Annotated in this window: 197 protein-coding genes and 2 pseudogenes (2 of these 199 cut by a window edge); 109 read left to right on the top strand and 90 right to left on the bottom strand. The window is 72.6% G+C overall.

Annotated features, from left to right (window positions below; translation table 11 throughout):
- On the top strand, positions 1-80 hold the 3' end of the coding sequence (locus tag FHU36_RS27755; RefSeq protein ID WP_185086734.1) for a DUF202 domain-containing protein. It extends 256 nt beyond the left edge of the window; the window shows 80 of its 336 coding nt (coding positions 257-336); its start codon lies off the left edge, out of view; it ends in the stop codon at positions 78-80.
- 82 nt (positions 81-162) lie between these two features.
- Positions 163-465, top strand: coding sequence for a hypothetical protein (locus tag FHU36_RS27750; RefSeq protein WP_185086733.1), 303 nt, complete (start codon positions 163-165; stop codon positions 463-465).
- Positions 466-511: 46 nt separating this feature from the next.
- Here the strand turns inward: FHU36_RS27750 and FHU36_RS27745 are convergent, their stop codons facing one another.
- From FHU36_RS27745 to FHU36_RS27735, 3 genes are all read right to left on the bottom strand, one after another.
- Positions 512-2392, bottom strand: a complete 1881-nt coding sequence (locus tag FHU36_RS27745) for an ABC transporter ATP-binding protein (protein WP_185086732.1) — start codon at positions 2390-2392, stop codon at positions 512-514.
- A complete protein-coding gene (locus FHU36_RS27740; protein WP_185086731.1) occupies positions 2389-4110 on the bottom strand; it encodes an ABC transporter ATP-binding protein in 1722 nt (573 codons plus the stop codon). The genes FHU36_RS27745 and FHU36_RS27740 overlap by 4 nt, the downstream gene beginning before the upstream one ends.
- Positions 4111-4240: 130 nt before the next feature.
- Positions 4241-4717: an Lrp/AsnC family transcriptional regulator gene (locus FHU36_RS27735; RefSeq protein WP_185086730.1), complete on the bottom strand. Its 477-nt coding sequence runs from the start codon at positions 4715-4717 to the stop codon at positions 4241-4243.
- Positions 4718-4844: 127 nt separating this feature from the next.
- Between FHU36_RS27735 and FHU36_RS27730 the strand changes: the two genes are divergently transcribed.
- Both FHU36_RS27730 and FHU36_RS27725 read left to right on the top strand, forming a co-directional pair.
- The gene (locus FHU36_RS27730; protein WP_185086729.1) at positions 4845-7121 is read left to right on the top strand and encodes a transketolase-like TK C-terminal-containing protein; all 2277 of its coding nucleotides are present in this window, start codon (positions 4845-4847) and stop codon (positions 7119-7121) included.
- 253 nt (positions 7122-7374) lie between these two features.
- Positions 7375-8313, top strand: coding sequence for a sulfite exporter TauE/SafE family protein (locus FHU36_RS27725; protein WP_185086728.1), 939 nt, complete (start codon positions 7375-7377; stop codon positions 8311-8313).
- A 69-nt stretch (positions 8314-8382) separates the two neighbouring features.
- Here FHU36_RS27725 and FHU36_RS27720 read toward each other — a convergent pair whose 3' ends face one another.
- Positions 8383-9630 carry a PP2C family protein-serine/threonine phosphatase gene (locus tag FHU36_RS27720; RefSeq protein WP_312891865.1) on the bottom strand — a complete coding sequence of 416 codons (1248 nt, stop codon included), beginning with the start codon at positions 9628-9630 and terminating at the stop codon, positions 8383-8385.
- 229 nt (positions 9631-9859) lie between these two features.
- Here FHU36_RS27720 and FHU36_RS27715 point away from each other — a divergent pair, with 229 nt between their 5' ends.
- The 6 genes from FHU36_RS27715 (at position 9860) to narI (ending at position 18491) form a co-directional block, all read left to right on the top strand.
- The gene (locus FHU36_RS27715) at positions 9860-10519 is read left to right on the top strand and encodes a helix-turn-helix domain-containing protein (RefSeq protein WP_185086727.1); all 660 of its coding nucleotides are present in this window, start codon (positions 9860-9862) and stop codon (positions 10517-10519) included.
- Between the two features lie 120 nt (positions 10520-10639).
- Positions 10640-11842, top strand: coding sequence for an MFS transporter (locus FHU36_RS27710; protein ID WP_185086726.1), 1203 nt, complete (start codon positions 10640-10642; stop codon positions 11840-11842).
- A gap of 34 nt (positions 11843-11876) precedes the next feature.
- The gene (locus FHU36_RS27705; RefSeq protein WP_185086725.1) at positions 11877-15518 is read left to right on the top strand and encodes a nitrate reductase subunit alpha; all 3642 of its coding nucleotides are present in this window, start codon (positions 11877-11879) and stop codon (positions 15516-15518) included.
- Positions 15518-17170 (top strand): nitrate reductase subunit beta, encoded by a 1653-nt coding sequence (gene narH / locus FHU36_RS27700; RefSeq protein WP_185086724.1) that lies wholly within the window; start codon positions 15518-15520, stop codon positions 17168-17170. The genes FHU36_RS27705 and narH overlap by 1 nt, the downstream gene beginning before the upstream one ends.
- On the top strand, positions 17167-17772 hold the full coding sequence (gene narJ, locus FHU36_RS27695; protein ID WP_312891864.1) for a nitrate reductase molybdenum cofactor assembly chaperone: 606 nt from the start codon (positions 17167-17169) through the stop codon (positions 17770-17772). The genes narH and narJ overlap by 4 nt, the downstream gene beginning before the upstream one ends.
- The gene (gene narI, locus FHU36_RS27690) at positions 17769-18491 is read left to right on the top strand and encodes a respiratory nitrate reductase subunit gamma (RefSeq protein WP_312891863.1); all 723 of its coding nucleotides are present in this window, start codon (positions 17769-17771) and stop codon (positions 18489-18491) included. Before narJ ends, narI begins: the two co-directional genes overlap by 4 nt.
- A gap of 55 nt (positions 18492-18546) precedes the next feature.
- Here narI and FHU36_RS27685 read toward each other — a convergent pair whose 3' ends face one another.
- Positions 18547-20241 carry a SulP family inorganic anion transporter gene (locus tag FHU36_RS27685; RefSeq protein WP_185086723.1) on the bottom strand — a complete coding sequence of 565 codons (1695 nt, stop codon included), beginning with the start codon at positions 20239-20241 and terminating at the stop codon, positions 18547-18549.
- On the bottom strand, positions 20238-20579 hold the full coding sequence (locus FHU36_RS27680; protein WP_185086722.1) for an ArsR/SmtB family transcription factor: 342 nt from the start codon (positions 20577-20579) through the stop codon (positions 20238-20240). The genes FHU36_RS27685 and FHU36_RS27680 overlap by 4 nt, the downstream gene beginning before the upstream one ends.
- Positions 20580-20788: 209 nt before the next feature.
- Here FHU36_RS27680 and FHU36_RS27675 point away from each other — a divergent pair, with 209 nt between their 5' ends.
- The 10 genes from FHU36_RS27675 to FHU36_RS27630 all read left to right on the top strand — a co-directional run bounded on the left by FHU36_RS27675 (position 20789) and on the right by FHU36_RS27630 (position 33475).
- Positions 20789-21769: a universal stress protein gene (locus tag FHU36_RS27675; RefSeq protein ID WP_185086721.1), complete on the top strand. Its 981-nt coding sequence runs from the start codon at positions 20789-20791 to the stop codon at positions 21767-21769.
- The gene (locus FHU36_RS27670; protein ID WP_185086720.1) at positions 21766-22248 is read left to right on the top strand and encodes a CBS domain-containing protein; all 483 of its coding nucleotides are present in this window, start codon (positions 21766-21768) and stop codon (positions 22246-22248) included. The genes FHU36_RS27675 and FHU36_RS27670 overlap by 4 nt, the downstream gene beginning before the upstream one ends.
- Before the next feature lie 28 nt (positions 22249-22276).
- Positions 22277-22798, top strand: coding sequence for a flavodoxin family protein (locus FHU36_RS27665; RefSeq protein WP_185086719.1), 522 nt, complete (start codon positions 22277-22279; stop codon positions 22796-22798).
- 295 nt (positions 22799-23093) lie between these two features.
- The gene (locus FHU36_RS27660) at positions 23094-24440 is read left to right on the top strand and encodes an ABC transporter substrate-binding protein (protein ID WP_185086718.1); all 1347 of its coding nucleotides are present in this window, start codon (positions 23094-23096) and stop codon (positions 24438-24440) included.
- Complete coding sequence (locus FHU36_RS27655; protein ID WP_185086717.1) at positions 24437-25357, top strand: carbohydrate ABC transporter permease; 921 nt, start codon at positions 24437-24439, stop codon at positions 25355-25357. Before FHU36_RS27660 ends, FHU36_RS27655 begins: the two co-directional genes overlap by 4 nt.
- Complete coding sequence (locus tag FHU36_RS27650; RefSeq protein ID WP_185086716.1) at positions 25354-26166, top strand: carbohydrate ABC transporter permease; 813 nt, start codon at positions 25354-25356, stop codon at positions 26164-26166. The genes FHU36_RS27655 and FHU36_RS27650 overlap by 4 nt, the downstream gene beginning before the upstream one ends.
- A gap of 2 nt (positions 26167-26168) precedes the next feature.
- Complete coding sequence (locus tag FHU36_RS27645; RefSeq protein ID WP_221496602.1) at positions 26169-27905, top strand: glycoside hydrolase family 36 protein; 1737 nt, start codon at positions 26169-26171, stop codon at positions 27903-27905.
- Positions 27902-28897, top strand: coding sequence for a LacI family DNA-binding transcriptional regulator (locus FHU36_RS27640; RefSeq protein ID WP_185086714.1), 996 nt, complete (start codon positions 27902-27904; stop codon positions 28895-28897). Before FHU36_RS27645 ends, FHU36_RS27640 begins: the two co-directional genes overlap by 4 nt.
- Positions 28898-28931: 34 nt before the next feature.
- The gene (locus FHU36_RS27635; RefSeq protein WP_185086713.1) at positions 28932-30878 is read left to right on the top strand and encodes a carbohydrate-binding protein; all 1947 of its coding nucleotides are present in this window, start codon (positions 28932-28934) and stop codon (positions 30876-30878) included.
- Between the two features lie 146 nt (positions 30879-31024).
- The gene (locus FHU36_RS27630) at positions 31025-33475 is read left to right on the top strand and encodes a cation-translocating P-type ATPase (RefSeq protein WP_185086712.1); all 2451 of its coding nucleotides are present in this window, start codon (positions 31025-31027) and stop codon (positions 33473-33475) included.
- Positions 33476-33597: 122 nt separating this feature from the next.
- On the opposite strand, the gene FHU36_RS45875 is transcribed toward FHU36_RS27630, so the two are convergent.
- Positions 33598-33729, bottom strand: coding sequence for a hypothetical protein (locus FHU36_RS45875; RefSeq protein ID WP_281394346.1), 132 nt, complete (start codon positions 33727-33729; stop codon positions 33598-33600).
- Positions 33730-33832: 103 nt separating this feature from the next.
- Here FHU36_RS45875 and FHU36_RS27625 point away from each other — a divergent pair, with 103 nt between their 5' ends.
- Genes FHU36_RS27625 through FHU36_RS27615 form a run of 3 tightly spaced genes read left to right on the top strand, consistent with a single transcriptional unit; the run spans position 33833 to position 36389 of the window.
- Positions 33833-34819, top strand: a complete 987-nt coding sequence (locus tag FHU36_RS27625; RefSeq protein ID WP_185086711.1) for an ABC transporter substrate-binding protein — start codon at positions 33833-33835, stop codon at positions 34817-34819.
- Positions 34816-35598 carry an ABC transporter permease gene (locus tag FHU36_RS27620; RefSeq protein ID WP_185086710.1) on the top strand — a complete coding sequence of 261 codons (783 nt, stop codon included), beginning with the start codon at positions 34816-34818 and terminating at the stop codon, positions 35596-35598. Before FHU36_RS27625 ends, FHU36_RS27620 begins: the two co-directional genes overlap by 4 nt.
- Positions 35595-36389, top strand: a complete 795-nt coding sequence (locus FHU36_RS27615) for an ABC transporter permease (protein ID WP_185086709.1) — start codon at positions 35595-35597, stop codon at positions 36387-36389. Before FHU36_RS27620 ends, FHU36_RS27615 begins: the two co-directional genes overlap by 4 nt.
- Positions 36390-36541: 152 nt before the next feature.
- Here the strand turns inward: FHU36_RS27615 and FHU36_RS27610 are convergent, their stop codons facing one another.
- From FHU36_RS27610 to FHU36_RS27600, 3 genes are read right to left on the bottom strand one after another with little or no spacing between them, the layout of a single operon-like run.
- Positions 36542-36985, bottom strand: a complete 444-nt coding sequence (locus FHU36_RS27610) for a DUF3598 domain-containing protein (RefSeq protein ID WP_185086708.1) — start codon at positions 36983-36985, stop codon at positions 36542-36544.
- A 3-nt stretch (positions 36986-36988) separates the two neighbouring features.
- Positions 36989-38479 carry an aldehyde dehydrogenase family protein gene (locus tag FHU36_RS27605; protein WP_221496601.1) on the bottom strand — a complete coding sequence of 497 codons (1491 nt, stop codon included), beginning with the start codon at positions 38477-38479 and terminating at the stop codon, positions 36989-36991.
- Positions 38440-39399: a DUF1838 family protein gene (locus FHU36_RS27600; protein ID WP_185087678.1), complete on the bottom strand. Its 960-nt coding sequence runs from the start codon at positions 39397-39399 to the stop codon at positions 38440-38442. The genes FHU36_RS27605 and FHU36_RS27600 overlap by 40 nt, the downstream gene beginning before the upstream one ends.
- Before the next feature lie 311 nt (positions 39400-39710).
- On the opposite strand from FHU36_RS27600, the gene FHU36_RS27595 reads away from it, so the two are divergent.
- Entirely contained in the window at positions 39711-40487 is a 777-nt protein-coding gene (locus tag FHU36_RS27595) for a DUF6544 family protein (protein WP_185086707.1), read from the top strand.
- 69 nt (positions 40488-40556) lie between these two features.
- Here the strand turns inward: FHU36_RS27595 and FHU36_RS27590 are convergent, their stop codons facing one another.
- Positions 40557-43652: a pyridoxamine 5'-phosphate oxidase family protein gene (locus FHU36_RS27590; RefSeq protein WP_185086706.1), complete on the bottom strand. Its 3096-nt coding sequence runs from the start codon at positions 43650-43652 to the stop codon at positions 40557-40559.
- Positions 43649-43855, bottom strand: a complete 207-nt coding sequence (locus tag FHU36_RS44925) for a hypothetical protein (RefSeq protein WP_185086705.1) — start codon at positions 43853-43855, stop codon at positions 43649-43651. The genes FHU36_RS27590 and FHU36_RS44925 overlap by 4 nt, the downstream gene beginning before the upstream one ends.
- A gap of 132 nt (positions 43856-43987) precedes the next feature.
- Here FHU36_RS44925 and FHU36_RS27580 point away from each other — a divergent pair, with 132 nt between their 5' ends.
- Entirely contained in the window at positions 43988-44641 is a 654-nt protein-coding gene (locus tag FHU36_RS27580) for a CBS domain-containing protein (RefSeq protein WP_185086704.1), read from the top strand.
- A gap of 151 nt (positions 44642-44792) precedes the next feature.
- Here FHU36_RS27580 and FHU36_RS27575 read toward each other — a convergent pair whose 3' ends face one another.
- The 3 genes from FHU36_RS27575 to FHU36_RS27565 all read right to left on the bottom strand — a co-directional run bounded on the left by FHU36_RS27575 (position 44793) and on the right by FHU36_RS27565 (position 49309).
- Positions 44793-45401: a CBS domain-containing protein gene (locus FHU36_RS27575; protein ID WP_185086703.1), complete on the bottom strand. Its 609-nt coding sequence runs from the start codon at positions 45399-45401 to the stop codon at positions 44793-44795.
- Positions 45402-45546: 145 nt separating this feature from the next.
- Positions 45547-48225, bottom strand: coding sequence for a bifunctional acetate--CoA ligase family protein/GNAT family N-acetyltransferase (locus tag FHU36_RS27570; protein ID WP_185086702.1), 2679 nt, complete (start codon positions 48223-48225; stop codon positions 45547-45549).
- Positions 48218-49309, bottom strand: coding sequence for an Acg family FMN-binding oxidoreductase (locus tag FHU36_RS27565; RefSeq protein WP_185086701.1), 1092 nt, complete (start codon positions 49307-49309; stop codon positions 48218-48220). Before FHU36_RS27565 ends, FHU36_RS27570 begins: the two co-directional genes overlap by 8 nt.
- 156 nt (positions 49310-49465) lie before the next feature.
- Here FHU36_RS27565 and FHU36_RS27560 point away from each other — a divergent pair, with 156 nt between their 5' ends.
- The 4 genes from FHU36_RS27560 to FHU36_RS27545 all read left to right on the top strand — a co-directional run bounded on the left by FHU36_RS27560 (position 49466) and on the right by FHU36_RS27545 (position 54720).
- The gene (locus FHU36_RS27560; RefSeq protein ID WP_185086700.1) at positions 49466-50842 is read left to right on the top strand and encodes a cytochrome ubiquinol oxidase subunit I; all 1377 of its coding nucleotides are present in this window, start codon (positions 49466-49468) and stop codon (positions 50840-50842) included.
- A 58-nt stretch (positions 50843-50900) separates the two neighbouring features.
- The gene (gene cydB, locus FHU36_RS27555; protein ID WP_185086699.1) at positions 50901-51866 is read left to right on the top strand and encodes a cytochrome d ubiquinol oxidase subunit II; all 966 of its coding nucleotides are present in this window, start codon (positions 50901-50903) and stop codon (positions 51864-51866) included.
- 95 nt (positions 51867-51961) lie between these two features.
- Entirely contained in the window at positions 51962-52957 is a 996-nt protein-coding gene (locus FHU36_RS27550) for an Acg family FMN-binding oxidoreductase (protein ID WP_185086698.1), read from the top strand.
- Between the two features lie 71 nt (positions 52958-53028).
- Entirely contained in the window at positions 53029-54720 is a 1692-nt protein-coding gene (locus tag FHU36_RS27545; protein WP_185086697.1) for a GAF domain-containing sensor histidine kinase, read from the top strand.
- Here FHU36_RS27545 and FHU36_RS27540 read toward each other — a convergent pair.
- Positions 54668-55117, bottom strand: a complete 450-nt coding sequence (locus FHU36_RS27540; protein ID WP_185086696.1) for a pyridoxamine 5'-phosphate oxidase family protein — start codon at positions 55115-55117, stop codon at positions 54668-54670. The genes FHU36_RS27545 and FHU36_RS27540 overlap by 53 nt on opposite strands.
- Before the next feature lie 51 nt (positions 55118-55168).
- Positions 55169-55810 carry a response regulator gene (locus tag FHU36_RS27535; RefSeq protein ID WP_185086695.1) on the bottom strand — a complete coding sequence of 214 codons (642 nt, stop codon included), beginning with the start codon at positions 55808-55810 and terminating at the stop codon, positions 55169-55171.
- Between the two features lie 150 nt (positions 55811-55960).
- Between FHU36_RS27535 and FHU36_RS27530 the strand changes: the two genes are divergently transcribed.
- The 3 genes from FHU36_RS27530 to FHU36_RS27520 all read left to right on the top strand — a co-directional run bounded on the left by FHU36_RS27530 (position 55961) and on the right by FHU36_RS27520 (position 58354).
- The gene (locus FHU36_RS27530) at positions 55961-56797 is read left to right on the top strand and encodes a universal stress protein (protein WP_185086694.1); all 837 of its coding nucleotides are present in this window, start codon (positions 55961-55963) and stop codon (positions 56795-56797) included.
- A gap of 95 nt (positions 56798-56892) precedes the next feature.
- Entirely contained in the window at positions 56893-57723 is an 831-nt protein-coding gene (locus FHU36_RS27525; RefSeq protein ID WP_185086693.1) for an SAM-dependent methyltransferase, read from the top strand.
- Between the two features lie 190 nt (positions 57724-57913).
- Positions 57914-58354, top strand: coding sequence for a DUF4383 domain-containing protein (locus FHU36_RS27520; RefSeq protein ID WP_185086692.1), 441 nt, complete (start codon positions 57914-57916; stop codon positions 58352-58354).
- On the opposite strand, the gene FHU36_RS27515 is transcribed toward FHU36_RS27520, so the two are convergent.
- The 9 genes from FHU36_RS27515 to chvE form a co-directional block, all read right to left on the bottom strand.
- Positions 58344-59435, bottom strand: coding sequence for a glycosyltransferase family 2 protein (locus FHU36_RS27515; RefSeq protein WP_185086691.1), 1092 nt, complete (start codon positions 59433-59435; stop codon positions 58344-58346). The two genes, FHU36_RS27520 and FHU36_RS27515, sit on opposite strands and share 11 nt — an antisense overlap.
- Entirely contained in the window at positions 59432-60517 is a 1086-nt protein-coding gene (locus FHU36_RS27510; protein WP_185086690.1) for an iron-containing redox enzyme family protein, read from the bottom strand. Before FHU36_RS27510 ends, FHU36_RS27515 begins: the two co-directional genes overlap by 4 nt.
- Complete coding sequence (locus FHU36_RS27505) at positions 60517-61260, bottom strand: class I SAM-dependent DNA methyltransferase (protein WP_185086689.1); 744 nt, start codon at positions 61258-61260, stop codon at positions 60517-60519. Before FHU36_RS27505 ends, FHU36_RS27510 begins: the two co-directional genes overlap by 1 nt.
- A 253-nt stretch (positions 61261-61513) precedes the next feature.
- Positions 61514-62404, bottom strand: coding sequence for a CAP domain-containing protein (locus FHU36_RS44920; protein ID WP_185086688.1), 891 nt, complete (start codon positions 62402-62404; stop codon positions 61514-61516).
- Between the two features lie 301 nt (positions 62405-62705).
- A complete protein-coding gene (locus tag FHU36_RS27495) occupies positions 62706-63611 on the bottom strand; it encodes a cation diffusion facilitator family transporter (protein ID WP_185086687.1) in 906 nt (301 codons plus the stop codon).
- Positions 63611-64039, bottom strand: coding sequence for an ArsR/SmtB family transcription factor (locus tag FHU36_RS27490; RefSeq protein ID WP_185086686.1), 429 nt, complete (start codon positions 64037-64039; stop codon positions 63611-63613). Before FHU36_RS27490 ends, FHU36_RS27495 begins: the two co-directional genes overlap by 1 nt.
- A gap of 152 nt (positions 64040-64191) precedes the next feature.
- Positions 64192-65457: a multiple monosaccharide ABC transporter permease gene (gene mmsB / locus FHU36_RS27485; protein WP_185086685.1), complete on the bottom strand. Its 1266-nt coding sequence runs from the start codon at positions 65455-65457 to the stop codon at positions 64192-64194.
- Between the two features lie 5 nt (positions 65458-65462).
- Positions 65463-66995 carry a multiple monosaccharide ABC transporter ATP-binding protein gene (mmsA, locus tag FHU36_RS27480; protein WP_185086684.1) on the bottom strand — a complete coding sequence of 511 codons (1533 nt, stop codon included), beginning with the start codon at positions 66993-66995 and terminating at the stop codon, positions 65463-65465.
- 38 nt (positions 66996-67033) lie between these two features.
- Positions 67034-68161, bottom strand: a complete 1128-nt coding sequence (gene chvE, locus FHU36_RS27475; RefSeq protein ID WP_185086683.1) for a multiple monosaccharide ABC transporter substrate-binding protein — start codon at positions 68159-68161, stop codon at positions 67034-67036.
- A gap of 623 nt (positions 68162-68784) precedes the next feature.
- On the opposite strand from chvE, the gene FHU36_RS27470 reads away from it, so the two are divergent.
- Positions 68785-71016 carry a sigma-70 family RNA polymerase sigma factor gene (locus tag FHU36_RS27470; protein ID WP_185086682.1) on the top strand — a complete coding sequence of 744 codons (2232 nt, stop codon included), beginning with the start codon at positions 68785-68787 and terminating at the stop codon, positions 71014-71016.
- Positions 71017-71185: 169 nt separating this feature from the next.
- On the top strand, positions 71186-71389 hold the full coding sequence (locus tag FHU36_RS27465; protein ID WP_185086681.1) for a cold-shock protein: 204 nt from the start codon (positions 71186-71188) through the stop codon (positions 71387-71389).
- Between the two features lie 160 nt (positions 71390-71549).
- Here the strand turns inward: FHU36_RS27465 and FHU36_RS27460 are convergent, their stop codons facing one another.
- From FHU36_RS27460 to FHU36_RS27425, 8 genes are all read right to left on the bottom strand, one after another.
- Entirely contained in the window at positions 71550-71987 is a 438-nt protein-coding gene (locus FHU36_RS27460) for a S26 family signal peptidase (protein ID WP_221496600.1), read from the bottom strand.
- On the bottom strand, positions 71984-73837 hold the full coding sequence (locus FHU36_RS27455; RefSeq protein ID WP_312891861.1) for an ABC transporter ATP-binding protein: 1854 nt from the start codon (positions 73835-73837) through the stop codon (positions 71984-71986). The genes FHU36_RS27460 and FHU36_RS27455 overlap by 4 nt, the downstream gene beginning before the upstream one ends.
- On the bottom strand, positions 73834-74385 hold the full coding sequence (locus FHU36_RS27450) for a thioredoxin domain-containing protein (RefSeq protein WP_185086680.1): 552 nt from the start codon (positions 74383-74385) through the stop codon (positions 73834-73836). Before FHU36_RS27450 ends, FHU36_RS27455 begins: the two co-directional genes overlap by 4 nt.
- A 99-nt stretch (positions 74386-74484) precedes the next feature.
- A complete protein-coding gene (locus FHU36_RS27445) occupies positions 74485-74670 on the bottom strand; it encodes a hypothetical protein (protein WP_185086679.1) in 186 nt (61 codons plus the stop codon).
- Positions 74671-74808: 138 nt separating this feature from the next.
- The gene (locus FHU36_RS27440) at positions 74809-77538 is read right to left on the bottom strand and encodes an AfsR/SARP family transcriptional regulator (protein ID WP_185086678.1); all 2730 of its coding nucleotides are present in this window, start codon (positions 77536-77538) and stop codon (positions 74809-74811) included.
- A gap of 268 nt (positions 77539-77806) precedes the next feature.
- Positions 77807-78175, bottom strand: coding sequence for an STAS domain-containing protein (locus FHU36_RS27435; protein WP_221496599.1), 369 nt, complete (start codon positions 78173-78175; stop codon positions 77807-77809).
- A 117-nt stretch (positions 78176-78292) separates the two neighbouring features.
- Complete coding sequence (locus FHU36_RS27430) at positions 78293-79495, bottom strand: sensor histidine kinase (protein ID WP_185086676.1); 1203 nt, start codon at positions 79493-79495, stop codon at positions 78293-78295.
- The gene (locus FHU36_RS27425; RefSeq protein ID WP_185086675.1) at positions 79492-80148 is read right to left on the bottom strand and encodes a response regulator transcription factor; all 657 of its coding nucleotides are present in this window, start codon (positions 80146-80148) and stop codon (positions 79492-79494) included. The genes FHU36_RS27430 and FHU36_RS27425 overlap by 4 nt, the downstream gene beginning before the upstream one ends.
- A 150-nt stretch (positions 80149-80298) precedes the next feature.
- Between FHU36_RS27425 and FHU36_RS27420 the strand changes: the two genes are divergently transcribed.
- The 7 genes from FHU36_RS27420 to FHU36_RS27390 all read left to right on the top strand — a co-directional run bounded on the left by FHU36_RS27420 (position 80299) and on the right by FHU36_RS27390 (position 86683).
- Positions 80299-80823 (top strand): hypothetical protein, encoded by a 525-nt coding sequence (locus FHU36_RS27420; RefSeq protein ID WP_312891860.1) that lies wholly within the window; start codon positions 80299-80301, stop codon positions 80821-80823.
- Positions 80823-81989: a peptidoglycan-binding protein gene (locus FHU36_RS27415; RefSeq protein WP_185086674.1), complete on the top strand. Its 1167-nt coding sequence runs from the start codon at positions 80823-80825 to the stop codon at positions 81987-81989. The genes FHU36_RS27420 and FHU36_RS27415 overlap by 1 nt, the downstream gene beginning before the upstream one ends.
- 8 nt (positions 81990-81997) lie before the next feature.
- On the top strand, positions 81998-82702 hold the full coding sequence (locus tag FHU36_RS27410; RefSeq protein ID WP_185087674.1) for an ABC transporter ATP-binding protein: 705 nt from the start codon (positions 81998-82000) through the stop codon (positions 82700-82702).
- Positions 82702-83925, top strand: coding sequence for an ABC transporter permease (locus tag FHU36_RS27405; protein WP_246502585.1), 1224 nt, complete (start codon positions 82702-82704; stop codon positions 83923-83925). The genes FHU36_RS27410 and FHU36_RS27405 overlap by 1 nt, the downstream gene beginning before the upstream one ends.
- A gap of 241 nt (positions 83926-84166) precedes the next feature.
- Positions 84167-85837, top strand: coding sequence for an endo-1,4-beta-xylanase (locus tag FHU36_RS27400; protein ID WP_185086673.1), 1671 nt, complete (start codon positions 84167-84169; stop codon positions 85835-85837).
- Between the two features lie 84 nt (positions 85838-85921).
- Entirely contained in the window at positions 85922-86299 is a 378-nt protein-coding gene (locus FHU36_RS27395) for a VOC family protein (protein ID WP_185086672.1), read from the top strand.
- A 12-nt stretch (positions 86300-86311) separates the two neighbouring features.
- On the top strand, positions 86312-86683 hold the full coding sequence (locus FHU36_RS27390; protein ID WP_185086671.1) for a VOC family protein: 372 nt from the start codon (positions 86312-86314) through the stop codon (positions 86681-86683).
- A gap of 57 nt (positions 86684-86740) precedes the next feature.
- On the opposite strand, the gene FHU36_RS27385 is transcribed toward FHU36_RS27390, so the two are convergent.
- Together FHU36_RS27385 and FHU36_RS27380 are read right to left on the bottom strand one after the other, a co-directional pair.
- Positions 86741-86983, bottom strand: a complete 243-nt coding sequence (locus FHU36_RS27385) for a helix-turn-helix domain-containing protein (protein WP_185086670.1) — start codon at positions 86981-86983, stop codon at positions 86741-86743.
- A complete protein-coding gene (locus FHU36_RS27380) occupies positions 86984-87634 on the bottom strand; it encodes a DUF2975 domain-containing protein (RefSeq protein ID WP_185086669.1) in 651 nt (216 codons plus the stop codon).
- 117 nt (positions 87635-87751) lie between these two features.
- Between FHU36_RS27380 and FHU36_RS27375 the strand changes: the two genes are divergently transcribed.
- Entirely contained in the window at positions 87752-88642 is an 891-nt protein-coding gene (locus tag FHU36_RS27375; RefSeq protein WP_185086668.1) for an FRG domain-containing protein, read from the top strand.
- Positions 88643-88724: 82 nt separating this feature from the next.
- On the opposite strand, the gene FHU36_RS27370 is transcribed toward FHU36_RS27375, so the two are convergent.
- The gene (locus tag FHU36_RS27370; protein WP_185086667.1) at positions 88725-89768 is read right to left on the bottom strand and encodes a LacI family DNA-binding transcriptional regulator; all 1044 of its coding nucleotides are present in this window, start codon (positions 89766-89768) and stop codon (positions 88725-88727) included.
- A 330-nt stretch (positions 89769-90098) separates the two neighbouring features.
- Here FHU36_RS27370 and FHU36_RS27365 point away from each other — a divergent pair, with 330 nt between their 5' ends.
- The 5 genes from FHU36_RS27365 to FHU36_RS27345 all read left to right on the top strand — a co-directional run bounded on the left by FHU36_RS27365 (position 90099) and on the right by FHU36_RS27345 (position 95694).
- Entirely contained in the window at positions 90099-91856 is a 1758-nt protein-coding gene (locus FHU36_RS27365) for an ABC transporter substrate-binding protein (protein ID WP_185086666.1), read from the top strand.
- A gap of 100 nt (positions 91857-91956) precedes the next feature.
- Positions 91957-92952, top strand: a complete 996-nt coding sequence (locus tag FHU36_RS27360; RefSeq protein WP_185086665.1) for an ABC transporter permease — start codon at positions 91957-91959, stop codon at positions 92950-92952.
- The gene (locus tag FHU36_RS27355; RefSeq protein WP_185086664.1) at positions 92949-93839 is read left to right on the top strand and encodes an ABC transporter permease; all 891 of its coding nucleotides are present in this window, start codon (positions 92949-92951) and stop codon (positions 93837-93839) included. Before FHU36_RS27360 ends, FHU36_RS27355 begins: the two co-directional genes overlap by 4 nt.
- Positions 93836-94777: an ABC transporter ATP-binding protein gene (locus FHU36_RS27350; protein WP_185086663.1), complete on the top strand. Its 942-nt coding sequence runs from the start codon at positions 93836-93838 to the stop codon at positions 94775-94777. The genes FHU36_RS27355 and FHU36_RS27350 overlap by 4 nt, the downstream gene beginning before the upstream one ends.
- On the top strand, positions 94777-95694 hold the full coding sequence (locus FHU36_RS27345) for an ABC transporter ATP-binding protein (protein ID WP_185086662.1): 918 nt from the start codon (positions 94777-94779) through the stop codon (positions 95692-95694). The genes FHU36_RS27350 and FHU36_RS27345 overlap by 1 nt, the downstream gene beginning before the upstream one ends.
- 44 nt (positions 95695-95738) lie before the next feature.
- On the opposite strand, the gene nirD is transcribed toward FHU36_RS27345, so the two are convergent.
- The 6 genes from nirD to FHU36_RS27315 all read right to left on the bottom strand — a co-directional run bounded on the left by nirD (position 95739) and on the right by FHU36_RS27315 (position 105217).
- Positions 95739-96110 carry a nitrite reductase small subunit NirD gene (nirD, locus tag FHU36_RS27340; protein ID WP_185086661.1) on the bottom strand — a complete coding sequence of 124 codons (372 nt, stop codon included), beginning with the start codon at positions 96108-96110 and terminating at the stop codon, positions 95739-95741.
- Entirely contained in the window at positions 96107-98542 is a 2436-nt protein-coding gene (nirB, locus tag FHU36_RS27335) for a nitrite reductase large subunit NirB (RefSeq protein WP_185086660.1), read from the bottom strand. The genes nirD and nirB overlap by 4 nt, the downstream gene beginning before the upstream one ends.
- On the bottom strand, positions 98539-99936 hold the full coding sequence (locus FHU36_RS27330) for an FAD-dependent oxidoreductase (protein ID WP_185086659.1): 1398 nt from the start codon (positions 99934-99936) through the stop codon (positions 98539-98541). Before FHU36_RS27330 ends, nirB begins: the two co-directional genes overlap by 4 nt.
- Positions 99933-101978, bottom strand: coding sequence for a molybdopterin oxidoreductase family protein (locus FHU36_RS27325; protein WP_185086658.1), 2046 nt, complete (start codon positions 101976-101978; stop codon positions 99933-99935). The genes FHU36_RS27330 and FHU36_RS27325 overlap by 4 nt, the downstream gene beginning before the upstream one ends.
- Before the next feature lie 24 nt (positions 101979-102002).
- The gene (locus tag FHU36_RS27320) at positions 102003-103316 is read right to left on the bottom strand and encodes an MFS transporter (protein ID WP_281394345.1); all 1314 of its coding nucleotides are present in this window, start codon (positions 103314-103316) and stop codon (positions 102003-102005) included.
- Positions 103317-103477: 161 nt separating this feature from the next.
- Positions 103478-105217: an IucA/IucC family C-terminal-domain containing protein gene (locus FHU36_RS27315; protein ID WP_185087671.1), complete on the bottom strand. Its 1740-nt coding sequence runs from the start codon at positions 105215-105217 to the stop codon at positions 103478-103480.
- Positions 105218-105302: 85 nt separating this feature from the next.
- Between FHU36_RS27315 and FHU36_RS27310 the strand changes: the two genes are divergently transcribed.
- The 7 genes from FHU36_RS27310 (at position 105303) to FHU36_RS27280 (ending at position 112560) form a co-directional block, all read left to right on the top strand.
- On the top strand, positions 105303-107078 hold the full coding sequence (locus FHU36_RS27310) for an IucA/IucC family protein (RefSeq protein WP_185086657.1): 1776 nt from the start codon (positions 105303-105305) through the stop codon (positions 107076-107078).
- Between the two features lie 31 nt (positions 107079-107109).
- Positions 107110-107595, top strand: a complete 486-nt coding sequence (locus FHU36_RS27305) for a metallophosphoesterase family protein (protein WP_185086656.1) — start codon at positions 107110-107112, stop codon at positions 107593-107595.
- Positions 107596-107674: 79 nt separating this feature from the next.
- Positions 107675-108571: an ATP-binding cassette domain-containing protein gene (locus tag FHU36_RS27300; RefSeq protein ID WP_185086655.1), complete on the top strand. Its 897-nt coding sequence runs from the start codon at positions 107675-107677 to the stop codon at positions 108569-108571.
- Entirely contained in the window at positions 108568-109365 is a 798-nt protein-coding gene (locus tag FHU36_RS27295; RefSeq protein WP_185086654.1) for an ABC transporter permease, read from the top strand. Before FHU36_RS27300 ends, FHU36_RS27295 begins: the two co-directional genes overlap by 4 nt.
- Positions 109366-109518: 153 nt before the next feature.
- Positions 109519-110691, top strand: a complete 1173-nt coding sequence (locus FHU36_RS27290) for a sensor histidine kinase (RefSeq protein WP_312891859.1) — start codon at positions 109519-109521, stop codon at positions 110689-110691.
- Positions 110682-111326 carry a response regulator transcription factor gene (locus tag FHU36_RS27285; RefSeq protein WP_185086652.1) on the top strand — a complete coding sequence of 215 codons (645 nt, stop codon included), beginning with the start codon at positions 110682-110684 and terminating at the stop codon, positions 111324-111326. Before FHU36_RS27290 ends, FHU36_RS27285 begins: the two co-directional genes overlap by 10 nt.
- 88 nt (positions 111327-111414) lie before the next feature.
- Positions 111415-112560, top strand: a complete 1146-nt coding sequence (locus FHU36_RS27280) for a serine hydrolase domain-containing protein (RefSeq protein WP_185086651.1) — start codon at positions 111415-111417, stop codon at positions 112558-112560.
- Between the two features lie 207 nt (positions 112561-112767).
- Here FHU36_RS27280 and FHU36_RS27275 read toward each other — a convergent pair whose 3' ends face one another.
- Both FHU36_RS27275 and FHU36_RS27270 read right to left on the bottom strand, forming a co-directional pair.
- Positions 112768-113628 carry an SDR family oxidoreductase gene (locus tag FHU36_RS27275; RefSeq protein ID WP_185086650.1) on the bottom strand — a complete coding sequence of 287 codons (861 nt, stop codon included), beginning with the start codon at positions 113626-113628 and terminating at the stop codon, positions 112768-112770.
- A gap of 134 nt (positions 113629-113762) precedes the next feature.
- Positions 113763-114782 carry a LacI family DNA-binding transcriptional regulator gene (locus FHU36_RS27270; RefSeq protein ID WP_221496598.1) on the bottom strand — a complete coding sequence of 340 codons (1020 nt, stop codon included), beginning with the start codon at positions 114780-114782 and terminating at the stop codon, positions 113763-113765.
- A 129-nt stretch (positions 114783-114911) separates the two neighbouring features.
- Here FHU36_RS27270 and FHU36_RS27265 point away from each other — a divergent pair, with 129 nt between their 5' ends.
- The 10 genes from FHU36_RS27265 to FHU36_RS27220 all read left to right on the top strand — a co-directional run bounded on the left by FHU36_RS27265 (position 114912) and on the right by FHU36_RS27220 (position 130092).
- Positions 114912-116804 carry a glycoside hydrolase family 127 protein gene (locus FHU36_RS27265; protein WP_185086649.1) on the top strand — a complete coding sequence of 631 codons (1893 nt, stop codon included), beginning with the start codon at positions 114912-114914 and terminating at the stop codon, positions 116802-116804.
- Between the two features lie 11 nt (positions 116805-116815).
- Positions 116816-118180 carry an extracellular solute-binding protein gene (locus FHU36_RS27260; protein ID WP_185086648.1) on the top strand — a complete coding sequence of 455 codons (1365 nt, stop codon included), beginning with the start codon at positions 116816-116818 and terminating at the stop codon, positions 118178-118180.
- Positions 118180-119061 (top strand): carbohydrate ABC transporter permease, encoded by an 882-nt coding sequence (locus FHU36_RS27255; RefSeq protein ID WP_185086647.1) that lies wholly within the window; start codon positions 118180-118182, stop codon positions 119059-119061. Before FHU36_RS27260 ends, FHU36_RS27255 begins: the two co-directional genes overlap by 1 nt.
- The gene (locus FHU36_RS27250; protein ID WP_185086646.1) at positions 119058-119960 is read left to right on the top strand and encodes a carbohydrate ABC transporter permease; all 903 of its coding nucleotides are present in this window, start codon (positions 119058-119060) and stop codon (positions 119958-119960) included. Before FHU36_RS27255 ends, FHU36_RS27250 begins: the two co-directional genes overlap by 4 nt.
- 9 nt (positions 119961-119969) lie before the next feature.
- Positions 119970-121886, top strand: coding sequence for an Ig domain-containing protein (locus FHU36_RS27245; protein ID WP_185086645.1), 1917 nt, complete (start codon positions 119970-119972; stop codon positions 121884-121886).
- A 264-nt stretch (positions 121887-122150) separates the two neighbouring features.
- Positions 122151-125663, top strand: coding sequence for a S8 family serine peptidase (locus tag FHU36_RS27240; RefSeq protein WP_312891858.1), 3513 nt, complete (start codon positions 122151-122153; stop codon positions 125661-125663).
- Between the two features lie 178 nt (positions 125664-125841).
- Positions 125842-127545 carry an aa3-type cytochrome oxidase subunit I gene (ctaD, locus tag FHU36_RS27235; RefSeq protein WP_185086644.1) on the top strand — a complete coding sequence of 568 codons (1704 nt, stop codon included), beginning with the start codon at positions 125842-125844 and terminating at the stop codon, positions 127543-127545.
- 99 nt (positions 127546-127644) lie between these two features.
- Positions 127645-128904 (top strand): NAD(P)/FAD-dependent oxidoreductase, encoded by a 1260-nt coding sequence (locus FHU36_RS27230; protein ID WP_221496597.1) that lies wholly within the window; start codon positions 127645-127647, stop codon positions 128902-128904.
- A 19-nt stretch (positions 128905-128923) separates the two neighbouring features.
- Entirely contained in the window at positions 128924-129751 is an 828-nt protein-coding gene (locus tag FHU36_RS27225; protein ID WP_185086643.1) for an MBL fold metallo-hydrolase, read from the top strand.
- Between the two features lie 41 nt (positions 129752-129792).
- Positions 129793-130092 carry a hypothetical protein gene (locus tag FHU36_RS27220; protein WP_185086642.1) on the top strand — a complete coding sequence of 100 codons (300 nt, stop codon included), beginning with the start codon at positions 129793-129795 and terminating at the stop codon, positions 130090-130092.
- A 23-nt stretch (positions 130093-130115) separates the two neighbouring features.
- On the opposite strand, the gene FHU36_RS27215 is transcribed toward FHU36_RS27220, so the two are convergent.
- Positions 130116-131129: an endonuclease/exonuclease/phosphatase family protein gene (locus FHU36_RS27215; protein WP_312891857.1), complete on the bottom strand. Its 1014-nt coding sequence runs from the start codon at positions 131127-131129 to the stop codon at positions 130116-130118.
- Positions 131130-131331: 202 nt separating this feature from the next.
- Here FHU36_RS27215 and FHU36_RS27210 point away from each other — a divergent pair, with 202 nt between their 5' ends.
- Positions 131332-132084, top strand: coding sequence for an SDR family NAD(P)-dependent oxidoreductase (locus FHU36_RS27210; RefSeq protein WP_185086641.1), 753 nt, complete (start codon positions 131332-131334; stop codon positions 132082-132084).
- A gap of 42 nt (positions 132085-132126) precedes the next feature.
- Here the strand turns inward: FHU36_RS27210 and FHU36_RS27205 are convergent, their stop codons facing one another.
- Positions 132127-133788 carry an acyl-CoA dehydrogenase family protein gene (locus tag FHU36_RS27205; protein WP_185086640.1) on the bottom strand — a complete coding sequence of 554 codons (1662 nt, stop codon included), beginning with the start codon at positions 133786-133788 and terminating at the stop codon, positions 132127-132129.
- 86 nt (positions 133789-133874) lie between these two features.
- Here FHU36_RS27205 and FHU36_RS27195 point away from each other — a divergent pair, with 86 nt between their 5' ends.
- The gene (locus FHU36_RS27195; RefSeq protein ID WP_246502584.1) at positions 133875-134777 is read left to right on the top strand and encodes a PaaX family transcriptional regulator C-terminal domain-containing protein; all 903 of its coding nucleotides are present in this window, start codon (positions 133875-133877) and stop codon (positions 134775-134777) included.
- A 224-nt stretch (positions 134778-135001) separates the two neighbouring features.
- On the opposite strand, the gene FHU36_RS27190 is transcribed toward FHU36_RS27195, so the two are convergent.
- Entirely contained in the window at positions 135002-136216 is a 1215-nt protein-coding gene (locus FHU36_RS27190) for an ABC transporter ATP-binding protein (protein WP_185086637.1), read from the bottom strand.
- 179 nt (positions 136217-136395) lie between these two features.
- On the opposite strand from FHU36_RS27190, the gene FHU36_RS27185 reads away from it, so the two are divergent.
- Positions 136396-137457 carry a LacI family DNA-binding transcriptional regulator gene (locus FHU36_RS27185; RefSeq protein WP_185086636.1) on the top strand — a complete coding sequence of 354 codons (1062 nt, stop codon included), beginning with the start codon at positions 136396-136398 and terminating at the stop codon, positions 137455-137457.
- 107 nt (positions 137458-137564) lie between these two features.
- Here the strand turns inward: FHU36_RS27185 and FHU36_RS27180 are convergent, their stop codons facing one another.
- Positions 137565-138365, bottom strand: coding sequence for an alpha/beta hydrolase (locus tag FHU36_RS27180; protein WP_312891856.1), 801 nt, complete (start codon positions 138363-138365; stop codon positions 137565-137567).
- A gap of 6 nt (positions 138366-138371) precedes the next feature.
- On the bottom strand, positions 138372-138857 hold the full coding sequence (locus FHU36_RS27175; protein ID WP_185086635.1) for a glutathione peroxidase: 486 nt from the start codon (positions 138855-138857) through the stop codon (positions 138372-138374).
- A gap of 186 nt (positions 138858-139043) precedes the next feature.
- Between FHU36_RS27175 and FHU36_RS27170 the strand changes: the two genes are divergently transcribed.
- Both FHU36_RS27170 and FHU36_RS46535 read left to right on the top strand, forming a co-directional pair.
- Entirely contained in the window at positions 139044-139499 is a 456-nt protein-coding gene (locus FHU36_RS27170) for an aggregation-promoting factor C-terminal-like domain-containing protein (protein ID WP_246502583.1), read from the top strand.
- A 383-nt stretch (positions 139500-139882) separates the two neighbouring features.
- Positions 139883-140485, top strand: coding sequence for an aggregation-promoting factor C-terminal-like domain-containing protein (locus FHU36_RS46535; RefSeq protein ID WP_312891855.1), 603 nt, complete (start codon positions 139883-139885; stop codon positions 140483-140485).
- A gap of 57 nt (positions 140486-140542) precedes the next feature.
- On the opposite strand, the gene FHU36_RS27160 is transcribed toward FHU36_RS46535, so the two are convergent.
- On the bottom strand, positions 140543-141190 hold the full coding sequence (locus FHU36_RS27160) for a TetR/AcrR family transcriptional regulator (protein WP_185086634.1): 648 nt from the start codon (positions 141188-141190) through the stop codon (positions 140543-140545).
- Positions 141191-141273: 83 nt separating this feature from the next.
- Between FHU36_RS27160 and FHU36_RS27155 the strand changes: the two genes are divergently transcribed.
- Positions 141274-142395 (top strand): ferritin-like domain-containing protein, encoded by a 1122-nt coding sequence (locus tag FHU36_RS27155; RefSeq protein WP_185086633.1) that lies wholly within the window; start codon positions 141274-141276, stop codon positions 142393-142395.
- 16 nt (positions 142396-142411) lie between these two features.
- Here the strand turns inward: FHU36_RS27155 and FHU36_RS27150 are convergent, their stop codons facing one another.
- The 4 genes from FHU36_RS27150 to FHU36_RS27135 all read right to left on the bottom strand — a co-directional run bounded on the left by FHU36_RS27150 (position 142412) and on the right by FHU36_RS27135 (position 145665).
- Entirely contained in the window at positions 142412-143428 is a 1017-nt protein-coding gene (locus tag FHU36_RS27150; protein ID WP_185086632.1) for a COG1361 family protein, read from the bottom strand.
- A 17-nt stretch (positions 143429-143445) separates the two neighbouring features.
- Entirely contained in the window at positions 143446-143973 is a 528-nt protein-coding gene (locus FHU36_RS27145; RefSeq protein WP_185086631.1) for a hypothetical protein, read from the bottom strand.
- 166 nt (positions 143974-144139) lie between these two features.
- On the bottom strand, positions 144140-144475 hold the full coding sequence (locus tag FHU36_RS27140) for a carboxymuconolactone decarboxylase family protein (RefSeq protein ID WP_185086630.1): 336 nt from the start codon (positions 144473-144475) through the stop codon (positions 144140-144142).
- Positions 144476-144768: 293 nt separating this feature from the next.
- Positions 144769-145665 carry an LLM class flavin-dependent oxidoreductase gene (locus FHU36_RS27135; RefSeq protein WP_185086629.1) on the bottom strand — a complete coding sequence of 299 codons (897 nt, stop codon included), beginning with the start codon at positions 145663-145665 and terminating at the stop codon, positions 144769-144771.
- A gap of 84 nt (positions 145666-145749) precedes the next feature.
- On the opposite strand from FHU36_RS27135, the gene FHU36_RS27130 reads away from it, so the two are divergent.
- Positions 145750-146232 carry a hypothetical protein gene (locus FHU36_RS27130; RefSeq protein ID WP_185086628.1) on the top strand — a complete coding sequence of 161 codons (483 nt, stop codon included), beginning with the start codon at positions 145750-145752 and terminating at the stop codon, positions 146230-146232.
- Positions 146233-146316: 84 nt separating this feature from the next.
- The gene (glnII, locus tag FHU36_RS27125; protein WP_185086627.1) at positions 146317-147336 is read left to right on the top strand and encodes a glutamine synthetase; all 1020 of its coding nucleotides are present in this window, start codon (positions 146317-146319) and stop codon (positions 147334-147336) included.
- Positions 147337-147588: 252 nt separating this feature from the next.
- Here glnII and FHU36_RS27120 read toward each other — a convergent pair whose 3' ends face one another.
- Positions 147589-149124, bottom strand: a complete 1536-nt coding sequence (locus FHU36_RS27120; protein ID WP_312891854.1) for an aldehyde dehydrogenase family protein — start codon at positions 149122-149124, stop codon at positions 147589-147591.
- A gap of 117 nt (positions 149125-149241) precedes the next feature.
- Between FHU36_RS27120 and FHU36_RS27115 the strand changes: the two genes are divergently transcribed.
- Positions 149242-149703: a hypothetical protein gene (locus FHU36_RS27115; protein WP_185086625.1), complete on the top strand. Its 462-nt coding sequence runs from the start codon at positions 149242-149244 to the stop codon at positions 149701-149703.
- 110 nt (positions 149704-149813) lie between these two features.
- On the opposite strand, the gene FHU36_RS27110 is transcribed toward FHU36_RS27115, so the two are convergent.
- Both FHU36_RS27110 and FHU36_RS27105 read right to left on the bottom strand, forming a co-directional pair.
- Complete coding sequence (locus FHU36_RS27110) at positions 149814-150278, bottom strand: hypothetical protein (protein WP_185086624.1); 465 nt, start codon at positions 150276-150278, stop codon at positions 149814-149816.
- A gap of 162 nt (positions 150279-150440) precedes the next feature.
- Positions 150441-151016, bottom strand: a complete 576-nt coding sequence (locus tag FHU36_RS27105; RefSeq protein WP_185086623.1) for a hypothetical protein — start codon at positions 151014-151016, stop codon at positions 150441-150443.
- A gap of 224 nt (positions 151017-151240) precedes the next feature.
- On the opposite strand from FHU36_RS27105, the gene FHU36_RS27100 reads away from it, so the two are divergent.
- The 5 genes from FHU36_RS27100 to FHU36_RS27080 all read left to right on the top strand — a co-directional run bounded on the left by FHU36_RS27100 (position 151241) and on the right by FHU36_RS27080 (position 154148).
- Positions 151241-152044, top strand: coding sequence for an SAM-dependent methyltransferase (locus FHU36_RS27100; protein ID WP_185086622.1), 804 nt, complete (start codon positions 151241-151243; stop codon positions 152042-152044).
- A 377-nt stretch (positions 152045-152421) separates the two neighbouring features.
- Entirely contained in the window at positions 152422-152718 is a 297-nt protein-coding gene (locus tag FHU36_RS27095; RefSeq protein WP_185086621.1) for a hypothetical protein, read from the top strand.
- Positions 152719-152729: 11 nt separating this feature from the next.
- A complete protein-coding gene (locus FHU36_RS27090; protein WP_246502582.1) occupies positions 152730-153083 on the top strand; it encodes a cytochrome ubiquinol oxidase subunit I in 354 nt (117 codons plus the stop codon).
- Positions 153080-153217, top strand: coding sequence for a hypothetical protein (locus tag FHU36_RS27085; protein ID WP_185086620.1), 138 nt, complete (start codon positions 153080-153082; stop codon positions 153215-153217). The genes FHU36_RS27090 and FHU36_RS27085 overlap by 4 nt, the downstream gene beginning before the upstream one ends.
- 64 nt (positions 153218-153281) lie before the next feature.
- Positions 153282-154148, top strand: a complete 867-nt coding sequence (locus tag FHU36_RS27080; RefSeq protein ID WP_185086619.1) for an alpha/beta fold hydrolase — start codon at positions 153282-153284, stop codon at positions 154146-154148.
- Here FHU36_RS27080 and FHU36_RS27075 read toward each other — a convergent pair.
- Both FHU36_RS27075 and FHU36_RS27070 read right to left on the bottom strand, forming a co-directional pair.
- A complete protein-coding gene (locus FHU36_RS27075) occupies positions 154139-154564 on the bottom strand; it encodes a nucleoside deaminase (protein ID WP_185086618.1) in 426 nt (141 codons plus the stop codon). The two genes, FHU36_RS27080 and FHU36_RS27075, sit on opposite strands and share 10 nt — an antisense overlap.
- Positions 154561-155409 (bottom strand): LLM class flavin-dependent oxidoreductase, encoded by an 849-nt coding sequence (locus FHU36_RS27070; RefSeq protein WP_185086617.1) that lies wholly within the window; start codon positions 155407-155409, stop codon positions 154561-154563. The genes FHU36_RS27075 and FHU36_RS27070 overlap by 4 nt, the downstream gene beginning before the upstream one ends.
- Before the next feature lie 93 nt (positions 155410-155502).
- Between FHU36_RS27070 and FHU36_RS27065 the strand changes: the two genes are divergently transcribed.
- Positions 155503-155952: an Lrp/AsnC family transcriptional regulator gene (locus FHU36_RS27065; RefSeq protein WP_185086616.1), complete on the top strand. Its 450-nt coding sequence runs from the start codon at positions 155503-155505 to the stop codon at positions 155950-155952.
- Here FHU36_RS27065 and FHU36_RS27060 read toward each other — a convergent pair.
- Positions 155925-156797, bottom strand: coding sequence for an NmrA family NAD(P)-binding protein (locus FHU36_RS27060; RefSeq protein ID WP_185086615.1), 873 nt, complete (start codon positions 156795-156797; stop codon positions 155925-155927). The genes FHU36_RS27065 and FHU36_RS27060 overlap by 28 nt on opposite strands.
- A 61-nt stretch (positions 156798-156858) precedes the next feature.
- A complete protein-coding gene (ligD, locus tag FHU36_RS27055; protein ID WP_185086614.1) occupies positions 156859-157872 on the bottom strand; it encodes a non-homologous end-joining DNA ligase in 1014 nt (337 codons plus the stop codon).
- A gap of 359 nt (positions 157873-158231) precedes the next feature.
- Here ligD and FHU36_RS27050 point away from each other — a divergent pair, with 359 nt between their 5' ends.
- Entirely contained in the window at positions 158232-159428 is a 1197-nt protein-coding gene (locus FHU36_RS27050; RefSeq protein ID WP_312891853.1) for an RNA-guided endonuclease InsQ/TnpB family protein, read from the top strand.
- 199 nt (positions 159429-159627) lie between these two features.
- Here FHU36_RS27050 and FHU36_RS27045 read toward each other — a convergent pair whose 3' ends face one another.
- Positions 159628-159861 carry a cupin domain-containing protein gene (locus FHU36_RS27045; RefSeq protein WP_312891966.1) on the bottom strand — a complete coding sequence of 78 codons (234 nt, stop codon included), beginning with the start codon at positions 159859-159861 and terminating at the stop codon, positions 159628-159630.
- 130 nt (positions 159862-159991) lie between these two features.
- On the opposite strand from FHU36_RS27045, the gene FHU36_RS27040 reads away from it, so the two are divergent.
- The 5 genes from FHU36_RS27040 to FHU36_RS27020 all read left to right on the top strand — a co-directional run bounded on the left by FHU36_RS27040 (position 159992) and on the right by FHU36_RS27020 (position 167071).
- A complete protein-coding gene (locus FHU36_RS27040) occupies positions 159992-160969 on the top strand; it encodes an SWIM zinc finger family protein (protein WP_312891852.1) in 978 nt (325 codons plus the stop codon).
- A complete protein-coding gene (locus FHU36_RS27035) occupies positions 160966-162306 on the top strand; it encodes a DUF5691 domain-containing protein (protein ID WP_312891851.1) in 1341 nt (446 codons plus the stop codon). The genes FHU36_RS27040 and FHU36_RS27035 overlap by 4 nt, the downstream gene beginning before the upstream one ends.
- A complete protein-coding gene (locus FHU36_RS27030; protein ID WP_185086612.1) occupies positions 162303-163367 on the top strand; it encodes an ATP-binding protein in 1065 nt (354 codons plus the stop codon). Before FHU36_RS27035 ends, FHU36_RS27030 begins: the two co-directional genes overlap by 4 nt.
- 106 nt (positions 163368-163473) lie before the next feature.
- Positions 163474-165786: a DUF5682 family protein gene (locus FHU36_RS27025; protein WP_185086611.1), complete on the top strand. Its 2313-nt coding sequence runs from the start codon at positions 163474-163476 to the stop codon at positions 165784-165786.
- A gap of 151 nt (positions 165787-165937) precedes the next feature.
- Positions 165938-167071 (top strand): VWA domain-containing protein, encoded by a 1134-nt coding sequence (locus tag FHU36_RS27020; protein WP_312891850.1) that lies wholly within the window; start codon positions 165938-165940, stop codon positions 167069-167071.
- Positions 167072-167166: 95 nt separating this feature from the next.
- Here the strand turns inward: FHU36_RS27020 and FHU36_RS27015 are convergent, their stop codons facing one another.
- The gene (locus tag FHU36_RS27015) at positions 167167-168609 is read right to left on the bottom strand and encodes an MFS transporter (RefSeq protein ID WP_185086609.1); all 1443 of its coding nucleotides are present in this window, start codon (positions 168607-168609) and stop codon (positions 167167-167169) included.
- A gap of 100 nt (positions 168610-168709) precedes the next feature.
- Between FHU36_RS27015 and FHU36_RS27010 the strand changes: the two genes are divergently transcribed.
- From FHU36_RS27010 to FHU36_RS27000, 3 genes are all read left to right on the top strand, one after another.
- Complete coding sequence (locus FHU36_RS27010) at positions 168710-169453, top strand: TetR/AcrR family transcriptional regulator (RefSeq protein WP_185086608.1); 744 nt, start codon at positions 168710-168712, stop codon at positions 169451-169453.
- A gap of 86 nt (positions 169454-169539) precedes the next feature.
- A complete protein-coding gene (locus FHU36_RS27005; RefSeq protein ID WP_221496595.1) occupies positions 169540-170922 on the top strand; it encodes an MFS transporter in 1383 nt (460 codons plus the stop codon).
- An 11-nt stretch (positions 170923-170933) separates the two neighbouring features.
- Positions 170934-171938 (top strand): enolase C-terminal domain-like protein, encoded by a 1005-nt coding sequence (locus tag FHU36_RS27000; protein WP_185086607.1) that lies wholly within the window; start codon positions 170934-170936, stop codon positions 171936-171938.
- 69 nt (positions 171939-172007) lie between these two features.
- Here the strand turns inward: FHU36_RS27000 and FHU36_RS26995 are convergent, their stop codons facing one another.
- Both FHU36_RS26995 and FHU36_RS26990 read right to left on the bottom strand, forming a co-directional pair.
- Positions 172008-173036 (bottom strand): GlxA family transcriptional regulator, encoded by a 1029-nt coding sequence (locus FHU36_RS26995; RefSeq protein WP_185087661.1) that lies wholly within the window; start codon positions 173034-173036, stop codon positions 172008-172010.
- Between the two features lie 700 nt (positions 173037-173736).
- Positions 173737-174135 carry a VOC family protein gene (locus FHU36_RS26990; RefSeq protein ID WP_185086606.1) on the bottom strand — a complete coding sequence of 133 codons (399 nt, stop codon included), beginning with the start codon at positions 174133-174135 and terminating at the stop codon, positions 173737-173739.
- Positions 174136-174254: 119 nt separating this feature from the next.
- Here FHU36_RS26990 and FHU36_RS26985 point away from each other — a divergent pair, with 119 nt between their 5' ends.
- The 3 genes from FHU36_RS26985 to FHU36_RS46530 are packed head-to-tail and all read left to right on the top strand — an operon-like array spanning position 174255 to position 176851.
- Complete coding sequence (locus FHU36_RS26985) at positions 174255-174602, top strand: winged helix-turn-helix transcriptional regulator (protein ID WP_185086605.1); 348 nt, start codon at positions 174255-174257, stop codon at positions 174600-174602.
- 7 nt (positions 174603-174609) lie between these two features.
- The gene (locus tag FHU36_RS26980; RefSeq protein ID WP_185086604.1) at positions 174610-174780 is read left to right on the top strand and encodes a hypothetical protein; all 171 of its coding nucleotides are present in this window, start codon (positions 174610-174612) and stop codon (positions 174778-174780) included.
- A gap of 34 nt (positions 174781-174814) precedes the next feature.
- Positions 174815-176851 carry a methyltransferase domain-containing protein gene (locus FHU36_RS46530; RefSeq protein ID WP_221496594.1) on the top strand — a complete coding sequence of 679 codons (2037 nt, stop codon included), beginning with the start codon at positions 174815-174817 and terminating at the stop codon, positions 176849-176851.
- Positions 176852-176868: 17 nt separating this feature from the next.
- Here FHU36_RS46530 and FHU36_RS26970 read toward each other — a convergent pair whose 3' ends face one another.
- On the bottom strand, positions 176869-178014 hold the full coding sequence (locus FHU36_RS26970; RefSeq protein WP_221496593.1) for an ROK family transcriptional regulator: 1146 nt from the start codon (positions 178012-178014) through the stop codon (positions 176869-176871).
- Between the two features lie 106 nt (positions 178015-178120).
- Here FHU36_RS26970 and FHU36_RS26965 point away from each other — a divergent pair, with 106 nt between their 5' ends.
- From FHU36_RS26965 to FHU36_RS26950, 4 genes are read left to right on the top strand one after another with little or no spacing between them, the layout of a single operon-like run.
- Positions 178121-179026: a glutamate ABC transporter substrate-binding protein gene (locus FHU36_RS26965; RefSeq protein ID WP_246502581.1), complete on the top strand. Its 906-nt coding sequence runs from the start codon at positions 178121-178123 to the stop codon at positions 179024-179026.
- Positions 179026-179670, top strand: coding sequence for an amino acid ABC transporter permease (locus FHU36_RS26960; RefSeq protein WP_185086603.1), 645 nt, complete (start codon positions 179026-179028; stop codon positions 179668-179670). The genes FHU36_RS26965 and FHU36_RS26960 overlap by 1 nt, the downstream gene beginning before the upstream one ends.
- Entirely contained in the window at positions 179667-180494 is an 828-nt protein-coding gene (locus tag FHU36_RS26955) for an amino acid ABC transporter permease (protein ID WP_185086602.1), read from the top strand. The genes FHU36_RS26960 and FHU36_RS26955 overlap by 4 nt, the downstream gene beginning before the upstream one ends.
- Complete coding sequence (locus FHU36_RS26950; RefSeq protein WP_185086601.1) at positions 180487-181443, top strand: asparaginase; 957 nt, start codon at positions 180487-180489, stop codon at positions 181441-181443. The genes FHU36_RS26955 and FHU36_RS26950 overlap by 8 nt, the downstream gene beginning before the upstream one ends.
- Here FHU36_RS26950 and FHU36_RS26945 read toward each other — a convergent pair.
- Positions 181418-182908 (bottom strand): LCP family protein, encoded by a 1491-nt coding sequence (locus FHU36_RS26945; RefSeq protein ID WP_312891848.1) that lies wholly within the window; start codon positions 182906-182908, stop codon positions 181418-181420. The two genes, FHU36_RS26950 and FHU36_RS26945, sit on opposite strands and share 26 nt — an antisense overlap.
- A gap of 222 nt (positions 182909-183130) precedes the next feature.
- Between FHU36_RS26945 and FHU36_RS26940 the strand changes: the two genes are divergently transcribed.
- Positions 183131-184084, top strand: coding sequence for an alpha/beta hydrolase (locus FHU36_RS26940; protein ID WP_185086600.1), 954 nt, complete (start codon positions 183131-183133; stop codon positions 184082-184084).
- Here FHU36_RS26940 and FHU36_RS26935 read toward each other — a convergent pair.
- A complete protein-coding gene (locus FHU36_RS26935; protein ID WP_185086599.1) occupies positions 184057-185547 on the bottom strand; it encodes an alpha/beta hydrolase family protein in 1491 nt (496 codons plus the stop codon). The genes FHU36_RS26940 and FHU36_RS26935 overlap by 28 nt on opposite strands.
- A gap of 107 nt (positions 185548-185654) precedes the next feature.
- On the opposite strand from FHU36_RS26935, the gene FHU36_RS26930 reads away from it, so the two are divergent.
- On the top strand, positions 185655-186773 hold the full coding sequence (locus FHU36_RS26930) for an exonuclease SbcCD subunit D (protein ID WP_185086598.1): 1119 nt from the start codon (positions 185655-185657) through the stop codon (positions 186771-186773).
- Complete coding sequence (locus tag FHU36_RS26925; protein ID WP_185086597.1) at positions 186774-190712, top strand: AAA family ATPase; 3939 nt, start codon at positions 186774-186776, stop codon at positions 190710-190712.
- Positions 190713-190887: 175 nt separating this feature from the next.
- On the opposite strand, the gene FHU36_RS26920 is transcribed toward FHU36_RS26925, so the two are convergent.
- Positions 190888-192045 (bottom strand): FAD-dependent oxidoreductase, encoded by a 1158-nt coding sequence (locus FHU36_RS26920; protein ID WP_185086596.1) that lies wholly within the window; start codon positions 192043-192045, stop codon positions 190888-190890.
- A gap of 78 nt (positions 192046-192123) precedes the next feature.
- Between FHU36_RS26920 and FHU36_RS26915 the strand changes: the two genes are divergently transcribed.
- Positions 192124-192768, top strand: coding sequence for a TetR/AcrR family transcriptional regulator (locus FHU36_RS26915; protein ID WP_185086595.1), 645 nt, complete (start codon positions 192124-192126; stop codon positions 192766-192768).
- Positions 192769-192781: 13 nt separating this feature from the next.
- Here the strand turns inward: FHU36_RS26915 and FHU36_RS26910 are convergent, their stop codons facing one another.
- On the bottom strand, positions 192782-193186 hold the full coding sequence (locus tag FHU36_RS26910) for a MerR family transcriptional regulator (protein ID WP_185086594.1): 405 nt from the start codon (positions 193184-193186) through the stop codon (positions 192782-192784).
- Positions 193187-193243: 57 nt separating this feature from the next.
- On the opposite strand from FHU36_RS26910, the gene FHU36_RS26905 reads away from it, so the two are divergent.
- Positions 193244-194800: an MFS transporter gene (locus FHU36_RS26905; RefSeq protein WP_185086593.1), complete on the top strand. Its 1557-nt coding sequence runs from the start codon at positions 193244-193246 to the stop codon at positions 194798-194800.
- Positions 194801-194854: 54 nt separating this feature from the next.
- Here the strand turns inward: FHU36_RS26905 and FHU36_RS26900 are convergent, their stop codons facing one another.
- From FHU36_RS26900 to FHU36_RS26885, 4 genes are read right to left on the bottom strand one after another with little or no spacing between them, the layout of a single operon-like run.
- Positions 194855-195745: a carbohydrate ABC transporter permease gene (locus FHU36_RS26900; RefSeq protein WP_221496591.1), complete on the bottom strand. Its 891-nt coding sequence runs from the start codon at positions 195743-195745 to the stop codon at positions 194855-194857.
- A complete protein-coding gene (locus tag FHU36_RS26895; protein WP_185086592.1) occupies positions 195742-196629 on the bottom strand; it encodes a carbohydrate ABC transporter permease in 888 nt (295 codons plus the stop codon). Before FHU36_RS26895 ends, FHU36_RS26900 begins: the two co-directional genes overlap by 4 nt.
- A 4-nt stretch (positions 196630-196633) precedes the next feature.
- A complete protein-coding gene (locus FHU36_RS26890) occupies positions 196634-197950 on the bottom strand; it encodes an ABC transporter substrate-binding protein (protein WP_185086591.1) in 1317 nt (438 codons plus the stop codon).
- A complete protein-coding gene (locus FHU36_RS26885) occupies positions 197947-198774 on the bottom strand; it encodes a PfkB family carbohydrate kinase (RefSeq protein WP_185086590.1) in 828 nt (275 codons plus the stop codon). The genes FHU36_RS26890 and FHU36_RS26885 overlap by 4 nt, the downstream gene beginning before the upstream one ends.
- 104 nt (positions 198775-198878) lie before the next feature.
- Between FHU36_RS26885 and FHU36_RS26880 the strand changes: the two genes are divergently transcribed.
- Entirely contained in the window at positions 198879-200048 is a 1170-nt protein-coding gene (locus FHU36_RS26880) for a LacI family DNA-binding transcriptional regulator (RefSeq protein WP_185086589.1), read from the top strand.
- Positions 200049-200345: 297 nt separating this feature from the next.
- Here FHU36_RS26880 and FHU36_RS26875 read toward each other — a convergent pair whose 3' ends face one another.
- From FHU36_RS26875 to FHU36_RS26865, 3 genes are all read right to left on the bottom strand, one after another.
- The gene (locus FHU36_RS26875; protein ID WP_185086588.1) at positions 200346-200978 is read right to left on the bottom strand and encodes an HAD family hydrolase; all 633 of its coding nucleotides are present in this window, start codon (positions 200976-200978) and stop codon (positions 200346-200348) included.
- Between the two features lie 77 nt (positions 200979-201055).
- The gene (locus FHU36_RS26870) at positions 201056-202054 is read right to left on the bottom strand and encodes an SIS domain-containing protein (RefSeq protein WP_185086587.1); all 999 of its coding nucleotides are present in this window, start codon (positions 202052-202054) and stop codon (positions 201056-201058) included.
- 290 nt (positions 202055-202344) lie between these two features.
- Entirely contained in the window at positions 202345-202611 is a 267-nt protein-coding gene (locus tag FHU36_RS26865) for a zinc ribbon domain-containing protein (protein WP_312891847.1), read from the bottom strand.
- Positions 202612-203327: 716 nt separating this feature from the next.
- Between FHU36_RS26865 and FHU36_RS26860 the strand changes: the two genes are divergently transcribed.
- Complete coding sequence (locus FHU36_RS26860; protein ID WP_221496590.1) at positions 203328-205130, top strand: alginate lyase family protein; 1803 nt, start codon at positions 203328-203330, stop codon at positions 205128-205130.
- A 129-nt stretch (positions 205131-205259) separates the two neighbouring features.
- Here FHU36_RS26860 and FHU36_RS47055 read toward each other — a convergent pair.
- Both FHU36_RS47055 and FHU36_RS45870 read right to left on the bottom strand, forming a co-directional pair.
- A pseudogene (locus FHU36_RS47055) lies at positions 205260-205616 on the bottom strand (helix-turn-helix domain-containing protein); the annotation flags it as partial.
- Positions 205547-205909 carry an IS3 family transposase gene (locus tag FHU36_RS45870; protein ID WP_185086585.1) on the bottom strand — a complete coding sequence of 121 codons (363 nt, stop codon included), beginning with the start codon at positions 205907-205909 and terminating at the stop codon, positions 205547-205549. The gene FHU36_RS45870 and the pseudogene FHU36_RS47055, both read right to left, overlap by 70 nt.
- A gap of 92 nt (positions 205910-206001) precedes the next feature.
- On the opposite strand from FHU36_RS45870, the gene FHU36_RS26845 reads away from it, so the two are divergent.
- Positions 206002-207309, top strand: a complete 1308-nt coding sequence (locus tag FHU36_RS26845) for a M23 family metallopeptidase (RefSeq protein WP_185086584.1) — start codon at positions 206002-206004, stop codon at positions 207307-207309.
- 66 nt (positions 207310-207375) lie between these two features.
- Positions 207376-207792, top strand: a pseudogene (locus FHU36_RS26840) (zinc-binding dehydrogenase); the annotation flags it as partial.
- A gap of 53 nt (positions 207793-207845) precedes the next feature.
- On the opposite strand, the gene FHU36_RS26835 reads toward FHU36_RS26840, so the two are convergent.
- From FHU36_RS26835 to FHU36_RS26820, 3 genes are all read right to left on the bottom strand, one after another.
- A complete protein-coding gene (locus tag FHU36_RS26835) occupies positions 207846-210947 on the bottom strand; it encodes a coiled-coil domain-containing protein (protein ID WP_221496589.1) in 3102 nt (1033 codons plus the stop codon).
- Positions 210948-211097: 150 nt separating this feature from the next.
- Complete coding sequence (locus tag FHU36_RS44900; RefSeq protein ID WP_246502580.1) at positions 211098-212669, bottom strand: hypothetical protein; 1572 nt, start codon at positions 212667-212669, stop codon at positions 211098-211100.
- A 394-nt stretch (positions 212670-213063) separates the two neighbouring features.
- Entirely contained in the window at positions 213064-214263 is a 1200-nt protein-coding gene (locus FHU36_RS26820; RefSeq protein WP_185086582.1) for a hypothetical protein, read from the bottom strand.
- 402 nt (positions 214264-214665) lie between these two features.
- On the opposite strand from FHU36_RS26820, the gene FHU36_RS26815 reads away from it, so the two are divergent.
- Together FHU36_RS26815 and FHU36_RS26810 are read left to right on the top strand one after the other, a co-directional pair.
- On the top strand, positions 214666-216075 hold the full coding sequence (locus FHU36_RS26815; protein ID WP_185086581.1) for a cellulase family glycosylhydrolase: 1410 nt from the start codon (positions 214666-214668) through the stop codon (positions 216073-216075).
- 36 nt (positions 216076-216111) lie between these two features.
- Positions 216112-217062: a winged helix DNA-binding domain-containing protein gene (locus FHU36_RS26810; RefSeq protein ID WP_185086580.1), complete on the top strand. Its 951-nt coding sequence runs from the start codon at positions 216112-216114 to the stop codon at positions 217060-217062.
- Here the strand turns inward: FHU36_RS26810 and FHU36_RS26805 are convergent.
- Complete coding sequence (locus FHU36_RS26805) at positions 217059-217760, bottom strand: M50 family metallopeptidase (RefSeq protein WP_185086579.1); 702 nt, start codon at positions 217758-217760, stop codon at positions 217059-217061. The two genes, FHU36_RS26810 and FHU36_RS26805, sit on opposite strands and share 4 nt — an antisense overlap.
- Before the next feature lie 177 nt (positions 217761-217937).
- Here FHU36_RS26805 and FHU36_RS26800 point away from each other — a divergent pair, with 177 nt between their 5' ends.
- Complete coding sequence (locus FHU36_RS26800; protein WP_246502578.1) at positions 217938-219047, top strand: magnesium and cobalt transport protein CorA; 1110 nt, start codon at positions 217938-217940, stop codon at positions 219045-219047.
- 66 nt (positions 219048-219113) lie between these two features.
- Here the strand turns inward: FHU36_RS26800 and FHU36_RS26795 are convergent, their stop codons facing one another.
- From FHU36_RS26795 to FHU36_RS26785, 3 genes are all read right to left on the bottom strand, one after another.
- Positions 219114-220007, bottom strand: a complete 894-nt coding sequence (locus FHU36_RS26795) for a hypothetical protein (protein ID WP_185086577.1) — start codon at positions 220005-220007, stop codon at positions 219114-219116.
- A complete protein-coding gene (locus FHU36_RS26790; protein ID WP_312891846.1) occupies positions 220000-220626 on the bottom strand; it encodes an RNA polymerase sigma factor in 627 nt (208 codons plus the stop codon). The genes FHU36_RS26795 and FHU36_RS26790 overlap by 8 nt, the downstream gene beginning before the upstream one ends.
- A gap of 156 nt (positions 220627-220782) precedes the next feature.
- Positions 220783-222777 carry a glycoside hydrolase family 6 protein gene (locus tag FHU36_RS26785; RefSeq protein WP_281394343.1) on the bottom strand — a complete coding sequence of 665 codons (1995 nt, stop codon included), beginning with the start codon at positions 222775-222777 and terminating at the stop codon, positions 220783-220785.
- A 251-nt stretch (positions 222778-223028) separates the two neighbouring features.
- Here FHU36_RS26785 and FHU36_RS26780 point away from each other — a divergent pair, with 251 nt between their 5' ends.
- Both FHU36_RS26780 and FHU36_RS26775 read left to right on the top strand, forming a co-directional pair.
- The gene (locus FHU36_RS26780; RefSeq protein WP_185086576.1) at positions 223029-225695 is read left to right on the top strand and encodes a glycoside hydrolase family 48 protein; all 2667 of its coding nucleotides are present in this window, start codon (positions 223029-223031) and stop codon (positions 225693-225695) included.
- A gap of 20 nt (positions 225696-225715) precedes the next feature.
- A complete protein-coding gene (locus FHU36_RS26775; protein ID WP_246502577.1) occupies positions 225716-227311 on the top strand; it encodes a cellulase family glycosylhydrolase in 1596 nt (531 codons plus the stop codon).
- Positions 227312-227350: 39 nt separating this feature from the next.
- On the opposite strand, the gene FHU36_RS26770 is transcribed toward FHU36_RS26775, so the two are convergent.
- The 3 genes from FHU36_RS26770 to FHU36_RS26760 form a co-directional block, all read right to left on the bottom strand.
- A complete protein-coding gene (locus FHU36_RS26770) occupies positions 227351-228691 on the bottom strand; it encodes a serine/threonine-protein kinase (RefSeq protein ID WP_185086574.1) in 1341 nt (446 codons plus the stop codon).
- Positions 228678-229661: a LacI family DNA-binding transcriptional regulator gene (locus tag FHU36_RS26765; protein ID WP_185086573.1), complete on the bottom strand. Its 984-nt coding sequence runs from the start codon at positions 229659-229661 to the stop codon at positions 228678-228680. The genes FHU36_RS26770 and FHU36_RS26765 overlap by 14 nt, the downstream gene beginning before the upstream one ends.
- Positions 229662-229782: 121 nt before the next feature.
- Positions 229783-230686 carry the end of a thiamine pyrophosphate-dependent enzyme gene (locus FHU36_RS26760; RefSeq protein ID WP_185086572.1) on the bottom strand. Its footprint extends 1316 nt past the window's final position, so only the last 904 of its 2220 coding nucleotides appear in the window; its start codon lies beyond the right edge, outside the window — the gene reads right to left on this strand; its stop codon occupies positions 229783-229785.

Raw genomic sequence — 230686 nt, 5'->3', positions numbered from 1 at the left:
GCCGGCCGGACGCGCTGCTCGCCTGGCTCGGCACGCTGTGCGCGGTCGCGGGCGCGGCGGTGTTCGTGCTCAGCGCGTGACCGGTGCCGGGGAAGCGGTGGCCGGCCGGCCGCTTGCGGGGAGCGCGGCGCGGGACGACACTCGGGGTAAGGGGGGTGTTCCATGGACGAGGAGCGCAGGACACTGCCGTTCGAATGCCGTCGCTGCTGGCACGTGTGGGAAGAGGAGTACGTGGTCCGGCACGGCGCCGACGCCCACGGCCACGAGCGTGAGATCTGGCTGCTGGGCGGCGTGCAGGTGCCGCCGCCGGGGGAGGGCGCCGTCTGCCCGCGGTGCGGCTGCCAGCAGTGCACCACGTTCCCCGAGGGGTACCTGAGCCGCCACCCCGAGCTGATCCCGCCCGCGGAGCCCGCCGCGCCCGACGCGACGCCGCTGCTCAGCCCGGTGCCCCGGCGGATCTACTGACGCCCCGTGGTCGGCGGGCCGTCAGGCCCGCCGGCCACGCGGGGGCTCAGCTCAGGCTGTCCAGCCACGCCTGGTGCAGGCCGGCGAACCGGCCCGAGGCGGCGATGAGCCGGTCGGGCGGGCCGTCCTCCACGATCTCACCGCGGTCCATGACCAGCACCCGGTCGGCGATCTCCACGGTCGACAGCCGGTGGGCGATGATCAGCGCGGTCCGGTCGGCGAGGATCGTGCGCAGCGCCCGCTGCACCAGCCGCTCGCTCGGCACGTCCAGGCTCGACGTGGCCTCGTCGAGGATGAGCACCGCCGGGTCGGCGAGGAACGCCCGCGCGAACGCGACGAGCTGCCGCTGCCCCGCCGACATCCGGCCGCCGCGGTTGCCCACCTCGGTGTCGTAGCCGTCGGGCAGGGAGGCGACGAAGTCGTGCGCGCCGATCGCCATGGCGGCCTCGCGCACCTGCCGATCGGTGGCGTCGGGCCGGCCGAACCTGATGTTGTCGGCCACGGTGCCGCTGAACAGGAAGTTCTCCTGCGTCACCATGACGACCGCGGACCGCAGCGTCGGCTCGTCCAGCTCCCGCAGGTCCACGCCGTCGAGCAGCACCCGGCCCGCCGTCGGGTCGTAGAACCGGGAGATCAGCTTGGCCAGCGTCGTCTTCCCGGCGCCGGTCGCCCCCACCAGCGCCACGCTCTGCCCGGCCGGGACGGTCAGGTCGAGGTGCGGCAGGATCGGCATCTCCTCGACGTAGGCGAAGCGGACCCCCTCGAACCGCACCTCGCCGCGCGCCTCGGGCAGCGGCCGCGGCTCGCGCGGCTCCGGCACGGCCGGCTCCTCCTCCAGCACGCCCGACAGCTTCTCCAGCGCGGCGCCCGCCGACTGGAGCGTGTTGTAGAACTGGCTGATCTCCTGCATCGGCTCGTAGAACTGGCGCAGGTACAGCAGGAACGCGGCCAGCACGCCCACCGTGACCTCGCCGTGCAGGGCCAGCCAGCCGCCGTACACCAGGACGGCGGCGACGGTCATGTTGCCGATGAGCTTGACACCCGGCATGAACAGCGCGATCAGCTTCATGCTGCGCGCGTTGGCGTCGCGGTAGTCGTCGTCGAGCCGCTGGAAGATCTCCTGGTTGCGCGGCTCCCTGCGGAACGCCTGCACGGCGCGGATGCCGGTCATCGACTCCACGAAGTGCACGATGACCAGCGCCACCGTCTCGCGGGTTCGCCGGTAGACGATCGCCGACTGGCGGCGGAACCACCGGGTGAACAGCAGCAGGATCGGCAACGGCAGCAGCGCCACCAGCCCCAGGTGGACATCCAGCACGAGCAGCACCACGGCCGTGCCGAAGAGGGTGAGCACCGCCGTGACCAGGCTGTCGAAGCCGGACTGGAGCATCTCGGCGATGGCCTCGATGTCGGAGGTGAGCCGCGAGATCACCCGGCCCGAGGTGTACTTCTCGTGGAAGCTCAGCGACAGCCGCTGGAAGTGGTCGAACACCCGGCGCCGCAGCTCCAGCAGGATGCTCTGGCCGATCCGGCCCGACATCTTGAGGAACGCCTGCCGGGTGAGCGCCTGGGTGGCGGCCGAGGCCAGGATCACGCCGATCACCGTGAGCAGCGTGCCGGGGCCCGTGCCGCGCAGCATCGGCGGGATGCCCGAGTCGATGCCGACCTTCACCAGGTAGGGGATGGCCAGGCCCGCCGCGTTGGAGACGACGATGATCGCGGTGAGCGCCGCGATGGCCTTGCGGTGCGGCGACAGCAGGTCGCCGAGCAGCCGGCGCGAACGCTCCCGCAGCAGAACCGAGACCTTGTCCGGCAGCTCGTCGCGTTCCTCGGAGGCGACGCCGCGCCAGTCGGCGGCCGAGGGCGCCGAGGATGCCGAGGATGCCGACGGCGCGGGGGACGCCGGGGGCGCGGGGGGCGCGCTCATCGCAGGGCTCCTTCGGACGGGTCGAGGTCGGCGTCCTGCGCGAGCAGCTCGCGGTACTCGGGCACCGTGGCCAGGAGTTCGTGGTGCCGGCCGACGTGGGTGATCGTGCCGTCGCGCAGCAGCGCCACCTTGTCGGCGAGCAGCACGGTGGAGGCGCGGTGGGCCACCACGATGCCGGTGGCGTCGCTCAGCACGTGGCGCAGCGCCTTCTCCACCAGCGCCTCGGTCTCCACGTCCAGCGCCGACAGCGTGTCGTCGAGCACGAGGATGCGGGGCCTGCTGAGCACCGCCCTGGCCAGGGCCAGCCGCTGTCGCTGCCCGCCGGACAGCGACATGCCCTGCTCGCCGATGCGGGTGTCGAGGCCCCACGGCAGGTCGTGGACGAACATTGCCTGCGCGGTGCGGATGGCGTCGTCGAGCTCCTCGTCGGTGGCGTCGTGGCGGCCCAGCGTGAGGTTCTCGCGCACGCTCATGGAGAACAGCGTGGGCTCCTCGAACGCGGTCGCGACGATCTGGCGCAGCGACGGCAGCGTCAGGTCGCGTACGTCGTGCCCGTCGATCGTGACCCGGCCGGCCGTGGGGTCGAGCAGCCTCGGCACCAGAGAGGTCAGCGTCGTCTTGCCCGAACCGGTGGCGCCCACGATGGCGACCGTCTCGCCCGGCCGCACGTCGAGCCGCACGTCGCGCAGCACCGGCTGGTCGGCGCCGGGGAAGTGGTATCCGACGCCCTCGAACCGCAGGTGGCCGCGCGGGCCGGCGATGGTGACGGCGCCGCCCTGGATGGCGGGCACGGTGTCCATGACCTCCATGACCCGGTCGGCCGAGGTCATCGCCTCCTGGGCCATGGCCAGGATGTAGCCGAGGCTGGCGATCGGCCACACGAGCTGCAGCATCAGCGTGGTGAAGGCGACCAGCGTGCCCAGCGTCAGCGCCCCGCCGCCCACGGCCAGGGCGCCGAGGAGCAGCACCATCGCGAGCGTGACGTTCGGGATGACCTCGAGGAAGGTGAAGAACCTCGCCGACAGCCGCACCTTGTCCATCGACGTGCCGTAGACCTTGCGCGCGGCGTCGTCGTAGCGGTCGTAGACGTGGTGCCGCCGGCCGAACGCCTTGATCGTCCGGATGCCGATGGCCGACTCCTCGACGAACGTGGCGAGGTCGCCCTGCTCGTCCTGCACCTGCCGGGAGATCTTCATGTAGCGCTTCTCGAAGCGCATCGACACCAGCACGATCGGTACGGCCGAGGCCGCCACCAGGAGCCCCAGCGGCCAGTACATGTTCAGCAGCAGCACCGTGACCGTGGTGAGCTGCAGGATGTTCATGACCAGGAAGAGCATCCCGAAGCCGAGGAAGCGGCGGATCGTCGACAGGTCGGTGGTGGCGCGTGAGAGGAGCTGACCCGACTGCCACTCGCCGTGGAAGGCCATGGGCAGCCGCTGCAGGTGCTCGTACAGGTCGTCGCGGATGCTGGTCTCCAGACCGAGCACCGCCCTGATCTGCGTCCATCTCCGCAGGAAGATGAGTAATGCTTCGACGACGCCCACGCCGAGCGCCACGAGGCCGAGAGGGAGCAGGCCGCCCGGGTCGCCGCTGGTGACGGGCCCGTCGATCACCTCCTTGCCGACGAGCGGCAGGGCGATGCTGGCGCCGATGCTGACGATCGCCACGAGCCAGATGAACACCAGTCTGGCCACGTAGGGGCGGAGGTAGGACTTCATCCGCCACAGGGAGTTGGTGGAGAGCAGGGGACGGCGAGATGAGCGGGTATCCGGAGGCATCACTTCCAGGCTAGTACGCGGGATCAACCGATTTTCGGCTCGCCACGCGGCCCCGGATCGTCTCCGGAGCTCAGGTGGCCAGACGGCGGAGCAGCGGGGAGATGCGATAGCCGACCAGCCGGCGCATCACCAGGGCGGTGTTGGTCCGCTCGACGCCGGGGATGGCGAGGATCCGGCCGGCGATCCGGTAGAGGTCGTCGGCGTCGGCCCCGACGATCTGCACGAGCAGGTCGGTGGGGCCGCTGACGCCGTGCACCTGGAGCACCTCGGGGATGTCCGCCAGCGCGGCGGCGACCTCGTCCAGCCTGCGCTGGGTCACCTGGGTGGTGACGAAGGCGGTCAGCGGACAGCCGAGCGCGGCCGGGTCGATCCGGCGCTCGAACGAGTCGAGCCCCCTGCCCTGCTCCAGCCGGGCCAGGCGGGCCTGCACGGTGTTGCGGGACAGCCCGGTCCGCTCGGCCAGCGCGATGGCGGTGGCGCGGGGCTGCTCGGTCAGGGCGAGCAGGATGCGGGCGTCGATGGCGTCGATCCGGTCGTCGCTTGGCACATTGCCCACCATCGCAGGCATGCGGAGGCGACGGCAAGTGCATTCTGCTCAATCAGGAGGCGCTCTCTTGTGCAGACGGACGTCGACATGGTGTTCTCGGGGGCATTGCTGCACACCTGGAGGGGACATGGGCACGCCGACCGAGCTGCTGCGGGACATCGAGCGCCGCGTGCTGTGGCTGTCGGCGTCGATCGTGCACCACGCCAACCGGGTGCGCCCCAACCCCTCGGGGCTGAAGGTCGGCGGGCACCAGGCGTCGTCCGCCTCGATGGCGTCCATCATGACGTCGCTGTGGTTCGCGCACCTGACGCCGGAGGACCGGGTGTCGGTGAAGCCGCACGCCTCTCCGGTGCTGCACGCGATCAACTACCTGCTCGGCGAGCTGGACGAGGCGTACCTGACGACGTTGCGTGAGTTCGGCGGGCTGCAGAGCTACCCGAGCCGGGCCAAGGACCCCGACCCGGTGGACTACTCGACCGGATCGGTCGGCATCGGAGCCACCGCGCCGATCTGGGGCGCGCTCGCCCGCCGCTACGTGGGAGCCGGCGCCGGACGGCAGTTCTCCCTGATCGGCGACGCCGAGCTGGACGAGGGCGCCGTCTGGGAGGCGATCCTCGACCCCTCCGTGCGGGAGCTGGGCGAGATCGTGTGGGTGGTCGACCTCAACCGGCAGTCCCTCGACCGGGTGGTGCCGCACCTGGCCGCCGAGCGGCTGCGGGGCATGTTCGCCGCCGCCGACTGGCAGGTGCTCACCCTCAAGTACGGCCGGCTGCTGCACGAGCTGTTCGACCGGCCCGGCGGCGACGCGCTGCGCGCCCGGATCGACCGGATGCCCAACCCCGAGTACCAGCGCCTGCTGCGCTGCACCGCCCCCCAGCTCAGGCAGCGGCTGCCCGGCGGCGAGCCCGCGATCGCCCGGCTGGTCGCCGACCTCGACGACATCACCGTCCTGCGGGCCGTGCGCGACCTCGGCGGGCACGACCTCGACGCGCTCGGCCAGGCCTACTCCGCCATCGACGACACCCGCCCGACCGTGATCTTCGCGTACACGGTGAAGGGGTACGGGCTGCCCACCGAAGGTCACCCGCAGAACCACTCGTCGCTGCTGACCACGGAGCAGATGCGCGACCTCGCCGGCCGGCTCGGCGCCGACCCCGGACGACCCTGGCTGCGCTTCCCTGACGGCAGCGAGCAGGCATCGCTGTGCGCGGAGGCGGCCGGGCGGCTGCGCAGGCGCGCCGTCCCCGCGCACACCCCGCCGCCGCTGCCCGCCGACATCGGCCGCACCCCGTCCGGCACCGCCACCACCCAGGCCGCGCTCGGCCGTACCCTCATGGACCTCACCCGCGAGGCGCCCGAGGCGGCCCGCCAGGTCGTGACCGTCAGCCCGGACGTCAGCTCCAGCACCAACCTGGGCGGCTGGGTGAACAAGGTCGGCGTGTGGTCGCCACGCGAGCGGGTGGACTGGTTCGCCGACGACCCCGAGACGATCCTGCACTGGCGGGAGCAGCCCACCGGGCAGCACATCGAGCTGGGCATCGCCGAGACCAACCTGGTCGGCCTGCTCGGCGAGCTGGGCGCCACCTGGAGCCGGTGGGGCCGGCCGCTGCTGCCGATCGGCGTGCTGTACGACCCGTTCGTGTCACGGGCGCTCGAACCGTGGTCGTTCGGCATCTACGCGGGAGGCCAGTCGATCCTGGTAGGCACCCCGTCCGGGGTCACGCTCGCCCCCGAGGGCGGCGCCCACCAGTCGATCACCACCCCGTCCATCGGGCTCGAACAGCCCGGCTGCGTCACCTACGAGCCCGCTTTCGCCATCGACGTGGAGTGGACGCTGCTCGCCTGCCTGGCACGCCTGGGCCGGCCGGGCGGCGGCTCCGCCTACCTGCGGCTGTCGACGAGGCCGGTGGACCAGGCCCTGGCGGCGGTCCCCGCCGACCCGGCCGCCCGGGAGCGCCGCAGGCGCCAGGCCGTCGCCGGGGCCTACCCGCTGCGCAGGGCCGACCGGCCGGCGGTCACCGTCGCCGCCATGGGCGCCGTCGTGCCGGAGGCGCTCGCGGCCGCCGACCGGCTGGAGCGGTCCGGCGTGCCGGCCGACGTCGTCTGCGTGACCAGCCCCGGCCTGCTGTTCGAGGCGCTGCGCTCCCGTCAGGGGCGGGAGGACGGGCCGAGCTGGATCCTCGACCAGGCCTTCCCGGCGCGGCGGGCGACCCCGCTGGTCACCGTCCTGGACGGGCACCCGCACACGCTGGCCTTCCTGGCCACGGTCAACCAGGTGCCGTCCGTCCCGCTCGGCGTCACCCGATTCGGCCAGTCGGGCACGATCGAGGACGTCTACCGCCATCACGGGATCGACGCCGACAGCATCGTGACCGCCGCCCTCGACCTCGCCCCGGACGCCTGACCCCCGCAGCCTCGCGCCCCCAGGCCCCGCCCGACAGGGCCCCCTCACCGGAGCCCCCGGCTCACCCCTTCCACACCCTGCCCGCGTCATCCCGTCCGGCGGGGCTCCCGTCCGGTGAGTGGCCCGCATGTGAGGGGCCGCCTGGGGATGCCGCCGCGCTCCCATGACGGACGGGCGGCGGACGCGGCTTGACGCCGACCTCGATGTCCGCTATTCCTACTTATATAGTAGGTAAACCTGGAAAGGGGACGTCGTGCGGGCCCTCATCCTGCTCGGACTGGTCGGATTCGCTGCACAACTCGTCGACGGCAGCCTGGGCATGGCCTACGGCGTCACCTCGACCACGCTGCTGCTCGCCGTCGGCACCAACGCGGCGGCCGCCTCGGCCACCGTGCACCTGGCCGAGATCGGCACCACCCTCGCGTCAGGCATCTCCCACTGGCGCTTCGGCAACATCGACTGGAAGGTCGTCATCCGGATCGGCCTGCCGGGCGCGGTCGGCGCCTTCGCCGGCGCGACGTTCCTGTCGAGCCTGTCCACCGAGGTGGCGGCGCCGGTCATGTCGCTCATCCTGCTCACACTGGGCGCCTACATCCTCGCCCGGTTCACGGCCTTCGGCCTGCCGCGCGGCAACCTGGGCAAGCCGCTGCGCAGGCGCTTCCTCGCCCCGCTCGGCCTGCTGGGCGGCTTCGTGGACGCCACCGGCGGAGGCGGCTGGGGCCCGGTCGGCACACCCGCCATCCTGGCCAGCGGGCGGCTCGCGCCGCGCAAGGTGATCGGCTCGATCGACGCCAGCGAGTTCCTCGTCGCGGTGGCCGCCAGCGTCGGCTTCTTCGTCGGCATCGGCTCGGAGAACATCGACTTCGCCTGGGTCGCGGTCCTGCTGCTCGGCGGCGTCATCGCGGCGCCGATCGCGGCCTGGCTGGTGCGCCACATCCCGCCGCGCATCCTCGGCTCGGCCGTGGGCGGCGTCATCGTGCTGACCAACGTGCGCACCCTGCTGCGCAGTGACTGGATCGACGCCCCCGGCGGCGTCCAGACGGTCGCCTACCTGATCATCGCCGTGATCTGGGCGGCGGCCATCGCGTACTCGGTCCGCGCCTACCGTCGCGACAAGGAGAACGAGACCGTCGAGGCGATCGAAGGCGCCAGGCGGCCCTCGGCCGCGGAGGAGGAGACGGCCTCCGCCTGAGGCCCGCACCGGCACCGCCGGTGGTGCTGTCGGCAGTCCCTGAACGTGGCGGCGGGTCCCGTCGCCACGTCACAGGACGAGCTGGAGCTGCCGCTGGGTCTTCCATTCGACGAGCAGCACGGTGGCGTCGTCCTGGAGCCGGTCCTGCTGGTGCTCCAGCAGCGTCTGGATGAGGCGGCGCATCGTCTCGGGAGGCGGCACGTTGTCGGCCTCCCGGCGGATCACGAAGTCGGCGAACCGTTCGAGCCCGAACTCCTCGCCACTGGGGCTCCTCGCCTCGATCACGCCGTCGGTGTAGAAGAGCAGCCGGTCGCCGGGTTCGAGCTGGTAGTGGGCCGGGGGGTGGAGCGCCTCCATCCCGAAGCCCATCGGCGGGTCGGGCTCGGTCTCCAGAGTGGCGACCAGGCGGCCGTGTCGCAGCACCAGCGGCGGGGGATGGCCGCGGTTGACCCAGCTCAGCCGGCCGGTCGTGACGTCGAGCTCGGCCAGCACGCCGGTCGCGAACTGGGTGCCGCCGAACTGCTCGCCGATGGCGGCGTCGATGGCCTCGCCGGTCGCGCGCAGGCCGGCGTTCTCGCGACGGCTGTTGCGGCAGGCGCCCATGGCGATCGTGGCGGTCAGTCCTGCGGCCGTGTCGTGCCCCATCGCGTCGAAGATCGCCAGGTGCAGGGTGTCGCCGGTCTTGGCGTAGTCGAAGGCGTCGCCGCCGACGAGGTAGGCCGGTTCGAGCGCGGCGCTGACGACGACCCGTCCGGTGGCGAACGTGCGGATGGGCAGCAACGTCCACAGCACCTCGGCCGAAAGCTGCATGGGCCGGGAGCGCACCAGCCGGGCGTAGGTGTCGCTGGTGAAGCGCTTGTTGGCCAGGATCAGCGCGAGCAGGCCGGCGAGCTGGGCGGCGTTCCAGCGGACGGTCCCGTCGTTGGAGGGCAGGGTGAGGGCCAGCACGCCGAGGCGTTCGGTGCCGTCGAGCAGCGGCAGGTACACGCGCCGCGGGCCGACATCCTCCGGCGGCTGGGCGGACTCGTCGCCCGGGAGGCCCTCGGCGTGCCGGGTCTGCACCATGTCGAGGGTGCGGAAGGCGCGCCCGGCCACGGTCCCGTCGATGCGCAGCCGCTCCGGCGGCGCGCCGTCCGGCTGCCGCTGTCCCGGCAGGGGCACGAGGAAGGTCTCCTGCAGGTCGGCCACGTAGAGGACGGGGTGCGTGAACCCGGCCTGCCGTGCCTGCTCGGCGACCAGGGCGGGCAGTTCCTCGATCGTGGCGAGATGGTGGGCCGCGATCAAGCCGCCCAGCATGCGCTCACCGTTGTCGTGCACCGGTCGCCCCCTTGTGGTCCTTTTTCTTTCTACCTGGACGAGGGGGGTTCGACACAGCAGGGGGCCCTCCGTGTCCCGCCCGGGCATCCCGCGGACGTCTCGGGTCGCCTCCAGGCGACGCCCGCTCCAGGCTCCGCGAGCTCGCGCAGCCCGGCCGCCCGTGCCGCGGCGCCCGGCTACTACCGTGAACCGGGAGAAGGTCATCGCACTGTGGAAGATGGAGTGCTACATGTCGGATCTGGTAGGACGGCTGGGCGGGATCGGCAGCCGCGTCGCGGAACGGCGGGAGAAGCTGGGGCTGACCCGTGGGCAACTGGCCGAGCGCGCCGGCGTCGAGGAGGCGTACGTCGGCTACCTGGAGGAACAGTCCGAGACCTCGGTGCGCGAGGCCGCCGCCAAGCTCGCGCCCGTGCTCGACACGACGGCGGCGCAGCTGCTCGGCGAGGCGCCCCCGGGCGAGGGCGGCGCGGCGGCCGGCGCGCACCTGGGCGAGCTGGACGAGAGCGAGTGCCTTCGCCTGATCTCACCCGGAGGGGTGGGCCGCATCGCCTACAACGGCCGCTACGGCCCGACCGTGCTGCCCGTCAACTACCGCATGGCCCGTGGCGCCATCGTCTTCCGCACCACGGCGGGCGGCTCGATGGAGGCCGACCTGCGCACCGGGCTGGAAGGCGTCGAGTATCTGGTCGCCTTCCAGGTGGACCGGATCGAGGAGGCCACCCGGACGGGCTGGAGCGTGCTCGTGCAGGGCTCGCTGCACCATGTCACCGACGAGGAGCTGGCCGAGGCGCAGTCGTCGGGCGTGGACCCGTGGGCGGGCGGCGACCGCCGGCAGTACCTCCGGATCGCCCCGGCGCGGACGACGGGACGGCGCATCAGCGCCGGCTGAGCGGCCGGCGCACCACGGAGCCTTTCGGGCTGTGAGGGGAGGACTAAAGCCCCTTTTGGGGTATGGGGCGATCCAGGAGGCTGGCAGCGCCCAACCAGAATCTCGAGAGGAAGCACCTCGATGGCTCCCATCCCGCCCACCGCGACGTCCACGCGCACGGGCTCCGCGACTGTGGCGCTGGTCCTCGCCACGGTCGCGTTCGCGGTCAACTTCTGGGCCTGGGCGCTCCTGAGTCCCCTCGGGCCCGTCTACCAAGAGCTGCTGGGCCTGAGCTCCTTCGCCGTGTCCCTACTGGTCGCGGTGCCGGTGATCGTCGGTTCGCTGGGCCGCATGGTCCTCGGCGCGCTGACCGACCGGTACGGCGGCCGGCTGGTGTTCGGGGTCACCAGCCTGCTCGGCGCCGTCCCCGTGCTGTTCCTCGCCTTCGTCGAGAGCTACCCCCTGCTGCTGGCCGGCGGGCTGCTGCTGGGCATGACCGGTGCGACGTTCGCCATCGGCGTGCCGTTCGTCAACGCCTGGTTCCCGCCGGAGCGGCGCGGCCTGGCCCTCGGCGTCTTCGGCATGGGCAACATCGGCACCGGTATCTCCGGATTCGCCACGCCGTGGCTGGCCAGGGAGTTCGGCCGGCCCGCGCCCTTCTACGCGGTCGCCGTGGCGCTCGTCGTCGTCGGGCTGGCCTTCCTCGCCATCGGGCAGGACGCGCCCGGCGCCAAGGCCCCCGCGGAGCCGTTCCTCACCCGGTTCGCCGCCGCCGCCCGGCTGCGCGTCACCCGCGAGATGGCCGGCATGTACGCCCTGACGTTCGGCGGGTTCGTCGCGTTCGGCGTCTACCTGCCCCTCTACCTCCGCGCCGTCTACGACCTGACCGTCCCCGACGCGGCGGCCCGCACGGCCGGGTTCGTGGTGCTGGCCACGCTGGCCCGCCCGGTCGGCGGCTGGCTCGCCGACCGGTTCGGCGGCGAGCGCGTGCTGTGCTGGGTGCTGCTCGCGGTGTTCTGCTGCGCGATCGTCGTCTCCTTCGCGCCCGGCATGCCGGTCGCCACGGTCGGCTTCCTGGCCATGGCCGCCGCGCTCGGCCTGGGCAACGGCGCGGTCTTCGCGATCCTCGGCCGGGGCGTGCCCGGCCCCATGGTGGGCAGCGCCACCGGCGTGGTGGGCGCCGCGGGCGGCCTGGGCGGGTTCCTGCCGCCCATCGTGATGGGCCTGATCTTCCAGGGCACCGGCTCGTACGCCATCGGCCTGATGCTGCTCGCGGCCGTGGCCCTCGGCGCGTTCGTCTACTGCTGGTTCGTCCTGCGCCCCGCCGCAAGCGCCCAGAGCTGACGGAACCCATACCTGACAGAAAGAGGCACCATCCATGGCGAGCACCGACGGGCCGTTCAGCGACGCGCTGCTGCAGTTCGGGCGCTACCTGCGCCCCGGCAAAGTCTCTCCCGACCTCAGGACGTTGCACCAGATCGGCGGCCGGCAGGGCGACGTCTTCTACCGCGACCGGTGGAGCCACGACAAGGTCGTGCGCTCCACCCACGGCGTCAACTGCACCGGCTCGTGCTCCTGGAAGGTGTACGTCAAGGACGGAGTGATCACCTGGGAGGCGCAGCAGACCGACTACCCGAGCGTGGGCGGCGACCGGCCCGAGTACGAGCCGCGCGGCTGCCCCCGTGGCGCCGCCTTCTCCTGGTACACCTACTCGCCCACCCGCGTCCGCTTCCCGTACGCCAGGGGCGTCCTCGTGGAGATGTACCGCGAGGCCAGGGCCAGGCTGGGCGACCCGGTCGCCGCCTGGGCGGAGATCACCACGGACCCGGACAAGCGCCGCCGCTATCAGTCGGCCCGCGGCAAGGGCGGGCTGGTGCGCGTCTCCTGGGACGAGGCCACCGAGATCATCGCCGCGGCGCACGTGCACACCATCAAGGTCCACGGCCCGGACCGGGTGGCGGGCTTCTCGCCGATCCCGGCCATGTCGATGACCTCGCACGCCGTGGGCGCCCGCTTCGTCTCGCTTATCGGCGGGTCGATGCTGTCGTTCTACGACTGGTACGCCGACCTGCCGGTGGCCTCGCCGCAGGTGTTCGGTGACCAGACGGACGTGCCGGAGTCGGCCGACTGGTGGGACGCCGCCTACCTGATGCTGTGGGGCTCGAACGTCCCGGTCACCCGCACGCCCGACGCCCACTACATGGCCGAGGCGCGCTACCGGGGCCAGAAGGTCGTGGTGCTCGCGCCCGACTACAACGACGCCGCCAAGTTCGCCGACGAGTGGCTGGCGCCGCACCCGGGCACGGACGGCGCGCTGGCCATGGCCATGGGGCACGTGATCCTGAAGGAGTTCTTCGTCGAGCGGTCCACGCCGGCCTTCCTCGACTACGTCAAGCGCTTCACCGACCTGCCGTTCCTGGTCCGGCTGCGCGAGCGGGACGGCGGGTTCGTGCCCGACAAGTTCCTCACCGCGGCCGACCTGGGGCAGGAGGGGAAGGAGGCGGCGTTCGCCACGGTGCTGCTGGACGCGGCGACCGGCGAGCCGGTCGTGCCGAACGGCTCGCTCGGCTTCCGCTTCTCCGAGCAGGGCCAGGGCCGCTGGAACCTCGACCTCGGCGACGTGGACCCGCTGCTGTCCGCCCTGGGGGAGGAGGCCGTCGCGGTGTCGCTGCCGCGCTTCGACGGGCACGGCGACGGCGTGCTGGAGCGCGGCGTCCCGGTGCGCCGGGTCGGCGGCCACCTGGTCACCACCGTGTACGACCTGATGCTGGCCCAGTACGGCGTGGCCCGCGACGGCCTGCCGGGCCGCTGGCCGGCCGGCTACGACGACGCGGCCGAGCCGTACACGCCGGCCTGGCAGGAGCCGCTCACCTCGGTCCCGGCCGCGGCGGCGGCGCGCATCGCCCGGGAGTTCGCCCGCAACGCCGAGGAGTCCGGCGGCCGGTCCATGATCATCATGGGGGCGGGGACGAACCACTGGTTCCACTCCGACACGATCTACCGCTCGTTCCTGGCGCTGACCACGCTGACCGGCTGCCAGGGCGTCAACGGCGGCGGCTGGGCCCACTACGTCGGCCAGGAGAAGTGCCGGCCGGTCACCGGGTGGGCGCAGCTCGCCTTCGGCCTGGACTGGGCGCGCCCGCCCCGGCAGATGATCGGCACCGCCTTCTGGTACCTGCACACCGACCAGTGGCGCTACGACACCTACTCGGCCGACGTGGTCTCCTCGCCGCTCGCGGACGGCACCTTCGCCGGGAAGGCCACCGCCGACCTGCTGTCGCAGTCGGCGCGGCTCGGCTGGATGCCGTCCTACCCGACGTTCGACCGCAACCCGCTCGACCTGGCCGACGAGGTGGCCGCCGCGGGGGCCGAACCCGGGCCGTACGTGGCCGAGCAGGTCGCGCGGGGGCAGCTCGGGTTCGCCTGCGAGGATCCCGACGCGCCGGAGAACTGGCCGAGGGTGCTGACCGTCTGGCGGGCCAACCTGCTCGGCTCCTCGGCCAAGGGCAACGAGTACTTCCTGCGCCACCTGCTGGGCACCGACTCCTCCGTGCGCGCCGAGGAGGCCGCGCCGGACCAGCGGCCGGGCAGCCTGGCCTGGCCGGAGGAAGCGCCCCGGGGCAAGCTCGACCTGCTGCTGTCGCTGGACTTCCGGATGACGTCCACCACGCTGTTCTCCGACATCGTGCTGCCCGCCGCCACCTGGTACGAGAAGCACGACCTGTCGTCCACCGACATGCACCCGTTCGTGCACGCCTTCACCCCGGCGATCGACCCGCCCTGGCAGACCCGCACCGACTTCGCCGCCTTCCACGCCATCGCCCGCGCCTTCAGCGACCTGGCCAGGACCCACCTGGGCACCCGCAAGGACGTGGTGGCCGTGCCGCTGCTGCACGACACGCCCGACGAGCTGGCCACCCCGCACGGCACCGTGCGCGACTGGCGGGAGACCGGTGACACCCCGGTGCCCGGCCGCGACTTCCCGAAGATCGTCGTGGTGGAGCGCGACTACGGGGCGGTCGCCGACAAGATGGCCGCGCTCGGCCCGCTGCTGGACCGGCTCGGCGCCACCACCAAGGGCCTGACGTACGACGTCTCCGGCGAGATCGGCCGGCTCGGCCGGATCAACGGGGTCACCAAGGACGGCCGGCCCTCGCTGGCCACCGACGTCAACATGTGCGAGGCGATCCTCGCCCTGTCCGGCACCACCAACGGGCACCTGGCGGCCCAGGGCTTCGCCACGCTCGCCCGGCGCACGGGGACGTCGTTCGACGGCCTGGCCGACGAGCACAAGCAGATCACCTTCGCCGACACCCAGAACCGTCCCGTCCCGGTGATCACCTCGCCGGAGTGGTCGGGCAGCGAGAGCGGCGGGCGGCGCTACTCGGCGTTCACCGTCAACGTCGAACACCGCAAACCCTGGCACACCCTCACCGGACGCCAGCACTTCTACCTCGACCACGACTGGATGCACGAGGCGGGTGAGGCGCTGCCGGTCTACCGGCCGCCACTCAACATGACGGCGATGTTCGGCGAACCCGGCATCGGCGACCAGGGAGAGGCCGGCATCACCGTGCGCTACCTCACCCCGCACTCCAAGTGGTCCATCCACTCCGAATACCAGGACAACCTGCTCATGCTGACGCTGTCACGCGGCGGGCCGACCATCTGGATGAGCCCGGCCGACGCCGCCAAGGCGAAGATCGGCGACAACGACTGGGTCGAGGCGGTCAACCGCAACGGCGTCGTCGTGGCCCGCGCGGTCGTCTCGCACCGCATGCCCGAGGGCACCGTGTACATGTACCACGCGCAGGAACGCGTCGTGGACGTGCCCAAGAGCGAGACCTCGGGGCGGCGCGGCGGCATCCACAACTCGCTCACCCGGCTGCTGGTCAAGCCCACCCACCTCATCGGCGGCTACGCCCAGCTCAGCTTCGCCTTCAACTATCTCGGCCCCACAGGCAACCAGCGCGACGAGGTCACCGTGATCCGCCGCCGTTCCCAGGAGGTGGACTACTGATGAGGGTCATGGCACAGCTCGCCATGGTGATGAACCTCGACAAGTGCATCGGCTGCCACACCTGCTCGGTCACCTGCAAGCAGGCGTGGACCAACCGTTCCGGCACCGAGTACGTCTGGTTCAACAACGTCGAGACCCGTCCCGGCCAGGGCTACCCGCGCACCTACCAGGACCAGGACAAGTGGAAGGGCGGGTGGGAGCTGAACAAGCGCGGCCGGCTCCGGCTGAAGGCGGGCGGGCGGCTGCGCAAGCTGTTCACCATCTTCGCCAACCCGCTCATGCCGTCCATCCAGGACTACTACGAGCCGTGGACGTACGACTACGACCGGCTCTTCTCCGCCCCGGCCTCCGAGGACACGCCGGTCGCCCGGCCCAAGTCGCTCATCACCGGCCAGAACACGAAGATCACCTGGAGCGCGAACTGGGACGACAACCTGGCCGGCGGTCCTGAGCTCGCCCCGGCCGACCCGGTGCTGAAGAAGCTGTCGGGCCAGGTGAAGCTGGAGTTCGAGCGGGCGTTCATGTTCTACCTGCCGCGCATCTGCGAGCACTGCCTCAACCCGTCCTGCGTGGCGTCCTGCCCGTCCGGCGCGATGTACAAGCGCTCCGAGGACGGCATCGTGCTGGTGGACCAGGACCGCTGCCGGGGCTGGCGGATGTGCGTGACCGGGTGCCCGTACAAGAAGGTGTACTTCAACCACCGCACCGGCAAGGCGGAGAAGTGCACGTTCTGCTACCCCCGGGTCGAGGTGGGCATCCCGACCGTCTGCTCCGAGACCTGCGTCGGCCGGCTGCGCTACATCGGTTTGCTGCTCTACGACGCCGACCGGGTCGCCGAGGCCGCCTCGGTGCCCGACGAGAAGGACCTGTACGAGGCGCAGAAGAGCGTCCTGCTGGACCCGCACGACCCTGAGGTGATCGCCGCCGCCCGCAGGGAGGGCATTGCCGACGACTGGCTGGAGGCGGCGCGCCGCTCGCCGATCCACAAGCTGATCTTCGAGTACGGCGTGGCGCTGCCGCTGCACCCGGAGTACCGGACGATGCCGATGGTCTGGTACATCCCGCCGCTGTCACCCGTGGTGGACGTGCTGGCCAACACCGGGCACGACGGCGAGGACGCCGGCAACCTGTTCGGTGCCATCGACGCGCTGCGCATCCCGATCGGCTACCTGGCCGAGCTGTTCACCGCCGGAGATCCCGAGCCGGTGCGGGGCGTGCTGCGCCGCCTGGCGGCCATGCGCTCCTACATGCGCCGTCTCAACCTGGGGCAGGCGTCCGACGAGTCGATCGCCGACGCGGTGGGCATGACCGGCGAGCAGGTCGAGGGCATGCACCGGCTGCTCGCCCTGGCGCCCTACGCCGAGCGGTACGTCATCCCCAAGGCCCACGCCGAGCAGGGCAGGGAGCTGGAGGAGCTGGCGACCGGCTGCAGCCTCGACTACGAGGGCGGGCCCGGCATGGGCGGCCCGTTCGGTGAGGCGTCCGGCACGCCCGCCCCGGTCGCCGTGGAGACCTTCCACGCGCTCAAGAACCGGCAGGAGACCGGCGCCCTCGTGGACCCGGCCGACCGGTCGGGCCGCGTCAACCTGCTCAACTGGGACGGCAAGGGGACGCCCGAGGGGCTGTTCCCCAAGCGCAAGGAGGACTCGTGAGCCAGCGTGCCATCCACATGACGGCCTCGGTGCTGCTCGGCTATCCGGACGAGCGGCTGGTCGAGGCGCTGCCGCTGCTCACCAGGACCGTGGCGAGCCTGCCGTCCGGCGAGGCCGCCGCCCGCCTGCGCGCCTTCCTGGCGCACCTGGCCACCACCCCGCTGCCGCGGCTGGCCGAGCACTACGTGGCGACGTTCGACCTCAAACGCCGCTGCTGCCCGTACCTGACCTACTACACCTACGGCGACACGCGCAAGCGGGGCATGGCGCTGCTGCGCTTCAAGCACGCCTTCCGCGCGGCCGGCTTCGAGCCGGTCGACGGCGAGCTGCCCGACCACCTGGCCGTGGTGTGCGAGCTGTCCGCCCGCGGCGGCGTCGAGCAGGCCGTCCGGCTGCTGCGCGAGCACCGCGCGGGCGTCGAGACGCTGCGCAAGGCCCTGGTGGCCGAGAACTCGCCGTACGCCGACGTGGTCGCCGCCGTGCTGGCCACCCTGCCGCCCGCCACCGACCGCGAGCGGGCCGCCGCACTCAAGCTCGCCCAGGAGGGGCCGCCGATGGAGCAGGTCGGCCTGGAGCCCTACACCGCCGGAGGAGCACGGTGAACGCACTGGACCTGCTGCTGTGGGTGATCGCCCCGTACGTGGCGCTCACCGTGTTCGTGCTGGGCCACCTGTGGCGCTACCGCTACGACAAGTTCGGCTGGACCACCCGCTCGTCGCAGATGTACGAGTCGCGGCTGTTGCGCATCGGCAGCCCGCTGTTCCACTTCGGCATCCTGGTCGTGATCCTCGGCCACGTCGGCGGGCTGGTGATCCCCAAGTCGTGGACCGAGGCGGCGGGTGTCAGCGAGGAGGCCTACCACGTGGTGGCCGTCGTGCTCGGCACGATCGCGGGCGTGTGCACGCTCGCCGGCCTGGCGATCCTCATCTACCGCCGCCGCACCGTGGGCCCGGTCTTCACCGCGACCACGCGCAACGACAAGCTGATGTACGCCGTGCTCGCCCTGACCATCGTGCTCGGCCTGGCGGCCACCGTCGTCGCCAACATCGTCGGCGGCGGCTACGACTACCGCACCACCATCTCGCCCTGGTTCCGGTCGATCTTCTACTTCAGCCCCGACCCGGCGCTGATGGCGGGGGCGCCGCTGCTGTTCCAGCTGCACGCGCTGAGCGCCCTGGTGCTGTTCGCCATCTGGCCGTTCACCCGGCTGGTGCACATGCTCACCGCGCCGGTCGGCTACCTGACCCGGCCGTACGTCGTCTACCGCAGCCGCGAGGACGTCGCGGGCTCCCGCCCGGCCCGGCGCGGCTGGGCGGGCTGAGCCGGCCCGGTGCCCGGTCCGGCGCCGCCGGGCCGGGCACCGGGGCGGTGGGGCGTCAGGCCGGTTGCGCGTCGTGGCGCGGCAGGATGCCGGTGTGCTGCAGGTGGGCGCGGGCGTGGCGGATCGCCTCCGGCGTGGTGGCGTGCTCGCCGCCCAGTCCCGCCAGCGCCTCGACCGAGTCGAACACCTGCCGCTGCCCGGGACGGACGCCGGAGGCGAGGACCAGGATGCCGCGCCGGTGCAGCCGGTCGATCGCGTCCTTGAGCACCAGCGCCCCGGTGGCGTCGACCGTCGTCACCCGCGACATGCGCAGGATGACCACGCGCACGTCGGCGACCTCCAGCAGCTCCAGCAGGAAGCGGTGCGCGGCGGCGAAGAACAGCGGCCCGTCGATGCGGTAGGCCACGATGTGCTCGGTGAGCAGTTCGTACTCCTCGTCGCTGTGCTCGCCCGGCAGGTCGGGCTTGAAGTCCACCTGGTCCAGCCGGGCCTGGCGGGCCACCGCGCGCAGGGCCAGCGCGCCCGCGATGACCAGGCCGATGATGACCGCGTAGACCAGGTCGAGCGCCACGGTCGCCACCGCCGTCAGTGCCAGCACCAGGCCGTCGGCGCGGGTGGCGCGGGCGATCGCGCGCAGCGAGCCCACCTCCACCATCCGCACGGCCGTGGCCAGCAGCACCCCCGCCAGCGCGGCCAGCGGAATGCGGGAGACCAGCGGCGCCGCGACGAACACGATGGCGGCCAGCACGGCCGCGTGGGTGAGCGCGGCCAGCCGTGACGCGGCACCGGTGCGCACGTTCACGGCCGTGCGGGCGATCGCCGCCGTCGCGGGCACGCCGCCGAACAGCGGCGCGGCGATGTTGGCCAGGCCCTGGCCGAACAGCTCCCGGTCGGGGTCGTGCCGCTCGCCGACGGTCATGCCGTCGGCCACGGACGCCGACAGCAGCGACTCCAGCGCGGCCAGCGCCGCCACCGCGACGGCCGGGGCCAGCAGCGAGCCGAGCGCGGCCGGGTCGAGGAAGGCGAGGGACGGCGCGGGCAGCCCGGCGGGCAGGGCGCCGATCACGGCCGCGTCGAGAGGAAGCGCCTGCGCCGCCACGGTCGCGGCCACCACGGCGATGATCGAGAACGGCACGCCCGGCCGCCACCGGGCGCCCGCCAGCATCACGGCGGCGACGGCCACCGCCAGCGCCACCTCGGCCCAGCGCGGCTCGCGGGCGAAGTCGAGCACGGCCTGCCAGGCGACGGCGAGGGCCTTGTCGCCCTCCGGCTTCGGCACGCCGAGCGCCGACGGAACCTGCTGCAGGGCGATGACGCAGGCGATGCCGAGCGTGAACCCCTCCACGACCGGGGCGGGCACGTAGCGCATGTACCGCCCGACCCTGGCCAGGGCCAGCGCGATCAGGATGACCCCGGCCATCAGCCCCACCGTCAGCACGCCCCCCGGGCCGTACTGGGCGACGATCGGCACCAGCACGACCGTCATCGCGCCCGTCGGGCCCGACACCTGCAGGTTGGACCCGCCGAACAGCGCCGCGACGGCCCCCGCCACGACCGCCGTGGCCAGCCCGGCCGCGGCGCCCATTCCGGAGGAGACGCCGAAGCCCAGCGCCAGGGGCAGCGCGACGATCGCGACCGTCACGCCCGCCAGCAGGTCACGGCGGGGGTGGCGGCGCATTGCCGTCAGGTCGGCCCGCCCGGGCAGCAGGGAGACCACCGAGGACCACGCCCGGCCCGTCCGCCCGCTCATGCGGATCCGCTCTCGGAGGCCCGCAGCTCCGCCAGCAGGCCGCTCTGGTCGTCGAGCATCGCCGTCAGGATCCGCCGGGCGGCCCGCATCAGGTCGGCCACGTCGCCGCCCGCGAGCTGGTAGATCACGTTGGACCCCTCGCGGGTGGACAGCACGATCCCCGAGCGGCGCAGCACCGCCAGGTGCTGCGACAGGTTGGGCGGCTCGACGTCGAGCGCGGCCAGCAGGTCACGCACCGGCACCGGGCCGTCCTGGAGCAGCTCCAGGACCCGGATGCGGACGGGGTGCCCGAGCATCCGGAAGAACTCGGCCTTGGCCTGGTAGAGGGGGACCGGCACGACGTGCCTCCGTTTCGTTCGCTTGCCGCCTACCACTATCTGGGCAATTGCGAATTTTCGCAAATCGATGACCTGTGTATGGGTATGCGGGTCGGGACCAACGGCCCACGCACTGGGGACTTCCTGCACCGGCGCGCGGGCCGCGCGCCCGGCACGCTGGGAGACGAGAGCGGCGCAGTCCGGAGCCGCGAGCGCGGAGGCGATGAGCGATGAGCGGACGGATCGTGGTCGGCGTGGACGGGTCGCACGCGGCGACCGCCGCCGTGGAGTGGGCCGCGGCCGACGCGCGGCGCCGCGGGCTGGGCCTGCGGATCGTGCACGTGTGCGAGCAGTGGCCCCCCACCGACGCCGCCTCCGGGACGGCCTCCGAGGCCGCCATCAGGGCCGCCGATGTGGGCGGGACGGAGTTCTGCGCCGGGGCCCTGGAGACGGCGGCGGAGCATGCCCGAGACCTCGCGCCCGACGTCGAGGTGACCACCGCGATGCTGTCCGGCGGCGTCATCGACGCGCTGGTCCGCGAATCGGCGACCGCCGACGGCGTCGTGGTGGGCAGCAGAGGGCTGGGCGGGTTCGCCGGGATGCTGCTCGGGTCCGTGGGGCTCAACCTGGCCGGGCACGCCGCCGGGCCGGTCGTGGTCGTGCGCGGGCCCTCGGTCGTGCAGCACGGCCAGGTCGTCGTCGGCTACGACGGGTCCGAGCACTCCACGGCCGCCATGGAGTACGCCATCGAGCAGGCCCGGTCCCGTGACGCGCAACTGTACGTGGTGACCGCCTGGCAGATGCCGGTGTTCTCGCCGTACGCGGCGGCCTACAGCGACCTGCTGCAGGAGGCGTACGAGGAGGAGGTCCGCATGGCGCGTGCCTGGGTCGTGCCGTGGCGGGAACGCCACCCCGACGTGCGGATCATCGACGAGCAGGTGTCCGAGCACCCGGTGTCGGCGCTGGTCAAGGCGTCGGCGTCGGCGGACCTGGTGGTGGTCGGCTCGCGTGGGCGGGGCGGGTTCGCCGCGGCCATGCTGGGGTCGGTCGGCCACGGGGTGCTGCACCACGTGACCTGCCCGGTCGCGGTGGTGCGCCCCCGCGGCGACCGGCGGCAGGGGCCACCCGCAGGCGGCGAGAGGGCGCCGGGCGGGAGCGGTCCGGACAGGCCGCCCGCCGGCGGCGACGAGGAGACGGGGGGACGGCCATGAGCGTCGAGTCGACGGGCGTCGGAGCGCTGACCGCCCAGCAGGTGATGAGCAGGATCGTCGTCGCGGTCCGGCCGGAGGAGTCACCGCTGATGGCCTGGGAGCTGATGCGCCGAGCGGGGGTGCACCACCTGCCGATCGTGGACGGCGAGCACGTGCTGGGCGTCCTGTCCCGCGAGGACCTGGCCGCGTCCTGGTCCGGCGGCCCGCAACAGCAGGCGTCCCGCCAGGTCCGCTCGATGCTCGGCTGCGAGCCCCGGCCCCGGGTGGGTCCCGGCGACCCGCTGGTCCGCGTCGCGGCCGTCATGGTCGACGCCGGATGTGACGCGGTCCCCGTGGTGTCCGGAGAGGGCCTGGTCGGGCTCATCACCGCCCACGACGTGCTCGCCGCCGTCGCCGGCCGCGTGCGGCCCGACGATCGGCCGGGCGAGGTGGTCACGGGCATGTTCCGCCTGGAGCCTGTCCTGCCCACGCAGAACTGAAGCGCCCAGAGCTGGAAGGAGGCGTGCGATGTACGCATTAGTCGTGTACGAGTCCATGTTCGGTAACACGCGGCAGATCGCCGAGGCCGTGGCGGAAGGCCTCGGCTCGGCCATGGAGGTCAGGGTGGTCGAGGTCGGCGCGGCGCCACCGGTGGTGGGCGAGGACGTCGCGCTGCTCGTCGTGGGCGGGCCGACGCACGCGTTCGGCATGAGCCGGGTCTCGACGCGGCAGTCCGCCGCCAGGCAGGCGGACGGGCCCTTGGTCTCACAGGGACGCGGCCTGCGCGAGTGGCTGGCCGACCTGCGGACCTCCTCGCCGCTGCTCGGCTCGGCGGCGTTCGACACGCGGGTGTACAAGCCGCGGCTGCCCGGCTCGGCGGCCCGCGCGGTCGCCCGCCGGCTGCGCGCGGCCGGCGTCCGGATGGTCGTGCCCGCACAGAGCTTCTACGTCACCGGCACGCCGGGACCGCTCGTGGGCGGGGAGGCGGACCGGGCCAGGCGTTGGGGTGAGGGGCTCGCCGCGTCGTACGCCACCTCCTCGGCGGCCTGACCGGCGACGGAAGCGGGGCGGCACCTCAGGGTGCCGCCCCGCTTCCGTCGTTCTCGCCCGTTCCACCGCCGGGGGACGGCATGGAGGGGCCCTCCACGATCTCGGGGAGAGGTCGGCGGCGGTGGGGGTGCGCACCCGCTCCTCCACATCGTTCACCTGTCGGCGCCCGTGACTCGGGGCGTACGTCGCCTGCGACAGTTGGCAGAAAACTTTCGCTCCAATCTTGCAAGTGACCGAAACAGGGCTGTAACGTCTGGCTGCACCAGGCCAACCTCTGTGCCCCCAGGAGCTGATCATGGCCAACCTCCCCCGCCGCCGCTTCCTCCAACTCAGCGCCCTGGCCGCCGGTGGCGCCGCGCTGTCCGCCTGTGGAGGAGAGGGCCCCGCCGCCACGCCCGCCGCCGTCGGTCCCACGGGCGCGGCGGCGAAGGGCGACATCACCGTCTGGAGCTGGCAGGGGCCCGCCGCGATGATGAAGGCGCTCGTCCCCGACTTCCACAAGGCGTTCCCCGGCATCAGGGTCGACGTCCAGGACATCGGCAACCCCGCCATCTGGGACAAGATCACCGCAGGCATGGCGGCCGGAGGCCAGGGGCTCGGCGACGTGCTGCACATCGGCGTCGACTACCTGCCCGCCTACATCGAGAAGTTCCCCGGCGGCCTGGCCGACCTGCGGCCGTTCGGCGCCGACCGGCACCGGGACTCGTTCGCCCCGGGCATGTGGGAGACCGTGAGCCGCGAGGGCAAGGTCTACGCCCTGCCCTGGGAGGCCAATTCGGCCGGCTTCTACTACCGGGCCGACCTGTTCGAGAAGGCGGGCGTGGACGTGGAGGCGCTGCGCACCTGGGACGAGGTCATCGAGGCGGGGATCAAGCTCAAGGAGAAGACCGGCGTCCAGCTCCTCGGCATCGACAAGCCGGCCTCCCAGGCCGACTCCGCCAACCTCTTCCAGATGCTGCTCCAGCTTCAGGACAGCTTCTACTTCGACATGCAGGGCAACATCACGCTGGACACCCCGCAGGCCGTCACCGCACTGACGATCATCAAGCGGCTCAACGACGCCGGACTGGTGGCCGACATGGCCGGCGGCTGGAACACGATGATCACCTCCATCAAGAGCGGGTCGGTCGCGGTGCAGTCCATGCCCACCTGGTTCGGCGGCATCATCGAGGAGTCCGCGCCCGACCAGAAGGGCAAGTGGAAGGTCCGGCTGCCGCCCGCCGTCACCGAGGGCGGCAAGGTCGCCGCCACCGTCAACTCCACGCACCTGGCCGTGGCGGGCACCAGCAAGGTCAGGGAGGCCGCCTTCGCCTTCGCCGAGTTCGTGCTGACCCGGCCGGAGAGCCAGGTCGCCATCTACAAGGGCAAGGGCATCGCCCCCGCCCTGATGTCGGCCTACGACGACCCGGCCTTCCACGAGCCGTCCGCTTTCTTCGGCGGCCAGAAGAAGGGCGAGGTCTTCCTCGAGGCCCTCAAGCAGCCGTCGTACGTGACCAACTACTCCGCCGACTACCCCCGGGCACTCAAGATCGTCACGGACGCCCAGAGCAGGGTGCTGCTCAAGGGCGCCGACCCGGCCACCGTGCTCAAGGAGGCGGCCGACCTGATCGCCCAGCAGACGGGCCGGAAGGTGCTGCGATGACCGTGCTCACGCAACGGGCCGGCGCCCCGCCGGCCAAGCGTGCCCTCACCCGCCGCGGACGGCCGGCCGGGACGATCGCGCCGTACCTGTTCGTGGCGCCGGCGCTGCTGCTGTTCGCGGCCTTCAAGCTGTACCCGATCGCCTGGTCGTTCTGGCTCAGCCTGTTCAGGACCGATGGCGCGTTGCAGACCTTCGCCGGGGCTGCGAACTACCGGCGCCTGGTCGCCGACCCGCTGTTCTGGACGGCCCTCGGCAACACCGGGATCATCCTGCTGGTCCAGGTGCCGCTCATGCTCGCGCTCGCGATGGGCCTGGCGGTGGCGCTCAATTCCCCGCTGCTGCGGTTCAAGGGCTTCATCCGGCTCGGGTTCTTCATGCCCATGGTCACCGGCCTGGTGGCCTACGGACTGCTCTTCGCGATCCTCCTCAACCCCCAGTCCGGTCTGGTCAACTGGGCGCTCGGCCTGGCCGGCGTCGACCCGGTCCCGTGGCTGACCGACGGCCTGTGGGCCAAGATCGCCGTCGGGCTCGCCCTGACCTGGCACTACACGGGCTACAACGCGGTGATCTACCTGGCCAGGCTGCAGGCGCTGCCCAAGGACCACTACGACGCCGCCGCGGTGGACGGGGCCGGGGCCTGGCACCGCTTCCGGCACGTCACGCTGCCCGGGCTGCGTCCCGTCATGCTGCTCACGCTGGTCATGTCCACGATCGGCACGCTCCAGCTCTTCGACGAGCCCTACGTCATGACCGGCGGCGGTCCGGACAACAACACGATGACGCTCGGGCTCTACCTGTACGCCAACGGCTTCAGGTACTTCGACTTCGGCTACGCCTCGGCCATCGCCTACGCGCTCGCCGTCATCATCGGGATCCTCGGCGTCGTCCAGTTCAAGTTCCTGGGAGACAAGCCATGACGCGCCGCGTGATGCTGACCTCGTCACTGCTGGTCACGGTCACCGTGGTGCTGGTGCCGTTCTACTGGCTCATCGTCGCGAGCACGCACCGCACGGCCGAGGTGTTCGCCGACCCGCCGCCGCTGCTGCCCGGCGGGCACCTGTTGGACAACCTCGCCAGCCTGGAGTCCACCGTCGGCTTCAGCAGGGTCGTGCTCAACTCCACCCTGATCGCCGTGATCTACACCCTGCTCGCCGGGCTGGTGTGCACCATGGCCGGTTACGGCTTCGCGAAGTTCACCTTCCGCGGCAGGGAGCCGCTGTTCGGGCTGCTGATGCTCGGCCTGGTCATCCCCAGCCAGGTGACGCTGGTGCCGCTGTTCAAGATGATGCTGGCGCTCGACTGGCTCAACACCTATCAGGCGATCGTGCTGCCGAACCTGGCGCTGCCGTTCGGGATCTTCCTGATGCGGCAGTCCATCTCCGCCCTCCCCGACGAGCTGCTGTCGGCCGGGCGCGTGGACGGCTGCGGCGAGCTGCGGCTGTTCTGGCGCGTGGTGCTGCCGCCGATGCGGCCGGCCCTCGCCGCGCTCGGCATCTATCTCTTCCTCTACCAGTGGAACGACTTCGTCTGGCCGCTCATCGCGCTGCGCACGCGCGACGCCTACACGATCCCGCTGGCCATCGCCTCCCTCCAGGGCTCGAACGACACCGACTACGGCGCGATCCTGGCCGGCACCGCCGTCGCCGCGATCCCGATGGCGATCCTGTTCCTCCTTCTGCAACGACACTTCGTCTCCGGACTTCTCGCGGGAGCTGTGAAAGAGTGAGCGTGACCACCGCCGGGCTCGTGCCCGCGCCCACCGAGCCGTTGCTCGACGACGTGCGGCTGGCAGTCCTGACCGGCACCCCGGGGGTGAGCGCCCGCTGGGAGCGGTCCACCCAGCCCGACGGCACCGAGCTGGTGGAGATCCACTCCGGGGGGGAGCTGGAGATCCGCCTTTCGGTCCCGCTCGGCGACGCGGTCGGCTTCTGGCACCCCGACGCCGGATGGACGCGCACCGTCGTCGCCGACTGGGCGGGCCTCGCGCACGTGTCGCTGGTGAGCGGTGCGGTGGCCGCCTGCCTGTACGACAGCAGCGGTGCTTCCATGCTGGCCTTCGCCGCGCTGGACCCGGTGCCCGAGACCACGATGCGCTACGGCGTCTCCGAGGAGAACAAGACCTTCGTGGTGCACCTGCGTGTCACCGCGGCGCGCTCGCCGTATCGCCTGGTCTTCGCTCCCGCCTCGTCCAGCGTCGCCACGGCGATGCGGACGCTGCGCGGCGCGCTCGGGCGGATGCCGGCCGGCGTGCCGGAGGGGGCACGCGTGCCGGTCTACTCGACCTGGTACGGCTTCAGCCAGGCGGTCGAGGCGAGCGCCGTGGAGGCCGAGGCGGGGCTCGCGGCGGAGCTCGGGTGCGGGGCGATCATCCTGGACGACGGCTGGCAGGAGCTGGGCACGGGGCGCGGCTACCACGGTGTCGGCGACTGGCGGCCCGACCCCGCCAAGTTCCCCGACTTCGCGGCCCACGTCGCCCGGGTGCGGCGGACGGGGCTGGCGTACCTCGTGTGGGTCGCCCCGCTCCTGCTCGGACCGGAGGCGGACTGCTTCGCGGAGTTGTCGGTCCACGCCCCGGTGGCGGGCGTCGTACCGGGGGCGCACGCCCTCGACCCCCGGGTGCCCGAGGTGCGCAGGCACGCCGTGGACACCTGCGTCCGGCTCGTCCGCGACTACGGGCTCGACGGACTGAAGATCGACTTCCTGGAGACGGTGATGGCCTACGCGGGCACGCCCTCCCCCGGCGACATCGCCGACGTGGGCACGGCCATGCGGGTGCTGCTGACGGAGCTGGTGATGGCGGTCGAGGCGGTCCGGCCCGGCGCGCTGATCGAGTTCCGCCAGCCGTACGTGGGGCCGGGCATGACGCCTTTCGGCACCATGCTGCGGGCCAACGACTGCCCGGCCGACGCCGTGGCCAACCGGGTGCGGACCATCGACATCGGGCTGCTGGCCGCGGGCGGCGCCGTGCACTCCGACATGCTCATGTGGGACCCGGCGGGCCCCGTGAGCAGCGCGGCCCGGCAGCTCATCGGCGCGCTGCACTCCGTGCCCCAGATCTCCGCGCGGCTGGGCACGCTGTCCGGCGAGCACCGGCGGATGCTGGCGTTCTGGCTGGAGCGGTGGTGCGAGCTGCGGGCCGTGCTGCTGGACGGCGAGGTGGAGCCGGGCCGCCCGGACGAGCTCTACCCCGTCGTGCGCGCCGCGCTCGGGGAGCGGTGCGTGGTCAGCGTGACCGCGGACCGCGTGGTCCCGCTCGACGCCCGGCGGCACGCGAAGGTCACCGTCGTCAACGGCACCGCCTCCGGCAGGCTCGTCCTCGACGTCGACGGGGGGGTGCTCCGCGCCGTGCGGATCTTCGACGCCGGCGGCTCTAGGATCGAGCAGTCCGACCGGCGGCTGGGGCCAGGCCTGTGTGTGCTGGACGTTCCGCCCTCCGGCCTGGCCGATCTGGAGGTAGCACCATGAAGATCGGCATCACCGAGGTGGCGGAGATGGCCGGCGTCAGCGAGGCGACGGTCAGCCGGGTGATCAACCGGCGGGCCGGGGTGTCGGCCAGGACCCGCGAGGCCGTCGAGCGCGCTATGGCCGAGCTGGGCTACGAGCGCTCGACCCGCGGCCAGATCGTCGCGGTGATCACACCATGGCTGTCCAACCCCTTCTTCGCCGAGGTGGCCGAGCTCATCGAGGCTGCGCTCGCCCCCCACGGGCTCAAGGGGGTGGTCTGCCCGGCGCTGCCGGGCGGCATCCAGGAGCGTGAGTTCGTCGGCGCCCTGGCCGAGCACGGGGTGGCCGCGGTGGTGTTCCTGTCGGCCAGCAACACGGTCGACGGGGCCGACCCCGAGACCTACCACGTGCTGGCCGCGCGGCGCATCCCGTTCGTCGGCGTCAACGGCGGGTTCGAGGGGCACGACGCGCCGGTCCTGTCCACCGACGACCACCTCTCGGCGGAGCTGGCCGTCGACCACCTCTGGACGCTCGGACACCGCAGGATCGGCCTGGCGTCGGGGCCGTCGGGCAACCGGCCGGCCGACCGGCGGGTCGAGGGGTTCGCGGCGGCGCTGGCCCGCCGCGGGGTGGCCGATGCCGACGCGCTCGTGGTCAGGCAGCGCTACACCGTCGAGGGCGGCCAGTCGGCCACCTCGGAGCTGCTCAAGCGGGGGGTGACCGCCGTCGTGGCGGCCAGCGACTTCATGGCGCTGGGCGCGTACCGGGCGGTGGCCAGGGAGGGGCTCTCGGTGCCCGGCGACGTCTCGGTCGTGGGGCACGACGGATCGATGATCATGGAGTTCGTCGATCCGCCGTTGACCACCGTGCGCCAGCCGATCGACCGGCTGGCCAAGGAGGTCGCACGCAGCATCGTCGCGCTGGTGAGCAACCGCGACGTGCCACGGGGGGAACTGCTCTTCAGCCCCGAGCTGGTCGTGCGCGGGTCCACCGCGCCGCCGCGCGGGGCCTGATGCCCAACAGGTCATCCGCCTCTCTGGAGTTCCCATGAAGTACAGGTTCTGTTCCGTCCTCATCGGCTCGTCCCTCCTGGCCGCCGCCGCCCTCACGCCCGCGCGGGCCGCGGACGCGGGCCCGCTGATCGTCGCCAACCCCGGCTTCGAGAAGGGCACCGAAGGCTGGACCTTCACGCAGGGCACGGGCGTCGCCACCAACCGGCCCCACGGCGGGGCCAGGCTCGCCTACCTCGACGCGGGCCCGGGGATGAGCGTCAGCCAGGCCGTCACCGTGCCCGCGGCCGGCCACTACTCGATCTCGGCCTGGATCTCCACGGGCGGGCCCGGCGGCACGTTCGCCGTCCGGCGCAACGGCGCCGACGCGGGCACCGTCACGCTGCCCTCCCGCTCCACCTACTCCAGGTACACCGTCTCCGACGTGGAGCTCGCCGCGGGGGACCGCGTGGAGATCGTCTTCGGCTCCGGCTCCGCCTGGGTCAACGCCGACGACGTCATGGTGTCGCCGGGATCCGCCGCCGGCCCGCGCGTCACCTCCTCGAACGCCGAGGTCGTCGAGATGTTCGCGTGGTCCAGGGACAAGGCCCGTAGCTGGGTGCACCAGGCCGGCGTGCCCGGCCCGCTCAACGTGGACGAGCGCAGGCCCGGCGGCACCGGCGAGGGCACCTACACCGCCACCTACTGGGCCGGGTACGCCCACCGCACCGGGTACTACTCGCGCGACTTCGCCCACCAGCTCGCCGGCGCGCACATCCTGGGGCTGCACCGCGAGAACAAGGCGATGCTCCGGTCGTTCGCCGCCTCGGCCACCGCGGAGCACAAGTTCTACCCGGTGTGGGCGCTGAACTTCGACGCCAAGACCTACCTGGACATCGACTACCGGTCCCCGACCAACTTCGTCCGGGAGGTGCCGGCCACGTTCGAGCTGGTGGAGAAGGCCAACCAGGCGTTCAGGTGGACGGGCGACCGGGCCTACCTCGACGAGCCGGCCTTCTGGGACTACTACCGCCACGCCACCGAGGAGTTCGTCGACCTGCACGACAGCCTGCTCCCCAACGGCCCCGTCAAGGTGGCCGAGGGCACGGGCAAGGGCATCTTCGCCGGGTCGGCCAGCTACAACGAGGTCAGCGACGAGCCGCTGGCCGAGGCGGGCGACGCGATCGCCGCCCAGTACCAGGCCTACCGCGCCGTGGCCGAGCTCGCGCGGGACAAGCGCGACCTCCAGACCTCGATGCGGGCGGCCGAGCGGGCCCGCGCGCTGAAGAGCTACTTCAACCGGACCTGGAGCGTGAAGCCCGGATCCGACGACTTCGTCCGCGCCTACACGACCGACGGCACGCCGCTGACCGGCTTCGGCAAGGAGAACAGCTGGTTCATGCCGATGAAGGGCATCATCGACGCGGGGCCGCGCAACGACGCCTACCTCGACTTCATCGACGCCGAGGCCACCGGGGCCGGACGGCCCGCCAACATCGAGGCCATCACCTACCTTCCCGACACGTTCTTCCGGCACAACCGTCCCGAGACCGCCTGGAAGTGGATGCGGCACGTCTACGAGCAGCGCGAGGCCGCTCACATCAGCCGCCGCCAGGGGTTGAACGGCGACTACCCGGAGGTGCCGTTCACCCTGGTCAGCCAGACGGTCGAGGGCCTGATGGGCATCGAGCCCGACGCGCCGCGGCGCACCGTCGCCACCCAGTCGCGGTTGCCCGCCGACATCGGGTGGCTGCAGGTGGCGGATGTGCCCGTGGGCGACGGCACCGTGACGGTGCGGCACGACGGGCTGACGTCCACCACCTTCACCAACGGGTCTGACAAGCCGCGCCTGTGGGAGGCGCGGTTCCTGGGCGAGCACCGGTGGCTCAAGGTCAACGGCCACACCGTGGCGGGTCTGCCCAAGACGATCGACGGCGTCAGGTACACGGTCGCCGTGGTGCCCGTGCCCGGCGGCCGGACCGCCACGGCGAAGGTGGCGGGCTGACCTCGTCGCCGGGGCGCGGGCGGGCTCGCTCCGCCCGCGCCCCGGCAGCCGGGGCAAGCGGCGTGTGACCCGTGGGGGCGAAGGTCCCAGCGCTGCGGGACCTTCGGCTGGGGCGGCTGTGCCGTTCCGGATGATCTGCTGGAGGCATGGACGCCACCACGCATGCCCGGAACGGGCTGAGCGACGACGCCGCCGCCCGCCTGCTCGCCGAGCACGGCCCCAACGCGCTGCCGGAGCCCAAGCCGCCGTCGGTGTTCGTCCGGATCGCGCGCCAGCTCGCCGACCCCCTGTCGATCCTGTTGCTCGGCGCGGGCGCGGTGACGCTGCTGGTGCTGCGGGAGGTGCCCGAGGGCGCCGCCATCGTGGCCATCCTCCTGGTGAACGTGACCATCGGCGTGACCCAGGAGATGAAGGCCGAGCAGGCGGTCCGCGCCCTGCGGACCATGACGGCGCCGATGGCCAAGGTGCGCCGCGACGGTGTCGTCCGGCGCGTCCCGGCCGCCGAGGTCGTCCCCGGCGACGTGGTGGAGGTGGCGGCCGGCGACCGGGTGCCCGCCGACGGCCGGGTGCTGGAGGCGGCCTCGCTGGCGGTGAACGAGTCCATGTTGACCGGCGAGTCCCGCTCGGCGGGCAAGCGGCCGGGCGGCGCGACCGACGGCCCGCTGGGCGACCGCGACGGCGAGCTGTTCTCCGGAAGCATGGTGGTGCGCGGCTCGGGCGTCGCGCTGGTGGAGCGGACCGGCGCCGGCACGCAGATGGGCCGCATCGCCTCCGCGCTGCACGGCCACGTCAAGGGGCCGCTGGAGGTGGAGCTGGCCAAGGTCTCCAAGCGCATCGGCGTGCTCGCCGTCGCGGCCGGCGTGGTCATGGTGGCGCTCGGCCTGGCCAGGGGCGGGATCGCGCCGCTGGATCTGGTGCTGGCCGGGGTGGCGCTGGCCATCGCGGCGGTGCCCGAGAGCATGGCGGCGGCCGTCACCACGGCCCTGGCGCTCGGCTCGCAGCGCATGGCCAGGCTCGGCGTGATCGTCCGTCGGCTGTCGGCCATCCAGGCGCTCGGTGCCACGACCGTGATCGCCACCGACAAGACCGGCACGCTCACCACCGGCCGGCTCGCCGTCACCGACCACGTCGCCGTACCCGGGGCCGACCTGTGGCTGGCCGCCGTGCGCTGCAACGACGCCCGCGACGGGCTGGGCGACGCCGTGGACGTGGCCCTCCTCGACGCCGCCGGTCGCCACGGGGTACGCCGCGCACCCGGCGAGGCGAGGCTGGCCACCAGGCCGTTCGACGCCGACACCCGCTCCATGGCGGTCGTCACCGACGGGCCGGTGCTGACCGTGAAGGGCGCGCCCGAGGTGGTGCTGCCCCGGTGCGCGCCCGGCGAGGCGACCGGCCTGCTGGCCCGCGCCGTTCCGGAGCTGGCGCGCAAGGGGCTGCGGGTGCTGGCGCTCGCCGAACGCGACACCGACGACCTCGACGCCGCCGGCCTGCGCCCCGTCGGGCTGGTCTGTCTCAGCGACGAGATCCGCGCCTCGGCCGCGCAGGCCGTCGCCGACTGCCGCGAAGGCGGCATCCGCGTGGTCATGGTGACCGGCGACCACCCCGACACCGCCCGCGCCGTGGCCGAGGAGGTCGGCATCGAACCCGAGCCCGTCGTCACCGGCGCCGGGCTCGACGGCGGCGACCGCGCCCAGCGGCTGCGAGAGGCGGGGGTGCTGGCCCGCGTCGACCCGGCGACCAAGCTCGACCTGGTCCAGGCGCTGCGCGACAGCGGCGAGGTCGTCGCGATGACCGGTGACGGTGTCAACGACGCGCCCGCCCTGCGCCACGCCGACGTCGGCGTCGCCATGGCCGGCGACGAGGGCACCGACGTCGCCCGCGAGGCTGCCGCCGTGGTCGTCACCAACGGCGAGCTGGGCACCATCGTCACCGGCGTGCGGCAGGGCCGCCGCCTGCACCACAATGTCGGCTCCATGATCGGCTACCTGCTCACCGGGAACCTGGCCGAGATCTTCCTCGTGCTGGTGGGCCTGTTCGCCTGGCCGGACCTGGTCATCCCGCTGCTGCCGGTGCAACTGCTGTGGATCAACCTCGTCCTCGACGGCATCCCCGCCATCGCCCTCGGCCTGGACCGGGCGCCCGGCGACCCGTTGTCCGGCCTTCCCGCCCGCGACGGGCTGCTGTCCGGCCGGGTCCTGGCCCGCATCGCCGTGCGCTCACTGATCGTCGGGCTGCTGGTGTTCGCGGCGGTGGAGGTGGCCAGGCGGCTCGGCTGGAGCGACGAGCAGGTCAGGACCCAGGCCGTGCTCACGCTCGTCTTCGCCCGGTTGACCCTGGCGTACGTGGCCAGGGCACGGCGCTGGACGTTCGAGGCGGGCTGGTTGCGCGGGCGGGCGGTGCTCGCCGCCGTGCTGGGCACCGCCGCCCTGCAGGCCATGGTGACGCTGGTGCCGCCGCTCGGCCTGCTCCTCGCCTTGGCGCCGCTCCCGCCGGTGGGCTGGGCCATGGCGTTCGGGGCGGCCCTGCTCACGCCGTTCCTCTGCGACCTGGCGAGGTGGGCGGGCGGTGCCGCGCGGCGTACGGACGCGCCGGTGTGAGCCGCGGGGTGGTCCCGCGCGGGTGCGGCGGGAAAGGGAACCCGGTTCTCGCGCCATTCTGAGACGTTTTCGTGGGCGAATACCGGGGGTCAAGTCGGCGGATTAGTTGACGTTTTAACGGTTCAATTAAAGTCCCATTCTCCTGGGGCGCAGGGCAATTGTGGCAATGGCCGCCGATAGTCGGTACGATCACCGCCCGGCATGGAAACTCGAATCGCCGAGGAGGCCCCGTCGTCCGTGATGTCGAAGATCACGAACGGTAGCATGGGCTCCTTGTCCGTCCCCGGCAAGGCGACCTCCTCCCGGTTCCCCTCCCCGCGCCTCGACGGCGGAGGTCTCCCCACTCAAGGAGATTCGATGAAGTTCGCACGTGCCTGCGTCGCCGGGCTCGCGATCGCGTTGGGCCTGGCAGCCTGCGGCGGGGGCACGACGTCCTCCGGCGCCGCCGAGCCGGGCCAGAGCGGCGGCTCCCTGGAGAAGACGACGCTCACCGTCGGCGTGGTGCCCGTACCCTCCTCGGCGCCGCTGTTCATCGCGCAGAAGAGGGGCTTCTTCAAGGAGGAGGGCCTCACCGTCAAGACCGAGATCATCCAGGCCCCGCAGGCCGTCATGCCGAAGATCATGAACGGCAGCATGGACGCCTTCCTCACCAGCTACGTGTCGCTGCTGGCGATCAACGACTCGGGCGCGGCCAAGCTGAAGCTGTTCCAGCACAGCCAGGAGGCGGCCCCTGGCATGGCCTCCGTCGTGGTGCCCAAGGACTCCGCGGTCAAGACGGCGGCGGACCTCAAGGGCAAGACCGTCGCGGTCAACGTGCTCAAGGCGCTCGGCCAGACGGTCACCAACGCCCACCTGGAGCAGGCCGGGCTCGCGCCGACCGACGTCAAGTACGTCGCCGTGCCGTTCGCCGACCAGCTCGCCGCGCTGTCGTCGGGCAAGGTGGACGCCGCCTGGCTGGTGGAGCCGTTCCTCACCGCCGCCAAGACCGAGCTGGGCGCCGTCGAGGTGATCGACACGATGAGCGGCCCGACCGCGAGCATCCCCGTCGACGGCTGGGGTGTCTCCGAGGCGTGGCTGACCAAGAACCCCAACACCGCCAAGGCGTTCCACCGCGCCCTGGCCAGGGCGCAGCTCATCGCGGGCAGCGACCGCAACGCCGTCAACGAGGCCATCCCCACCTACACGCAGATCCCCGCCGAGACGGCCGCCTCGATGAAGCTGGGCGTCTACTCCATGGAGGTCGACAAGGCCAAGCTGCAGAAGCTGGGCGACCTGCTGGCCGGATACGGCTACCTGAAGAAGAAGCCCGACGTGACGCAGCAGATCGCGGCCACACTCGGATGATCCCTTCCGCGTTCCGGCGGGGAGCCCTCGGCGCGGTCGGCGTCGTCGGGTTCCTCGCCCTCCTCGAGGCCGCGGGGCGTCTCGGGATCATCGACCGGGACGTCCTGCCGTACGTCTCCGTCGTCCTCGCCACGGCGGCCGAGCTGGCGGCCGACGGCGAGTTCCACCGGCATGTGCTCGCGACGCTGGCCGCGTGCGCCTCCGGACTGCTCATCGCGTTCGCCGCCGCCGTGCCCGCCGGGCTGCTGCTGGGCACGGTCCCGGTGGTGGAACGCTCCGTGCGCCCGCTGGTCGAGTTCCTGCGCCCGATCCCGTCCGTGTCGCTCATCCCGCTGGCCATGTTCCTGTTCACCGACAGCGCCGACGCCAAGACGTCGCTGATCGTCTACACCTGCTGCTGGCCGCTGCTCATCAACACCCTGTACGGGCTCGCGGACGTCGATCCGCTGGCCAAGGACACGCTGCGCGGCTTCGGCTTCGGCGAGCCGTCCGTGGCGCTGCGGGTCTCGCTGCCCAGCGCCGCGCCGTTCATCGCCACCGGCGTGCGGATCGCCGTCGGCGTCACCCTCATCGTCGCGGTCAGCGTCGAGATCATCTCACCCGGCGGGGGCGGCATCGGCGCCTACCTGGTGGAGGCCGGCAGCGCCAACCGGCCGGACCGGGTGCTCGCCGGAGTCGTGTGGGCGGGGCTGCTCGGGCTGGCCGCCAGCCTGCTGTTCGCCGCCGGGGAACGGCGGCTGTTCCGCTGGCACACGGTCCGGACGGGGGAGGCGGTGTGAGCGGGTTCCTCGCCAGGGCGCGCTGGTACTGGCTGCTGCCCGTGGCCGCCGTGCTGTGGGAGGTGGCCACCCGGCGGGCCGAGGCCGTCTACTTCCCGCCGCCAACCGCGATCGTGGCCAGGCTGCACGAGCTGTGGTTCTCCGGGCCGCCGGCCGGCCTGTTCCTCACCCAGGAGGCGGTCCACGACCTGCTGCCGAGCCTCGGCAGGCTGTTCGCCGGCTGGGCGCTGGCCGCGACCGTGGGCGTGGCGCTGGGCCTGGCCATGGGCCGCTCGCGCACGCTCGCGGCGCTGGCCGAGCCGCTGCTGCACTTCGGCCGCTCGGTGCCGCCGTCCGCGCTGCTGCCGGTGTTCCTGCTGCTGTTCAAGATCGGCACGCCGATGCAGGTCGCGGCGATCGTGTACGGCGTCGTCTGGCCGGTGCTGATCAACGCGATGGACGGCGGGCGCACCGTGGACCGCCGCTACCTGGAGACCGGCCAGGTGTTCCGGCTCGGCGCGGGCACGCGCCTGGTGCGGATCATCCTGCCCGCCGCCGCGCCGAAGATCTTCGCCGGGCTGCGGCTCAGCGTCTCGCTGGCGCTCATCATGATGGTGATCTCGGAGCTGTACGGCAGCACCGAGGGGATCGGGCACCGCATGCTGGAGGCGCAGAGCCAGTTCGACATCCCGGCCATGTGGGCCGGGATCGTGCTGCTGGGCGTGCTCGGGGTGCTGCTCAACGTCGCGTTCCTGGCCGTCGAGCGGCGCGTGCTGAGCTGGCACGTGAGCGCCCGCGGCGACGCGGCCTGAGCGACGGCGGCCTGAGCGACACCGCCTGAACGACGCGGCCTGAGCGACGGCCTGCCGGTCGGCTCCGGTGGCGGGCCGTGTCGCTCGGCCGTGACGACGGAGGCCACCGCCCGGGTTCGCGTCCGGAGCGCGAGCGCGGAACGCCGTCACACTCAGCCCACCCGCCTCTCGTCGATCAGGGTCCGCCGCACGCACACCCCGTCCCTGATCCACTGCCAGACCCTGCTGCGCGACGCGCCGTCGTCGCTCAGCACGATCAGCTCGTACAGCCGCAGGTTCTCCTCCTCGGCCTTGTACCGCCAGGTCAGGTAGATCGTGGTGTCGTCCAGCTCCCAGAACTCGCCCCGCAGCCGGTCGGTGTCGAACCCGCACCGGCCGCCGCCCAGGTAGACGCCCGGGAACTCGTGCACCTCGGCCCGCCCGTCGTCCCAGGTGTAGCGGTTGGTCTGGTGGTAGGCGGCGTCGCCGACGATGGCGCACGTCATCGCGACGCGGTGCCGGTCTAGCACCGCGCCGAGCCGGTCGAGGTGCACGTACTCGCCCGCCCACTCGCCCTCGTGGCGGGCCAGCAGCGGCATCTCCGAACGCAGTCCCATGCTCTACTCCTCGCTCGTGTGCCACCACGGGTCGGCGGCGGTGGACCGGTTGACCAGGAACGCCCGGCGGCGCAGGAAACGGGCGATCGACGCGGCACCCATGCGGGAGCCGCCGAGGCCGGACCGCCCGAACGCGTGCTTCTCGCCGTCGTGCACGAACGCCGTCAGGGAGGCGTCGTTCACGCTGATCGCGCCGGCGCGCAGCCGGGCGGCCACCGCCAGCGCCTCCTCCTCCGAACCGGCGAAGACCGCCGCCGACAGCCCGTACACCGAGTCGTTGGCCAGGGCCACCGCCTCGCCGGGCCCGTCCACGGCCATGACCGGCAGGACGGGGCCGAACGTCTCCTCGGTCATGACGAGCATCGAGTGGTCCACCTCCGACAGCACGGTCGGGCGGCACCAGTGGCCCCCGCCGTGTCGTTCGATCCGGCCGCCCGTGTGCGTGACCGCGCCCCTGGCGGCGGCGTCGGCCAGGTGGGCGGCGATCACGTCCGCCTGCCGCGGTTCGATGATCGGCCCGATGGGGCCGCCCTCGCACGTCAGCCGCACCCCGGCGGCCTTGCGGGCGAGCAGCGCCAGGAACTCCTCGTACACGGTCCGCGCCACGTAGACCCGCTCGATCGACTGGCAGGACTGGCCGGCGTTGGCCGTGCCGCCCCACAGGATCGCCGAGGCCGCCCGGTCGAGGTCGGCGCCGGCGAGCACGATCGCCGGGTCCTTGCCGCCCATCTCCAGGAACGCCGGGACGAACGCGCGGGCCGCCGCCCGCGCCACCTGTGACCCCGTCGGCACGCTGCCGGTGAACACCACGGCGTCCACCAGGTCCACCAGGGCGGCGCCGGTCGTCCCGTCACCCTCGACGACCCGCAGCGGCAGTTCCTCGGGCACGAGGCGCATCAGCGGCTCGATGAACCGGGGGGTGACCTCGCTCGGCTTGACCAGCACCGTGCAGCCGGCGGCCAGCGCGGGCACCGCGTCGATGAGGCTGAGCAGCAGCGGGAAGTTCCACGGGCCGATCACCCCGACCAGCTCGTACGGCACCACGTCCCCCGCCACCACCACCTGCGGCTCCGCGGGGTGGGGCGGTGCTCCTGGACCTCCCGGCAGGGACGCGGGGCGTTCGGGCGGTGGGGCGAGCAGCGCGGGCGCCTGCCGCACCCAGCGGGCGACCAGGGCGGCGACGGCCCGCGTCTCCAGCAGCGACTCGGCGACCCGCCCGGTGTCGGCGACCAGTGCCGCCGCCAGCTCCTCGTCGCGCGCGACGGCCGCCCCGAACCGCGTCAGCGCCGCCGCCCGCCGCTCCCAGCCCACGGCCCGCCCTTCGGGGGAGGCCGGTGCGCCGGTCCAGGCGGGGGCCATGGCGCGGAGGGCGGCGGCGGTGGCGGCCAGGCGGTCCGGGGAGACGGGGGCCAGGGGGCGCTCGACCCGGCCGGTGAGGGGGTCGAGGACGGGCGTCACGACGTCTTCCCGCTCGCGGCGCACCAGTCCGTCCACGTGGTTGCCCCGCCGCGGAGCTGCTTGGCGTGGAAGGAGGTCCACGAGTTCTGGCTCGGTCCGGGCGACGGCGGGGCGGCCGTGTAGAGCGGGTAGCGGGCCTCCACCTCGGCGCGCAGCCACGGCTCCAGGTGCCGGTACGACGGCAGCGACCAGGCGCGGGCGTGGTAGTTGAGGCGTCCGGGGACGGCGCTCTCGGCCAGGCACATGAACGGCGCCCACGGGCTCGTCCGCGCCCAGCTGATCTTGGTCCGCATCGCGCCCGGCGGCACCGTGCCCGGGACGGTCCGCGCCCTCACCTCACGGTCGTCCACCGAGAAGTCGAACATCTCCTGCGCCGTGTAGACGCCGTTCACCAGCCCGAACGTCTCGCCCAGCGCGGCGCCGTAGTCGACGCGGACCGGGATGTCGCTGCTCCACACGGTCTCGTCGTGCAGCTGTCGCAGCGGCGGGCCCTGGAAGGAGGGGGTGACGTCGAACGGGCCGAAGTTCACCGTGTCGTTGTTGATCGGCACGACCGGGTACGTCCTGCCGTCGATCGGGTTGGCCCACTCCCGCACGATCTGCGTCGGGTCGGCGGGGTCGGTGTAGAAGACGATCTCGCGGGAGAGCTGGTAGAGCTGCGTGGTGCCCGGCACCCGGTAGAGCCGCCGGATGTTGTAGCCCTCGATGTTGAACAGCTTGCGGCCGTGGCTCAGCCGCGGTTGCTGCGCGTTGCCCGGGATGTCGGTGTAGACGGATCCCGAGATGCGGAAGACCATGTCCCGGCCGTCCGGGCGGCCGAACGTCTGGAGGGACAGGAGCGCGCTCTTGTCGGTGACCGTCCGGAACACCGGCCCCGGGCGAGCCGGGTCGCCGGCCTCGCCGGCCGCCTCGGCTCCGGGACCGGCGGCGACCGCCACCAGCCCGGCGAGAACCATGGACACGACCATCCTGCGGCGTCTGGACAACAGTGCTCCCGCTTTCTCCGGTGGAGATGACGGCGACCATTGTGATCATTTGGAGGGTGTTCATGTCCAGAGTCCAGGCCATGCCCAGGCCGATGACGTTCCGCCACCGGATGTCGGCAGGGCCGTTGGTCCCGCGCGGCCCGGGACCTCGTCCTCTGGGAGCCGCCGGGCCCCGGGTGTGTGCTGAAGGGGCCGGCCGGGGTGCCGGAGCGCCGCCCCGGCACCCCGGCCGCCGCACCCACGGCCGTGTGGCCGGTGGTCCGGGACCTCTGGAGGCCGTCATGACCGTCGTCGTCGCCCCGCCGCACCTGACGGACGCAGCCCGCGCGGACTGGGATGTCCTGCAGACCCCGACCCCGGACGCGCCCCGCTTCGACCCGGAGCAGGCCGGCCCGCTGCCCGAGCCCGCCCGCCGCTGGGTTCTGCACGCCATCGCCCCCGGGACGCCGCTGCTGCGCGCGGTGGTGCTGGACCTGCACGGGACGATCCGGCTCGGCGGATGGCGTCCCTTCCGCGCCGCGCAGGCGCTGCTGCCGATGGCCGGGTACGTCTGGGCCGCCGCCGCCCGGCTGGGACCGGTGACGGTACGCGGGTTCGACCGCTACCGCGACGGCACGGGCGAGATGCGCTGGCGGCTGCTCGACGTCCTGCCCGTGATGTCCGGCGGCGGCCCCGACATCGCCCGCAGCGCCGCCGGCCGGCTGGCCTGCGAGTTCGTGCTGGCACCCGCCGCCGCCCTGGACCCGCGTGTCCAGTGGAAGACGCTCGGCGAGCACCAGGCGGTCGCCCGGCTCCCGGTGGGGGAGGAGGACTACGAGGTGACGCTCACCGTCGCCCCCGACGGCCGCCTGGCGGCCGTCACCGTGCCCCGCTGGGGCGATCCGGCGGGCGACGGCCGGTTCGGCGTGCACCCGTTCGGGGTGGAATGCGGCCGTGAGACGACCTTCGACGGGTTCACGATCCCGGCGGACGTGCGTGGCGGCTGGTGGCCGGGGGAGGACCGGTGGGCCGGCGGCGAGTTCATCCGCTTCACCGTCGACCACGCACGCTACCGCTGACAGGGACGCTGGGGGGCGATCACCTGCCGCCGCCGGGCACCGCGCGGGATCGGCGGCCGTCTCCCGCGGTCAGAGCCCCCGGATGCGGCGGCCGGTGATCTGGTGGGGGACGATGCGGATGTACAGCTCGCGCTCACCGCCCGCCCACGGGGAGACGCCCGCGCCGGTCACCTGCCGCAGCTCCTCCTGCGGCACATGGTGCGCGGGCCCCTGCACCAGCACGCTCCACCCCTCCCGCCGGGCCTCGTCGATCTGGTCGACCTCGAAACCGATCTTGATCTCGACGCCCTCCAACCCGGTGCGCAGGCTCTGGTCCATGGGACCGCCGTAGGCGGTGCGGAAGACGATCGCGCCCTCGTGCAGCTTGTAGTTGACTGGCAGCACGGTCGGCCCCTGCGGACCGCCGAACGCCACCCGCCCGATGCCGCCGGGCGCGATGAGGCGCAGGCACTCCTCCGGCTGCAGCACCTCCAGCTTCGGGCCCGCCTGCGCGTGACCCACGCCGGGCGGCCGGTCGCCGCCGCCGCCCAGCAGGTCCTCGACGGTGATCTGCAGGGCGTCGGCCAGGCGCGTCAGGGCGCTGGTGCCGATGGTGTCGGGATGTTCCTCCAGGTACTTGACGTACCCGGGAGCCATGGCGGCGCGCTCGGCGAGCTGTTCGCGGGTCAGGCCGAGGCGTTCGCGGTGGTGGATGATGCGACGTCCGAGGTCGCCGGTGGACATGGTCGTCCCCCCTTGCTGGCTGGCGAAGGTGCGGCGTGCGCCGCGCGCGAGCGTGACGCCGTTGACGCGGGTCTTGTCGTGGTCCGCGTCGATGAAGTAACGGATGCCGCGGAAACGGATCGGCAGGGAGAGGGGAGCGAGCTCGCCGGGCAGCAGCGGGTCGAGGTGGAGCCCGTCACGGCGAAGGTGGAGCCCCAGGTAGCAGCGTTGGATCAGGTCGAGCGTGCCGGCCATGGCGCCGAGATGGACGCCTTCGGCCGTGGTGCCGCCCTGCACGTCCTCGAGGTCGCTGGCCAGCGCCTCGGTGAAGAAGCTCCACGAGCGCGCCCGGTCGGACCGGGTGAGCACCCAGGCGTGCACGACGGCGCTCAGCGTGGAGCCGTGGCTGGTGCGGCCGAGGTAGTAGTGGATGGTACGGGGGATCAGCTCGGGGCCGGCCGGGTAGCCGAGCCGGTGCAGCAGGCCCAGCAACTCGTCGGAGGTCAGCAGGTAGAACAGCATGAGCGTGTCGGCCTGCTTGGACGCCTTGTAGCGGTTGACGTCGTCGCCCTGCGACTCCAGCACCCGGTCCAGGCGGCGCGCTCCCCGATACCGTTCCCAGTCGAGCTCGGCCAGCTCGGCGTAGCCGCCGAACTGGCTGATCACACCGTCGTGGAAGTCGACCCGCATCCGCCGGGTGATGTCCAGCCAGTGTTCCACCTCGCCCTCGGCCACCGGCAGGTCGGGGTGCAGCTCCAGGGTGTCGAGGGCGCGCAGCAGCAGCCACACGGTCATGACGTTGGTGTAGGCGTTGTTGGCCAGGCCGGGGGAGGCGGCTCCGGGGTAGTGCTCGTGATACTCGTCGGGGCCCATCACGCCGTGGATCTCGTACCGTCCCGACTCCTCGAACGGCACCGCCAGCGAGGCGAAGAACCGCGCGATGTCGACGAGCAGCTCCGCGCACCACGGCGGCATCGACCCGGTCGCCAGGTGGTGCTGCCACACGTTGTAGGCGATGGCCAGCCCCACGTGCCGCTGCAGGTGCGAGCGGTCCGGCAGCCAGCGGCCCGACAGCGGGTTGAGGTGCAGCGTCTGCGTCTCCTCACGGCCGTCGCTGCCGCTCTGCCACGGGAACATCGCCCCGTCGAACCCGGCCGCCCGGGCCGCCGCCCGCGCCTCCGGCAACCGCCGCCACCGGTAGCGCAGCAGGCCGCGGGAGATCTCGGGGAAGCGCAGGTTCAGCCAGGGCAGCACGAACAGCTCGTCCCAGAACACGTGCCCCCGGTACGCCTCGCCGTGCAGCCCGCGGGCGGGCACCCCGGCGTCCAGGTCGGCGGTGTGCGGCGACAGCGTCTGCAGCAGGTGGAAGACGTGCAGGCGGACGGCCCGCGCGATGTCCGCGCCGTCGACGTCCAGCCGGCCCCGCTCCCACAGCCGCGCCCAGGCCGCCTCGTGCCGTGCCAGCAGCGTGTCGAAGCGCGGCGCCAGCCGCACCGCCCGCAGCGCCGCCGAGCACGGGTCGTGGATCGCCGGGTCGCGGGACGTCACCAGAGCGACGATCTTCGTCAGGGACGCGGGTGTCCCCTCGGCGAGGTCGAGCACGTGCTCGGCGGCGATCAGGTCCGGCTTCTGGGTCACCTCCGGCGACGGCGCGCCGTGGTCGGTGCGGGACGCCAGCGCGACGGTGATCCCGGAGGTGCGGGTGACGGCGCTCAGCCAGGCCAGATCGCCTGCCGTCCCCGTGTCGTAGCCGGTCAGGTGGTCGCCGCGCAGTTCGCGATAGCGGGCCACGCCGCTGTTGGTGACCCGGCCGTCGAGGGCCGCCCGGACGCGCAGCGGGCCCGACCAGTTCTCCGCCACGAAGTCGGTGTCCAGGGCGGCCAGCAGGGGGTCGGCCATGGACACGAGGCGGCGCTGCCGCACCCGGGTGATCCGGCCCGACCCGTCCCGCCAGCGCAGCGACCTGATCAGCACCCCGCGCCGCATGTCCAGCTCGGTCCGGTAGTCCAGCAGGTGGGCCCGGTCCGGGCTGAACCAGTCGCCGTCGGGCGTGGCGAACGTCAGCGGCAGCCAGTCGGGCAGGTTGACGAGGTCCTCGTTGGTGACGGTCCGGCCGGCGACCGTGGAGTCGAGGCGGTTGTAGCAGCCGGCGGCGTAGGTGCCGGGCGTCCGTGCGCCGCCGTCGGGGGTGGCGCCGCGCGTGGCGAAGCGGCCGTTGCCCAGCGTGCACAGCGCCTCCCGCAGCGCCTCGTGGCCGGGGTCGTACCCGTCGTAGCGCAGCGACCACGGGCCGTCCGCCGATCCGCCGGCCGCGCTCTCGGGGGCGTACGAGGCCGCGGAGGTCCCGTCCGGGGCGAGGAAGGCCTCGTGCAGGGCGAGGAACCTCTCGTCCGGGGCGAGGGAGGGCTCGTACGGGGCGGCGGACGTCTCGTACGGGGCGGCGGGCGGATCCGGCGCTGTCATGGACGGCTCGCGGGCACCCGGCCCGTGGCGGCCGGCTCGGACGGCGCCGGATCCGGCTTGCCCGGCAGCCCCAGCCGGGCAAGCCGGATGAACACGTCGAACACGTGTTTCGACGCCGCCGCGCGCACCCGCGCCGTGTCGGTGACCACGCCGTCGGTGTCGAGGACGACGGCGCCGACCGTGGCGAGATCGATGACGGTCATGCGACGACGCTACCCACAGGCCGGGTCGCCAGACATGGCCGCGGGACCTTGGACCCGCCCGTCCGGGACGTTCGCCGCTGCAGAACGGCTCGGCAGGGGAGGAGCGTGGGAGATGGACGTGAGGAGGAGACCATGGCAATCGAAGTCAAGGACGTCATGGGCCGCGTGGCCGTCGCCGTGTTCGAGAACGCGCCGTTCGCCGAGATCGTCACCGTGATGAGGCGGTACGCCGTCGGGGCGGTCACCGTGATCGACGCCGACCGGCGTCCGGTGGGCGTGGTCTCCGAAGCCGACCTCCTGCTCAAGGCCAGTGACCCGGTACGCCACAGCGTCTCGATGTTCGAGTCGCACCGGCAGCGCCAGGACCACCGCAAGGCCGCGGGCGTGACGGCGGCCCAGCTCATGACCTCCCCGGCCGTCACGGTCACCCCGACGACACCGGTCCGTGAAGCGGCCCGGGTGATGCACCATGAGCGCATCAAGCAGCTTCCGGTCGTGGACCCGGTCAGCGGGCGCATCGTCGGCACGCTGCACCAGCACGACGCGCTGCGGGTCTTCACCCGCCCGGTCGCCGACCTGATGGCCGACATCCGCGCCCAGCTCCCCGACGAGCGGGCGCTCTCGATCGAGATCGACCGGGGCGTCGTGACCGTGCGCGGCACGGTCGAGTCGAGGTCGCAGGCCATCGCCGTGGCGGAGCGGATCCGCTCGGTGGAGGGCGTCGTGGACGTCGTGTCCGAACTGGCGTGCGTCCGGGAGGACATCATCGTCCCACCGGCGACGTAGCGCGCCGCCCTGTCGGCGCGGCCACGACGCGCGAGCCGCCGCACCCGGACGGTCCCCGCTCCCCAGATGCGCGGACGATGCCGGGTCAGGGGAACCGGCGTGTGCGGACGATGCCGGGTCAGGGGAGTCAGCGTGTGCGGATGATGCCGGGTCAGGGGAGCCGGCGTACCCGGACGATGCCCGGGACGGTGCCCGTCAGCAGTCCGGCGATGCGGTCGGCGTGCTCGTCGGGCGGGACGCCCGGCGCGCGGCGCAGCTCCGCCACCCCCTCGTCGACCGTGACCTCCCAGCCGGCGCCCGTCGGATGATGCTCGCGCAGCACGGCGACGACCGCCTCGCGCAGTTCCGCGTCGGGCCGGGACAGCATCGCCATCAGGTCGCGACGGCTCAGCATGCCCACCACCTTCTCGCCCTCCAGGACGGGCAGGCTCTTGACGCGTTTGCCGACCATAAGGTCGATCGCCGTGGCGGCATCGGTGACCGGCGTGACCGTCACCACGGCATGCGTCATCACCTGCCACACCTGGCGCGGCACCGGCCCGGCGGACGGTACCGCGGGTCGCGCGGCCGCCCGCGCATCCGGCTCGAACTCGCCGCGCAGCAGGTCCACCTCGCTCACCATCCCGGCCAGGCGGCCGGCGTCGTCGAGGACGGGGGCGGCGGTGAGGTCGTGGGCGTGCAGCACGCGGATCGCCCGCCGCACCGGGTCGGTGCGGCGGACGGTAACGGCCGGGCTGCTCATGACCTCGCGGACCAGCATGGCTATCCGGCCTCTCCCTCGTCCTCATCGCCGCCCCCACGCTCCTGGCCGGTGGTCCTTCCATCACAACGCGGGACTTACACCCCTGGTAGGGGCGTAAGTCCCGAATCGGTTGGTAGGGGGAAGCCCCGAATCGGCGACCAGGTCAACGCAGCCGGCGCAGCAGCGGAGACGGCTGCGGGTCGCAGGGCGCAACCCTGATCCGGACGTCCACCGTGACGGCGGCGTCGGTGGTGACGATCACCGGGTTGAGGTCCAGCTCGGCCACCTCCGGCAGGTCCTCCAGCAGCCTGCCGATGCGGACGACCGTGCCCGCCAGAGCCTCCACGTCGGCCGGCTGCGCGCCGCGGTAGCCGTACAGCAGCGGCGAGCAGCGCAGCTCGCGGATCATCTCCACCGCCTCCTCCGTGGTGAGCGGCGGCACCCGGAACGACTGGTCGGCCAGCAGTTCGGCCGTCACACCGCCCATCCCCACCATGACGAGCGGCCCGAACGCCGGGTAGCCGACGCCGCCCACGATGATCTCCACCCCGGGGGGCAGCATGCGCTGGACGGTCGCGCCGGTCATCTCGGAGCCGATCCGCTCCGCCATCTCCTCGTACGCCCGGCGCACCTCCTCCGGGCTGCGCAGCCCGAGGCGGACCCCGCCGACGTCGCTCTTGTGCACCGGGCCGATCGCCTTCACCACGGCGGGCAGGCCCACCTGCGCCGCGGCCTCGGCGGCGGCCTCGGGGCCGGTGACGTCGGCCGACTCGACGAGGCTCACCCCGTAACAGGCCAGCAGCCGGGTCGCGGCGCCGGGCGCCAGCCAGCCGCCCTCGGGCCGGGCGGCCAGTTCCTCGCCGACGATCTCCCGCGCCGCCGACCGCACCTCGCCCGCCGAGGAGGTGGTCGCCAGCGCGGTGGCGGCCGTCGTGGAGACGGCCGCGGGCGCACCGGCCGCGCGCGCGGTGCGCCACTCGGCGTAGCGGACGGCCTGGGCCAGGGCCTCGACGGCCTGCTCGGGGTAGGCGTAGCCGGGCACGCGGCCGTCGATGAGCCCGTCATGGCCGGAGACGCACGCCAGCACCGGCTTGTCCGCGTGCTCGGCGGCGGCGACGACGGCCTTGCGCGTCTCCTCCAGCCCCGACCCGAACGGCGGGGTGTAGACGACGAGCACCGCGTCCACCTCGTCCGCCCCCACCAGCGCCGCCACGGCGGCGCCGATCTCGTCGGCGAGCGCGTCGGCCGTCAGGTCCACCGGGTTGCCCAGTGCGGCGGCCGAGCGGGCCTTGACCAGGCCGGCGGGCAGCTCGGGGACCACAAGGCCGTGCCGTTCGCAGGCGTCGGCGGCCATCGCCTCGGGTCCGCCCGAGTTGCCGACGATCGCGACCCGGCGGCCACGCGGCAGCGGCTGCGCGGCCAGCAGGCGGGCGGTGTCGATCAACTCGTGCACGCTGTCCAGCCGGATCACCCCGGCGGCGCGGACCAGCGCGTCCACGGCCACGTCGGGGGTGGCGGCCGCCGCGGTGTGGGAGCGCACCGCCCGGTCGCCCGCGCCGGACCGGCCGCTCTTGACGAGCAGCACCGGCTTGCGCGCCGCGACGCGCCGGGCGATGCGGGCGAACTTGCGCGGGTTGCCGAACGACTCCAGGTAGAGGGCGATCACGTCGGTGTCCTCATCGTCCTCCCAGAACTCCAGCAGGTCGTTGCCGCTGACGTCGGCCTTGTTGCCGACGGACACGAACGACGAGACGTCCAGCCGGTCCAGCAGCGCCGCGCCGACGGCGCCCGACTGCGACATGAGCGCGACCCGGCCGCGGGCGGGGGCGTGCGGCAGGAAGCTGGCGTTGAGCCGGGCCGCGGTGTTGACCACGCCCAGGCAGTTGGGGCCGACCAGGCGCATTCCGGCGGAGCGGCAGATCCGCAGCAGCTCGCCCTCCGCGTCGGGCCGCCCGGCCTCGGCGAAGCCCGACGTCACCACGACCAGGCCGGCGACCCGGGCGGCGGCGCAGTCGCGGGCCACGTCCAGCACCTGCTGCGGCGGCACCGCCACCACCGCGAGGTCCACCGCGCCCGGCACGTCGGCCAGGCCGGGGTAGCAGGTCAGGCCGGCCACCTGGTCGGCCTTGGGGTTGACCGGGTAGAGCGGCCCGGCGAAGCCGCCGTCGAGGAGGTTGCGGAGCACCTTGTGGCCGACACCGCCCGGGTCGCGGCCCGCGCCGATCACCGCCACGGACCGCGGGGCCAGCACGCGGGTCAGCGAGGCACGGCCCGCCACGTGGTCGCGCGCCTCCACGACGGCCTGCAGCTCCGGCGTCGGGCTGGAGTCCAGGTTGATGCGGAGCGTGCCGCTGCCCGCGTGCCGGACCGACTCCAGTCCCAGATCACGCAGCACCCGGATCATGGTCTCGTTCTCGGGCAGGACGTCGGCGGTCAGCTCGCGCACGCCGTCGGCCGCCGCGTTGATCGCGAGGTGCTCCAGCAGCAGCGTGCCGAGGCCGTTGCCCTGCACGGCGTCGTCCAGGAGAATCGCGAGGTCAGCGGTGTCCCGGCCGTCCTCGCGGCGCGTGCCGCCGTCCTCGCCGTCGGGGATGTACTCGGCGACGGCCACCAGCTCGTCACGCACGGTGGCCACCAGGGCGTGGCCGTGGTAGCCGGGGCCGGTGATCCGGTCCATGTAGGCGTGGGCGGTGTTGCGGCCCCCGGTGAAGAACCTCAGGTACGCCGACCGTGCCGACGAGCGGTCCACCAGCTCGTGCAGGGCTTCGCGGTCGGTGGCGAGCAGCGGGCGCACGTGGGCGATGCCGCCGTCGCGCAGCAGCACGTCATAGCCGTCAGACATGCGAGGTCTCCAGTTCGGCGGCAGGGCGGCGCGGCGCGCGGGCGACGAACGGCCCGTAGCCGAGCCTGATGATCATCTGCGCGTGGCCGCGCCGGTGGCGGGGATCCCTGCGGCGGCGCATGTCCCGCAGGTCGAGGGGCTGGTTGAGGAACGACGCCGACACCCCGTGCCGGGCCGCCGTGAGCAGCACCCGTTGCAGTGCCTGCCCGGCGCGCAGCCAGTCGAGCGGCCGGTCGCCCGGCGTGGTCAGCACCGCGAGCTGCGGGCGCGCCTCGAACCGGGCCCGGCCGGAGTGCTGCCCGAAGTCACGCACCGGGGCCGGGTCGCCCGCCGGACGCGGCCCGCGGACGTGGCGGGGGACCCCGTCGGCGTGGGCGCCCGGCATCGTCCAGGCGGCCAGCTCGGCCCGGTAGTCCGCGTCGTGCGCGAGCTCCTCCTCGGCCAGCGCCGCGAACTCCAGGATGTCGGCCGTGGCGCGCCGGTCGAGCGGCAGCAGGGCGGCCCCCTCGCGGGAGGCGGCGATGCGCAGCTCGGCCAGCACCGCCGGCGGCACCCGGCGGTCGTCGAACGGCTCGCGGTTGGTGCGGCGCGTCCAGATCAGGTCGTACAGCTCGCGGTGCCGGCCCGTGGCCGGGGGCGTGTCGCCCATCCGCACCGCCGCCAGCAGCCCGGGGTCGAGCTCCGGGTCGGGCTGCAGCCACACGACCGGGCGCAGCCCGGCGGCGCGGACCGCGAGGCGCAGGTTGAACAGGGCCGCGCCGCAGCTCACGTGCTGGGAGCGGCCGCGCGGGTCGCTGACCCGCAGCCGCCGGTCGGGGTCGGCCAGCAGTTCCACGAACTCGCGTCGCACGACCGTGAAGCGCCACGGCTGGGTGTTGAGCACCGACGGCGCCTGGCCGGCCGCGACCAGCAGCCTGCGCACGCCCAGCTCGGAGGCGAGCGGGTTTGCGGACGGGCTGACAGGCCGGCCGGGCGGCGACGCGGCCGGGCGACCGGCCGCGCGCCCCGTCGAGGGGCCGGGCGGCGGGCCGGCCGGGTGGCGGGTGGGACGGGTGGCGTGCTGGTCGGCCGGGGGAGTGGACATGACGCACCTCCTGCTCAGAGCCTTCCGCGGTGTCACCCGGCACCGGCAGAGCCGGACGGCCCGGCCGGGAGTGCCGAAAGTCCCACCCCAAGGTCCCGCCGGACGAGGACGGGCGGCCCTATGGGCGGCCGGCGGCCTGCCGCGACCCTTGAGGTCATGGACGTCCTCGACCTCTCCCGTTGGCAGTTCGGCATCACGACCGTCTACCACTTCCTGTTCGTCCCCCTGACGATCGGCCTGTCGATCATCGTGGCCGGGCTGCAGACCGCCTGGTATCGCACCAGGAAGCCCGAGTATCTGAAGCTGACCACGTTCTTCGGGAAGCTCTTCCTGATCAACTTCGCGATGGGCGTGGTGACGGGCATCGTGCAGGAGTTCCAGTTCGGGATGAACTGGAGCGACTACTCGCGCTTCGTGGGCGACGTGTTCGGGGCGCCGCTGGCGATGGAGGGGCTGATCGCGTTCTTCCTGGAGTCCACGTTCCTCGGTCTGTGGATCTTCGGGCGGGACAAGCTGTCACCAAGGGTGCACCTGGCCACGATCTGGCTGGCGGCCATCGGGACCAACATCTCCGCCTACTTCATCCTCGCGGCCAACTCCTGGATGCAGCACCCCGTCGGCTACCGGATCAACAACGGCCGGGCCGAGCTCACCGACATCTGGGCCGTGCTCACCAACTCCACCACCCTCGTCACCTTCCCTCACGTGATCTTCGGTGCGTTCCTCACCGCCGCCGCTTTCGTCCTTGGGGTCAGCGCCTGGTTCCTGCTGCGCCGGCGCGAGGAGGCGACCTTCCGCATCTCCGCCCGCCTGGCGCTGGCCGTCGCCCTGGTCTCCGCCGTCGGCGTGTCGTTCTCCGGCCACTGGCAGGCGCAGATCATGACCGAGCAGCAGCCGATGAAGATGGCCGCCGCCGAGGCGCTGTGGGAGGACGAGCGGTCGGCCGGCTTCTCCCTGTTCGCCGTCGGCGACGTCGAGAACGGCCGCAACCACGTCAACCTGCAGATCCCGTACGGACTGAGCCTGCTGTCCACCAACACGCTGGACGGCGAGGTCGAGGGCATCAACGACATCCAGGAACGCTACGAGGCGCTCTACGGCCCCGGCGACTACCGGCCGGTCGTCGGCCTCGCCTACTGGTCGTTCCGCCTCATGATCGGGTTCGGGGCCCTGTCCGCGCTGCTGGCGCTGGCCGGACTCTGGCTGACCAGGCGCGGCAGGCTGCCCGCGGGCCGGTGGTTCCACCGGCTGGCCATCGCGGGCATCGGCCTGCCGTTCCTGGCCAACAGCCTCGGCTGGATCTTCACCGAGATGGGCCGCCAGCCGTGGACCGTCTTCGGCCTGATGCGCACCGCCTCCGCGGTCTCCCCGAACGTGGACGTCTTCTCCGTGGCCATCACCCTCGTCGGCTTCACCCTCGTCTACGCGGTGCTCGCGGTCATCGAGGTGCGGTTGCTGCTCAAGTACATCCGGCTCGGCCCCCAGGCGGACCGGCCCGAGGCCGAGTCCGCCGTCCCCACTCTGTCCTACTGACCGCCCTGACCGCCGCGACACCCGCCTGACCTGCCTGACCTGACCGAGGACTGCATCCATGGAACTCACCACCGTCTGGTTCATCCTGATCGCCGTGCTGTGGACCGGCTACTTCGTGCTGGAGGGATTCGACTTCGGAGTCGGCATCCTGCTGCCGTTCCTGTCCCGCGACGACACCGAGCGGCGCACGATGGTGCGCACCATCGGGCCGGTGTGGGACGGCAACGAGGTGTGGCTGCTGGTGGCCGGCGGCGCCACGTTCGCCGCCTTCCCCGAGTGGTACGCCACCCTGTTCAGCGGCTTCTACCTGCCGCTGTTCCTCATCCTGCTGGCGCTCATCATGCGCGGTGTGGCGCTGGAGTACCGCGGCAAGAGCGACAGCACCCGCGGCTGGGACCGGGCCTTCTTCTGGGGCTCCCTCGTCCCGGCCGTGCTGTGGGGCGTCGCGTTCGCCAACATCGTCGCCGGTGTCCCGCTGGACGCGGACCACGAGTACACCGGCACCCTGTTCACCCTGCTCGGCCCGTTCGCGCTGCTCGGCGGGCTGGCCACGCTGCTGCTGTTCACCCAGCACGGCGCGATCTTCCTGGCCCTGCGCACCACCGGCGAGCTGCGGCGGCGGGCGGTCCGCGCGTCGCGCGTCCTCGTCCCCGCGACGATGCTCGTGGTGATGGGCTTCCTCGTGCTGGCCAGGTCCGGCCCGCTGTCGTGGGTCGCGGTCGGAATGGCCTTCGCCGGCCTGCTCGGCGCCGTGCTCGCCACCGCGGCCGGCCGCGACGGGTGGGCGTTCACCGCCAGCGCGGTGGCGATCGTGGGATTCGTCGCCGCCCTGTTCACCAGCCTGTGGCCGAACGTGATGCCCGCCCTCGACCCGGCCAACAGCCTGACCGTGACCAACGCCGCCTCCAACCCGTACACGCTCACAGTGATGACCTGGGTCGCGGCGTTCTTCACCCCGGTGATCCTCGGCTACCAGGCGTGGACGTACTGGGTCTTCCGCCGCCGCCTGACCGGGGCGGTCTGACCGGGGCCCAGAGACCCGCTCCGAGGGGACCTTCGGCCCTGACCGGCCACGAAGGCCCGTGATGGGCTGGAGTCGACACCACAGGAGGTGCTGCGATGATCACCCGGACGACACAGCAGAGGGATCACGCCATCCACGTCGCGCTGGAGGCCGCCCGCTGGGCGCCGTCGGTGCACAACACGCAGCCGTGGTCGTTCGCCGTCTCCGGCGACGAGATCAGCCTCCGGGCCGACGTGGACCGCAAGCTCCGGATGGGCGACCCCTCCGGCCGCGAACTGTTGATCAGCTGCGGCGCCGCCCTGTTCACCATCCGCACGGCGCTGCGGTGCGAGGGGTTCGAGCCGGTCGTGCGGGTGCTGCCCGACCCCGACCGCCCGTCGCTGCTGGCCACGGTCACCCTGGGCGAGGGCACCGAGGTGGGTGACGTCGACGAGCACACGCGCGCGCTCGGCCGGCAGATCGAGCAGCGCCGTACGCACCGGGCCGGCTTCACCGACCTGCCCCTGCCCGACAAGCTGCTCGACGCCCTGATCCGGGAGGCGCGCACCGAAGGAGCGAAGCTCACCCCGGTCGGCTCGCCCGAGGCGGTGGAGATCGTCGCCGCGCTCACCCGCGCGGCCCAGGCGACCCAGTCGGCGGACCGGGTGCTCAACCTGGAGGTCATCCGCTGGGCCCGTCCGCCGGGCAGCTCGCGCGGGGACGGCGTCCCCGCCGAGGCCTACCCCCGGCAGGCGCCGCGCACCGACCCGCACTTCCCGCAGCGCGACTACGCCTGGCGGCACGAGTGGGGCACCGAGGGCGACCAGGGGCAGGCCACGGCCACCGGCGTGGTCGCGCTGCTGACCACGCGCGGCGACACGCGCGAGGACTGGATCGCCGCCGGCCAGGCGCTCCAGCGCATCCTGCTGGACGCCTGCGCCCACGGTGTCAGCGCCGCCTTCCACACCCAGGCACTGGAGATGTACCACCTGCGCGAGTTCCTGCGCCAGGAGGTGTGCGGCCACGAGTACCCGCAGATGATCATGCGCCTGGGGATCACCTTCGACGAGGGCGCCAGTGTCCGGCGTTCCCTGCCGGAGGTGCTCGACTGAGCCAGACGGCGCTTCCCGAGCCCATACCGCCCGGTGTGGGCTCGGGACGCTGATGGTGCGACACTGATCGTATGACGCAAGGCGAACACAGCCCGCTCATGCCCACGATGCGGCTCGACGAGCTGCTGGCGGAGCTCCAGGTGCGGCTCAACGCCGTGCTGGCCACCCGTGACCGGGTGCACGCCCTGATGGAGGCCGTCGTCTCGGTCGGCAGCGACCTCGACCTGGAGACCGTGCTGCGCCGCATCGTGGAGACGGCCACCAAGCTCGTGGACGCCAGCTACGGCGCGCTCGGCGTGGTCGGCCAGGAGCACACCCTCCTGCAGTTCATCCCGGTCGGGCTGAGCGAGGAGGAGATCGCCAAGATCGAGCACTGGCCCCACGGCCTCGGCCTGCTCGGCCTGCTGATCAAGGACGCCCGGCCGCTGCGGCTCGGCCGCATCGCCGACCACCCCGAGTCCTACGGCTTCCCACCGGGCCATCCGCCCATGGGCACGTTCCTCGGCGTGCCGGTGCGGGTGCGCGACGAGGTGTTCGGCAACCTCTACCTCACCGAGAAGCGCGGCGGCGGTGAGTTCGACGAGGAGGACGAGGCCATCGTCATCGCGCTGGCCACCGCCGCCGGCGTCGCCATCGAGAACGCCCGCCTGTACGAGGAGTCGCGCCGGCGCGAGACCTGGCTGGAGGCGTCGGCCGAGGTCACCACGACCCTGCTGACGGGCGCCGACCGGAGCCGGGTGCTGGCCATGATGGCCGCCCGCGCCCGGCAGATGAGCGACGCCGACCTGGTCCAGATCCTGCTGCCCGACGCCGATGGCGACAGCCTCTCGGTGGAGTTCGTCGAGGGTGAGCTGTGCGACGACGTGGCCGGGCTGACCGTCGAGCTGACCGCCAGCGCCGCCGGCCGGGTGTTCACCAGCGGCCGGCCGGTGGCGGCGGGAGACCTGCTCGACTCCGAGTCCCCGCTGCGCGAGCTGGGCTTCGGGCCGGAGCTGCTCATGCCGATCGGCGCCGGCCAGGCCGTGCGCGGCGTGCTCGCCCTGGCCAAGCGATCCGGGCGGCTGCCGTTCAGCGCCTCCGACCTGCGCATGCTGGAGGCGTTCGCCGGCCAGGCGGCGATCGCGCTGGAGCTGGCCGAGACGCGCCGGCACGCCGAGCGGCTGACCCTGCTGGAGGATCGCGACCGCATCGCCAAGGACCTGCACGACGTCGTCATCCAGCGGCTGTTCGCCACCGCCATGACGCTCATGAGCACGGTCCGGCTGGTCGAGCGGCCGGAGGCCTCCAGCAGGCTGCAGCACGCCATCGACGAGCTGGACGAGACGATCCGCCAGATCCGGTCCACCATCTTCGCGCTGCAGTCGGTGCCCGACGAGCAGACGCCCAGCCTGCGGGCCCGGATCGTCGAGCTGGTCGAGTCGTCGCGCGGCCACCTGGGCTTCATGCCGGGCCTGCGGATGGAGGGCCAGCTCGACAACCGGGTGCCCGAGGAGGTCGCCGAGCACCTGCTGGCCGTGCTGCGCGAGGCGCTGTCCAACGTGGTGCGCCACGCCAAGGCGTCCAGGGCCGACGTGTCGGTGGAGGTGCAGGGCGAGATCCTGACGCTCGTCGTCCAGGACAACGGCATCGGCCTGCCGACGGGCGGCCGCCGCAGCAGCGGCCTGCGCAACATGGAGGAGCGCGCGGCCAGCCTGGGCGGCTCCTTCGAGGTCAGCTCTCCCGAGTCCGGGGGGACCGCGCTCCGTTGGAGCGCGCCGATCTGATCTGCCGGCCGGTCACCTGCTCGACGTCCACCACGATGAAGTGGTCGCGCTCGCCCGGAGCCCACGCGGTCAGCGGCAGCGCCGCCAGCCGTTCGATCTCGTCGGGGTCGCACACGGCCCGCGCGTGGCCGACGGCGGTCACCGACCAGCCGGTGCGCTCCTCCGGGTCGAACTCGTCGACCTCGAAGGCCACGACGGCTTGCCGGGTGGCTGCGGCGAGCTTGGAGCCGGCGGCGGTGCGGATCACGACCCTCTCGCCGTCGAGGCGGAAGGTGACCGGCTGCACCGCGGGCAGGGCGCGATCGGTGAACACGATCCGCCCGATCGGCGTGGACGCCAGCAGCCCCAGGCACTCCTCTCGGGAGAGCACCTGCAGTCCGGACGAATCGATCGGCATGTCTCCAGGATCACTGCCACGCACGGGAGAGCCTTAGGGGCGAAGGTCCCATCATTCGCGCCGATCTACCCGCAGCCGCGCCGACAGTGCGGCGGCCTGGGTGCGGCGCTGCATGTTGAGCTTGGCCAGCAGGTTGGACACGTAGTTCTTGACCGTCTTCTCGGCGAGGAACAGCCGCTCGCCGATCTGCCGGTTGGTCAGGCCCTCGCCGATGAGGTCGAGGATGTGGCGTTCCTGCTCCGACAGCGCGGCGAGGGGGTCCTGCTTGACGGCGTGGTCGCGCAGCCGCTGCAGCATCGCCGCGGTGGTCTGCGGGTCGAGCAGCGACTGCCCGGCGGCGACCGTGCGCACCGCGCCGATCAGGTCGGAGCCGTGGATCTGCTTGAGCACGTAGCCGGAGGCGCCCGCCATCACCGCGTCGAACAGCGCGTCGTCGTCAGCGAAGGAGGTCAGCATGAGGCAGGCCAGCCCGGGCAGCCGTGAGCGGGCCTCGCGGCACACGTCGACGCCGTTGCCGTCGGGCAACCGCACGTCGAGCACCGCGACGTCGGGCTTCAGCGCCGGGATGCGGGCGATCGCCGACTCGGCGGTGCCGGCCTCGCCGATCACCTCGATGTCGTCCTCGGAGCCGAGCAGGGCCGCCACGCCCCGCCGCACCACCTCATGATCATCGACGAGGAACACACGAATCATGTCTCTGACCGTAGCGGGCATTCGCCCCGACGGGGTAGGGACCAAGGTCACCGATCCGGCCGTGAAGGTCACCGATCCTCGGGACCGCCGTGATTGTCCCGCCCGGCGGGGGACATGATGTCATCGAGCGAACATTCCGGGGAGGAACTTATGATCATCGTTGGTGTCGACGGCTCGCGGGCCGGGCTGGAGGCCGCCGGGTGGGCGGCCGGGGAGGCGGCGCTGCGCGAGACGCCGCTGCGGCTGGTCCACGCCATGCCCGACTGGGCGTGCAAGGAGGAAGGCTCCGGCCGCCTGGCGGAGGTGGCCCGGTGGATGCGGGAGGGCGGCAAGACCGTGCTCGCCGCCGCCGAGGACCGGGTCCGCCGTGAGCGGCCCAAGGTGGCCGTCGAGACGGGCCTACTGCCCGGTGACCCGCGTGCCGCGCTGATCGAGGCGTCCAGGGACGCCGAGCTGGTGGTGGTCGGCGACCACGGCATGGGCGGGGTGCGCGGTCTGCTGGTCGGGTCGGTGGCCCTCGGCGTGGCCGGACACGCCGAGTGCGACGTCGTGCTGGTCCGCGAGCTGCCCGTCTCGCCGCGCGACGAGGTGGTGGCCGGTGTCGACGGCTCTGCCACGACCGGCCGGGTGCTGGACTTCGCCTTCCGCGAGGCCGAGCTGCGCGGGCTGACGCTGCGGGCGGTGCACGCCTGGTCCCTGCCGCAGGCGGGCGGGATCCTGCCACCCGCCGGAGACGGGGAGCAGGACGAGGTGCTGCTGCTGAAGGAGCGGCTCGCCGCGCACCGCGAACGCCACCCCGGCGTCCAGGTCATCGAGGAGGTCGTGCACGGCCACCCCGTCGCGGTGCTCCGGGAGGCCGCCGCCGGTGCGGAGCTGCTCGTGGTCGGGTCGCGGGGCTACGGCACCCTCAAGGGCATGGTCCTCGGCTCGGTCAGCCAGGCCATGGTGCACCACGCCCCGTGCCCGCTGGCCGTGGTGAAACGGTGACGAAGAGCGGTCAGGAGAGACGGGTGGGCGCGCTTCCGGCGATCACCGAACCGGTAGGATGACGGTTCTGCGGCATAGATGAAGGAGGCACCCCGGTGTCCGAGTTGGAGCGCGTGCCTCCTGGCGTCAACCCCACCGTGCCGAGCTCCGCCCGAGTCTACGACTACCTGCTCGGCGGCAAGGACAACCTCGCGGTGGACCGCGCGGTCGCCGACCGGCTCCTGGCGGTCGCGCCGGACACCCGGCTCGTCGCCCGGGCCAACCGCCTCTTCCTGACCCGGGCCGTACGCCACCTGGCCCGGCAGGGCATCCGGCAGTTCCTCGACCTGGGCACCGGCATCCCCACCTCGCCCAGCGTGCACGAGGTCGCCCGCGAGGTGAACCCCTCCTGCCGTGTCGTCTACGTCGACTACGACCCCGTCGTCACACTGCACGCCCAGGTGCTGCTCGCCGGGGCGCCGGGCGTCGCCGGCATCCAGGCCGACCTGCGCCAGCCCGACGCCGTCCTGAGCGACCCGCACGTCACGGGCCTGATCGACTTCGACCAGCCACTCGCCGTGATCATGGTCGGCTGCCTGCACTTCGTGTCCGACGACGAGGACCCCGGCGGCATCGTCGCGGCCTTTCGCAAGTGGATGGCGCCGGGCAGCCACCTGGTCGTCTCCCACACCATGGCGGAGAGCAGTCCCGAGGCGATCGCCCAGCTCACCAGGGCGACCGCCGGCACGCCCGCGCAGGCCACCTTCCGCACCCACGAGCGGGTGCTGCGCCTGTTCGAGGGGTTCGAGCTGGTCGGCCCCGGACTCGTGCCCGTCCACGAGTGGACGGCCGGCGACGAGTCGGAGCCGGCGATCCCGCTGCTGGAGGGCAGGCCGGCGCTGTTGGTCGAGGGCGGCGTGGGCCGCCTGTCCGCGAACGGCGGCTGACGGCCCGCACCTGCCCGCCCTGAGGTGCTCGACGCGTCCGTACGGCCTGGGCGCCCGGCAGGCGATCCCGGCGCCGTGCCGCCGGAGTTCTCCCAACACGGTAAGAAACTCTCTGACCTGCGCTGACAAGAGGAGTGACCGCGTCCGACAGGGGTAGTAGGGGGCCACGAACGGCCCTCAAGGAGGCTCCATGAACACCCCGAGAACATCGGCGCGCTCGCCCGTGCAGCTCGCGGCCCTCGTCGTCGGCGCGGTGTTCCTGCTGGTCGGCGTGCTTGGCTTCATCCCAGGCATCACCACCGGCTACGGCGACATGAGCTTCGCCGGTCACCGCTCCGAGGCGATGCTGCTGGGCGTGTTCCAGGTCTCGATCCTGCACAACATCGTCCACCTGCTGTTCGGCGTCGCGGGCATCCTGATGGCACGCACGTGGAGCGGCGCCCGGGCCTACCTCATCGCAGGCGGCGTCATCTACCTGCTGCTGTGGCTCTACGGGCTGCTCATCGACAAGGACAGCGCGGCCAACTTCGTGCCGGTCAACGTGGCCGACGACTGGCTGCACTTCGTGCTCGGCGTCGGCATGGTCGCCCTGGGCTTCCTGCTGTCCCGTCGCCGGACGCTCACGAAGTGACGCGCTGAGGCTCCGGGCCCCGGCCGGCGGGCCGCTCCGCCCGCGGCCGGGCGTCCGGGACGGGCGTCCGCACGGCGTGCGCGCGCAGCCAGCGGTCCGAGTGCGCTGCGCGGCGCAGGCGGCGGCCCGCGTACGGGACGCCGCCGCGCAGCGCCGCCGCCAGCGCGAGCCAGCCGCAGACGGCCCGCTCCAGCACCCACACCGGCGCGAACAGGCTCGCCGTCCACGGGAACACGCGCCGGCCGCCCGCCCTGCGCCGGCCGGCCTCCGCCAGGGCGACGGTCAGCCCCGCACCCGCCGCGAGCAGGCCGTACCTGCGCCGCAGCAGCGCCAGCGCGGCGGCGGGCAGCACCGCGAGGAACACCGCCATCCGGGCCGGCTGCGCCAAGTCGTCGTAGGCCTGCCGGACCCGCTGGGACCAGAACCGGCCCGCCTCGGGCGGCAGCCGCCGGACGTACAGGCCGGCCGGGCGGCACTCGGTCCCGCCGTGCGCGCGGACCGTGCGGATGAGCTCCAGGTTCTCGAACAGCACGTCGCCGTCGTAGCCGCCCATCCGCAGGAAGAAGCCGCGCCGCACCCCGAACGTGCCGGGGTAGTCGCTGGCGAGGCTGCGGTTCAGCAGCGTGCGCGCGGTGTCCCAGCGGGCGTGCCACGGGAGCGGCTCGAAGTGGTTCTGCGGCCTGACCAGGTGCGCCCGGTCCAGCAGCGCGCGCATCCTGGCCAGGGCCGGCCGGTCGTAGCGCACGTCGTCGTCGGCGATCACCACGTGGTCGGCGCGGGCCAGCCGCAGCCCCGTCGTCACACCGTTCACCTTGCCGTTGGCGAAGCGCAGGTCGGCGGCGGGCCGCACGTGCACGACCAGGCCGCGCCAGCTGGCGGCGTGCCGCTCGAACAGCTCGTCAGGGCTGCCGTCCACCACGACCACCCGCGACGTGTGGCGGGCCAGCCGTCGCAGGTAGACGGTCAGCTCGTCCAGGGCGCCGCCACCGGGACCGTCGTCGTCCCAGCGCAGCGGCAGCACGTAGTCCAGGTCCAGGGCAGGGCCCGGGTCGGGGTCGGGGTCCGGGGCGGGGTCCGTCACGCGGACCTCGCCGCCATGCTCTCCCGGGTCCCGCTCTCCGGCTCCAGGGAGCTGAGCCCGCGCCGCCAGCGGGACAGGACGTGCCCGGCCCAGAGCCGTTCGACCGCCAGCGCGCACGCGGCGCCGTACAGGATGTCACCCGTGAGCGACGGGTCCTGGGCGGCGAGCCCCGCGCACAGGTCGTGCGCCGCCACCTGCTCGTGCACGGCGTCGGCCTGCACGTGCTCGTCGTAGAAGCGGCTGGCCGCCCGGTCGCCGCCGAGCCGTCGCAGGGCGTCGCCGTAGCGGCGGTTCGGCGCGGACGAGGTCATCTCCAGGGCCGCCAGGTGCCCGGCCAGGGCCCCGCGCAGCCGCCGGTGCAGCCCGAACAGGGACATCACGGTGGACACCGCCAGCGTGACGCCGGGTACCCGGTCCAGGTAGGCGCCATAGGAGGCGTCCAGGCCGAGCCGGGCCATCGTGGTGGCGAACAGCTCGGCGTGCATGCGCTCCGCCCGGCCGCCGCCGTACTCGTCGGCCTGGATCTCGACCAGCGCCGCCTTCGGGCCGCCGCGCAGCCGCGGGATCGCCCACGTGTGCGGGTCGGCCTCCTTCAGGTGGTAGATCGAGCGGTGCACGACGAACTCGCGGAAGACGTCCAGGTCGGCCTCACGCCGGAGGTACGCCGACAGCGGCGGGCCGTCGTCCCGCGTCAGCTCGGCCAGCGCGGCGCGCACCTCGCCGGGCGGGACGGCCGGCGGCCTCGGGACGGTGGCGGCCAGCGCGTCCTCCAGCCGCCGTTCCAGGGCGGCGCGGGTGGCCAGCAGCGACGGCTCCCACTCCCAGCGGTCGTCGACGTCGTCGAAGCCCTGGTAGTGCAGCTCGTAGCAGGCGAAGAGGGCGAGCTGCAGGTCGCCGTCGGCCAGCTCGGAGCGGCCGGGCGGCGCCCCTCGCCCGCCGGCGGGGACGGCGGCGGGCGGCGTCCCGGTGGGCAGCACGGCGGCGGGCGGCGTCCCGGTGGGCAGCATGGCGGCGGGTGGCGGGGTGGCGAGGCGGGCGAACAGGGCGGCGGTGATGGGGCCGCGCGGGCGTGGCAGACGCATCAGACCTCCTCCGGCAGCCGGTACACCGACACGTGCGCCCGGCTGGTGTCGTCGAACGGCGCGCCCGTCCAGCCGGCCCAGCGGTGCTCCAGCGCCATCCCCGCCAGGCGGGCCATCAGGTCCAGTTCGGCCGGCCAGGCGTAGCGGTGGTTCGCGGGCAGCAGCCGCACCCCGTCGGCGGTCATCCTGATCCTCGTCGTGTGCATCATCTGCCGCGCCGGTGACAGCCGGACCGCCTCCGCCGTGACCGAGTCCTCCGACATCGCGAGCAGCCGCAGCGCCTGGCCGTTCACGAACGACGCCAGGTCCGGCACCCACGCCTCCACCACGAACCTGCCCCCGGGTTCCAGGTGGTGCGCGGCGTTGCGGAAGCACGACACCTGCGCCTCCTGGGACGGCAGCGCGAAGATCGTGTTCGTGGTGAGGGCCACCAGCGTGAACCGGCCCCCCACCCTCGTCGTGGCGAAGTCGCCCACGGCGACGGGGACGTGCTCGCCCCCCGGCTTGGACCGCAGCACCTCCACCATCTCCGGCGAGCCGTCGATGCCCGCCACGGCCACGCCCCGTTCCAGCAGGGGCAGCGCCAACCGGCCGGTGCCGATGCCGAACTCCAGCACCGGCCCGTCCCCCGCGAGCTCGTGCAGCCGGTTCACGGCCGCCTCGGTGGGCAGGTCGCGGACCGTCGCGTCGTAGATGTCGGCGATGCCCCGCCCGTAGGCGGCGGCGTCGAACGCAGGCGCCATGCTTCCCCGTCTTCCCCCGTCGCTTCCCCGTCCTCGGATGAGTGCAGGTCATGCTGCCCGGCGCCGAGCTGGGCAAACGCCCGCGTCAGCCGTACGCGCAGCGGCCGCGAGGGTGGGGAGAGCGGCGGGGCCGGCACACCACGGCACACCACGACGCCCCGCGACGGATGGCCGTCGCGGGGCGTCGCCGTTCCGGTGGCCGCCCGGCTGTCCCGGGGCCACTACCGCGCGGGGTCTCGACCGGGGACTCCGCCTAGCGGGCGGCGAAGTTCTGGGTCCAGTAGATCTGGCCCTTGGCGTTCTTGGCCGCGCCGACACCGATGACGGTGTACTTGCAGTTCATGATGTTGGCCTTGTGGCCGGAGCTGTTCATCCAGGCGGTGACCACGGCCGACGGGGTCTGCTGGCCCATGGCGATGTTCTCGGCGAAGGCCGAGCCGCCCGCGAAGCCGGCTCCCCGGATGCGGTCCATGAACGTACGGCCGTCCTTGGACGTGTGGCTGAAGTAGTTCTGGGTCGCCATGTCCGAGGAGTGGCCGAAGGCGGCCTTGCGGAGCTGGGCGTCGTGCTTGAGCGGCTGGCAGCCGCCCTTGGCCCGCTCGGCGTTGGTGAGCCGGACGACCTCGTTCTCCTCGGCGGTGCCGACGCCGCCGGCGGGCGGCGTGCTGGAGGTCGGCGTGGCGGTCGGCTTCGGGGTCGCCGTCGCGGTGGGGGCGGCCGTGGGGGTCGCCGTCGGGGAGGTGGTGGGGGTGGGAGTGGGGGTGCCCGCGGGGGAGCAGGACAGGCGGACGGCCTTCGACTTGGCGGACTGGCCGCGGTAGTCGGTGGCGGTGGCGTAGTAGACGCCGGGCGCGCACGGCAGCGTCATGGTCACCCGGCCGTCGCGGATGCGCTTGGCGCCGCTCCGGACGACCCGGTCGGGTCCGGGAACGGCCCGCAGGACGCGGACGCGGACCAGGGCGCGGTTGCCGCAGTCGAGCCGGTCGGCGGAGACCTGCATCCTGCCGGTGGCGGCGACGTTCGGCGCGGCGATCGTCAGGCGGCACTCCGCCTGCGGGGCCGACGCCGCATGGGCGGTGGCGACGGGCGCGGAGACGGCCGCCACGCTCATGAGGCACGCGAGTAACCCAAGGGGTCTACGCATATGGGGGTTCCTCCAGAGATGTAGACGCTGGACGGACCCGCATTCTGTCGGCCCGAATCCCTCTTGTCAGGGAAAATCGGATATTAGTGGGACACTAGGGAACTGCTGTGAGGCCGTAACCTCCCCGTGACCTGCCCATTCACGCGACCGGAAATTTACCGAAGATCACGGACGTCCGGTGCGGCCGGCCCGCCGGCGAATCGCGCCGCGCGACGGGCCGGGCACCCGGCGTGCCCGTCGGAGCGGGAGCGCCCGGGGCGCGCGGCCATCAGCCGTTTCCCGAGATCCCGCCGGACCGAGGTCACCAGTCGAGCTCGTCGCAGCCCTTGTGGTCGGCCGGCTCGACCTGGAGGGTGGCGTGGGCGACGCCGTGGTGGTGGCGCAACACGTCGCGGGCCCGGTCCAGCACCGCGTGGTTGTCGGCGCGTTCGGCCGTCACCAGGTGTGCGGTCGCCACGTGCATGCCGGACGTCAGCGTCCACAGGTGCAGGTCGTGCACGTCGCGGACCCCCTCGATGGCCGTGAGGTCGGCGGCCACGGCCGCCGCGTCCATCCCGGCCGGCACGTGCTGGCCGAGCACCGCGAAGACCTGGCGCCCCAGCGACAGCGCGCGCACGGCGACGAACGTCCCGATGCCCAGGGCGACCAGCGTGTCCCAGAGCGGGTCGCCGGTGACGGCGACCAGCCAGCCGGCCACGATGACGCCGACCGAGCCCGCCGTGTCGGCCACCACCTCCATGTAGGCGCCCTTGACGTTCAGGCTCTCCTCGGCCCCCGCGCGCAACATCAGCAGCGCCACCACGTTGACGGCCAGGCCGGCGGCGCCCACGACGAGCATCGGACGGGAGGCGACGCTCGCCTCGGAGCCGATCCGCCCGATCGCCTCCGCCACCACGTACACCGCGACGCCCAGCATCATGGCCACGGCCAGCAGCGAGGCGAACACCTCGGCCCGGTAGGACCCGTACGTCCGCCGCCCCGTCGTGTCGGGACGGGCCGCGATGCGCGTCGCCACCAGCGCCGCGCCCAGGGTCACCACGTCGGCCGCCATGTGCCCGGCGTCCGACAGCAGCGCCAGCGACCCCGACAGCAGGCCGTACACCAGCTCCACCACGAAGAAGCAGCCGACCAGCGCGAACGCGACCGCCAGCCGCCACCGGTGCCGGGCTCCGGCGTGTCCGTGCCCGTGTCCGTGCCCCGCCCCCATCAGCGGGCGTCCTCGTCGCGTTCGGGTCGCAGGGCGTGGGTGTGCTCGGCGTGGGTGTGCTCGGTGTGGGCCACCGCCAGGTCCAGCAGCATGCGCACGTGCGCGTCCTCCAGCCGGTAGTACGCCATCCGGCCGGCGCGGCGGACCGACACCACCCGGTGGGCCCGCAGCAGCCGCAGCGCGTGGGAGACGGCCGACTCGCTCTGCCCGCTCACCGCCGCCAGGTCACACACGCACAGTTCCCCGTCGAGCAGCGCCACCAGCAACCGCAACCTGCCCGGATCGGCCAGCAGCCCGAACACCTCCGCGGTGCCCCGCAGGTCCTCCGCGACCGGCATCCGCTCCCGCACCGCCGCCACCCGCGGGGCGTCCACCACCCGGACGGCGCACCCGTCGATGGTCAGATGATTATCTGAAGACCCGTTCATATGAGCAAGATTAATACGCTCCATCCACGCCCTGTCAACAGGCCGGGGACCGGGGGAAGGCGCACGTGCTCGCGGGCGGCCCGGACCCGCCCGTCACACACCACGGTGCCGGGCGACGGCGTCGCCCGGCACCGTGACACGGTGAGCGGAGGTCAGCGGCCGGCCGCGCCCGCCCGCCGCTTGGTCCACACGTCGAAGGCGACCGCCGCCAGCAGCACGGCGCCCTTGACCAGCATGACCCGCTCGCTCGGCGAGCCGATCAGCGACATGCCGTTGTTGATCACGCCCATGATGAGACCGCCGGTGATCGCGCCGACCACCTTGCCGACGCCGCCCTGCACGGCCGCGCCGCCGATGAACGCCGCCGCGATCGCGTCCAGCTCGAAGGAGTTGCCCGCCGTGGGCCCCGCCTGGTTGAGCCGGCCGGCGAAGATGATGCCGGCCAGCGAGGCCAGCACGCCCATGTTGACGAAGATCCAGAACACCACGGACTTGACCTTGACGCCCGACAGGACCGCCGCCTGCAGGTTGCCGCCGACCGCGTAGATCCGGCGGCCGAACACCGACCGGTTGGCCAGCAGCGAGTAGCCGAGCACCAGCACGGCCAGCAGCACCAGCACCCACGGCAGGTTGCGGAACCTGGCGAGCTGCACCACCACGGCCATGATCAGGAGGGCCGAGGCGGCCAGCTTGAGCGCGAACATCGGCAGCGGGTCGACCGACTGGCCGTACCCGGCCCGCGCCGCGCGGGTGCGCCACTGCGCCGCCGCCATCCCGGCCACCGCGATGAGGCCGACCAGCAGGCTGAACAGGTCGGCGCCGCCCAGCGGGCCGAGGCCGACGTTGCCGAGGTAGCCGTCGGTGAAGCCGTTGGACAGGGTCCGCACCGCGTCGGGGAACGGGCCGATGCCCTGGTTGCCGAGCACGGTCAGCGTCAGCGCCCGGAACAGCAGCATGCCCGCCAGCGTGACGATGAACGACGGGATGCCGAAGTGGGCGATCCAGAACCCCTGCCAGGCCCCGATCAGGCCGCCCACCACCATCGTGAGCAGCAGCGCGGCCGGCCACGGCACGCCGTAGTTCACCATCAGCACGGCCGACACCGCGCCCGTCACGGCGACCACCGAGCCCACGGACAGGTCGATGTGCCCGGCGATGATGACGAGGATCATGCCGATGGCGAGGATGAGGATGTAGGAGTTCTGGACGATGATGTTGGAGATGTTCTGCGGCTGCAGCAGGGCGCCGTCGGTCAGCACCGAGAACAACAGGACGATCAGGGCGAAGGCGATGTAGATGCCGCTCTGCCGGATGTTGACGGACAGGGGTCCGAGGTTCAGCCTGCCGGGCGGGCGCCGCTCCCCGGGCGTCCCGGCCGGGCCCACCTCGACGTTGGCGGGGGTCGTGCTGCTGCTCATGCGAGCTACTCCTGTCCCATGGTCATGTGGTACATCAGCCGTTCCTGGGTCGCCTCATCGCGCGGCAGCTCGCCGGTGACGCGTCCCTGGGAGAGCGTGTAGATGCGGTCGCACAGGCCGAGCAGCTCCGGCAGCTCTGACGAGATGACCAGCACCGCCTTGCCCTCGTCGGCCAGCTGGTTGATGATCGTGTAGATCTCGTACTTGGCGCCCACGTCGATGCCGCGGGTCGGCTCGTCCAGGATGAGGACGTCGGGGTCGGCATAGATCCACTTCGACAGCACGACCTTCTGCTGGTTGCCGCCGCTCAGCTTCCCCACGACGCTCTGCACGCTCGGCGCCTTGATGTTCATGCTGCGGCGGAAACCCTCGGCGACCCGATACTCCTCGTTCTCGTTCACCCAGCCGCGCCGGCTCAGCCGGCTGCCCAGGCCGACCGCCGAGATGTTCCGCTTGATGTCCTCGATCAGGTTGAGGCCGTACCGCTTGCGGTCCTCGGTGGCGTAGGCGATGCCGAGCCGGATGGCGTCCTGGACGTTGCGGATCTCCACCTCGCGGCCGTCCTTGTAGATCCGGCCGGAGATGCCGACGCCGTACGTGCGGCCGAAGACGCTCATCGCGAGCTCCGTCCGCCCGGCACCCATCAGCCCCGCCAGCCCGACGATCTCGCCTCTGCGGAGGGTGAGGCCGGCACCCGAGACGACGCGCCGGTCGGGCTGGGAGGGGCTGTGGACCGTCCAGTCCTCGATCCGCAGCACCTCCTCCCCGACGCGCGACTCGTGCGGCGGGAAGCGGTTGTCGAGGTCGCGGCCCACCATGCCGGAGATGATCCGGTCCTCCGTGACCGCGCCGCCCGCCATCTCCATCGTCTCGATCGTGCGGCCGTCGCGCAGGATCGTGATGGAGTCGGAGATGGCGATGATCTCGTTCAGCTTGTGCGAGATGATCACGCAGGTGATGCCCTCGTCGCGCAGGCCGCGGAGCAGGTCGAGCAGGTGGGCCGAGTCCTGGTCGTTCAGCGCCGCGGTCGGCTCGTCCAGGATCAGCAGCTTGACCTTCTTCGACAGCGCCTTGGCGATCTCCACGAGCTGCTGCTTGCCGACGCCGATGTCGGCGATCTGGGTGACGGGGCTCTCCGCCAGGCCGACCCGCTGGAGCAGCAGGGCGGCCTGGTGGTTGGTGCGGTTCCAGTCGACGAGCCCGCGCTCGGCCTGCTCGTTGCCGAGGAAGATGTTCTCGGCGATGGACAGCTGCGGGCACAGCGCGAGCTCCTGGTGGATGATGACGATCCCGGCGTCCTCGCTGTCCTTGATCCCGCCGAACCGGCACAGCTCGCCGTCGAACTCGATCTCCCCCTCGTAGGAGCCGTGCGGGTAGACCCCCGACAGCACCTTCATCAGGGTCGACTTGCCGGCGCCGTTCTCACCGCAGATGGCGTGGATCTCGCCACGGCGGACGGAGAGGCTCACCTCCTGGAGCGCGCGCACCCCGGGGAAGGTCTTGGTGATCCCCCGCATGTGCAGGATGGAATCCGTCATCTCCACTCTTCCTCCCGTACTCCTCCTCCGGTGACGGCTCAGCCGAGCTCGGAGGCCGTGTAGTAGCCCGTGTCGACGAGTGCCTTCTGGTAGTTGGTCTTGTCGACGATCATCGGGTCGAGGAGGTAGGAGGGCACGACCTTGTTGCCGTTGTCGTAGTCCTTGGTGTTGTTGACCTCGGGCTTGTTGCCCTTGAGCACGCTGTCGGACATGGTGACGGTGACCTTCGCCAGCTCGCGGGTGTCCTTGAAGATGGTCGAGTACTGCTCACCGGCGATGATCGACTTGACCGAGGCCAGCTCGGCGTCCTGGCCGGTCACGATGGGGTACGGCTGCTCGGAGGTGCCGTAGCCGTTGCTCTTGAGCGCCGACAGGATGCCGATCGACAGGCCGTCGTACGGCGACAGCACGCCGTCCACCTTGGCGTCGCCGGTGTAGGTCTTGGTGAGGATGTCCTCCATGCGCTTCTGCGCGGTGGCCGGGTCCCAGCGCAGGATGGCGACGGTCTTGAAGTCGGTCTGGCCGCTCTTGACCTTGACCACGCCCTTGTCGATGTGCGGCTTCAGCACGGACATCGCGCCGTTGAAGAAGAACGTCGCGTTGTTGTCGTCGGGCGAACCGGCGAACAGCTCGATGTTGAACGGGCCCTTGGCGCTGCCCTCGGAGCCGTCGGCGTTGAGCACCTTGAGCCCCACCAGCAGCGAGGTCGCCTGCTGGACGCCGACCTTGAAGTTGTCGAAGGTGGCGTAGTAGTCGACGTTCGGGCTGTTGCGGATCAGCCGGTCGTAGGAGATCACCGGGATCTTGTTGTCGGCGGCCTGCTGGAGCTGGGTGGTGATGGCGGTGCCGTCGATGGAGGCGACGATCAGGAGCTTGGCGCCCTTGGTGATCTGGTTCTCGATCTGGTTGACCTGCGTGGGGATGTCGTTCTCGGCGTACTGCAGGTCGACCTGGTAGCCCAGCTTCTCCAGGCCGGACTTGAGGTTCTCGCCGTCGCTGATCCAGCGCTCCGAGGACCGCGTCGGCATGGTCACGCCCACCAGTGCGCCGCTGGTGTCGCCGGAGGTGGCTTCCTTGTCGATCGTCTTCTCACTCGATCCGCACGCCGCGACGGTGGCGGTGAGTGCGAGACCTGTGAGGACCGTCGCGATCCGTCCGAATCTCATGAACTGTCTCCTTGTGGGGTGACACGTGCGTACGCGATCCGTGCCGTCGCGGTGGATGCCGCGCGGCGCTGCCACAGCGACGGCGCCGCTCCGGGGGGCGTCGGCCCGCCGGGCGTCGGGGGAACCGCCCTGTGATCAGGCAAGACGCGTCCTCTGGTACGTGCTCTCACACGGGCCGGAGGCGGGCTTGCGGAATGTTAAGCGACTGGGTGGCATGCCCTGACACCTCCGCCCCAGACCCATCGCCCGGTTGAGGACTTCTTGCCTAGGGCCCGAGTGTTATCGCTAACAATTTCCCTGTCAACGCCCCGGGATAACGTCTCGGAAACAGAGCGTTCACGTTACGGCCCGTCTTGCCCCAGGTGACGGGGCCCTTCGAGGCGTGTCGCGGTCGCGCCAGGTCAGGAAGCGGCGGGCATCCGGAGCGGGCAGCGGAGAGCAGGTCCGGCCCGCGGACGCCCAGGGCGGCGTGGTCCAGCCGCATGCCGCCCGCCGGCCCTCGACCGCGAACGGTTTGCGGCCGGCTGTGCGACAAACGGGAATCTTGGTGTTTTGTGTTATCCACGTGCCGGTGCTCCCGTCTCCTGACCGGAGTGACTGAGGTGTCCGGATCGGGGTGAGTGATGTACGCGCGGCCGACGTACGAGGTGGAGACGGTGCTCGCGGCGCGGGCCGGCGATCGCCGCGCCGTCGACGAGCTGGTCACGGCGTACCTGCCGCTCGTCTACAACATCGCCGGCCGCGCCATGAACGGTCATCCGGACGTGGACGACGTCGTCCAGGAGACCATGTCCAGGGTGGTGACCGGCGTGTCCGGGCTACGCGACCCGGAGAGCTTCCGGTCCTGGGTGGTCGCCATCGCGATGAACCAGGTGCGCGAGTGGCGGCGGGCCGGCGCCGACACGCTCGCCGCCCTCGACGAGGCGCACGGCCTGGCCGACGCCTCCGCCGACTTCGCCGCGCTCACCGTCACCCGGCTCGGCCTGTCGGGACAGCGGCGCGAGACCGCCGAGGCCGCCCGCTGGCTCGACGCCGACGACCGCGAGGCGCTGTCGCTGTGGTGGCTGGAGGTCGCGGGGCGTCTGGGCCGTGCCGAGCTCGCCGCTGGGCTCGGCCTGCCGGAGAGCCACGCCGCCGTCCGGGTGCGCCGCGTCAGGCAGCGGCTGGAGACCGCCCGCGCGGTGGTGCGCGCCCTGGCGGCCCGCCCCCGCTGCGCCGAGCTGCACGGCCCGGCCGCCTCCTGGGACGGGCGGCCGTCCCCGCTGTGGCGCAAGCGCCTGTCGCGGCACGTGCGCGAGTGCCCCGCCTGCTCCGGCCACGCGGCCGACCTGGTGCCCGCCGAGCGGCTGCTCGCCGGTCTCGGCCTGGTCGCCGTCCCCGCCGGGCTCACCGCGGGGCTGAGCGCCGGGCTGATGGAGGCCGCCGCCGTCCCGGTGGTCCAGGGCGGTCTGCAGGCCCAGGGCGGCCTGCTCACCCAGGGCGGCCTGCTGGCCAAGGGCAAGGCGGCGGCCGGCGCGGCGGGCTCGTCCCTGGCCGCCAAGCCCCTGCTGGTGGCCGCCGTCAGCACCTCGCTCGTCGCCGGCGGCGCGGTCGCCGTGCGGACCTTCGAAGCCGAACCTCCGCCGCCGCGGGCCGCCCCGGCCGCCACCGTCTCCGCGGCCCCCGCCCGTACGCCGTCACCGATCCGCCCCTCGGAGACGGCGCCGACGACACAGGATCCCGTGCCCGCGCGGACCGGGCGACCGGCCGGTGTGTACGGCGTGACCGTCGACACGGCCGACCAGGCGCCGCCCCCCGGCCGCCGCCCCGGCCCGCTGCCGAGACGCCCCGTCGGCACCCTCGCGATCACCGGCGTGCACGGCCACTCCAGGTACGGCGGGGCCCCCAGCATCACCCACCGCGGCGACCACACGACCATCTCCGGCCGGGGCTACGTCGAGGTCCGCTGGGGCATCCTCTACCGCAACCGGGTCGGCGCCTTCGCGCCCGCCACCTGGACCGGGCTGAAGGGCAGGCTCTTCCACGTCGCCTCGGGCGGCGGCCGGCGGCTGGACGACGAGTCGGCCCCGGGGGTCACCTGGATGGGCTCCCCGGACACCGGCTTCGTGCGACTGCCCCCGGGTCACCAGCAGATGTGGCAGAACGAGTTCTACTACCTCGACGGCCAGGTAACCCTGCACAACAACGAGAGGGGCGCCGACCTCGACCTGACCGTCGCCCCCCGGACGTGGACGGAGGTCTGGCGGGACATCTCCACCCGCCCCGACCCCCGCAAGGGCGTCCTGCGCTACGGCCTCACCCGCGACACCGGCGACGACCGAGCCCCCGTCCCGCAGTACGTCACCCGCGCCACCCCCGCCGACCCGGCCCGGGTCCCGCAGCACAGCCGCGTCCGCGCGACCGTCCCGGCCACGACGACCACCACGGCAGCGCCCGCCGGCCCGGGTGCGGCGCTGCGGACGGGAGTGTCGCGCGTCCTGCGCCCGGTCAACCGCGAGGGCACGGCCGTCACGGTGTCGGGCGGCGTGGGCGCACTCGGGACGCGGGCGCTCACCCTGCGGATCGTGCCCGGCCTGGCCGGTTCCGGCGGCTACTCGTTCGTCACCCCCGACGGGCGCCACCTGCGGCACCGGGACTTCGTGATCCGGTTCGAGGCCGACGACGGCAGCGCGCTGTTCGAGCGCGACGCCACCTTCCGGGCCCGGCCGGGTGCCGCCACCGGCTCGGTGCGGCTGGAGTCGGTCAACTACCCCGGCCGCTTCGTCCGCCACCGCGCCGGACGGCTGTACCTCGACGACGCGAAAGGCCAGGACCTGGCAGTGTTTCGCAGCGACAGCTCATTCCGGGTGTTGTGATAACGTGGCGGCGTTGCAGTTTGGTACCCATGAACTCGTGTGCGCCTGACGGGATGTAACCCTCGGGCGCACTTTTGTTTTTGACCGGTCATGTCCGGATGGGCCAAGGCGGCGACGCGGGATCCGTGAGGTGCGGATCCCGGATCTGCGCCTGTAAAGGGAGAACGACATGGCGACCGGCACCGTGAAGTGGTTCAACTCCGAAAAGGGCTTCGGCTTCATCGAGCAGGACGGCGGCGGCGAGGACGTGTTCGCGCACTACTCCAACATCGCCGCCCGCGGCTTCCGCGAGCTGCACGAGGGCCAGAAGGTGAGCTTCGACATCACGCAGGGCCAGAAGGGCCCGCAGGCGGAGAACATCGTTCCCGTCTGACGCCCAGGACGCGTGCGCGAGCCGGTGACCGCCGAGTGCGGTCACCGGCTCGCGGTGTTCCGGGCCGGCCCGTGGTGTTCGAGGCCGGCCCGGTGCGATCCGCACCCCAAGCTGATCCCCGCGCCGGTCGGCCGGGCGCATGTCCGGCGATGCGGAGGCACTACCCCACCTTGCGCTGCACCACGCCGAGCAAGCGGTCCGTCGTCAGATAGCCGGACTGGCGGGAGTCATACGAGCGGTCCGGGTTGTCCCCCAGCACCACCAGGCGGCCGGTGGGAACGCGGGTACCCGGCTCGCCCCGCAGGGCGGGCACGGTGTCCCGCGGGATCGGGTCACCCGGTACGGCCGCGACCCGCTTGATGATCCAGCGCGGGCTCAGGCGACCGCCCGGCGGTGGGTGGCCCGCTTCGGCGAGCACCACGACCTGCCCGGCGCGCAGCGAACGGGGTGGTGTCCGCTGGACGACCAGGCGCTCGCCCGGCCGATACGTCGGCAGCATGCTGTCCCCGCGAACAGTCACCACCACATAGCGCCGGCGCAGCCAGACGACGGCGAGCACGCCGGTGGCACCGGCGAGCGCCGCGATCGCGCCGATCACCGAGACACCCCCGTCGAGTGGACTTCGTCGCGATAGCCGGTGGCCTGCCGGGTGAACAGCTGCGCGTAGGTGCCGCCGTCCGCGAGCAGCTCGGCGTGCGTGCCCTGCTCGGCGACGACGCCGTCGGCCAGGACCACGATCTGATCGGCGTCGCGTACCGCGCCGAGGCGATGGGAGATCACCACGCTGGTACGCCCCGACCGCAGCGTCGCGAGCTGACTGTGCACCTCGTACTCGGCCTCGGGATCCAGGCCGGCGCTGGGCTCGTCCAGGATCATCAGGTCCCGGTCGCGGCGCAGGAACGCCCTCGCGAGCGCGACCCGCTGCCACTGCCCTCCCGAAAGCAGCACGCCGTCCGCCTCCTCGCCTTCCGGGTCCGGGGCGAACTCGCGGCTCAGGAGCGTGCGATAGCCGTGCGGTAAGGCCGCGATGGTGTCGTGGACGCCGGACTCCTGGGCCGCGCGCTCGACCCGCGCCTGATCCTCGGCAGCGACCAGGTCGCCCACCGCGATGTTCTCGGACGCTGTCAGCTCGTACGCCACGAAGTCCTGGAAGGCCGCGCCGACCCGGGCGCGCAGCGTCTCCGGCGCCACGTCGCGGATGTCCACGCCGTCCCACAGGATCGATCCGCGTGTCGGGTCGTAGAACCGGCACAGCAACTTCACCAGCGTGCTCTTGCCGCCGCCGTTGCGGCCGACGAGCGCGACCGTGCGGCCGTGCGGGATGAACAGGTCGACGCCGCGCAGGACCCATGGATGAGCGTCGCTGTACCGGAACCAGACGTCACGCAGCTCGATGCCCCGGCGTAGTTCGGGGAGCGACCCGTGGTGGCGTGGTGCCGGCAGGTCGGGGCCGGAGGTCACGATCGTGACGTGATGGTGGAAGGTCAGCAGCTGTTCGTAGGCCATCACGCCGGCCGACACCATGACGTTCAGCGCGGCCTGCACCCCGGCGACGGCCGCCACGAACATCGACACGTCGCCCACGCTGAGCTGCCCGCGGCCCGCCGCGAGGATCGTCCAGACCAGTCCCGCACCGGCCACGCTCACCGACGCGCCCGACAGGCTCGCCTGCACGAAGAACTCCCGCCTGTCCACCCGGCGGCGCGCGGCGTTGGCCGCCCGCAGCTCGGTCAGCATGCGAAGGCGCAGGAAGGCGCCGAGGTCGAACAGGCGGATCTCCTTGGCGGCGTCCGCGGTCGACATCAGGTGCGCGAAGAAGAGCTCCCGGCGCTCGGCCGGCCCTATCCGCCACAGCATCGCGACCCGCTGCCGCGACAGCCGCAGCTCGATGAGCAGCGCCGGCACGGCCGACAGAAGCACCAGGACGGTGAACGTGGGATTGATCAACACCAGGGAGCCGACGAACCCGGCGACGGTCACCGCGCTGCGTGCCGCGGAGGTCGCGGTGTCCACCAGCCTGCCCGGGTTGGCCGCGCTCTGCTGGGCCAGGCGCATCCGGTCGAGGAAGGCGGGGCTCTCGAACCGGGCCAGTCCCGTGAAGCGGGTCACCGCCGCGAACAGCTCGTCCTTGGCGTGTACCGCCGTCCGCCGGTCCACCTCGGCACGCAGGTACTGTGCGGCTTGCGTCGCCGCTGCGGCGGCCGTCGTCACCACGGCGATCGTCACCGCGAGGCCGAGCAGCACGGTGGTCTGGCGGTTCGCCAGGCCGTCCAGCACGCCCTTCGTCAACCAGGCCACGGCCACCGGGGCGGCGGCGCCCACGAGCGTGACGGCCAGGTATCCGAGCACGTGGACCGGAGCCGACCGCCACACCATGCCGGCGGCCCGCGCCGCGCATCCCGCCAGGACCCGGGACGTCGGCGTCGTCGCGGGCCGGCGGCCGCTCACGCCGCAGACCCGGCCGGCAGCCGAGAGACGCTGGGCGCCGTCGCGAGCAGCCTGCCGCCCGCGCTCACCTGGAAGAACGTCGGGAACGCCTGCACCTTGAACGCGCCCGCGACCTGCGGGGACGCGTCGTCCACGATCACCTGAGCGACCGGTGACAGCGCCGTGACCAGCTGCGCGGGATCGCCCGACCGGCCGTCGACCACCGCCAGCACCCGTGACCGGTCCTGGTCCGCCGCCCAGGAGAGCAGCTCCGGCAGCTGCTCGTGACAGCCTCGGCAGTCCGGCGACAGGAACGCCACGACCGTCCCTTCGGGCAGGAGGTCCCGCGACACGCGGTCTCCGTCCACGGTCGTCGCGTCGAAATCGCCGACGACCTCGCCGGCGGCCACCCCCTGGCCCGCTCCCGCCAACCCCGAGCCGACGGCCTCGTACAGCGCGTCGATCAGCTTGGTGTGCTCCCGGAGCCGCCGGACGACGGCGAGGGTCAACAGCAGGTTCGCCAGACACAGGGCGCCGACGAGGGCCACGATGGCGATCAGGTAGGACACAAGACACCTCCGTGTCGAAAGCTCATGAGTGTGTGCCCGGCCGCGGCCGACCACCGCCGGGCACAGGTCATCGTGGCGGGCTCGTCACCCTGCCGGCGGTCACGAGCAGTAGACGTAGCTCTTGCAGCCGCCGCAGGAGACGCGGCCGTTCGGGTAGTAGCAGCAGTACTTCGCGGTGTGCGCCGGGAAGCCGCAGCACTGGTAGCCGCAGTCGGTGGCCCGGGCAACGGTGTGCGGGGCGATCATCTCGAGCACCCGGTCGGCCAGTCTGGAAACGATGCGCATCGAACCTCCCTGTCGGCGGTGCCGGCGGGCCCTCGCCCGCTCGGCGCGGCGGGGTGCGGTCGGCCCACGCCGCCGTCCCGCCGCTCGTGGCAGCCTGCATCCGGGGGCTGAGCGATTTCTCAATGAATTCTTAACGGCCTATCTCTGCTGCTCGCAGGCCGCGATGCGGTCGCGCACCCGGTCGGCCTGCGCGTCGCCGAGGGCGTCGTAGCACTCCACCGCTCGCTTCCAGGCGTCGAGCGCGGCAGCCGTGTCACCCGCCCGCAGGCGCGTCTCACCCAGCCGGACCAGCGTCTCGGCAGCCGGGTACAGGTCGTCGCAGCCGCGCAGCAGCTCCACCGCCCTCTCGTAGCACGCCACCGCCTGCCCGAAGTCGCCTTTGGCCTCCAGCACGTGGGCGATGCTGTCCCAGGCGTGTCCCTCGCCCTGGGCGTACCCGAACTCGGCGAGGATGCGCTGTGCCCGGCGGCAGTCGGCCAGCGCCTGGTCGTACTCGCCGATCTGGGCCCGGAGCCAGCCCGCGTTGTTCAACGCCCGCGCCTCGCCGATGGCGTCGCCGGCCTGCCGGAACAGCTCCCGCGCGTGCCGGGTGTGGCCGAGCGCCTCGCCGGGTCGCACCCGGTTCAGCGAGACCGACAGGCCCAGGTGGATGTGCGCCTGCAGGGACGGCTCGTCGAGGTCCCGATGTAACTCGATCGCCCGCTGGAAGTGCACGACCGCCTCCTGGTCGCGGCCGAGCCTGCCGTGGGCGCGCGCGATGCAGTTGTGGCAGCGGGCCTGCGCCAGCCGGTCGCCGAGCCGCCCGGCCGCGTCCACCGCCACCTCCTGGACGCGCAGGATCTGCTCCCACGGACCGTGGCGCTGCATGAACTCCGAGAACGCCCAGGCCAGCTGCCACGCGTGCCGGTCCAGCCCGGCCGCGGTCGCCTCCGCCAGCAACGCCGGCAGCGCCGCCGACTCGTCGGCGTACCAGCGCAGCGCCTCGGCCTGCCCGGCGAACTGCTCCACCGCGGCACCCCGCGCCCGCGCCGGCAGGGTCAGCGTCTCACGGTAGGGGTAGCAGGCCCTGCTCGCGGCGCAGGCCGAATGCAGGTAGTAGTCCAGCAGGCGCCGCGACGCCGCACGCCGTGCGGCGCGGCTGTCGGCGGCGCGCCCCTGTTCCGACGCGTACGCGCGCAGCAGGTCGTGCAGATGCAGGCGCCCGCGCGCGCGGAGGTCGACCAGGTTGGCGCGATCGAGGTGCGTGGCGAGCTCCCGGGTGCGCTCCTCCGGCAGGGCGGCCAGGCTCGCCGCCGCCGCGAGCGGCAGGTGTGGCCCCGGGTGTTGCCCGAGGAGCCGGAAAAGCCGGAGCGCGAGCTCGGGCAGGTCCCGATACGACCGCCCGAACACCCTGCGCAGGTCGATCGCCGGGTCGCTGTGGGTGAACGGGTCCAGATCCGCGCCGCTCCGCGCGAGTTCCGCGGCGACCTCCGAAAGCGGCAGATCGGTGCGCCGCGCCAGCTGCGCCGCGACGATCGCCAGGGCCAGCGGCAGCCGGCCGCACCGGCGAATGATCAGCGCGGTCGCTGCGGGCTCCGCGGCCAGCCGCGGCTCCCCCAACCGCGCCGCCAGGAGGCGGTGGGCGTCATCGTCCGACAGGACGTCCAGACGCACCAAGGAGGCACCCGCGGTGATCGCGAGACCGGACAGCTCGGAACGGCTGGTGATCAGCGTCAGGCACCCCGGCGCGGTGGCCAGCAGCGGTCGTACCTGCTCGGCGCCGCGAGCGTCGTCGAGCACGACGAGGACGCGCCGGAAGGCCAGCATGCTGCGGTAGAGCCCGATCTGGGCCTCGACGTCCGACGGCACCCGGGTTTCAGGGACTCCGAGCGCCCCGAGGAACCGGGGCAGGACCATGGCCGCGTCGGCCGGACCGACCGTGCTGAGATCGGCGTACAGCTGCCCGTCCCGGAAGCGGTCGCGATTCAGATGAGCCCAGCGCAGCGCGAGTGACGACTTCCCCACCCCGGGCGGTCCCGAGATCGCGCAGACCGCCGCGGTCACCGGCCGTTCGCCGCTCGCGCTCGCGGCCAGTTGTTCCAGCTCCGCCGCCCGGCCGACGAAGCCGCTCAGGCCGACCGGCAACTGGGCCGGGACCACGTGGGCGGTCCCGGGCACGTCGCCGGACCGCAGCAGCGTCCCGTGGACGCGCTGCAATGCCGCACTCGGCTCGACCCCCAGTTCGTCGGCGAGGGTCCGGCGTACCCGCGCGAAGTGCGCCAGTGCCTCGGCGGTTCGCCCCGACGCGTGCAGCGCCTCGACCAGCGCGGCTGCCAGGAGTTCGTCGAGCGGGTGTTCGTCTGCCAGCGGCGACAGCGTCGCCACCACGGCCGCCGCGTCACGGCCGGTCATCGTCCGTGCCCACCGCAGCACGCTCTCCTTGCGTTCGTCGCGCAGCCGGTGGCGGGCACGCTCGGCCCATTCGCCGGGCAACCCGGTCAGCGGGTCGCCGCGCCACAACGCGAGAGCGTCGTCCAGCAGCGGAGCCGGATCCGGCTCCGCCATCGCACGGAAGGCGACGCTCCGGAACCGCGACACGTCCACCGCGGATTCGTCCACGTCGAGCAGGTAACCTCCGGGCCGGTGGACGACGGCGCCGTCACCCGCCAGCACGTCGCGGCGGATGCGGGTGATGATCGTGTACAGGGTGCGCCGCGCGCCGGCCGGAACCTCCTCGCCCCAGATCCGGGCGAGGAGCGTCTCGACGGGCACCACTCGGCCGACCTCCCAGGCGAGCGCGGCGAGCGCGAGCGCGACCTGCGGTGGCTGTACGGGCCGGGTCTGGCCCCGACGCTCCACCTCGACAGGTCCGAGCAACCGGATCAGCACGACGGTCCCCCCTGTGTGGATCTTCGAGCGTAACGAACCCATAGGGCACGCGGCATGCCGATCGTCCGCGAAAGCCTCCCTGGCCGGTGCTTTTGGGCGGCTGACGCAGGCTGCCGTGATCTCGTTTGCCTGCGCGATGACCGGCGGGGCATCGCTCCCGACGAGAGCCCGCACGGGCATGCGCCCGCCCGGAGCGGGACCGGGGCGGGCCTGCTCCCGCAGCGGAATCCAGGCGGGCCTGCTCCCGGAGCGGAACCCGGTGCGGGCCTCAGCCGCCCAGGAGCTCCTGGACCGCGTCGTCGGCCGTGTCGCGGATCTCGAAGCGCTTGGTCAGCCCCGTCATGGTGAACAACCGCGTCATGCGGGCCCGCACGCCGCTGAGCAGCACCCGCCCGCCGGCCGCCTCGGCCCCGTTCAGGACCGAGATGAGGACGCTCAGCCCGGTGGAGTCGCAGAAGTCGACGCCCTCCAGGTGGATGACCACGCGGGGCGGCTCGTCGCCGCTGACCGCGTCCGTCAGGGCCTGGCGCAGATCGGCGGCGGTGGCGATGTCGAGCTCGCCCGCGAGGTTCACGACGGTCGCCCCGTCGTGCCGGGTGATGACCGAGGAGAAACCGGTCCGCCTCGCCTGGTTCACGCGCACATCCTCCCGACGCCGACGACATGGCGCTTCCACGCCGCACCTCGCCCGTACATGCCGACAGGACATGATTGCATAGCGTAAGCGACACGTGCGACTTGGCGACCCCGCCGCCTACGCTCCCGCGCGGGGCAGCGTGACCGTGACGACCAGCCCACCGCCCTCGCGCGGCCGGGCCGTGACGTCGCCGCCGTGCGCCCGGGCCACCGACCGGACGATCGACAGGCCCAGCCCCGCGCTGCGCCCGGTGACCATGCGCTCCTCGCCGAGCCGGTGGAACGGCTTGAACAGCGCCGGGATCTCGTACGGCGGGACGGCCGGCCCGGTGTTGGACACCTCCACCTCGGCCTCACCCGCGGGCGAGGTGCGGCTCGCGACCCGGACCCAGCCGGTGCCGTCGCCGGTGTTGTGCCGGATGCCGTTCTCGACCAGGTTGTGCACCATCCGTTCGAGCAGCATCGCGTCGCCGCCGGCCGGTGCGGGGAAGGCCGCCTCCTGCACGGTGACGCGCGCCTGCTCGGCCTCCGGGGCCGTCTGCGCCACCACGTGCGCCACCACGTCGGCGAGGTCCACCGGCGACCGGTCGCCGATCTCGTGGTCGGCGCGGGCGAGCAGCAGCAGCCCGGAGATGAGCCGTTCGTGCCGCGCGTTGATCTCCAGCAGGCTCTCGCCGAGCCGTTTGACGTCGACCGAGGCCGTCCGGCGGTGCATGGCCAGCTCGACCAGCGCCCGGTTGAGCGTCAGCGGGGTGCGCAGCTCGTGGGAGGCGTTGGCGACGAACCTGCGCTGCCCGTCGAAGGAGTGGTCGAGCCGTTCGACCATGGTGTCGAACGTGTCGGCCAGTTCCTTCACCTCGTCGACCGGCCCCCGCAGCGCGATGCGCTCGTGCAGGCCGCGGTCGGCGGCCGGGGCGGCGGCGATGCGCCGCGCCGTCGCCGTCACCAGGCGCAGCGGGGCCAGCATCCGCCCGGCCACCACCCAGCCGAGCGCGGCGGCGGCGAGGGCCACCACGGCCAGGGCGACCGCCCCCTGGGTGAGCAGCGACGTCACGGCCGCCTCGCGCAGCTCGGCCTCCTGCGCCTGCATCCAGCGCAGCGCGTCGGCGCCCTCCAGCATGTACCCGTTGGGAGAGACGATGGCGAGCCGGGTCGGCCTGCCGCCCGGCGCGCCGTAGCGGGAGTTGAACGACCGCGAGAGTTGCTGGTTGAACAGCAGGTACGTGACCGCGAGCAGCGTCAGCCCGGCGAGGAGGAACAGCGCCCCGTACACGAGCGTGAGCCGGGCCCGCAACGTGGGGTGCGGCGTGCGGATCTTCATCCGATTCGGTATCCCACGCCCGGGACCGTCTCCACCACCGCGGGCTCGCCGAGCTTGCGGCGCAGCTTGAGAATGGTCAGCCGGACCACACCGGTGAACGGGTCGGCGTTCTCGTCCCACGCCTTCTCCAGCAGCGTCTCGGCCGGCACCACCGCCCCCTCGGCCCGCAACAGCTCGGTCAGCACGGCGAACTCCTTCTTCGACAGCGGCACGTATCTGCCGTCCCTGAACACCTCCCGGCGCGCGGGATCGAGCGTGATCCCGGCCCGCCGCAGCACCGGCGGTGCCGCGGGCCGCGCCCGCCGCCCCAGCGCCAGCACCCGCGCTGCCAGCTCCGCGAAGGCGAACGGCTTGGCGAGGTAGTCGTCGGCGCCCAGCGACAGCCCCGCCACCCGGTCGCCGATCTCCGCGGCGGCCGTCAGCATGAGCACCCGCGCGGTCGAGTCGGACGCGACCAGCTCACGGCACACCTCGTCGCCGTGCACCACCGGCAGATCCCGGTCGAGGACGACCACGTCGTAGTCGTTGACCCCGATCCGCTCCAGCGCCGCCGCGCCGTCGTGCGCCGTGTCGACCGCGTGCGTCTCCTCGCGCAGCCACTCGGCTATCGCGTCGGCGAGCATCCGCTCGTCCTCCACCACCAGAACCCGCATCGCCGTCCTTCCTCGTGTGCCGCGTCGATCCTGCCGCAACCGCCGTTTCCCCGGCGTTAGCGCGCATGGAAACGGCCGGGAAACGGCCCACCCGGTTGCATCTGTCCCCGTACGGCCGGCACGGGTCCGGCCCGGACGAGGAGAGCACACGTGCGGAACACATTGCGGCGAGGACGGGTCCTCGGAACGGTTTCGGCGCTGGCCCTGGCCGCAGCCCTGACCCTGGCCGGATGCGGCGCGGACGACGGCGGCGGCTCCGACGTCGCGTCGGCGACCGGCGGCGGAGCGGCCGCGACCGGCAGCGCGGCGCCCAGCCTGAGCAACGACGAGAAGGGCGTGAAGTTCGCGCAGTGCATGCGCGAGAACGGCATCGACATGGCCGACCCGCAGCCGGGCAAGGGCGTCATGATCACCGGGAAGCCGGGCAGCGAGGAGACCATGGCCAAGGCCATGGACGCGTGCAAGCAGTACCAGCCGACGGGCGGCACCGGGCCGGGCGCCCAGCAGAACGCCGAGCGGATGCGCGCCCTCGCCCAGTGCATGCGCGACAACGGCGTGCCCGACTTCCCCGACCCGGAGCCGGGCGGCGGCCTGCGCGTCACCGCCGACATCGCCGGCGACCCCGACTTCGAGGCGGCCCAGCAGAAGTGCCGGCTGAACCCCGGAGGCTCCTGATGGGCCGCACCACCCTCGGCGACCCGCCCGCAGCCGGGACCGACCCGCCCGCTTCCGGCACCGAGCCGCCGTCGCCCCGGCCACGCCGCCGCCGGGGCAGGAGGGCCGCGGTCCTGCTCACCGCCGTCGCCCTCACCGGGGCGGCCGCCGTGACCGTGACCAACGCCGGCCTGCTGGAGGGCGGCGGGGCGGAGCCGGCGGCGGCCGCCCTGCCCCCGGCCACCACCCGGATCACCGAGCAGACGCTCGACGACACCCGCGACGTGGACGGCGAACTCGGCTACGGCCCCGCCACCACGGCGGTGAGCCGCAGACCCGGGACGATCACCTGGCTGCCCGACAGCGGCGCCCGGGTCAGCCGCGGCCGGTCGCTGTACCGCGTCGACAACGACCCCGTCGTGCTCCTGTACGGCTCGACGCCCGCGTACCGCGACCTGCGGATCGGCGCGGAGGGTCGCGACGTCGAGAACCTGGAGCGCAACCTGCGCGAGCTCGGCTACGACGGCTTCACCGTGGACGACACCTACACCGAGGCCACCGCCGCGGCCGTCATGGAGTGGCAGGACGACCGCGGCCTGGACCAGACCGGCGTCGTCGAGCTGGGCCGTGTCGTCTTCGCCGCCGGAGCGGTCCGGGTGGAGACCCTGGACGCCCAGCCCGGCCAGCCCACCGGCCCCGGCCGCAAGGTCCTGTCCTACACCGGTACCGAGAAGGTCGTCACCGTACGGCTGGACGCCGAGGACCAGCGGATGGCCGGCAAGGGCGCCAAGGTCACCGTCACGCTGCCCGACGGCGGACGCGTGCCCGGCAAGGTGACGGAGGTCGCCACCGTCATCGAACCCGGCGACGGCCCCAACGCCGAGCCACAGACGAGGCTGGAGGCGCTCGTCTCCCTGACCGGCGGCAAGAAGGCCGCGCGCAAGGGGGTCGCGCGCCTCGACCAGGCGGCGGTGGACGTCACGTTCACCGCCGCCCGGCGCGAGGACGTGCTCACCGTGCCGGTCGCCGCGCTGGTCGCGCTGCGCGAGGGCGGCTTCGGCGTGGAGGTCGTCGAGGGCACCTCGACCAGGTACGTCGCGGTGGAGACCGGTCTGTTCGCCGGCGGCCGCGTCGAGATCAGCGGGCCCGGCCTCACGGCGGGCATGACCGTGGGGATGCCCCGGTGACGCCGCCCATGATCTCCATGTCCGAGGTGACCAGGGCCTACCCGGGGGGCGTCGTCGCGCTGGCCGGGGTGTCGCTGGAGATCGAGCGGGGCGAGCTGGTCGCCATCGCCGGGCCGTCCGGGTCCGGCAAGTCGACCATGCTGAACACCATCGGCACCCTCGACCGGCCCACATCCGGGACCGTGCGCGTCGACGGCTACGACGTCTCCGCCCTGTCCGACAGGGCGCTGTCGGCGCTGCGGGCGACGCGCGTCGGCTTCGTGTTCCAGCACTTCCACCTGGCCGCCAAGGTGCCCGCACTGGACAACGTCGCCGACGGCCTGCTCTACAGCGGCCTGCCCCGCTCCGAACGGCGGCGCCGGGCGGCCGCCGCGCTGGAGCGCGTCGGCCTCGGCCACCGGCTCGACCACGAGCCGCACGAGCTGTCCGGGGGCGAGCGGCAGCGGGTCGCCATCGCGCGGGCCGTGGCCGGGGACCCGCCGCTGCTGCTGGCCGACGAGCCGACGGGTGCCCTGGACTCCGTCTCGGGCGCCGGGGTGATGGACCTGCTGCACGACCTGAACGACGCCGGCACCACGATCGTGATCATCACTCACGACCGCGAGATCGCCGCCGGCCTGCCCCGCGAGATCCGCATGCGTGACGGCCGCGTCGTCGCCGACGTCACCCGCCCGGTCACGCCGGTGGCGGCGGTCCCGGCAGGGGGATCGTGATGGCCGTGGTCGAGCTCGCCGACCGGCCGCCGCCCGTCCCGGCCAGGATGCGGCCGCGCGACGTCCTGCGGGTCGGTGCGGTGGGCCTGCGCACCCGCCCGCTGCGGGCCTTCCTGTCCGCGCTGGGCATCGCCATCGGCATCGCCGCGATGATCGGCGTGGTCGGCATCTCCTCCTCGTCGGGGGCCGAGCTGGACCGTACGCTCTCCGCGCTGGGCACCAACCTGCTCACCGTCTCCTCCGGGCGCACCCTCCTCGGTGAGGAGGCCAAGATGCCGGTGGAGGCCGAGGCGATGATCGAACGGATCGGCCCCGTGGACGCCGTCTCCGCCGTCGGGTACGTCGCCGACGCCAAGGTGTACCGGAGCGAGGAGATCCCCCGCGCCCAGACCGGCGGCATCTCCGTCTACGCCGCCCGCCCCGACCTGCTCGCCACCGTCGGCGCCGCGCCGCGCAGCGGGACCTGGCTGAACGAGGCCACCCACCGCTATCCGGCGGTGGTGCTCGGGTCCACGGCCGCCGAGCGGCTCGGCGTGCCCGCGGCCGGCCCCGACACCCAGGTGGTCGTCGGCGGGGAGAGGTTCACGGTCGTCGGGATCCTCGATCCGGTGCCGCTGGCCACCGAACTGGACACGGCCGCGCTCGTCGGGTGGCCCGTCGCCGAGGCCGTGCTCGGCTTCGACGGGCACCCGACGACCCTCTACACCCGTGCGGAGGAGGCGCGGCTGGAGTCCGTCCGGGAGGTGCTAGCCGGGACGGCCAACCCGCAGGCGCCGAACGAGGTCGAGGTGTCGCGCCCGTCGGACGCGCTCGCCGCCAAGCAGGCCACCAGCCAGGCGTTCACCGGGCTGCTGCTGGGCGTCGGCGCCGTGGCGCTGCTCGTCGGCGGGGTCGGCGTGGCCAACACCATGGTCATCTCGGTGCTGGAACGGCGGCCGGAGATCGGGCTGCGCCGCTCGCTCGGCGCCACGCGCGGGCAGATCCGCACGCAGTTCCTCGCCGAGTCGCTGCTGCTGTCCGCGCTGGGCGGCGCCGGCGGCCTGCTGCTCGGCACGGGGGTCACGGCGGGGTACGCGCTGTACCAGGGGTGGCCGGCCGTGGTGCCCGCCTGGGCGACCGGCGGCGGCCTGGCCGCCACGCTCGCCATCGGAGCGGTCGCGGGCCTCTACCCGGCCGTCCGCGCCTCCCGCCTCTCCCCGACCGAGGCCCTCGCCACTCCTTGAGCCCGGCGGCGGCCGCCTTCTCCCGCCCGCTCGGTCACCGGGGCGGGCGGGAGAGGGGGCGGCAGTTCGTCCACGGGCGGCCGTGGCCGTCTGTGAAACTTTCATAGCGTAACCGATAGTTTCAGCACCACCGGGCTCCCTACGTGCTCTGCCGGTTGACCCCTACCCCCAGCGTGCCTACCGTCCGGGTGGATCCCAGACCGGGCCGAAAATTTCGGAACGCACGTGGAGGTGGACGCCTGTGCCTTCGCACGACCGCTCCCGCATCAGGACCCTGGCGCTGGCCGCCCTCTTCGGGCTGCTCGCCGCCTTCCTCCTGCCGGGCACACCCGCCGGCGCCTCGGCGGCGCTGCGCCAGCACGCCGCGGCGCGCGGCAAGTTCATCGGCGCCGCCCTGGCCACCGGCCCGCTGGCGAACGAGAGCGCCTACCGCGACATCGCCGCCGCCGAGTTCAACCAGATCACCGCCGAGAACGCCATGAAGTGGGACGCCACCGAGCCCAGCCAGGGCCGGTTCACCTTCACCGGAGCCGACGCCGTCGTCGACTTCGCCGCCGCCAACGGGCAGCAGGTCCACGGCCACACCCTCGTCTGGCACAGCCAGACCCCCGGCTGGGTGCAGAGCCTCGGCGCCACCGCCATGCGCGCGGCCATGCGCGAGCACATCGCCCAGGTCGTCGGCCGCTACGCCGACGACCCCGCGGTCGTCTCCTGGGACGTGGTCAACGAGGTCTTCGACGACAGCGGTGGCATGCGCACCTCGTTCTGGTACAACACGCTCGGCGAGAGCTACATCGCCGACGCCTTCCGCGCGGCCCGCGCCGCCGATCCCGACGCCCGGCTGTGCATCAACGACTACAACGTCGAGGGGATCAACGCCAAGAGCACCGCCATGTACAACCTCGTGCGCACGCTGCGCCAGCAGGGCGTCCCGGTGGACTGCGTCGGCTTCCAGGGCCACCTCGCCATCCAGTACGGCTTCCCCGGCCAGGTCCAGCAGAACATGCAGCGCTTCGCCGACCTCGGCGTCCAGGTCAGGGTCACCGAGCTCGACATCCGCATGGTGATGCCCCGCGACGCGAGCAAGGACGCCACCCAGGCGACCTACTACCGCGACACCGTCAACGCCTGCCTCGCCGTCACCGCCTGCGCCGGGATCACGATCTGGGGCTTCACCGACAAGCACTCCTGGGTGCCCGACACCTTCTCCGGCCAGGGGGCCGCGCTGATCTACGACGAGAACTACCGTCCCAAGCCCGCCTACACCGCCGTCCACGACGCCCTCGCGGGCGGCACCGGCTCCGACACCACGCCGCCGACCGCGCCGGGCACCCCGGTGGCGTCCGGCGTCACGGCCACGACCGCCACGCTGACCTGGACCCCCTCCACCGACGCGGGCGGCAGCGGGCTGGCCGGCTACACCGTCCACCGGGAGCAGGGCAGCACGGACCCGCAGCTCGGGCAGAGCGCCGGCCCGTCCGTGACGCTGACCGGGCTGAGCCCCGCCACGCGCTACGAGGTGTACGTGCGCGCCCGCGACGGCGCCGGGAACCAGTCCCCGGCCTCCGCCACCGTGGCCTTCACCACGGCCACCGGCGGGGGAGGCGGGCCGTGCGCGGTCGCCGCCACCGTGCAGACCCAGTGGGGCAACGGCTACGTCGTCCAGCCGGTCACCGTCACGAACACCGGCGCCTCGGCGCTGAACGGCTGGACGGTCACCTTCACCCTGCCCGCGGGCCACACCGTCACCGGGTCCTGGAACGCCACCCTCACCACCAGCGGGCAGACCGTCACGGCGCGCAACGCCGCCCACAACGCCGCCCTCGCGCCGGGCGCGACCGCCACGTTCGGCTTCCAGGCCGGCCGCCCCGACGGGAACACGGCCACCCCGTCCGGCTACGCCTGCGGCTGAAAAAAGACCGCCTCCCGGGCGATGAGTTCCGGCCGGTCGCCGAGTCAGGACAGGTGAGACCACCTCATCGCCTCGGGAGGCATCATGAAGCGACCCGCCCTGGACGGCATGCTGCTCGCCAGCGCCGACCCCGAACGGCTGAGCCGCTGGTACGCCGCGGCCCTCGACCCGGAGGCCGACACCGTGGTCGGCGACTACCGGGTGCTCACGTTCGGCGGCTTCCATCTCATCGTCGACACCCGCTCCGACATCTCCGACAAGAACCCCGAGCCCGGCCGGTTCATCCTCAACTTCGACGTGGCCGACGCCCGCGCCGTGGTCGCCCGGATGACCGGGCTGGGCGTGTCGTGGCTGGCCGAGCTGGAGGACCGTGACGGCAGCCTGTTCGCCACCGCGATCGACCCGGACGGCAACTACGTCCAGATCATCCAGCTCAGCGAGGAACACCGCGCGGCCATGTGAGAGGAGGTCACCATGCTCGGCTCGGTCAAGGCGTTCAGCGGCTTCTCCGTCGACGACATCGAGGCGGCCAGGGCGTTCTACGAGGGAACGCTCGGCCTGACGGTGTCGGTGGAGAACGGCCTGCTGACCCTGCACATCAGAGGCGGCCGGGACATCCTGGTCTACCCGAAGGACGACCACACGCCGGCCACGTACACCGTGCTCAACTTCCCGGTGGACGACATCGGCAAGGTGGTGGACGAGCTGGCCGCGCGCGGGGTGCGCTTCGAGCGCTACCCGCACCTGGAGGCGGACGAACGGGGCATCTTCCGCGGCGGCGGCCCGCTCATCGCCTGGTTCGCCGACCCGGCGGGCAACATCCTGTCGGTTTTGCAGGAGCCGTAAGGACGGGGGCCGCCCGCTCCGCCCCGAACGGCACGGGGCGGAGCGGGCGCCGGGCCGTCAGTGACCGGACGGCGGGTCCTCGGTGTAGCGCAGCAGGTCGCCCGGCTGGCACTCGAGCACCTCGCACAGCCGCGTCAGGGTGGAGAACCTGATCGCCTTGCCCTTGCCGGTCTTGAGTATCGACAGGTTGGCGATCGTCACCTCCACCCGGTGCGACAGCTCGGTCAGCGTCATGCCGCGCCGGGCGAGCAGCTCGTCGAGCCGGACCTCGATCCGTCCGGTGAGTTCGCCCGGCGGCACTCAGATCGTCCCTTCGAGCTCGTCCAGCATGACCAGCCCCCGCCCGATCACCTCGGCCACCACGAACGCCCCCATGCCCATCAGCATGCCGGCGACGGGACTGACGGCGTCGCCGAGGGCCACCCAGGCATCGGTGACCGTCAGGTGGGCGGCGACGGTCTTCGCCCCGAAGTCGAGGGCGAAGGCCACCGGTGAGCCGATGAGGAGCACCGCACCGATCCTACGCAGGTCGCCGACCGTGTCCGCCGAGAACAGCGCCCGGTCGCCGGCCAGTCCCCGCGTCGTGATCCGGGTGAGCAGGAACAGCGCCACCACGATGATCAGCACGGTGGGCAGCCACGTGAAGAGGAACAGCCCGGCCAGCAGCGGGGCCCGCTCCGGGTCGTACAGGCTCGCCTCGACCCGCACGTCCACAGCGTGCACGCCCGGTACGAGGGTGCCGCCGAGCGGCACGCCGGCGGACGGCAGCCGCAGGCCGGCGAAGCCCGCGCCGCCGCGGGGCTCGCCCGGCACGGCCATGGCGGCGCTCTGCACCAGCCCGCCCACGAGGAGCAGGGTGAACAGGACCGTCGCGGTCGTCAGCAGCACGTGCAGGCGGCGCGTCCACCGGCCGTCCATCCGGGCCACGAGAGTTCCCCGGCCGTCCGACATCGCAGCTCCTTTATTGTTTTTCGATGAGGACGCCTCCACCGTAACATCGAAAATCGATAAAAGACCACCCGTGGTCGCCAAGGTGTGGCCGACTGCCGGACGGGCATCGGTACCGTCATGGCGATCCACACGGTCTCCTCCTGGAGGGAGCTCGACGACTCGATCAGCGAGGTCAGCGGCCTGCGCGGGCACCGTGCCGGCGGCCGTTCCCACTCGACCGTGGTCTTCCGCGGCCGGGCCCGCCCCCCGCACGTGCTGCTGGCCGGGCTGGCGCGGCTGACCGGTGACTGCCCGGCCGTGGAGCGCCATCTCATCCGCAACTTCCGCAAGTACGCCCATCGCCAGGCGCCCGGCCCGACCCTGTGGGACTGGCTCGCCCTCGGGCAGCACCACGGCCTGCCCACCCGGCTGCTCGACTGGACGTTCTCGCCGCTCGTGGCGCTGCACTTCGCGACGGTCGGCTGGCCCGAGGAGGCGGCGATGCTCGTCGGCGTGGACTGCGCGGCCGTGCACCAGGAGCTGCCCGCGCCGCTGCGCGACGTGCTCGACGGCGAGGGGGCGCTGCTGTTCACCACCGAGATGCTGGCCCGCGCCGCACCCGATCTGGACACCCTGGACGAACTGGGCGCCGACGATCCCTTCCTCGTGTTCTTCGAGCCGCCGTCGCTGGACGAGCGCATCATCACCCAGTCGTCGGTGCTGTCGGCGCTGTCGGACGTGACCCGGCCGGTCGAGGACTGGCTGGACAAGCACCCCGATCTGTGGTGGGCCTGGCGGGTGCCTCCCGAGGTCAAGGCCGAGGTTCGCGAGCGGCTGGACCAGGCCGGGATCACCGAGCGCGCGCTGATGCCCGGCCTCGACGGCCTGGCCGCCTGGCTGCGCCGCTACTACTCGCCCGGCGCCGCCTCCGGCCGGGACGAGGATGCCTGCGCCTCCACCCGGATGGCGGACCAGGCGCCGCCGGACGACCCCGCCGGCCCCGGCCCCGGCCGCGACGACGCCCGCTGACCGCACCCCGCCCGCCGGCCCGTCCCGGGTTCGCGCCTCGGCCCGTCGTGGAGCGACTCTCGGCCCGTCCCGGATCGGCGCGTCACGGTGGCCGGCCGCGCGTGTCAGCGGTCGGCGGTGGTGGGGCGGTGCTGCCGCGCGGCACCAGGCGCGCGGCCGGGTCCTCGGCGTCCGCCGCCTGCTCCCCGGCGATCAGCGACAGCAGGGTGCGCGCCGCCCGGGCGCCGTAGGCGGGGATGTCGCGGGTCAGCGCGCTCAGCGCCGGCCGGACGACCTGGGAGAGCGGCGAGTCGTCCCAGGCCACGATCGACAGGTCACCGGGCACGTCCAGCCGCAACTCCAGCGCGGCGGACATCCCGGCGACGGCCATGATGTCGTTGTCGTAGACGATCGCCGTCGGCCGGGTGGGGGCGCTCACCAGGCGGCGGGTGGCCCGCGCCCCCTCCGCTCCGGTGTAGTCGGTGTGCATGACGGCGGGCGTGCCCAGCCCGAGCTCCGCGCAGGCGGCGGTGAACGCCCGGTCGCGCAGCACCGTGTGCACCAGCTCCGGCAGCCCGGCCACCCGGGCGATCCGGCGGTGCCCGAGCGCCGCCAGGTACTCGACGGTCTCACGCACGGCTGCGGCGTCGTCGGACCACACCGCCGCCAGCGGCCCCGACTCCGACGGATGGCCGATCACCACCGCCGGCAGGCCGAGCTGCGCCAGCACGGTGACGCGGGGGTCGGCGAAGCGCAGGTCCACCAGGATCACGCCGTCCACCCTGCCCTCGCCGGACCAGCGGCGGTAGACCTCCAGCTCCTCCTCCGGCGTGCTCGAGACCTGCAGCATCAGCGCGTACGAGCGTCCGGACAGCTCGGTCTCGATGCCGCTGATCAGCTCCATGAAGAACGGCTCGACGCCCAGGATGCGGGCGGGCCGGCACAGCGTCAGGCCGACCGAGTGGGCCCGTGCCCGGCTGAGCGCCCGCGCCGCGCTGTTGGGCCGCCAGCCGATCTCCTCCGCGATGGCCTTGATCACCGCCCGCTTGGCCGCCGACACCCCGGGACGGTCGTTGAGCGCGTACGATACGGCCACCTTGGAGACTCCCGCGCGCCGCGCGATGTCGGCGATCGTCGGACGCTTCACCGAGCCCCCTCAGCGTGAACCGGTTAGCCATTTGTGCAGACGAACCATACTCCCGCCACGCCCCGATGACACGGGTGAAATGGCGATATTCCGCTCCCTTTCGTGCATGCAGGATTTCGACCTCATTACAGGTCTTGACTGAGCGATCGTGCGATTTTACGGTCGCGATACTTACCCGGTTCAGTGGGAGCGCTCTCACAGCGGGTCCGCCGCCTGCGTGTCGGCGCGGGCCGAGAACGGCCGCTGACCGGTCCACACGGCGGCTCACGCCGCCACCTCGGGGCTGTGCCAGACGGTCGAACCTCCGCCTCGGCGGGGAAGGAGAAACTGATGCGAAAGCGGGCGCGGATCCTCGTTCCGCTCCTCGCGGCGGCCATGGCCGCCGCCGCGTGCTCCGGTGGCGGCGCCACCCTGCCCACCCAGGGCTCCCAGGGCGCGAGCCCGCCCGCCGGCAACCCGGGGAACCCCGGCTCGCTGCCCCGCAACGAGACGCTCTACACCACCGGCACCCAGTGGGGCCCGCCCGCCCACTTCAACCCCATCCGCGAGGGCGACCACGCCACCGGCACCAAGGGCCTCGTCTACGAGACGCTCTTCCACTACGACCCCAACACCGCCAAGCTCGTCCCCTGGCTCGCCGAGAGCGGCTCCTGGACCAGCGACACCGTCTACGAGGCCAAGATCCGGTCCGGCGTCACCTGGTCCGACGGCAAGCCGCTCACCGCCAAGGACGTGGCCTTCTCCTACGGCCTGGGCAAGATCGAGACGATCTCGTTCCACAACCTCTTCGACTGGCTCAAGAGCGCCGAGGCGATCGACGACAAGACCGTGCGCTTCACCTTCTCCAAGGCCAACTACCAGGAGTGGGACTTCAACCTCTACAGCCGTGTCATCGTGCCCGAGCACATCTGGGCGGGCCGGTCGGAGGAGGAGGTGCTCAACGGCGCCAACGAGAAGCCCGTCGGATCCGGCGCCTACACGTACCAGAGCCACGACCAGGACCGCGTCGTCTACGTCAGGCGCGACGACTGGTGGGGCAAGAGCGCCCTCGGCAAGGAGCCCAAGCCGCGCTACATCGTGGACGTCGCCACCCCCGGCAACGAGGTGGCCATGGGCATGCTGCTGCAGAAAGGCCTGGACCTGAGCAACAACTTCCTGCCCGGCGTCGCCAACCTGGTCAACGGCAACTTCGGCATCACCACCTTCTACAACGAGCCGCCGTACATGCTCTCGGCCAACACCGCCTGGCTGGTGCCCAACACCACCAGGAAGCCGATGGACGACCCGGCCTTCCGCAAGGCGCTGGCGGCCTCCGTCGACACCAAGAAGATCGTCGAGGGCGTGTACGGCAACCTCGTCAAGGTCGCCAGTCCCACCGGCCTGCTGCCGCAGTGGGACCAGTTCGTCGACCAGGCCGTGGTGGGCGGCAGCGGCTTCGCCTTCGACACGGCCAAGGCCAGGAAGACGCTCGCCGACGCCGGCTACCGCGACCGCGACGGCGACGGCCTGGTCGAGAACAAGGACGGCTCCAAGATCAAGCTGACGCTGATGGTGCCGACCGGCTGGACCGACTGGATGGAGGCCGCCCGCACCATCGCCACCAGCGCCAAGGCCGCCGGCATCGACGTCACCCCCGACTTCCCCGACTTCAACGCCCTGGTCGAGAAGCGCAGCAAGGGCGACTTCGACCTGCTCGTCAACAACGAGCGCCAGCTCTCCAACACCCCGTGGACGTACTACGACTACGTCTTCCAGCTCCCCGTCAACAAGACGCAGAACACCGTCAACTTCGGACGCTACGAGAACAAGCGCGCCTGGGAACTGGTGCAGCAGCTCAACCAGGTCCGCACCGACGACGTCGCCGGCATGAAGGCGGTCATCTCGCAGATCCAGCGGATCCACCTCGACGAGATGCCGATCATCCCGCTCTGGTACAACGGCCTGTGGGCCCAGTCGAGCGTCGCCACGTGGAAGAACTGGCCGTCCGCCGCGCAGGGCGCCCCCAAGTCCGCGCCCGTGATGTGGCGCCACTGGCTGGAGCTGGGCGGGTTCGAGACGCTCACGCAGATCCAGCCGGCCGGTTCCTGACCGACCTGATGAGCCTGACCGACCTGATGAGAACGACCTGATGTGAACGGCCCCCTCCGCCCCGCGCGACCGCGGGGGAGGGGGCCCTGGAGAGGCTCACGTGCGCCAATACTTCGGCAGGAAACTCCTCGTCTACGCGCTGACCTTCGTGGTCGCCGTCACCGTCAACTGGATGATCCCGCGCTTCATGCCGGGCGACCCCGTGGCGGGCATGCTGGCCAGGACCGGCGTGTCGCAGCCCGCGGCCGTCGAGGCGATGCGCGTCTACTACACCGACCTGTTCGGCTTCGACCGGCCGCTGTGGGAGCAGTACGCCAACTTCTGGGCGACCCTGCTGCGCGGCGACTTCGGCATCAGCATCTGGCTGTTCCCCACCCCGGTCAGCACGGTCATCCTGCGTGCGGTGCCGTACACGCTGGCGCTGATGATCCCGGCGGTGCTGCTGAGCTGGTGGGCGGGCAACCGGCTCGGCGCCTACGCGGCGCGGCGCAGGCTGCTCGACAACACCGTCCTGCCCGTCGGCTACGTGCTGACGGCCATGCCGTACATGTGGCTGGCCGTGCTGCTCGCCTGGGGGCTCGGGGTGGTGGCCGGCTGGTTCCCGGTGGCCGGCGGCTACGCCTTCTCGCTGCGGCCGGCCCTGACCGGGGAGTTCCTGCTGAGCCTGGTGCACCACTGGGTGCTGCCGTTCCTGTCGCTGTTCCTCGTGGCGCTCGGCGGCTGGGCCATCGGCATGCGCAACATGATCATCTATGAGCTGGAGTCGGACTACGCCACCTACCTGGCCGCCCTCGGCGCGCCGGCCAAGCTGATCCGCCGCTACGCCTTCCGCAACGCGGTGCTGCCGCAGATCACCGGGCTCGCCCTGCAACTCGGCGTGCTGGTGGCGGGGGCGCTGGTCACCGAGATCGTCTTCTCCTATCCGGGGCTGGGCAGCCTGATCCTCAAGGCCATCCAGAACCAGGACTTCTTCCTGCTGCAGGGCACGTTCATGTTCATCGTGATCGGCGTGCTCGTGGCCAACTTCGTCATCGACCTCGTCTACGTCGTGGTCGATCCCCGCACACGAGCCGGAATGGCGGGTGCACAGGCATGACCACGACCCCCCTCGCCGAGGGCCGCGCCGAGACCCGGGTGGTCCGCCGGGAGGCGCTGCACTTCGCGGTGCGCAACGGCAAGCTGGTCACCGGGTTCGGGCTGGTGCTGGTCCTGCTGCTGCTCGGCGTGCTCGGGCCGCTCCTCCTCGGCGTGACGGCGCCCAACGAGTACGTCGCCGCGCCCATGCTGCCGCCGTCGGCCGAGCACTGGCTCGGCACGACGACGTTCGGCCAGGACGTCTTCACCCAGTTCGTGTACGGCCTGCGCACCACGTTCGCCGCCGGGGCGCTCGGCGGCGGCATCGCGGCGGTGATCGCGATGGTGGTCGGGTTCGTCGCCGGCTACCGGGGCGGCCTGGTGGACGAGGTGCTGAACATGCTCACCAACATCGTCCTCGTCATCCCGACGCTGGCGGTGCTGCTCATCATCAACGCCTACCTCGGCATCCGCAGCGTCGCCGTGCAGGCGCTGTTCATCGGCCTGACCTCCTGGCCGTGGGCGGCCCGGGCGATCCGGGCGCAGACGTTCTCGCTGCGCGGCCGCGACTTCGTGGACCTGGCCAGGCTCAGCGGCCTGACCACGCCGCGGATCATCGCGCGGGAGATCGCGCCCAACATGAGCTCCTACCTGTTCATGACGTTCATCCTGCTGTTCGGCGGTTCGGTGCTCATCGCCTCGTCGCTCGACTTCATCGGGCTCGGCCCCACCGAGGGCGTCTCGCTCGGGCTGATGCTGCAGAACGCCACCCAGTGGAGCGCGCTGCAACTCGGCCTGTGGTGGTGGTTCGTGCCGCCCGGCCTGGCGATCACCGCGATCGTGGGCGCCCTCTACGTCGCCAACGTCGGCCTCGACGAGGTCTTCAACCCGAAGCTGAGGACGACATGACGCTCACCGTCACCGACCTGCGGGTCTCCTACCGGACGCTGCGGGGCGAGGTGAAGGCGCTCGACGGCGTGTCGTTCGGCGTGCGGGACGGCGAGATCCTCGGCCTCGCCGGCGAGTCCGGGTGCGGCAAGACCACGCTCGGCAAGAGCCTCATCCGGCTGGACGGGCGGATGCGGCACGCCGGCGGCACCGTCGAGCTGGACGGGCGCGAGCTGCCCATCGCCGACGACCGGCGGATGAACGACTTCCGCTTCCACGAGGTGTCGCTCGTCCCGCAGTACTCGATGAGCGCGCTCAACCCCACCCGCCGCATCGGCCGGATGGTCGGCGAGCTGCTGAGGTCGCGCGGCGTCGCCCTCGACCGTGACAAGCTGGAACGCCGGCTCGACCTCGTCGGGCTGCCCCGCGAGGTGCTGGACCGCTACCCCCTCGAACTGTCCGGCGGCATGAAGCAGCGCATGGTCATGGTCGTCTCCACCCTGCTCGACCCGTCGCTCCTGGTCGCCGACGAGATCACCTCCGCGCTCGACGTGTCCACCCAGAAGGCGGTCGCCCGGGCACTGCTCGGCTTCCGCGACGGCGGCGTCGTCAAGAGCATGATCTTCATCACCCACGACCTGGCGCTCACCTCCCACATCGCCGACACGATCATGGTGATGTACGCGGGCCGGCTCGCCGAGAAGGCGCCCGCCGACGTCATGGTCAAGGCGCCCCGCCACCCGTACACCCGCATGCTGATCAACTCGCTGCCCGAGGTCGGCGTCCGCCACGCCGAGCGCCGGCTGTCGGGCATCGCCGGCAGCCCGCCCTCGCTGCTCGACCCCCAGCCCGGCTGCCGGTTCCGCGACCGCTGCCCGCTCGCCGACGCGGGGTGCGCCGAGGACCCGCCGGTGACCGAGACCGAGCCTGACCACTTCGTCGCGTGCTGGAAGGCCTGATGCTGAGACTCGACAACGTCACCAAGGTGTACAGGACCGGCACCTTCGGCGGTAGGACGGTGACGGCCGTCGGCGGGGTGAGCTTCGACGTGCTGCCCGGCGAGGTCGTCTCGCTCATCGGCGAGAGCGGCAGCGGCAAGAGCACCATCGGCCGGATGATCCTCGGCCTGACCTCCGTCACCAGCGGCGCCATCACCGTGGACGGGTCCCCGGTCCGGCCGGGCAAGGACTACTACCGGGCCGTGCAGGGCGTCTTCCAGGACCCGTTCAGCTGCTACAACCCGGTGTTCAAGGCCGACCGCGTGTTCACGCTGATCAAGGAGAGCTACTTCCCGCGGGTGTCCGCGGCCGAGTGGACGGAGCGGGTGGACGCCGCGGTGCGGGACGTGCGGCTCAATCCCGGCGAGGTGCTCGGCAAGTACCCCCACCAGCTCAGCGGCGGCCAGCTCCAGCGCATGCTGATCGCCCGCGCGCTGCTGCTCGACCTGAAGCTGCTGGTCGCCGACGAGATCACCAGCATGCTCGACGCGTCCACCCGCATCGACGTGCTCAACCTGCTGGCCGAGCTGAAGACCCGCGGCCTCGGCGTGCTGTACGTCACCCACGACCTGTCACTCGGCACCTACCTGGCCGAGCGCACGGTCGTGTTGCGTGGCGGCGCCGTCGTCGAGATGGGCCCGACGGACCAGGTGTTCGGTGACCCCCGGCACCCCTACACGCGGGCCCTGCTGGCCGCGGTGCCCCGGCTGAACGCGCCCTGGGAGGACCCGTCGCCCGTGACCTCCTGCCTCTACCACGACAGCGGGGCGGCCGGCGGTGACGGGCGGTCGGACGGGCGGCCGGACCGGCGGCTGGTGGAGGCCGGGCCGGGACACCTGGTCGCCTGCGCCCGGCTCGCCGACTGCCCGCCCCCGTGAGGGCCCACTGCCGGCCCCACCACAGGGCCCCACCACAGGGCCCGCTATGAGGCGTCCACGAGGCGGCGCTCGCCGGCCGCCTCCACGATCGCGGCGCCCGCGGCCACCTCGACCCGGCCGTCGACCACCCGCGCCGGGTAGGTCGGCACGCGCACGCCCGGATCGTCCAGGCACGCCCCCGTGACGAGGGAGAACACCTGCTTGTGCAGGGGGGAGGCCACGGTCGGCTCGCCGCCCCTGGTGCCCACGATGCCGCGGGAGAGCACGTACGCGCCGCTGAACGGGTCGAGGTTGCCGATCGCGTACACCTGCCCCTCGAAGGTGCGGAAGACGGCCACCTGCTCGCCGTCCACCAGGGCGCACGCCCCCCGCTCCGGCAGCAGGACGTGGTAGTCGCACACGGTCATCCAGCTCATGAAGTCACCACCATCGGCTTGATCTGGTCACGTTCGCGTTCGAAGACGATCGACGGGTCGGGGACGCCCGGGGCGTTGACGAAGCTGACGAAGCGGCTCAGCTTCTCCGGGTCCTCGATGGTGGCGCGCCACTCGTCCTGGTACGTGGCCACGTGGTGCGCCATCTGCGCGTCCAGCTCCGCGCACAGGCCCAGCGAGTCGTTCACGATCACGTCGCGGACGTGGTCGAGACCGCCCTCGACGGACTCGATCCAGGCGGCCGTGCGCTGGAGCCGGTCGGCCGTGCGGATGTAGTACATGACGAACCTGTCGATGGTCCTGATCAGCTCGTCGGTCGACAGGTCCGAGGCGAACAGGTCGGCGTGGCGCGGCTTGAAACCGCCGTTGCCGCCCACGTACAGGTTCCAGCCCTGCTCGGTGGCGATGATGCCGAAGTCCTTCGAGCGGGCCTCCGCGCACTCGCGGGCGCAGCCCGACACCGCCGACTTCAGCTTGTGCGGCGCCCGCAGGCCCCGGTAGCGCAGCTCCAGCTCGATCGCCAGGCCCACCGAGTCCTGCACGCCGTAGCGACACCAGGTGGAGCCGACGCACGACTTGACCGTGCGCAGCGCCTTGCCGTACGCGTGGCCCGACTCGAACCCGGCGTCCACCAGCCGCTTCCAGATCTGCGGGAGCTGTTCGACGCGGGCGCCGAACAGGTCGATCCGCTGCCCTCCGGTGATCTTGGTGTAGAGGCCGAAGTCGCGGGCCACCTCGCCGATCACGATGAGCTTGTCCGGGGTGATCTCGCCGCCCGGGATGCGCGGGACGACCGAGTACGTGCCGTTCTTCTGGATGTTGGCCAGGAACGCGTCGTTGGTGTCCTGCAGCGTCGCCCGCTCGCCCTCCAGCACGTGCCCGTTGTGCAGCGAGGCCAGGATGGAGGCCACCGTGGGCTTGCAGATGTCGCAGCCGCGCCCGGTCCCGTGGTTCGCGATGAGCTCGGAGAACGTCGTGACGCCGCGCACCCGGATGATGTCGAACAGCTCGGCCCGCGAGTAGGTGAAGTGCTCGCACAGCGCCTTGCTGATCTCGACGCCCGACCTCTCCAGGAGCTGCTTGAGCAGCGGCACGCAGCTCCCGCAGGTGGTGCCCGCCCGGGTGCACGCCTTGACGCCGGGGACGTCGGTCACGCCCTTGTCGGCGACGGCCGTGCGGACCGCGCCCGCGGTGACGTTGTTGCACGAGCAGACCTGCGCCTCGTCGGGCAGGTCCAGGTTCGCCGCGCCGGACCCGGTGAACAGCAGGTCCGACGGCGCGGCCGGCAGCGGCTTGCCGACGAAGGGCCGCAGCGTGGTGTACGGCCCGGCATCGCCCACGCAGATGCCGCCGAGCAGCGTCTGCGCGTCGTCGCTGATGAACAGCTTCTTGTAGATGCCGCCCACCGGGTCCATGTAGGTCACGTCGAGCGCGCCGTCCATCGCGCCGAACTGCGCCACCTCCACGCCGAGCAGCTTCAGCTTGGTGGACAGGTCGGCGCCCTCGAAGCCGGACCCGCCGCCCAGGACGCGGTCGGCGGCCACCTCCGCCATCGTGAAGCACGGCCCGACCAGGCCGTACACCATGCCGCCGGCCAGCGCGCACTCACCGATCGCGTACACGGCCGGGTCGGAGGTGCGCATGCCCTCGTCCACCACGATGCCGCCCCGCTCGCCCACCTCCAGGCCGCAGGCGCGGGCCAGCTCGTCGCGCGGCCTGATGCCGGCGGAGATGACCACCACCTGGGCGTCGAGCAGCGTGCCGTCCGGCTTCAGCAGCCCGGTGACCCGGCCGCCGGAGTCGGTGACGATCTCCTGGACGCCCGCGCCGGCGTGCACGCTCAGCCCCAGGCCCTCGATGTGGCCCTTCAGCACCGAGCCGCCGCCCTCGTCGACCTGGCGCGGCATCAGCCACGGGCTCATCTCCACGATGTGGGTGCGCAGCCCGAGGCCGCGCAGCGCGTCGGCCGCCTCCAGGCCGAGCAGCCCGCCGCCGACCACGACGCCCTCCGCCGCGCCCTGCGAGGCGTCCCGGATCGCGTCCAGGTCGTCGATCGTGCGGTAGACGAAGGCGTGCTCGGCGCCCGGCACCGGCGGCACGAACGGCGCCGACCCGGTCGCCAGCACCAGCACGTCGTACGGCTCGGCGGTCCCGTCGGCGGTGGTCACCACGCGGGCCTCGCGGTCGATCCCGGTGACGCGGGTGTCCAGCCTGGTCACGACCCCGTCCGGCACCGGGTAGGTGAGGTCCTCCAGGCTCTTGTCCGTCAGGTACGAGGTCAGCGCCACCCGGTCGTAGGCCGGGCGCGGCTCCTCCCCGATGACGGTGATCCGCCCGCCGAACCCCCGCTCCGTCAGGGTCTCGACGAACCGGTGGGCGGCCGGGCCGAACCCCACGACGACGACGTTCCTCATGCCGAAACCCCTTCCTGCTCACACAGCCAGCCGACGATGCCCTCGACCGCGTCGCGGCACGTGCCGCACCCGGTCGTGGCCCTGGTCGCGGCCGCGATCCCGGCCACGTCCCGGGCGCCGGCCTCCCAGCACGCCCGGATCTGGCCCTTGGTCACGTTGTTGCACTGGCACACCTTCGCCGCGTCCGGCATCAGCGTCGGGCTGTCGGCGACGTGCGCCGTGGCCGACAGCCCGGGGAACAGCAGCCCGGCCCGGTCGCCCGGCAGCGGGCCGCCGCGGTCGAAGAGCTGCGTCAGCGTGCCGACCGCGTCGCTCTCGCCCAGCACGATCGCCCCCACGAGCCGGCCGTCGCGGATGACGAGCTTGCGGTAGGTGCCGCGGGCCCGGTGGGTGAAGCGCACCACCTCGGCGTGCTCCTCGGTGAGCTGCGTCTCGCCCATCGCGGCCAGCTCCACGCTGCGCGCCTTGAGCCGGGTCACCATGCGCGAGCCGCGGTAGAGCGCCTTGCCGCCGGTGATGACGTCCGCGGCGACGCCCGCCTGCTCCCACGCGGGGGCGACCAGGCCGTACACGGTGCCGTCGTGCTCGGCGCACTCGCCGATCGCGAAGATCGACGGGTCGTCGGTGCGCATCTCGTCGTCCACCACGATGCCGCGGCGCACCTCCAGGCCCGCGTCGGCGGCCAGCCCGGTGACCGGGCGGACGCCGCAGGCCAGCACGACGAGGTCGCCCTCGACCAGGTCGCCGTCCGCGAGCAGGACGCCGTCAGCCTGCACCGCCTGCGCGGTCACGCCGGTACGGATGTCCACGCCCAGCCCGGCCAGCGTCTCGCCGAGCACCTCACCGGCCTCCACGTCGAGCTGGCGCTCCATCAGGTGGCCGGCCAGATGCAGCAGCGTCACCGGCAGGCCCCGCCCGGCCAGGCCGCGGGCCGCCTCGACGCCGAGCAGCCCGCCGCCGATCACCACGGCCCGGCGGCTGCTGCCCGCCGACTCCAGGATGCGCTCGCAGTCGCCCAGCGTGCGGAACGGGATGGCCCGCTCCACGCCGGGGATCGGCGGCACGATGGCGTCGCTGCCGGTGGCCAGCACGAGCACGTCGTACGGCACCCGCCGCCCGTCCTCGGTGACGACCGCGCGGGTGTCGCGGTCGAGGCACGTCACGGCGCTGCCGAAGACGGCCTCCACGCGGTGCGCCGCGTACCAGGAGGGGTCGAGCAATCGCACCTGCTCGGGCCGGGTGCTTCCGGCGAGCACGTTGGACAGCAGCACACGGTTGTACGGCTGGCACGTCTCGGCCCCCACCACGGTGATCGGCAGGTGCGGGTCACGTGCCCGCACCTCGCTCACCAGGCGGGAGCCCGCCATGCCGTTGCCTACGACGACCAGTCTCATGCGACCCTCTCCACCTTGACGGCGCACACCTTGAACTCCGGCATCCGGGACGTCGGATCCAGCGCGGGGTTGGTCAGGCGGTTGGCGCCCTCCCAGTGGAACGGCATGAACACCGTGTCGCGCCTGATCGCGTCGCTGATCCTCGCCGCTCCCCGTGTCTCGCCCCGGCGGCTGCGCACCCGGACCATGTCGCCGGCGCCGATCCGCAGCTCCTCGGCGAGGTCCGGGTGCAGCTCCACGAACGGCTCGGACACCGCCTCGGCCAGCGGGCCGATCCGGCGGGTCTGGGCGCCGCTCTGGTAGTGGGCGAGCACCCGGCCCGTGGTGAGGTAGACGGGGTAGTCCGCGTCGATCTCCTCGGCCGCGGGCCGGTGCTCGACCGGCGTGAACCTGGCCCGCCCGTCCGGGGTGGCGAACCGGTCGAGGAACGGCCGCGGCGTGCCCGGGTGGCCCGGTGCCGGGCAGGGCCAGAAGACGCCCTTGTCCGCCTCGATCCGCTCGTAGGTGATGCCCGCGTAGTCGGCCAGGCCGCCGGCGCTAGCCTCGCGCAGCTCGTCGAACACCACGCGGGGGTCCGACGGCCACGCGTGGCCGAGCCGGGCGGCCAGCTCCCGGATCACCTCAAGGTCGCTGCGCACCCCGGCGGGCGGCTCGACGGCCTTGCGGCGCAGCAGCACCCGGCCCTCCAGGTTGGTCATCGTGCCGGTCTCCTCGGCCCACTGCGTCACGGGGAACACCACCTCGGCCCTCGCCGCGGTCTCCGACATCACCACGTCGCACACCACCAGCAGGTCCAGCGCGTCCAGCCGCCCGGTGACGTGCGCCGAGCGCGGCGCCGACACCACGGGGTTGGAGCCGAACAGCAGCAGCGCCCGGGGCCCGGCCGGCGTGCCGAGCGCGTCGAGCAGCTCGTAGGCGGACCGGCCGGGACCCGGCAGGTCGTCCGGCTGCACGCCCCACACCTTGGCGACGTGCTCGCGGGCCGCCGGGTCGTCGATCTTGCGGTAGCCGGGGAGCTGGTCGGCCTTCTGCCCGTGCTCCCGGCCGCCCTGGCCGTTGCCCTGGCCGGTGACGCAGCCGTACCCGGAGCCGGGCGTGCCGGGCAGGCCGAGCGCGAGCGCCAGGTTGATGAACGCGGTCACCGTGTCGGTGCCCTTGGCGTGCTGCTCGGCGCCCCGGCCGGTGAGCACGATCGCCCGCTGGGCGGCGGCCAGCGCCCGCACGGCCTGTCGCATCCGCGCCACCGGCACGCCCGTGACCCGCTCGACCCGCTCCGGCCACCACGACGCGAGCGACGTGCGCACCTCCTCGAAACCGGTGGTGCGGGCGGCGATGTACTCCTCGTCGACCAGGTTCTCGGCGATGGCCAGGTGCAGCAGGCCGAGCGCCAGCGCCAGGTCGGTGCCGGGGGTTGGCTGCAGGTGCAGCCAGGCCAGCTTGGCGGTCGCCGTGCGGCGCGGGTCCACCACGATCAGCCGCGGTCCCGACAGGTGGCGGACGAACGGCGGCATCGTCTCGGCGACGTTGCCGCCTGCCAGCAGCACCACGTCCGCCTCCGCCAGGTCCGTGATCGGGAACGGCATCCCGCGGTCCATGCCGAACGCCCGCATCGACGCGGCCGCCGCCGACGACATGCAGAAGCGGCCGTTGTAGTCGATCTGGCTGGTGCCGAGCGCCACCCGGGCGAACTTGCCGAGCTGGTAGGCCTTCTCGTTGGTGAGCCCGCCGCCGCCGAACACGGCCACGGCGTCGGGGCCGTGCTCGGCGCGGATCAGGGACAGCCGGTCGGCCACGTGGTCGAGAGCGGTCTCCCACGCGACGGGCCTGCCGTGCAGCAACGGGCCGGTCAGCCGCTCGCCGTTGGTGAGCAGCTCGCCCGCGGTCCAGCCCTTCTGGCACAGGGCGCCCCCGGCGTTGGCCGGGATGTCGGTCCTCGGGGTGATGGCGGCCTCTGGGGTGATCGCCATGCCGCACTGCAGGGCGCAGTACGGGCAGTGCGTCAGCACGGGGAGTTCCACGTTCGTCCTGCCAGGGGTCGTCATGCCGGAAGGGGGTTCTCGGGGCCGTCAGACCCGGGCGTAGGCCAGGCTGGCCACCCGGGAGACGCCTACGGTGCGCATGTAGCACCACCAGGTCAGGGCGAAGCAGGCCAGGTAGAAGGCGCCGAAGGCGAGGAACGCCGTCGCGGGGCTGCCGGTCGCCGCGAACGACATGCCGAACGCCCGGTTGATGAGGAAGCCGCCCAGCGCGCCGACAGCCGAGATGATGCCGATCGCCGCCGACGCCTGGCGCTTGCCGTACAGCAGCGCCTCCTCGCTCTCGCCGCGCTCGGCGACCGCCTTCGCCTGGAAGATCGCCGGGATCATCCGGTACGTGGAGCCGTTCCCGATGCCCGAGGTGACGAACAGCGTCTGGAAGGCCAGGAAGAACAGCCAGAACGACCCGGAGGCGGTGGCCGACCACACCAGCACGATGCCCGCGCCCATCCCGGCGAAGTTCCACAGCGTCACCGGCGCGCCGCCCAGGCGGTCGGCCAGCCAGCCGCCCACCGGCCTGATGAGCGAGCCGAGCAGCGGTCCGACGAACGCCACCGCCGCGTACGGCGCGTCGGGGAAGAGGCTCTTGCTGAGCAGCGGGAACGCCGTCGAGTAGCCGATGAACGAGCCGAACGTGCCGATGTAGAGGAACGACATGGCCCACGTCTGTGCCCGCCCGGCCACCGCGAGCTGCTCGCGCGGGTTCGCCTTGGCGCTGGTCAGGTTGTCCATGTAGAACCAGGCACAGCCGGCGGCCACCACGATGAGCGGCACCCAGAACCAGCCGGCGGCGGCCAGCCCGAGCGAGCCGATCACCAGCGGCATGACGAGCTGCACCGAGCTGACGCCGATGTTGCCGCCCGCCGCGTTCAGGCCGAGCGCCACGCCCTGCTTCGAGCGCGGGTAGAAGTAGGTGATGTTGGCCATGCTGGAGGCGAAGTTGCCGCCGCCGACGCCGGCCAGCGCCGCGATCACCAGGAACAGCCAGTACGGCGTGCCCGGATCGTTGACGGCGAAGCCGAGCAGGACCGCCGGGACGAGCAGCAGCAGCGCGCTGACCACGGTGAAGTTGCGCCCGCCGAACCTGGCGGGGCCGAAGGTGTAGGGGATGCGCAGCACCGACCCGATCAGGTTGGGCAGCGCCACCAGCCAGAAGAGCTGGTCGGTGGAGAACTCGTAGCCGCCCATCTTGGTCGCCACGATGCTCCACAGCGTCCAGACGGTGAAGCCGAGATGCTCGGCGAAGATGGAGAAGACGAGGTTTCGCCGCGCGACCCTCTTGCCCTTGTTCTCCCAAAAAGCCTCGTCATCGGGGTGCCATTCGGCGAGCCACCGCGCCATCATCTCCTCCTACGCTCTGCTTTCTGGTCACCGAGCGTAGGAACGACGGGTTACGCACTCTGACAGTCCGTGGCTGTGCTTCAGTTACGGGTAATTCACCGCGGTAACAACGGCTACACATGGGTAACGCGCGAAACACAGCCGCAACAAACGCGATGTGAGGGTCAGGCCAGGGGTGGGGCCAGCGGGTTCGGCACCGGCACGCAGCGCATCGCGCCGCCGCCCGCGCCCGTCCAGCGCAGCAGCAGGTTGGCCTTGGCCGGGACACAGGAGGCGGCGAGCAGGGCGCGGACCTCGGGCGGGTCGCCGTGGTCCCGCCCGCACGCCGCCACCACGGCCCGCGCCCGGCGCCACAGCTCCCCGGCCAGCCCGGGATGCCGCTCGCCGACGGCTCCGGCGATCTCCGCGAGGTTGTTCACGACCAGGCAGTACACCAGCCGCTCCCACCCGTAGGCGGCGCTCACACCGGGCCCGCCGGTCGCGTCGCGCCCGGCCAGCAGGTCGCGGTGCCGGTCCGCGACGAGCTTCACCCCCTCGTGGTCGCGGAAGATCACCTGTCCCGGCGTCCCGGTGGCCCCGTCCACACCGACGAGCACGTTCTGCAGGTGGCACTCCAGCACCACCCCGTGACGCAGGTACGCGTGCAGCACCGGCGGCACCAGATGGTCGAGATAGCGCTGCCACCACTCCACCGCCCCGGCCCGGTCCAGGCCGTCGAGCGGGACCCCGGGGTAGCCCTCGCTGATCCCCGCCGCCAGCAACGGCGTCAGCCCGGCGCGCAGGTGCCCCCGCAGGCCGTCGCGCACCACGACCGCCAGCGCCTCGCCGCCGTCCGGCCCGCCCAGGTCCGCCGTACGGTAACCGCGGTCCGACAGCACGGACGGCCGGGGCAGGTGTCCCGGCAGGTCGTCGAAGACGGTCCGCAGCACGCCGTCCACCGCCGTGAGCCACCGCAGGTCGCGCAGCCAGAGCCGCCGCACGTCGTTGGTGATCCGCACGTCCAGGCTGAACTTGCAGAACAGGTCGGCCTCCGGCAGGTACACCGTCCGCACGGACGAGGTCGGCACCGCCACCACCTCGCTCCGCCCCAGCCACACCAGCCCCCGCGCCCCGTCGCCCCGCGCGCCCCCGCGCCGCGGCCTCCCCTCAGGCCCGCCCCCGCGCCGCGACCTGCCGCCCCGGTTGAGTGCGGGCAGGCCGCCCAGCAGTTCGAGCTGCCACGGATGGGCCGGCAGGAGACGACAGCCGGCGGGAGCCGGGCCCAGACCGTCGAGGGCGGCCGGGTCGCCCTCCTCCACGAGCAGGTCCTCGGGCACCCCCAGCAGCTCCAGCGGGAAACGCGCGTAGGCCTCGGGCGCGTAGCGCAGCCATGCTCCCGCCCTCCTTCCGCCGCGCGCCTTGGGCGCCGGGTGGTAGCGGTGCCCGGCCAGCAGCGCCTGCTCCGAGCGCAGGTACGGGTCCTGCGGCGGCACTGCCTCCCGGCGCGCGGCGTGCAGCGCCGTGACGACGTCCCGGCTGTGCGCGATCTCGCCGGGAAGGTCGTCGTTGCCGATCCCCGTGCCCGCCCGCAACTCCTCGGCGACCACGGTCACCAGCCCCTCCAGCGAGAGCACCCGCCAGCCGCCGGGCGTGAGCACCTCGGCCCACGACGGATGACGTGTCCCGCTGCCCCCGGGCGGACGGCCGGCTCCCGGCTCGGCGTGGGGCGGGTCGTGAAGAGGCCGCGGTCCGGCGGGCGACGGGTGATCGCGAGCTCCCGGCGCCACGGGAGCGGGATGGGTGTCGGGGTGGTGAGGGGGGCAACTCGTGCGCACCCGGAGGAGGCGGCCGGTGGCCGGGAGGCGATGGCCGTCCGGCTCCGGCCGGGCGACCTCGCGGAGCACGCAGTTCAGCAGGGCCGTCATGGTGAGGACTTCCCCTATGTCCCGACATGACATGACACCTTCCTACCCTCGGTATCGGCGGCGGCACTTCGGGTAATGGAGGGAGGTGACACCGGGTCCGCCCGCCCTCCGGCAGGTCGAGGCAGAGATCGCGGCCGAGCTCGCCGCGGTGCGTCCCGGCCTGGCCGCCGCCTACGCCGCGGCCCTGCCGGACGCCCGGGCCGCCGTCCTCGGCCGGCTCTGGCGCGGGCTGCTGTACGAACCGCTGCCGGGCGTCGCCGAGCAGGGCCCCGGTCGCGTACGGCTGCACGACGGCCGCCTCCTCACCGGCCCCGCCCGCCTCCCGCACGACCTCGACCCCGCCCCTCGACCCGAGGATCGCCCCGGCGCCGGAACGCCCCGCCCTGGGACGGCCGACCGGAGGGCGACCGAAGCCGGAGGGGGGATGGCGGTGCGGGTCGACGGGCGCGCGTACGCCGACCCGGCGGACCTGCTCGCGGCGCTCGGCCTGCCCGGCAGCGCCCGCCTGGCCGCCGACCTGGAACGCAGCACCGCCTCCCTCGCCCTGTCCCGCGCAGGAGCTTCGACCCGGGACGTCGGGCGGGAGGCGGGGTGGGAGGCGGGGTGGAAACTGGAGGCGTTCGAGCAGGGGGTGGTCGACGGGCACCCGTACCACCCGTGCTGCCGCAACCGGCCCGGGTTCTCGGTGGCCGAGCAGCTCGCCTACGCGCCCGAGCACCGGCCGGTCGTGCGGCTGGACCTCGTCGACGTGCCCGCCTCCCGCTGTCTCGTCGCCGGGCCGTGGCCGGCGGAGCTGACCGACGGCGACCGGGTGCTGGTGCCGGTGCACCCCTGGCAGAGTCGGCACCGGCTGCCGGAGCTGGGCCTGGAGCCGTCCGCCGCCGGGGTGATCCCGGCCCGCCCGCTGATGTCGCTGCGCACACTCGCGCCCGTGGACGGCGGGCCGCACGTCAAGACGGCCGTGTCGGCGCGGATGACCTCACACGTGCGTGACATCTCGGCGGCGTCCGTACGCGACGCCGTGCCGCTGTCGGACCTGCTGACGCGGGCCGCCGCCCGGCTGGGGAGGGCTGCCCCGCACATCGCCCGCTACCTGTGCGGGGCCGCGGTGAGGGTGGACGGCGTTCCCAGCGCCGAGGTGGCGGTGCTGCTGCGCGAGCCGCCGTCGCGGTTCGCCGGCCCGGAGGAGGTCGTGGCGCCCCTGGCCGCTCTCACCACGCGTCCGGCGAGCGGCGGCCCGCCCCTGGTCCGCGTCCTCGCGGAAGCCGCCGGGGGCACCACCGGCAGCACCACCGGCACCACCGGCACCACCGGCAGCACCGCCGGGAGCTCCGCCGGGTGGTTGGCGGCGTTCGCGCGGACGGCGTTCACGGCCGGGCTCGGGCTGCTCGCGATGGGCATCGCGCTGGAGGCCCACGGCCAGAACCTGCTGGCCGTCCTCGACCGGCACGGCCGTCCCGCGCGCGTGGTCTACCGCGACCTGGCCGACATCCGGGTCAGCCCCGCCCGGCTCGGCCGCCACGGGCTGGAGACGCCGCCGCTGCATCCCCGCCTCGTCACCGACGACCCCCGGCACCTGCGGGAGAAGCTGTTCGGCTCGCTCGTCGGCACCACCTTCGCCGGCCTCGTCTCGGCGCTCGGCCACGGCGACCGCGCCGTGGAGGCGAGGCTGTGGGACGTGGTGGCGACGGCCGCGCGGCGCGCGTTCGACGAGCTGCCGGCCACGGACGGGCTGCGCGCCGACCGGGCGGCGCTGTTCGGCCCGGAGCTCCCGGTCAAGGCGCACACCCTCATGCAGATCGACGGCGGCCCGCCGGGCGACCGCTGGGCGTACCTGCCGAACCCGCTCGCCGGGGGGTGAGCGCGGCGGGGGTGCGGGGCATGGGGGAGGGGTGAGAGTGGTGGCCCTGTCCGACACGCACGCGCCGCGCCGCTGGCGGTCGTGCCCGCCCCGGGTGGCCGATCATCTGCGCGGCGCCGACGTGATCCTGCACGCGGGGGACGTGTGCGTCGCCTCCGTGCTGGCCGAGCTGGCCGCGTACGCGCCCGTCCACGCCGTGAAGGGCAACAACGACGGCCCCGACGTGACGGCGCCGGAGACGCTGGAACTGACCCTCGACGGCCTGCGGATCGGCATGATCCACGACAGCGGCCCGGCCCGCGGCCGGCTGGCGCGGCTGCGCCGCCGCTTCCCCGAGGCGGGCCTCGTGGTGTTCGGCCACTCGCACGTCCCGCTCGACGAGGCGGGCGACGGCCTGCGCATCTTCAACCCCGGCTCGCCGACCGACCGACGCCGCCAGCCGCACGGCACCCTCGGCCTGCTGACCATCGACGACGGTGTGCTGCGCGAGGCGCGGATCGTGCCCGTGACGCCCTGACGGTTACGGGAAACCCCCAGGGGAGTCGGCGGATCGCCCCCATGGTCGCCGGACGTCCCGTTTCCTAGCGTGGTGCGACGTGATCAGCCTCGACCATCTCACCAAACGCTACGGCGACCGCGTCGCCGTCGACGACCTGACGCTACGGCTGCGCCCGGGGGCCGTCACCGGATTCCTCGGCCCGAACGGCGCGGGGAAGTCCACCACCATGCGGATGATCCTCGGCCTGGACCGGCCCACGGCGGGCCGGGCGCTCGTCGGCGGCCGGCCGTACCACGAGCTGGACAACCCCCTGCGCACGGTCGGCGCGCTGCTGGACGCGCGGGCGGTGCACCCGGGTCGCGGCGTCCGCGCGCACCTGCTGGCGCTGGCGCGCGGCAACGGCATCCCGAAGGCCCGCGTCGGCGAGGTGCTGGAGACGGTCGGCCTCGGCGCCGTCGCCGGGAAGCGGGCGGGCACGCTGTCGCTCGGCATGAGCCAGCGGCTCGGCATCGCGGCGGCGTTGCTCGGCGACCCCGAGGTGCTGATGTTCGACGAACCGGTCAACGGGCTCGACCCCGACGGGGTGCGCTGGGTGCGCCGGCTCATGCGGTCGCTGGCGGGGGAGGGGCGCACGGTGTTCGTCTCCAGCCACCTGATGAGCGAGATGCAGCTCACCGCCGACCACCTCGTCGTGATCGGCAAGGGGCGGCTGCTCGCCGACGCGCCGCTGGGCGAGGTCCTGGCGGCCACGGCGGTGCTCGTGCGCACCCCGCACGCCGGTGACCTCGCGGTACGCCTCGCGGCGGCGGGGGTCGCGGTGGAGCGGCGCGGCGAGAACGAGCTCGTCGCCACCGGCGCGCCGATCGAGCGCATCGGCGACCTCGCCCACGAGGCGGGCGTCCGGCTGCACGAGCTGAGCCCCCGCGAACCCTCCCTGGAGCAGGCCTACCAGGAACTGACCGCCGGCAGCGTCGAGTACGGGAGCGCCCGATGAACCTCACCCCCGTCACCTGGCCGGTGGCCGCCGAGTGGACGAAGCTGTGGTCGGTGCGCTCGACCTTCTGGTGCCTGGCCGGGACGGTCGCCGTCACCGTGCTGTCCGCGGTGACGCTCGGCGGCTCCCGGGCGACGGACCTCGTGCGCGACGGCGTGGCGGCGGCCCGCCTGCCGGCCACCGAGAGCGTGGTCTCGGCGTCGACGTTCGCCCAGCTCGTCATGGTGACGCTCGGCATGCTCGCGATCACCTCCGAGTACGCCGCCGGGAGCATCCGCGGCACGCTGCAGGCCGTGCCGATCAGGGGCCGGATGCTGGCCGCCAAGGCGCTGGTGGTGGCGCCGGTGATGTTCGCGACCGGCGTGCTGGCCGGCGGGCTCGCGGCCGTGGCCACGTACCTGATGCTGTCGGTGCCCGTCTTCGGCGGGTTCGTCACGCTCGACGCGGGGGAGACGGTCGTGGACCTGCTGCGGCTGGGGGTGTTCGCCGCGCTGGTGTCGCTGATGGCGCTCGGCGTCGGCACGGCGATGCGCGGCGCGGCGGGGGCGCTGACGGTGGTGTTCATGCTGCTGTTCGGGCTGCCGCTGGTGCTGCTCATGACGGGCAGCCAGGTGGCGGTGGAGGCGTCGATGCGGCTGCCGATGTTCGCCGGGCTGGCGTTCATGGAGAGCGCCGACAACCTCACCGGCGGGCCGATCCCGTACCCGCCGGGCGAGGGGCTGGCCTGGCTCCTGGGCTGGACGGCCGCGGCCCTGGCCGCGGGCCACACCGTGCTGCGGCGACGTGACGCCTGATCCCCGACCTCCCCGGCCCCGTACCGGGGACGCGCGCTCCGGCGGCGGGCGTTCCAGGCGAGGGGCGTCCCAGGAAGGATGGCAGCCATGGCGGGCGTGCGAAGAGGGACGGGCGGGACGGCGACGGGGGGCACGAGGGGCACGGGAGAAGGCGTGACGGGGACGGCGACGAACGCGGCGGTCCTGTTCGAGACCGTGTGGCGCAGGCTGGTGGGGCTGCTGGCCGGGACGGTCACCGGAGCCTGCGCCCTCGTCCTGCTCGTGGCGGCCTGGCCGTGGCGCGGCAGGTGGGCGCCCCGGCTGGCCGCGGTCGAACGGGCCCGCCTGTCCGCCTGGCTCGGGCACGACGCGGGCCCCGCCGTCCCCGGCCCGGGCTACCTCGCGCTGCGCGGCCTGGTCGGCCTGGTCGGCGGCTACGTGGTGCTGTCGGTGGCGTTCGTCGGGGTGCTGTTCCTGTCGGGCAGCCTGTGGGCCATGCTCTACGGCGGCGGCGACCTGGTGTCGCTGCGCCTACCCGGTGTGCGGCTGGCGACGGAGAGCTGGGCGATCGGCGTCACCTGCGGCCTGGCCGCTCTCGGCCTGTCGGTGCTCTGGTGCCTGATGGTCGTCTCCGCCGAGCGGCGGCTGGCCGTACGGTTCCTCGGCCCCGGTCGCGAAGACCTCATGCGGCGGCGCATCGCCGAGCTGACCGCCACCCGGTCCGGCATCGTACGGGCCGTCGACGACGAGCGGCGGCGCATCGAACGCGACCTGCACGACGGCGTGCAGCAGCGCGGCGTGGCGCTGGCGATGCTGCTCGGCCGCGCCCGGCACAGCCCCGCCCTGGCCCCGGAGCTGGTCGACCAGGCCTACGCCGAGACGCGGCGGCTGCTGGACGAGCTGCGGGACGTGGCGTGGCGGATCTACCCGACGGCGCTGGACGAGCTGGGCCTGCGTGCCGCCCTCGCCGGGGTGGCCGAACGGGCGGGCGTGCCCGTGACCGTCCACTACGGGCTGCGGGACCGGCCGGTCTCGGAGGCGGAGACGGCCCTGTACTTCGTCGCCCGAGAGGCGATCACGAACGCGGTCAAGCACTCCGGCGCCCGTGACATCCTGGTCATCCTGGACGAGGACGAGCGGGAGGTGCGGGTGGCGGTCTCCGACGACGGCCGCGGCGGCGCCGACCCGGCCGGCGGCGGGCTGTCCGGGCTGGCCAGGCGGGTGCTGGCGCTCGACGGCAGGTTCGAGGTGGGCGACGGCGAGGGCGGCGGCACCCGGGTGAGCGCGTCACTGCCGAAGCAGCCGCCGGGCGAGCGGGTCACGGGTGTGCGGCCGCCGTGCGGGTGATCCTCGCCGACGACTCGGTGCTGCTCCGCGAGGGGCTGGCCCGGCTGCTCGCGGACGCCGGGCACGACGTGGTGGCCGCGGTCGGCGACGCCGCCGCCCTGGTGGAGGCGGTGGCCGCGCACCGGCCCGACGTGGCGGTCGTGGACGTGCGGATGCCGCCCGCCCACTCCGACGAGGGGCTGCGCGCTGCACTGGAGATCCGCGACCGCTGGCCCGGCGTGGCCATCCTGGTCCTGTCGCAGTACGTGGAGAAGACGTACGCGGCCAAGCTGCTGTCGGGGGCCACCGAGCGGGTCGGCTACCTGCTGAAGGACCGGGTGTCGGAGGTGGCGGAGTTCCTGGAGTCGCTGGAGCGGGTCCGCGGCGGCGGCACGGTGGTCGATCCCGAGGTGGTGCGCCAGCTCCTGGCCCGCACCACGCACGCCGACCCGCTGCGCACGCTGACCGAGCGGGAGGCGGAGGTGCTGCGGCAGCTCGCCCAGGGCTACGCCAACACCGCCATCGCCGGCAACCTCCACGTCTCGCTCAGCACGGTCGAGAAACACGTCAACGCCATCTTCGACAAGCTGGCTCTGCCCCGGACGCCCACCTACAGCAGGCGCGTGCTGGCCATCCTCCGTTACCTCGACCAGTGAGCCGCGCGACATAGTAAATATTTTTGACTATCACTAATTCTGACTATATGGTCGCTCCCGCAACGCGACGAAGGCGGGAGTGGAGACGATGAGCACCACGACACACGTGCGCGGCACGGTCGCCGCAGGCTACGAGGACGTGCTGGCGGAGTTCGCGGCGGTGGCGGCCGAGGAGGACGAACCGGGGGCGCAGCTCGCGGCCTACGCGGGCGGCCGGCAGGTGGTCGACCTGTGGACCGGGGACGGGATCAGCGGCGACTCGCTGCACGCCCTGTACTCCTCAGGCAAGGGCGCCGCCCACCTCGTCGTGGCGCTGCTGGTCCAGGACGGTGTGCTCGACCTCGACCGGCCCGTCGCCGGCGCCTGGCCGGAGTTCGCCGCCGAGGGCAAGGGCGGCATCACGCTGCGCGACCTGCTCGCCCACCGCGCCGGGCTCATCGGGGTGGCCGGCGGGTTCACCACGGCCGAGCTGGCCGACGACCGCCTCCTCGCGCGCCGGCTGGCCGGGCAGCGGCCCTACTGGCGGCCGGGCACGGGCTACGGCTACCACGCGTTCGTGATCGGCGCGCTCACCGGCGAGGTGGTCCGCCGCGCCACCGGCCGCACCCTGCAGGAGGTGTACGAGGAGCGGGTGCGTGCGCCGTACGGGCTGGACTTCTACCTCGGGCTGCCCGAGGCGCTCGAACCCCGCTACGTGCCGGTCCGGCCGCTGCCGCCCGGGCAGCGCGCCCTGGCCGCGGCGAACGCGCCGGCGGCCGACAGCCTGACGGGCATCGCGTTCAACCTGAACGCGACTCCGCCCACGGACCTGGTGGCGTTCGCCAACACCCGCGAGGTGCGCGCGCTCGGGCCGGCGTCCGCCGGCAGCGTGGGCAGCGCCCGCGGGCTGGCCGCGATGTACGCGGCGGCGATCGGCGCGCTGGACGGCCGGGAGCCGCTGCTCAAGCCGGAGGTCCGCGCCGAGTTCACGAAGCGGCACTCCGTCGGCGCCGACCTGGTCACCGGGGAACGTGACCACTTCCTGCTCGGCTTCGAGGCACAGGCCCGCCGCTACCCGTTCCTCGGGCCGGACGCGTTCGGGCACAGCGGGGCGGTCGGCGCCCAGTCGTTCGCCGACCCGCGCAGCGGCGTCGCCTACGCCTACACCCGCCGCCGCTTCGCCTTCGGCGGAGGCGGCGGCGCCGCGGAGAACCACCGCCTCGCCGCCGCCGTCATCCGCGCCGCCACCCGCTAAGGGGAGCCACCGGCCGGCCCGGCGCCGGTGGGAAGACGCCGGCGGCCCGCGGCGCAGGACGGGCGACAGCCGACGACCCTCCGAGGGCAGGCGCATGACGGAGATGCGGGACGTGACCGCCGACGCGGGCGCGCAATCCGGCCACCTATGGAGATGCGGACGTGACCGCCGACGGGTGCGCGCAATCCGGTCACTGCTGTTGCGGTCCTACCGGAAGGCGGCGATGTGGCGCTGGGCCCAGTCGGCGTAGGTGCGGGGCGCCCGGCCGAGGACCCGCTCGACGTCGGGGCTGATGCGCCGCTCGGCGGGGGTGGGCTCGCCGATGATGGCCAGGGTGGTCTCGACCACGGGTTCGGGCATGAACCGCAGCATCTGCGCGCGGGCCTCGTCGGGGGTCTGCTCGACGAACCGGACCGCCTCGCCGAGCGCGTCGCCGATCGCCTCGGCTCGTTGCCGCGGCGTGGTGAGGGCGGGCCCGGTCAGCTCGTAGACCTGGCCCGCGTGACCGTCCCCGCGCAGGGCCGCGGCGGCGACCTCGGCGATGTCGTCCGGGTCGACGAACGGCAGGCCGACGTCACCGAACGGCGCGGTCACGGTCCGCTGCGTGCGGACCGACTCGGCCCAGGCGTAGGTGTTGGAGTCGAAGCCGCCGGGCCGCAGGATCGTCCAGTCCAGGCCCGAGCGCCGGACGGCGTCCTCGATGGACCGTCCCGTGCTCCCGTGGGAGGACGACTCCGGGCGGGTGACGACTCCCTGGGAGGACAGCAGCACGACCTGGCCGACTCCGGCGGCCTTCGCGTCGTCGAGGACGTCGCCGACGACGCCGCTCGGGTCGGCGGCCGCCGACACGAACTCGCCGGAGATCAGCAGGAACAGCGCGCCGGCTCCGTCGAGGGCGGGCCGCAGGCTCGCCGGGTCGGCCAGGTCGGCGGCGACGGCCCGCACTCCCGGCGGCACGTCCGATCCGGTGATCTTCCGCGACACGGCGGTCACCGGCTCGTTCGCCTCGGTCAGCAGCCGCACCAGCGTCCGCCCGACGTTCCCGGTGGCTCCCGTTACCACGATCATGTGAATCCCTTGTTAGTGAGTTGGCTGACTAACTGAGAAGGTAGCACACTCCGGCGGTCCGGCGTCCCCCGGCGTCGAGTGGAATCGTCACTGGTGGCCGAAGAACGGCCGGGGTGCGGTGTGCCGGGCGGGCCTCAGGCGGGGTTGACGCGGGTGGACTCGCGGAGCACGAGGCTGCACGGCACCGTGAGGACGCCGGGCGGGCGGGGAGCGCCGCCGATGGCGTCGAGCAGCGCCTCGGCGGCGATGCGGCCGATCTCGCCGAGGTTCATGTCGAGCGTGGTCAGCGGCGGGCGGCAGCCCTGCGCCATCGGCTCCCAGTTGTCGAACCCCACCAGGGCCACGTCGTCGGGGATGCGCCGCCCCCGCTCGCGCAGGGTCTCGGACACGCCGCGGGCGATCTGGTCGCTGCCGCAGAAGACGGCGTCGACGTCGGGGTGGGCGCGCAGCAGGATGTCGGCCCCCTGGCGGCCCCACTCCTCGCTCCACTCGCCGAACAGCGGCTCGCCGGCCAGGGGCACGCCCGCCTCGGCCAGCGCGCCGGTCAGGCCCTCGGCCCGCCGCCTGGCCGCCTCGAAGCGCTCGGGGCCGGTGACGTGGCCGATGCGGGTGCGGCCGGTGGCCAGCAGGTGGCGGGCGGCGAGCGCGCCGCCACCGGGGTCGTCGGGGATGACCGAGAAGTCTTCCTCGCTCGCCGACTGCGTCATCGCGTAGACGACGGGGACGGGCAGGCCCGTCCCGATGCTGGGCCGCGGCTCGGTGCGCCGGCCCGTGACGATGATGCCTTCGACCCGGCGGGCCAGCAGCCGCTCGATGTAGTGCTGCTCGCGGATGGGGTCGTCGCGGGTGTCGCACATGAACACGGAGATCTGGCCGGCCCCGAGCGCGTCCTCGGCGCCCAGCATGACGGGGATGGAGAAGCGGCCGAAGCTGTCGCCGGTCACCAGCCCGACGGTGTAGGTGCGCCCCGCGAGCAGCCCCTGGGCGAGGGTGTTGGGACGGAAGCCGAGCCGCTCGGCCGCCGCCGTCACGCGGGCGCGGGTCTCCTCGCGGAGCTTGCCACGGCCGTTGAGCGCCTTGGACGCGGTGCCGATGGACACGCCCGCGGCGTCGGCGACCTCCCGGATGGTGACGGCGCGCGATGGGTCAGACAAACCTTTTCCTTTCGGCGTACGGGCTCGGATCAGGGTTGGAGAGGGGCTTGACGCTGACTCCAGGATAGTTCTACGTTCCCCGTAGGAAAACCTATTCCTAATTTTCCTCCTGGCACGTGAAGGGGCTACATGGCTGACTCCCCTCAGGTCTGCGGTCCGGCCGTACCCACCGAGAGCTCCAGGGCGGTGCTTCGCCCCCTGGGCGTCGGCGACGTCGACATCACGGGCGGCCCGCTGGGACGCTGGCAACGGATCAACCGCGAGGCGAGCATCCCCCTCGGGCTGGAGCAGATGGAACGCGCGGGCGCCGTGCCCAACCTGCGCCGGGCGGCGGGCGAGGCGGACGGCGCCTACCAGGGCTACCGGTTCCAGGACTCCGACCTGTACAAGCAACTGGAGGCGGTGGCCTGGGAGCACGCCAGGCGGCCCGGCCCCGGCTACCCCGAGTTCATCGCCGGGTCGGCGGCCCTGCTCGGCCGGGCCCAGCGGCCCGACGGCTACCTCAACTCCCACTACCAGGTGGTCAAACCGGACAAGATCTACGCCGAGCTGGAGTACAGCCACGAGATGTACTGCGCCGGCCACCTGTTCCAGGCGGCCGTGGCGAGCGCCCGGGCGGGCGGGGACCCCCGGCTGCTGGAGGTGTCGCGGCGGCTGGCCGACCACCTGGTGGCGGTGTTCCTCACCGGCGGCGACGACGGCATCGACGGGCACGCCGAGGTGGAGACGGCCCTGGTGGAGCTCTACCGGGTCACGGGGGAGCGGACGTACCTGGAGCTGGCCGGCAAGCTCATCGACAACCGCGGCAAGGGCCTGATCAAGGACAGCGGCATGGGCCCCCTGTACGCCCAGGACCACCTGCCGGTCCGGGAGGCCGACACCCCGGTGGGCCACGCCGTGCGCCAGCTCTACCTGGAGGCCGGCATCGTCGACGTCTACCTGGAGACGGGCGACGAGTCGCTGCTGGAATGCTCGGTGCGCCGCTGGGAGGACATGGTCGCGACCAAGATGTACCTCACCGGAGGCGTCGGCTCCCGCCACGACGGCGAGGCGTTCGGCGAGCGCTACGAGCTGCCGCCGGACCGGGCCTACAACGAGAGCTGCGCCGCCATCGCGAGCGTCCACTGGAACTGGCGGTTGCTGCTGGCCACCGGCGACGGCCGCTACGCCGACCTGATCGAGCGCGTCCTCTACAACGCCTTCGCGGCCTCCACCTCGGCCGACGGGCTGCGCTTCTTCTACGTCAACCCGCTGCAGCGCCGCGACGACACCGTCGAGGACGCCTACCTCGGGCGGCGGCGCGAGTGGTTCGCCTGCGCCTGCTGCCCGCCGAACATCATGCGCACGGTCGCCTCGCTCGGCCACTACGTCGCGACCACCGCCGGTCGCGCGACCCAGGTCCACCAGTACGTGCCGGGCGTGATCCGCTCCGGCGACCTCGTTCTCAGGGTGTCCACCGACTACCCGTGGGACGGCCGGGTGACGTTCACCGTGGAACGCGCTCCCGCCGGCGAGTGGTCGCTGGCGCTGCGCGTCCCCGCGTGGAGCGCCGCCACCACCGTCGACGGCGCGCCCGTCACGCCCGGCGAGCGCGGCTACACCGTGCTGACCCGCACCTGGCGGCCCGGCGACACGGTCGAGCTGCGGCTCGACCTGACCCCGCGGCTCACCCACCCGCACCGGCGGATCGACGCGGTGCGCGGCTGCGCGGCCGTCGAGCGCGGGCCGATCGTCTACTGCTTCGAGCAGGCCGACCAGCCGGTGGACCTCGACGAGCTCGCCCTCGTCCCCGGTGCCGCCCTGCGGGTCGTCCCCGAGGAGCACCTGGACGGCGTCGGCCGGACGGTCCTCATCGAGGCCGACGCCGTCGCGATCACGCAGCCGTCCCGCGGCCTGCCCTACACGAGCACACCCCCCACCGGACTCGCGACCAGCACCCGGGTCACCGCCACGGCCGTCCCCTACTACCAGTGGGACAACCGGGGTGCGGGGGCCATGCGGGTCTGGCTGCCCCTCGCGTAAGGAACCACCCGATGAATCGACGTGACCTCTTCAGGATCGGCGGGCTCGCGGCGCTCGGCGCGGCCGCCGCCGCGTGCGGCGGCGGTGGCGGCTCGGCGCCGGGCACGCAGTTGCAGTTCATGTACTGGGGCTCCACCTTCGAGCAGAAGGCCGTGGAGAAGATGCTGCGCCAGTACGAGCAGAAGAACGCGGGCGTCAAGGTCAAGCCGCTGTTCACCCCCGACGAGTACGACGTCAAGCTCAACACCCTGGTCGCCAGCGGCCGGGTGCCGGACGTCGGCTACGTGCCCATGGCCATGTCCTTCCGGCTGGCCGAGCAGGGCAAGCTGGTCAACCTCTTCCCGTACCTGAAGAAGTACCCGCAGCTCGCCGGCTACCTGCCCGACGCCTACCTGTGGGCCGCCCGGGACAACCTGCACGGCCTCGCCACGGCCAACGAGATCGAGCTGCTCTGGTACGCCAAGGACGCCGTCGCCGAGGCCGGCATCGCGCCGCCGCCCGCCGCCGCGGCCTCCGCCTGGACCTGGGACCAGCTCGTCGAGAACGCCTACAAGCTGACCGTCGACCAGAACGGCAAGCACCCCGACGAGTCCGGTTTCGACCCCAAGCAGGTCAGGCAGTTCGGCATCTCCAGCAGCATCACCTACGGCGCCGCCTGGTACGGCTTCCTGCGCAGCAACGGCGCCGACTTCGCCGACGAGGCCGGCAGGCGCTGCCTGCTGGACAGCCCCGAGGCGGTCAAGGTGTTCCAGAACCTGCAGGACCTCATCTACAAGCACCGCGTCATGCCCGGCCCCGGCCAGCTCGCCGCCACCGGCGACGACGTGCCGGGCACCAACATCCTGCTCAAGACCAAGCGGGTGGCCATGGTGGTGGACGGACACTGGTCGCTGCTCGACATGAACGAGAGCAAGGTGAACTACGGCATCGGCGTGCTGCCCAGGTACGGCGAGCCGTTCACGGCCAGCCAGGTCGCGGGTGCCACGGCGGTGTTCGCCGGCGGCAAGCACGTGGAGGAGGCGGTCGAGCTGCTGGCCTTCCACAACGACCCGCGCTACGTCGACCTGTTCAAGCAGGGCCTGTGGATGCCGCAGGAGAGGAAGTACTACGAGGACCAGGCCGCCGTGGACTCCTGGACCAAGAACGCCGAGCACCCGCCGGAGTTCAGGACCGCGGTCGTCGACTACGCCCGCGAGCACGGCCTGCCCGACCTGCGCAACCGGGTCAAGAACATGTCGGCGATCTCCAGCGACGTGCTCACCCCGGCGCTGCAGGAGATCGAGTCGGGCAAGCGGCCGGCCGCCGACGTGCTCAAGCAGGCCGCACCCAAGATCACCTCGATGCTGCAGGGCTGGCAGCACACGCAGGAGGTCTGATGCGGCGCTACGAGGCGCGCTGGGGCCTGCTGATGGCGTTGCCGGCGATCCTCGGGTTCGTCGTCTTCACCGTCGGCCCCATGATCGCCTCGCTGTTCTTCAGCCTGACGGAGTGGCAGATCGGCGGCGAGCCGACGTTCGTCGGCGTGGACAACTACGTCGGGCTCGCCGACGACGAGCTGTTCTGGAAGTCGCTCGGCGTCACCACCTACTACACGCTCGGCGCGGTGCCGCTCACGCTCGTCGTCAGCTTCGCGGTCGCCATGCTGCTCAACCAGAAGGCCCGCGGCCTGGCCGTCTGGCGGACGATCTTCTACCTGCCGACACTGGTGCCGGCCATCGCCAACGTGGTGCTCTGGATCTGGATCTTCAACCCGGACTTCGGGCTGCTCAACTCGCTGCTGCGCCAGGCCGGCCTGCCGACCTCGCAGTGGGTCTACAGCGAGACGACGGCGATCCCGTCGCTGATCATCATGAGCACCTGGGGCTTCGGCAACACCATGGTGATCTTCCTGGCCGGGTTGCAGGGGGTGCCCCGCCACCTGTACGAGGCGGTCTCGATCGACGGCGGCGGCCCGTGGCGGCGCTTCTGGCACGTGACGCTGCCGATGATGACGCCGACGATCTTCTACAACCTGGTGGTGGGCGTCGTCGGCACCTTCCAGGTCTTCACCCAGGCGTACGTGATGACCGAGGGCGGGCCCAACAACTCCACGCTCTTCTACGTCTACTACATCTTCCGCAAGGCCTTCACCGAGAGCGAGATGGGCTACGCCAGTGCCCTGGCCTGGGTGTTGTTCATGATCATCATGGTGGTGACGTTCCTGATGTTCCGCAACGCGCGCCGCTGGGTCTACTACGAGATGGCGGGCGCCCGATGACCGCGCTCGCCACGCCGGAGAAGACCCGCCCCCGCGGCGTCGCGCCGACCGCCGGCCTGCGCCGGCCGCGCAGGTACGGCAGGGTCCTGCTGTACGCCGGGCTGCTGCTGGGCGCGATCCCGACGATCCTGCCGTTCGTGTGGCTGGTGCGCAGCGCGCTGATGGCCGACAGCCAGATGTTCGTCGCCCCGCCGGAGTGGATCCCGCGGCCCTTCCTGTGGTCCAACTTCGGCGAGGCGCTCACCGCCCAGCCGTTCGCCCTCTACCTGCTCAACACGGTGATCATCGCGGTCGTCTGCGTCATCGGCACCGTGTTCACCTGCTCGGTGGCGGCCTTCAGCTTCTCGCGGCTGCGCTGGAAGGGCCGCAACGTCGTCTTCGCGGCGCTGCTGAGCGCGGTGATGCTGCCGTACGCGGTGACGATCATCCCGACGTTCGTCATGTGGGAACGGCTGGGCGCCATCGACACGTTCGCCCCGCTGACCGTGCCGGCCTGGTTCGCGGGCGCGGGCGGCGGCGTGTTCAACGTGTTCCTGCTGCGGCAGTTCTTCCTGACGATCCCGTTCGAGCTGGACGAGGCCGCCTACATCGACGGCGCGTCCCCGTGGCGCGTCTACTGGACGGTCGTCATGCCGCTGTCCAAGCCGGCCATCGTGGTCGTCACGATCTTCACGTTCATCGGCACCTGGAACGACTTCCTCGGCCCGCTGCTGTACCTGCAGAGCGAGGAGAAGTACACGCTCTCGCTGGGGCTGGCCTCGTTCCAGAGCCTGTTCATCACGCAGTGGGGCTACCTGATGGCCGCCTCGGCCGCCATGATCGCCCCGATCATCGCACTGTTCTTCTTCCTGCAGCGCTACTTCATCGAAGGGGTCACCCTCACCGGCATCAAGAACTGAGAGGCTGCCATGAAGCGATTAGCCGTCGCGGTCCTGCTCCTGCTCACCTCCATCACCACCGTCGGCGCGCGCCCCGCGCACGCGCTGTCGGCGGCGCAGGTCGTCGACCTGTTCGGCCGCACCGTCAACGACTTCGGCGTCCGGCTCGTGGACTGGGAGGGCTACCTGGCCAACCCGTACGTCAAGCTCACGGTCAGGCCGCCGCAGGACGCGCGGTTCCCCGTCACGATCGACCTCAAGGCCGAGGGCACCTCCCGGCTGATGATGGACCTGCCCAGCGAGCTCACCGCCACGGGCGCGACCAAGACCCTGACCTTCGCCGCCGCCTCGGAGTCGAAGGTGTTCCGGCTCGCCATCCACTCCAGGCGGGCGCCCGGTCAGGACGAGTTCCACACGCTCAGGCTGGCGATCAGGGACGCCGCCGGCGCGACGCACCAGCAGAGCATGCCGATCATGGTGCAGCAGGACCAGAAGACCGCCCTCGAACCCACCGTCCCGGTCACCTTCGACTACCGCCACGACACCATCACCCGATACTTCTCCGACCCCGCCGTGCGCACCGCCTCCGAGGAGGCGGTCAAGGACTGGTTCAGGTTCTTCGACCTGCAGCCGTTCGACACGGTCCCGGCCGGCGCGGAGACCAACCACCTGCCGGGCAACGACTGGCAGAACACCGTCGACGTCACCAACGACCGGGCCTACAACGGCATGTACGTCCACTTCCGCGGCATCCAGACCCCGTACTCGACCGGCTACCCCGCCGACAACGGCCGCTACCACACCCGGGGCGGCCAGCAGGTCCCCGGCCCGATCCACCGCTCGACCGCGATGATCCTCGAGTACGACGAGGCGAACAAGCAGCTCTTCACCTCCCTCGCCGACGAGGACTGGTACCGGACCGACATCCGCGGCTCCGTGCTGGACGTGCACGGCCTGGTCATGCACGAGTACGGCCACGCCGTCGCCTTCCACAGCGACTGGGCCGGGATGCGCTCCTACGTGGCGGACCAGGGCGCCGGCGACCAGGACGTCATCCGCTACCAGGGCCACGCCGTGCCGCTCGACACCAGCTACCACATCCCCGGCGAGGAGAGCTCCTGGGACCGCCTCAGCGGGCAGAGCGGCGGCTGGACCCACCTGTTCCCCACCCGCAGGTGGATGCTCACCAAGCTGGCCCTGCTGGTGGCCGAGAACGCCGGCTGGAAGCTCAACCGGAACCTCACCCCGTTCCTCGAACCGGCCATCGTCACCACCGCGCTGCCCCAGGCGACGCCCGGCCAGGTCTACCGGCAGACGCTCACGGCCAAGGGCGGCGTCCCGTTCTACGACTGGCAGGTGACCGGCGGCGCGCTGCCCCCCGGGCTCAGTCTCGACCGCTTCACCGGAACCGTCAGCGGCACCCCCACCACGGCCGGGACCTTCGGCTTCACCGTCCGCCTGCGCGACTACGACGAGCTGAGCACCCCGGTGACCCGGACGTTCCAGCTCGTCGTGGGCGGCTCGGGCGGCGCCAACCTGGCCGCCTCCGCCACCGCGTCGGCCTCGTACACCTCCCCGTGGGAGAGCGTCGCGGCGATCAACGACGGCGTGGACCCGGCCCGGTCCAACGACACCGCCAACCCCCGCTGGGGCACCTGGCCGCAGACGGGCGCCCAGTGGGCCGACCTGACCTGGCCGTCCGCGCAGACCGTCAGGTCGGCGGAGGTGTACTTCTTCGACGACGGCGGCGGGGTGCGGGTGCCCGCCTCCTGGAAGCTCCAGCAGTGGAACGGCACCGCCTACGTGGACATCCCGGGCGCCTACCCGCGGGCGCCGGACGCCTACAACCGGGTGACGTTCACCGGCGTGACCACGACCCGGCTGCGGGTCGCGCTGGAGAGCGGCCAGGGCTCGGTCGGCCTGCTCGAAGTCAAGGCGTACGGATGACCCCGGCGGCGGCCGGACCTCGACGGTCACGGTGCGACCCAGGGATCACGACAAGCTGAGCACCCCCGTGACCAGGGCGTACATCCTCGCCGTCCGCTAGAAGGTCATGACACTCGCCCTGACCAGATCACATTTCATGACATGTCCAGTCTTGTTGTGCCAAGGCTCTTGCAAAGCGGCCATGATCACTTCACCCTTCATCCGTAGGCGTAAAGATCAGCTCTACCCCGGTGGGCGATCCCCGCCGGGCATGAAGGAGCGCATGTGCCGCACACCCCCCGCCGGCGATCGATCCTGACCGGGATCACCGGGATGATCGCCGCCCTCACCCTCACGCTCCCGCAGGGGGTCGCCCACGCGGCCCCCGAACCGGACAAGATCAACGCCGCCGTCCAGGCCGAGCTGGCCGAGGACGGCAAATCCACCTTCTGGGTACGCCTCAAGGGCGCGGCCGACCTCGGCGCCGCCCGCCGGGCGAGCACCAAGGACGACAAGGCCGAGCTCGTCTACGAGGCCAAGACCGCCAAGGCGACGTCGTCCCAGGCCGGCCTGCGCAAGCTGCTGGACGCGCAGGACGCCGACTACACCTCGTTCTGGATCGTCAACGCCGTCCAGGTGACGGCCGGGCCCAAGCTGGCCGCCGAGATCGCGCGGCTCGACGAGGTCAAGAGCATCGAGCCGGTCCGCGCCGTGGCCCTGCCCAAGCCCGACCCGGCCAAGGCCGAGGCCAAGGTCAACGCCGTCGAGTGGAACATCGACCGGATCGGCGCCCCCCGCGTGTGGGAGGAACTGGGCAACCGCGGCGAGGGCATCGTCGTCGCCAACATCGACACCGGCGTCCAGTTCGACCATCCCGACCTGGCCGCCTCCTACCGCGGCCGCAGCGCCGAGGGCGTCCTCGACCACGACTACAACTGGTTCGACCCCGCCCGCGTCTGCCCGACCTCCGCGCCGTGCGACAACAACGGCCACGGCACCCACACCATGGGCACCATGGCCGGCGCGAACGGCATCGGCGTCGCGCCGGGCGTCAAGTGGGTCGCCGCCAAGGGCTGCGAGCTCAACACCTGCACCGACGCCTCGCTGCTCGCCGCCGGCCAGTGGGTGCTCGCCCCCACCGACCTGAGCGGCGCGAACCCGCGCCCCGACCTCGCCCCCGACATCGTCAACAACTCCTGGGGCGGCGACGGCTTCGACCCCTGGTACAAGGAGACCGTCGAGGCGTGGGTCGCCGCCGGTATCTTCCCGGCCTTCTCCAACGGCAACGAGGGGCCCGCCTGCCGCACCAGCGGCTCGCCCGGCCAGTACGCGACCAGCTACAGCGCGGGCGGGTTCGACGTCAACAACGCGCTCTACAACCGCTCCAGCAAGGGCGAGGGCGAGAACGGCGAGATCAAGCCCAACATCTCCGCCCCCGCCGTCAGCGTCCGCTCCTCGGTGCCCGGCGGCTCGTACGCCTCCTACACCGGCACGTCGATGGCCTCCCCGCACGTGGCGGCCACCGTCGCGCTGATCTGGTCGGCCGCGCCCGCCCTGCAGGGTGACGTCGCGGGGACCCGGCCGCTGCTCGACACCACGGCGATCGACGTCTCCGACACCAGTTGCGGCGGCACCGCGGCCGACAACAACGTCTGGGGCGAGGGCCGTCTCGACGCCTACGCCGCCGTCCGGACCGCCCCGGCCGACCAGGTCGGCGACCTCGCCGGCACCGTCACCTCCGGCGGCGCCCCCGTGGCCGGCGCCACGGTCGCCATCACCGGCCCGCTGACCCGCACCGTCGTCACCGGCGCCGACGGCCGCTACGCCGTGCCCCGGCTGATCCCGGGCGAGTACGAGATCTCCACCGAGAAGTTCGGCTACGCCCGCGGCACCGCGACGGCCACCGTCGTCGCCGGCCAGAGCGCCACCGCCGACGTCACCATGGCCCGGCAGCCCCAGGCCGTCCTGTCCGGCACCGTCACCACGGCGGGCACGCCCGAGGCGGGCGCCACCGTGGCGGCCTCCGGCACGCCGGTCAGCACGGTCACCGACGCCGCCGGCCGCTACCGGCTCACGCTGCCGCACGGCGAGTACACCGTCGTCGTCACCCCCGGCTCCCGCTGCGCCCGCGGCGCGTCCGTCGGGCTGACCCTCGGCGGCGACCAGACGCAGGACGTGGAGCTCGGCCTGCGCGGCGACAACTTCGGCTACACCTGCAAGAGCGGCGCCGAGCCGTACGTCGCCGGCACCGAGAAGCTGGCACTCACCGGTGACGACGAGGCCCAGCAGGTCACCCTGCCCTTCCCGGTGCCCTTCTACGGCACCGGCCAGAGCAGGGCGTGGATCAGCACCAACGGCTTCGCCACCTTCGCCGCCGACCGCGTCGTCAGCGGCAGCAACGGCCGCATCCCGACCACGGGCACGCCCAACAACGCCGTCTACCCGTACTGGGACGACCTCGTCGCCGATGCCGAGAGCGGCGTCTACACCGCGGTCGTCGGCACCGCCCCGCACCGGCAGTTCGCCATCGAGTGGCGCAACGTCAAGTACTACAACGACACCGCGCAGCGGATCTCCTTCGTCGCCCTGCTGGGCGAGGACGGCACCGTCAGCTACCGCTACAAGGGCGTCGACAGCCAGCGCGACCAGGGCACCAGCGCCACCGTCGGCGTCGAGAACGCCACCGGCACCGACGCGATGCTCTACTCCTACGAGGAGGCCGCCCTGTCCGACGGGATGAGCCTGACCTTCACCGCCAGCCGGCACGGCCTCGTCACCGGTGTCGTCACCGACGCCAACGACGGCGACCCGCTGCCCGGCGCGACGGTCAAGGTGGGCGACGTGGCCACCTTGACCACGGGCGCCGACGGCGCGTTCTACGGCCAGGTGCCCGCGGGCGACTACGAGGTCGAGGTGTCCAAGGAGCACTACGGCACCTTCACCAAGCCCGTCACCGTCACCCCTGCCGCGCCGGCGAGGATCGACACCGCGCTGGTCACCGGCCGGGTCAGCGCCTCGCTCGGGGAGCTCACGGTGGTGATGCCGGGCGAGGCGAGCCGCAGCCGCACCTTCGAGCTGACCAACCTCGGCTCGCCGACCGCCTACACCGTCACGGCCGACCCCGTGTCGAGCTGGCTCGGCGTGACGCCCGCGGCGGGCGAGCTGGCCAAGGGGCAGCAGGCCGCGCTCAAGGTGACCGTCTCCAGCGCCGGAGTCCAGGCGGGCACCGTCCGCACCGGCAAGCTGGTCATCCGCTCGGCCAGCGGCCGGCAGCCGGTCATCGAGGTCAAGGTGTCGGTCGTGGTGCCCAAGCACCAGGTCGCCGTGGACGTCGGCGCGAGCAGGGGTCTGGTGGACGCCGCCGGCGACTCCTGGACGGCCGACCGGAAGTACGCCCAGGGCGGCCACGGCTACGTCGCCACCCAGAACCGGACGCACTCCACGTCCAGGACCATCACCGGCACGGACGACCAGGCGTTGTTCAGGACGGCCCGCGAGGGCATGCTCGAATACCGCTTCGACAACGTCCCGGCCGGCACCTACACCATCGAGCTCGGCTTCGCCGACACCCGGTCGACGAAGATCGGCAAGCGCGTCTTCGACGTGCTGGCCGAGGGACAGCTCGTGCTGCCGGCACTGGACCTGGCCCTGGAGGTCGGCACGTACACGGCCGTCAGCAGGCAGTACACGGTGGAGGTCACCGACGGCCAGCTCAACCTGCGCTTCGCCACACGTGAGGGCTCGCCCATCGTGAACGCGATCCGCGTCTCCGAGCGTCCGGACCGCAACGCGTCCTGACGCCGATCCCGGTCCGCCCCGCAGCCCCGCCGTCCGGTCGGGGCGGCGGGGCGGGTCCCGTTTTGGGGCGGCCCTTAACGAGGGTCGGCCGGACCTTGACCATAGACCTGGACAGTCCGGGGTATTCCCACGTGAATGCGGCACGGGAGCGTGCCGGGTCGCGCGAGGGGAGATCGCGGTGACGACACACAAGCCCACGACCGGCGAGCCGCTCACCTCGCCGCTGGCTCCTGTCAAAAGGCAGCGCAGGGGCGCGGTGATCGCCGCATGGCTCTCCACCACCGACCACAAGGTGATCGGCTACCTCTACCTGGTCACGTCGTTCGCGTTCTTCCTCATCGCCGGCCTGATGGCGATGTTCATCCGGGCCGAGCTGCTGGAGCCGGGCCTGCAGGTCGTCAGCGCCCAGGTCTACAACCAGCTCTTCACCATGCACGGCGCGGTCATGCTGCTGCTGTTCGCCACGCCGCTGTTCGCCGGGTTCGCCAACGTCATCATGCCGCTGCAGATCGGCGCGCCGGACGTGGCGTTCCCGCGGCTGAACGCGGTGGCGTACTGGCTGTTCATGTTCGGCGGGATCATCACGATGTGGGGGTTCGCCACGCCGGGCGGGGCGGCCGACTTCGGGTGGTTCGCCTACACACCGCTGTCGACGGTGACGTTCTCCCCGGGCATCGGCGGCGACCTGTGGATCATGGGGCTGACGCTGGCCGGCCTCGGCACGATCCTCGGCTCGGTCAACTTCATCACCACGATCATCTGCATGCGGGCGCCCGGGATGACGATGTTCCGGATGCCGCTGTTCACCTGGAACACGCTGCTGACCAGCATGCTCGTGCTGATGGCCTTCCCGGTGCTGGCGGCGGCGATGCTGGCGCTGGAGCTCGACCGCAAGTTCGGCATGCACGTCTACGACGCCGCGAACGGCGGGCCGCTGCTGTGGCAGCACCTGTTCTGGTTCTTCGGGCACCCCGAGGTGTACATCATCGCGCTGCCGTTCTTCGGGATCGTCACCGAGGTCATCCCGGTGTTCTCGCGCAAGCCGATCTTCGGCTACGTGGGGCTGGTCGGGGCGACCATCGCCATCGCGGGGCTGTCGATGACCGTGTGGGCGCACCACATGTTCCCCACCGGTCAGGTGCTGCTGCCGTTCTTCTCGTTCATGACGTTCCTCATCGCCGTGCCGACCGGGGTGAAGTTCTTCAACTGGATCGGCACCATGTGGCGGGGGCACCTGACCTTCGAGACGCCCATGCTGTTCTCCGTCGGGTTCCTGGTGACGTTCCTGCTCGGCGGGCTGACCGGCGTCGTCCTGGCCTCGCCGCCGCTCGACTTCCACATCACCGACACCTACTTCGTGGTGGCCCACTTCCACTACGTGGTCTTCGGCACGGTCGTGTTCGCCATGTTCTCCGGCTTCTACTTCTGGTGGCCGAAGATGACCGGGCGGATGCTGGACGACCGGCTCGGCAAGGTGCACTTCTGGATGCTGTTCGTCGGCTTCCACACCACGTTCCTGGTGCAGCACTGGCTGGGCGTGGCCGGGTTCCCGCGCCGCTACGCCGACTACGGCGCGGCCGACGGGTTCACCGCGCTCAACCAGCTCTCCTCGATCGGCGCGTTCCTGCTGGGCCTGTCGACGCTGCCGTTCCTCTACAACGTGTGGAAGACGGCCCGGCACGCGCCGCGGGTGACCGTGGACGACCCCTGGGGGTTCGGCAACTCGCTGGAGTGGGCCACCTCCTGCCCGCCGCCCCGGCACAACTTCACCTTCATCCCGACCATCCGCTCCGAGCGGCCCGCGTTCGACCTGCACCATCCCCGGGCCGTGGAGCAACAGCGGCGAGCCGTCGAAGCCGGTCAGCGCGAGAAACAGCCATGAAGCGGGACGAAGTGGTTTAACGGTCTCGTCTCGTGCCAGAGGCAACCCTGAGGACGACCGTCGGAGGGAAGGTTTGTCATGGCCCAGGTGATGGACCCCGTGAAGCGCCTGAGAACCCGCCCCGGCAGGCCGGCGGAGCGGCCCGCCAGGCCGCGCGTCGTGGTGGTGGGCGCGGGGTTCGCCGGGCTGAACGCCGCCCGCGAGCTAGCCCGCGGCGGCGCGCTGGTCGCGCTCGTCGACCACCACCCCTACACCACCTTCCAGCCGCTGCTCTACCAGGTCGCCACGGCCGGGCTCAGCGCCGCGGACACGTCGTACCCGCTGCGGGCCTTCGCCGGCAAGTACCCCAACCTGCGGGTCCGCGTCGCGGGCCTGGGCAAGCTGCATCTCGACGACAAGCGGGTGGAGCTCGACGACGGCACCGCGATCGACTACGACTACCTCGTCCTCGCCAGCGGCGTCACCACCAACTGGCTCGGCATCAAGGGCGCCGAAGAGCACGCCATGCCGCTGTACGGCGTGCGGGACGCGGTGACGCTGCGCAGGCGGTTGCAGCGTTGCCTGGAGGAGATCGCCGAGGGCAAGCGGCCCACCGGCCACGTGGTCGTCGTCGGCGGCGGCGCCACCGGCGTCGAGATCGCCGGCACGATGGCCGAGCTGCGCCGCCGGACGCTGCCGCTCACCCACCCCGAGATCAAGCCCGACCAGACCAGCGTCACCCTGGTCGAGCGGTTCGACTACGTGCTCGCGCCGTACAAGCCGCGCCTGCGCGACGCCGCCGCCCACGCGCTGCGCGAGCGCGGCGTGCGGCTCAGGCTCGGCAGCACGGTCGCGGCGGTCGAGCCGGAGGCCGTCGTGCTCGCCGACGGCACCCGGCTGCACAGCGACGCCACCGTCTGGGCGCTCGGCGTCACCGCCCCGGACGAGGTCGCCGAGTGCGGCCTGCCGCAGGGCAAGGGTGGCAGGGTGGTCGTCACCGAGGCGCTCAACCTGGAGGAGCGCCCCGAGGTGTTCGTCGCCGGAGACCTGGCGCTGCCTCCCGACCCGCTGCCGCAGCTCGCCCAGCCGGCCGTCCAGATGGGCAAGCACGTGGGCCGGCAGATCCTCGCCGCCGCGCAGGGCCGGCCACTCAAGCCGTTCTCCTACCGCGACCCCGGCATCATGGCGATCGTCGGCCGCGCCGAGGCGGTCGTGCAACTGCGCAACGGGCGCACCATGCGGGGCCTGATCGCCTGGCTGGTGTGGATCTTCGTGCACGTGGCGTACCTGCTGGGCGGGCGCAACCGGATCACCGTGCTCGTCGACTTCTTCTGGCGCTACCTGGGTCCGCGCCGCAGCGCCGCCTCGGTCGCCGAGTGATCATCCTGGAGGAGGCGTCATGGACAGGGCGGACCACGGCAGCGTGCTCTTCATCGGCAACGCGACCACGTTGATCCGCTACAACGGCTTCACCCTGCTCACCGACCCCAACTTCCTGCACCGCGGTGAGCGGGCCCGCCTCGGCCACGGCCTGCGCTCCCGGCGCCTCACCGACCCCGCCCTGGAGATCGAGGACCTGCCGCCGCTCGACGCCGTCGTGCTGTCGCACCTGTACGGCGACCATTGGGACGACGTGGCCCGTCATGGCCTCGACCGCGCCACCCCCGTCGTCACCACGCCGCACGCCGCCCACAGGCTGCGCCGCCAGGGCTTCGAACATGCCGTCGGCCTGAAGACCTGGGAGGAGTACAGCCTGCGCAACGCCCGCGGCGCCCTCACCATCACCTCGGTGCCCGCCCGGCACGCGTACGGGGCGGTGGAGGCGCTGCTGCCGCCCGTCATGGGCAGCGTCCTGGAGTTCCGCAGCGAGGGCCGCATCGACCTGCGCCTGCACATCAGCGGCGACACGATGCTCGACCGCAGCCTGCGCGAGATCGCCGAACGCTTCCCCGACCTCGACGTCGGCATCGTCCACCTGGGCGGCACCAAACTGCTGGGCGCCTTCCAGATCTCCATGGACGGCCGGCAGGGCGCCGACTGGGTGGACCTCGTCGGCCCCGAGCGCGTGCTGCCCGTCCACCACGACGACTACACGGTCTTCTCCTCGCCCCTGGCGGACTTCCTCGACCACATGCGGCAGACCGGCAACGCCGACCGCGTGATCCGCCTCGCCCGGGGCGACACCTACACCCTGCCCGTCCGGCCCGCCGCCCGCCGTCCCGGCTGACCACCGCCGTGACCACCGCTCTGGCTGGCTACAGTGTGGTCGTGCTTCCCGATCTCCGCGGCCCCCTGGTCAAGCAGCTCGCCGAGTCCGGCGCCCCCCGCCGCCACTGGCACGGCGCCGACGAGGACGGCGGGACATGGCTGTTCGAGAGCGTCGAGGGCGACGGCGAGCACTGGGCGATCCGGCAGATCGAGATCGGCCCCCGGGGCGCCGCCCACCGCTACTGGTGGCGCCATCTGCAGGACGAGCACGGTTTCCTCACCGACCAGGCGCTGGAGATCTGGGAGCTCACCGAGATCACCGAGGCCGCCTTCGAGTCGGTCTGGCAGGCGGCCGGCTGACCTGTCCCATCGCGCGGGGGCGGCTACGGGCCGGCGGGCAGGCGCAGCTCGGCGAGGACACCCCGGTGGTCGGTACGGGGCACGTCGAGGACCTTCACACCGTCCACCGAGGCCCGCCGGTCCACCAGGACGTGGTCGATCGTGATCATCGGTGGGATCGGCCGGTTGTTCGGCCAGGTCGGCACCAGCCCCTCGCCCGCCTGGTCGGCCGCGTCGACGTAGCCCCGGTCCAGCAGGTCGCGCAGCGCCCGGTGGTCGAGGGAGGCGTTGAAGTCACCGGCCAGCACCCGCACCACGTCGCCGGACGCCGGGGGCAGCGCGTCGAGTGCAGCGTTCCAATCGGCGGCCCGGCCGGCCAGCGGCGGGTTCGGATGGACGGCCACGACCTGCGCGCTCACCCCGCCCGGCAGGCTCACCGTCGCCGCGGGCATGTTGTGCCCGATCGGCGTGAAGAGCCCGTCCAGCGGGGTGAGCGGGTGCCTGGCGTACAGGCCGCTGCCCTTGGGGCCCTGGCCGGGCTGCAGCACGCGGTGCGGCATCAGCCCGGCCAGGCCCGCCGCGTCGAGCTCGGCGACCTTCTCCGGCGTGATCTCCAGCGCGCTGAACACGTCGGGTTCGTACTCCCGCACCAGCCGTACGACCGCCTCGGCGTCGGCCCGCGAGAACAGGTTGACGGTCAGCACCCGAAGCGGGGTGCCGCCCGCCGCCCCGGCGGCCCGCACCGTCCGCGGCACGACGGCGAACGCCAGCGCGACGCACGTGACCAGCGCCACGACCGCCGCCGGCCGGTTGCGCCGCAGCCCCAGAAGCACCGCCAGCGCCCCCGACAGGACCACCGCGTACGGCGTGAACGTCATCAGCTGGGTGAGGAACCAGCCCCACTCCAGCCCGCCCAGCCGGACGACCGCCCACAGGGCCAGGAACGTGACAACCGCCCACGACAGCCGGCGTCGGCGTCGGCGTCGTGGGGTCGCCGCCGGCGCGCCGTCGCCGCTGTCCTGCCCGCCCACCCCGCGCGTGTCGGCCGTGATGCTCACCCGATCCGCCCGCCCTCGCTCGATCCGCCTACGTTCTGCGATCGACCATAGACGCTGCGCAGGACGGCCGCGTGCGCCTCCCCGCGGTGTCCGGCCGTGGAACGAGCTGAGCTGGGCGAACACCGGTGCGCTTCCTGGGAACTCTCTCAGGTGGCCGCCGGTGGGAGTCTCCGCCGGGGAGCGGGGGAGTTAGGGTGCTGGCATGCCTACCGCACTGATCACCGGCGCGACCGCCGGTCTCGGCGCCGCCTTCGCCCGGCGGCTGGCCGGCGACGGGTTCTCCCTCGTCCTCGTGGCGCGCGACGAGACCCGGCTCGCCGAGGTGGCCGACCAGCTCAAGCTCAGGTACGGCGTGAGCGTCGAGGTGCTCGGCGCCGACCTCGCCACCGAGGACGGCCTCGCCCGGGTCGAGAGCCGCCTGCGTGACGGTGTCGACCTGCTCGTCAACAACGCGGGGTTCGGCCACCCCGGCTCGTTCCCGACGGTGCCGGTCGAGGACGAGGTCCGCATGCTCAAGCTGCACTGCGAGGCCGTGCTGCGGCTCACCCTCGCCGCCCTGCCCGCCATGAGGGAACGCGACCGCGGCGCGGTGATCAACGTCGCCTCCGTCGCCGCGTTCTTCACCCGCGGCACCTACAGCGCCTCCAAGGCGTGGGTGGTCAACTTCAGCGAGTCCGCCGCGGCCGAGATCGGCCACCCCAGGATCAGGATCATGGCGCTGTGCCCCGGCTTCGTGCGCACCGAGTTCCACCAGCGCGCCGGCATGGACGCCGCCACGATCCCGGGGTTCCTGTGGCTCAAGGCCGACGACGTGGTGAACGAGGCCATGCGCGACCTCGCGCTGGGCCGGACGGTGTCGGTGCCCGACCTGCGCTACAAGGCGATCGTGGCGGTGGGCAGGTTCGTGCCGCGCGGCGTGGTCGCCGCCGTCTCGGGCCGCCTCGGTCGCCGCTGACCCCACCGCCGTCCCGCCGCCCTCCGGCCCCGGTGGCGGCGGTCAGCGGTCGCCGGGCAGGGAGCGGTCCAGGATCGCGGTGACGTCGGCCGAGCGTGGCAGGGTGCCGTAGGCGTGGCCCCAGTCGCCGCCCAGCCGGGTGGCGCAGAACGCGTCGGCGACGGCGGGCGGCGCGTGCCGCACCAGCAGCGACCCCTGCAGGGCGAGCGCGATCCGCTCGACCAGCAGCCGGGCCCGTGCCTGGATGCCGTCGGTGTCGGCCAGGTCGTCGCGCAGCCGCGCCACCGCGGCGTCCAGGCGGGCGTCGCCGCCCCGGGCCAGGGCCAGCTCGCCGAACAGCGCGTCGAGGGTGCCGGGCTCCCGGGCCAGGGCGCGCAGCACGTCGAGGGCGTTGACGTTGCCCGACCCCTCCCAGATCGACAGCAGCGGCGCCTCGCGGTAGTGGCGGGGCATCCCCGACTCCTCCACGTAGCCGTTGCCGCCCAGGCACTCCAGCGCCTCGGCGGTGAACGCCGGTCCGCGCTTGGTCACCCAGTACTTGCCGGCCGCGGTCGCGATCCGCCGCAGCGCCCGCTCACCCGGGTCGCCGGCCAGCGCGCGGTCGGTCGCCCCGGCCAGCCGCAGCGTCAGCGCCGTGGCCGCCTCGGACTCCAGCGCCAGGTCGGCCAGCACGTTGCGCATGAGCGGCTGGTCGAGCAGCCGCCCGCCGAACGCCGCCCGGTGCCGGGCGTGGTGCCCGGCCTCCACCAGCGTCTTGCGCATCAGCGTCGCGGTGGCCATCACGCAGTCCAGGCGGGTCAGGTTCACCATGTCGATGATCGTCTTCACGCCCTGGCCCTCGCCGCCGACCAGCCAGGCCACCGTGCCGTCGAACTCGGGCTCGCTGCTGGCATTGGACCGGTTGCCGAGCTTGTCCTTCAGCCGCTGGATCCGGAACACGTTACGGGTGCCGTCGGGCAGGACGCGCGGCAGCAGGAAGCACGACAGGCCGCCGGGCGCCTGCGCCAGGACCAGGAACACGTCGCACATCGGCGCCGAGGTGAACCACTTGTGGCCACGCAGCGTGTACACGCCGTCCTCGCCGGCAGGCGTGGCGAGCGTGGTGTTGGTGCGCACGTCCGAGCCGCCCTGCTTCTCGGTCATGCCCATGCCGGCCAGCAGGCCCCGCTTGCCCGACGGCACCGCCAGGCCCGGGTCGTAGACGCGGCCGGCCAGCAACGGTTCGTACACCGCCGCGAGGTCCGGCTGGTGACGCAGCGCGGGCACGGCCGCGTACGTCATCGCCATCGGGCAGAGGTGACCGGCCTCGGTGTGTCCCCACACCAGCCCGGTCGCCGTCCGGGCCACGTGCGCGCCCGGCCGGCCGTCCGCCCAGACGGCGCCGCCCAGTCCCTCGGCCACGGCGACCCGCATCAGGCTGTGCCAGCTCGGATGGAACTCCACCTCGTCGATCCGCCGGCCGAACCGGTCATGCGTGCGCAGCTCAGGCTCGTGCCGGTTGGCGTCCTCGGCCCAGCGCTGCGCCTCCGGGCCCCCCGCCAGCCGGCCGACGCGCCGCACGTCCGCCTCGGCCCAGCCCGCGCCCTCCCGGCGCAGCCCCTCCAGCAGGGCCGTGTCGTCGGAGGCGTCGTAGGGCGGCAGGGGAGGCGGCTGGTTGGTCACCTCGTGCGTGGCGGCCGAACCGTCCGCCAGTGTTCTCACCATGGGCCGATGTTACGAAGTATGCGCGATCGCAGCAAGTATGTAATACGGGACGGATCGGCGCGTTCTCGGCCGGGCACAATGGCTGCATGCCGACGAAGGGAACCCCGCCCACCGCACCCGGCACCCGGCGCGGGGCCGCGACCGACAGAACGGCCGACAGAACGGCCGACAGAACGGCCGACAGAACGGCCGACAGAACGGCCGACAGAACGGCCGACAGGGCGGCCGACAGGGCGGCCGACGGGGTGGTCGACGGGGTGGTCGATGTGCCGGCCGGCCTGCGGCCGCTGTCGGCGCGGTCGGTCGTGCTGAGCCTGCTGCTGGGCTCGCATCCTGCCGAACTGCCCGTCCACGCGCTCGTCCGGATCGTCGAGCCCTTCGGCATCTCCGGGGCGACGCTGCGGGTCGCGCTCACCCGCATGGTGGCCGCCGGGGATCTGCGCCGCACCGGCGGCGTCTACCGCCTCAGCGATCGGCTCCTGCACCGCCAGCGCCGCCAGGACGCCGCCATCGACCCCGCCGTGCACGCCTGGGACGGCGCCTGGGAGCTCGCCGTCGTCACCGCCACCGGGCGCGGCGCGGCCGAGCGTGCCCAGTTGCGCGCCGACCTGGCCGCCCTGCGGCTCGCCGAACTCCGCGAGGGGGTCTGGACCCGCCCCGCCAACCTCACCCGATCGTGGCCCGGCCACCTGGCGCCACTCGTCCAGCGCTGGACGGGCCGCCCCGAGCCGTCCGCCGCGGAGCCGGCCGGGACCCTGTGGGACCTGGAGGGCTGGGCCGCCGCCGGGCACGCCCTCCTGGCCGCCTACGGGGAGGTGACGGCGCCCGCCGACCGGTTCGCCGTCGTCGCCGCGATGGTCCGGCACCTGCTCACCGACCCGGTGCTGCCCGAGCCGCTGCTACCTCTCGGCTGGCCGGCCGCCGCCCTGCGCGCCACCCATGCCGCCTACCGGCACGAGCTCACCACCCTCGCCCGGACCGCCACCTGACCCACCCCCGAGCCCGACAGCCCCGAGGGTCCGGTGCCCGTGAATGCCTGGTGCCGGTGAATGCCCGGTGCCGGTGAAAGCCGGGTGCCCGTGAGCTGGGTGCCCGTGAGCCGGGTGCCCGTGAAAGCCCCGTGCCGGAAAAGGAAGGGCCCCCGCCGCGGGAGGGGGTCGCGGTGGGGGCCCGGTCGGTCACGAGCGGGCTCGTGACCGACATCCGGTGGGGGCTACTTGACGTTGGCCGGGTGGCCGATCGCCAGACCCGAGGTCGGGTCGAAGAAGTGCAGGTTGTGCGTGTCGAGGACCAGGTCGATGTTCTGGCCGGGACGGGCGTGGCTGCGGGCGTTGACACGGGCGGTCCACAGGGACTTGTCGCCCACGAGCGGCAGCGCGGCCTCCTCGTCGTCGCCCGTGTCGGCGGCGGCGACGGTGTCCTTGTGCTCGACGGGCGGGGCGTCGATGAGGAACAGCACGTTGATCTCGGAGCCCAGCTCCTCGGTGACCTCGGCCTTGACCGGCAGGGTGGCCCAGCCGTCGGCGTGGCTGCCGGCGGAGGCGGCGTCCTCGAAGTCGGAGGGGCGGATGCCCAGGATGATCTTCTTGCCGATGAACTGGTCGAGGCCCGGCTTGTCGGTGAAGGTGGAGTCGGGGATCGGCAGCTTGATGCCGGCGAAGGCGACGGCCGCGCCGCCGTCACGCACCAGCTCGGCGGTGACGAAGTTCATCGACGGCGAGCCCATGAAGCCCGCGACGAACAGGTTGACCGGCTTGTCGAACAGGTTCTGCGGGGTGTCGACCTGCTGCAGCAGACCGTCGCGCAGGACGCAGACCCGGTCGCCGAGGGTCATGGCCTCGACCTGGTCGTGCGTGACGTAGACGGTCGTGACGCCGAGGCGCTCGTGCAGGGTGTTGAGCGAGGCGCGCATGGAGACGCGGAGTTTGGCGTCCAGGTTGGACAGCGGCTCGTCCATGAGGAAGGCCTGCGGCTCACGGACGATGGCGCGGCCCATCGCGACACGCTGGCGCTGGCCACCGGACAGGGCGGCCGGCTTGCGCTTGAGGTAGGTCTCGAGGCCGAGCATCTTGGCGGCCTCGGTCACCCGCTTCTGGATCTCCGGCTTGGGCATCTTGCGGAGCTTGAGACCGAAGGCGAGGTTCTCCTCGACCGTCATGTGCGGGTAGAGCGCGTAGTTCTGGAAGACCATGGCGATGTCGCGGTCCTTCGGCGGCAGGTGGTTGACCACCTTGTCGCCGATGGCGATCTCGCCGCCGCTGATGTCCTCCAGGCCGGCGATCATCCGCAGCGCGGTCGACTTGCCGCAGCCGGAGGGGCCGACCAGCACCATGAACTCGCCATCCTTGATCTCAAGGTTGAGCCCGTTCACGGCCTTCACGCCACCGGCGTAGACCTTGTCGACATTGGTCAGAACGATGGATGCCATGACATTCCTTTGAGGTCCAGGGCGGTGGCCCGGGGTGTTGTGCGGATGCCCGCTCATGTGGATACGTTTTCAAGCATCTCACCCGAAATGGACCATGGGTGTCAAGAGTCTCGACGTGACCAGCTTTTGTGGACCGCCCGGGGTTCCGGTGGTGTGGAAAGCATGATGGAATCGTTTCCATGGAAGCCAGGCGAAGCACCATCAAGGACGTGGCCGAGGCGGCCGGGGTGGGTGTCGCGACCGTGTCGCGGGTGCTGTCCGGCGGCTCGGCCAGCCCGGAGACCAGGGAGCGGGTGCTGGCCGTGGCCGCCCAGCTCGACTACCGGCCGAGCGCGCTCGGCCGCAACCTGCGCCAGCGCCGCACCGGCGGCATCGGGCTGCTCGTGCCCGACCTGACCGACACGTTCTTCGGCCAGGTCGCCGAAGGCGTGCTCGCGTGCGCCCGCGCGGCGGGGGAGCCGGTGGTGCTCGGCTCGACGGGAGACGACCCCGAGCAGGAGGCCGAGCTGGTCGGCATGCTGCTGGAGCAGAGCGTGGACCGGGTGATCGCCGTCCCGTCGGGCGGCGCCGACACCTGGCTGCCGGTCACCAGGGCGGGCGTGACGGTGGTCTTCGCCGACCGGTTGCCCGGCGCGCCGGCCGACGACGACCTGCCCGGCTCCACCGCCGACCTCATGCTGCTCGACGGAATCCCCTCACCCTCGCCCGGCCGCGCCGTCGCGGACGTCCCCGCCGTCCTGGCCGACGACCGCGCGGGCATCCGTACGGCGGTGCGCTACCTGCGCGGCCTCGGCCACCGGCGCATCGCCTTCCTCGGCGGCCCCGGGCACGACCGGCGGGTGGCGGCCTTCCGCGAGGCGGTGGGCTCCCCGGTGGACGAGGAGCTGGTGGTCTTCGCCACCGGCAGCCGCGACTCGGCGTACGCGGCGGCCTCCGGCCTGTTCCAGAGCCGTCCCGACCTGACGGCCGTGCTGGCGGCGGGCAACGTGCTGGGGGAGGCGGCCGTGCTCGCGGCCAGGGAGCTGGACCTGCGGGTGCCGCGCGACGTCTCGCTGGTGATGTACGACGACGTCCCCTGGGCGGAGCTGTGCTCGCCCCCGCTCACCGTGATCGCCCAGCCGGGCCGCGACATCGGCTACCGCGCGGCCGAGCTGGTGCTGCGCGGCACCGGCCGGCGCCCCCGCGGAGTGGTGCTGCCCACGGAGCTGATCGTCCGCGGCAGCTGCGGCCCCCGCCGCTGACGCCGTCACGCCCGCGTGCACAGCTCGACGTCGAGGCCCGCCTCGCAGGCCGGCCGGCGGGTCCGGTCCGGGACTCGCCCGCACCCGCGAGGAGACCCGCCGGGTGCTCAGCGGCGGACCCGGCCGGCCAGCTCGACCACGGCGTTCACGAGTTCGGGCCCGTCGAGGAGTCGGAGGTCGTTGTGGCCGGCGCCCGGCACCTCGACGACCGTCACCGGCCCGCCGGCCGCTCGGGCGACGGCCCGGCTCTGCTCCGGCGGCACGATCGTGTCGGCGGTGCCGTACACGACCACGGTCGGCACCCGGACGGCGGCGATGCGGCCGGTGACCGGGAACCGGTCGCGCAGCAGCGGCCGGACCGGCAGCAACGGGTAGTTGGCCTGGCCCGCCGCGGCCAGGTCGGTGAACGGCGAGCGCAGCACCAGCCCGTCCGGCGGCCGTTCGGTGGCCAGTCGCGTCACCACGCCCCCGCCCAGGCTCTCACCGAAGTAGATCACCGGGACGTCGCCGAGGAACCGGCGCGCCGCGACCACGTCGAGGTGCAGCCCCTCCTCGGTGGGCCGCCCGGGGTTGCCGCCGTAGCCGCGGTAGTCCAGCAGCAGGACCGGCAGCCCGCGCGCGGCCAGGGCGCGGGCCAGCGGGGCGCGGTGCAGCCGGTTGCCCGCGTTCCCGCCCGCGACGAGCACGGTCACCTCGCGCTCGCCCGGCACGAACCAGGCGCCGAGCCGCACCCCGTCGTCGGTGGTGAACGACACGTCGCGGGCCCCGGTGACCACGGTGCCGGCCGGCGGCACGGGCCCCCGGTCCGGCAGGTAGATCAGCGATCGCTGGAACACCCACAGCAGACCGAGGAGCACGACGAGGACGGCGAGCACCACGAGCGCGCCGCGGGCCACCGTCGCGCTCACCGGCGGTCAGAGGAGCTTCTCGACGGCCGAGGTGACGGCCGGGTCAGCCGGGGTGGTGCCGGGGCGGAACCGGGCCACCACGGTGCCGTCGCGGTCGAGCAGGAACTTCTCGAAGTTCCACTGCACGTCGCCCGCCTCCCCGTCGGCGTCGGGCGTCTCGGTGAGCGCGGTGTAGAGGGGGTGCCGGTCGGCGCCGTTGACGTCGGCCTTCTCCAGCAGCGGGAAGTCGACGCCGTACGTGGTCGAGCAGAACTCCTGTATCTCCTCGGCCGAGCCGGGCTCCTGGCCCATGAACTGGTTGCACGGCATGCCGACCACGCTGAAACCGCGCGGTCCGTAGCGCTGGTGGAGTTCGACGAGGCCCGCGTACTGCGGGGTGAGACCGCACTTGGAGGCCACGTTCACGACGAGGACGGCCTGGCCGGGGGCGAGGGCGTCCAGGGTGGTGGGCGTCCCGGCGAGAGTGTGCAGCGGAATGTCACGAAGGCTCATGATCCGACCCTACAGAACGCCCGCGTCGCCGTTTTGTGACAAGGTCCACATTTTTCCGACAAAAGCCCTGAACACGGAGATAGAGCCTTCTTTGCCTTGGATCTATCGTTCCATGGTCAATTCGCCATAAACGCCGTCAGTCGGGCAGGGTGGCGCGATCCCCGAACCCGTCTGAAAGGCGTCCGCATGCCCATGCTCCGCCGTACCGGCGTCCTGCTCCTGTCCGCCACCCTCGTGACGGCAGGCGGGGCGACCGCCGCGCAGGCGCAGAGCTCCCAGGCGACCAGCGTCCGGAACAAGGCCACCAGCACCAAGGCCACCACCAAGACCGCCACCAAGGTCACCGCCAACAAGGCCCTCGCCAAGGCCATGGTGGCCAAGCGCGGCTGGACCAGGTCCCAGTACAGGTGCCTGGTCAAGCTCTGGCACAGGGAGAGCGGCTGGAACCATCGGGCCGCCAACGGCTCCTCCGGCGCCTACGGCATCCCGCAGGCGCTGCCCGGCAGCAAGATGGCCACCAAGGGCCGCGACTGGCGCACCAACCCCCGCACCCAGATCGCCTGGGGCCTCGGCTACATCAAGCAGCGCTACCGCACGCCGTGCGGCGCCTGGGCGCATTTCCGGTCGCGCCACTGGTACTGATCCCCCGCCGGTCAACGCCGCCCCGGGCCGCCTCGGACCGTCCATGCCATGCCCGCGCCCGTGTCCGGCCAAGACCGGGCCATCGCGCCGCCGGGCCGCGCCATGGCGGCCCAGCGAGACGGCCATCGATCGAGAACCGTCCGGTAAACATCTGTCCGCCGCGTGTCACAGTGTGTGACGTGCCGTCACTGTCCGTAATAGAAACCCGCTAGAGGACACGTCGCGGGCCCCTTCGGGCCGCCCAGTTCGATCGGGCGGTCGCTCAGATCCCGAAGCGGGCCGCGCGGACCCTCCTCGTCCGAGCCACGGACGCGGACCGGCAGGGCGTCGGCGGCCAACACCGTCGGCGCACGTCCGCACGCGACCCGACAGTGAGGACGGCTTTGGACAGCAAACGCGTGCTGCGCAGCACACTCGCCACGATGGCGGCGGCCACCGCGCTCGGCGCCACCACGATGGAATCCCGCACAGAGGCCCACGCCGAGGCCCGCACAGAGGCCCGCGCCCAAGCCCACACCGAGGCCCGCGCCCAAGCCCACACCGAGGCCCGCGCCGAGACCCGCGCCGAGGGCGACCAGACGGTCGTTCACGAGAACGTCTGGGAGGCGCCGGTCATCAGGGTCCGCACCTGGCGGACGGCCACCAGGCCGCGGGTCGTCAAGCGGCTCAGGACCGCCGATCCCCAGAGCCGCAACAAGGACATCGCCCTGGACCACGTCGTCCGGCGATCGTGGTCCTACCGGCAGTTCCAGTGTTTGGACAGTCTGTGGACCAGGGAGAGCGGCTGGAACCACCGCGCCTACAACAGCTCCTCCGGCGCCTACGGCATCCCGCAGGCGCTCCCGGGGGGAAAGATGCAAGGGGCGGGCCATGACTGGCGCTCCAACCCGGAGACGCAGATCCGCTGGGGCCTGACCTACATCAAGGGCAGGTACGGCCGGCCGTGCGACGCCTGGGGCCACTTCCAGGCGCACAACTGGTACTGACGCAGCCGTTCAGGGGAAGGAACGGCTGCCCGGACCAGGCAGGAGGGCGCCCGGTGGCTACCGGGGGCCCTCCTCGCGCGCCGGATGCACGGCGATGGCCGAGATCAGCAACTCCACCCCGAACTCGAACTCCGCCTCGTGGTCGCAGTGACCGAGCAGCGGAGCCAGCTCGCTCACGTGCGGGAACAACGTCTCGTCCACCTGCTCGGCGTCGACCGCGCGCTGCTGGGGCGGCGCGAACGTGGGCGTCACCCCGACCTCGCGCAGCAGCGAGCCCACGATGAAGGCGATGAACATCCGCAGCATCCGCACCGCGTCGACGCCGTCGAACCCGGCGCTGCGCAGCGTGGCCAGCGCCCGCTCGACAGGCAGCAGCCCGGCGCTGGAGTGGAGCGTGCGGCTGACCACGAGCATGGTCGAGCGGGGGTAGTGGTGCGCGATCTGCCGGAAGGCGCGCGCCTGCATCCGCACCCGGTCGCTCCAGTGCGCGTCCGGGTCGTCGGTGAACTCGATCCCGCTCATCACGGCCTCGGCGACCCCGCTCAGCAGCGCGTCCTTGTTGGGCACGTGGTTGTAGAGGGACATCACTCCGACGCCCAGCTCCGCCGCGATGCGCCGCATGGACACCGCGTCGGCGCCCTCACGCTCGATCAGGTCGATCGCCGCCGCGACGATGCGCGCCCTGGACAGGGGCTCCGTGGTCATAGCTCATTCTATTGACGCACGTACACCGTACGTGCCAGCCTCGAAGGTGTACGTACGGTGTACGTCCCCCCTGCGGAGGTCCGATGTCGACGCACGATCTCTACACCATCCCCACCGAGCTCTCCACCTGGAACGTGGAGATGGCCGGTTCGAGCAGGTTCACCTGGGAGTACGACGACGGCCGGGACCGCATGCTCGCCCTGTACCAGAAGGGCAAGGACAAGCAGTGGGACTCGGCCAAGCGCATCGACTGGGACCTCGAGGTCGACCCGTACAACGTGCTCGGCATCCCCGACCAGACCATCGCCATCCACGGCACCCCGCTGTGGGAGCGGATGGACGACCGGCAGCGCCGGGAGGTGCGCCGGCACGGCGCCGCCTGGCAGTTCTCGCAGTTCCTGCACGGGGAACAGGGGGCCATGATCTGCTCGGCCAAGATCGTGGAGACGGTCCCCGACCTGGACTCCAAGTTCTACGCCGCCACCCAGACCATGGACGAGGCCCGCCACGCCGAGACCTACGCCCGCTTCCTGCAGGAGAAGGTGGGCCTCGCCTACCCGATCAACGAGCACCTGAAGGCGTTGCTGGAGAGCACGCTGACCGACTCGCGCTGGGACATGCCCTACCTCGGCATGCAGGTGCTCATCGAGGGGCTGGCGCTGGCGGCGTTCGGCGTGATGCGCGACATCACCACCAAGCCGCTGCCCAAGCAGATCCTCGCCTACGTCATGCAGGACGAGGCCCGCCACGTCGCCTTCGGGCGGATGGCGCTGCGCGACTACTACCGCGACCTGTCGGACAGCGAGCTGCGCGAGCGCGAGGACTTCGTCATCGAGGGCTGCTACCTCATGCGCGACCGGCTGCGCGGCCGGGAGACGTGGGAGAACATGGGCCTGTCCAAGGCCGAGATCCACGAGGCCATGGAGGCCACCGAGCACTCGGAGTACCTGCGGCTGTTCCGGTCGCTGCTGTTCAGTCGCATCGTGCCGTGCGTGAAGGACATCGGGCTCTGGAGCCCCCGCCTGCAGCAGGCGTACGCGGACATGGGCGTGCTGGAGATGGCCGGCCAGTCCCTGGAGACGCTGATGCGGCAGGACGAGGAGATCGCCGAGAAGCTGGACGCGGCCCGCTTCGCGGAGGAGGAGACCGAACGGCACGCGGAGGTGGCCGAGACGATCGCCCTCGGCGAGTCGTCCCAGCCGTAGCCGTCCGGCTGAGTTCTCACGAGGCGACGCGCTCGCGTCGGCGGCGACCTGCTCGCCGGAGCAGGAGGGCGCCGGTCACGAGGACGGCCATGACGATGCCGGTGATGATCACGATGACGTCGCTCGCCCCCGTGTCCATCTCGGCCTTGACCGCTTGCGCGGTCCCCGCGGCGGCGGGGAAGGTGATGGTCGCTTCGGCGGCGCCCTTCGTCAGGCCGCTCGCGAGTTGGATCCGGGCGAGCCACGGACCGTCCGGAAGCCGTGTGTCCAGGACGGCGGTGACGGATCCCACGTCGCCGGGAGCGAGTGTCGTGCCCGTCTGTACCTTGAACGGGCCCGCCCTCAGGCTGCCCGGTCCGTTCGACAGCCTCAGGTCACCGCTGAGGTCCAGGGCCCGGCCCCCGGTGTTGTGCACCTGGGCGAGCACGGCCTGCTGACCGGCGGGCGTGCGCTGGGCCGCCAGCGAGTCGATGGTGAACGCCGGACCCGGGGGGTTGCCGCGGCCGACCGACAGGTAGACGCGGATTCCGACGCGATGGACCAGGGCGACGCCGCCACCTGGCGGCGCCGGGTCGGTCGCCTCGGCCCAGATCACCGCGTAGCGCTCTCCTGGTGCGGCGTCGTCCGGCACCCTGATGGTGATCGTGGCCGTCGAACGGGCGTGCGGGGCCAGGCTCACCTCGCGCCGGTTCGCGGTGGTCCAGGTGGAGAGCTCATTGGGGGTGCGGCCGGGGGCGAACCGGAATCTCCGGTCGCGAACCTCGGCGGCGGCCGCATAGAGCGACAGACGCCTGGGCGAGCCGGTCGTGTTGGACACCTCCACGCGCCGCCGGATGACGGAACCGGGCGCCAGGTGGTCGATGATGTAGCGCCAGGCCCGCGAGTCGGCCCGTGCTTCGACGGGCGCCTCGGTGAGGCGGATCCCGATGCCCTCGTCGAGGGAGGCTGCCAGCGCGGACCTTTCGAGCATGCTGGTGGCCGGGGCCAGAACCCCGGCCACCAGCAGGAACGCGACGATGATGGAAGGGCGCACGAACGTCGGCGAGTCCGCTACGCGACCGAATGGGTGACGGTGCCGGTGTAGGTGCCCGCGACGGCCGTGGCCGGAAGCGTCAGGGTGACGGTCGGGTTCCAGGTGGCGGAGTTGTTGCCCGTGAGCGCGGTGCCGGTGAACGCGGTGCGCGGCACGTTGATGATGCCGCCGGCGCCGGGTGCGAAGGTGCCCGTGCCGGTCGTGCTGGTGGCGTCTCCGGGCGCATAGGTGAGGTTGATGTTGCCGATGGTCTCGGAAGGTGTGGCGCCGCCGGTGGTGAAGTCGGTGCCGATCACCGTGGCGGTCCAGGCGCCGTCCAGGGTGCCGCGCTCGTCGGTCACCGTGACGGGACCGATCGGCCCCGAGACGCTGGCGGCGCCGGTCGCCACCGAGCCGAGGTTCACCGATGCCGGCGCGCTGATCGCCAGTTCGCCGGCGGTGATCGTGAAGGTGACGGAGGAGTCCACGGCCGAGGCCGGCGACGCTGTCGCGGCGGCGAGACCGAGGCCGGCTACCGTCGCGAGCACAAGAAGTGGTCTGCGCATCTGTCGATCCAATGTTCAGGCGGATGGGTGAGGGCAACGCCACACTCCACCGCTGACCGTTGATCAAGCGCGCGCCACCACTCTCAGTAGTTGATCTTAGCGATGAGTGACGATACCGCCGATCGGTGACACGCCGTTCCTGCCCACCGGCACCTGACCACCGCGCTCAGCCGGTGGCGTCCGGTGTTGCGGACCGGGCCCTCCTGACCCGCGCGACCAGCTCCTCCACCTGGGAGTTCAGCCGTGCCCCGCGTGACCATCCGGCGTAGTGGGTGAGGAAGACGACGACCTCCCGCAGCTCGCCCTCGCCGAGCTGGCCGGTGCGCAGCGCCGCGTCGAGCTGCACCTCCACCTGGTCGTCGAGTCCCTGCCCGACGAGCAGCCCGAGCAGCAGGAGGCGGCGTTCGCGGGTCGAGAGCACGTCACGCGACCACACGTCGGCGAACTGGCGCTCGGCCGTCATCCCGAAGGGATCGACGGTCTCCATCGCGGGCTCTGTCATGGTGCGCTCCTGATCGGAGGGATCCTCATCCGTTTCCTACTTCCTGAGAGGAACCAATGACAGGTTGCATGAACGTTGGATGCCACCGGCCGGTTCCGGGCGTCGCTCCTCCTCGCCATGATCATTGCGCCGCGTACCACCGGTGAAACCAGTGCGTGGCGGCGATTTGGTCAAGATTGCGTACGTCGCCATGTGCCTCATTCGACGGTAAACCGGGCATATCTGCCAGTGTCGGTGCGTCGGGGGACAGCCGGACTACACCTACGTACGCGACAGGGAAGGCGCCACTTACCTCACGGCGTCCTGCTCGCGCCGCGCTCGCGAACCACCGCCTGCCGTACGGCGGGGGCGACCTCCTCGGCGAACACGCGCAGGTCCCGCTCGGCGTCCACGCCCGGGGCGAGCACGAAGCCGCCCATGCCCACGGTGAGGACCAGCTCGGCGAGCTGCTCCGCCCAGAGGCGGGGCGGCCCGTCGAGGAACCCGGCGCCGGCCCGTGGCGAGAAGTCGCCGCTGATGTTGTAGACCTTGCGGATCTCGGCGGGATCGCGCCCGGCGTCCTCGGCGGCGGCGTCCAGCACCTTCGCCTGCCGGGCGACCGCCTCCGGCGGGCTGTAGAACGACGACGGCAGCCAGCCGTCGCCCATCCGCCCGGTCAGCTCCAGCATCCTGGGCTTGATCGCGCCGATCCACACGCCGATCCGGTGCGGCGGGAACGGCCCGGGCGCCGCGCCGGCGAGCCGGTAGTGCGTGCCCTCGAACACCACCGGGTCGCCCGGCGTCCACAGCCGACGCAGCACCGTGATGGCCTCGGCCAGCGCCTCGACCGCCTCCGGCGGCGACAGCCGGCGACCGCCCATGGCGGCGATCGCGTCCCAGAACGCTCCCGCGCCCAGGCCGAGCTCCACCCGGCCGCCGCTGAGGATGTCGAGCGACGCGGCCGCCCTGGCGAGCATCGCGGGCGGGCGCAACGGAAGGTTCGCCACGTCGGGCACCAGCCGGATCCGCTCGGTCCGCTGCGCGGCGGCCGACAGCAGCGTCCAGGTGTCGAGGAACGCCGGCTGGTAGGGATGGTCCTGGACGCCCAGCAGGTCCAGTCCGAGCCGGTCGGCCAGCGTCACATGACGCAGCAGCCGCTCGTGACCCGTCGCCTCCGGCGCCAGGAACGCGCCGAACCACACGTCGTCCATCGAGAACCCCCTGCTCCGATGCCCCCTGCCCGAATGATCGCACGGCCTGGTGAACCGCCCCGGTCCGGACCCCGTCGTAGGGGTGTGCGCCGACTCGTACCCGTCCTCGCCCTCGCCGCGACCCTGACCGGCTGCGGCCTCGCCGAGCCGCGCTCCTGCACCCTGATCGGCACGCCGGTCGGCGTGGGGGTGACCGTGGAGCCGCCGTTGGCCGCCCGGGTGGCGTCGGCGGCGGTGGAGGTCTGCTGGGACGGCGCCTGCCACCGCCCCCGGCTGGAGCTCCATCCGGAGACGCGCCCCGGTGCGCAGACCTGCGCGGGCGAGCACTGCTCGGTCACCGTGGAGCCGACCGGCGGCAGGGCCGGGTTCGCCGAGGTCGCCGGGCTGCCGAAACGCCCTGTCCGGGTACGGGTGACCCTGCGCGACTCCCGGGGGGAGCGACTGGCCGACACCACGATCGAGGTCACCCCCGAGGGGCGCTTCCCCAACGGGCCCGACTGCGGTGAGGGCGGGCCGAACGCCGCGGTCGTGGTCGACCGTCAGGGAACCGCCCGGTTACGCGATTAACACGACGTTCACATTCGGGCAAAAAGCGGGAAACGGGCATCCGTAAGACTCGGCGCGGCTGAGAGAAACCCGAAAGGACCGGTCGTGACCTACAAGGCTGAGTACATCTGGATCGACGGCACCGAGCCCACCGCTCTGCTGCGCTCGAAGACGAAGGTCCTTGCCGATGGCGTCGAGCCGCCGGTGTGGGGATTCGACGGGTCCAGCACCAACCAGGCCGAGGGCCACTCCTCCGACCGCGTGCTGCGCCCGGTGTTCATCTGCCCGGACCCGCTCCGCGGTGGCGACAACGTCCTGGTGCTGTGTGAGGTCGAGGAGATCGACGGCACCCCGCACGCCAGCAACACCCGCGCCCTGCTGCGCCCCATCGCGGAGCAGTTCGCCGACCAGGAGTCGTGGTTCGGCATCGAGCAGGAGTACACCTTCTTCAAGGGCAGCCGCCCGCTCGGCTTCCCCGAGGGCGGCTTCCCCGCCCCCCAGGGCCACTACTACTGCGGCGTCGGCGCCGAGGCCGTCTTCGGCCGTGAGATCGTCGAGGCGCACCTCGACCGCTGCATCGCCGCCGGCCTGGCGATCTCCGGCATCAACGCCGAGGTCATGCCCGGCCAGTGGGAGTTCCAGATCGGCCCGGCCGGCCCCCTGGAGGTGTCCGACCACATGTGGGTCGCCCGCTACCTCCTCTACCGGACCGCCGAGGAGTTCGGCGTCGAGGCCACCCTCGACCCCAAGCCCGCCCGCGGCGACTGGAACGGCGCCGGCGCGCACACCAACTTCTCCACCAAGGCCATGCGCGAGAGCTACGAGGCGATCATCACCGCCTGCGAGGCGCTCGGCGAGGGTGACAAGCCCATGGAGCACGTCACCCAGTACGGCGCCGACATCGAGCTGCGCCTGACCGGCCACCACGAGACCGCCCCGTGGAACAAGTACACCTACGGCGTCTCCCACCGTGGCGCCTCGGTGCGCATCCCGTGGCAGGTCGAGGTGGACAAGAAGGGCTACATCGAGGACCGTCGCCCGAACGCCAACGTCGACCCGTACGTGGTCACCCGCCTGCTGGTGAACACCTGCTGCGCCGCCCTGGAGAAGGCCGGCCAGGTCTGAGACCGGCATCTGCCGTCAGCAGAGGGAACGCGGGCACCCCCGATCGGGGCCCGCGTTCCCTCTTATCCCTGGGAACCTGTCACTCACTGCGGACTGTCGCACCACGACTGCATTCCGTAGTCGAGGACGCCGTCATCCTCGCACGGCCCGAGCCCGCCGTGGCCGGCCGTGCGGTCCGGAGGAGCGGCCGCGCGGCCGGCGGAGTGGCTTTCTTGCACCCGGGGTGGAAAAGACCCGGCCGCCGAGCCGCCTCTAGAGGCGGAAGCCCAGGTCGGGAGTGATGTCGGCGACGTCCATCTGCGCCTTCTGCAGGCGGCCCGAGTGGTCCCAGTTCATCGCCTGCCAGCGGGTGAACTGCTCCAGCACCCACATGCCGGACTGGCGGCTGCCGTTGCCCGACTTGCCGTTGCCGCCGAACGGCAGGTGCGCCTCCGCCCCCGAGGTGGAGTTGTTGACGCTGACCATCCCGGCCGAGACGCCCTCGCGGAAGCGGAAGGCGTTCGCGGCGTCGGTCGTGTAGATCGAGCTGGACAGGCCGTAGCCCGGCAGGTTGGCCAGCTCCAGCGCCTCGTCGAGGGTCCGGAACGTCGTCACGCCCACGATGGGCCCGAACGTCTCCTCCAGGAACACCTGGTCCGACGGGCGCACGCCGTCGACGACTACCGGGTGGTAGTAGAGGCCGCCCTCGCCGGTGAAGCCGCCGCGCGGGTTGTCCGCGGTGATCCTGCCGGTCGGGCCGGACACCACCTCGTGGTGGGGCTGGATCCAGGTCAGGTACTCCTCGTAGCGGTCGGCGAACTTCTGGTCGAGCAGCGGCCCCGCCAGCACGTCGCCGGCCGGCTCGCCGATCGCGGCCTCGCGCACGGCGCGCGCGAACCGCTCGACGAACTCGCCGTGCACGCTCTCGTGCACGATGACCGTGCCCAGGCTGGTGCAGCGCTGCCCGGCCGTGCCGAACCCGGAGAACAGCGCGCCCTCGACCGCCAGCTCCAGGTCGGCGTCCGGCATGATCACCATCGGGTTCTTGCCGCCCAGCTCCAGGCAGGCCGACTGCAGGTGCCGCCCGGTCAGCTCGCCGACCTTCCGGCCCACCTCGCTCGACCCGGTGAAGCCGACCTTCTGGACGGTGCCCTCCTCCAGCGCGCGCTCCAGCCCCCGGAACGTCTCGGCGCCGTCGGCGAACACCACGTTCAGCACCCCGTCAGGCAGGCCCGCCGCGGCGAAGAGCCGGTAGAGGGCGTGCCCGGAGGCGGCGGCGTACTCGGCCGGCTTCCACACCACGGCGTTGCCGCACAGCAGCGCCGGCACCAGGTACCAGGACGGCACGGCCACCGGGAAGTTGCCCGCGGTGATCACCGCCGCCACGCCGATCGGGTTGCGGAAGGTGAACAGGTTCTTGTCCGGCATCTCCGACGGCACCGTCTGCCCGTACAGCCGGCGCCCCTCGCCGAGGAAGAAGTCGCACGTGTCGACGATCTCCCGCACCTCGCCCAGCGCCTCGGCGTACGGCTTGCCGATCTCCTCGGTCACCAGCCGCGCCAGGCTCTCGGCGTTGGCCTCCACCAGCCGCCCGATGGACGCGATCACCCGGCCGCGGACCGGCGGCGGCACCTTGGCCCACTCCCGCTGCGCCTCCTTCGCCGTCCGGCAGGCGGCCGCGAAGGTGTCGGCGTCGGCCAGCCCGACGGCGGCGACGACCTCGCCGGTGCGGGCGGGGTTGGTGGACTGGTAGGTGCTCGTGCTGGTGGCGTCCTTGCCACCCACAACGGAGACGATCTGACGGGTCACCAGGGTCCTCCTCGTAGTTCCTCCGCCAAGACAATCACCTCGCCGCAAGAATCCCAACCCGCCCCCCGGCACCCCGGCGACATGCGCCATCTGAACTACTTCAGATAATTTCGATTCATGGCGACGAAGAGCTATCCGTACAGTGCTTTCCTCCGCGGGCCCGGTCAGGTGCTCCCCTCGTTGGACAACGCCGACGTCATCCTCGAAAGGCGTGACGACGAGAACCTGATCCTGATGCGTGCGGAACGCTTCGAGGCCGGGGTCGCCGGGCTGCGCATCGCGGCGCGGGCACTGGCCATCGTGGCCCGCCGCAACAGCGAGCTCGCCGAGGAGGTCCTGGCCGAGGAACTCCCCTGGGTGGCCTGGTTGCCGGAGACCGAGCGGGCAGGTTGCGTGCGCGAGCTTCTCGGTCATCTGATGGCGGGAGCGGACACGGGGGAGCTGCTGCCCTTCGCGCGGGCCCTCGCCTCCTGGCGTTCCACCGCCATCGTCTGGAGTGATCCCCACCTCGCCCGCGACCTCCAGGGGCCGTTCGCCGGTGACGGGCCGGACGTTCCGCGCCCGGGCGGGCGGTCGTGATGGCCGGTCGGGGCGACGACGTTCCCCGGCCGCGTCCGTGGCGGGTGCGCTTCGCGGCGGGCCGGCTCGGCGAGCGCCCCCGGAGGTCGGCGGGGTTCACCGACCGGCGCTCAGCGGTCGATCCGGTTGATGGTGTACATCTGCGGGGTGGCGCTGAGCTGGGCGCGCAGTTGCTGGCCGCTGCCCACGTTGGAGGCGGGTTTGTGGTCGCTGATCACTACCGGCCGTTCGCCCTGCCACCATTCGTAGTGGTCGCCACCGCCCAGGAACTTCCACCGCTGGCTGGAGGAGCCTACAGCGCAGACGTAGCCGTCGCTGGAGTCCAGCCAGTAGCCGGCGTAGGGGGCGTCGGCGATTTGCAGTCGGCAGCTCCAGCCGTCGTCCTCTTCCGTGCCGTCCACCGCGCGGAAGCGCGCGTTGTTGTTGGCATTGACGGTGCCCCAGCACAGCCATTTGGTGTCCACCAGATGCGAGCTGCTGTTGATGGTGGGTGTGCGGTACTCGAAGATCAGCCGGCTCTGGGCGTGTGGCTCCGTGCCCCTGTAGATGGAGAACCGTCCGCTTGGAATTCCCATAGATCCCTCTCCGGTTGCTTGACGTAGTGGCGCATGTTCAGCGAGTAGCTACCCGGGGCCGGGGTGGGCCGCACCCGGGCCAGTGGGGCAGAATTCAACGTTTCCGCAGGTGACCGGCGGTGAAGATCGCCCGCTCCACTCCTAGGTGTTCGGTCCGGACAGTCAGGTGCGCAGGCGTTCGAGTTCGTCGGCGCGGCGGTGGTCCTTCGGCCGGCCGATGGCCCGCCGCATGCGGATGAGGTCGTCGAGTGCGACGTAGCGGACCGTGAAGCCGGAAGGGTCGTCCGCACGCACGGCCCGGGTCAGGCACGCGGTGACATCGAGGCCGCCCCAGGACAGGGCGGGCGTGCACAGGTCTCCGCTCGCACCGGCCACCCGATAGGCCACCTGGGCGAGGTCGAGGTCGGGCGGCTCGGCGCACCCTGCGATGCCGAGGGCGTCGCGCAGGCAGCGGGCCTGCGCGGGTGTGCCGTCCCACAGGAGGTCGAGGTCGCCGGTCAGTTCGGTGGAGCCGTGCATGATGCCGGCGACCTGACCGATGACGACGGCATGGGAGCCTGCCTTGTGCAGGGCCTGGAGGAAGGGGAACGGGTCGAAGCCGAGTGCCCCGTCCGTGGCGAAGGTGCCCACGAGGTCGTCGGCGTCCTGCGGGCGCCGTCCCGTGGCGGCACGCTCGCGAGTGGCGTCCTCGGTCCGGGAGACGGCCTGACGAAGTCGTGTGACAGCAGTCTGGGTCATGTGCCCATCCAACACGGCCTGTCGTCGACAGAGCCGATCGAGTACATGCAGTCGACGGGGCCCGGCCGGGCTCGCCGACGCCCAGCTTGCCGGCGGTGACGGCGGCGGGCCCGCGGGGGAGACCTGGCCGATGAGATCGGTTCGTCCCGGAACTAGGTAAGCGCACGTTCTGACACCGTTCGCAACTATGATCACCCTTGTCGCCCTATCGAGGAAGGATCTCCGTGGCCGAGACGCCAGACGAGTGGAAGAGCGCGATCGACAGCAGTCGGCCCAGCATCGCGCGGGCATATGACGTCGTCCTCAACGGCAAGGACAACTTCGAGGTCGACCGCGCCTTCGTCGCCGAGATCGTGAAGGTCGTGCCGGAGATCTACGACGTGGCCACCTACAACCGCGAGATCCTGGGCCGCGGCGTGCGCTTCCTCGTGGAGCAGGGCGTCACGCAGTTCATCGACCTCGGCTCCGGGCTGCCGACCGTGGAGAACACCCACCAGGTCGCCCAGCGGGCCAACCCCGAGAGCAGGGTCGTCTACGTGGACAACGACCCCATGGTGCTCGCGCACGGCAGGGCGCTGCTCGCGGAGAACGACCGGACCGCGGTCGTCACCTCCGACCTGCGCGACCCGCAGGCGATCCTGGGCGACGCGGCCGTCAAGCGGCTCATCGACTTCGACCGGCCGGTCGCGGTGATGCTGGTGGGCGTGCTGCACCACCTGCACGACGACGAGAACCCGCGCGGCATCGTCGAGGCCTACATGGACGTCGTCCCGCCCGGCAGCTACCTGTTCGTCACCCACTTCTGCGCGTCGAGCCAGGACTCGCGCGACGCGGAGAAGAAGTTCCTGGCCCTGCTCGGCACCGGGCGCTTTCGCACCGAGGCGGAGATCACGGCCTTCTTCGACGGGTTCGAGCTGCTGGAGCCGGGCGTCGTGCCGCTGCCGCTGTGGCGGCCGGACGGCCCCGTGGCCGAGGAGCTGACGGTGGGACAGCGGCTCATGTACGGCGGCATCGCGCGCAAGAACTGACCCGTCACAGGCGGGCGCCGACGAAGGCCGGCGGGGTCTCGACGTCGGCCCTGGGCGGCGCGTCCGGCTCGTAGCCGTGCCGGACGCGGGCCGTCACGATCGCGTCGTGGGTGCGGACGGGATCCCGGCGGACGGCGCGGAGTCCGCGAACCCCGTCGGGGAGCTCATGATGGTCGTCCTCCGGGGAGACATATTCCCTGATGGGCCGACATTTTATGTCTCATCATCGTCGTGAGTGATCTACGAGCCGGGCGCCAGGCATCGAATGAGAGCGGGAACCCCCTGCTCATGGTCAGCTTCCTGGACACGGGTTCGGCGCCGCCCGAACACTGGTTACTGCCGGAACGCACCCGACCACTGGCAGAGAGGGGACACCCATGCCCCGCAGATCGCGCCCCGTGCTCGTCGGCTCACTCCTGCTCGCGGTACTCCTCACAGGCTCGGCCGAGGTCGCGCGGGCCTCGGCCACCACGGCGGGGCGGGCCCCGGACGTGACAGCGCGTCCGACGCCCCTCGGCATACCGTGCACCAGCATCCCGTTCGAGCGGCTGCGGATCAACTGCGTCGCCAAGGAGGCACGGGACAGGCGGATGCTCCGCCACATCCGCGGGGAGGACCAGCGCCGGGACCGCCGCGAGAGGGACCGCCACCGGCGCGACCGCAACGACGACTGACCACCGCAGCCATGATCGCGGACATCCTCACGACGACGCCCGGCGCCGACCTCGTCGCGGCGCGCATGCAGATGGCGCTGTCGCTCGGCTGGCACATCGTGCTCGCCTGCTTCGGCGTGGGGATGCCCGCCATCACCCTGCTCGCCGAGTGGCGCGGCCACCGTACCGGTGACAACCACTACCGGCTGCTGGCACGGCGGTGGGCGCGGGCCATGGGCGTGCTGTTCGCGGTGGGAGCGGTGTCGGGCACCATCCTGTCGTTCGAGACGCCTGCGTGGCGGTGCGGGTCACCGCGGCGCTGGCCGTCACGGGGCTGTTGTGGGGCTGGGGCGTCGGCCAGTACCCCGAGCTGCTGCCCGGGGTGACGCTCGCCGACGCCGCGGCGACCGACGCCGTGCTCGCGGCCAGCCTCGGCTCGCTGGCGGTGGGCGCGCTGCTGCTGGTGCCGTCGCTGTGGTGGCTGTACGCGACCTTCCAGCGCGACCACGCCAAGGGCTAGACGCAACTCCTTACGGCATAAGCTATTGTGGAGCCATCAACTCTTTACGCCTTAAGGAGATCTCGTGCCCGAAGCCATACTGCACGACGGAGCCCGTCTGGAGTTCGAGGTGCAGGGCAGCGGCCCCGCCGTCCTCCTGCCCGTCAACCCGACGCCGATCCAGGGCGAGCAGGCCGACAGGATGCTCGCGTGGGGAGCCGACCCCGCCCTCGGCCGCACCCTCATCGACGGGCTGAGCGACGCCTTCCGGGTGGTCGCCTTCGACTACGAGGGTCACGTCGAGGCCACCCCCAAGGCCGCCACCCTCACCCCGGCCAACGTGGCCGCCGACCTGCTGGCCGTGGCCGACGCGGCCGGGGCGGACCGCTTCGCGTACTACGGGTACTCCTGGCTGGCGCTCAGCGGCCTGCAACTCGCGATCCGCACCGACCGGCTGTCGGGCCTGGTCATGGGCGGCTTCCCGCCCCTCGGCGGGCCGTACGCGGAGATGCTCGCCGTCACGAACGCCGCCCACGCGATGGCCCTCGACCCGGCCCCGCAGAGTTCGCAGGAGACCTATGACTGGGCCGCGGCCGCGGAGGAGCGCGACTGGTCGAGCGTGGAGGTGAGCCGCACGCCCGAGCAGACCGGGCAGTACGTCACCCTCTACGAGGGGCTGCGCGGCTTCGACGACCGGGCCGCGCAGGACGCGGTCGGCTGCCCGCGGCTGTGCTTCGCGGGCTCGGCCGACGTCATCGAGTACGGCGAGCAGTGGGGCGGGGTGCGCGTGGACATCGCCGGCCCGTTCCTGCGCCGCCGCGCCGAGCTGGAGTCCTTCGGCTGGGACGTGCGGGTGCTGGACGGCCTCGACCACATGGGCGCGATGCGGGCCGCGACCGTCCTGCCCGTCCTGCGGCCCTGGCTGGAGGACCGCCTGCTCGGTCAGAGGTAGTAGCCGGCCACGGCCGCCCGCGCCTCGTCGTACAGGTGGGGCCCGTCGAGCCGGACCCCCGGGCCCGTGGCGGGCGGCTTGAGCGGAGTGAGCTGCTCGTTCGACAGTGCGAAGACGACGCGGCCGAGGAAGGAGCGTTCGATCGCGCCCGCGCACATGCCGCACGGCTGGCAGCTCGTGTACATCGTGGTCGCCGCCGCCGCGTCCGGAGCCAGCTCACGGGCAGCCCACCGGGCGAGCTTCAGCTCCGGATGGGCGGTGATGTCGTCGTCGGCGATCGTCGTGTTGCGGTCCTCGGCGAGCACGGCGCCGTCCGCTCCCACCAGGAGCGAGCCGAACGGCGGATTGCCGGCCGCCCGTGCTTCGGTGGCCAGTTCGATCGCGCGGCGCAGGAAGCGCTCGTCCTCGGGTGTCATGACGTCTCCAGGGATAGATGGGCGGCCACGGCGGCGAGCGCCTGCCAGGCGGCCTCCGGACGCAGGGTCTCGCGCGGGTCGCCGACGAACGGGTCGAGCACGACGGTTCCGGCGCCGAGCAGGGCGAGCTGTTCGAGGTCGGCGGCGATCTGCTCGATCGTGCCCTCTCCGGCGAGCCGGTCGGACCCGGTGACCGGCGAGGACGTGACCCGCAGCACGATGCGCGGGGCGAAGCCCGGCGCGGGGCGGCCCTCCTCCGCCGCGACGGCCTTCATCCGGCCGGCGGCCTCGCGCAGCCACGGCAGGGTGTTGCGCAGCGGGTGCCAGGCGTCGCCCAGCCGCACCGCACGGCGCAGACCGGCGTCGCTGTTGCCGCCGACCCAGAGCGGGATCGTCCCCGCGCGGTAGTCGCCGGTGTCCTCCCAGGCGGCGCGCAGGGTCGTCAGCAGCTCGTCGGTCAGCGCCCCGCGCCGCTCGAACGCCACCCCGAGCGCCGCGAACTCCTGCCGCGCCCACCCGACGCCCACGCCCAGCACCAGCCGCCCGCCGCTGAGGTCGTTGAGGTTGGCCGCCATCCTGGCGACGAGCAGCGGATGCCGGTACGGCGCGATGAGCACGGTGGTGCCGAGCCGGATCCGGTCGGTGACGCCGGCCAGCCACGACAGGGTGGTGAAGGGCTCGTAGAACGGCGCCGGATACTGCTCGGCGACGTCGGGTGTCACCGCGACGTGGTCGGAGACCATGAGCAGGCCGAAGCCGAGGCCCTCCACGGTCTGCGCCCACCGGCGCAGCATGGCGGGGTCGGTGCCGGGACCGAAGTTGGGAACGTTGACGCCTATCTGCACTGGTTCAGGCTATCCAGGCGCTTCTCCGGACGGGAAGAGTATTTCCCTGGCAGAACCAGGGATCCGCCGGGGAATCCACGGTAAAATGGCCGAATGGCCGAGAGTCTCGACGTGACCGACTGGGCGATCCTCCACGAGCTGCAGCGCGACGGCCGCCTCCCGTTCGCCGAGCTGGGGCGGCGGGTCAGTCTCAGCCCCTCGGCCACCACGGAGCGGGTCAGGCGGCTGGAGGCGCTCGGCGTCATCACCGGCTACCGGGCCGAGGTGGACCTGGCCAAGGTCGGGCTGGCGGTGCTCGCCGTGGTGCGCCTGAAGTATCCGGGCAACCGGCACGAGCCGCTGCACCGGCTGCTGGGCGAGCGGCCGGAGATCCTGGAGTGCCTGCGCACCACCGGCGACGACTGCTACACGCTCAAGGTGGGGGCCACCTCGATGCCCCACCTGGAGCAGGTGATCGACGCGCTGGCCGCCTTCGGCAGCACCACGACCAGCGTCGTCTACAGCCAGCCCCTCCCTTACCGCGGACCGGCCGCCCCCTCCTGAACCACCCCCTCCTGGCCCGCTGCCTCCGCGGCGAAGAGCTCGGCGTGGCGGGCCGCCCACGCGGCGAACGTGCCCGGCTCGCGGCCGGTGATCTCCCGTACCGTGGGGACGACCGTGAACGCGGCGGCGGGCGGGCTCCCGTGCCAGGAGGCCAGGATCTCGATCAACTCCTCGTCGTGCCCCGCCGCCCGCCAGCGTTCGCGGGCCTGCTCCTCCGACAGCTCCACGAAGCCGAGCTCCCGGCCGGTCACCTCGGCGATCGTGGCGAGCCGCTGCCTCGGCGTGAGCGCCTGCGGCCCCGTCACCGAGTACGACCTGCCGCCGTGCCCGCCCCGCACCAGTACGGCCGCCGCCACGGCCCCCACGTCGGCCTCGTCCACCACCGCGGTGGGCACGTCGGCGAACGGCTCGCGCACGACCCCCTCCGACCGGACGGACTCGGCCCAGGTGAGGGTGTTGCTCATGAAGTCGACCGCCTCCAGCCTGGTCCACTCCAGGCCGCTGCCCTCGAAGGCCCGCTCCACGGGACCGACGTGGCCGTTCCACAGCAGCGTGACCCGCCGCACCCCGGCCCGGCGCGCCAGCTCCGCCAGCTCCGGGCCGGTCCGGAGGGTCGCGTAGTCGTCGCCCCCGGCGGTCAGCAGGTGCAGGCCGACGACGCCCTCCAGGGCGGGCGCCAGGCCGTCCGGATCGTTGAGGTCGCCCGCCACCACCTCCACCTGCTCGGGCAGGTCCGCCCTGCCGGGGTCACGGGTCAGCGCCCGGACCCGCACCCCCGCCCGCAGCAGATGGTCCACCACCGCGCGACCGGCCTTCCCGGTCGCCCCTGTCACCAGATATGTCATGACGACGACGCTAGGAGCCTCCAGCCCCGCCCCGCCTCGGTCCCGCGGTGCGGCTTTGGTCCTAGGACCCTTCGTTCGCGGCGCGCCCCAGGGACACGTCCGGCTCCGGAGCGCGCACCTCCTCGGGTGACCGGTCGGGGCGCAGGCCCCGCCACGACGGGTGCCGCAGCCGCCCGTCGCCGGTCACCTCGGCGTACTGCACCTCGCCCACCAGCCGGGGCTCCACCCAGTGCGCGTCGCGGGCGAACTCCCTCGGCACCGGCACCCCGAACGGCGAGCCGGGCCGCTCCAGCGGGGCCAGCTCCTCGTGCAGGGCCGTGAGCATGGCCTCGGTGAAGCCGGTGCCGACATGGCCCACGTACAGCAGCCGGGCGCGGTCGTCGTACCCGCCCAGCAGCAGCGACCCGATCCGGCCAGAGCGCCGCCCCGAGCCCGGCTTCCACCCGCCGACGACCACCTCCAGGTGGAAGAAGTTCTTCACCTTGGTCCACTCCGCGCTGCGCCGGCCCGGCCGGTACGGCGAGTCGCGCCGCTTGACCACCACGCCCTCCAGGCCGAGCGTCCGGCTGGCCGCCAGCGCCGCACGCGGGTCACCGCCGAACGCCACCGGAACCTGCCAGCGGAACCCCGGCGTGACCAGGCTCGCAAGGAGCTCGCGCCGCTCGTCGTACGGCAGCCGCACGACGCTGCGGTCGTCCACGTGCAGCACATCGAAGATCATGTACGTGACGGGCACCGCCCTGACCAGCTCGGCCACCTTGGCGGGGTTGCGCTGGTGCATGCGCGGGGCGAGCGCGGCGAAGCTGAGCCGCCCGGCGTCGTCGAACGCGACGATCTCCCCGTCGAGCACCGCGTCACGCCCGTCGAGGGCCCCCGCCAGCGGATACAGCTCCGGGTAGGCGAGCGTCACGTCCCTGCCGTTGCGCGACATCATCCGCAGCGCCCCGGCCTCGGCGTACGCCAGGCCGCGGACGCCGTCCCACTTCATCTCCGCGCTCCACAGGTGGTGCTGCGCGGGCGGTGGCAGGGAACCGAGCTGGGCCAGCATCGGCTGGTAGGTGGGCAGTCGCCCCATCAAGTCCTCCCGAGGAGCCCGTCGCCTTCAGACGACGGGGGAATCGGGAGCGGGAGGGCCACCGCGTCCCGAGTGTGCCGTGACCTGCCAGGTTCGGGCATGGGAGATCTCCGTTCATCGCGCATGAGAGAGGTGACGCGGTGATACTGATCGTGTGGCTCGTCAGGCGCGTATCTCCGCCAGCGTTGCGTATGACGTCGGGTATCCCGTCGCGTGGTGCCCGAAGCGCCGCCGTCCGGTTCTTGGCGGCCGGGTGAAGACTCCTCTGGAGGAGTTGGTCCACGCCGAGGCCGTGTCCACCCGGATGGTGCGGCGCTGCATCGACACGCGGGACGGGCGGGCAGCCAGGGCGGGTGGCCGTGCGTAGGTCGTTCAAGTTCCTGTTGCGTCCCACCCGCAAGCAGGTCGCGGCGCTCACCGCGTGCCTGGCAGACCACCAGCAGTTGTACAACGCCGCGTTGGAGCACCGTCGCACTGCCTACCGCAAGGCGGGTGTGACGGTGCGCTACGGCGAGCAGTCGGCGGAGTTGAAGCACATTCGGGCCGATGATCCCGGCGGGCAGGGCCGGTGGTCGTTCTCCTCTCAGCAGGCCACCTTGCGGCGGTTGGACAAGGCGTTCGCCGCGTTCTTCGCCCGTGTCAAGGCCGGGCGCGCGCCCGGGTTCCCGCGTTTCAAGGGCAAGGGCTGGTTCGACACCGTGGAGTGGCCCAAGGACGGTGACGGCTGCCGGTGGGATTCCCAGCCCGGCCACCCGGCCGCCACCTACGTGCGGCTTCAGGGCATCGGGCAGGTCCGTGTCCACCAGCACCGGCGGGTGCTCGGCACCGTCAAGACGATCAGCGTGAAACGGGAAGGCCGCCGCTGGTACGTGATCCTGTCCTGCGATGATGTGCCCGCCCAGCCGTTGCCCGCCACGGGTGTGGCCGTCGGCATCGACATGGGCGTCGCCTGGCTGGTCACCACCAGCGATGGCGAGCACGTCGCCAACCAGCGCCACCTTGCCGCGTGCGCTGACCGGCTCGCGGCGGCCCAGCGAGACCTGTCTCGCAAGCAACGCGGCTCCAACCGCCGCCGCAAGGCCGTGGCCCGGGTCGCGGCCCTGCACGCCAAGGTGCGCAGGCAGCGCCTCGACGGCGCGCACAAGGCGGCGCTCGCGCTGGTCGGTGTCTACGACGTGATCGTGCACGAAGCGCTCCAGGTCGCCAACATGACCAGCCGGGCGGCACCGAAACCGGACGGTGAGGGCGGATGGCTGCCCAACGGGGCAGCCGCCAAGTCGGGGCTGAACAAGAGCATCCTGGACGCGGGTTGGGGGGTGTTCCTGACGATCTTGTCGCACAAGGCTGGAAGCGCCGGTCGAGAGCTGATCGCGGTGAACCCCGCCGACACCTCCCGCACCTGCTCGCGATGCGGGCACTGTGTGGCGGAGAACCGCGTCACCCAGGCCGGGTTCCGATGTTGGGCGTGCGGGCACACCGCGCACGCCGACGCGAACGCGGCGGTCAACATCTTGAGGGCAGGGCTTGCCCTTCGCGACGCCGCGCGAGCGGCTTAGCGAGAAGCCGCTCCCATCGGGGAGCGGAGGAGTCACGCCCGTTGGCCTTCCCCGCGCCACCACACCCTACGGCCGGGCGCGGGTATCGGCGGGGTCAAGTCCCGCTAATCGGCCGCCTCGCCCGCCATGCCCCTGAGCCCGCAGGGACCTTTGACGCCGCTCCACCCGGGGCGGGTCTCGTACGCGGTGATGCCGTGCGTCAGGTCGTGAAGTCGGCGAAGTCGAAGCCCGGCGACACGACGCAGCTCACCAGCACGGCCTCGGCCGCCGACGGGCGGGCCGGCTGCCAGGCGCCGCCGGGCACCACCGCCTGCGGCACCTGACCCTCCTCGACCGCCGGCCCCAGGATGATCGTCGCGCCGTCCACCGTGAGCGACAGCGGGCCGCCGCGGTGCCACAGCCATACCTCGTCGGAGCGGACCCGGTGCGGGATCGACTCCTCGCCGGGCTGCAGCAGGAAGTAGACGCCGGTGGCGCTGGCCCATCGTCAGCTCCACGGGAGGAGTCTACGGAGAGCTCCGGCCGGGCGCGAAATGTCGGTCGGCGTGGCTAGTGTGCTGCAAGTGATCGAACGGTTGAGCCGCGATCAGACGCCCGCACCGGCATCCGCCCGCAAGGCGGCGCCCGCCGAGGGGACCGGGCGGGGGTCCGGCGCCGCGTCCGTGCGGCATGGGCGGGTGGCGGCGGGCCTGGCCGAGCTGGAGCGGTGGCTGGCCGACCAGGTGCGCCAGGGCCTGACGGCGGCCGGTGAGCGCGACTGGGCCGACCTGGCCAGACGGCTGGTCGACGCCCAGGCCCCCGGCGTCGCGGGCATCGTCTCGCGGCTGGCCCGGGTGCGGGCCGAGGACGACTGGCCGGGGCGGCTGCTGGAGGAATACGCGCTGCTCCACCTCCTGGCCGTGGCCTACCGGCGACGGGCCGAGCTGCCGGAGCCGCTCGCCCGCACGGTGCTCATCCGGACGGGCTTCCCGGTGACGCGCGAGGAGGTGCTGGCCGGGCCGGTGGTGCGCGACCGCTGGGACGTGCTCGGGCGGCGCGACGAGACGCAGGACCGGCTGACGGCCCGCCGGGTGTGGCTGCGCGGCCGTGCCACGGGGCGGGCGGCCCTGGTGCTGTCGTTCGCCCCGCCCGGCCGGCCGCTCGACGACTCCCTCGTCACGGGCGCTGTCATCGACGCCGACCTGGCCTTCTACCCGGGCGCCACCCCGCTCCGCGCCCTGGTGGCGGGGGCGCCTGAGGACGCGGCCGGTCGCGGGCGGGCGGGCGGGCCGCCGGGGGTGTCGCCGGAGGCGGCCATGGACGAGGTGGCGAGGGCGCTGGCCGGCGATCCCTGGATCGACTCCTGGCCGCTCGTGCTGGCGGACGTCGTGCCCACCCGGGCGGCCCTGGGCGGGTTCCCGCTGCATCCCGGGGCGCGCGACCCGTGGTGGCTGATCGCCGTGTCCGGCGGGCGGCCCGTCACGGTCGCCGCCGAATGGAGCCCGCGGGGCCTGCGCCCGTTGACCACCTGGGACGACGACGGCACGGTGGTGATCGGGTGAGCTGGGCGGAGCTGGCCTCGACGGCCCTGGTGGGCACCGACCGCAGGCCGTACGAGGGGGAGTTGCTGGCGGACGCGGCGGTGGAGGTCGCGCGGCGGCGCGCCGGCCGGGCCCCACGCCGCGACGGCGAGCCGCCGGGGGCGGCGCCCGAGGAGGAGCAGGCGGCGGTGAGCCGGCAGGCGGGGGAGCGGCTGGTGCGGATCATGGGCGGCGAGCACGAGCGGCTGCTGCCCGAATGGCTCGCCGCGGCGGCGGCCACCGGCCGCAGGGTGCCCCCGTACGCGCTGCCCGGCCTGCTCGACCGGGGCGCCCGTGACCGGTCGATCCGCGCCCATCTCGGCGTGCTCGCCGGGCGGCGCGGCCGGTGGCTGGCGAGCCTCAACCCCGCCTGGGCCTACCTGCTGGAGGAGCCCACCGGCCAGACGTGGGAGCTGGGCGGCGCCGCCGACCGCCGGGCCCACCTGCGCCGGCTCAGGGCCTCCGACCCCGAGGCGGCCCGGCTCCTGCTGGAGAGCACGTGGGAGGAGGAGACACCCGGTGACCGCGCGGAGTTCGTGGAGGTGCTGGCCGACGGCCTGTCCATGGCCGACGAGCCGTTCCTGGAGCGGGCGCTCGACGACCGCAGGCGTGAGGTGCGCCAGCAGGCCGCCAACCTGCTCGCCCGGCTGACCGCCTCCCGCCTGGCCGGGCGGATGGCCGCACGCGCCGCCGCGTGCCTCACCATCGCGGCCGGCGTGATCACCGTGGAAGCCCCCCACGCCTGCGACAAGGCGATGGAACGCGACGGCATCAGGGCCAAGCCGCCGCGCGGCACCGGCGAGCGCGCCTGGTGGCTGCAGCAGCTCATCGCCCGGGCACCGCTGTCCGTCTGGCCGCACCCGCCGGGCCGGCTGCTCGCGATGCGTGTCCCCGAGTGGGACGCCGAGGTGAAGGCCGGCTGGGTGCGAGCGGCCGTGCTGCAGCGCGATCCGGAGTGGGCGCGGGCGATGTTCGCCTGGGACCCGATCGCCGACCTGCTCAGCGCGCTCGGCCCCGCGGAGCAGCAGGAGCTCGCCGCCGCGTTCGTGCACCGGCACGACGTCGACAGCCAGCTCATCATGGTGCTGGGCGGCGTGTCACCGCACTGGCGCGACGGGCTGGCGACCGCCGTGCTCGCCAAGATCGTCAAGGTGGCGGCCACCCAGCCGTGGAACCTCGGCGAGCTGGCCAAGCTGGCCGCCGAACGCATCGACCCGGCGCTCGGCGAGGCGGCCGGCCACTACTCACCGGAGCCGGCCGTGCAGCGGGTCGCCGCCGTGCTGCGGTTCCGGGCCGACATGTTGGAGGAGCTTCGATGACCGTCCTGCGCCCGCACGCCGAAGAGCAGTACGCCGAGGAACTGGCGATGCTGGCCAAGGAGGACGACCGGCGGCGGCCGCCCGGCTGGCGGCTGTCGCCGTGGGCCGTGACCACCTACGTCCTGGGCGACGGCGAGCGCATCACCCCCAAGTACGTGGGCGCCCGCCGCATCGTCGAGGTGGCCGTCGCCACCCTCGCCACCGACCGCGCGCTGCTGCTGCTCGGTGTGCCGGGCACCGCCAAGACATGGCTGTCGGAGCACCTGGCCGCCGCCGTCAGCGGCGACTCGACCCTGCTCGTCCAGGGCACGGCCGGCACCGCGGAGGAAGCCGTCCGATACGGCTGGAACTACGCCCGGCTGCTGGCCGAGGGCCCGTCCCTCGACGCGCTGACCCCCTCGCCGGTGATGCGGGCGATGGCCGAGGGGCGCGTGGCTCGGGTGGAGGAGCTCACCCGGATGCCGTCCGACGTGCAGGACGCCCTGATCACCGTGCTGTCGGAGAAGACGCTGCCGATCCACGAGCTGGGCCGCGAGGTGCAGGCGCAGCGCGGGTTCAACCTGATCGCCACCGCCAACGACCGCGACCGCGGCGTCAACGAGCTGTCCAGCGCGCTGCGCCGCCGGTTCAACACGGTGGTGCTGCCGGTGCCCGCCACGCCGGAGGAGGAGGTGGACATCGTCGCCCGGCGCGTCGCCCAACTCGGCCGTTCCCTCGAGCTGCCCGAGGCCGGCACGGGCCTGGAGGAGATCCGCCGCGTGGTGACGGTCTTCCGCGAGCTGCGCGCCGGCGTCACCGAGGACGGCCGCACCAAGCTCAAGTCGCCCACCGGCACCCTGTCCACCGCCGAGGCGATCTCGGTGCTCACCGGCGGCATCGCCCTCGCGGCGCACTTCGGCGACGGGGTGCTGCGCCCGGCCGACGTGGCCGCCGGGATCGTCGGCGCCGTGGTGCAGGAGCCGGTGTCCGACCGGGTGGTGTGGCGCGAATACCTGGAGACGGTCGTCCGCGAGCGTCCCGGCTGGCGCGACTTCTACCGCGCGTGCCGGGAGGTGTCGTGAGGGCGGGCGACGGCCGTGCACGCTCGGCTGGAGCGGCCGGTCACGAGGGCCGTGAGGGTGCGGGGGAGCGCGGGACGGTCGTGCGCCGGCAGGGGGTGGGGGTGTCGTGAGCGGCGTGTCCGTGCTGGGGGTGCGGCACCACGGGCCCGGGTCGGCGCGGGCCGTGCGGGAGGAGTTGCGGCGCCTGCGTCCCGACGTGATCCTCGTGGAGGGCCCGCCGGAGGCCGACGGGCTGGTGGGGCTCGCCGCCGACCTGGAGCCGCCGGTCGCGCTGCTCGCGCACGTGCCCGGCAGCCCGTCGAGCGCGGCGTTCTGGCCGTTCGCCGGGTTCTCGCCGGAGTGGCAGGCCATCCTGTACGGCGTCGCCCACGGCGTCCCCGTGCGCTTCTGCGACCTGCCCGCCGCCCACTCCCTCGCGGAGGAGGCCCGGACCCGGCCCGAGGAGGCTCGCCTCGACCCCGTCGCCGCCCTGGCCGTCGCCGGCGGCTACGACGACCCCGAACGCTGGTGGGAGGACGTCGTCGAGCACCGGGGCGACACGCCGTTCGAGGTGATCGCCGAGGCCATGGCCGCCGTGCGGGAGGGACACACGCCGGACGAGCGTGAGGCGCGGCGCGAGGCGTACATGCGCAAGACCCTGCGCGCCGCGCTCCGGCAGGGCCACGAGCGGATCGCGGTCGTCTGCGGCGCCTGGCACGTGCCGGCGCTGACCGGGCCGCCGCCACCCGCCAGGGCGGACGACGCGCTCCTGCGCGGTCTGCCCAGGGTGCGGGCCGAGCTGACCTGGGTCCCGTGGACGTACGAGCGGCTCTCCTGGTGGAGCGGCTACGGCGCCGGCATCGGCGCGCCCGGCTGGTACCACCACCTGTTCACCGTCCCCGACCGGCCCGTCGAACGATGGCTGGCCGGCGCGGCCGCGCTGCTGCGCGACGAGGGGCTGGCCGTCTCGCCCGCGCACGTCATCGAGGCGGCACGGCTCGCGCACAGCCTGGCGACACTGCGCGGCCGCCCGCTGGCCGGGCTCGGCGAGGTGACCGACGCCGTCAGGGCCGTGCTGTGCGAGGGCGACGACGTGCTGGTCGAGCTGATCCACGGCCGCATGGTCGTCGGCGACCGGCTCGGACGGGTGACCGACGGCACGCCCATGGTGCCCCTCCAGCGCGACCTGCGCGAACGGCAGCGCCGGCTCAGGCTCGGACCGGAGGCGCTCGACCGGGAGCTGACCCTCGACCTGCGCAAGCCGCTCGACCTCGAACGCAGCCATCTGCTCCACCGCCTGCGGCTGCTCGGCGCCGACTGGGGCACGCCGGGCGAGTCGCGCGGCACGGGCACGTTCAGGGAGACGTGGACGCTGCGCTGGCGGCCCGAGTACGACCTCGCGCTCATCGAGGCCGCCGCGCTGGGCGTCACGGTGGCGGGCGCCGCCGCGCGGCGCGCCCGCGACCTGGCCGCCGCCGCGCCCGTCACGCTGGCCGACCTGACGGCGCTGGTCGAGCGGTGCCTGCTGGCCGAGCTGCCGGAGGCGCTGCCGGACGTGCTGGCGGCGCTGTCGGCCAAGGCTGCCGTCGCCACGGACGTCACCCACCTGATGGCGGCGTTGCCGGCGATGGTCCGCGCCCACCGCTACGGCGACGTGCGCGGCACCTCCGAGCAGGGGCTGGCGGTGATCGTGCGGTCGATGCTCGACCGGATCTGCGTCGGGCTCCCGGTCGCGGTGACGGGCCTCGACGACGCCGCGGCGGCCGGGCTGCTCGCCCGCGTGGACGCCGTCCACACGGCGATCGCCCTCCTGGACGACCCGCCCGCCCCTCTCGCCCGTCGCCAGGACTCCGCCGAGTCGCGAACGACTCCCGCCTCCGGGGGGACCCCCGCCTCCGGGGGGACCCCCGCCTCGGGGGTGATTCCTGACTCGGAGGTGATTCCCGCCTCGGGGACGACCGCCAGAGGGAGGTGGCTGGAGACGCTGCGGGGGTTGTGCGACCGGCCCGGGTTGCACGGGCTGATCGAGGGGCGGCTGACGCGGATCCTGTTCGACGCGGGCGAGCTCGGCGACGTGTCCGCGCGGATGTCGAGGGCGATGTCGCCCGGCCATCCGCCGGCCAGGGCGGCGGCGTGGGTGGAGGGGTTCCTCACGGGCGGCGGGCTGCTGCTCGTGCACGACTCCCGGCTGCTCGGCCTGGTCGACGGCTGGCTGACAGGGCTGCCGGCCGACCGGTTCACCGAGGTGTTGCCGTTGCTCCGCCGGACGTTCGGCGGCTTCGCCGCACCGGAACGCAGGGCCATCGGCGAGCGCGTGCGCGCGGCCGGGCCGCACGGCCGGCGGGACGAAGGACCCGACGTGGACGAGCGCCGGGCGGCGGCGGCCGTCGGCACCGTGCTCGCGATCCTCGGCCGGGACCGGGGCCGCGCGGATGGGTGAGCGGCGTGCCGGGCAGGGTGTGCCGGGCAGGGCGGGTGGGGCGGGGTGTGCCGGGCAGGGCGGGTCGGCGCAGCGGTGGGAGAAGGGACGCGGTCCAGGAGCGCCGGCTCGTGGTGCTCGGAGATGCGCCGGTCGTGGGAGGGGTGGGCTTGTGGATCAGGACAGCGATGAGCGGCTGCGCAGGTGGCGGCTGGTGCTGGGCGGAGGTGCGGCCGACGGCACCGGCGTGGGGCTGAGCGGCGCCGATGCGCGCGCCGACGGGGCGCTGGCCGCCGTCTACGACCGGGAGGGCGGGCTCGGGGCGTCGGCGCCCAAGGTGGCGCGGTGGCTGGGCGACATCCGGGGCTGCTTCCCGTCCACCGTCGTGCAGGTCATGCAGCGCGACGCGATCGACCGCCTCGACCTCACCAGGCTGCTGCTCGAACCCGAGATGCTGGAGGCCGTGGAGCCCGACGTGCACCTGGTCGGCACGCTGCTCACGCTCAACCGGGTGCTGCCCGACCGGGCGCGCGAGTCGGCGAGGGCGGTGGTGCGCTCGGTCGTCGACGGGCTCGAACGCAGGCTCGCCGGCAGGACACGGGCCGCCGTCGCCGGCGCGCTCGACCGTTCGGCCAGGACCCGCCGGCCGAAGCGGGCGGCCGACATCGACTGGGACCGCACGATCAGGGCCAACCTGCGTCACTACCTGCCCGAACGGGCGACTGTGGTGCCGTCGCGGCTGGTCGGCTACGCCCGTAGGGAACGGGCGGTGCGGCGTGAGGTGGTGCTGTGCGTCGACCAGAGCGGTTCGATGGCGGCCTCGGTGGTGTACGCGGGGGTGTTCGGGGCGGCGCTGGCCTCGATGCGGTCTCTCAGGACCTCGCTCGTCGCGTTCGACACGGCCGTGGCGGACCTGACCGACCGGCTGCGCGACCCGGTGGAGCTGCTGTTCGGCACCCAGCTCGGTGGCGGGACCGACATCAACCGGGCCCTCGCGTACGCGCAGGGCCTGATCACCCGGCCGGCCGGTTCGATCCTCATCCTGATCAGCGACCTGTTCGAGGGCGGGGTGCGTGAGGAGATGCTGCGCCGGGTGGCGGCGCTGACCCAGGCGGGCGTCCAGGTGATCGTGCTGCTGGCTCTGTCGGACGAGGGGGCGCCGTCGTACGACCACGACAACGCCGCCGCGCTGGCCGCGATGGGGGTGCCCGCGTTCGCGTGCACCCCCGACGCGTTCCCCGACCTGATGGCCGCCGCGATCGAGCGGCGCGACATCACCCGCTGGGTCGAACGCCACACCACCTGAGCGTCCGCACCATCCGCAACCACCACACCATCCGAAACCGTCACATCATCCGATCGGCCATGCGTCCCGATCCGCCACGCCACCCGCGCACCCGGTCAGTGGCCGGACGGGTCGGGCCGGGCGCGGCGCGGGAGCAGGAACGACAGCGCGAACGTGAGGGCCAGCAGCCCGATCTCGACCCAGACCGTCACCTGCATGGCCGAGCCGAAGCTCCACCGGCGCGCGAGCAGGTCGAACAGGAGCGTGCCCAGCATGGCGGTGCCTAGGGCCGCACCGAGCTGCTGGATCGCGGTCAGCGTGCCGGAGGCGGAGCCCGACTCGTGCTCGTCGACCCCGGCCAGCACGATGTCGAAGAACGGCGCCATCGTCAGCCCCATCCCGATGCCGACCAGTGCCAGGCCGGGGGCGAGCTGCCAGGGGCCGACGTCGAGACCGGCCAGGTGGATGGTCAGGCCGAGCACCCCGGCGCCGAGGGCCATGACGCCGGTGCCGATCTGCAGCAGGCCGCGCCCGAGCTTCTCCTGCAGCCCCGACATGGCCAGCCCGAACCCGATGACGCCCCCGACGGCCTGGGGCAGGCCGGTGAGACCGGCCTTGAGCGGGCTGAAGCCGAGGCCCACCTGGGTGTAGAGGGTGAAGACCAGGCTCAGCCCGATCAGCCCCGAGAAGAACGCGAGCCCGGCCACCAGGCCGCCGGTGAACGCCCGCTTGCGGAACAGGCTCGGCGTGACCAGCGGGTCCTTGCCGGAACGGGCCCGGCGCGACTCGTGGGCGCCGAACGCGGCGAACACCGCGAGCGAGGCCACCATCGACGCGAACGTCCAGGCGGGCCAGCCCAGCTCCTGCCCCTGGATGAGCGGGAAGACGAGCAGGAACCCGGCAACGGACACCAGCAGCACGCCGACCAGGTCGAGCCGGGTGGCGTTCGACAGCCGCAGCTCCGGCAGCAGCCGCATGCCGGCCACGGCGGCGGCCAGCCCCACCGGCAGGTTGATCAGGAAGATCATGCGCCAGCCGGTGCCGAACAGGTCGGCGTCGACCAGCCAGCCGGCCAGGATCGGCCCGCCCACCGACGAGGTCGCGATGACCGGCCCGAACAGGCCGAACGCCTTGCCGATCTCCTCGGGCGGGAACATCTCCCTGATCAGGCCGAGCCCCTGCGGGATCATCACGGCCCCGAACAGGCCCTGCAGCACCCGGCCGGCGACGAGCATCTCGGGGCCGGCGGCCAGGCCGCACAGCAGGGACGTCGCGGTGAAGCCGAACGCCCCGAGGACGAACATGCGCCTGCGGCCGAACAGGTCGCCGAGCCGGCCGCCGGTGATCAGGCCGACGGCCATGGCCAGCGTGTAGCCGGCGCCCAGCCACTGCACCAGGCTCGCCGAGCCGCCCAGGTCCTCCCGGATGGACGGCGCCGCGATGGTGGTGACGAGCGCGTCGAGTAAGTCCATGACCTCGGCGGCGAGGATCACGGCGAGGGCGGCCCAGCGCCGGCGGTACGGCTGGTGGGTCGCCGCCGGGGCGGTGACGGTGGTCATGCGGTCACTCCTTCAGAAACGTCGTTCGACTTACGAACACCGTTCGTTGGCGGACACTGTTCTAGTGACGAACAGTGTTCGTGTCAAGTACAGTGTTCGTATGGCAAGCGACGCTGACGTACCGGCCCCGCCGTGGCGCACCCCCCGGCGGAAGGCGCAGCCGAGACCGCAGCTCAGCCAGGAGCTGATCGTCGAGACGGGCCTCGCCGTCCTCGACGCCGAGGGGCTCGACGGGCTGAGCATGCGGCGGGTGGCGCAGGAGCTCGGCACCGGCCCCGCCTCGCTGTACGCGCACGTGTCCGGCAAGGAGGAGTTGCTGGAGCTCATCTACGACCGGGTGCTCGGCGAGATCCGGCTGCCCGCGCCCGACCCGGCCCGCTGGCGGGAGCAGCTTCGCGCCTACGCCGAGGAGACGCACCGGGTCCTGGCCCGCCACGCCGACGTGGCGAGGGCGGCCCTGGCCGGCATCCCCACCGGGCCCAACGCCGTCCGGCTCGCCGAGTACGTGTTCGGCTTGCTCGTCGAGGCGGGCATGCCGCCCCGCGAGGCGTCGCTGGCCCTCGACCGGCTCACCCTCTACATCAGCGGCGACGCCTTCGAGGGCTCCCTGCACTACGCCAGGATGCGGGCCGCCGAGCAGTCCGGCACGGAGGAGTACTTCCGCCACTACGTCTCGCAGGTGGCCGACTACTTCCGCTCGCTGCCGCCTGAGCGCTTCCCGTACATCAGCCGCCACGTCGACGCGCTGATCGCCGACGGCGGCGAGGCGCGCTTCCGGTACGGCCTGGACCTCCTGCTCGCGGGACTCGCGGCCCGCATGCCGGACGCCGCCGCGAAACCCTAGACCGGCGGGCAGGACCCTTCTAGGCCCAATTGCCTAGGGCGTCCGCCCGATGTGCCACGGCCGGGTGCGGCTCTAGCGTCGCCCGTATGACATCCACTGTTGAAGCCGTCGAGACCCCCGCCCCGGGTGTGGGATCCCCCGGATACCGGTCGATCAGCGTCGGGCTGGTCGCGTTGATCATGTTGGTGGCGTTCGAGGCGATGGCGGTGGCCACGGCGATGCCCGTCGTCGCCCGCGACCTCGACGGCATGGACCTGTACAACCTGGCCTTCAGCGCCACCCTGGCGGCCAGCGTCATCGCCACGGTGCTCGGCGGGCGCTGGGGCGACGTGAAGGGCCCCGTGACGCCGCTCGCCGCGGGCGTGGCGACCTTCGTGGCCGGGCTGCTGGTGGCGGGGTTCGCGCAGAGCATGGAGGCGTTCGTCGCCGGCCGGTTCGTCCAGGGGCTCGGCGCGGGCCTGATCCAGGTCTCGCTGTACGTGCTCGTCGCCCGGGTCTACCCGGCGGCTGCGCACCCCAAGGTGTTCGCCCTGTTCTCGGCCGCGTGGGTGGTGCCGTCCATGGTCGGGCCGGCCATCACCGGCCTCGTCGTGCAGAACGCCGACTGGCGGTGGGTCTTCCTCGGCGTCTCCCTCATCGTCGTGCCGGCGGCGCTGCTGCTGTGGCGCGGCATCGCCGGCCACGCGCTGCGCGGCGGCATCGCCGAGCCCGCTCCGGGCCTCGGCCGCAAGCTCGTCTGGGCCACGCTGACCGCCGTCGCCGCCGCGCTCATCCAGTACGGCAGCGCGCTCAAGCTGGCCGGCCTGCCGCTGCTCGCCGCCGGGGTCGTGCTGCTCGCCGTGGCGCTGCCGAAGCTGCTGCCCGCCGGGTCGCTGCGGGCCGCCCGCGGCCTGCCGAGCGCCCCCGTGCTGCGCGGCCTGGCCTACGGCTCGCTCATGGCCGCCGAGGTGCTCATCCCGCTCATGCTGATCAACGAGCGCGGGCTCAGCGCGACCGGTGCGGGCATCGTGCTGACCGTCGGCGCGCTTGGCTGGTCCACCGGATCGTGGATCAAGGGCCGTGGCGCGATCAGCCACCTCACGGCCATCCGGGGTGGGGCTATCATGATCGCGATCGGCATCGCGCTGGTCTCGCTCGTCCTCGTCGACGCGGTGCCGCTCGTCGTCGCCCACGTCGCCATGGCCATCGCCGGGCTCGGCATCGGCGCCCTGCACCCGACCGTGTCGGTGCTGGTGCTGGAGATGTCCAAGGCCGGGGAGGAGGGCGCGAACACCGCCGCCATGGGCGTCGGCGAGTCCGTCTTCACCGTGGTCGCCGTGGCCCTGTCCGGGGCCGTGTTCACCGCCGCCGGCGGCTCGTACCTGGCCGGTCTGGCCTGCACGTTCGTGCTGGCCGTGCTGGCGGTGCTCGTGGCCCCTCGTTTTGCGCGGTCCGCGAAGGCGGGCACTATGGAGGGAACCGCGTCATAAGAGGGGGATAAATGCCGCGTGTGCGTGAGCTGGAGGTCTTCCGGGTGGCCCTGCCATTCGGAAGGCGCTCGGAGAGCCTGCTCGTCAAGCTCACCGACTACGCCGGCATGACCGGATGGGGCGAGGCCCTCGCCCCCCAGCCCAAGACGTGGTCCCGGCTGGAGGAGTCGCTCGGCGCGCTGCTCGTCGGCGTCGACTGGGAGCACCCCGACGCCGTCCCCGGCACCGACTCGGCGGTCGACATGGCCTGCTGGGACCTGTGGACCAGGATGCGCGGCGTCCCCCTGGCCCACGCCGTCGGCGGCACCCGCACCTCGCTGATGGCCACTGTCCGGCTGGAGCCCGACAAGTCGGTCGAACACCTGGTCACCCGGGTCAACCAGCAGGTGTGCGCCGGCTACGGCCACGTCACGCTCGACATCCGTCCCGGCTGGGACGTCGAGCCGGTGCGCGCCGTCCGGGCGGCCTACCCGGCGCTCACCCTGGCCGTCGACGGCGATGGCTCCTACACCGACGGCGGGCAGCTCGTCGCGCTCGACTCCTACGGCATCGAGGTCATCGAACGCCCCTTCCCCGTCACCGACGTCGACGCCCACGCCACCCTGCAGGACCAGGTCGCCGCCGCCGTCGCGGTCGAGGTCCGCTCCACGGCCGAGCTGGACGACTACCTGACGCTGCGGGCGGCCCGGGTGCTGCTGCTGCGCCCCACCGCGTTCCCGTCGCTCACCGAGGCCCGCCGCGCCCACGACCGGGCCGCGGCGGCCGGCTGGGACATCCAGTGCGCGGGCGGCCAGGGCGCCGGCCTGGCCCGGGCGGCCACGGTCGCGCTGGCCAGCCTGCCGGGCTGCACGCTGGCGTGCGACGTCACCCAGCCACCCCGCCAGAACCAGATCGTCACCCCCATCGTCGGCGCCGTGGCCGGCGTCATCGCCGTCCCGCTGACCCAGCCGGGCCTCGGCCACACGATCGACGAGGACCGGGTGCGCCGCATGGCGAAGGACCACTTCCAGGCGTGACACCGATGTGATCTTGAGGCCCTGTACTACTGCCTGATCTCGTGACGTTCGAGCCAATGCCTTGTGCCCTCACGCGCGGGTTGCTCGATGCGCTCTTGGCCGAAATTGATCGGGACGTCCTGGTTGAACTCCTGTGCGTTGACCCGCAGCCGCTCTGTGTGTGGTCCCGGATCTGGAAGCGGGGAAAGCTCGCCGGTATTCGGTGGGTGTGATTCCCACATGCAGGGCGAAGTGGTGGCGGAGATTGTTGGCGGTGCCCAACCCGCTGCGCTCGCTGATGTGGTCGATGGGCAGGTCGGTGGTCTCCAGCAGGACTTGCGCGCGGGCGAGACGCTGATGGAGCAGCCACTTCATCGGGCTCATGCCGGTTGAAGCCTGGAGGTGCCGGTGAAAACTGCGCGCGCTCATTCCCGCGCGCGCGGCCAGGTCGGCGACGGTGAGCGGACGGTCGAGATTTTCCAAGGCCCAGTGCAGCACAGGCGCGATACCGTCGTCGGTCACGGCGATGACGCGTTCCACGAATTGGGCCTGACCGCCCGGCCGATGGGCGGGAACCACCAGGCGCCGGGCCAGTTGGTTGGCCACCTGCGCGCCGAGGTCCCGACGGACAATGTGCAGGCACAGGTCGAGGCCGCCGCTGAGGCCGGCACTGGTGAGCACATCACCGTCGTCGACGTACAGCGCCGAGCCATCGACCTTCACCTTGGGAAACCGCTCGGCCAAGACATGAGTGTGTTCCCAGTGGGCGGTGGCGAGGCGGCCGTCGAGGAGGCCCGCGGCAGCGAGCCCGAACGCGCCGTTGCACAGCGAGACCATGCGGGCCCCCGCGGCTCTGGCCCGCTGAAGCGCGCTGATCAACTCCGCTGGAAGGTCGCGGTCGCCCCTCACGTACTCCTCCGGCACGGCCGGGACGATCACGGTATCGACCTTCTCCAACTCGTCCAATCCGTATGGCGCGTTCAGCACGAATCCTGGCCGGGGGGAGGAGATTCCTGGACGCATCCCGCACAACCGCAGGTCGTACCAAGGGTTCGCGAGATCGTTATGGGCCACGCCGAAGACCGCTGAGGCGATGCCCAGCTCGTACATGTCCCACATGGGGATGGCGTTGTCGATCACGACCAGCGCAATGGAACCAGCACTCACGAGTACACCCTATGGCAGGAATTTGGTGAACATCGGCGGTCCTGCCAGTGTCGGACGACGACGCGTGAGGCCATGCTGGTTGACCGTCGTGACCGGCAACGGAGAGGGAAGAGACAGACGTGGCAAGGAACACCTATGACGATCAGGGGAAGGGTGTCGACGGACCACGCGCCGGCCACCGTGTTCGTGAACCCCGGCCACCCGACGACAGTCCGGAACCGTATGCGGGGAAGATCGGGGCCGCTGGTCAGGTCCGGCGCGGGCGAAGCTCCTCCCGTTCTCGCCGCCGCCCCGCTGGTAATCGTCCGCGTGCGGGACCGCGCCGCCGTCCGCGAGTGGCCCGCACCGGCTCAGGCGGCGTCGTCCGGCCGGGTCCCGGCCCATCTCACGTGAGGCGTGTCCGACAAGCTCGCGCGATGGCCGGGGGACCGCCGGACATGGGCCTGATTCCTGGACGGGGCACTCGCAGTCATCGACCGCGGGGTGGGGAAGTCTTGCCGGACAGCACACGAAGGCCCTGGGAAGTGCATTTTCTCTGGTCGGCGCATTTCACAGGGTCTTCGTGTGCTGGTGATTCACTCCAGCAGCCTGCAGGGGCAATAGCGGGGCTGTCGAGGACAACCGCTGAAGTGGTTTCGTGCCGGTCGGCCGGCTACTTCTCCCACTCGTAGAGCCCGAGGACGTTGCCGTCAGGGTCGGTCACGTAGGCGAAATACCCGTCGGCGAGGGGCAGGTGAACCTTCTCGGTCACGATCCCACCGCCGGCTTCGGTCAGCTGCTTGATCTTCTCGTCGATGCTTTCCACCTCGATGAGAATGGTTGGCTGCGTGATGCCGATGTCGCGCGTCACCACGCCGCCGTTCACCGAGCCGGGCTTCAGCGGCGTGTGCCTCTCGCCCGTCTGGCTGGTGTAGGCCATACGGAAACTGAGTGCGTCGCCTCCGTCCTCCGGATGTCTGGGCTGAATGTCCCAGCCGAATACGTCACGATACCAATCCGAGGCCCGGTCGATATCGCGCACCGGCACGTCGAACCAGAAAACCTTGTTCATCTTCATTCTCCTTCTCCGGTCGTTCGTCCTTCGTGATGAACACTAGGAGAGTTCGGATGAGACTGACAAGTACTGACTTAATTGTAAGCACCTACATCATGGTTAGCAGGGAGGAGGCGATGGTGCGGCAATATCCCGCGGCATGCGGCCTGGGTATCGCTTTGGCGGCCATTTCCGGTAAATGGAAGGCGACGATCCTATGGGAGCTGCACAGCCGGCCGGTGCGCTTCGGCGAATTGAGAAGGCGCATCCCCGGCATCAGCGAGAAGGTTCTGTTCGAACAACTCCGGGCGATGGAGGCGGACGGCCTGATACGGCGCGATGTCTATGACGAAGTGCCGTCCAGGGTGGAATACACCGTGACCCCGGCCGGCGCTTCACTCAACGCCACCGTCCACGCCCTGGCCGAATGGGGCCTTGAGCATGTGTCCGACATCAGGGTCATGGCCACTGCTGACGGGCGCTGATCGCGTCGTGTCGCCGGCGCCGCAAACCTCGCAACCAGCGGCGTACCCCGCGCTCACCCTCGCCGTCGTCGGCGCCGACGCGGGCGTCATCGCCGTGCCCCTGACCCAGCCGGGTCTCGGGCACACGATCGACGAGGACCGCGTACGCCGCATGTCGAAGGACCACTTCCAGGCGTGACACCGGTGTGATCTTGCGGCCCTAGCGTGATCGAGTGGCCGAGACCCCCGAGGTGACCAGGTGGCGCACGCTGTGGCTCATGCTGCGCACCCGCCCGCGCACCCTCGTGCCGGAGACGTTCGCCTTCGCCTGCGGCATGGTCGTCGTGGGAGCCGCCGGCGCCTGGCTGGTCCACCTGGCGTCCGCGTTCGGCCCGATCCTCGCCGCACTCACCGCGGCGAGCTGCGGCGTTTGCCTGCTCTCCTGTGCGGTGGCCTGGTGGCCGAGGTTCGGCTGGCGCAACCGCCGCCTGTCCCTCGAGGACCATCCCCGGCTGCGCGCGGTGGTGCGGGAGGCGGTGGAGCTGGCCGGCTGGGACAAGGTCCCCACGGTCCGCGTGCGCGCGTGGGCGGAGGTGCTGGCCTGGCGTGGCCGGTGGGGCCGCGGAGAGTTGATGCTCGGGCTTCCTCTGCTCGTCGGGCTGCGTCCCGACGAGCTGCGCGCGGTCATCGTGCGGGAGCTGCTCTATTGCACCACCCTCCGTGAGCACGAGCGCCATGTCCTCATCCTCAACAGCATCGACGTCAGGCGGGCGGTGTCGGGGCGGCCGGACGGGCATCGGGCCCCGCTGCGCGCGCACGCCCTCCGGCTGCGGCGAGAGCTGTGGAAGGCCACGGCCGACCGGGTGGGCCACGACGTCCTCGCCCGGGCCACCCGGCGCGGGACGGTGGTCGGTCACGCCTTCGGCTGGTATCTGGACTCGAACGTCCTGCCCTTCCGCGAGTCCGGGCACGTCGCCGATCTCTACCGGCACTTCCACTGGAAGATCGCGGACGACGGGCTGCTCGACAGGATGAGACCCGCCGTCGACCGCCATGTGGCCGACCGGCTGGACCGCCACGAAGCCGCCCTGCTGGAGGAGTTCGGCTGGAAGGCCGGCGAGCCCGTGGAGCCCATCACCGGCGCCGTTCTGCAGTGGATCCCCGACGCGCTGGAGCGCGGCCTCGGCCGCGTCGTGCAGAAGGAGCACGTCAAGGGCTTCCCGCTGCGCTCGAAGCCGCTCCGGCTGGGCGATTTCACCCCCGAACTGTGGTCGGCGATGGCGGCGAGCCGGTGGCAGGCGCTCTTCACCGCCATGGCCGCCTTGCTAGGGCGCGAGGTGTACGCGCTGGACGCCGTCCGGCTGGCGCGGGACGGACGGGCCGCCGAGCTGGACTGGTGGCACACCGCCGATCCGTGCCCCCATCCCACCCCGGCGGTGTGCGTGCTCGTCACCCTGCTCGACGTGGAACTGCGGGCGCGCGGGTACGTCCACACCCACCCCGTGCGGCACCGCCTGCTGACCGGCCCCCTCGGCGACACCGTCGACGTCGTGGAGCTGGCCGGCCGGATCGAGCGCGGCCTGCCGTACCCGTTCGACCTGGGAGGCGACATGGCGGGCAGCGACCCCGACGCGGACGCGCGGCGGCTGGCGGCGGAGCATCTGCGGGGCGGTGACGCGACCGGCTGGTTCGAGCGGCTGTACGCCGAGTCGGCGACGGGTGACGCGGTCGTCCCGTGGGACGCCCGCGCGCCGCATCCGCTGCTCGTCGAGTGGGCGCTGGAACGCGCCGGGAAGGGCGGCCGGGCGCTGGTGGTGGGGGCGGGGCTGGGGGACGACGCCGAGTACGTCGCCCGGCTCGGCTACGACACCGTCGCCTTCGATGTCAGCCCGTCGGCGGTGCGGCTGGCCCAGCGGCGCTTCCCCGGGACGCGGGTCGCCTACCAGGCGGCGAACCTGCTCGACCCGCCGGCCGGGTGGCGGGAGGCGTTCGACCTGGTCGTGGAGGTCATGACCGTTCAGTCGCTGCCCGAACACCTGCACGGGCCGGCCCTCGAGCGGGTCGCCGGGTTCGTACGGCCCGGCGGCACGCTCGTCGTGATCGCGTCGGCGCGTGACGAGGACGGGCCCGTGTTCGCCCCGCCGTGGCCGCTGACGCCCGCCGAGATCGGCGCGTTCGCCGAGCACGGGCTGGTCGCCGACCGGATCGAGGACCTGCGCGAGCCGGAGCGGCGCCGCTGGCGGGCGACGTTCACCAGGCCGTTGGGATGACGGCGTCCGGCGGGCCGTCAGGCTGACGGCGACAGGGCGGCGTCCAGAAGGAGGGAGCCGGCGCCGAGCAGGGCGGCGTCGCGGCCGGCGCGGGCCGGGGCGATCTCCAGGTCGCGGGTGGCCAGCGGCAGGCACCGCTCGTACACCGCCGCCCGGATCGAGGTGATGAGCGGCTCGGCGGGCGACAGGCTGCCGCCGACCGCCACCACGTCCGGGTTGAAGAAGTTGACCAGCACGGTGAGCACCTCGCCGATGCGCCGCCCGGCGGTGCGGACCATGCTGGTGGCCTCCGGGACGGCGTCGTTGACCAGGCCGACGATGTCGGAGGTGTGGGCCACGATGATGCCCGCGTCGGTCAGGGCCGTGGCCAGCGCGGCGCCGCTGGCGTAGGCCTCCAGGCAGTCGTGGTGGCCGCAGGCGCAGATGACGGAGGAGTCGGACAGGACGCGCACGTGGCTGATGTCGCCCGCCGCGCCGCGCCCCCGGTGCAGGCGGCCGTTGACGATCACGCCGCAGCCGATGCCGGTGCCGACCTTGAGCACCATGAGATTCTCCCGGCCGGGCCACGAGCGGGCCTCGCCCGCGGCCATCAGGTTGGCGTCGTTCTCCACGAGGATCGGCAGGTCGTAGCGGGCGCGCAGATGCTCGGCCACCGGGAACTCGTTCCACCCGGGCATGCGCGACGGCGTGACGACCCGCAGCGTCGCCGGGTCCACCGGACCCGGGATGCCGGTGCCGACCCCGCGCAGCGGCACGGTGGCCGGCACGTGCTCCTCCAACAGCCGGTCGAACGCCTCCGCCATCAGGTCGAGCGTGGCCTCCGGGCCGTCGGTGATCTCGCACGGTCGTTCCTCGACCACCAGGGGAGCGCCGCTGAGGTCGAGCAGACCGAGGCGGATGTGGTGGGCGCCGAGGTCGGCGACGGCCAGCACGCCGGCCGTCGGGGCCAGGGACAGCCGCCGGGGCCGGCGCCCGCCGCGGGAGGCGCCCGAGCCCTCCTCGGCCAGCAGCCCCGCCTCTATCAGCTCCTCCACCCGCAGCGAGACGCTGGAGGCGGCCAGCCCCGACAGACGGGACAGGTCGGCGCGCGACGCCGCCCTGCCGGTGGCGACGAGCCGTAACAGGTCCCCCTGCGCACCCTGCACGGGCAGTCGCTGCTTCATGTGAAGTGAATACCATCAATCGACTTCGGCCAACAACGTATTGACTTACTACGAAATCTACCATTACGGTCCGCTTTGTCTTCGACATCGAAGGAAGTGGATGTGCATGAAGAAGATGATCGCGGTCGTCGCCGTCGCCCTCTTAGGGCTGGCTGCCTGCGGGGAGGCCGACAACGCCGCCGTCCCCGGCCCGTCGAAGACCGGTAAGGACGTCATCGGCCAGGCCCCCGCCGCCGCCGCCTCCGACATCCTGCCCGGCTCCACCATGGAGAAGATCAAGAGCCGGGGCGAGCTCATCGTCGGGGGCTCCCTCGACGCGCCCCTGCTCTCCCAGCAGAACCCCGCCACCGGCGAGGTCGAGGGCTTCGACGCGACCATGGGCAAGGCGCTGGCCAAGTACATCATCGGCGAGCCCAAGGTGAAGATCGTCAACTCGGCGTCGGAGACCCGCGAGGCCCTGCTGGCCAACGGGACCGTGGACGTCGTGTTCCAGACCTACACGATCACCGAGGAGCGGGCCAAGCAGGTCGCGTTCGCCGGCCCGTACTACACCTCGGGCCTGACGATCGCCGTCAAGCAGGGCACCTCCGGCATCACCAAACCGGAGGACCTGAACGGCAAGAAGGTGATCGCGGGAGCCAACACCCCGGCCATCCCAGCGATCAAGAAGCTGGCACCCCAGGCTGAGATCGTCACCTTCGGCAGCGACCCCGAGTGCCTCCAGGCGCTCAAGCAGGACCGCGGCGTCGCCTACGTCCAGGACGAGACCCTGCTGATCGCCGCCGCCCAGAAGGACACGGCGATCCAGATCGTCACCAAGCCGTTCACCGTCGACCCGTACGGGATCGGGCTCAAGCACGGGGACGACCAGATGAAGAAGTTCGTCAACGACTGGCTCGGCAAGATCCAGGCGGACGGCACCTGGCAGCAGATCTGGAAGGACTCCATCGGCACGGTCGTCCAGGGCGACGCACCCCAGCCGCCGAAGATCGGCTCCGTGCCGGGGTCCTGATGTCCGTTCTCCTCGATCACCTGCCCGAGCTGTGGCAGGGCCTGGTCGTGACACTCCAGCTCACCGCCGCGTCGTTCCTCGGCGCGGCGGTGCTGGGCGTCATCGTCACGGCCCTGCGGGTCAGCCCCGTACGGGTGCTGCGCGCCATCGGCACCGCCTACGTCGAGACTTTCCAGAACCTGCCGCTGCTGGTGCTGCTCGTGCTGGCCTTCTTCGGCCTGCCGGAGATCGGCGTCAAGGCCGAGCCGCTGACGACCGCCATCGTGGTCGTCAGCGTGTACGAGGCCGCCTACGTCGGCGAGGCGCTGCGCTCGGGCGTCAACTCGGTGTCCAAGGGGCAGGGCGAGGCGGCTCGCGCCATCGGCCTGACGTTCACCCAGTCGCTGCGGCACGTCATCCTGCCGCAGGCGCTGCGCACGGTGGTGCAGCCCCTCGGCAACATCGCCATCGCGCTCATCATGAACACCGCGCTCGCGGGCGCCGTCAGCATCGTCGAGCTGACCACCGCGGCCAAGAACGTCAACCTCGTCGAGGCCCAGCCCATCCCCATCTTCGTCGGCGCCGGCATCGCCTACGCGCTGCTCGCCGCCCTCGTGGGCCTCGTGACCGGACGGCTGGAAAGGCGGCTGGTGATCCTGCGATGAGCACCGTCCTGTTCGACGAGCCGGGGCCGAAGGCGCGCCGCCGCATCCGCGTCGCCACCGTACTCGGCACCCTCGCCGTCGTCGCCCTCGCCGTCCTCGCCGTGCGGCAGTTCGCCGCGGGCGGCCAGCTCGACGCCGACCGGTGGCAGCCGTACGCCACCTGGCCCATGTGGCGCTACCTGCTGACCGGCCTCGGCTCCACCGCCCTGGCCGCCGTCGTGTCGGCCGCCCTGTCCATGGCGTTCGGCCTCGTGCTCGCGCTCGGCCGGCTGTCGCCGCGCCGCTGGGTGCGCGGGCCCGCCGCCTGCTACGTCGAGGTGGTCCGCGTCATCCCGGCGCTGCTGCTGGTGTACGTGGTGCTGTTCGCACTGCCGCGCTACGGGCTGGACCTGCCGCTGTTCTGGAAGCTGGTGGTGCCGCTCACCCTGTCCAACGCGGCCGCCTTCGCCGAGATCTTCCGCGCCGGCATCCTGTCGATCGAACGCGGCCAGACCGAGGCGGGCCTGGCCATCGGGCTGACCCGCTGGCGCACCATGCGCCTCATCGTGCTGCCCCAGGCCGCCCGCCGGGTGCTGCCGTCGATCGTCAGCCAGTCGGTCGGGCTCCTCAAGGACACCTCCCTCGGCTACGTCGTCAGCTACGGCGAGCTGCTCTTCAGCTCCAAGGTGCTGGCCAACTACAACGGGCTGCTCATCCAGACCTACATCGTCGTCGCCGCCGTCTATCTCGCCGTCAACATGTCGCTGTCCAAGCTGGCCCGCACGCTGGAAGCCCGCCAGCGCGCCGGCCGGGCCCTTTCCGGAAGGAGCTCCGCCCGTGCCTGAGCACGCCGTACTCGCCGAGGTCGTGCGCTCGGGGTTCACCGAGAGCGTCCACTACGGCGCAGCCGTCGGCCTCGGCCCGTCGGGCCGCGCCGAGGTGGCGCTCGGCCCGGTGGACGCGCCCGTGCTGCCCCGCTCGTCGGGCAAGCCGCTGCAGGCGCTCGCCTGCCTCGTCGCCGGCGCCGCCCTGGCGGGTCCGCGCCTGGCGATCGCCGCCGGCAGCCACACCGGCGAGGACTTCCACGTGCGGCTCGTGGCCGAGCTGCTGGCCGACTACGGGCTCGGCTTCGACGCGCTGGGCTGCCCGCCGTCCTGGCCGGAGGACCAGCCGGCCGCGCACGCGCTGATCCGGCAGGGCCACGGCCCCTCGCGCGAACGGATGAACTGCTCCGGCAAGCACGCGGCCATGCTGGCGGCCTGCGTCGCCAACGGCTGGGACGTGCCCTCCTACCTGGCCTGCGACCATCCCCTGCAGCAGCGGGTGCGGGCCGTGACCGAGGAGCTCGCCGGGGAGAAGGCCGCCCACGTGGCCGTGGACGGCTGCGGCACGCCGCTGTTCGGGCTCTCGCTCACCGGCCTCGCACGGACCGTGCGGGCGCTCGTGCTCGCCCCGGCCGGCAGCGGGCCGCGCCAGGTCGCCGACGCCATGCGCCGGCACCCCGAGTACGTCGGAGGCACCGGCCACCAGAACACCGACCTCATGCGGGCCCTGCCCGGGGCCGTCGCCAAGGGCGGCGCCGAGGGCGTGTTCGTCGTGGCGCTGGAGTCGGGGCACGCGGCCGCCGTCAAGGTGATCGACGGCAGCCCCCGCGCCACCACCGTCATCGCGCTGGCCGTGCTGCGCCTGATGGGATGCGACGTGTCGGGGGCCGAGGCGTTCGAGACGGTGGAGGTGCTGGGCGGCGGCGTGCCGGTCGGCCGGATCGTCACGCCGCTCCGCAGCCCTCGGTGAGACCCCGGGCGGCGCCCTTCGGCTTCGGCGACTTCGTGCCGGAGGGCGTCGCCCCGGGCGTCGCGGTCGCGGTGGCCTTGCGCGTCGTCGTCGGTGCCGACGTCGGTGAGGTCGCGGTGGGGGAGGGAGCGGCCGTGGCCGCCCGCGCCCGCGGCGTCCTGGAGTCGCGGATCGCCTCCTTGGTGATCTCCCGGATCCGGTCCCAGTCGGGGTAGCCGGTGTTGATCAGTGGGGGCACGAACTGCACGCTCGTCACCTCGGCGTTCTTGACCTTCAGCGCGAGCGGCACGAGATGCTCCAGCATGTCCCGCGGGATGTCGGTCCTGATCAGCTCCTTGGTGGCCAGCGCCACCTGGTGGAACCGGGTCAGCACCGTCGCCGGGTCCGCCTGCTCCAGAAGCGCGCCGATCACGCAGCGCTGGCGGCGCATCCGGGTGAAGTCATCGCTGAACGTGCGCGAGCGGGCGTACCACATCGCGTCGGCGCCCTTCAGCCGGCGCGTGCCCGCCTTGACAAGGCCCTCGTTGTACCGGCCGAACACCACGTCCTGCTCCACGTGCAGCCGCACCCCGCCGATCGCGTCGATCAGCCGGGCGAAGCCCCACATGTTCACCAGGGCATACCAGTCGATCTTGAGGCCGAGCGTGTAGCCGATCGTGTCCACCAGCACCTTCGGGCCCTGGCGCTGCCGGCCGCCGAAGATCTCCGGGTGCGCGTCGGCGTACTCCCAGACGCTGTTGAGCAGGTCGCTGCGTCCGCCGCCGGGGTCGGGCGGCAGCCGGAACCCGTTCGGGAAGTGCTCGGCCATCGGCGTGCCCGGCCGGAAGCGCACGTCCTCCAGGTTGCGCGGCAGGCTGAACAGCACCGTGGCGCCCGTCCTCGCGTCCACGCTGGCCACGTTCATGCTGTCGGTGCGCACGCCGGCCCGGTGGTCGTCGGCGTCGCCGCCGAGCAGCAGGATGTTGACCCGCTCACGGCCCGCCCACGGATCCTCGGGCCGGACGCTCGCCTGCGCGCTCGGGCCCGCGACCGGCGTGTCGAAGATGTCGTTCAGCGTCTGCCGCGAGGTCCACACGGTCTGCGCCGCGAACGCGAACGGCAGCACCACCACCACCGCGAGCAGCCCGGCGAGGGTGCCCGTCAGGATCTGCCCGGCCTGCGACAGGCCGCCCGGCTGCAGCACCACGAACGAGTGCACCACCAGCGCGAACCAGACCAGCCCCAGCACGGCCGAACCGACGGTGATCGCCGTCAGCCACGAGTTCCGCGTCAGCGCGCCCACCAGACCGTCGTTCAGCAACGCCACCGCGAGCAGCGCGACCAGACCGGCCAGGTAGCCGCCCAACAGGACGAGACCGGTCCGGCGCCACCCCATGCGCAGATGCGCCGCCCCGGGCGCCACCGCCGACAACGCCAGCCAGCCGAGAACCGCCCCGGCGCCCACCGGTTTCCTTGCCTGCGTCACGCCATCCCCGTTCCCCGCGAACCACACCGTAGGCCGAATCGAGGCGGCAGCCTACGCAACTCATCCGAACTCTGCCGTAGAGGTGAGTGAACATCACATGGCGGCCCGCGAAGGCGCGCCGCGAGGTCACATTGAACCGCCCCGGGCGGCACCGCGCCCACACCTTTGCCATCCACGTGCCGTGCGCCGTGCGGCGGCGCATGGTCCTTTATCGTGTCTTGCATGTACGAGACCACCGTCCTGCACCTGCCCCCCGACTTCGAGGGCGAGGTCGTCGCCACACTCCTCTCCCGGCGGGCCGGATCCCGCAGGGCGGTCCTCTACCTGCACGGCTTCACCGACTACTTCTTCCAGGACCACCTCGCGGCCCACTACGTCGAGCGCGGCATCGACTTCTACGCCCTCGACCTGCGCAAGTACGGCAGATCGCTGCTGCTCCACCAGACCAGGGGCCTCATCCGCAGCGTGACCGACTACTTCCCCGAGATCGACGAGGCCGTCCGCCTCATCCGGCGCGACCACGACGAGCTGACGCTGAACGCCCACTCCACCGGCGGCCTGATCGCCCCGCTGTGGGCCGACCGGGTCCGTGGGCGCGGCCTCGTCCAGGGCCTGGTGCTCAACAGCCCGTTCTTCGACCTCAACGTGCCCACCCCGCTCCGGCTGGCCGCCGACCTGCTGAAGACCCCGCTCTCCTACACCCGCCGGCCCCTGCCGCTCGGCATCAGCACCGTCTACGGCCAGACCCTGCACCGCGCCCACCACGGCGAGTGGGACTACGACCTGGAGCTCAAGCCCCTCGGCGGCTTCTCCGTGCACGCCATGTGGCTGGCCGCCATCCGCCGGGCGCAGCGGCGGCTGCACGCCGGGCTCGCGATCGACGCGCCGGTGCTCGTGCTCGCCTCCGCCAGGGGCCTGCGCGTGCGCGACTTCGTGCCGGAGGCGGCTTCGGCCGACATCGTGCTGGACCCCCGGCACATCGCCCGCTGGTCGACCGCGCTCGGCCCGCACGTCACCTGCGTACGGGTGCCGGACGGCGTGCACGACCTGGTGCTGTCGGCCGAGCCGGTCCGCAAGCAGGTCTTCGCCGAGATCGACCGCTGGACGGCCGCGTACGTCAACCCGCGCCAGGGGCCTTACCAGGGGCCTCACCAGGGGAACGAGAACAACCCGTAGTAGGCCGCCGCGACCAGCAGCAACCCGGTGCCGCCCAGCCCGCCCGCGATCACCACGTGCTGCCAGCGGGTCGGCTGCATGCCCTCACGCAGCGCCGCCACGACCGCCGCCACCGCGGTGACCTCCTGCACGAGCATCAGCACCGCCAGCACCCGCACGACGAGCCAGCCGGCCAGCACGGCGGGCCAGGCCCCGGCCTGGTTCACCGAGAACAGCACCAGCACCGTGATGAAGGCCACCACCGACAGCAGCAGCCCCAGCCCGGTCCACGCCATCCGGCCCAGCCGGCGCCTGATCGGCGGCCACAGCCGCATGTCGATCTCCGGCGTGTGCCGGCCGCCGCGCATCCGTACCAGCACGGCCGCGACCGGGCCCGCGACGTAGCCGACGGCGGCCAGGCAGATCGTCAGCCCCAGCATCGTGCCGCCCGCGTACCACGGGGCCGCCGGCACGTCGCTCGCCTCGAAACGCTGGACCGGCGTGGCGCCCGCCAGGTGCACGCCCGGCACGCCCGCGCCCGGCAGCCCCTTGATCCAGTTGGTCAGCGTCTCCAGGTAACCGGCCGTGAACGGGCCCCCGTTGACCCGCATCGCGTGGTCGCCGTCGGCCAGGAAACGGATCGTGTACCGGTTGTTGCCCGCCTCCCGCAGGGCCGTGGTCAGCGCCCGGGTCGACTCGACGAACGGGATGGACGGGTCCGTCGTGCCGTACAGGGCCAGGACCGGCTGCGTGACCCGGCTCAGCGCCGGCATCGCGTCGTGGCGCAGGAAGTCGAACCCCACCGCGCCCATGGCCCGCGTCAGCAGGTCGCGCACCCCGACCGGGGCGCGCAGGCGCAGCAACTGCTCGTTCAGCGCCCACGCCACCTGCCGGAGCGGCGAGACGTTCGGCGAGGAGACCAGCACCACGAACTTCACGGCCGTGCTCCTGGCCGCCGCGATCGGCACCACCCAGCCGCCCTCGCTCACCCCCCACACGCCGATGCGCTCCGGGTCCACGTCGGGCCGGGTCGACAGGTAGGAGACCATGCGCAGCACGTCGTCGGCCAGCAGCCCGAAGTCGCGGTCGCGGAAGTTGTAGCCGGCCGTCCGCTTGTCGTAGGCGAGCGTCACCACCCCCGCCCTCGCCAGGAACTCCGCCTGCGGGGTGAACTCCTCACGCGAGCCGTTGCCCGACCCCGACACGAACACCATCGCCGGACGCCGCCCCGGCGACAACGGCGCTCGGACCGTTCCCTCCAGGACCTGCCCCTCGGCCTCGACCGAGACGTCCTGCAGGCCGATCGGCTCGGCCGCGACCACCGGCCGCAGTTCGTCCGCGGGCTGCGCGGGGATCGACCGGAACGCCGCGTCGACGCGCAGCGGCGGCGGGTCGAACGCCGGCGGGAGCACGTAGCCGACAGACGCCAGAGCCACCAGCACCAAGCCGGCAGCGACGCTCAAGGTGCCACGGCCGGTGCGCATTGGCCTCCCCATGTGCGTTGGTTTGCCCGCCGATCACCCAGGCTACTCCCGACGCGTGTTGCGGACGGGACCGCATTTGTCAGTGAGAACTGTTAGCTTCCTGCGACATGCGGATCCTGCACACCTCCGACTGGCACCTCGGCCGCTCGTTTCACCGGGAGAGCCTGATCGAGGCGCAGGCGGCGTTCGTCGACCACCTGGTCGAGACGGTGCGGTCCGAGCGCGTCGACGTGGTCGCGGTCGCGGGCGACCTCTACGACCGGGCGCTGCCGCCCGTCGACGCGGTGGCCGTGTGCAACGACGCGCTGCGCCGGCTGACCGCCGCCGGCGCCAGAATCGTGATCATCAGCGGCAACCACGACTCGGCGCGCCGGCTCGGGTTCGGCGCCGACCTGTTCGACGCGGCCGGGGTCCACCTGCGCACCGACCCGTCGCGGGCCTGGGAGCCCGTCGTGATCGACGGCGTCGCCTTCTACGGCATCCCCTACCTCGAACCCGAGCTGGTCCGCGCCGCCTGGGAGCTGCCCGAGCGCAGCCACAGCGCCGCGCTGGCCCACGCCATGTCCCTCGTCCGCGCCGACGCGGCCCGCCACCGCGCGTCCGTCGTCCTCGCCCACGCCTTCGTCACCGGCGGGCAGGCCAGTGACAGCGAGCGCGACATCAGCGTCGGCGGCGTGGCCCACGTGCCGCTGCCGGCGTTCGACGGCGTCGGCTACGTCGCGCTCGGCCACCTGCACGGCCGCCAGCGCATGGCCGAGACGGTCCGCTACTCCGGCTCCCCGCTCGCCTACTCCTTCTCCGAGGCGGGCCACGTCAAGGGGTCGTGGCTGGTGACGCTCGACTCGGCCGTCGAGTCGGTCGAGTTCGTGCCGGCGCCGGTGCCCCGGCCCGTCGGCGTGCTGCGCGGGCCCATCGACGACCTGCTCACCTCACCCGTCCACGCCCGCTACGAGGACCACTGGTTGCAGGTGGTCCTCACCGACCCGGTCCGCCCCAAGTCCGCCATGGACCGGCTGCGCGCCCGCTTCCCGCACACGCTGGCGCTGTCCTTCGCCCCCGTCGGCGCCGTCCCCGCCGCGCGGCAGGTGCGGCTGAGCGGCCGGCCCGAGGCCGACGTGGCACTCGACTTCGTCCGCGAGGTACGCGGTGAGGCCGCCGCCCCCGAGGAGGAGGAGCTGCTGAGACGGGCGATCGAGGCGGCCCGCGCCAAGGAGGCGATGGCGTAGATGCGGCCCCACCGGCTGACTCTCACGGCGTTCGGCTCCTTCCCCGGCACCGAGGCCGTCGACTTCGACGCGCTGGCCGAGGCCGGCCTGTTCCTGGTGCACGGACCCACCGGCGCGGGCAAGACGACCGTCCTCGACGCGCTCTGCTTCGCCCTCTACGGCCAGGTGCCCGGCCAGCGCAACAGCGCCCGCGCGCTGCGCTGCGACCACGCCCCGCCGTCCACCGGCCCGTCCGTCACGCTGGAGGTGTCGATCCGCGGCCGCACCCTGCGCATCCGCCGGTCACCGTCCTGGCAGCGGCCCAAGCTGCGCGGCACCGGTTTCACCGAGGAGAAGGCCAAGGTCGTCGTCGAGGAGCGCTCCGGCGACGGCTGGCAGGCGCTCACCACCAGGTCCGACGAGGCGGGCGACCTCGTCGGCGGGCTGCTCGGCATGAACGCCGACCAGTTCTGCCAGGTGGCCATGCTGCCCCAGGGCGACTTCGCCCGCTTCCTGCGCGCCGACGGCGACGACCGCCGCAGACTGCTGGAGCGGCTGTTCACCGTCAAGGTGTTCACGCAGACGGAGTCGTGGCTGGCCGAGCACCGCAAGCAGGTATGGCGGGAGCAGTCGGAGCTGCGGCAGCAGGTGGACTTCGCCGTCCAACGGGTGGAGGAGGCGGCCGGCCCCGACCTCCTGACCACCCTCACCACCACCCCACCGCACGCCGCCCCACCCCCCACGCCTCTCCCCGCACCCGCCGCCTCCGGGACAGACGCGGCTGGGACGGTCACCCCCGGGAGGGTCACCCCTGGGATGGTCACCCCCGGGATGGTCACCCCTGGGAGGGTCACCCTCGAAACCGCCGCCTCTGGGACGGTCACCGCATCCACGTCCGCGGTCGACGCCGCTGACCCGATCACCCCTGACGCCGACCCTCTGCGGTGGGCCGGTGCCCTGCTCGACGCGGCCCGCGCCGTCGTCGCCCGGACGACGAGCCTGCACGCGGAGGCGGAGGAGGCGCTGCGCCGGGCGCGTTCCCGTTTCGAGCAGGCGTCCGCGCTGGCCGACCGCCAGCGCCGCCACGCCGAGGCGCTGACCCGGCGCCGCACTCTCGACGAGCGCGCCGACGAACGCGCAGACCTCCAGGCCGTCCTCGACGAGGCCGCCCGCGCGGACCGGGTCCTGCCGCTCGTCACGGCGGCCCGCCAGCGCGCGGAGGCCGCCTCCAAGGCCCGCGCCCTCGCCGCCGACGCCGTGGCTCGCGCCCGTCCCCTCCTTGCGCCGCCCCCCACGCCGCGGGCCCAGACCCCGCCCGGACCGCCGCCGCCCCGTCACCGCTCCCTGCCGGCCGGGGCCGTCGATGGCGCGTCGCCGGAGCCGTCGCCCGATGGAGCGTTCACGGCCGGGGAGGCGGATCCGGAGCGGCTCGCCGTCATGGAACGCCGGCGCCAGGCCGAGATCGCCCGCCTGTCCGAGCTGCTCACCGAGGAGGCACGCCTCCTGGTGGTCCGCAGGGACCTGGGCCGCGCCGAGGAGGAGCTGATCGAGCTGGCCGGCCAGGAGGAGGCGGCGACCGCCCGCCTGGCCGCGCTCCCGGCCCTCATCGCGCACGCCGAGGCCGAGCTGGCCCGGGCCCGCCTCGACGCGGCGCGGATCCCCGCGGCCGAGGCCGTACGTTCGGCCGCCGCCGAGCTGATCGGCGTGGACCGCGAGCTGGCCCGTTCGGAGCGGGAGCTCGACGAGCTGACGCGGCGCGAAGCCGAGCTGTCCGCCACGGAGGCCGAGCTGCCCGGCCGGCTCGCCGACGCCCAGGCACGCCTGGCCGAGGTCCGGGCGGAGGCGGCGGCGGTCCCGGCGGCGGCATCGGCACTCGACGCCGCCAGGGCCGTCCGCGACGCCGCCCACCGCCGCGACGCGCTCGCCGCCGAGCTGGAGACGGCCGCCACCACCCACCAGGCACTCGTGGACCGCGCCCAGAGCCTGCGCGAACGCTGGCTGGACATCCGCCAGGCCCGCGTCGACGGCATGGCCGCCGAACTGGCGCGCGACCTGTCCGACGGCGCGCCCTGCGCGGTGTGCGGCTCCCACGACCACCCCCACCCCGCCTCACCGGCCCCCAGCGCCCCCTCACCCGACGACGAACGAGCCGCCGAGCACGCCCACGAGTCCGCCCTGGCCGAACGCGAGGCGGCCGAGCGCGCCCTGGCCGCCCTCGATTCCCGCCACGCCGGCGCGGTCGAGGCGACGGGCGGCCTCGACACGGGGGCCGCCGAGGCCGCCCTCGAACACGCCCGGCAGGAGCTCGCCCGACTGGAGGCCGTCGCCGCCGCCGAGCCCGCGCTGACCGCCGACGTGGAGCGCATCGAGGTCGAACGCGAGCATGTCCGGGACCGGGCCCGCGAGGTGGGGGAGACCCTCGCCGCCCACCGCGCCCACCGCACCCACCTCCAGCGCGAGCGCACCCGCCTAGCCACCCACCTCACCCACAGCGACCTCCCCCTCCCGGCGGGCGATTCCCCCCTCCCAGCGGGCGGCTCCCCCCTTCCAGCCCCCCGCCTCGCGCACGGCTCCCCGCTGCACGGCTCGCCTTCCGGGAAGGGCTCCCCGCCTTCGGGCCCTCTCTCTCAGGCTCCGGATCCGCGCGTCGAGCGGGTGGAGCCGGAGGTCTCCCCCGATGCGGCGATCCCGCCGGAGACGGGGGCGGCCGTGCTGGAGGCGGCCGAGCGGGAGGTCGCCAGACTGCGCAGGTCCGCCGCGGCCGAGCCCGTGCTGGCGGCCGAGGCGGCACGGCTCACCCGCGAACGGACGGCGCTGGAGGAGCAGGCCCGGCGGGTCACCGCGCGGCTGGCCGCGTGCCGTACCCGGCAGGAGGAGCTCAGCGGCGACGCCGGGCGGTTGACCGCGCGGCTCGACAGCGCCCGGGGCGACGACGCGACGCTGACCGCGCGCCTGTCGAGACTGAACGACGAGGCGGAGCTGCTGCGCGACGCCCTGGAGGCCACCCAGCGAGCCGGCGCGGCCGAAGAGGAGCGGGCCAAGGCGGAGGATGCGGCCGAGCAGGCGGCGGCGGACGCCGGTTTCGCGGACGCGGCCGAGGCCGCCGACGCCGCCAGGACCCCCGCCGAGCAGGACGGCAAGGCGGAGCTGCTGCGCGGGCTGGACGCCGAGCACGCCGCCGTGACCGGCATGCTGCGTGATCCCGAGCTGGTGGCCGCCGCCGCCGAGCCGGCGCCCGATCTGGAGGCGATGCGGGCGGAGCGTGACGAGGCGGAGCGGACCCACACGGCCCTGGCGTCGGCACGCGACAGGGCGGCGGCCAGGGAACGGCGGCTGCGCGAGCTCCACGACGAGCTGGCGGCATGCCTCGACCGCTGGCGTCCCGCCGCCGAACTGCACCGCCTCGCCGAGCGCATCGCCGCCCTGGCCAGCGGCACGTCGAGCGACAACCAGTGGAGCATGAGCCTGTCGTCGTTCGTGCTGGGCGAACGGCTCCGGCAGGTGGTCGACGCGGCCAACGAACGTCTCGACCACATGTCGGCCGGCCGCTACCTGCTCCAGCACGACCTGCGCAAGACGGCGGGGTCGCGGGGCCGTTCGGGCGGCGGGCTGGGGCTGCGGATCAGCGACGGGTGGACCGGCGTCGACCGCGACCCCGCGACGTTGTCCGGCGGGGAGAGCTTCATCACCTCCCTCGCACTGGCCCTCGGCCTGGCGGACGTGGTGACGGCCGAGGCGGGTGGGGCCGAGATCGGCACGCTGTTCGTGGACGAGGGTTTCGGCACTCTCGACGAGGACACGCTCGACGGCGTCCTCGACATCCTCGACGGCCTGCGCGACGGCGGGCGCGCGGTCGGCATCATCAGCCACGTCCCCGAACTGCGCTCCCGCATCCCGGCCCAGCTCAAGGTCACCAAGTCGCGCACCGGCTCCACCCTCGCCATCCTCGGCACCGACTGAGGCCCTGCCCGCACGGCCGGGGTGGAGGAGTCCGGTCAGATGGGGGGGTTACCACCGCGGATCAGCACGGAGTTCACGTCGGACGTCGCTGGACGGCGATCCCGGGCAGGATCACGCCGATCTCGAAGGTCTCCATGACCCCGCTGTGCGACCTCAAGCGCGGATGAGGTCAAGCTCACGCGCCGACCCTGGGCCGCCAGTCCAGGTCGTGGGTGTAGAGCCAGGCCGTCGCCCTGCCGAAGAAGTGGCGGAAGAAGACGGGCATGACCAGGTCGCGTGTCCAGCGGCCCAGCGGGCCCGCCGTCTTGGCGTCGCGGTTGGCCAGGGCCGCCTTCACCATCCTGGCCACGCGGAGGCGCCGCGCCCGTTCGTAGCCGGCCAGCGCGGCCGGGACCGAGGCCGCCCGCTCCAGCTCGCGGGCGAGCACCACGGCGTCCTCCAGCGCCATGGACGCGCCCTGTCCGGCGCCGACCGGGTGGGCGGCGTCGCCGACGAGCACGGTCCGGTCGTCGTGCCAGACCGGCACCGCGTCCAGGACGTGACCCAGCGTGGGGCGGTGGAGGCCGGTCGAGGCCGCCATGATCTCGCGGGGCAGCCGTTCGTGCCGGTAGACCTCCGCCAGCCCCTCCAGTCGCACGTCCGCGAGGTCCGGGGGAGCGGGGTCGGCCACCTGCGCCGACCACCACACGGCCCCGTCCGGCGCGGGGAGGTAGAGGAAGGCGCCGCCCCGGGCGAAGACCATGTTGAAGACCCCGGGTTCCAGGTCCAGGCCCTCGGCGACGCCGGACACGTGGTAGAGCCCGGCATAGCGCGGCACGGGCGCGGCCGGGTCGAGGACCCGCCGGGTGGCCGACCAGAGGCCGTCGGCGCCGACCAGCAGATCCGCGGTGACGGCGCCGCCGTCCTCGAACCGCACCCGCACGCCGCCGGCGCCCGTGTCAGGAGTCGCGCCCGTCACGCGGGTGCCGGTGACGACGCGTGCCCCCGACCGCAGGGCCTGCTCGCGCAGCACCCGCACCAGGTCGGCCCGCATGAGCGTGACGCTGTGCAACGCGTCGCCGGACGACCGGCCACGGGGCACGTCCCCGAGGAGCCTGCCCGAGCCCGACCACATCCGCTGCCTCGGCACGGCGAACCCGGCCCGCCGCACCTCCTCCAGGCAGCCGAGCGGTTCCAGCGCCCGGAGCCCGTTGACGGCCACGCTGAGGAACGAGCCGACCGGACCCGCCGGATCCTCGTACGCCTCGTGGACCGTGACCTCCGCGCCGACCCGGCGCAGCGCGATGGCGGTGGCGGCCCCCGCGACCCCGCCGCCCGCGACGATGACCTTCATACTGAATCACCTTTCACTGAATCAATATTCGGCGAATCGCGGTTCAGTATGATGTCCGTGACAGAGGGAGGTCAAGGCATGGGTGTGCGCAAGGCGCGGGCGGCCGAGACGGAGGCGGCGCTGAAGGACGCCGCCAGGAGGCTGTTCGCCGAACGCGGCTACCTCAACACGAAGATCGGCGACATCACGGCCGCCGCCGGGCGGGCCACGGGCTCGTTCTACGACCACTTCGCCGGCAAGGAGGAGCTCCTCCAGGCGCTGCTGGCCGACATGAACGCCCAGGCCGACGCCGAGCTCGCAGCGGGCGGGCGGCCGGCCGACCACGGCCACGAGCACGACCTGACCGACCCCGCCCAGCTACGCGAGCACCTCGCCATCGCCTGGCACGTCTTCCGTGACCACCTGCCGGTGATGGTGGCGCTGATGCAGTCGTCGATGGCCGCGCCGCCGGAGTCCGGGGAGCTGTGGCGCCGGCTGGAGGACGAGACGGCCACCTTCCGCGACCACCTGGAGCACCTGCGCGAGCGGGGCCACCGGCTCCCGGGCGACCCGCGACTGGTCGCCGCCGCCATGGGGGCGATGCTCTCCACGCTCGGCTACGCCGTCCTGACGGCGGGCGCGCACGGCCCCGGCCACCGCGACGACGACGTCATCGACACCCTCACCGAGCTCCTGCTCCACGGGCTCGCCGGACCACCGCGCGGAGACCGCGACGGGTCCTGACGTGACGGGTCCTCTAGGGGGTCGCAGCGGTGGCGGACAGCAGGGCGGCGGCCGCCCTCTCGGTCTCGGGCGGAGCGGTCGCGATGACGGACCCGAGGGTGTCGCAGGCGGCCTCCAGGTCGCGGATGGCCGCCGTGAGCCGGTCACGCTCGCGGAGCAGGTCCACGAGAAGCTCGGGGCAGTCGGCGATGAGCCGGTCGCCGTCGCTGCCCATGCAGGGCAGCAGGTCGGCGATGGTGGTCGTGTGCAGGCCGGCGGCGAGGAGGGTGCGGATGTGCCTGACGGTCGCGACATCCGACTCGTCGTACTCGCGGTAGCCGCTGGCCAGCCGGCTGGGCCGCAGCAGGCCCTGCTCCTCGTAGTAGCGCAGCGACCGCTGGCTGACCCCGGTGCGTCTGTGCAACTCTCCGATACGCATGCGGCCGCCCTTCAGAGGTTGACTCTCACATTAATGTGAGACTTTACCGTTCCCTTCATGACGAACCTGACAAGCCGGTCGACGCCGGCCGCCGCGACCGCCGGGCCGCGCCAATGGGCCGGGCTCGCGGTCCTCGCTCTGCCGACCCTGCTGCTGGCCATGGACGTGACGGTGCTCTACCTGGCGTTGCCCCATCTGGCGGCGGACCTGCGGCCGACGGGTGCGCAACTGTTGTGGATCACCGACGTCTACGGGTTCCTGATCGCCGGATGCCTGGTGGCGATGGGGACGCTCGGCGACCGCCTCGGCCGCCGCCGGCTGCTGACGGCCGGGGCCGTGGCGTTCGCCGCCGCCTCGGTGGTCGCCGCCTACGCGCCCAGCGCCGAGGCGCTGATCGCGGCGCGTGGACTGCTGGGCGTGGCCGGGGCCACGTTGATGCCGTCGACCCTGGCCCTGATCAGTGACATGTTCCGGTCGCCCGGCCAGCGGGCGACCGCGATCGGGATCTGGGCGGCGTGCCTGTCGGGCGGGGTCGCCCTGGGGCCGGTGGTCGGCGGGGCCCTGCTGGAGTGGTTCTGGTGGGGGTCGGTGTTCCTGATCGCGGTCCCGGTCATGGCGCTGCTGGCGGTGGCCGCGCCGGTCATGCTCCCGGAGCACCGCGCAGGCACGGCCGGTCGGGTGGACCGGACGAGCGTGGTGCTGTCGATCGCGGCCATGCTGGCGATCGTCTACGGCATCAAGGGGATCTCGCACGGGGGCGGCCTGCCGCAGGGGCTGCTCGCCATCGCGCTCGGCGCCGCCGCGGGCGCGGTCTTCTGGCGGCGGCAGCGCCGGCTCGCCGACCCCCTGCTGGACGTGGGCCTCTTCCGGCGGAAGGTCTTCAGCGTCACCCTGGTCGTGCTGTTCGCCACGCTCGCCGTCACCGCCGGCACGTACCTGTTCGCCACCCGCTACCTCCAGCAGGTCGAGGGCCTGTCCCCGCTGGCGGCGGGCCTGTGGCTGGTGCCCTCGGCCGTGGCCATGATCGTCACCTCGACCGCGGCCCCGGCGCTGGCGCGGCGGCTGCCGGTACGACACGTGATCGCCGGGTCCCTGGCAGTCTCGGCGGCCGGCTTCCTGATGCTCGCGCTGCTCGACCGGACCTCCGGCCTGCCGCTCCTGGTCACCGGTCTGGTGGTCGTCTATGTCGGTCAAGGGCCGATGCTGGCGCTGGGCACCGACCTGGTCGTCGGCTCCGCCCCGCCCGAGCGGGCGGGCTCGGCGTCCGCCGTCTCCGAGACGGGCACGGAGCTGGGGCTGGCCTTCGGCGTGGCCGTCCTGGGCAGCATCGGCACCGTGGCGTACCGCGCGGCGGATCCCGTCGCCGGATCGCCGGGCCTCGCCCCCGCCGTGACCGAGGCCGTCCGTGACTCCGTCGAGGCCGCCGTCACCGCCGCCGCCCAGCTCACACCCCCTGTGGCCGCCCGGCTGCTCGACGGGGCGCGGGAGGCGTTCGTCGGCTCCTTCACCGTCGTCGCCGGCATCGCCGCCGTGGTCGCCCTCGCTCTGGCCGTGCTGTCCACGGCGGCGCTGCGGCCCCCGCCCGCAGCGGAGGACGAAGGCGCCCGGCCCTGAGGACGGCCGGTTCGGGGGTGGGGCACGGGCACACCCCCACACCGGCCGTCCGGGCTACTTGCCGACCCCCTCCGTCAGGCCGCGCAGGAACTGCCGCTGCCCCACCAGGAACAGCAGGATCGTCGGCAGGGCCGCCATGGTCAGGCCCGCCAGCACCACCGGCCAGTCCGTCAGCAGCCGGCTCTGCATGGCCACCAGCCCGACCGGCAACGTCTTCAACGACTCGTCACTGATGAACACCAGCGCGAACGCGAACTCGTTCCACGCGAACAGCGCCTGCAACAGCGCCGCCGACACCAGGATCGGACGGCACATCGGCAGGATCACCCGCCAGAAGATCTGCGTCCGCGTGGCCCCGTCGATGGTGGCAGCCTCGTCCACCGCCCGCGGCAGCTCGATCATGTACGCCCGGATGAGGAAGATCGTGAACGGGATCCGGAAGGCCGTGTACAGCACGATCAGCGCCCAGTGCGTGTCGAACAGCCCGATCGACGTCAGCAGCCGGAACAGCGGGATCAGCGCCACCGTCGGCGACAGCAGCAGCCCGCCCAGCACCAGCAGCGCCACCGCGTTGCCGAACGGCAGCCGCAGCCGGCACAACCCGTACGCCGCCCACGCGCTGATCAGCGTGGTGGCCACGATCGACGCCCCGGTGACGATCACGCTGTTGCCGAAGTAGCGGACGACACCCAGGTCCCAGGCGCGGGCGTAGTTCTCCCAGCGCAGCTCGCCGGGCGGCGCCCACGGCTGGTTGAAGATCTCCTGGTTGTCCTTGAACCCGCTGAGCACCATCCACAGCACCGGATACAGCATCGCCACGGCGAACGCCCCGAGCAGGCTCCACCCCAGCAGCCGCCCCGCCAACGCCCGCACGCCCAGCGAGGCGCGGGCCGTGCCGCCGTGCGAGGCCGCCGGCCGCTCCATCGAGGATCCCAGTGCGATCATGCGTCGTACCTCCGGCGGCGCGAGACGGCCAGTTGCAGGGCCGCGATGGCGAACGTGATGACGAAGATCACCGTGGCCACGGTCGCGGCGTAGCCCATGTCGTCCTCGAAGAAGGCCTTGCGGTACAGCCACGTCCCCAGCACCTGGCTGGAGTTGTCGGGCCCGCCGGCCGTCATCACCATGACCTCGTTGAACACCAGGAACGCCCCCGAGATCGTGAGGATGACGATCAGCGTGGTCATCTCGCGCACCATCGGCAGGGTGATGGAGAAGAACATGCGCACCGCGCCGCTCCCGTCCACCCTGGCCGCCTCGTAGTACTCCCGGGGGATGCGCTGGATGGCCACCACGAACAGCACGGCGGTGTAGCCGACCGACTGCCACTGGCTCATCGCGATGACGCTCCAGATGGCCGAGGACTCCTCGCCCAGCCACGCCCGGCCCAGGTGGCCGAGGCCGACGGCGTCGAGCGCCGCGTTCACCAGGCCGTAGCGGGGGTTGTAGAGGAACGAGAACAGCACGCCGACCACGGTGATCGACATGGCCGCCGGGATGAAGTACAGCGTCCGCAGCAGCCCGCGCATCCGCTTGCCGACGAGCTCCTCCAGCAGCGCGGCCAGCACCAGCGACAGCCCCGCCTGGAACACCAGCGACACCACGGCGTAGGCGGTGTTGTTGAGCAGTGCCCGCCAGAACACCGGGTCGGCGAACGTCTCGGCGTAGTTGTCCAGGCCCACGAAGCGCGGCTCGGGCGAGAAGGCGTTCCAGGAGAAGAAGCTCAGCCGCAGGTTGTCCACGATCGGGTAGTAGACGAACACCAGCAGCAGGGCGACGGCGGGCAGCACCCACAGCCACGTGCGCCAGCGTGTCAGCAGGGTGCCCATGGTGTCAGCCGACCTCCTTCTTCGCCTTCGCGGCCGCCGCGCGCACGCCCTCCATCACCTGCTCGGGCGTGCGGGACCCGGACAGCATCCCCTCGACCCCGGACAGGTAGGCGCTCGCGACCTCCGCGTGCGTCACGGTGTCCAGCCAGATCGCGAAGCTCGTGGCCTTGTCGATGTCGGTCAGGGCGTCGGTGAGCTGCGGGTAGGCGTTGCCGGCGGTGGCCGAGTCCTTGACCGGGCTGAGCCAGCCGATGTCCTTGGTGATCGCCGCCGCGTTCTCCTTGCTGGACAGGAACTTCAGGAAGTCCACCGCGAGCCCCGCGTTCTGGCTCCGGGCATTGACCAGGAACCCGTCGGGGGCGCCCGTCAGCGCGGTCGCGTCGCCTGCCGCCCCCGCCGGGACCGGCAGGCGGAAGAAGCTCCACTCGATGGCAGGCTCGGCCTTGGTGAACACGTCGAACTCGACCGTCTCGACGTAGTGCATGCCCGCCTTGCCCGCCAGGAACTGCGCCTGCGCGGTCTCGTGCGACAGCCCGTTGGCGTCCTTGGTGCCGCAGCGCGCCACCAGATCCTTGAACCGCTGGAGCGCCGTGACGTACCCGGGGTCGGTGAAGGCGCCGGTCGCCGGGTTGTAGTCGTCCTCCAGCGTCCTGGCCGGCACGCCGTAGGCGTTGAGCTGGGTGATGTAGTGGATCGCCGCCCAGCCGTACTGGTTGCCGAACGCGATCGGCTGGACACCCGCCGCCTTCAGCTTGTCGCAGGCCGACAGCAGGTCCTCGAACGAGGCCGGCGGCGTGACGCCCGCCTTGTCCAGGACGGTCTTGTTGTAGACCATGTACTTGCCGTCGAGGTTGATCGGCATGCCGTAGTTCTTGCCGCCGTACTCGAACGCCTTGAGCGCGGCGGGCGCGAACGTCGAGCCCCACGGCGTGCCCGGCCCGATGACGCCGGTCAGGTCGGCCGCCAGCCCGGCCCGCACGAACTTGTTCGCGAAGTCGCCGGCCCACGAGAAGTAGATGTCGGGCAGGTCGCGCGAGGCGCTCAGCACGCGGATCTTGTCCTTGTACGGCTGGTCGCCGACCTGTTCGAGCTTGACGTCCACCTTCGGGTTGGCCGCCTCGTAGGCCGCGACGACCTTCTCGAAGTACGGGGCGTACTCGGGGTCGGCGAACTTGGTGACCATCGTCAGCGTGCCCGCCTTCTCCTTGGGCGCCGACAGGTCGGCCGTGGCGGCGGGCGCCGTGCCGGACCCGCCGCCGCAACCGGCGGCCGCGACCAGGACGGTGACGAGGGAGAGCGCGCTCCAGCGGGGCTTGGTCATGCTGACTCCTTGGTGCTGCTGTGCAGGGGTGCCTCGTGCCCGAATGCGCCGTAGGAGGTGCAGGCACGAGAGGCGTAGGAGGTGGCCGCCGCGATGAGGTCCGGGAGGTCCTCGTCGCGGACGAGGCCGACGAGCAGTCGGGCGATGAACGCGTCGCCGGCCCCGAGCGTGTCGACCACGCTGACGGGTTCGGCGGGCGCCCAGGCGGCATCGTCACCGCAGACCAGCACGGCTCCGGCCGAGCCGAGCGTGACGGCCACGGTGGCCGGGCCGAGCTCCTGCACCCGCCGCGCCAGCGCGACCGCCCGATCGCGCGAGCCGGAGGGAGCGGAGACGACGGCGACGCCGGCGTGGTGCGCGTGCGCGGCGACGTAGCCCCAGGGGCGTTCGGAGAAGTCGAAGGACAGCCGCCTCGCGCTCGCCGCCAGGTCCGCGAGCTGGTCCTCCATGAACGAGCACTCACCGGTGTGGACGAGGTCGGCCTCGGCGATCCGGTCGAGGTCGGCGTGGGACAGCCGGAAACGCGAGACGCCCGCGTCGCCGCCGGTGAAGCGGCGCTCGCCGTCGACGAGGCGGACGGTGGCGGTGGCGTTCGGGCCGTCGACGGTGCGCGTCAGCGACACGTCCACGTCCTCGGCGGCGAGCGCGCCGCGCACCACGCGCCCCGCCGCGTCGGTGCCCAGCGCGCCGAGGTAGCCGGATTCGGCGCCCAGCCGGCGGGCGTGGACGGCGACGTTGAGGGCGTTCCCGCCGGGGTACATGACGCCGAGGTCGGGATAGCAGTCGACGACGTTGTCCCCGACGGCCACCAGGCGTGGTTTCACACGGGCTCCTGTGACTGGGAAGGTTCTCACTCACTTGGGTGAGAACGTTCTCAATCCGCGGGACCCGTGTCAAGGGTTGCCGCCGAATCCGCTACGGTGGCCCGTTGATCACCTCCTTCGCGCCGCACGCGGGTGCGGGCACGGGGGATGATGTCCTCAACACGTCCACAGCACCGGGGGTGCGCATGAGCGGCAGCGGCGGCGTACGGCGGATCATGCCGTCGATCGAGGTGGTCGCCAAGGAGGCCGGGGTGTCCACGGCGACGGCCGGCCGGGCCCTTGGCGGCTACGGCTCGGTGAGCGCCAAGAGCCGCGAGGCCGTCCTGGCCGCGGCCGAGCGGCTCGGCTACCGGGCCAACAGCCTGGCCCGCAGCATGATCACCGGGCTGACGCACACGCTCGGCGTGCTCGTCCCCGACATCGAGAACCCGTTCTTCTCACGCGCCCTGCGCGGCATCGCCGACACCGCCCACGCGAAGGGCTGGGAGGTGCTGCTGGTCAACACCGACGAGGACCTCACGCTCGAGCGCAAGGCCCTCGGCGTGCTCGCCGAGCGGCGGGTCGACGGCATGGTCGTCGCGCCGACCGACGCCGCCGACCGCGACACGCTCAAGGCCGTGATCGACGCCGGCATCCCGGTCGTGCTGCTCGACCGCCGCGTGCCCGGCCTCGACGCCGACACGGTCGGCATCGACAACCGCGCCGCCGCCAGGGACGCCACCGAACGCCTGCTCAAGCTGGGGCACCGCTCCATCGCCTTACTGACCGGCGGCGACGAACACCTGCGCGCCAAGCTGGCCCGCCCCGGGCTGCGCGGCGTCGAGCGGATCGCCGGCACCACGGTCGGCGCCCGCACCGCCGGCTACCGCGACGCGCTGCTCGAAGCGGGCGTCGAACCCCGGCCCGAGTTGGTCAGCGCCGAGGGCTTCCGCCGGGAAGACGCGGCCGAGGCGACCACCCGGCTGCTCGCCCTGCCCGAACCGCCGACCGCGATCCTCGCGCTCGACAGCCTCCTCGCCCTGGGCGTGCTGCAGGCGCTGCGGCGCCTCGGGCTGCGCTGCCCGGCGGACGTGTCGCTGGTGTCGTTCGACGACGCCGACTGGGCCGAGGCGATCTCACCGCCGCTGAGCGTGGTGGCCCAGCCGATCTACGAGCTGGGGGCCGAGGCGGGTCGGCTGCTGCTCGACCGGGTGCAGGGCAGCGAGAGGCGCGTCACCCACCGCCGCCTGCCGACCCGCTTCATCGAGCGGGAGTCGGCGCGCTCCCTGCTGTGACCGCCGCGTGCGGGGTTGTCGGCGAGTGCGCGGGCCGGCCCCCACGGGTCTTCGGCGTGCGCGCGGACCGCCAGTGCCTCGGGCGGCAGCCCGTCCCCTGACGCCCGTTCGTGAGGCCCTGCCCGTAGAGGCTCGTACTCTGAGGGCCGGTCGAGTGAGGGCCGGTCACGTGCGTCGGGTGAGGGCCGGTCGAGTGAGGGCCGGTCACGTGCGTCGGGTGAGGGCCGGTCGAGTGAGGGCCGGTCACGTGCGTCGGGTGAGGGCGGGTCACGTGAGGGCGGGTCGGGTGAGGGCGGGTCAGGTGAGGGCCGCCAGCAGCGCGGGCAGGTCGCTCGGATCGTCGAACAGGGCAGTCGCCCCCGACAGTCGCCCGGCCGGCGTGAGCCCCCCGGTGAACCCCAGACAGCGCATCCCGGCCGCCCGCGCCGCCGCCACGCCGAACGGGCTGTCCTCCACCACCACGCACCGCTCCGGAGCCGTCCCCAGCGTCGCCGCCGCGTGCAGGAACAGGTCGGGGGCCGGCTTGCCCCGCGCCACGTCCTCGGCGCTGAACACCCGGCCCGCGAACCGCTTCGCCAGGCCGGTGAGCCGGAGGCTACGGGCGATCTTGGTGTGGCCGCCGTTCGAGGCGACGCAGGTGGGCAGGGCGATGCGGGCCAGCGCCTCCGGCATGCCCGGGACGGGGGCCAGCTCCGCCTCGACCGCGGCCACGTGTTCGGCGGCGAGCCGCTCGTGCCAGCCGGGCGGGACGTCCGGGCCGACGGCCCGCAGCCAGTGCTCCTCGCTGCAGCCGACGAACCGGGCGGCGAACTCCCGCTCGCCGATCTCCCATCCCAGCCGGCGCAGCGCGGCCGTGCCCACCCGTGCCGCGATCCGTTCGCTGTCCACCAGCACGCCGTCGCAGTCGAGGATGACGAGTTCGGTGGCCAACCGGCCTCCTTCCGCTGGTTCCGCTGGTTCCGAGGGGACCGGCCGGGCGGCGGGAAGAGCGCCGCCCGGCCGTCCGATCAGTAGTCCACCTTGAACATGTAGTTCCGCTTGTCCAGGTCGTGGCCGCGGATCGCCTCGTAGTGGCGGGCGAGCCGGTCCATCAGCACCGCGATGACCAGCGGGGACATCTCGCCGCGCAGCTCCGCCGGGATCCCGGGCAGGGCCAGTTCGGCCGTGTCGATGTGGAAGGTCTTCTTGCTCGCGTACGTGTCGAGGAACCGCTTGGCCCGCTCGGCCATGGGCCGCGACGCGTCCTCGCCGAGCAGGTTGATGACCGCCACGTCGTCGTTGACGACCTCGAACGCGCCCTGGAAGAACTCGCCGGAGTTGAAGCCCGCCGCGTGCTTCCACTGCATCTCCTGAAGGAAACACATGGCCAGCCCGTACGCCCAGTTGAAGCTGGGGCCGGAGCCGAGCACGTAGGTGATCGGCTCGTCCTTCAGCGTCTCGGCGATGACGCGTGCCCGCTCCTCGTGCTCCTCGGCGGCGGAGACGAGGGCGTCGGGGAGGGCGTCCAGGGCCCGGTCGAGCAGTGCCCAGTCACGCGAGACGCCGCCCTGCCGCATCACGGCGTACGCGGCGAGCTGCAGGAACAGGTCACTCTGACCGGTGAAGGCGACGTTCGCCGCGTCGGCGAGGGGGCCGCCCTCCTTGGTCACCACGGCCACGGTCGCGCCCGTGCTGCGGGCGTACCGGGCGGCGGCGACGGTCTCCTTGGTCTTGCCGGTGTAGGAGGCGAGGAAGACCAGCGAGCCCTCGCCCATCCGCTTGGTGCGCCCGGTGTTGAGCTCGTCGCTCTGCAGCTTGTAGACGGGGCAGGTGTCCTCCCGCTCCAGAAGGTAGTGGCCGGGGTAGGAGGCGATGAGGGAGCCGCCGGCGCCCACGAAGAAGACGTTGCGCAGGCCCTTGGCGGTGGCCTGGGCGACGAGCTCCTCCAGCTGGGGCCGCTGGCTGATCGTCGCGCGCGCCTTGTCGGCCAGGTCGGACTCGATCGGTTTCAGGGGCAGCAGAGTCACGGTGTCTCCGTTCGCGTCTCAAGGATTTGAGAACGTTCTCAATGATGCGTTGGTAACGTTCTCACTCAGAACGAGAGCCCGTCAAGGGGGAGGATGTGAGCAACCCGTCGTCGCCCCTACGGTCGATCACCAGGAAGGACGGACACGGAGAGTGGTGGAGTAACCTCTACGCGTCTCCCACGCCCCCGGAGCGAGGCGACATGACGGTTCCCACCCGCACCCCGGGCGCGGCGGCGCGCGGCCGCCGCCGCCACCCTCGTCGGCACGGCCATCGAGTTCTGCGACTTCTACTACGACACGGCCGCCGCGCTGGTACTGAGCGGCGCGTTCTTTCCCGGCGTGACTCCTCCGCTCCTGAAGGGAGCGGCTTCTCGCCAGGCCGCTCGCGCGGCGTCGCGAAGGGCAGGCCCTGCCCCAAGGATGTTGACCGCCGCGTTCACGTCGGCGTGCGCGGTGTGCCCGCACGCCGTGCATCGGAACCCGGCCTGGGTGACGCGGTTCTCCTTCGGGCAATGCCCGCATCGCGAGCAGGTGCGGGAGGTGTTGGCGGGGTTCACCGCGATCAGCTCTCGACCGGCGCTTTCAGCCTTGTGCGACAGGATCGTCAGGAAACCCCCAACCCGCGTCCAGGATGCCCTTGTTCAGCCCGGACTTGGCGGCCGCCCCGTTGGGCAGCCACCGGCCTTCACCGTCCGGTCCGGGTGCGGCACCTCAGACACGGAAGAACCTCGGTTCATCGACAACCTGCGCCGCGGCGGCGGCCGTTTGCAGCGCGGCGAACTCCACGCGCTGCGCGAAAGTGACGACATACCGCCGACATACCAGGCTGAACTACCATCGCTCCGCGTCCGCAGAGGCGCACGAGCAAGGTGAGGAACGAACCGGGTCGGCGCTCCTGTAATCGGCACGGTCGGCCTTGGCGCTCCGCAGGACTGCCGCTTCCGCCGTTGGCCAGGTGCCGCGGTCACAGGGAGAAAGTGATGACAAGCATGCGTGAGATCGCGCGCCGCGTCGCGTCCAGGGCGATCGGTGGTCTGCGATTGGCACAGGAGTGAGGGGCCGCGAACGTCGGCCACCCGCTGGAAGGCCCGCCCCGAACGCCTTCGTCACCTCCCAGGGCGTCTGACTCCGACCGCCCGTAACCCCCAGCTATGCCGTTCTCTGTCCAGCCAGTTCCCTTTGGGAAAGGAATCCCGTGCGTCTCGCTCGTCCTGTTGCTGCCGCCATGCTCGTGGCCGCCGCGCTAGCTGTCCCGCAACCCGCGCAGGCTGCTGTGTTCAAGCATCCTGGGGTCCTGGTCAGCCGGGCTCAGCTCGACTTCGTCAGAGCCAACCTGGACAAGGAGCCGTGGCGAGCCGCCTGGAGAAAACTGCAACGTCACTCCTACGCCTCGCTGTCCTACACGGCCAAGCCCCGCGCCGAGGTGAACTGCGGCGGGAATTCCATTCCCGACAATGGCTGCTCGGACGAGCGCGAGGATGCCATGGCGGCCTACACGCACGCCCTGCAGTGGTACCTGACCAAGGACGCCCGCTACGCGAAGAAGGCGATCCAGATCATGGACGCCTGGTCAGCTGTGATCACCAAGCACACCGGGAGCAACGCACCGCTGCAGACGGGCTGGGCGGGGGCCAACTTCTCCCGCGCCGCCGAGCTCATCAAGCACACCTACGGCGGCTGGAGCCAGGCCGGCCGCTTCGCCGGCAAGCTGCGCACCGTGTACCTCCCGACCCTGATCGCCGGAAGGCCCGACAACAACGGCAACTGGGAACTGATCATGACGGATGCCGCCATCGGCATCGCCGTGCACCTGGACGACCGGGCCTCGTTCGACCGAGCTGTCGCGACCTGGCGCGGCAGGCTGCCCGCCTACATCTACCTGAAGACGGACGGCTCGCTGCCCAAGGCGCCGCCGAACAGCAAGTACGACACCAAGGCCGAGATCATCGACTACTGGCACGGGCAGACCGCGTTCGTGGACGGCCTGGCCCAGGAGACGTGCCGCGACTTCTGGCACACCGGATGGGGCATCGCGGCCATCTCCCACGTCGCGGAGACCGCCCGCATCCAGGGCCTCGACCTGTACGCCAAGGCCAAGCATCGGCTGCGGTTCGCGATGGACTTCCACGCCAAATTGCAACTGGGCGGGACGATCCCGTCGTGGCTGTGCAAGGGAAAGGTCACCCGCAACCTCGGGGACCACTTCGAGGTCGGCTACAACGCCCTGCACCACGGACTCGGCTACGACATGCCGTACGCCAAGCAGTGGGTCGAGCAGAAAAGACCCGCAGGGGTGTCGCACTTCCTGGGCTGGGAGACCCTCACCCACGCGCAGAACCCCGCCGCCTCCTCCGTGGAGAGCGCCTCGGTTTACGGGGCGATGCCGGACGGGAAGTTGACCTACACCGCCATTGATGCCGCTACCGGACAGCGCACGCGTGGCGCCTTTGTATCCACGGCCACTCTGGGTTTCACCCCCAAGGCGATGGCGACGCTGGACTTCAATACGCTCCTGGTCACCGAGAAGGGGCCGGAGGGCCGGCTCTACCGGGTCGATATCCAGAGCAATCGTGACAGTCTCACCTTCCAGCGGCCTGTCTATCTCGGCAGCGGTTACACCCACGACCTCCTCGCCTACGACGGCAACGGCCACCTGTTCGGCATCGCCGACGGGACCCTGCGCCGCTACACCGTCAATGCGGTCAAGCCCACGATCGACAACATCAGCGGCGGCTCCGCCATCGGCGACGGCTTCACCCTCAAGACCCTCACCGCGACCGGCCCTGGCTGGATTCTCGGCACAACGGCCGACGGCAAGCTGATCTCCTACCAGATCAACGGCCCCGGCTCCTGGCAGAGGTACCAGCTTCGCGACACCACCTGGCAGGTCTTCGACCATCTCCTGTCGCCCGGCGGGGGCGTGTACTACGGCCACCGGAGCGACGGCTCCCTCCACCGCTACGCTGACCAGAACCCCTACGACGGCCGGGGCGGCGACCTCAGCAGCCAGAGCGCCGTCGGCGCCGAAGGCTGGACCCAAACCCTTCTGTCCGCCCAACCCGCCACCGTCAGCTGACCGAACAACCGACGGTCGCTGGAGGACCCCGGGTACCTTCCGAGGTCCTCCAGTGTGGCCCGGCCCTCGATGCCTGACTCCACAGTGGCGGCATGGGCGACGCATGGTCGAGGTCTTGGGCGTTCTTGTGCGCGTGGCGGCGTTCGTATTCGGCGGGGCTGAGCTGGCCGTTGGCGGAATGGCGGCGGAGCGGGTCGACGGGGCTCGTCCCAGACTGCGGGCGATCTCCCGCACCCCGCACTTCTTGGCGCGCAGCACGGCGATCTCCTCGCGCTCGGCGAACGACAGGTAGCGGCCCGAGAGCGGCTCCAGGCTGATCGGCGGCATACCGCCACCCTCACGAAACCACCGCGGCCCCAACGGCATCGACACGCCGCACGCGACAGCGGCCTCCTCACTCGAGCGCCCTTCGGCGATCAGCCGCCAGAACCGCTGCCGCTCTTCGCGCCGGTTGACCGGCGGCCGTCCCGGTGACCGAAGCGGCGGAGCATCAGCCGGGCCACCCGCTTACAACCTCCCCGGACCCCATCCAACTCCCGCAGGTCAGCGTGGATGCGTGGCGCCCCGTAGATCTCATCAGAGGCCCGGCGAGGTCGGCGAATCTGCTCAGTCAGCTCGGCGTCGCGGCGAGCTCGCGCCAACGGGCCGCGTTGCTGCCGGGCGGCCCGGGCGTAGTAGCCCTGGCGCGACACACCCAGCACCCGGGCCGGCAGGGATTCCTCCTTGAACGCTTGAACGGCGCGCCACCGCCCGCGGTCGTTCGGACATACCGCGGACATACCGCCGAAAGTTACTTTCGAGTACGCATCGACCCGGCACGACGGAGATCCCTCCGTATGTCGCCCACCCCCTGTGAAACGGACGTAACGACGTGCTCAAAAGACCCTTAGCCAGCGGTGCCCTGCTCCTCACGATCGTGTCCGGCGGCCTGGCCGCGACCTCGACCGCCGCCACCGCCGCAGCCGCACCGAACCTCCAGCTCCCCTTCTCCTGCGGGCAGAAGTGGCGGCTGGACACCTGGGGCCACGCCCCCGCCCTCGACATGGTGAAGGAGCCCGATCAGCACGGCACCGAGGGCGCCACCTTGGTCGCCGCGGCCGCCGGGAGGGTGGACAAGGCCTTCTACCACGAGAACGGCGGCAACGTCGTACAGATCGATCACGGTGGCGGCTACTTCACCACGTACATCCATCTGCAGTCCCGTGGCGTCTCGGCCGGAGACAGGGTGCAGCAGGGAACGGTGATCGGCAAGGTCGGCAGGACCGGAGGGGAGTCCAACGACCACCCGCACCTGCACTTCGAACTCGCCTACGACGCCAACGGAGACGGGGACGCCTCTTGGGGGTTCGCCGGCTCCGAGCGGATCAAGCCAACCTTCAACGGCGTCACCTACGGTCAATCGAACTCCAGGACCTGGCGCAACGTCGAAAGCTTCAACTGCCCGTCACGTTCCCCTGAGGGGCCCGCGTCGGTGTACGGGGTGCTGCCGGACGGGCGGCTGACGTACACCGAGATCGACGCGGCGACCGCGAAGCGTACGCGTGGCGCCGAGGTCTCGACCGCCTCCCTGGGGTTCAAGCCCAAGGCGATGGCCACGCTCGACTACAACACGCTGCTGGTCACCCAGGACGACTCCGGCGGCAAGCTGTACCGGGTCGACATCATCTCCAACCGGGACACTGTCACGTTCGAACGGCCGGTATTGCTCGGCAGCGGCTACACCCACGAGCTGCTGGCCTACGACGGCAAGAGCCACCTGTACGGCATCGCCAACGGGGTGCTACGCCGCTACAACCTCACCAAGACGAAGCCAACCCTGGCCGACATCACCGGCAACACCCTCATCGGCAGCGGCTTCGCCTTGAAGACACTCACGACGACCGGGCCGGACTGGATTCTCGGCACCACCGCCGCCGGACAACTGATCTCCTACAAGATCAACGGCGCCGACTCCTGGCAGCGCTACCAGTTGCGTGACGCCACCTGGCAGGTCTTCGATCATCTGCTCTCACCGGGCGGAGGTGTCTACTACGGCCACCGCCCCGAGGGATCCCTGCACGGCTACTTCGACGCCAACCCCTACGACGGCCGAGACGACGATCTCGGCGGCCAGGGTGCCATCGACCCCGACGGCTGGACCCAGACCCTCCTGTCCGCCCAACCGGGAACTGTCACCTGAGAAACGCCATGATGGACCCCGGCGCCGACCGGGGTCCATCATGGGCCGCGCGTCGCCGGGCAGCTCGCCCGCAAGCTCGGGGCCTCCCGTCTGATCGGTTCCGCGGGCGGGACGCTGAAGGCGAAGAAGCTCGTGCAGGACTTCGGCTACGACGCCGCGATCGACTACCGTGCCGGTTCGGTCACCGAGCAACTGGCCAAGGCCGCCCCCGACGGCATCGACGTCTACGTCGACCACGTCGGCGGCGACCACCTGGTGGCGGCCATCGACGCACTGCGTCACGGCGGCAGGATCGCGATGGTGGGCGCGATCAGCTCCTACGACGCCACCGAGCCGGTCCCCGGCCCGAGCAACCTGTTCACCCTGGCCGCCAAGGACGCCACCCTGCGCGGCATGCTGATCAACTCCTGCTTCCACCTGTTTCCGGAATGGATTGCGAAGGCGTGGACGTCCCGGCCGGACGTGGCCGCCGCCCGAACCTGACCCGCGCCGGGCGGAACGGGCGTGACCCGCGCCGCCCGCGGCGGGTGAGGCCGTCACACCGCGGCCGGGCGCTCCACGTACGCGGCCAGCGCCCGCACCCGCTCGGCGTGCCGGTCGTGCCCCACGATCACCGGCGGCTCGTTGTACGGCATCGCGTCCGACGAGCGCCGCAGCTTGACGTACTGGCCGCACGCGTCGATCGCGTACGGCTCCATGTCGTCCTGCAGCGCCCCGATCACCGTGATCCCGTACGTCTCGCCGATCCGGCGGAACAGCGCCACCGCCTCCCGCCGGTGCTCCTTGCCCAGGTTGCGGCCCAGCTCGTCCAGCACCAGGCACAGGTGCCCGCCACCGGACGACGCGATCGCCGCCGCGCACACCAGCTTGACCGCCTTCTCGTCCATCAGCGCCGTGTTGGCCCGCCGGTTGTACGGCACGTAGCCCTGTCCCTCGCCACGCCGCCACTTGGGCGTCACCCGCCACTGCCAGCGCTGTTCCGGGTCCGCCGGCGCGGGCGGCACCGGGAACTCCAGCGTCGCCCCGTAGCCGCCGTAGGAGGTGTCGAGCTTCTCGAACTCCTCGGCCACCCGCGTCAGCCTCGCCCTGATCGCCGCGCTGAGCGCCGCCCGGTGCACGGCCGTCGACTGCGCCGCCTCCTCCGCGCCCTTGTCGGCGGCGGCCAGGTCACGCTGCCGCGACACGAGCTGCGCCTCGATCTGCCGCCGCTGGTGCTTCTCGTACTCCTCCTGGCCCCGCAGGTAGGAGGCCAGCGCCCCGCACACCGCCGCGAACGTCGCCTGCTCCCGCGCCGTGCTCCCGCCCCGCTCCGACAGCAGGAACCGCAGTTCCTCCGGGATCTCGGCGTCCTCCTCCGGGAACGTGTCACGCAGGGCCTGGTCGAAGTGCCGCTCGGCGATCCGCCACCATTCCTCGGCCGTGCGCGGCCGCTCCTCCTCGGGCAGGGCCGCCAGCCACTCGCGCGCCCCGTCCACGGTGCCGCCCCAGTCGGCGGCCAGCGCCGCCAGCTTGAGCGCGTCCCGCTCGGCGGTGACGCGCGCCTGCTGGTCGCGCGCCTGGGCGCGTTCGCCCTCGTGCCGCTGGCGGCGCCCCTCCAGACGTTCGATCTCCATGTCGCGGGTACGGGCCCGGAAGTCGAGCGCGCCCGCCTGCCGCTCGGCCTCGGCCACGGCGGGGGTGACCTCCTCCAGCGCGCCGGCCAGCTCGGCGAGCCTGGCCCGCCGCTCGGCGAGCTGTGCCTCGACCTCGCCGAGCCGCACGCCCGCCCGCGCGCCGTCCAGCCGCCGCTGCGCCTCGGCGACGGCCTCCTCACCCTCCCGTACGGCCTGCGCGGCCGACTCCTGGGCGTCGCGGGCCCGGTTGAGCCGCTGCTCGGCCGCCTTGATGCGCGCCTCCCGCCCCGTGGCGACCCCGTCGAACGCCCCCACCACGCTCACGCCGGCGGCGCTCACCAGCACCGACCCGGGCAGCTTCGCGAGGGCCTCGGCGGCGGCGCCCAGCAGTCGGGCGTCGACGATCACGGCGTGCTCGTGCGGCCACCCCCGCAGCGTCACGTCGGCGTGGTCGCGCGCCTGCTCCGCCACGTCCAGCGCGTCCAGCAGCCCCGTCGCGGGCACCCCGGCGGTCGTCAGCACGTTGAGCTGGGCCGCGGCCGGGCCGCCCTCGGCGTCGTCCAGCGCCGCCTGCGCGTCGGCCACCTCCCGGTCGGCCACGCCCAGGGCCTTCAGCGCCTCGTTCAGCCGCAGCCGCGCCTCGCGCAGCTCCCGTTCCGCCGCCGGGACGTCCCGCCCGTCGGCGAACCTGCGTGCCTCCTCCAGCGCCGGGATCCGGCCGCGCAGCTCGTCGGCGGTGTTCTCCGCCACCGCGCGGTCGGCCTCCAGCTTGGCGGCCCGCGCCTGCAGCGCCGCCAGCTCCCTGCGCGCCTCGCCGACCTGCCGGTCGAGAGTGTCCTCACGCAGCGTCGAGATCTCCGCCTTGACCAGTGCGATGGCCTCAGCCGCCGCCTCGCCGGCCAGCCGGTGCCGTTCGAGCTCGGCGGCGAGCACATCGTCCTTCGCGGCGGCGTCGGCCAGCTTGCGCGCCTGCCGGCCGCGCCAGCACCGCAGCGCGTCGGCCAGCCGGATCCGCGCCTGGTCACGCCGGTCGAACGTGGCCAGCAACGCCTTCGACTCCGCCTCGAACTCGGCCAGCCGCTCGCCCGCCTGCGCGGCCCGCACCCGCTTGGCGTGCTCGTCGCGCCGCGCCTCACGCTCCTGCTCCAGCTCGGAGTCGAGCCCCGTCAGCGCCGCGATGGCCTCGAACACCCGCTCCGGCGAGATCTCGTTGAGCGGCTGCGACAGCAGGTTGGTGGCCACCTTGCTGCGCACGGACGTCGACAGGAACGACACGCAGCGCACCCGGTCGCCGTACAGCACCTTGGTCAGGTCACGCGCCACCACGTCCCGCCGCCCGGCCGACCGGGGGAGCGACGCCCAGATGTCATCGGCCCGCGCCACCCGCTCGGCCTCGGACGCGGCCGCGGCCAGGTGCACCCCGTCACGCCACCGGATCTCCAGGTGCGGCGCCTCCTGGTTGACCCTGAGCCACACGGTGAGCGCCCCACCGGAGGTGTCGGGCACCGCGAACAGCTCCCCACCCGCCCCCTCGCCCTCGGCGACGACCGTCTCACCGATCCGCCCCGGCGCGCCACCGTCCTCCCCGGCCCCGGCCCCGGCATCGGCGTCAGCCCCGGCGACCGCTCGCGCGGCGGAACCGAGCGCCCCCTCGGCGGCCCGCCCGCTCGTGTCGCCGGTGAGAGTCCCGGCAGCGGCGACGTCGGGGTGGCCGAAGACGCCCACGATGTAGCCGTGGCCGGCGCTGGCCCACTGCCGGGCGCCCGCACCGCTGGCCAGCTCCGCGTTGAACAGCAGCTCCGACACCGCCTTCGCACCCGAGGCGAACCGCCACTGCTCGTCTCCCAGCAACGCCGTGATCGAGGCGATGAACGACGACTTGCCGGCACCGTTGGAGTCCTTGGGCCCCGCCCCGGCGACGACGATGAGCGTGCCCGGGACGGTCGGCACCGGATGGGTCGACAACCGCGAGATGTTGACCGCCTGCACGGCGATCAGCACCCGGTCTCCGACCACGTTCTCCATCTGCGACACCTCGAACCCCCGTTACCCTTCCGTCTGTCGTTCACCTGACCGGCCCATCGCCGGACACCTCTTCGCGGCCCTGCTCTCGGCCCCCTACCGGCCGCTCACCCCGGACCGCTTCGACTCGTCTCCAGATGTCGCATCTCTCGCCTACTCGGCCGATCTGCGGGCGCGTACGGCGCCGGCCAGAGGGCTGTGCGGGCCGGCCGCGAGGATCAGCTCCTCCTGCAGCCGTCGCCTCACTGCCGGGGTGAGCCGGTGGAACTGCGGCCCCGGCACGTAGCCGCCCGCCTCCTCACCGGCCTTCACCTGGGTCAGCAGGCCGGCATGGCGCAACGTCCGCAGAGCGGCCTCCAGCTCGCCGATCGGCACCTGCGTGTGGCGTCGCAGCTCGTCGACCGGTGTGGGGTGCGGCGACGACCAGGTGTCCTCGGGCAGCACGCCCTCCGCCCGGGGGATCGCCACCGAGTGCACGAGCACCAGGGTCAGCACCGCCTTCTCCGCCTCGCCCAGGCTCGCCGGCCCACCCGGGCCCTGGCCTCCGGAACGCGCCCCACCGGGACTTGGCAGGTCGCCGCCGTCGCCCAGCAGCCGGGCCGCCCGGGCCGCGGTGTGGTCGTCGTAGCCGGAGATCCAGCGTTCGCGGTGCTGGATCAGCGTCCGCCCGCGCCGGGCCAGCATCTCGCCCAGGCTGTGCCGCAGCGCCGGGTCGCGCAGGGCCAGGAACCTGGCCTCCAGCACGGGCTCCCCGGCATGCTCCACCGCCACGAAGGCCGCCACCAGCTCGGCCCGTCGCCGCTCGTCGTAACCGCCCAGCAGATCGTCGAACTCGGCCGCGCCGGCCTCGGCCTGCCCACCGAGGCGTGCGCGCACCGCGCTGACGTCGCGCCCGGCCGTGGACGGTCCGCGGTGGGTCGTGTCCGGCCCAAGCGTGGACGGCCGGTGGGTGGTGTCCGGCCCAGGCGTGGACGGCCGGTGGGGGGTGGTGTGCGGTTCGGGCGTGGACGGCCGGTGGGGGGTGGTGTGCGGTTCGGGCGTGGACGGCCGGTGAAGGGCGGTGTCCGGTTCCGGCGTGGACGGTGGGTGGTCGGTGGTGTCCGGCCGGGTGGAGGAGGCGAGGACGGGGCTCGCCTGCGTGGCCGGGTCGGGGGCGGGCGTGTCCGGGCGGGCGGCGGCGACGATGTCGGCGTCGGCCACCACGGTCAGCGCTGTGCGCTCCGGGTCCGGGAGGCGTCGTACGAGCTCCTTGAGCTGCGCGTACGACTCCACCGGCCACAGGGCGCAGCGCGGCCCCAGCGTGATCAGACCGTCTGCCATGACGATCCAGGCGGAGTCGTGCAGTCGTCGCAGCGCGCCGATCGCCCAGTTGCGCATGAGGTCGTCGGTGCGCCCGATCAGCGCACGGTAGGTGTCGAGCACCAGCTCCACCGGAGCGGGGTCGCCCGGCCAGGGGTCCGCGGACTGGTCGGTCCAGCAGCACTTGAGGCAGGCCGCGAGGACCCGCCGCGTCTCGCCGGCGCGCTCCACCGGGACCGGCGCCACCTGGTACTCCTCCAGCAGCGACGGGGTCGCCCCGTCGGGCCACACGGGCAGCGCCTCGCCGGTGGAGTCGGGGCGGGTGAGCCGGAGCATGCCGGCAGGGGCGGCGACTCCCGCCCCGAGACGGAGCGGGCCGCCCGCCCGGGCGAGCACGTGCGCGGTGGCGTCGTCGGCGCGGGTCATGTGAGGCACTCCAGGCGGCGGTCAGGGACTGCGATGCGGTCCGTACGACGGTCAGGGACTGCGATGCGGTCCGTACGACGGTCAGGGACTGCGATGCGGTCCGTACGACGGTCAGGGACTGCGACGCGGTCCGTACGACGGTCAGGGACTGCGATGCGGTCCGTACGACGGTCAGGGACTGCGATGCGGTCCGTACGACGGTCAGGGACTGCGACGCGGTCCGTACGACGGTCAGGGACTGCGATGCGGTCCGTACGACGGTCAGGGACTGCGATGCGGTCCGTACGACGGTCAGGGACTGCGACGCGCCCCGTGCGGCGGTCACGGGTGACGAGGCCGGGTCCGTGCGGCGGTCGGCGGGGCGCGGGGTGCCCGCCCGGGGACGGGGGCCGGGTCACGGGGCGCGCTCCAGGTGGCCGTGGGACAGCCAGGACGGCTCGCGGGACGGGTCGATCGTGAGGTCGTCGGACCACGTCAGCCGGTAGGGCAGCTCCGGCCGGAGGTCCACGGTGGTCAGGTCGGCCAGCAGGCGGCGGGCCGAGGGCCAGTCGGAGCCGAGCACGTCGGCCAGCGCCACCCTGGACGAGGACCCCAGCAGCGACTCGGCCACCTCCGTCAGCCGCTCCAGCGCGGCCGTCGGCGAGGAGCCGAGGGAACCCTCGGGGCCCGCGTCGGGAAGGGCGGAACGCGGGGGAGTGGGCTGCGCCGGAGCCGGGCGGGGCGCCTCGTCGACGGCCCGCGCGATCGCGGCCGGATCGTGCCACGGCGCCGGCGCGTCGAACACGAACCCGTCGAGCACCGCCGCGAGCCGCTCCTTGCCGGCCGTCTGCGTGAACGTCCGCCACGTCTCGGTCGGCAGCAGCGTCAGGTTGCGCGTCGTGCCCGCCGAGTCGGCCAGCCGGCCGGCCGCGCGCCGGGAGGCGTCGCTGTAGGCGTAGATGGCCGCCCGCAGGTCGGTGCAGACGCGGTCGAGCTCGGGCCAGCGGGTCAGGATCGTGCCGTGCAGGCTCTGCGCCCGGCGTGCGATCTCCTCAGTGCCCCACAGCTTGGGCGCCTGCTCGCGCAGCTCCTCGATCGTGCCGGTGGTCAGCGTGATCAGCTCCAGCGCCCACAGCCGGAACGCCCGCGCCAGGTTGGCGGCGCTCTGCCTGGCCTCCTCCATCGTGGTGCGCGGGTCGGCGACGTTGAGGTCTTCGAGGGCGAGCAGCCGGTGCATCTCGGACTGGCCGCCGTCGTCCATCATCCGCCGGATGAACATCAGCCCGACGACGCTGGTGAACGAGGCGCGGTAGCGGAGCTGGTGCGGCTTGGGGAACACCTCGCGGATCGCGCCGAGCCCCTTGAGGACCCGCAGCCGGTTGTCGAACTGGTCGGCCGGGTAGGCGCGGCAGGCGAAGCGCATCTGCTCGTGCGTCAGCCACTCCTCGCCCGCCTCGGCGAACGCCGCGAACAGCGTCTCGGCGATGTCGACCAGGGCGGGATCGTCGACGACGGCACCGCTGTCGCGGGCGAGCGCGGCGAACATCCGGCGGTAGGTCGACAGGACGGCCTCGTCGGTGAGGGCCGCGTCGAGGGTCAGTGGCTGATCGGACACGCGCTCTAAGGTAAGGCTTCGCGCCGACAATCCAGGACCGGCAGGCGCCCCGGGCGCGCCCGCCACCTCCACGGCCCGCTCGGACGGCGTTCCCTGAGCCGTCCGCGGTCCGCCGGGGCTCCACCGCCCGCGCCGTCCGCCGTCCGCGGGGACGGCGCTCCCCGACGCCCGGCACGCGGTGAAACTTTCACCTCCCCAGAGCGGGTACGGCACGCCGATCACCCTGCCGGACCAGGGCGAACGTGCCTGCGCGACCCCCGGCCCGCCGGGCGGCCCGGTGCGGGTGACGGCGTCGCTGGGGCTCATGTCACCCGCGTTGGTACGTTGCCGCGGACCCGTACGGCCCCGCTGCACCGCACGGTCCATCCCACCGGCCCCACCGGGACACGAAAGGCCACCGCCGTGAAGCTCTTCCCGCGTCCCCGCCGCGGACGTGACCTCCTCGCGATCGGCGCGATCGCCGCACTCACCGCCGCGGGCGTGGTGACGGCGCCCGCCGGCACCGCCCTGGCCGCCCCCGGCTGCGCGGTCACCTACACGACGAACACCTGGCAGGACGGCTTCACCGCCACCATCACGATCAGGAACCTGGGCGACCCGGTCGACGGCTGGAGCCTCGGCTTCACCTTCCCGGACTCCGGCCAGAAGGTGACGCACGGCTGGTCGGCGACGTACGGCCAGACCGGCTCCGCCGTCACCGCCCGCAGCGCCGGCCACAACGACCGGATCGGCACGGGCGCCTCCACGACGATCGGCTTCAACGGCGCCCACACCGGCGCCAACCCCTCACCCGCGTCGTTCGCCCTGAACGGCGTCACCTGCACCGGCACCGTCGTCCCGACCCCGACCCCGACCCCGACCCCGACGCCCGGCGGCACCCCCGTCGAGGTCAACGGCCGGCTGCGGGTCTGCGGCGTCAACCTGTGCAACCAGTACGGCCGCCCCATCCAGCTGCGCGGCATGAGCTCGCACGGCCTGCAGTGGTTCGCCGACTGCTACGACGGCGCCGCTCTCGACGCCCTCGCCGACGACTGGAAGTCCGACCTGTTCAGGATTTCCATGTACGTCCAGGAGGGCGGGTACGAGACGAATCCGGCGGCGTTCACCGGGCAGGTCAACAACCTGGTGGACATGGCCGAGGAGCGAGGGATGTACGCCGTCGTCGACTTCCACACGCTGACCCCCGGCGACCCCACCTACAACCTCGACCGCGCCCGGACCTTCTTCGCCGCCGTCTCCGCCCGCAACGCGGCCAAGGACAACGTCATCTACGAGATCGCCAACGAGCCCAACGGGGTGAGCTGGGCGACGATCAAGAGCTACGCCGAGCAGGTCATCCCCGTGATCCGCGCCAACGACCCGGACGCCGTGGTCATCGTCGGCACCCGCGCCTGGTCCTCGCTGGGCGTCTCCGAGGGCGGCAACGAGAGCGAGGTCGTCGCCGACCCGGTCGACGCCACCAACGTCATGTACGCGTTCCACTTCTACGCCGCCTCCCACACGGACGCCTACCGCCAGGTGGTCGCCCGGGCGGCCACGAGGCTGCCGCTGTTCGTCAGCGAGTTCGGCACCGTCACCTACACCGGGGGCGGCACGGTCGACCTGGCCAGTACGACCGCCTGGCTGAACCTGCTCGACCAGCACAAGATCAGCTACGCCAACTGGACGTACTCCGACGCCCCGGAGAGCAGCGCCGCGTTCAGGCCCGGCACCTGCGGCGGCGGCACCTACGCGGGCACGGGCGTGCTCAACGAGTCGGGCGTGTACATGCGCGCCCGCATCCGCACCCCGGACGACTTCCCCACCGGCTGATCACGCGCCCGCCCGGACTGCGGGAGGATGCGGTGCATGAGAAGTGTCGAGGCGCAGCTGCTGCACCGCCCACCCGGTCCGGGCACCGGCGAGGTCGTCCGCCACCTGCTCGCCGTCCAGGCGCAGGACGTCACCGCCGCCTGCCTCGGCCTGCGCGCCCGCTCGGCCACGCTCACCCTGGCCGAGGTGGAGGCGGCCTGGGCGGGCCGCGAGATCGTCCGCACCTGGGGGTTCCGCGGCACCCTGCACTTCACCCACGTCGACGACCTGCCGTGGGTGCACGCCCTGACCAGAAGCGACACCGCCGCCCGGCGCCGCCTGGCCGAGGAAGGTGTCACCGGCGACGACCTGCCGGCTCTGATCGACGGCGCGCTGGCCGGTCAGGGCCCGCTCACCAAGGCCGAGCTGGAGGACCGGCTGGGCGGCCGGGCGCGCGGTCAGGGCGTGGTGCACCTGGTCGCCCTGGCCGCGTTCCACGGCCTGGCCGTGCTCGGCCCGTCGCGTGCCGGCAAGCCGACGTACGTGCACGCCGCCGACTGGCTCGGCGCGCCCGTCCGGCCCGAGCCGGACCGGGAGCGGGCGCTGCGCGAGCTGGCGCTGCGCTACCGCCGCGCCCACCACCCGGCCACCCCGGAGGACCTGGCCGCCTGGTCGGGCCTGCCGCTGGGCGCGGCCCGCACCGCCTGGCGGCTGAGCGCGCCCTCGGCGCCGCCCGACCCGGTACGGGCGCCCCTGGTCCGGCTCCTGCCGGCGTTCGACGAGTATCTGCTCGGCTGGCGGAGCAGGGACCCGGTGGTGCCGGCCGGGCACGCCCGCACGGTGTTCCCGGGCGGTGGCATCCTGCGGCCCGTCGTGCTGGTCGACGGCCTGGCGGCGGGCGTCTGGACGCGCAAGGGCGCGGAGGTCACCGTCTCGCCCTTCGGCGAGATCCCGGCCGGCCCGCTGGCGGCGGAGGTCGAGGACGTGCGGAGGTTCCTGGCCGGCTAGGGCAGCGGGTTCATCAGGTAGCCGCCGGCGACCACGGAGGCGCAGGCCACCAGCAGGAAGAACAGGACGTAGAAGCCGCCGGGCAGGATCGTCAGCCGGGCGAGCTGGTCGGCGTCGGAGTCGCGCGCCTGCCGCAGCCGTCGCTTGCGCTGCAGCTCGATGATCGGCCGCACCCCGCCGAACAGCAGGAACCACACCGCCACCAGGGCCACGGCCTGCTGCACGTCGTCCGGCGCGTACATCGACAGGGCGAACACCGCCCCGCCCGTCGCCAGCAGGATGAGCGCGCCGTACACGTTGCGGATCAGCAGCAGCATGCAGACGAGGAACAGCAGCACGGTCCAGATCAGCAGCGTGATGCGCCCCTGCTCGGTCAGCCACGCGGCGGCCAGCCCCAGCAGGGAGGGGGCGACGTAACCGGCGAGCGCGGTCAGCACCATGCCGGGCCCGTTGGGCCGGCCCCTGGTCAGGGTCACGCCGGAGGTGTCGGAGTGCAGGCGGATGCCCTCCAGCTTGCGCCGCGTGAGCAGCGCCGCCAGGGCGTGGCCCCCTTCGTGGGCGATCGTGATCAGGCCGCGGGACAGGTGCCACGAGGTCCTGAACGACACGATCGCCAGCGCCGCCAAGGCGGACCCCAGCACGACCCAGGGGGAGGGGTCGGGCTGGGCCTCGATGAGGGTGGCCCAGAGCTCTTCCATCGAGAAAGACCCTATCCAGGTAAAGCCCCGGCCGCGTCCGGCCCAACGGGAAGCTTGGCGGCCGGCTACCGGGGCAGGTGATGCTCACCGAGGACGCCGAGGACGATCTGGTAGAAAGTGGATGCTGACGTGGCGGGAGACCGTACGGCCATCGCGAAGAGGAACGGCATGGCACGGATGAGAAGCTTCAGGCGCGACTCCACCACGCGTGAGGAGGCGCCCGAGCAGTCCATGGACCCCCGCGCGCCCGAGGAACCGCCCTACCGCCCCACGGTGATCGACAACGCGATCTACTGCGACGGCCAGCGCGTGGACAACCCCGGCTCGCTCGCCGACGCCTTCCAGCGGCTCAAGCAGATGCCCGACAGCCTGGCCTGGATCGGCCTCTACCGGCCCAAGGAATGGGAGCTGGTCAAGCTCGCCGAGGAGTTCGAGCTGCACGAGCTGGCGCTGGAGGACGCCATCGTCGGCTCGCAGCGGCCCAAGGCCGACCGCTACGGCGACATGCTGTTCGTGGTGCTGCGCGCCGCCCGCTACCTCGACGACGTCGAGGAGGTCGCCTTCGGCGAGCTGCACGTCTTCGTCGGCCCCAACTACGTGATCACCGTACGGCACGCGGAGGCGCCGGACCTGCAGGTCGTGCGCAAGCGCATGGAGTCGGACCCGGAGCTGCTGCGCCAGGGCCCCCAGGCCGTGCTGTACGCCATCCTCGACGCCGTGGTCGACGGCTACGCCCCGGTCGTGGCCGGCCTGCAGAAGGACCTGGAGGAGATCGAGGTGCAGGTGTTCGGCGGCGACCCGTCGGTCTCGCGGCGGGTCTACGAGCTGTCGGGCGAGGTGATCGAGTTCCAGCGGGCCACCGCGCCGCTGGTGCGGATGATCGACGGCTTCATCGCGGGGGCGCAGAAGTACGGCTCCAACGAGGAGCTGCAGACCTACCTGCGCGACGTGGCCGACCACGCCATCACCGTGAACGAGCGGGTCGCCGCCTTCCGCCAGATGCTGCAGGACATCCTCGTCATCAACTCGACACTGGTCACCCAGGCGCAGAACGCCGAGATGGCCAAGATGACCGAGGCCAGCATCCGGCAGGGCGAGGAGGTCAAGAAGATCTCCGCCTGGGCGGCCATCCTGTTCGCGCCGACGCTGGTCGGGACCATCTACGGGATGAACTTCGACCACATGCCGGAGACCCACTGGGCGTGGGGCTACCCGTTCGCGATCCTGCTCATGGGGATCGTCTGCCTGACCCTCTACCTCGTCTTCAAGCGCCGCGACTGGCTCTGACCGCCGAGCGGCGGCACCGGCACGGGCACCCCGTCCACGGTGCGCCGGGGTCATGGCGTGGAGGGGTCATGGCGTGGCGGGCCCCTCGTCGGTCCAGCCGGCCGTCAGGACGACCTCGACCCGGTTGGCGGGCGTGCCGGCGCCACCCCCGCCGCGGGCGTGCTTCCCCCCGGCGGCGTGGTCGGCGCTGGACAGCACCTGCGAGCTGGCCGGGTCGACGGTCAGGATCCGCTCCACGCCCGTGGCGTCGAGCGTGAACGCGAACACCTGGCCCCGCCGCCCGGTGGGATCGTCGCCGGGACCCAGGTAGCGGACGTTCGGCAGGTCGGCGAGCAGCCGGTAGGCGGCCGCCCGGACGGCGGGCGGCGAGGGCTTGCTCCACAGCAGCCCGCTCACCGCGTCGGCCAGCGTCCCGTCGCCGGAGCCGGGCGGCAGCAGCGCCGCCACCCGGCGCTTGAGCGCGCCCGGCTCGGCGGGCAACCCCTCGATGTCGCGCAGCGTCAGCGGCCGGCCCGCCATGGTGAACGGCTTCGCGACGGGCCTGGGCGCCGTGCCGGTGGCCGGCCCGGCCGTCCAGGCGCGGCCGTCGCGCGACGCCCACAGGGTGGTGACCTTCCCCGGGTCGCTCCGCCGCGTGACGCGCCAGTACGCGCCGCGCGGCGTGGCCTCCGCCGCCGCCGAGGTCGCGGCCGTCAGCAGCACCGACCTGCCGGCCGCCGGGTCGCGCCCGGCGGCGACGCCCGGCCCGGGATCGCGGACCGTGCCCGCCCCGCCGACGACGCCGTACGTGATCAGCACGGCGGCCAGCGAGGCGACCGCGCCCGCCAGCGGCACCGCCCACGACAGCCGGCGTCGGCGGGTGCTCCTGCCCGCCAGCCGCGCCCGCACCCGCGCCTCGAACGCCGGGTCAGGCCGTGGCGGCTCGCCGTACAGCTCGCGCACCCGCTCCAGCTCATCCATGGTCGGCCTCCTCCAGGACCCGCATCGGGTCGGCCCCGCCCAGCGACGCGCGCAGCTTGCGCCGCGCCCTGTTCAGCCGCGAGCCGACCGTGCCGTAGGGGATGCCCAGCGCCGTGGCGACCTCCTCGTGACTCAGCCCGGCCAGCGCGACCAGCAGCACCACGTCCCGATCGCGCTGGTGGAGGCCGGCCAGGGCCGCCGCGAGGCTGGGGCGCAGGCTCTGCGCGCTCACCCGTACCGCCACGCCGTCCTCCGGCCCGGGGGCGTCGGCGTCCACGCCGTAGCGGCCGAGCGCGCGCAGCGTGCGCGCCTCCAGGCGGCGGTGCCTGCCGACCAGCTTCGTGGCGATGCCGTACAGCCAGGTCCGCACGCCGGCCCTGGCCGGGTCGTACTGCGCCCGCTTGCGGAAGGCGATGAGGAAGGTGTCGGCGACGACGTCCTCGGCGTGGTCCGGGCCGAGCCGCTGGGCGACGTAGCCGTGGATCTCGCCGAAGTAGGCGTCGAACACCGCCCCGAACGCCTCAGCGTCCTCCAGGCAGCCCTCCGCCCGGCCCACGGCGGGCACGGCGGGCGGCAGGGCACGGCCGGTTTCCTCCGCGGCCCACGGCAGCGCCGTCACGATGCTTCCCCCGTCATCTCCACCCTCCGGACGCGATCAAGCGGACACCTCGTATCTCCCGATCCGCCGGATCACTTTCACGCCCTCCGCGCCGCACAGGTACGGCCCCAGCCCGCGGGATTCCGGGCTGGGGCCGTACGTCCTGCAGGAGCAGTGTTACAGCGGCGGGTTCGCGTTCTGCAGCAACTGCCGGAACTGGGCCGAGAACCAGTGGCCGGACAGCGGCGCGTCGGGCAGCGCCCCGCTCATGTTGTTGCCGTTGCGCTCGTTGCCGGTGTACGTGGGGTCGCACATCCGGTCGAAGCCCTTGCCCTCGTCGTTGTCGATCTGCCGGCTCGACCCGTCGGACTCACCCGGCGGCTTGATCCAGACGTAGGCGTCCAGGCCCGGGGCCGGGTTCGCGCGCGGCCGCTCGCCGAGGCCGGCGCCACTCTGGTTGCACCAGTTGCCGGCGTGGATGCGCCGGTCGACGCGCGACTGGTCGACGAAGGTGTTCAGGTCGGTGGACGTGCTCGGGCCGGTCGGCCGGGCCGCGCCGCCCCAGCCGTTGCGCGAGGTGTCGATGAGCATGCCGATCGTGCTGGGGAAGCCCTTCCTGACCAGTTCCTGGCGGAACGCCTGGGCGAAGCTCAGCTCGTCGACGTAGTCGTTCCAGTCGATCCACCGCGACTGCCGCACCGTCGTGCCGTTGACCGTGGTGGAGGTGGTGAAGTACGGCTCGGTCAACGCGGAGTAGTTGGCCGTGTTGGTGATGAAGCCGTCGATGCTGGCGTACCCGGCGGTGGTGCCACGGGCGGTGGAGGCGATCAGGTCGGCGGTCGGGCCGAAGTTGGTGTTCCAGCCGATCCAGCCGTGGTGGGCGGCGTCGACGTAGGTGTAGACGTTCGGGATCGCGTGCAGCTTGTTCAGCGCGTACTGGACGCCCTGCACGTACGCGCCCGAGGTCTGCGCCTCCTGGCACTTGGCCACGTTCAGGTTGGTGATCAGGTTGGGCAGCGAGTCGATCTCGATGATCGTCACGATGCGCAGGGCCGCGTACTCGGGGTCGTTCATGATCTGCGCGATCGGATCGATGTACTCGGTCTTGTACCTGTTGAGGCCATTCTGGGCGATGAGGAGCTCGCCGTTCGAGGCCAGCGCAGAGCAGTCGCGGTTGGGCAGGTTGTAGACGACGATCTGGATCGTCAGCGGCGCGCTGCCGTTGGCGGCGTCCTGGGTGACGGCGGCGTCCAGGTGGGCGCGCAGGCCGCGGGCGCCGGAGGTGCCGTTGATGGCGGCGATGCGGTCCATCCACACGCCGGTCGAGACGTTCGCCACGGCCTGGCCGCCCGGCTCGGCCGCGGCCTTGGCCGACCAGTCGGCGTTGACGTAGCCGGTGGCCCCCGCGTACGGGTTGTCCACGTGGCCGTCCCCGCCGCCGCTGTCGTTGTCGGTCTCGGTGGCGGTGACGGTGACGCTGGTCAGGCCGGTGGCGGCGACGGTGATGGGCCGGCTGCCGTTGGTGGTGTCGGCGTCCTCGGCGGCGGTGACGGTGACGTTCTGGGTGGTGTTCCAGTTGGTGGGGGTGAAGGTGAGGTTCGCGCCGCTGGTGAGGGTGAGGTTGGTGTCGCCGCTGCCGGCTGTGGAGGTGACGGTGATGTTGGAGGTGGGCTGTGTCGCGAGGCGGACGGCGTAGGTGGCGTTGCCGCCTTCGGGGACGCTCAGCGACGTCGGGGTGACCTGGAGGGCCTGCTGGCCGGGGTTGCCGGTGCCGCCGTCGCAGGTGACGCCGTTGATGGCGAAGGAGGTGGGGTTGGTGTTGGTGCCGGTGTAGGTGCCGTTGAAGCCGATGCTCCACTGGGCGCCGGTGGCTTGGGTGCCGTTGTAGGACAGGCTCGCGGCGGTGACGTCCTTGCCGGACTGTGTCCAGGTGGCCGACCAGCCGTTGGTGACCTGCTGGGTGCCCGGCCAGGTGTAGGTCAGCCGCCAGTTCGTCAACGGGTCGCCGGTGTTGGTGATGGTGACGTTGGCGCCGAAGCCGCCGCCGCCCTCCCAGGCCTTGCTGTAGGTGACGGAACAGGCCACCGCGGCCTGTGCTGCCGGAGCCGACGTCAGCGCCATGGCCAGCCCTGCCAACAGGGCCGTGACCACGACGAGAAGGCGGTGTCTCATGTGGGGGGTTTCCTCTCAGGAGAGTGGGAGCGCTCCCATCCATAGCCCGGATTCACAGCTCTGTACAGACCGCGGTGAGCCGGTGCCCCGAATCCGCATGAGACGGATGAAACTTTCACCGGCCGAAAGGGCGTCACCAGGAGCGTCATGGCCGCCCCGGGAGGCCGCCTGGGCGGGTCGAGGGCGCCCGCCTACCATCCACGTAACCCCAGCATATGGGAGCGCTCCCACCTCCGTCCGAGAGGACCTTCATGAGACACCGCTTCCTCACCGCGCTCGCCGTCCTGCTGCTGAGCCTGTCCACAGCACTCGTCGGTGTGGCGCATGCCGCCGTCGCCTGCTCCGTGACGTACGTGAAGTCATGGGAGGGCGGCGGCGGCTTCGGCGCCAACGTCACCATCACCAACACCGGCGACCCGTTGACGAACTGGCGGCTGACCTACACCTGGCCGGGCACCCAGCAGGTCACCAACGGCTGGTCGGCCACCTGGACACAGTCCGGCAAGGACGTCACCGCCGCGAGCCTGTCCTACAACGGCACCCAAGCCACCGGCGCCCAGTGGAGCATCGGCTTCAACGGCACCTACACCGGCACCAACACCAACCCCACCTCCTTCGCCATCAACGGCGTCACCTGCGACGGCGGCACCGGCAACCCCGGCCAGCAGGCCCTCCAGGTCACCCCGACGTCGCTGAGCGTCCCCGAAGGCGGCAACGCCACCTACGCCGTCCGCCTCGCGACACAGCCCACCTCCAACATCACCGTCACCTCCACAGCCGGCAGCGGCGACACCAACCTCACCCTCACCAGCGGCGCGAACCTCACCTTCACCCCCACCAACTGGAACACCACCCAGAACGTCACCGTCACAGCCGCCGAAGACGCCGACACCACCAACGGCAGCCGGCCCATCACCGTCGCCGCCACCGGCCTGACCAGCGTCACCGTCACCGCCACCGAGACCGACAACGACGTGCCGCAGAACACCTACCTGACGGAGTTCACCACCCAGTACAACAAGCTCAAGGACCCGGCCAACGGCTACTTCTCACCGGAGGGCATCCCGTACCACTCCATCGAGACCCTCATCGTCGAGGCGCCCGACCACGGCCACGAGACCACCTCCGAGGCGTTCAGCTTCTGGCTCTGGCTGGAGGCGCAGTACGGCAGGGTCACCGGCAACTGGGCGCCGTTCAACAACGCCTGGAACGTGATGGAGCAGTACATCATCCCGTCCGCCGCCGGGCAGCCCGGTAACGCCTCCTACAACCCGGGCGACCCCGCCGACTACGCCCCCGAACGGCCCCGCCCCAGCCAGTACCCGGTGCCGCTCAGCACCAGTGTCCCCGTCGGCCAGGACCCCCTGGCCAACGAGCTGCAGAGCACGTACGGCACCCGTGACGTCTACGGCATGCACTGGCTGCTCGACGTGGACGACGTCTACGGCTACGGCACCGGCCGCGGCGCCAACCTGACCGAGTGCGGCGACAACACCAAGCGCGTCACCTACATCAACACCTTCCAGCGCGGCCCGCAGGAGTCGGCCTGGGAGACCGTCGCCCACCCGTCCTGTGAAACCGGCCGCTTCGGCCAGTCCGGCGCCGGCTACCCGCCGCTGTTCATCCAGGGCGGCGGCGCCAACCAGTGGCGCTACACCAACGCCCCCGACGCCGACGCGCGCGCCGTCCAGGTCGCCTACTGGGCGCTGACCTGGGCCACCGCGCAGGGCAAGCAGTCGCAGATCACCTCCACCCTGGCCAAGGCCGCCAAGATGGGCGACTACCTTCGGTACGCCTTCTACGACAAGTACTTCAAGAACCCCGGCTGCACCTCCACCTCGTGCCAGGCGGGCACCGGCAAGAGCAGTTCCTCCTACATGCTGACCTGGTACTACGCCTGGGGCGGCGACACCGGCGGTTCCTGGGCGTGGCGGGTCGGCTCCAGTTCCTGGCACCAGGGCTACCAGAACCCGTTCGCGGCCTGGGTGCTGTCCCCCGCCGGGCCCTCCGCGTTGCGCCCGCGGTCGCCGACCGCCGCCTCCGACTGGCAGACGAGCCTGCAACGCCAGCTCGACTCCTACCTGTGGCTCCAGTCCGCCGAGGGCGGCATCGCCGGCGGCGCCACCAACAGCTGGAACGGCAACTACGAGCAGCCCCCGGCCGGCACCCCCACCTTCCACGGCTGGGCCTACGACCACCAGCCCGTCTACCACGACCCGCCGAGCAACAGGTGGTTCGGCTTCCAGGTGTGGTCGCTGGAGCGCGTCGCCGAGTACTACTACGTCACCGGAGACGCCAAGGCCAAGGCCGTCCTCGACAAGTGGGTGCCGTGGGCGCTGGCCAACACCACCTTCGGGCCGGGCAACACCTACCGCATCCCCAACGACATGACCTGGTCCGGCGCCCCCGCCGCCAGCTACAGCGGCGGCCCCGACGGCCCGGGACCCAACCCCGGCCTGCACGTCGCCGTGGTCAACCACACCACCGACGTCGGCGCGGCCGCCGCCTACGCCCGCACCCTCACCTGGTACGCCGCCAAGTCCGGCAGCGCCGCCGCCAAGGCCGGGGCCAAGAGCCTCATCGACGGCATGCTCGCCAACAAGGACGCCAAGGGCGTCGGAGTGAGCGAGACCCGCGCGGACTACAACCGCTTCGACGACCCCCACGACGACGCCGCGAACACCGGCCTGTACATCCCGCCCGCCTACACCGGCACCATGCCCAACGGCGACGCGATCAGCGCCGGCAAGACGTTCCTCGACATCCGCTCCTTCTACAAGGACGACCCCGACTGGGACAAGGTCCAGGACTACCTGGACGGCGGCCCGGCGCCGACGTTCACCTACCACCGCTTCTGGGCGCAGGCCGACGTCGCCATGGCGGCGGCCGACTACGGCACCCTCTTCCCGAACGGATGACCGAACGGATGACCGCACGGATGAGCATGAGAATCGCCGCACTCCTCACCCTTCTCGCGGCCCTGTCGCTGGTCCCGCAGCCCGCGTCCGCCGCGACCGGGCTGCGGGTCAGCGGGACCCAGATCCTCGAAGCCAACGGCAGCCCCTTCGTCATGCGCGGCACCAACCACGCCCACACCTGGTACGCGTCCCGGACGAGCTCCTTCGCCGCCATCAAGGCGGCCGGCGCCAACGCCGTCCGCGTCGTGCTCAGCGGCGGCCGCTGGACCCCCAACACCGCCGACGACGTGGCCGGCGTCATCGCCCTGTGCAAGCAGAACCGGCTGATCTGCGTCCTGGAGAACCACGACACCACCGGCTACGGCGAGCAGAGCGGCGCCTACACCCTCGATCAGGCCGTCACCTACTGGATCGGCCTCAAGAGCGTGCTGACCGGCCAGGAGAACCACGTCGTCGTCAACATCGGCAACGAGCCGTTCGGCAACAACGCCGTCACGCCCGGCTGGACCCAGGCCACGTCCGCGGCCGTCACCCGGCTGCGCGAGGCCGGCTTCGAGCACCTCGTCATGGTCGACGCCCCCAACTGGGGTCAGGACTGGCAGGGCGTGATGCGCGACAACGCGGCCACGGTGCTGGCGGCGGACCCGCGCCGCAACGTCGTCTTCTCCGTCCACATGTACGGCGTGTACGACACGGCCGCCGAGATCACCGCCTACCTGGACGCCTTCCGCACGGCCGGGCTGCCCCTGGTGATCGGGGAGTTCGGGCACCTGCACTCCGACGGCGACCCCGACGAGGACACCATCCTCGCCCAGGCGCGAAGCCGCGGCCTCGGCTACCTCGGCTGGTCGTGGAGCGGCAACGGCGGCGGCGTCGAGTACCTCGACCAGGTCACCTCGTTCGACCCGGCCCGGCTCACCCCGTGGGGCGAGCGGCTGTTCAACGGAGCCGACGGCGTCCGGGCGACCGCCCGCGAGGCCACGATCTACGGCGGCGGGTCCGACACCGGCCCGCCCACGGCCCCGGCGAACCTCGCCGCCTCGGGCGTGACGGCGAGCCAGGCCGCGCTGTCGTGGACGGCGTCCACCGACGACACCGGCGTGACCGGCTACGACGTGCTGCGGGCCGCCGCCACCGGGTCGTTCGCCGTGGCCGGCACGTCGGCGACGACCCGGTTCACCGCCACCGGGCTGTCACCGAGCACCACGTACCGGTTCCAGGTCCGGGCCCGTGACGCCGCCGGCAACACCTCGCCGGTGTCGAACACGGTCACCCTCACCACGACCGGCGGCTCCGGAGGCGACGGCTGCACCGCCACCGCCACGGTGCAGAGCCGGTGGGGCTCCGGCTACGTCGTCCAGCCCGTCACCGTGACCAACACCGGAGACTCGGCCACCACCGGGTGGACGGTGACGTTCACGCTGCCGGCCGGACACACCGTCACCGGTTCGTGGAACGCCGCCGTGTCGGTGAGCGGGCAGACCGTCACCGCCCGCAACCTCGCCTACAACGGCAGGCTGGCTCCGGACGCCGCCACCACCTTCGGCTTCCAGGCCGGCCACCCGACCGGCGACACGTCCGCCCCCATCGGTTACTCCTGCGCGACGGCGCCCTGAACATTCGTCCCCTGAGGTCAGCGGCCTCGGGGGACGTCCTCAGGCGTGCCGGAAGGCGGTGGCGATCTCGGCGAGCAGCGCGTCGAGATCGCCGCGCAGCCCCGGCTCGACCGCCCCCTCGCGCAGCCGGACGCCCAGCTTGCGCCGTACCTCGGCGACCTCACGGGACGACGTCGCGTGTGCCAGCGACTGCCGCAGGTCCAGCGCCACGTCGGACCGGATCCGGCCGGTGGCCGCGCCCGCGGCGAGCTCGCCGCGGAAGCGGTCCACGGCCTGCGGCAGCGACCGCGACCCGAGCGCGTAGCGGGGGGAGGCCGAGGCCAGGGGAGCCGCGGCGGGGAGGTCGGCGGCCGTCCGCCGGGGCCGTGGCCGGACCTCCGCCGGGGTCCGGCCGTCGGCCACCCCAGGTTTCCCGGCACCTGACGGCGAGGGCGTGGCGGCCTCCACCGGGGTTCGGCCGTCGGCCACCGCCGGGGACCGGTCCCCGCCCTCGCGCGGCGGCATCTCGGGCGGGCCGAGCCACAGCGCCATCCCGCCGAACGCCGCCAGCGCCACGGCCGCCGCCCCGCGCCGCAGCCCGCGGCCGAGCCGCGCCCTGGCCAGCGCCCGCGTGAGCTCGCCCGCCACCTCCCCGGCGCCGGGCCGCGCCGCCGGAACCGGGTCGAGGCAGCGCCGGCACAGCACCGCCAGCTCGTGCGGCACCCCCGCCGGCCGCGGGCCCGGCGCCGTCCTGCGCGCCGTCTCCACCTGTTCCCAGGTGGTCTCCGGGTACGGCAGGACACCGGTCAGCATCTGGAAGAACAGCACGCCCAGCGCGTACACGTCGGCCGCAGGGTGCACGGGCGCGCCCGCGAGCCGTTCGGGTGAGACGTACGGCGGCGTGCCCCGCTCGTCGTCGGGGTCGCCGGTCACGGCGGCGATGCCGAAGTCCAGCAGCTTCGGGCCGGACGCGGTCAGCAGCACGTTCTCGGCCGAGACGTCGCGGTGCACGATGCCCTGACCGTGCGCGGCCTCCAGGACCCGAGCCACCCGGGCGGCCGTCGCCGCCGCCTCCCGCCACGGCAGCGGCCCCCGCATCAGCCGCTCGGCCAGCGGCACCCCGTCGAGCAGCCGCAGCACCACGAACGCCGCCACCCGGCCGTGCGACGTCACCGTCTCGCCGTAGTCGTAGACCTCGATCGCGTCCGGATGGGCCAGGCGGGCGGTCGTCCTCGCCTCCTTGCGGGCGAGCTCGCGCTCCTCCTGCAGCACCTTCACCGCGACGAGCCGCTCCAGCGCCCGGTCGTGCGCCCGCCACAGCACCGACGTGCCGCCCGCGGCGATGCGCTCCAGCAGCACGTACCTGCGCGCCAGAACGTCACCCGGCTCATGCTGAGTCACGGACGATCAGCTCCGCGGGCAGGATCGGGTTGACCGAGACGGTGCCGGACAGCAGCAGCCGCAGGGCGATCGAGGCCAGTTCCTCCACCGGCTGACGGACGGTCGTCAGCGCCGGGGTGACCCGCCGTGCCACCGGGGCGTCGTCGAACCCGATCACCGCGACGTCGTCCGGCACCCGGCGTCCGGCCCGCGCCAGCGCGTGCATCGCGCCGGCCGCCATCAGGTCGGAGGCGCAGAACACCGCGTCCAGCCCGGGCGCACGCCGCAGCAGCCACTGCATCGCGTGCGTGCCCGACGGCAGGCCGAAGTCGCCGTACGCCACGGGCGGGTCGGGCAGCCCCACCTCGCGCAGGGCGGCGACGAACCCCTCCAGCCGGTCCTGCGCCGCGGGCAGCGTCGGCGGACCGGCGATCATGCCGATCATCCGCCGGCCGGCCAGCATCAGATACTCGGCCGCCTGCCGGGCGCCGTCGCGGTTGTCCACGTCGGCGTAGGGCACCTTCACGTCGTCGGGCGGGCGGCCGATGCCGCGCACCGGCACGCCGGACGTCGACAGCGTGATCGCCAGCGGATGCCGCTCGCGTGCCGCGATCAGCAGCACCCCGTCGGCCGAGCCGGTGAGGACGGGCAGCGAGACCGGATCGGCCGGCGGCACGGTCATCACCATGAGCGGCAGGCCCAGCTCCGCCAGCACGTCGCCGGCAGCGGACAGGAACCTGGCGTAATAGGGGTCGGAGAACAGCCGGTGGAGATGGTCGCAGATCACCACGGCCACGCCGCCGGCCGTCCGCCGGGCGGGCGTCCCGCGCGGCGCGCGGTGCCGCACGTAGCCCAGCCGGGACATGGCGTCGTAGACCTGACGGCGGGTCGACGTGCTGACCCTGACCGTGCCAGTCAAGACCCGCGAAGCCGTCGCGGGGGAGACGCCGGCCTCCGCTGCTACCTGCGCGAGCGTGGGCAGATCGGTCACGATGCACCTCGCCCAAGATCTATTGGGAGCGCTCCCTAAACTACCAGTGTTTCCGCCCTGTTAACAGATGCAGTCACCATCACGAACGCCTCCGCACCCCCGTGCGCGGCGGGCATGAGCCTCACCCGAGCAGCTTGCGGGCGGCCTGCTCGATCTCGTCCTCCGACAACAGCACGTGGTGTGCGGCCTCGCCCAGCGGCACGAAGCTGTCGGACGACGTCACCCGGGCGATCTGCCCGGAGAAGCCCGCGTCGAGCAGCTCGGTCATGACCCCCTCGGAGACCCCGCCGGTGCGCCGTGTCTCGTCGGCGACCAGCACCTTGCCGGTCAGCTCCGCCGCCCGGATCAGGTCGTCCACCGGCAGCGGCGACAGCCAGCGCAGGTCGAGCACCCGGCAGCCGTAGCCCTCCTGGGTGAGCCGGACGGCGGCACGCAGGCTCATCCGCAGCCCGTTGCCGAAGGTCACGATCGTCAGGTCGCGCCCGTCGCCGTAGGAGCGCGCCCGCCCGATCGGCACGTGCGTCTCGCTCCAGCGCGCGGGCGGCACGTACGGCGCCAGCCAGCCGCCGTCGCCTTCCTCGAACAGGTCCTTGGTGTTGTAGAGCGCGATCGGCTCCAGGAACACGCAGACCGACCCCTCGGTGCGGGCGGCGGCCAGGCAGGTGCGCAGCATCGCCGCGGCGTCGTCGGGCCGCGCCGGCGAGGCGATGACCACGCCCGGGATGTCGCGCAGCGCACCGACGGCGTTGTCGTTGTGGAAGTGGCCGCCGAACCCCTTCTGGTAGGCGTAGCCGGCCACCCTGACCACCATCGGGTTGACGTACGCGCCCTGCGAGAAGAACCGCTGCGTGGCCGCCTCGCCGCGGATCTGGTCGAGCGCGTTGTGCAGGTAGGCCAGGTACTGGATCTCCGGCACCGGCAGCATGCCGGACACCGCCGAGCCGAGCGCCAGCCCGAGGATCGCCTGCTCGTCGAGGTGGGTGTCGAAGACGCGCCCCGGGCCGAACCTCTTCTGCAGGCCCCGC

Origin of the sequence: Nonomuraea muscovyensis, assembly GCF_014207745.1 — a bacterium.
Classification (GTDB): Bacteria; Actinomycetota; Actinomycetes; order Streptosporangiales; family Streptosporangiaceae; genus Nonomuraea; species Nonomuraea muscovyensis.
This window is presented reverse-complemented; position numbering and strand designations above follow the sequence as displayed.

Excerpts from the sequence above, each read along its gene's own strand:
- FHU36_RS27750 (WP_185086733.1), top strand. The coding sequence starts at position 163 with ATGGACGAGGAGCGCAGGACACTGCCGTTCGAATGCCGTCGCTGCTGG.
- FHU36_RS27745 (WP_185086732.1), bottom strand. The coding sequence starts at position 2,392 with ATGAGCGCGCCCCCCGCGCCCCCGGCGTCCCCCGCGCCGTCGGCATCC.
- FHU36_RS27740 (WP_185086731.1), bottom strand. The coding sequence starts at position 4,110 with ATGAAGTCCTACCTCCGCCCCTACGTGGCCAGACTGGTGTTCATCTGG.
- FHU36_RS27730 (WP_185086729.1), top strand. The coding sequence starts at position 4,845 with ATGGGCACGCCGACCGAGCTGCTGCGGGACATCGAGCGCCGCGTGCTG.
- FHU36_RS27715 (WP_185086727.1), top strand. The coding sequence starts at position 9,860 with ATGTCGGATCTGGTAGGACGGCTGGGCGGGATCGGCAGCCGCGTCGCG.
- FHU36_RS27710 (WP_185086726.1), top strand. The coding sequence starts at position 10,640 with ATGGCTCCCATCCCGCCCACCGCGACGTCCACGCGCACGGGCTCCGCG.
- FHU36_RS27705 (WP_185086725.1), top strand. The coding sequence starts at position 11,877 with ATGGCGAGCACCGACGGGCCGTTCAGCGACGCGCTGCTGCAGTTCGGG.
- narH (WP_185086724.1), top strand. The coding sequence starts at position 15,518 with ATGAGGGTCATGGCACAGCTCGCCATGGTGATGAACCTCGACAAGTGC.
- FHU36_RS27685 (WP_185086723.1), bottom strand. The coding sequence starts at position 20,241 with ATGAGCGGGCGGACGGGCCGGGCGTGGTCCTCGGTGGTCTCCCTGCTG.
- FHU36_RS27675 (WP_185086721.1), top strand. The coding sequence starts at position 20,789 with ATGAGCGGACGGATCGTGGTCGGCGTGGACGGGTCGCACGCGGCGACC.
- FHU36_RS27670 (WP_185086720.1), top strand. The coding sequence starts at position 21,766 with ATGAGCGTCGAGTCGACGGGCGTCGGAGCGCTGACCGCCCAGCAGGTG.
- FHU36_RS27665 (WP_185086719.1), top strand. The coding sequence starts at position 22,277 with ATGTACGCATTAGTCGTGTACGAGTCCATGTTCGGTAACACGCGGCAG.
- FHU36_RS27660 (WP_185086718.1), top strand. The coding sequence starts at position 23,094 with ATGGCCAACCTCCCCCGCCGCCGCTTCCTCCAACTCAGCGCCCTGGCC.
- FHU36_RS27655 (WP_185086717.1), top strand. The coding sequence starts at position 24,437 with ATGACCGTGCTCACGCAACGGGCCGGCGCCCCGCCGGCCAAGCGTGCC.
- FHU36_RS27650 (WP_185086716.1), top strand. The coding sequence starts at position 25,354 with ATGACGCGCCGCGTGATGCTGACCTCGTCACTGCTGGTCACGGTCACC.
- FHU36_RS27640 (WP_185086714.1), top strand. The coding sequence starts at position 27,902 with ATGAAGATCGGCATCACCGAGGTGGCGGAGATGGCCGGCGTCAGCGAG.
- FHU36_RS27635 (WP_185086713.1), top strand. The coding sequence starts at position 28,932 with ATGAAGTACAGGTTCTGTTCCGTCCTCATCGGCTCGTCCCTCCTGGCC.
- FHU36_RS27630 (WP_185086712.1), top strand. The coding sequence starts at position 31,025 with ATGGACGCCACCACGCATGCCCGGAACGGGCTGAGCGACGACGCCGCC.
- FHU36_RS27625 (WP_185086711.1), top strand. The coding sequence starts at position 33,833 with ATGAAGTTCGCACGTGCCTGCGTCGCCGGGCTCGCGATCGCGTTGGGC.
- FHU36_RS27620 (WP_185086710.1), top strand. The coding sequence starts at position 34,816 with ATGATCCCTTCCGCGTTCCGGCGGGGAGCCCTCGGCGCGGTCGGCGTC.
- FHU36_RS27610 (WP_185086708.1), bottom strand. The coding sequence starts at position 36,985 with ATGGGACTGCGTTCGGAGATGCCGCTGCTGGCCCGCCACGAGGGCGAG.
- FHU36_RS27600 (WP_185087678.1), bottom strand. The coding sequence starts at position 39,399 with ATGGTTCTCGCCGGGCTGGTGGCGGTCGCCGCCGGTCCCGGAGCCGAG.
- FHU36_RS27595 (WP_185086707.1), top strand. The coding sequence starts at position 39,711 with ATGACCGTCGTCGTCGCCCCGCCGCACCTGACGGACGCAGCCCGCGCG.
- FHU36_RS27590 (WP_185086706.1), bottom strand. The coding sequence starts at position 43,652 with ATGACAGCGCCGGATCCGCCCGCCGCCCCGTACGAGACGTCCGCCGCC.
- FHU36_RS44925 (WP_185086705.1), bottom strand. The coding sequence starts at position 43,855 with ATGACCGTCATCGATCTCGCCACGGTCGGCGCCGTCGTCCTCGACACC.
- FHU36_RS27580 (WP_185086704.1), top strand. The coding sequence starts at position 43,988 with ATGGCAATCGAAGTCAAGGACGTCATGGGCCGCGTGGCCGTCGCCGTG.
- FHU36_RS27575 (WP_185086703.1), bottom strand. The coding sequence starts at position 45,401 with ATGCTGGTCCGCGAGGTCATGAGCAGCCCGGCCGTTACCGTCCGCCGC.
- FHU36_RS27570 (WP_185086702.1), bottom strand. The coding sequence starts at position 48,225 with ATGTCTGACGGCTATGACGTGCTGCTGCGCGACGGCGGCATCGCCCAC.
- FHU36_RS27565 (WP_185086701.1), bottom strand. The coding sequence starts at position 49,309 with ATGTCCACTCCCCCGGCCGACCAGCACGCCACCCGTCCCACCCGCCAC.
- FHU36_RS27560 (WP_185086700.1), top strand. The coding sequence starts at position 49,466 with ATGGACGTCCTCGACCTCTCCCGTTGGCAGTTCGGCATCACGACCGTC.
- cydB (WP_185086699.1), top strand. The coding sequence starts at position 50,901 with ATGGAACTCACCACCGTCTGGTTCATCCTGATCGCCGTGCTGTGGACC.
- FHU36_RS27550 (WP_185086698.1), top strand. The coding sequence starts at position 51,962 with ATGATCACCCGGACGACACAGCAGAGGGATCACGCCATCCACGTCGCG.
- FHU36_RS27545 (WP_185086697.1), top strand. The coding sequence starts at position 53,029 with ATGACGCAAGGCGAACACAGCCCGCTCATGCCCACGATGCGGCTCGAC.
- FHU36_RS27540 (WP_185086696.1), bottom strand. The coding sequence starts at position 55,117 with ATGCCGATCGATTCGTCCGGACTGCAGGTGCTCTCCCGAGAGGAGTGC.
- FHU36_RS27535 (WP_185086695.1), bottom strand. The coding sequence starts at position 55,810 with ATGATTCGTGTGTTCCTCGTCGATGATCATGAGGTGGTGCGGCGGGGC.
- FHU36_RS27530 (WP_185086694.1), top strand. The coding sequence starts at position 55,961 with ATGATCATCGTTGGTGTCGACGGCTCGCGGGCCGGGCTGGAGGCCGCC.
- FHU36_RS27520 (WP_185086692.1), top strand. The coding sequence starts at position 57,914 with ATGAACACCCCGAGAACATCGGCGCGCTCGCCCGTGCAGCTCGCGGCC.
- FHU36_RS27510 (WP_185086690.1), bottom strand. The coding sequence starts at position 60,517 with ATGCGTCTGCCACGCCCGCGCGGCCCCATCACCGCCGCCCTGTTCGCC.
- FHU36_RS27505 (WP_185086689.1), bottom strand. The coding sequence starts at position 61,260 with ATGGCGCCTGCGTTCGACGCCGCCGCCTACGGGCGGGGCATCGCCGAC.
- FHU36_RS44920 (WP_185086688.1), bottom strand. The coding sequence starts at position 62,404 with ATGCGTAGACCCCTTGGGTTACTCGCGTGCCTCATGAGCGTGGCGGCC.
- FHU36_RS27495 (WP_185086687.1), bottom strand. The coding sequence starts at position 63,611 with ATGGGGGCGGGGCACGGACACGGGCACGGACACGCCGGAGCCCGGCAC.
- FHU36_RS27490 (WP_185086686.1), bottom strand. The coding sequence starts at position 64,039 with ATGAACGGGTCTTCAGATAATCATCTGACCATCGACGGGTGCGCCGTC.
- mmsB (WP_185086685.1), bottom strand. The coding sequence starts at position 65,457 with ATGAGCAGCAGCACGACCCCCGCCAACGTCGAGGTGGGCCCGGCCGGG.
- mmsA (WP_185086684.1), bottom strand. The coding sequence starts at position 66,995 with ATGACGGATTCCATCCTGCACATGCGGGGGATCACCAAGACCTTCCCC.
- chvE (WP_185086683.1), bottom strand. The coding sequence starts at position 68,161 with ATGAGATTCGGACGGATCGCGACGGTCCTCACAGGTCTCGCACTCACC.
- FHU36_RS27470 (WP_185086682.1), top strand. The coding sequence starts at position 68,785 with ATGTACGCGCGGCCGACGTACGAGGTGGAGACGGTGCTCGCGGCGCGG.
- FHU36_RS27465 (WP_185086681.1), top strand. The coding sequence starts at position 71,186 with ATGGCGACCGGCACCGTGAAGTGGTTCAACTCCGAAAAGGGCTTCGGC.
- FHU36_RS27445 (WP_185086679.1), bottom strand. The coding sequence starts at position 74,670 with ATGCGCATCGTTTCCAGACTGGCCGACCGGGTGCTCGAGATGATCGCC.
- FHU36_RS27430 (WP_185086676.1), bottom strand. The coding sequence starts at position 79,495 with ATGAAGATCCGCACGCCGCACCCCACGTTGCGGGCCCGGCTCACGCTC.
- FHU36_RS27425 (WP_185086675.1), bottom strand. The coding sequence starts at position 80,148 with ATGCGGGTTCTGGTGGTGGAGGACGAGCGGATGCTCGCCGACGCGATA.
- FHU36_RS27415 (WP_185086674.1), top strand. The coding sequence starts at position 80,823 with ATGGGCCGCACCACCCTCGGCGACCCGCCCGCAGCCGGGACCGACCCG.
- FHU36_RS27410 (WP_185087674.1), top strand. The coding sequence starts at position 81,998 with ATGATCTCCATGTCCGAGGTGACCAGGGCCTACCCGGGGGGCGTCGTC.
- FHU36_RS27405 (WP_246502585.1), top strand. The coding sequence starts at position 82,702 with ATGGCCGTGGTCGAGCTCGCCGACCGGCCGCCGCCCGTCCCGGCCAGG.
- FHU36_RS27395 (WP_185086672.1), top strand. The coding sequence starts at position 85,922 with ATGAAGCGACCCGCCCTGGACGGCATGCTGCTCGCCAGCGCCGACCCC.
- FHU36_RS27390 (WP_185086671.1), top strand. The coding sequence starts at position 86,312 with ATGCTCGGCTCGGTCAAGGCGTTCAGCGGCTTCTCCGTCGACGACATC.
- FHU36_RS27380 (WP_185086669.1), bottom strand. The coding sequence starts at position 87,634 with ATGTCGGACGGCCGGGGAACTCTCGTGGCCCGGATGGACGGCCGGTGG.
- FHU36_RS27375 (WP_185086668.1), top strand. The coding sequence starts at position 87,752 with ATGGCGATCCACACGGTCTCCTCCTGGAGGGAGCTCGACGACTCGATC.
- FHU36_RS27365 (WP_185086666.1), top strand. The coding sequence starts at position 90,099 with ATGCGAAAGCGGGCGCGGATCCTCGTTCCGCTCCTCGCGGCGGCCATG.
- FHU36_RS27355 (WP_185086664.1), top strand. The coding sequence starts at position 92,949 with ATGACCACGACCCCCCTCGCCGAGGGCCGCGCCGAGACCCGGGTGGTC.
- FHU36_RS27350 (WP_185086663.1), top strand. The coding sequence starts at position 93,836 with ATGACGCTCACCGTCACCGACCTGCGGGTCTCCTACCGGACGCTGCGG.
- FHU36_RS27345 (WP_185086662.1), top strand. The coding sequence starts at position 94,777 with ATGCTGAGACTCGACAACGTCACCAAGGTGTACAGGACCGGCACCTTC.
- nirD (WP_185086661.1), bottom strand. The coding sequence starts at position 96,110 with ATGAGCTGGATGACCGTGTGCGACTACCACGTCCTGCTGCCGGAGCGG.
- nirB (WP_185086660.1), bottom strand. The coding sequence starts at position 98,542 with ATGAGGAACGTCGTCGTCGTGGGGTTCGGCCCGGCCGCCCACCGGTTC.
- FHU36_RS27330 (WP_185086659.1), bottom strand. The coding sequence starts at position 99,936 with ATGAGACTGGTCGTCGTAGGCAACGGCATGGCGGGCTCCCGCCTGGTG.
- FHU36_RS27325 (WP_185086658.1), bottom strand. The coding sequence starts at position 101,978 with ATGACGACCCCTGGCAGGACGAACGTGGAACTCCCCGTGCTGACGCAC.
- FHU36_RS27320 (WP_281394345.1), bottom strand. The coding sequence starts at position 103,316 with ATGATGGCGCGGTGGCTCGCCGAATGGCACCCCGATGACGAGGCTTTT.
- FHU36_RS27315 (WP_185087671.1), bottom strand. The coding sequence starts at position 105,217 with ATGACGGCCCTGCTGAACTGCGTGCTCCGCGAGGTCGCCCGGCCGGAG.
- FHU36_RS27295 (WP_185086654.1), top strand. The coding sequence starts at position 108,568 with ATGAACCTCACCCCCGTCACCTGGCCGGTGGCCGCCGAGTGGACGAAG.
- FHU36_RS27280 (WP_185086651.1), top strand. The coding sequence starts at position 111,415 with ATGAGCACCACGACACACGTGCGCGGCACGGTCGCCGCAGGCTACGAG.
- FHU36_RS27275 (WP_185086650.1), bottom strand. The coding sequence starts at position 113,628 with ATGATCGTGGTAACGGGAGCCACCGGGAACGTCGGGCGGACGCTGGTG.
- FHU36_RS27265 (WP_185086649.1), top strand. The coding sequence starts at position 114,912 with ATGGCTGACTCCCCTCAGGTCTGCGGTCCGGCCGTACCCACCGAGAGC.
- FHU36_RS27260 (WP_185086648.1), top strand. The coding sequence starts at position 116,816 with ATGAATCGACGTGACCTCTTCAGGATCGGCGGGCTCGCGGCGCTCGGC.
- FHU36_RS27255 (WP_185086647.1), top strand. The coding sequence starts at position 118,180 with ATGCGGCGCTACGAGGCGCGCTGGGGCCTGCTGATGGCGTTGCCGGCG.
- FHU36_RS27250 (WP_185086646.1), top strand. The coding sequence starts at position 119,058 with ATGACCGCGCTCGCCACGCCGGAGAAGACCCGCCCCCGCGGCGTCGCG.
- FHU36_RS27245 (WP_185086645.1), top strand. The coding sequence starts at position 119,970 with ATGAAGCGATTAGCCGTCGCGGTCCTGCTCCTGCTCACCTCCATCACC.
- FHU36_RS27225 (WP_185086643.1), top strand. The coding sequence starts at position 128,924 with ATGGACAGGGCGGACCACGGCAGCGTGCTCTTCATCGGCAACGCGACC.
- FHU36_RS27210 (WP_185086641.1), top strand. The coding sequence starts at position 131,332 with ATGCCTACCGCACTGATCACCGGCGCGACCGCCGGTCTCGGCGCCGCC.
- FHU36_RS27205 (WP_185086640.1), bottom strand. The coding sequence starts at position 133,788 with ATGGTGAGAACACTGGCGGACGGTTCGGCCGCCACGCACGAGGTGACC.
- FHU36_RS27195 (WP_246502584.1), top strand. The coding sequence starts at position 133,875 with ATGCCGACGAAGGGAACCCCGCCCACCGCACCCGGCACCCGGCGCGGG.
- FHU36_RS27190 (WP_185086637.1), bottom strand. The coding sequence starts at position 136,216 with ATGGCATCCATCGTTCTGACCAATGTCGACAAGGTCTACGCCGGTGGC.
- FHU36_RS27185 (WP_185086636.1), top strand. The coding sequence starts at position 136,396 with ATGGAAGCCAGGCGAAGCACCATCAAGGACGTGGCCGAGGCGGCCGGG.
- FHU36_RS27175 (WP_185086635.1), bottom strand. The coding sequence starts at position 138,857 with ATGAGCCTTCGTGACATTCCGCTGCACACTCTCGCCGGGACGCCCACC.
- FHU36_RS27170 (WP_246502583.1), top strand. The coding sequence starts at position 139,044 with ATGCCCATGCTCCGCCGTACCGGCGTCCTGCTCCTGTCCGCCACCCTC.
- FHU36_RS27160 (WP_185086634.1), bottom strand. The coding sequence starts at position 141,190 with ATGACCACGGAGCCCCTGTCCAGGGCGCGCATCGTCGCGGCGGCGATC.
- FHU36_RS27155 (WP_185086633.1), top strand. The coding sequence starts at position 141,274 with ATGTCGACGCACGATCTCTACACCATCCCCACCGAGCTCTCCACCTGG.
- FHU36_RS27145 (WP_185086631.1), bottom strand. The coding sequence starts at position 143,973 with ATGCGCAGACCACTTCTTGTGCTCGCGACGGTAGCCGGCCTCGGTCTC.
- FHU36_RS27140 (WP_185086630.1), bottom strand. The coding sequence starts at position 144,475 with ATGACAGAGCCCGCGATGGAGACCGTCGATCCCTTCGGGATGACGGCC.
- FHU36_RS27135 (WP_185086629.1), bottom strand. The coding sequence starts at position 145,665 with ATGGACGACGTGTGGTTCGGCGCGTTCCTGGCGCCGGAGGCGACGGGT.
- FHU36_RS27115 (WP_185086625.1), top strand. The coding sequence starts at position 149,242 with ATGGCGACGAAGAGCTATCCGTACAGTGCTTTCCTCCGCGGGCCCGGT.
- FHU36_RS27110 (WP_185086624.1), bottom strand. The coding sequence starts at position 150,278 with ATGGGAATTCCAAGCGGACGGTTCTCCATCTACAGGGGCACGGAGCCA.
- FHU36_RS27105 (WP_185086623.1), bottom strand. The coding sequence starts at position 151,016 with ATGACCCAGACTGCTGTCACACGACTTCGTCAGGCCGTCTCCCGGACC.
- FHU36_RS27095 (WP_185086621.1), top strand. The coding sequence starts at position 152,422 with ATGCCCCGCAGATCGCGCCCCGTGCTCGTCGGCTCACTCCTGCTCGCG.
- FHU36_RS27090 (WP_246502582.1), top strand. The coding sequence starts at position 152,730 with ATGATCGCGGACATCCTCACGACGACGCCCGGCGCCGACCTCGTCGCG.
- FHU36_RS27075 (WP_185086618.1), bottom strand. The coding sequence starts at position 154,564 with ATGACACCCGAGGACGAGCGCTTCCTGCGCCGCGCGATCGAACTGGCC.
- FHU36_RS27065 (WP_185086616.1), top strand. The coding sequence starts at position 155,503 with ATGGCCGAGAGTCTCGACGTGACCGACTGGGCGATCCTCCACGAGCTG.
- FHU36_RS27060 (WP_185086615.1), bottom strand. The coding sequence starts at position 156,797 with ATGACATATCTGGTGACAGGGGCGACCGGGAAGGCCGGTCGCGCGGTG.
- ligD (WP_185086614.1), bottom strand. The coding sequence starts at position 157,872 with ATGGGGCGACTGCCCACCTACCAGCCGATGCTGGCCCAGCTCGGTTCC.
- FHU36_RS27030 (WP_185086612.1), top strand. The coding sequence starts at position 162,303 with ATGACCGTCCTGCGCCCGCACGCCGAAGAGCAGTACGCCGAGGAACTG.
- FHU36_RS27015 (WP_185086609.1), bottom strand. The coding sequence starts at position 168,609 with ATGACCACCGTCACCGCCCCGGCGGCGACCCACCAGCCGTACCGCCGG.
- FHU36_RS27010 (WP_185086608.1), top strand. The coding sequence starts at position 168,710 with ATGGCAAGCGACGCTGACGTACCGGCCCCGCCGTGGCGCACCCCCCGG.
- FHU36_RS27005 (WP_221496595.1), top strand. The coding sequence starts at position 169,540 with ATGACATCCACTGTTGAAGCCGTCGAGACCCCCGCCCCGGGTGTGGGA.
- FHU36_RS27000 (WP_185086607.1), top strand. The coding sequence starts at position 170,934 with ATGCCGCGTGTGCGTGAGCTGGAGGTCTTCCGGGTGGCCCTGCCATTC.
- FHU36_RS26995 (WP_185087661.1), bottom strand. The coding sequence starts at position 173,036 with ATGTGGGACATGTACGAGCTGGGCATCGCCTCAGCGGTCTTCGGCGTG.
- FHU36_RS26990 (WP_185086606.1), bottom strand. The coding sequence starts at position 174,135 with ATGAACAAGGTTTTCTGGTTCGACGTGCCGGTGCGCGATATCGACCGG.
- FHU36_RS26985 (WP_185086605.1), top strand. The coding sequence starts at position 174,255 with ATGGTGCGGCAATATCCCGCGGCATGCGGCCTGGGTATCGCTTTGGCG.
- FHU36_RS26970 (WP_221496593.1), bottom strand. The coding sequence starts at position 178,014 with ATGAAGCAGCGACTGCCCGTGCAGGGTGCGCAGGGGGACCTGTTACGG.
- FHU36_RS26965 (WP_246502581.1), top strand. The coding sequence starts at position 178,121 with ATGAAGAAGATGATCGCGGTCGTCGCCGTCGCCCTCTTAGGGCTGGCT.
- FHU36_RS26960 (WP_185086603.1), top strand. The coding sequence starts at position 179,026 with ATGTCCGTTCTCCTCGATCACCTGCCCGAGCTGTGGCAGGGCCTGGTC.
- FHU36_RS26955 (WP_185086602.1), top strand. The coding sequence starts at position 179,667 with ATGAGCACCGTCCTGTTCGACGAGCCGGGGCCGAAGGCGCGCCGCCGC.
- FHU36_RS26940 (WP_185086600.1), top strand. The coding sequence starts at position 183,131 with ATGTACGAGACCACCGTCCTGCACCTGCCCCCCGACTTCGAGGGCGAG.
- FHU36_RS26935 (WP_185086599.1), bottom strand. The coding sequence starts at position 185,547 with ATGCGCACCGGCCGTGGCACCTTGAGCGTCGCTGCCGGCTTGGTGCTG.
- FHU36_RS26930 (WP_185086598.1), top strand. The coding sequence starts at position 185,655 with ATGCGGATCCTGCACACCTCCGACTGGCACCTCGGCCGCTCGTTTCAC.
- FHU36_RS26925 (WP_185086597.1), top strand. The coding sequence starts at position 186,774 with ATGCGGCCCCACCGGCTGACTCTCACGGCGTTCGGCTCCTTCCCCGGC.
- FHU36_RS26920 (WP_185086596.1), bottom strand. The coding sequence starts at position 192,045 with ATGAAGGTCATCGTCGCGGGCGGCGGGGTCGCGGGGGCCGCCACCGCC.
- FHU36_RS26915 (WP_185086595.1), top strand. The coding sequence starts at position 192,124 with ATGGGTGTGCGCAAGGCGCGGGCGGCCGAGACGGAGGCGGCGCTGAAG.
- FHU36_RS26910 (WP_185086594.1), bottom strand. The coding sequence starts at position 193,186 with ATGCGTATCGGAGAGTTGCACAGACGCACCGGGGTCAGCCAGCGGTCG.
- FHU36_RS26905 (WP_185086593.1), top strand. The coding sequence starts at position 193,244 with ATGACGAACCTGACAAGCCGGTCGACGCCGGCCGCCGCGACCGCCGGG.
- FHU36_RS26900 (WP_221496591.1), bottom strand. The coding sequence starts at position 195,745 with ATGATCGCACTGGGATCCTCGATGGAGCGGCCGGCGGCCTCGCACGGC.
- FHU36_RS26895 (WP_185086592.1), bottom strand. The coding sequence starts at position 196,629 with ATGGGCACCCTGCTGACACGCTGGCGCACGTGGCTGTGGGTGCTGCCC.
- FHU36_RS26890 (WP_185086591.1), bottom strand. The coding sequence starts at position 197,950 with ATGACCAAGCCCCGCTGGAGCGCGCTCTCCCTCGTCACCGTCCTGGTC.
- FHU36_RS45870 (WP_185086585.1), bottom strand. The coding sequence starts at position 205,909 with ATGTCCGCGGTATGTCCGAACGACCGCGGGCGGTGGCGCGCCGTTCAA.
- FHU36_RS26835 (WP_221496589.1), bottom strand. The coding sequence starts at position 210,947 with ATGGAGAACGTGGTCGGAGACCGGGTGCTGATCGCCGTGCAGGCGGTC.
- FHU36_RS44900 (WP_246502580.1), bottom strand. The coding sequence starts at position 212,669 with ATGACCCGCGCCGACGACGCCACCGCGCACGTGCTCGCCCGGGCGGGC.
- FHU36_RS26810 (WP_185086580.1), top strand. The coding sequence starts at position 216,112 with ATGAGAAGTGTCGAGGCGCAGCTGCTGCACCGCCCACCCGGTCCGGGC.
- FHU36_RS26805 (WP_185086579.1), bottom strand. The coding sequence starts at position 217,760 with ATGGAAGAGCTCTGGGCCACCCTCATCGAGGCCCAGCCCGACCCCTCC.
- FHU36_RS26800 (WP_246502578.1), top strand. The coding sequence starts at position 217,938 with ATGAGAAGCTTCAGGCGCGACTCCACCACGCGTGAGGAGGCGCCCGAG.
- FHU36_RS26795 (WP_185086577.1), bottom strand. The coding sequence starts at position 220,007 with ATGGATGAGCTGGAGCGGGTGCGCGAGCTGTACGGCGAGCCGCCACGG.
- FHU36_RS26785 (WP_281394343.1), bottom strand. The coding sequence starts at position 222,777 with ATGAGACACCGCCTTCTCGTCGTGGTCACGGCCCTGTTGGCAGGGCTG.
- FHU36_RS26780 (WP_185086576.1), top strand. The coding sequence starts at position 223,029 with ATGAGACACCGCTTCCTCACCGCGCTCGCCGTCCTGCTGCTGAGCCTG.
- FHU36_RS26775 (WP_246502577.1), top strand. The coding sequence starts at position 225,716 with ATGAGCATGAGAATCGCCGCACTCCTCACCCTTCTCGCGGCCCTGTCG.